Origin of the sequence: Thalassotalea castellviae (genome assembly GCF_031846185.1) — a bacterium.
Taxonomy (GTDB): Bacteria; Pseudomonadota; Gammaproteobacteria; order Enterobacterales; family Alteromonadaceae; genus Thalassotalea_H; species Thalassotalea_H castellviae.
Map to the genome: position 1 here is coordinate 1 of NZ_JAVRIF010000005.1, position 230686 is coordinate 230686.

At 38.3% G+C, this 230686-nt stretch carries 216 protein-coding genes, 5 tRNA genes and 1 riboswitch (1 of these 222 cut by a window edge); of the genes, 57 read left to right on the forward strand and 164 right to left on the reverse strand.

All coding sequences use genetic code 11. The features are described from left to right. Together RM573_RS10080 and RM573_RS10085 are read left to right on the forward strand one after the other, a co-directional pair. Positions 1 to 206: hypothetical protein (locus RM573_RS10080; RefSeq protein WP_311581203.1), on the forward strand; the 206-nt coding region annotated here is incomplete at its 5' end. A gap of 142 nt (positions 207 to 348) precedes the next feature. Beyond that, positions 349 to 1089 carry a hypothetical protein gene (locus tag RM573_RS10085; RefSeq protein ID WP_311581206.1) on the forward strand — a complete coding sequence of 247 codons (741 nt, stop codon included), beginning with the start codon at positions 349 to 351 and terminating at the stop codon, positions 1087 to 1089. A 66-nt stretch (positions 1090 to 1155) separates the two neighbouring features. Here the strand turns inward: RM573_RS10085 and RM573_RS10090 are convergent, their stop codons facing one another. The 3 genes from RM573_RS10090 to RM573_RS10100 are packed head-to-tail and all read right to left on the reverse strand — an operon-like array spanning position 1156 to position 5454. Beyond that, entirely contained in the window at positions 1156 to 1932 is a 777-nt protein-coding gene (locus RM573_RS10090) for a phosphoadenylyl-sulfate reductase (RefSeq protein WP_311581210.1), read from the reverse strand. After that, positions 1925 to 3658: an assimilatory sulfite reductase (NADPH) hemoprotein subunit gene (gene cysI, locus RM573_RS10095; protein ID WP_311581213.1), complete on the reverse strand. Its 1734-nt coding sequence runs from the start codon at positions 3656 to 3658 to the stop codon at positions 1925 to 1927. Before cysI ends, RM573_RS10090 begins: the two co-directional genes overlap by 8 nt. Then, positions 3658 to 5454 carry an assimilatory sulfite reductase (NADPH) flavoprotein subunit gene (locus RM573_RS10100; RefSeq protein ID WP_311581216.1) on the reverse strand — a complete coding sequence of 599 codons (1797 nt, stop codon included), beginning with the start codon at positions 5452 to 5454 and terminating at the stop codon, positions 3658 to 3660. The genes cysI and RM573_RS10100 overlap by 1 nt, the downstream gene beginning before the upstream one ends. A 604-nt stretch (positions 5455 to 6058) precedes the next feature. On the opposite strand from RM573_RS10100, the gene RM573_RS10105 reads away from it, so the two are divergent. Further along, entirely contained in the window at positions 6059 to 8491 is a 2433-nt protein-coding gene (locus RM573_RS10105) for a CHASE domain-containing protein (protein WP_311581219.1), read from the forward strand. Between the two features lie 149 nt (positions 8492 to 8640). Here the strand turns inward: RM573_RS10105 and RM573_RS10110 are convergent, their stop codons facing one another. Then, positions 8641 to 9054, reverse strand: coding sequence for a rhodanese-like domain-containing protein (locus RM573_RS10110; protein WP_311581222.1), 414 nt, complete (start codon positions 9052 to 9054; stop codon positions 8641 to 8643). Between the two features lie 239 nt (positions 9055 to 9293). On the opposite strand from RM573_RS10110, the gene RM573_RS10115 reads away from it, so the two are divergent. Beyond that, positions 9294 to 10163: a LysR family transcriptional regulator gene (locus tag RM573_RS10115; RefSeq protein ID WP_311581224.1), complete on the forward strand. Its 870-nt coding sequence runs from the start codon at positions 9294 to 9296 to the stop codon at positions 10161 to 10163. Positions 10164 to 10193: 30 nt separating this feature from the next. Here the strand turns inward: RM573_RS10115 and RM573_RS10120 are convergent, their stop codons facing one another. Together RM573_RS10120 and RM573_RS10125 are read right to left on the reverse strand one after the other, a co-directional pair. After that, the gene (locus tag RM573_RS10120) at positions 10194 to 11630 is read right to left on the reverse strand and encodes an ATP-binding protein (RefSeq protein WP_311581227.1); all 1437 of its coding nucleotides are present in this window, start codon (positions 11628 to 11630) and stop codon (positions 10194 to 10196) included. Between the two features lie 17 nt (positions 11631 to 11647). Further along, positions 11648 to 12208, reverse strand: a complete 561-nt coding sequence (locus RM573_RS10125) for a hypothetical protein (RefSeq protein ID WP_311581230.1) — start codon at positions 12206 to 12208, stop codon at positions 11648 to 11650. A gap of 765 nt (positions 12209 to 12973) precedes the next feature. Here RM573_RS10125 and RM573_RS10130 point away from each other — a divergent pair. After that, positions 12974 to 13885: a S1/P1 nuclease gene (locus RM573_RS10130; RefSeq protein ID WP_311581233.1), complete on the forward strand. Its 912-nt coding sequence runs from the start codon at positions 12974 to 12976 to the stop codon at positions 13883 to 13885. Positions 13886 to 13959: 74 nt separating this feature from the next. On the opposite strand, the gene bamJ (RM573_RS10135) is transcribed toward RM573_RS10130, so the two are convergent. After that, positions 13960 to 14715 carry a BamJ family beta-barrel-assembly machinery protein gene (bamJ, locus tag RM573_RS10135; RefSeq protein WP_311581236.1) on the reverse strand — a complete coding sequence of 252 codons (756 nt, stop codon included), beginning with the start codon at positions 14713 to 14715 and terminating at the stop codon, positions 13960 to 13962. 127 nt (positions 14716 to 14842) lie between these two features. Here bamJ (RM573_RS10135) and RM573_RS10140 point away from each other — a divergent pair, with 127 nt between their 5' ends. Together RM573_RS10140 and RM573_RS10145 are read left to right on the forward strand one after the other, a co-directional pair. After that, positions 14843 to 15838 carry a WD40 repeat domain-containing protein gene (locus RM573_RS10140; RefSeq protein WP_311581238.1) on the forward strand — a complete coding sequence of 332 codons (996 nt, stop codon included), beginning with the start codon at positions 14843 to 14845 and terminating at the stop codon, positions 15836 to 15838. Next, complete coding sequence (locus RM573_RS10145; protein WP_311581241.1) at positions 15820 to 16059, forward strand: SlyX family protein; 240 nt, start codon at positions 15820 to 15822, stop codon at positions 16057 to 16059. Before RM573_RS10140 ends, RM573_RS10145 begins: the two co-directional genes overlap by 19 nt. A 61-nt stretch (positions 16060 to 16120) precedes the next feature. On the opposite strand, the gene RM573_RS10150 is transcribed toward RM573_RS10145, so the two are convergent. Further along, complete coding sequence (locus RM573_RS10150) at positions 16121 to 16312, reverse strand: YheV family putative zinc ribbon protein (protein WP_303455202.1); 192 nt, start codon at positions 16310 to 16312, stop codon at positions 16121 to 16123. A gap of 108 nt (positions 16313 to 16420) precedes the next feature. Between RM573_RS10150 and RM573_RS10155 the strand changes: the two genes are divergently transcribed. The 5 genes from RM573_RS10155 to RM573_RS10175 all read left to right on the forward strand — a co-directional run bounded on the left by RM573_RS10155 (position 16421) and on the right by RM573_RS10175 (position 20654). Beyond that, on the forward strand, positions 16421 to 18337 hold the full coding sequence (locus RM573_RS10155; protein ID WP_311581246.1) for an ATP-binding cassette domain-containing protein: 1917 nt from the start codon (positions 16421 to 16423) through the stop codon (positions 18335 to 18337). Positions 18338 to 18409: 72 nt separating this feature from the next. Beyond that, complete coding sequence (locus RM573_RS10160; protein ID WP_311581249.1) at positions 18410 to 19150, forward strand: tetratricopeptide repeat protein; 741 nt, start codon at positions 18410 to 18412, stop codon at positions 19148 to 19150. A 167-nt stretch (positions 19151 to 19317) separates the two neighbouring features. After that, a complete protein-coding gene (locus tag RM573_RS10165) occupies positions 19318 to 19446 on the forward strand; it encodes a DUF3149 domain-containing protein (RefSeq protein WP_311581252.1) in 129 nt (42 codons plus the stop codon). A 158-nt stretch (positions 19447 to 19604) separates the two neighbouring features. Beyond that, positions 19605 to 20294: a flagellin gene (locus RM573_RS10170; RefSeq protein WP_311581255.1), complete on the forward strand. Its 690-nt coding sequence runs from the start codon at positions 19605 to 19607 to the stop codon at positions 20292 to 20294. Between the two features lie 123 nt (positions 20295 to 20417). Then, positions 20418 to 20654, forward strand: a complete 237-nt coding sequence (locus RM573_RS10175) for a YheU family protein (protein WP_311581258.1) — start codon at positions 20418 to 20420, stop codon at positions 20652 to 20654. Here the strand turns inward: RM573_RS10175 and RM573_RS10180 are convergent. Genes RM573_RS10180 through nudE form a run of 3 tightly spaced genes read right to left on the reverse strand, consistent with a single transcriptional unit; the run spans position 20641 to position 22642 of the window. Then, positions 20641 to 21228, reverse strand: a complete 588-nt coding sequence (locus RM573_RS10180) for a YceI family protein (RefSeq protein WP_311581261.1) — start codon at positions 21226 to 21228, stop codon at positions 20641 to 20643. The two genes, RM573_RS10175 and RM573_RS10180, sit on opposite strands and share 14 nt — an antisense overlap. Positions 21229 to 21269: 41 nt before the next feature. Continuing rightward, positions 21270 to 22088 (reverse strand): 3'(2'),5'-bisphosphate nucleotidase CysQ, encoded by an 819-nt coding sequence (gene cysQ / locus RM573_RS10185; protein WP_311581264.1) that lies wholly within the window; start codon positions 22086 to 22088, stop codon positions 21270 to 21272. Continuing rightward, positions 22085 to 22642 (reverse strand): ADP compounds hydrolase NudE, encoded by a 558-nt coding sequence (gene nudE / locus RM573_RS10190; RefSeq protein WP_311581266.1) that lies wholly within the window; start codon positions 22640 to 22642, stop codon positions 22085 to 22087. The genes cysQ and nudE overlap by 4 nt, the downstream gene beginning before the upstream one ends. Before the next feature lie 89 nt (positions 22643 to 22731). Between nudE and yrfG the strand changes: the two genes are divergently transcribed. Continuing rightward, positions 22732 to 23418, forward strand: coding sequence for a GMP/IMP nucleotidase (yrfG, locus tag RM573_RS10195; RefSeq protein ID WP_311581269.1), 687 nt, complete (start codon positions 22732 to 22734; stop codon positions 23416 to 23418). 9 nt (positions 23419 to 23427) lie between these two features. On the opposite strand, the gene RM573_RS10200 is transcribed toward yrfG, so the two are convergent. From RM573_RS10200 to gspC, 16 genes are all read right to left on the reverse strand, one after another. Beyond that, the gene (locus tag RM573_RS10200; RefSeq protein WP_432280240.1) at positions 23428 to 23880 is read right to left on the reverse strand and encodes a group I truncated hemoglobin; all 453 of its coding nucleotides are present in this window, start codon (positions 23878 to 23880) and stop codon (positions 23428 to 23430) included. 4 nt (positions 23881 to 23884) lie between these two features. Then, a complete protein-coding gene (locus RM573_RS10205) occupies positions 23885 to 24706 on the reverse strand; it encodes a DUF3034 family protein (protein ID WP_311581852.1) in 822 nt (273 codons plus the stop codon). After that, positions 24690 to 27014, reverse strand: a complete 2325-nt coding sequence (locus RM573_RS10210; protein ID WP_311581274.1) for a bifunctional diguanylate cyclase/phosphodiesterase — start codon at positions 27012 to 27014, stop codon at positions 24690 to 24692. Before RM573_RS10210 ends, RM573_RS10205 begins: the two co-directional genes overlap by 17 nt. Further along, positions 27004 to 27654: a methylamine utilization protein gene (locus tag RM573_RS10215; RefSeq protein ID WP_311581277.1), complete on the reverse strand. Its 651-nt coding sequence runs from the start codon at positions 27652 to 27654 to the stop codon at positions 27004 to 27006. Before RM573_RS10215 ends, RM573_RS10210 begins: the two co-directional genes overlap by 11 nt. 238 nt (positions 27655 to 27892) lie before the next feature. Beyond that, positions 27893 to 28636 (reverse strand): type II secretion system protein N, encoded by a 744-nt coding sequence (locus tag RM573_RS10220; protein ID WP_311581281.1) that lies wholly within the window; start codon positions 28634 to 28636, stop codon positions 27893 to 27895. After that, on the reverse strand, positions 28636 to 29106 hold the full coding sequence (locus RM573_RS10225; RefSeq protein WP_311581283.1) for a type II secretion system protein M: 471 nt from the start codon (positions 29104 to 29106) through the stop codon (positions 28636 to 28638). Before RM573_RS10225 ends, RM573_RS10220 begins: the two co-directional genes overlap by 1 nt. Beyond that, positions 29103 to 30329: a type II secretion system protein GspL gene (gspL, locus tag RM573_RS10230; protein ID WP_311581286.1), complete on the reverse strand. Its 1227-nt coding sequence runs from the start codon at positions 30327 to 30329 to the stop codon at positions 29103 to 29105. Before gspL ends, RM573_RS10225 begins: the two co-directional genes overlap by 4 nt. Next, complete coding sequence (gene gspK, locus RM573_RS10235; RefSeq protein WP_311581289.1) at positions 30329 to 31315, reverse strand: type II secretion system minor pseudopilin GspK; 987 nt, start codon at positions 31313 to 31315, stop codon at positions 30329 to 30331. Before gspK ends, gspL begins: the two co-directional genes overlap by 1 nt. Then, a complete protein-coding gene (gene gspJ, locus RM573_RS10240; protein ID WP_311581292.1) occupies positions 31312 to 32043 on the reverse strand; it encodes a type II secretion system minor pseudopilin GspJ in 732 nt (243 codons plus the stop codon). The genes gspK and gspJ overlap by 4 nt, the downstream gene beginning before the upstream one ends. A gap of 2 nt (positions 32044 to 32045) precedes the next feature. Continuing rightward, positions 32046 to 32423, reverse strand: coding sequence for a type II secretion system minor pseudopilin GspI (gene gspI / locus RM573_RS10245; protein ID WP_311581295.1), 378 nt, complete (start codon positions 32421 to 32423; stop codon positions 32046 to 32048). Further along, entirely contained in the window at positions 32423 to 33073 is a 651-nt protein-coding gene (gspH, locus tag RM573_RS10250) for a type II secretion system minor pseudopilin GspH (RefSeq protein ID WP_311581298.1), read from the reverse strand. Before gspH ends, gspI begins: the two co-directional genes overlap by 1 nt. Positions 33074 to 33114: 41 nt before the next feature. Then, a complete protein-coding gene (gene gspG / locus RM573_RS10255) occupies positions 33115 to 33555 on the reverse strand; it encodes a type II secretion system major pseudopilin GspG (RefSeq protein WP_311581301.1) in 441 nt (146 codons plus the stop codon). A 1-nt stretch (position 33556) separates the two neighbouring features. Beyond that, positions 33557 to 34780 carry a type II secretion system inner membrane protein GspF gene (gene gspF / locus RM573_RS10260; protein WP_311581304.1) on the reverse strand — a complete coding sequence of 408 codons (1224 nt, stop codon included), beginning with the start codon at positions 34778 to 34780 and terminating at the stop codon, positions 33557 to 33559. Positions 34781 to 34787: 7 nt separating this feature from the next. Continuing rightward, entirely contained in the window at positions 34788 to 36320 is a 1533-nt protein-coding gene (gspE, locus tag RM573_RS10265) for a type II secretion system ATPase GspE (protein ID WP_311581307.1), read from the reverse strand. Between the two features lie 5 nt (positions 36321 to 36325). Next, positions 36326 to 38428 carry a type II secretion system secretin GspD gene (gspD, locus tag RM573_RS10270; RefSeq protein ID WP_311581310.1) on the reverse strand — a complete coding sequence of 701 codons (2103 nt, stop codon included), beginning with the start codon at positions 38426 to 38428 and terminating at the stop codon, positions 36326 to 36328. A gap of 29 nt (positions 38429 to 38457) precedes the next feature. Continuing rightward, the gene (gspC, locus tag RM573_RS10275) at positions 38458 to 39384 is read right to left on the reverse strand and encodes a type II secretion system protein GspC (RefSeq protein ID WP_311581312.1); all 927 of its coding nucleotides are present in this window, start codon (positions 39382 to 39384) and stop codon (positions 38458 to 38460) included. 199 nt (positions 39385 to 39583) lie between these two features. On the opposite strand from gspC, the gene RM573_RS10280 reads away from it, so the two are divergent. From RM573_RS10280 to RM573_RS10290, 3 genes are all read left to right on the forward strand, one after another. Then, positions 39584 to 39991: an RNA-binding S4 domain-containing protein gene (locus RM573_RS10280; protein WP_311581315.1), complete on the forward strand. Its 408-nt coding sequence runs from the start codon at positions 39584 to 39586 to the stop codon at positions 39989 to 39991. Positions 39992 to 39994: 3 nt separating this feature from the next. After that, positions 39995 to 40858 carry an Hsp33 family molecular chaperone HslO gene (gene hslO, locus RM573_RS10285; protein ID WP_311581318.1) on the forward strand — a complete coding sequence of 288 codons (864 nt, stop codon included), beginning with the start codon at positions 39995 to 39997 and terminating at the stop codon, positions 40856 to 40858. Positions 40859 to 41025: 167 nt separating this feature from the next. Beyond that, positions 41026 to 42453 carry a tetratricopeptide repeat-containing sulfotransferase family protein gene (locus RM573_RS10290; protein ID WP_311581321.1) on the forward strand — a complete coding sequence of 476 codons (1428 nt, stop codon included), beginning with the start codon at positions 41026 to 41028 and terminating at the stop codon, positions 42451 to 42453. A gap of 70 nt (positions 42454 to 42523) precedes the next feature. On the opposite strand, the gene RM573_RS10295 is transcribed toward RM573_RS10290, so the two are convergent. Then, on the reverse strand, positions 42524 to 43015 hold the full coding sequence (locus tag RM573_RS10295) for a DUF3016 domain-containing protein (RefSeq protein WP_311581325.1): 492 nt from the start codon (positions 43013 to 43015) through the stop codon (positions 42524 to 42526). A gap of 201 nt (positions 43016 to 43216) precedes the next feature. Further along, on the reverse strand, positions 43217 to 46168 hold the full coding sequence (locus tag RM573_RS10300) for a TonB-dependent receptor (protein ID WP_311581328.1): 2952 nt from the start codon (positions 46166 to 46168) through the stop codon (positions 43217 to 43219). Between the two features lie 446 nt (positions 46169 to 46614). Between RM573_RS10300 and RM573_RS10305 the strand changes: the two genes are divergently transcribed. Both RM573_RS10305 and RM573_RS10310 read left to right on the forward strand, forming a co-directional pair. Beyond that, on the forward strand, positions 46615 to 46968 hold the full coding sequence (locus RM573_RS10305) for a DUF3802 family protein (protein ID WP_311581331.1): 354 nt from the start codon (positions 46615 to 46617) through the stop codon (positions 46966 to 46968). A gap of 67 nt (positions 46969 to 47035) precedes the next feature. Then, positions 47036 to 47440 (forward strand): OsmC family protein, encoded by a 405-nt coding sequence (locus RM573_RS10310; RefSeq protein WP_311581335.1) that lies wholly within the window; start codon positions 47036 to 47038, stop codon positions 47438 to 47440. Positions 47441 to 47472: 32 nt separating this feature from the next. Here RM573_RS10310 and RM573_RS10315 read toward each other — a convergent pair whose 3' ends face one another. The 33 genes from RM573_RS10315 to RM573_RS10475 all read right to left on the reverse strand — a co-directional run bounded on the left by RM573_RS10315 (position 47473) and on the right by RM573_RS10475 (position 65148). After that, complete coding sequence (locus RM573_RS10315; protein WP_311581338.1) at positions 47473 to 48372, reverse strand: phosphoribulokinase; 900 nt, start codon at positions 48370 to 48372, stop codon at positions 47473 to 47475. 171 nt (positions 48373 to 48543) lie between these two features. Beyond that, positions 48544 to 48951, reverse strand: a complete 408-nt coding sequence (gene rplQ, locus RM573_RS10320; protein WP_303455115.1) for a 50S ribosomal protein L17 — start codon at positions 48949 to 48951, stop codon at positions 48544 to 48546. Positions 48952 to 48992: 41 nt separating this feature from the next. Then, positions 48993 to 49982, reverse strand: coding sequence for a DNA-directed RNA polymerase subunit alpha (locus RM573_RS10325; protein ID WP_303455114.1), 990 nt, complete (start codon positions 49980 to 49982; stop codon positions 48993 to 48995). Positions 49983 to 50007: 25 nt separating this feature from the next. Next, positions 50008 to 50628, reverse strand: coding sequence for a 30S ribosomal protein S4 (gene rpsD, locus RM573_RS10330; protein ID WP_303455111.1), 621 nt, complete (start codon positions 50626 to 50628; stop codon positions 50008 to 50010). A gap of 33 nt (positions 50629 to 50661) precedes the next feature. Then, positions 50662 to 51051 carry a 30S ribosomal protein S11 gene (rpsK, locus tag RM573_RS10335; RefSeq protein WP_076420861.1) on the reverse strand — a complete coding sequence of 130 codons (390 nt, stop codon included), beginning with the start codon at positions 51049 to 51051 and terminating at the stop codon, positions 50662 to 50664. 13 nt (positions 51052 to 51064) lie between these two features. After that, positions 51065 to 51421: a 30S ribosomal protein S13 gene (gene rpsM / locus RM573_RS10340; RefSeq protein ID WP_303455101.1), complete on the reverse strand. Its 357-nt coding sequence runs from the start codon at positions 51419 to 51421 to the stop codon at positions 51065 to 51067. A gap of 130 nt (positions 51422 to 51551) precedes the next feature. After that, positions 51552 to 51665: a 50S ribosomal protein L36 gene (gene rpmJ / locus RM573_RS10345; RefSeq protein ID WP_068545060.1), complete on the reverse strand. Its 114-nt coding sequence runs from the start codon at positions 51663 to 51665 to the stop codon at positions 51552 to 51554. A gap of 17 nt (positions 51666 to 51682) precedes the next feature. Then, the gene (secY, locus tag RM573_RS10350) at positions 51683 to 53008 is read right to left on the reverse strand and encodes a preprotein translocase subunit SecY (protein WP_303455091.1); all 1326 of its coding nucleotides are present in this window, start codon (positions 53006 to 53008) and stop codon (positions 51683 to 51685) included. Positions 53009 to 53016: 8 nt separating this feature from the next. Then, positions 53017 to 53451: a 50S ribosomal protein L15 gene (gene rplO / locus RM573_RS10355; protein ID WP_303455090.1), complete on the reverse strand. Its 435-nt coding sequence runs from the start codon at positions 53449 to 53451 to the stop codon at positions 53017 to 53019. Positions 53452 to 53453: 2 nt separating this feature from the next. Further along, complete coding sequence (rpmD, locus tag RM573_RS10360) at positions 53454 to 53633, reverse strand: 50S ribosomal protein L30 (RefSeq protein WP_074496183.1); 180 nt, start codon at positions 53631 to 53633, stop codon at positions 53454 to 53456. A gap of 6 nt (positions 53634 to 53639) precedes the next feature. Then, entirely contained in the window at positions 53640 to 54149 is a 510-nt protein-coding gene (rpsE, locus tag RM573_RS10365) for a 30S ribosomal protein S5 (RefSeq protein WP_303455086.1), read from the reverse strand. A 9-nt stretch (positions 54150 to 54158) separates the two neighbouring features. Next, entirely contained in the window at positions 54159 to 54512 is a 354-nt protein-coding gene (gene rplR, locus RM573_RS10370) for a 50S ribosomal protein L18 (protein ID WP_303455085.1), read from the reverse strand. A 9-nt stretch (positions 54513 to 54521) separates the two neighbouring features. Next, positions 54522 to 55055: a 50S ribosomal protein L6 gene (rplF, locus tag RM573_RS10375; protein WP_311581358.1), complete on the reverse strand. Its 534-nt coding sequence runs from the start codon at positions 55053 to 55055 to the stop codon at positions 54522 to 54524. A gap of 11 nt (positions 55056 to 55066) precedes the next feature. Next, positions 55067 to 55456 carry a 30S ribosomal protein S8 gene (gene rpsH / locus RM573_RS10380; RefSeq protein WP_432280234.1) on the reverse strand — a complete coding sequence of 130 codons (390 nt, stop codon included), beginning with the start codon at positions 55454 to 55456 and terminating at the stop codon, positions 55067 to 55069. Between the two features lie 19 nt (positions 55457 to 55475). After that, positions 55476 to 55781: a 30S ribosomal protein S14 gene (gene rpsN / locus RM573_RS10385; protein WP_303455078.1), complete on the reverse strand. Its 306-nt coding sequence runs from the start codon at positions 55779 to 55781 to the stop codon at positions 55476 to 55478. A gap of 11 nt (positions 55782 to 55792) precedes the next feature. Continuing rightward, complete coding sequence (rplE, locus tag RM573_RS10390; protein ID WP_303455076.1) at positions 55793 to 56332, reverse strand: 50S ribosomal protein L5; 540 nt, start codon at positions 56330 to 56332, stop codon at positions 55793 to 55795. A 15-nt stretch (positions 56333 to 56347) separates the two neighbouring features. After that, positions 56348 to 56662 (reverse strand): 50S ribosomal protein L24, encoded by a 315-nt coding sequence (rplX, locus tag RM573_RS10395; RefSeq protein ID WP_303455075.1) that lies wholly within the window; start codon positions 56660 to 56662, stop codon positions 56348 to 56350. 12 nt (positions 56663 to 56674) lie between these two features. Beyond that, positions 56675 to 57043 (reverse strand): 50S ribosomal protein L14, encoded by a 369-nt coding sequence (rplN, locus tag RM573_RS10400; protein WP_303455072.1) that lies wholly within the window; start codon positions 57041 to 57043, stop codon positions 56675 to 56677. A 283-nt stretch (positions 57044 to 57326) separates the two neighbouring features. Continuing rightward, entirely contained in the window at positions 57327 to 57575 is a 249-nt protein-coding gene (gene rpsQ, locus RM573_RS10405) for a 30S ribosomal protein S17 (RefSeq protein ID WP_303455070.1), read from the reverse strand. Continuing rightward, positions 57575 to 57766: a 50S ribosomal protein L29 gene (rpmC, locus tag RM573_RS10410; protein WP_303455069.1), complete on the reverse strand. Its 192-nt coding sequence runs from the start codon at positions 57764 to 57766 to the stop codon at positions 57575 to 57577. The genes rpsQ and rpmC overlap by 1 nt, the downstream gene beginning before the upstream one ends. After that, positions 57766 to 58179: a 50S ribosomal protein L16 gene (rplP, locus tag RM573_RS10415; RefSeq protein WP_242283930.1), complete on the reverse strand. Its 414-nt coding sequence runs from the start codon at positions 58177 to 58179 to the stop codon at positions 57766 to 57768. The genes rpmC and rplP overlap by 1 nt, the downstream gene beginning before the upstream one ends. Positions 58180 to 58189: 10 nt before the next feature. After that, entirely contained in the window at positions 58190 to 58882 is a 693-nt protein-coding gene (gene rpsC / locus RM573_RS10420) for a 30S ribosomal protein S3 (protein WP_303455063.1), read from the reverse strand. An 11-nt stretch (positions 58883 to 58893) separates the two neighbouring features. Beyond that, positions 58894 to 59226: a 50S ribosomal protein L22 gene (gene rplV / locus RM573_RS10425; protein WP_303455060.1), complete on the reverse strand. Its 333-nt coding sequence runs from the start codon at positions 59224 to 59226 to the stop codon at positions 58894 to 58896. Positions 59227 to 59237: 11 nt separating this feature from the next. Continuing rightward, entirely contained in the window at positions 59238 to 59513 is a 276-nt protein-coding gene (gene rpsS, locus RM573_RS10430) for a 30S ribosomal protein S19 (RefSeq protein ID WP_284244759.1), read from the reverse strand. A gap of 25 nt (positions 59514 to 59538) precedes the next feature. Beyond that, on the reverse strand, positions 59539 to 60363 hold the full coding sequence (rplB, locus tag RM573_RS10435) for a 50S ribosomal protein L2 (protein WP_311581379.1): 825 nt from the start codon (positions 60361 to 60363) through the stop codon (positions 59539 to 59541). A gap of 12 nt (positions 60364 to 60375) precedes the next feature. Continuing rightward, positions 60376 to 60678, reverse strand: coding sequence for a 50S ribosomal protein L23 (gene rplW, locus RM573_RS10440; RefSeq protein ID WP_303455051.1), 303 nt, complete (start codon positions 60676 to 60678; stop codon positions 60376 to 60378). After that, positions 60675 to 61280, reverse strand: coding sequence for a 50S ribosomal protein L4 (gene rplD / locus RM573_RS10445; RefSeq protein WP_303455048.1), 606 nt, complete (start codon positions 61278 to 61280; stop codon positions 60675 to 60677). The genes rplW and rplD overlap by 4 nt, the downstream gene beginning before the upstream one ends. Positions 61281 to 61295: 15 nt before the next feature. After that, positions 61296 to 61934, reverse strand: a complete 639-nt coding sequence (gene rplC, locus RM573_RS10450; protein WP_303455045.1) for a 50S ribosomal protein L3 — start codon at positions 61932 to 61934, stop codon at positions 61296 to 61298. A gap of 15 nt (positions 61935 to 61949) precedes the next feature. Continuing rightward, positions 61950 to 62261 (reverse strand): 30S ribosomal protein S10, encoded by a 312-nt coding sequence (gene rpsJ, locus RM573_RS10455; RefSeq protein WP_019026497.1) that lies wholly within the window; start codon positions 62259 to 62261, stop codon positions 61950 to 61952. 251 nt (positions 62262 to 62512) lie between these two features. Then, positions 62513 to 64111, reverse strand: coding sequence for a PDZ domain-containing protein (locus tag RM573_RS10460; RefSeq protein WP_311581389.1), 1599 nt, complete (start codon positions 64109 to 64111; stop codon positions 62513 to 62515). A 37-nt stretch (positions 64112 to 64148) separates the two neighbouring features. After that, positions 64149 to 64619, reverse strand: coding sequence for a hypothetical protein (locus tag RM573_RS10465; RefSeq protein ID WP_311581393.1), 471 nt, complete (start codon positions 64617 to 64619; stop codon positions 64149 to 64151). Beyond that, a complete protein-coding gene (locus tag RM573_RS10470; protein WP_311581396.1) occupies positions 64612 to 64845 on the reverse strand; it encodes an RNA polymerase sigma factor in 234 nt (77 codons plus the stop codon). The genes RM573_RS10465 and RM573_RS10470 overlap by 8 nt, the downstream gene beginning before the upstream one ends. A gap of 6 nt (positions 64846 to 64851) precedes the next feature. Further along, on the reverse strand, positions 64852 to 65148 hold the full coding sequence (locus tag RM573_RS10475; RefSeq protein WP_311581399.1) for an RNA polymerase sigma factor: 297 nt from the start codon (positions 65146 to 65148) through the stop codon (positions 64852 to 64854). A 573-nt stretch (positions 65149 to 65721) separates the two neighbouring features. Between RM573_RS10475 and fusA (RM573_RS10480) the strand changes: the two genes are divergently transcribed. Further along, complete coding sequence (fusA, locus tag RM573_RS10480) at positions 65722 to 67809, forward strand: elongation factor G (protein WP_311581402.1); 2088 nt, start codon at positions 65722 to 65724, stop codon at positions 67807 to 67809. Positions 67810 to 68178: 369 nt separating this feature from the next. On the opposite strand, the gene tuf (RM573_RS10485) is transcribed toward fusA (RM573_RS10480), so the two are convergent. The 13 genes from tuf (RM573_RS10485) to RM573_RS10545 all read right to left on the reverse strand — a co-directional run bounded on the left by tuf (RM573_RS10485) (position 68179) and on the right by RM573_RS10545 (position 85537). Then, positions 68179 to 69363: an elongation factor Tu gene (gene tuf / locus RM573_RS10485; RefSeq protein WP_311581407.1), complete on the reverse strand. Its 1185-nt coding sequence runs from the start codon at positions 69361 to 69363 to the stop codon at positions 68179 to 68181. A 230-nt stretch (positions 69364 to 69593) separates the two neighbouring features. Next, positions 69594 to 71708 carry an elongation factor G gene (fusA, locus tag RM573_RS10490; protein WP_311581410.1) on the reverse strand — a complete coding sequence of 705 codons (2115 nt, stop codon included), beginning with the start codon at positions 71706 to 71708 and terminating at the stop codon, positions 69594 to 69596. A 158-nt stretch (positions 71709 to 71866) separates the two neighbouring features. Then, entirely contained in the window at positions 71867 to 72340 is a 474-nt protein-coding gene (gene rpsG, locus RM573_RS10495) for a 30S ribosomal protein S7 (protein ID WP_303455514.1), read from the reverse strand. 107 nt (positions 72341 to 72447) lie between these two features. Further along, the gene (gene rpsL / locus RM573_RS10500) at positions 72448 to 72822 is read right to left on the reverse strand and encodes a 30S ribosomal protein S12 (protein WP_074499547.1); all 375 of its coding nucleotides are present in this window, start codon (positions 72820 to 72822) and stop codon (positions 72448 to 72450) included. Positions 72823 to 73033: 211 nt separating this feature from the next. Then, positions 73034 to 77251 carry a DNA-directed RNA polymerase subunit beta' gene (rpoC, locus tag RM573_RS10505; protein ID WP_311581418.1) on the reverse strand — a complete coding sequence of 1406 codons (4218 nt, stop codon included), beginning with the start codon at positions 77249 to 77251 and terminating at the stop codon, positions 73034 to 73036. Positions 77252 to 77354: 103 nt separating this feature from the next. After that, positions 77355 to 81383 carry a DNA-directed RNA polymerase subunit beta gene (gene rpoB / locus RM573_RS10510; protein WP_311581423.1) on the reverse strand — a complete coding sequence of 1343 codons (4029 nt, stop codon included), beginning with the start codon at positions 81381 to 81383 and terminating at the stop codon, positions 77355 to 77357. A 268-nt stretch (positions 81384 to 81651) separates the two neighbouring features. Then, the gene (gene rplL / locus RM573_RS10515; RefSeq protein WP_311581426.1) at positions 81652 to 82020 is read right to left on the reverse strand and encodes a 50S ribosomal protein L7/L12; all 369 of its coding nucleotides are present in this window, start codon (positions 82018 to 82020) and stop codon (positions 81652 to 81654) included. 124 nt (positions 82021 to 82144) lie between these two features. Further along, on the reverse strand, positions 82145 to 82639 hold the full coding sequence (rplJ, locus tag RM573_RS10520; protein ID WP_303455501.1) for a 50S ribosomal protein L10: 495 nt from the start codon (positions 82637 to 82639) through the stop codon (positions 82145 to 82147). Positions 82640 to 82949: 310 nt separating this feature from the next. Then, complete coding sequence (gene rplA / locus RM573_RS10525; RefSeq protein WP_311581429.1) at positions 82950 to 83645, reverse strand: 50S ribosomal protein L1; 696 nt, start codon at positions 83643 to 83645, stop codon at positions 82950 to 82952. 3 nt (positions 83646 to 83648) lie between these two features. Then, entirely contained in the window at positions 83649 to 84077 is a 429-nt protein-coding gene (rplK, locus tag RM573_RS10530; protein WP_311581432.1) for a 50S ribosomal protein L11, read from the reverse strand. Between the two features lie 302 nt (positions 84078 to 84379). Beyond that, a complete protein-coding gene (nusG, locus tag RM573_RS10535; protein ID WP_311581434.1) occupies positions 84380 to 84979 on the reverse strand; it encodes a transcription termination/antitermination protein NusG in 600 nt (199 codons plus the stop codon). A gap of 2 nt (positions 84980 to 84981) precedes the next feature. Then, the gene (secE, locus tag RM573_RS10540; RefSeq protein ID WP_311581437.1) at positions 84982 to 85362 is read right to left on the reverse strand and encodes a preprotein translocase subunit SecE; all 381 of its coding nucleotides are present in this window, start codon (positions 85360 to 85362) and stop codon (positions 84982 to 84984) included. Positions 85363 to 85460: 98 nt separating this feature from the next. Next, positions 85461 to 85537 (reverse strand) — tRNA-Trp (locus tag RM573_RS10545). 193 nt (positions 85538 to 85730) lie between these two features. Here RM573_RS10545 and RM573_RS10550 point away from each other — a divergent pair. Together RM573_RS10550 and RM573_RS10555 are read left to right on the forward strand one after the other, a co-directional pair. Further along, positions 85731 to 86363 (forward strand): YiaD family glycine zipper/OmpA-like lipoprotein, encoded by a 633-nt coding sequence (locus RM573_RS10550; RefSeq protein WP_311581438.1) that lies wholly within the window; start codon positions 85731 to 85733, stop codon positions 86361 to 86363. Positions 86364 to 86667: 304 nt separating this feature from the next. Beyond that, entirely contained in the window at positions 86668 to 87012 is a 345-nt protein-coding gene (locus tag RM573_RS10555; protein ID WP_311581440.1) for a YajD family HNH nuclease, read from the forward strand. A 1701-nt stretch (positions 87013 to 88713) separates the two neighbouring features. On the opposite strand, the gene tuf (RM573_RS10560) is transcribed toward RM573_RS10555, so the two are convergent. From tuf (RM573_RS10560) to ompR, 13 genes are all read right to left on the reverse strand, one after another. Beyond that, positions 88714 to 89898, reverse strand: coding sequence for an elongation factor Tu (gene tuf, locus RM573_RS10560; RefSeq protein ID WP_311581407.1), 1185 nt, complete (start codon positions 89896 to 89898; stop codon positions 88714 to 88716). A 77-nt stretch (positions 89899 to 89975) separates the two neighbouring features. Next, a tRNA-Thr gene (locus RM573_RS10565) sits at positions 89976 to 90051 on the reverse strand. A gap of 14 nt (positions 90052 to 90065) precedes the next feature. Further along, positions 90066 to 90139, reverse strand: a tRNA-Gly gene (locus RM573_RS10570). Between the two features lie 25 nt (positions 90140 to 90164). Then, positions 90165 to 90249, reverse strand: a tRNA-Tyr gene (locus RM573_RS10575). Between the two features lie 47 nt (positions 90250 to 90296). Next, positions 90297 to 90372: transfer RNA gene (locus RM573_RS10580), tRNA-Thr, on the reverse strand. Between the two features lie 120 nt (positions 90373 to 90492). After that, on the reverse strand, positions 90493 to 91242 hold the full coding sequence (locus RM573_RS10585) for a type III pantothenate kinase (protein WP_311581442.1): 750 nt from the start codon (positions 91240 to 91242) through the stop codon (positions 90493 to 90495). Beyond that, positions 91239 to 92216, reverse strand: a complete 978-nt coding sequence (gene birA, locus RM573_RS10590) for a bifunctional biotin--[acetyl-CoA-carboxylase] ligase/biotin operon repressor BirA (RefSeq protein WP_311581444.1) — start codon at positions 92214 to 92216, stop codon at positions 91239 to 91241. Before birA ends, RM573_RS10585 begins: the two co-directional genes overlap by 4 nt. Positions 92217 to 92226: 10 nt before the next feature. Continuing rightward, positions 92227 to 93252: a UDP-N-acetylmuramate dehydrogenase gene (gene murB / locus RM573_RS10595; protein ID WP_311581446.1), complete on the reverse strand. Its 1026-nt coding sequence runs from the start codon at positions 93250 to 93252 to the stop codon at positions 92227 to 92229. A gap of 78 nt (positions 93253 to 93330) precedes the next feature. Further along, entirely contained in the window at positions 93331 to 95481 is a 2151-nt protein-coding gene (locus RM573_RS10600; protein ID WP_311581448.1) for a GumC family protein, read from the reverse strand. Continuing rightward, the gene (locus RM573_RS10605) at positions 95481 to 95999 is read right to left on the reverse strand and encodes a polysaccharide biosynthesis/export family protein (protein ID WP_311581450.1); all 519 of its coding nucleotides are present in this window, start codon (positions 95997 to 95999) and stop codon (positions 95481 to 95483) included. The genes RM573_RS10600 and RM573_RS10605 overlap by 1 nt, the downstream gene beginning before the upstream one ends. Before the next feature lie 19 nt (positions 96000 to 96018). Further along, positions 96019 to 97215, reverse strand: coding sequence for an outer membrane beta-barrel protein (locus RM573_RS10610; RefSeq protein WP_311581452.1), 1197 nt, complete (start codon positions 97213 to 97215; stop codon positions 96019 to 96021). A gap of 152 nt (positions 97216 to 97367) precedes the next feature. Then, the gene (envZ, locus tag RM573_RS10615) at positions 97368 to 98663 is read right to left on the reverse strand and encodes a two-component system sensor histidine kinase EnvZ (RefSeq protein ID WP_311581454.1); all 1296 of its coding nucleotides are present in this window, start codon (positions 98661 to 98663) and stop codon (positions 97368 to 97370) included. Positions 98664 to 98680: 17 nt separating this feature from the next. Next, positions 98681 to 99406, reverse strand: coding sequence for an osmolarity response regulator transcription factor OmpR (gene ompR / locus RM573_RS10620; protein WP_311581457.1), 726 nt, complete (start codon positions 99404 to 99406; stop codon positions 98681 to 98683). Between the two features lie 342 nt (positions 99407 to 99748). On the opposite strand from ompR, the gene RM573_RS10625 reads away from it, so the two are divergent. Further along, positions 99749 to 100144 (forward strand): hypothetical protein, encoded by a 396-nt coding sequence (locus RM573_RS10625; RefSeq protein WP_311581459.1) that lies wholly within the window; start codon positions 99749 to 99751, stop codon positions 100142 to 100144. Here RM573_RS10625 and RM573_RS10630 read toward each other — a convergent pair. The 3 genes from RM573_RS10630 to RM573_RS10640 form a co-directional block, all read right to left on the reverse strand. Beyond that, complete coding sequence (locus tag RM573_RS10630) at positions 100113 to 100583, reverse strand: hypothetical protein (RefSeq protein ID WP_311581462.1); 471 nt, start codon at positions 100581 to 100583, stop codon at positions 100113 to 100115. The genes RM573_RS10625 and RM573_RS10630 overlap by 32 nt on opposite strands. A 168-nt stretch (positions 100584 to 100751) precedes the next feature. Further along, entirely contained in the window at positions 100752 to 102971 is a 2220-nt protein-coding gene (locus RM573_RS10635; RefSeq protein ID WP_311581464.1) for a xanthine dehydrogenase family protein molybdopterin-binding subunit, read from the reverse strand. Further along, complete coding sequence (locus tag RM573_RS10640) at positions 102971 to 103441, reverse strand: (2Fe-2S)-binding protein (RefSeq protein WP_311581467.1); 471 nt, start codon at positions 103439 to 103441, stop codon at positions 102971 to 102973. Before RM573_RS10640 ends, RM573_RS10635 begins: the two co-directional genes overlap by 1 nt. A 306-nt stretch (positions 103442 to 103747) precedes the next feature. Between RM573_RS10640 and RM573_RS10645 the strand changes: the two genes are divergently transcribed. Further along, positions 103748 to 104206 (forward strand): TlpA disulfide reductase family protein, encoded by a 459-nt coding sequence (locus RM573_RS10645; protein WP_311581469.1) that lies wholly within the window; start codon positions 103748 to 103750, stop codon positions 104204 to 104206. 54 nt (positions 104207 to 104260) lie between these two features. On the opposite strand, the gene bamJ (RM573_RS10650) is transcribed toward RM573_RS10645, so the two are convergent. Together bamJ (RM573_RS10650) and pepN are read right to left on the reverse strand one after the other, a co-directional pair. After that, complete coding sequence (bamJ, locus tag RM573_RS10650; RefSeq protein WP_311581471.1) at positions 104261 to 104728, reverse strand: BamJ family beta-barrel-assembly machinery protein; 468 nt, start codon at positions 104726 to 104728, stop codon at positions 104261 to 104263. A 163-nt stretch (positions 104729 to 104891) separates the two neighbouring features. Then, a complete protein-coding gene (pepN, locus tag RM573_RS10655; RefSeq protein ID WP_311581474.1) occupies positions 104892 to 107591 on the reverse strand; it encodes an aminopeptidase N in 2700 nt (899 codons plus the stop codon). 255 nt (positions 107592 to 107846) lie between these two features. On the opposite strand from pepN, the gene RM573_RS10660 reads away from it, so the two are divergent. Then, complete coding sequence (locus RM573_RS10660) at positions 107847 to 108791, forward strand: alpha/beta hydrolase (RefSeq protein ID WP_311581476.1); 945 nt, start codon at positions 107847 to 107849, stop codon at positions 108789 to 108791. A gap of 4 nt (positions 108792 to 108795) precedes the next feature. On the opposite strand, the gene RM573_RS10665 is transcribed toward RM573_RS10660, so the two are convergent. The 18 genes from RM573_RS10665 to RM573_RS10750 form a co-directional block, all read right to left on the reverse strand. Beyond that, positions 108796 to 109773, reverse strand: a complete 978-nt coding sequence (locus RM573_RS10665) for a tetratricopeptide repeat protein (protein WP_311581478.1) — start codon at positions 109771 to 109773, stop codon at positions 108796 to 108798. A gap of 3 nt (positions 109774 to 109776) precedes the next feature. Next, positions 109777 to 110478: a phage tail protein gene (locus RM573_RS10670; protein ID WP_311581480.1), complete on the reverse strand. Its 702-nt coding sequence runs from the start codon at positions 110476 to 110478 to the stop codon at positions 109777 to 109779. A gap of 2 nt (positions 110479 to 110480) precedes the next feature. Continuing rightward, entirely contained in the window at positions 110481 to 111326 is an 846-nt protein-coding gene (locus RM573_RS10675) for a PEP-CTERM sorting domain-containing protein (protein ID WP_311581483.1), read from the reverse strand. Positions 111327 to 111527: 201 nt separating this feature from the next. Beyond that, positions 111528 to 113978 carry a beta-N-acetylhexosaminidase gene (locus tag RM573_RS10680; RefSeq protein ID WP_311581486.1) on the reverse strand — a complete coding sequence of 817 codons (2451 nt, stop codon included), beginning with the start codon at positions 113976 to 113978 and terminating at the stop codon, positions 111528 to 111530. 42 nt (positions 113979 to 114020) lie between these two features. After that, complete coding sequence (locus RM573_RS10685; protein WP_311581489.1) at positions 114021 to 114152, reverse strand: hypothetical protein; 132 nt, start codon at positions 114150 to 114152, stop codon at positions 114021 to 114023. 228 nt (positions 114153 to 114380) lie between these two features. After that, positions 114381 to 115292 carry a LysR family transcriptional regulator gene (locus RM573_RS10690; RefSeq protein WP_311581492.1) on the reverse strand — a complete coding sequence of 304 codons (912 nt, stop codon included), beginning with the start codon at positions 115290 to 115292 and terminating at the stop codon, positions 114381 to 114383. A gap of 131 nt (positions 115293 to 115423) precedes the next feature. Continuing rightward, positions 115424 to 117004, reverse strand: coding sequence for a S41 family peptidase (locus tag RM573_RS10695; RefSeq protein ID WP_311581495.1), 1581 nt, complete (start codon positions 117002 to 117004; stop codon positions 115424 to 115426). 130 nt (positions 117005 to 117134) lie between these two features. Next, complete coding sequence (locus tag RM573_RS10700; protein ID WP_311581497.1) at positions 117135 to 117992, reverse strand: tryptophan 2,3-dioxygenase; 858 nt, start codon at positions 117990 to 117992, stop codon at positions 117135 to 117137. Next, positions 117989 to 119410, reverse strand: coding sequence for an FAD-dependent oxidoreductase (locus tag RM573_RS10705; RefSeq protein ID WP_311581499.1), 1422 nt, complete (start codon positions 119408 to 119410; stop codon positions 117989 to 117991). The genes RM573_RS10700 and RM573_RS10705 overlap by 4 nt, the downstream gene beginning before the upstream one ends. After that, positions 119403 to 120692, reverse strand: coding sequence for a kynureninase (gene kynU, locus RM573_RS10710; RefSeq protein WP_311581502.1), 1290 nt, complete (start codon positions 120690 to 120692; stop codon positions 119403 to 119405). The genes RM573_RS10705 and kynU overlap by 8 nt, the downstream gene beginning before the upstream one ends. Positions 120693 to 120737: 45 nt before the next feature. After that, the gene (locus tag RM573_RS10715) at positions 120738 to 121757 is read right to left on the reverse strand and encodes an amidohydrolase family protein (protein ID WP_311581504.1); all 1020 of its coding nucleotides are present in this window, start codon (positions 121755 to 121757) and stop codon (positions 120738 to 120740) included. A gap of 94 nt (positions 121758 to 121851) precedes the next feature. Continuing rightward, positions 121852 to 122406 carry a 3-hydroxyanthranilate 3,4-dioxygenase gene (locus RM573_RS10720; protein WP_311581506.1) on the reverse strand — a complete coding sequence of 185 codons (555 nt, stop codon included), beginning with the start codon at positions 122404 to 122406 and terminating at the stop codon, positions 121852 to 121854. A gap of 13 nt (positions 122407 to 122419) precedes the next feature. Next, positions 122420 to 122851 (reverse strand): RidA family protein, encoded by a 432-nt coding sequence (locus tag RM573_RS10725; protein WP_311581508.1) that lies wholly within the window; start codon positions 122849 to 122851, stop codon positions 122420 to 122422. Between the two features lie 35 nt (positions 122852 to 122886). Then, on the reverse strand, positions 122887 to 124359 hold the full coding sequence (locus RM573_RS10730; protein ID WP_311581510.1) for a 2-hydroxymuconic semialdehyde dehydrogenase: 1473 nt from the start codon (positions 124357 to 124359) through the stop codon (positions 122887 to 122889). Positions 124360 to 124554: 195 nt separating this feature from the next. Beyond that, the gene (locus RM573_RS10735; RefSeq protein WP_311581513.1) at positions 124555 to 125406 is read right to left on the reverse strand and encodes an ROK family protein; all 852 of its coding nucleotides are present in this window, start codon (positions 125404 to 125406) and stop codon (positions 124555 to 124557) included. A gap of 101 nt (positions 125407 to 125507) precedes the next feature. Further along, on the reverse strand, positions 125508 to 128183 hold the full coding sequence (locus tag RM573_RS10740; RefSeq protein ID WP_311581515.1) for a beta-N-acetylhexosaminidase: 2676 nt from the start codon (positions 128181 to 128183) through the stop codon (positions 125508 to 125510). Positions 128184 to 128216: 33 nt separating this feature from the next. Then, positions 128217 to 129473 carry an MFS transporter gene (locus RM573_RS10745; RefSeq protein WP_311581517.1) on the reverse strand — a complete coding sequence of 419 codons (1257 nt, stop codon included), beginning with the start codon at positions 129471 to 129473 and terminating at the stop codon, positions 128217 to 128219. 199 nt (positions 129474 to 129672) lie between these two features. Beyond that, complete coding sequence (locus tag RM573_RS10750) at positions 129673 to 130749, reverse strand: acyltransferase family protein (RefSeq protein WP_311581519.1); 1077 nt, start codon at positions 130747 to 130749, stop codon at positions 129673 to 129675. A gap of 165 nt (positions 130750 to 130914) precedes the next feature. On the opposite strand from RM573_RS10750, the gene RM573_RS10755 reads away from it, so the two are divergent. Next, entirely contained in the window at positions 130915 to 131781 is an 867-nt protein-coding gene (locus RM573_RS10755) for an AraC family transcriptional regulator (RefSeq protein ID WP_311581521.1), read from the forward strand. Positions 131782 to 131835: 54 nt separating this feature from the next. On the opposite strand, the gene RM573_RS10760 is transcribed toward RM573_RS10755, so the two are convergent. Further along, positions 131836 to 132669, reverse strand: a complete 834-nt coding sequence (locus tag RM573_RS10760; protein ID WP_311581523.1) for a mechanosensitive ion channel family protein — start codon at positions 132667 to 132669, stop codon at positions 131836 to 131838. A gap of 117 nt (positions 132670 to 132786) precedes the next feature. Further along, a complete protein-coding gene (locus RM573_RS10765; protein WP_311581525.1) occupies positions 132787 to 134964 on the reverse strand; it encodes a TonB-dependent receptor family protein in 2178 nt (725 codons plus the stop codon). Positions 134965 to 135250: 286 nt separating this feature from the next. On the opposite strand from RM573_RS10765, the gene RM573_RS10770 reads away from it, so the two are divergent. From RM573_RS10770 to RM573_RS10810, 9 genes are all read left to right on the forward strand, one after another. Next, the gene (locus tag RM573_RS10770) at positions 135251 to 136369 is read left to right on the forward strand and encodes a glycosyltransferase family 4 protein (RefSeq protein ID WP_311581527.1); all 1119 of its coding nucleotides are present in this window, start codon (positions 135251 to 135253) and stop codon (positions 136367 to 136369) included. 57 nt (positions 136370 to 136426) lie between these two features. Beyond that, positions 136427 to 137701, forward strand: a complete 1275-nt coding sequence (locus RM573_RS10775; RefSeq protein WP_311581529.1) for a lipopolysaccharide biosynthesis protein — start codon at positions 136427 to 136429, stop codon at positions 137699 to 137701. After that, on the forward strand, positions 137698 to 138798 hold the full coding sequence (locus RM573_RS10780) for a glycosyltransferase (RefSeq protein WP_311581532.1): 1101 nt from the start codon (positions 137698 to 137700) through the stop codon (positions 138796 to 138798). The genes RM573_RS10775 and RM573_RS10780 overlap by 4 nt, the downstream gene beginning before the upstream one ends. Then, entirely contained in the window at positions 138782 to 140134 is a 1353-nt protein-coding gene (gene wzy, locus RM573_RS10785; protein WP_311581535.1) for an O-antigen polysaccharide polymerase Wzy, read from the forward strand. Before RM573_RS10780 ends, wzy begins: the two co-directional genes overlap by 17 nt. Before the next feature lie 4 nt (positions 140135 to 140138). After that, on the forward strand, positions 140139 to 141332 hold the full coding sequence (locus RM573_RS10790; protein WP_311581537.1) for a glycosyltransferase: 1194 nt from the start codon (positions 140139 to 140141) through the stop codon (positions 141330 to 141332). Position 141333: 1 nt separating this feature from the next. Further along, positions 141334 to 141930: a sugar transferase gene (locus RM573_RS10795; RefSeq protein WP_311581540.1), complete on the forward strand. Its 597-nt coding sequence runs from the start codon at positions 141334 to 141336 to the stop codon at positions 141928 to 141930. 24 nt (positions 141931 to 141954) lie between these two features. After that, complete coding sequence (locus tag RM573_RS10800; protein ID WP_311581542.1) at positions 141955 to 142578, forward strand: acetyltransferase; 624 nt, start codon at positions 141955 to 141957, stop codon at positions 142576 to 142578. Between the two features lie 8 nt (positions 142579 to 142586). Continuing rightward, a complete protein-coding gene (locus RM573_RS10805) occupies positions 142587 to 143771 on the forward strand; it encodes a DegT/DnrJ/EryC1/StrS family aminotransferase (protein ID WP_311581544.1) in 1185 nt (394 codons plus the stop codon). 76 nt (positions 143772 to 143847) lie between these two features. Next, complete coding sequence (locus RM573_RS10810; RefSeq protein WP_311581546.1) at positions 143848 to 145812, forward strand: polysaccharide biosynthesis protein; 1965 nt, start codon at positions 143848 to 143850, stop codon at positions 145810 to 145812. 80 nt (positions 145813 to 145892) lie between these two features. Here RM573_RS10810 and RM573_RS10815 read toward each other — a convergent pair whose 3' ends face one another. Together RM573_RS10815 and RM573_RS10820 are read right to left on the reverse strand one after the other, a co-directional pair. Next, entirely contained in the window at positions 145893 to 146984 is a 1092-nt protein-coding gene (locus RM573_RS10815) for an MltA domain-containing protein (RefSeq protein WP_311581548.1), read from the reverse strand. After that, positions 146981 to 147547: a glutathione peroxidase gene (locus RM573_RS10820; RefSeq protein ID WP_432280235.1), complete on the reverse strand. Its 567-nt coding sequence runs from the start codon at positions 147545 to 147547 to the stop codon at positions 146981 to 146983. Before RM573_RS10820 ends, RM573_RS10815 begins: the two co-directional genes overlap by 4 nt. A 346-nt stretch (positions 147548 to 147893) precedes the next feature. Here RM573_RS10820 and RM573_RS10825 point away from each other — a divergent pair, with 346 nt between their 5' ends. Further along, the gene (locus RM573_RS10825; RefSeq protein ID WP_311581550.1) at positions 147894 to 148988 is read left to right on the forward strand and encodes an efflux RND transporter periplasmic adaptor subunit; all 1095 of its coding nucleotides are present in this window, start codon (positions 147894 to 147896) and stop codon (positions 148986 to 148988) included. After that, entirely contained in the window at positions 148988 to 152062 is a 3075-nt protein-coding gene (locus RM573_RS10830; protein WP_311581552.1) for an efflux RND transporter permease subunit, read from the forward strand. Before RM573_RS10825 ends, RM573_RS10830 begins: the two co-directional genes overlap by 1 nt. Positions 152063 to 152159: 97 nt before the next feature. Here RM573_RS10830 and RM573_RS10835 read toward each other — a convergent pair whose 3' ends face one another. From RM573_RS10835 to RM573_RS10860, 6 genes are all read right to left on the reverse strand, one after another. Further along, positions 152160 to 152975 carry a phosphotransferase gene (locus tag RM573_RS10835; RefSeq protein WP_311581554.1) on the reverse strand — a complete coding sequence of 272 codons (816 nt, stop codon included), beginning with the start codon at positions 152973 to 152975 and terminating at the stop codon, positions 152160 to 152162. 85 nt (positions 152976 to 153060) lie between these two features. Beyond that, positions 153061 to 153696, reverse strand: a complete 636-nt coding sequence (gene pnuC / locus RM573_RS10840; protein ID WP_311581556.1) for a nicotinamide riboside transporter PnuC — start codon at positions 153694 to 153696, stop codon at positions 153061 to 153063. Between the two features lie 10 nt (positions 153697 to 153706). Further along, on the reverse strand, positions 153707 to 153973 hold the full coding sequence (locus tag RM573_RS10845) for a hypothetical protein (RefSeq protein ID WP_311581558.1): 267 nt from the start codon (positions 153971 to 153973) through the stop codon (positions 153707 to 153709). Positions 153974 to 154030: 57 nt separating this feature from the next. Next, positions 154031 to 156190 (reverse strand): TonB-dependent receptor, encoded by a 2160-nt coding sequence (locus tag RM573_RS10850; RefSeq protein ID WP_311581560.1) that lies wholly within the window; start codon positions 156188 to 156190, stop codon positions 154031 to 154033. A 62-nt stretch (positions 156191 to 156252) separates the two neighbouring features. Next, positions 156253 to 156359, reverse strand: a riboswitch (TPP riboswitch). A gap of 55 nt (positions 156360 to 156414) precedes the next feature. Next, entirely contained in the window at positions 156415 to 156969 is a 555-nt protein-coding gene (locus tag RM573_RS10855; RefSeq protein WP_311581562.1) for a hypothetical protein, read from the reverse strand. Positions 156970 to 157209: 240 nt separating this feature from the next. Continuing rightward, positions 157210 to 157812 carry a hypothetical protein gene (locus RM573_RS10860; protein WP_311581564.1) on the reverse strand — a complete coding sequence of 201 codons (603 nt, stop codon included), beginning with the start codon at positions 157810 to 157812 and terminating at the stop codon, positions 157210 to 157212. Between the two features lie 422 nt (positions 157813 to 158234). Between RM573_RS10860 and RM573_RS10865 the strand changes: the two genes are divergently transcribed. Beyond that, on the forward strand, positions 158235 to 158528 hold the full coding sequence (locus RM573_RS10865) for a hypothetical protein (protein ID WP_311581566.1): 294 nt from the start codon (positions 158235 to 158237) through the stop codon (positions 158526 to 158528). A 214-nt stretch (positions 158529 to 158742) separates the two neighbouring features. Here the strand turns inward: RM573_RS10865 and RM573_RS10870 are convergent, their stop codons facing one another. The 10 genes from RM573_RS10870 to RM573_RS10915 all read right to left on the reverse strand — a co-directional run bounded on the left by RM573_RS10870 (position 158743) and on the right by RM573_RS10915 (position 172502). Beyond that, a complete protein-coding gene (locus tag RM573_RS10870) occupies positions 158743 to 160911 on the reverse strand; it encodes a WD40 repeat domain-containing protein (protein ID WP_311581568.1) in 2169 nt (722 codons plus the stop codon). Between the two features lie 462 nt (positions 160912 to 161373). After that, on the reverse strand, positions 161374 to 162567 hold the full coding sequence (locus RM573_RS10875) for a type II toxin-antitoxin system HipA family toxin (protein WP_311581570.1): 1194 nt from the start codon (positions 162565 to 162567) through the stop codon (positions 161374 to 161376). Beyond that, positions 162557 to 162781 (reverse strand): helix-turn-helix domain-containing protein, encoded by a 225-nt coding sequence (locus RM573_RS10880; RefSeq protein ID WP_311581572.1) that lies wholly within the window; start codon positions 162779 to 162781, stop codon positions 162557 to 162559. The genes RM573_RS10875 and RM573_RS10880 overlap by 11 nt, the downstream gene beginning before the upstream one ends. Before the next feature lie 565 nt (positions 162782 to 163346). Then, positions 163347 to 166547 carry a DUF3427 domain-containing protein gene (locus RM573_RS10885; RefSeq protein WP_311581574.1) on the reverse strand — a complete coding sequence of 1067 codons (3201 nt, stop codon included), beginning with the start codon at positions 166545 to 166547 and terminating at the stop codon, positions 163347 to 163349. A gap of 453 nt (positions 166548 to 167000) precedes the next feature. Further along, complete coding sequence (locus RM573_RS10890) at positions 167001 to 167864, reverse strand: YicC/YloC family endoribonuclease (RefSeq protein WP_311581576.1); 864 nt, start codon at positions 167862 to 167864, stop codon at positions 167001 to 167003. A gap of 108 nt (positions 167865 to 167972) precedes the next feature. Then, positions 167973 to 169076 (reverse strand): permease, encoded by a 1104-nt coding sequence (locus RM573_RS10895; RefSeq protein ID WP_311581578.1) that lies wholly within the window; start codon positions 169074 to 169076, stop codon positions 167973 to 167975. Continuing rightward, positions 169069 to 169503 (reverse strand): MerR family DNA-binding protein, encoded by a 435-nt coding sequence (locus tag RM573_RS10900; protein WP_311581580.1) that lies wholly within the window; start codon positions 169501 to 169503, stop codon positions 169069 to 169071. The genes RM573_RS10895 and RM573_RS10900 overlap by 8 nt, the downstream gene beginning before the upstream one ends. A 76-nt stretch (positions 169504 to 169579) precedes the next feature. Further along, the gene (locus tag RM573_RS10905; RefSeq protein ID WP_311581582.1) at positions 169580 to 171286 is read right to left on the reverse strand and encodes a GMC family oxidoreductase; all 1707 of its coding nucleotides are present in this window, start codon (positions 171284 to 171286) and stop codon (positions 169580 to 169582) included. Then, positions 171283 to 171978 (reverse strand): gluconate 2-dehydrogenase subunit 3 family protein, encoded by a 696-nt coding sequence (locus tag RM573_RS10910; protein ID WP_311581584.1) that lies wholly within the window; start codon positions 171976 to 171978, stop codon positions 171283 to 171285. Before RM573_RS10910 ends, RM573_RS10905 begins: the two co-directional genes overlap by 4 nt. Next, positions 171978 to 172502, reverse strand: a complete 525-nt coding sequence (locus RM573_RS10915) for a thioredoxin family protein (RefSeq protein ID WP_311581586.1) — start codon at positions 172500 to 172502, stop codon at positions 171978 to 171980. Before RM573_RS10915 ends, RM573_RS10910 begins: the two co-directional genes overlap by 1 nt. Positions 172503 to 172642: 140 nt before the next feature. On the opposite strand from RM573_RS10915, the gene rph reads away from it, so the two are divergent. Together rph and pyrE are read left to right on the forward strand one after the other, a co-directional pair. After that, positions 172643 to 173356 carry a ribonuclease PH gene (gene rph / locus RM573_RS10920; protein WP_311581588.1) on the forward strand — a complete coding sequence of 238 codons (714 nt, stop codon included), beginning with the start codon at positions 172643 to 172645 and terminating at the stop codon, positions 173354 to 173356. Between the two features lie 11 nt (positions 173357 to 173367). After that, positions 173368 to 174009, forward strand: coding sequence for an orotate phosphoribosyltransferase (pyrE, locus tag RM573_RS10925; RefSeq protein ID WP_311581590.1), 642 nt, complete (start codon positions 173368 to 173370; stop codon positions 174007 to 174009). A gap of 107 nt (positions 174010 to 174116) precedes the next feature. On the opposite strand, the gene RM573_RS10930 is transcribed toward pyrE, so the two are convergent. The 3 genes from RM573_RS10930 to bioH form a co-directional block, all read right to left on the reverse strand. Beyond that, on the reverse strand, positions 174117 to 175094 hold the full coding sequence (locus RM573_RS10930; RefSeq protein ID WP_311581592.1) for a putative metalloprotease CJM1_0395 family protein: 978 nt from the start codon (positions 175092 to 175094) through the stop codon (positions 174117 to 174119). Positions 175095 to 175097: 3 nt separating this feature from the next. Then, positions 175098 to 175385 carry a hypothetical protein gene (locus RM573_RS10935; RefSeq protein ID WP_311581594.1) on the reverse strand — a complete coding sequence of 96 codons (288 nt, stop codon included), beginning with the start codon at positions 175383 to 175385 and terminating at the stop codon, positions 175098 to 175100. A gap of 137 nt (positions 175386 to 175522) precedes the next feature. After that, the gene (bioH, locus tag RM573_RS10940; protein WP_311581596.1) at positions 175523 to 176302 is read right to left on the reverse strand and encodes a pimeloyl-ACP methyl ester esterase BioH; all 780 of its coding nucleotides are present in this window, start codon (positions 176300 to 176302) and stop codon (positions 175523 to 175525) included. A gap of 59 nt (positions 176303 to 176361) precedes the next feature. Between bioH and RM573_RS10945 the strand changes: the two genes are divergently transcribed. Continuing rightward, positions 176362 to 177108, forward strand: coding sequence for a ComF family protein (locus RM573_RS10945; RefSeq protein WP_311581598.1), 747 nt, complete (start codon positions 176362 to 176364; stop codon positions 177106 to 177108). A gap of 35 nt (positions 177109 to 177143) precedes the next feature. Here the strand turns inward: RM573_RS10945 and RM573_RS10950 are convergent, their stop codons facing one another. Beyond that, positions 177144 to 179687, reverse strand: a complete 2544-nt coding sequence (locus RM573_RS10950; protein ID WP_311581600.1) for a M14 family zinc carboxypeptidase — start codon at positions 179685 to 179687, stop codon at positions 177144 to 177146. A 291-nt stretch (positions 179688 to 179978) separates the two neighbouring features. Between RM573_RS10950 and nfuA the strand changes: the two genes are divergently transcribed. Further along, the gene (gene nfuA, locus RM573_RS10955; protein WP_311581602.1) at positions 179979 to 180557 is read left to right on the forward strand and encodes a Fe-S biogenesis protein NfuA; all 579 of its coding nucleotides are present in this window, start codon (positions 179979 to 179981) and stop codon (positions 180555 to 180557) included. An 88-nt stretch (positions 180558 to 180645) separates the two neighbouring features. Here the strand turns inward: nfuA and RM573_RS10960 are convergent, their stop codons facing one another. After that, positions 180646 to 181983, reverse strand: coding sequence for an MATE family efflux transporter (locus tag RM573_RS10960; RefSeq protein WP_311581604.1), 1338 nt, complete (start codon positions 181981 to 181983; stop codon positions 180646 to 180648). 109 nt (positions 181984 to 182092) lie between these two features. Here RM573_RS10960 and RM573_RS10965 point away from each other — a divergent pair, with 109 nt between their 5' ends. Then, a complete protein-coding gene (locus RM573_RS10965) occupies positions 182093 to 183148 on the forward strand; it encodes a polysaccharide deacetylase family protein (RefSeq protein ID WP_311581606.1) in 1056 nt (351 codons plus the stop codon). A gap of 84 nt (positions 183149 to 183232) precedes the next feature. Here RM573_RS10965 and RM573_RS10970 read toward each other — a convergent pair whose 3' ends face one another. The 5 genes from RM573_RS10970 to RM573_RS10990 are packed head-to-tail and all read right to left on the reverse strand — an operon-like array spanning position 183233 to position 187152. After that, positions 183233 to 183862: an SCO family protein gene (locus tag RM573_RS10970; protein WP_311581608.1), complete on the reverse strand. Its 630-nt coding sequence runs from the start codon at positions 183860 to 183862 to the stop codon at positions 183233 to 183235. A 16-nt stretch (positions 183863 to 183878) separates the two neighbouring features. Further along, positions 183879 to 184796, reverse strand: coding sequence for a heme o synthase (gene cyoE, locus RM573_RS10975; protein WP_311581610.1), 918 nt, complete (start codon positions 184794 to 184796; stop codon positions 183879 to 183881). Positions 184797 to 184804: 8 nt separating this feature from the next. Beyond that, a complete protein-coding gene (locus RM573_RS10980; protein WP_311581858.1) occupies positions 184805 to 185788 on the reverse strand; it encodes a COX15/CtaA family protein in 984 nt (327 codons plus the stop codon). 25 nt (positions 185789 to 185813) lie between these two features. Then, positions 185814 to 186374, reverse strand: a complete 561-nt coding sequence (locus RM573_RS10985; protein ID WP_311581611.1) for a hypothetical protein — start codon at positions 186372 to 186374, stop codon at positions 185814 to 185816. A 19-nt stretch (positions 186375 to 186393) separates the two neighbouring features. Then, on the reverse strand, positions 186394 to 187152 hold the full coding sequence (locus RM573_RS10990) for an SURF1 family protein (RefSeq protein WP_311581613.1): 759 nt from the start codon (positions 187150 to 187152) through the stop codon (positions 186394 to 186396). Between the two features lie 61 nt (positions 187153 to 187213). On the opposite strand from RM573_RS10990, the gene RM573_RS10995 reads away from it, so the two are divergent. After that, positions 187214 to 187423, forward strand: a complete 210-nt coding sequence (locus RM573_RS10995; RefSeq protein ID WP_311581615.1) for a DUF2909 domain-containing protein — start codon at positions 187214 to 187216, stop codon at positions 187421 to 187423. Positions 187424 to 187610: 187 nt separating this feature from the next. On the opposite strand, the gene RM573_RS11000 is transcribed toward RM573_RS10995, so the two are convergent. The 5 genes from RM573_RS11000 to lexA form a co-directional block, all read right to left on the reverse strand. After that, positions 187611 to 188495, reverse strand: coding sequence for a cytochrome c oxidase subunit 3 (locus RM573_RS11000; protein WP_311581617.1), 885 nt, complete (start codon positions 188493 to 188495; stop codon positions 187611 to 187613). Between the two features lie 29 nt (positions 188496 to 188524). Beyond that, the gene (locus RM573_RS11005) at positions 188525 to 189079 is read right to left on the reverse strand and encodes a cytochrome c oxidase assembly protein (protein WP_311581619.1); all 555 of its coding nucleotides are present in this window, start codon (positions 189077 to 189079) and stop codon (positions 188525 to 188527) included. A 9-nt stretch (positions 189080 to 189088) separates the two neighbouring features. Then, positions 189089 to 190696, reverse strand: coding sequence for a cytochrome c oxidase subunit I (gene ctaD, locus RM573_RS11010; RefSeq protein ID WP_311581621.1), 1608 nt, complete (start codon positions 190694 to 190696; stop codon positions 189089 to 189091). A 12-nt stretch (positions 190697 to 190708) separates the two neighbouring features. Next, positions 190709 to 192205 carry a cytochrome c oxidase subunit II gene (gene coxB, locus RM573_RS11015; RefSeq protein ID WP_311581860.1) on the reverse strand — a complete coding sequence of 499 codons (1497 nt, stop codon included), beginning with the start codon at positions 192203 to 192205 and terminating at the stop codon, positions 190709 to 190711. Positions 192206 to 192762: 557 nt separating this feature from the next. Then, complete coding sequence (gene lexA / locus RM573_RS11020) at positions 192763 to 193386, reverse strand: transcriptional repressor LexA (protein ID WP_311581623.1); 624 nt, start codon at positions 193384 to 193386, stop codon at positions 192763 to 192765. 220 nt (positions 193387 to 193606) lie between these two features. Between lexA and RM573_RS11025 the strand changes: the two genes are divergently transcribed. Both RM573_RS11025 and RM573_RS11030 read left to right on the forward strand, forming a co-directional pair. Then, positions 193607 to 194731, forward strand: coding sequence for a GNAT family N-acetyltransferase (locus RM573_RS11025; protein ID WP_311581625.1), 1125 nt, complete (start codon positions 193607 to 193609; stop codon positions 194729 to 194731). A gap of 23 nt (positions 194732 to 194754) precedes the next feature. After that, the gene (locus RM573_RS11030) at positions 194755 to 195366 is read left to right on the forward strand and encodes a DUF938 domain-containing protein (protein ID WP_311581627.1); all 612 of its coding nucleotides are present in this window, start codon (positions 194755 to 194757) and stop codon (positions 195364 to 195366) included. 60 nt (positions 195367 to 195426) lie between these two features. Here the strand turns inward: RM573_RS11030 and RM573_RS11035 are convergent, their stop codons facing one another. The 5 genes from RM573_RS11035 to RM573_RS11055 all read right to left on the reverse strand — a co-directional run bounded on the left by RM573_RS11035 (position 195427) and on the right by RM573_RS11055 (position 200127). Further along, positions 195427 to 196083, reverse strand: coding sequence for a CoA transferase subunit B (locus RM573_RS11035; RefSeq protein WP_311581629.1), 657 nt, complete (start codon positions 196081 to 196083; stop codon positions 195427 to 195429). A 2-nt stretch (positions 196084 to 196085) separates the two neighbouring features. Continuing rightward, on the reverse strand, positions 196086 to 196805 hold the full coding sequence (locus RM573_RS11040) for a CoA transferase subunit A (RefSeq protein ID WP_311581631.1): 720 nt from the start codon (positions 196803 to 196805) through the stop codon (positions 196086 to 196088). A gap of 62 nt (positions 196806 to 196867) precedes the next feature. Continuing rightward, entirely contained in the window at positions 196868 to 197635 is a 768-nt protein-coding gene (locus RM573_RS11045; RefSeq protein WP_311581633.1) for a 3-hydroxybutyrate dehydrogenase, read from the reverse strand. Continuing rightward, positions 197635 to 198813 carry an E22 family MetX-like putative esterase gene (locus RM573_RS11050; RefSeq protein WP_311581635.1) on the reverse strand — a complete coding sequence of 393 codons (1179 nt, stop codon included), beginning with the start codon at positions 198811 to 198813 and terminating at the stop codon, positions 197635 to 197637. The genes RM573_RS11045 and RM573_RS11050 overlap by 1 nt, the downstream gene beginning before the upstream one ends. Before the next feature lie 18 nt (positions 198814 to 198831). Continuing rightward, entirely contained in the window at positions 198832 to 200127 is a 1296-nt protein-coding gene (locus RM573_RS11055) for a GntP family permease (RefSeq protein ID WP_311581637.1), read from the reverse strand. Between the two features lie 279 nt (positions 200128 to 200406). Here RM573_RS11055 and RM573_RS11060 point away from each other — a divergent pair, with 279 nt between their 5' ends. The 4 genes from RM573_RS11060 (at position 200407) to RM573_RS11075 (ending at position 204263) form a co-directional block, all read left to right on the forward strand. Continuing rightward, complete coding sequence (locus RM573_RS11060; protein ID WP_311581863.1) at positions 200407 to 202737, forward strand: TonB-dependent receptor; 2331 nt, start codon at positions 200407 to 200409, stop codon at positions 202735 to 202737. Positions 202738 to 202812: 75 nt separating this feature from the next. Then, entirely contained in the window at positions 202813 to 203481 is a 669-nt protein-coding gene (locus tag RM573_RS11065; RefSeq protein ID WP_311581639.1) for a response regulator transcription factor, read from the forward strand. Positions 203482 to 203577: 96 nt separating this feature from the next. Continuing rightward, the gene (locus RM573_RS11070) at positions 203578 to 203736 is read left to right on the forward strand and encodes a hypothetical protein (RefSeq protein WP_311581641.1); all 159 of its coding nucleotides are present in this window, start codon (positions 203578 to 203580) and stop codon (positions 203734 to 203736) included. A 62-nt stretch (positions 203737 to 203798) separates the two neighbouring features. After that, positions 203799 to 204263: a type 2 periplasmic-binding domain-containing protein gene (locus RM573_RS11075; protein WP_311581643.1), complete on the forward strand. Its 465-nt coding sequence runs from the start codon at positions 203799 to 203801 to the stop codon at positions 204261 to 204263. A gap of 69 nt (positions 204264 to 204332) precedes the next feature. On the opposite strand, the gene RM573_RS11080 is transcribed toward RM573_RS11075, so the two are convergent. From RM573_RS11080 to RM573_RS11090, 3 genes are all read right to left on the reverse strand, one after another. Beyond that, positions 204333 to 207830 carry a hybrid sensor histidine kinase/response regulator gene (locus tag RM573_RS11080; RefSeq protein WP_311581645.1) on the reverse strand — a complete coding sequence of 1166 codons (3498 nt, stop codon included), beginning with the start codon at positions 207828 to 207830 and terminating at the stop codon, positions 204333 to 204335. A 102-nt stretch (positions 207831 to 207932) separates the two neighbouring features. After that, positions 207933 to 208712, reverse strand: coding sequence for a hypothetical protein (locus RM573_RS11085; protein ID WP_311581647.1), 780 nt, complete (start codon positions 208710 to 208712; stop codon positions 207933 to 207935). A 77-nt stretch (positions 208713 to 208789) separates the two neighbouring features. Further along, a complete protein-coding gene (locus tag RM573_RS11090; RefSeq protein ID WP_311581649.1) occupies positions 208790 to 209263 on the reverse strand; it encodes a LabA-like NYN domain-containing protein in 474 nt (157 codons plus the stop codon). A 157-nt stretch (positions 209264 to 209420) separates the two neighbouring features. Between RM573_RS11090 and plsB the strand changes: the two genes are divergently transcribed. Continuing rightward, positions 209421 to 211862, forward strand: a complete 2442-nt coding sequence (gene plsB, locus RM573_RS11095; RefSeq protein ID WP_311581651.1) for a glycerol-3-phosphate 1-O-acyltransferase PlsB — start codon at positions 209421 to 209423, stop codon at positions 211860 to 211862. Between the two features lie 105 nt (positions 211863 to 211967). Here the strand turns inward: plsB and ubiA are convergent, their stop codons facing one another. Both ubiA and RM573_RS11105 read right to left on the reverse strand, forming a co-directional pair. Beyond that, positions 211968 to 212843, reverse strand: a complete 876-nt coding sequence (gene ubiA / locus RM573_RS11100; RefSeq protein WP_311581653.1) for a 4-hydroxybenzoate octaprenyltransferase — start codon at positions 212841 to 212843, stop codon at positions 211968 to 211970. Further along, positions 212840 to 213424 (reverse strand): chorismate--pyruvate lyase family protein, encoded by a 585-nt coding sequence (locus RM573_RS11105; RefSeq protein WP_311581655.1) that lies wholly within the window; start codon positions 213422 to 213424, stop codon positions 212840 to 212842. Before RM573_RS11105 ends, ubiA begins: the two co-directional genes overlap by 4 nt. Positions 213425 to 213628: 204 nt before the next feature. Here RM573_RS11105 and RM573_RS11110 point away from each other — a divergent pair, with 204 nt between their 5' ends. Continuing rightward, the gene (locus RM573_RS11110; protein WP_311581657.1) at positions 213629 to 214012 is read left to right on the forward strand and encodes a flagellar basal body-associated protein FliL; all 384 of its coding nucleotides are present in this window, start codon (positions 213629 to 213631) and stop codon (positions 214010 to 214012) included. Between the two features lie 32 nt (positions 214013 to 214044). On the opposite strand, the gene glpG is transcribed toward RM573_RS11110, so the two are convergent. The 4 genes from glpG to RM573_RS11130 form a co-directional block, all read right to left on the reverse strand. Further along, positions 214045 to 214920, reverse strand: coding sequence for a rhomboid family intramembrane serine protease GlpG (glpG, locus tag RM573_RS11115; protein ID WP_311581659.1), 876 nt, complete (start codon positions 214918 to 214920; stop codon positions 214045 to 214047). After that, positions 214917 to 215261, reverse strand: a complete 345-nt coding sequence (glpE, locus tag RM573_RS11120) for a thiosulfate sulfurtransferase GlpE (RefSeq protein WP_432280236.1) — start codon at positions 215259 to 215261, stop codon at positions 214917 to 214919. The genes glpG and glpE overlap by 4 nt, the downstream gene beginning before the upstream one ends. 90 nt (positions 215262 to 215351) lie before the next feature. Then, positions 215352 to 216380 carry an L-threonine 3-dehydrogenase gene (tdh, locus tag RM573_RS11125; RefSeq protein ID WP_311581661.1) on the reverse strand — a complete coding sequence of 343 codons (1029 nt, stop codon included), beginning with the start codon at positions 216378 to 216380 and terminating at the stop codon, positions 215352 to 215354. Between the two features lie 10 nt (positions 216381 to 216390). Further along, on the reverse strand, positions 216391 to 217599 hold the full coding sequence (locus RM573_RS11130) for a glycine C-acetyltransferase (protein WP_311581663.1): 1209 nt from the start codon (positions 217597 to 217599) through the stop codon (positions 216391 to 216393). A 176-nt stretch (positions 217600 to 217775) separates the two neighbouring features. Between RM573_RS11130 and RM573_RS11135 the strand changes: the two genes are divergently transcribed. Continuing rightward, complete coding sequence (locus RM573_RS11135) at positions 217776 to 218204, forward strand: Lrp/AsnC family transcriptional regulator (protein WP_311581665.1); 429 nt, start codon at positions 217776 to 217778, stop codon at positions 218202 to 218204. A gap of 5 nt (positions 218205 to 218209) precedes the next feature. Here the strand turns inward: RM573_RS11135 and RM573_RS11140 are convergent, their stop codons facing one another. Beyond that, positions 218210 to 218992, reverse strand: a complete 783-nt coding sequence (locus tag RM573_RS11140; RefSeq protein WP_311581667.1) for an alpha/beta hydrolase — start codon at positions 218990 to 218992, stop codon at positions 218210 to 218212. 265 nt (positions 218993 to 219257) lie between these two features. Between RM573_RS11140 and waaA the strand changes: the two genes are divergently transcribed. Together waaA and RM573_RS11150 are read left to right on the forward strand one after the other, a co-directional pair. Continuing rightward, positions 219258 to 220568 (forward strand): lipid IV(A) 3-deoxy-D-manno-octulosonic acid transferase, encoded by a 1311-nt coding sequence (waaA, locus tag RM573_RS11145; RefSeq protein ID WP_311581669.1) that lies wholly within the window; start codon positions 219258 to 219260, stop codon positions 220566 to 220568. Positions 220569 to 220572: 4 nt separating this feature from the next. Beyond that, entirely contained in the window at positions 220573 to 221085 is a 513-nt protein-coding gene (locus RM573_RS11150; RefSeq protein WP_311581671.1) for a GrpB family protein, read from the forward strand. A 34-nt stretch (positions 221086 to 221119) separates the two neighbouring features. On the opposite strand, the gene RM573_RS11155 is transcribed toward RM573_RS11150, so the two are convergent. After that, entirely contained in the window at positions 221120 to 222742 is a 1623-nt protein-coding gene (locus tag RM573_RS11155) for an alpha-glucosidase (protein ID WP_311581673.1), read from the reverse strand. A gap of 255 nt (positions 222743 to 222997) precedes the next feature. On the opposite strand from RM573_RS11155, the gene RM573_RS11160 reads away from it, so the two are divergent. Next, positions 222998 to 224776: an alpha-amylase family glycosyl hydrolase gene (locus RM573_RS11160; RefSeq protein WP_311581675.1), complete on the forward strand. Its 1779-nt coding sequence runs from the start codon at positions 222998 to 223000 to the stop codon at positions 224774 to 224776. A gap of 107 nt (positions 224777 to 224883) precedes the next feature. Further along, complete coding sequence (locus RM573_RS11165) at positions 224884 to 225354, forward strand: GNAT family N-acetyltransferase (protein WP_311581677.1); 471 nt, start codon at positions 224884 to 224886, stop codon at positions 225352 to 225354. Positions 225355 to 225426: 72 nt separating this feature from the next. Here the strand turns inward: RM573_RS11165 and RM573_RS11170 are convergent, their stop codons facing one another. Beyond that, positions 225427 to 226917 (reverse strand): tryptophan halogenase family protein, encoded by a 1491-nt coding sequence (locus RM573_RS11170; RefSeq protein WP_311581679.1) that lies wholly within the window; start codon positions 226915 to 226917, stop codon positions 225427 to 225429. A gap of 81 nt (positions 226918 to 226998) precedes the next feature. After that, on the reverse strand, positions 226999 to 229812 hold the full coding sequence (locus tag RM573_RS11175; RefSeq protein ID WP_311581681.1) for a TonB-dependent receptor: 2814 nt from the start codon (positions 229810 to 229812) through the stop codon (positions 226999 to 227001). 545 nt (positions 229813 to 230357) lie between these two features. On the opposite strand from RM573_RS11175, the gene pulA reads away from it, so the two are divergent. Continuing rightward, positions 230358 to 230686, forward strand: partial view of a pullulanase-type alpha-1,6-glucosidase gene (gene pulA / locus RM573_RS11180; RefSeq protein ID WP_311581683.1) — the 5' end (the start) only. It continues 2494 nt past the right edge of the window; 329 of the gene's 2823 nt are visible here — the first part of the coding sequence; its start codon is at positions 230358 to 230360; the stop codon falls past the right edge of the window.

A 230686-nucleotide genomic window follows, 5' to 3' on the forward strand; every position in this document is an offset into this window, starting at 1 on the left:
TTTCTAAAAATCAAAGAAAGTTTTTAAACGTTATGTTCAAGGTTTTGCTATCAAACGTGACAACCAAACCACTTAAAACTCGCTTCTCAGGTCTCCCTGAAGAAGTGGAGCGCATTTTAGGGAATTATCTCAAACCTGCAAGTCTTTTTTTCGATCTTTTGTTTGTTCGATTAAAAATTGAACTTTATGCTAGGTATTTGTACTAATAGTTAACTAGCGTTGCTATTTTCTGTACAAATGAACAGGAGATATACAATGCTTTTTCAACTATATTGATTTTCCAAAAATAAAAATGTCTGTTTGAATTAGGCAATATTTGCTTATTTAGAAAGATGTAGAGAAGTAACAATGAACAAATTAATTGCTTTATGGTTAATTTGTAGTTTTAGTGCTGGTGTTTTTGCAAAGGATTTTGCTGAAGATAAACAAGAACGTTTAATCGCTAATTTATTAAATCAACAAGTTAAGCAACAAATATCATTAAAAAATAGTATTAGCTCTATTTTAACTAATTATCCTGAACAAGTAGATATTGTTTTACAAGTAGCACTTGATGAATATCCATCACAATATAAAGCTATTATGTTAGGTGCTATGGAAGCTGAGCCTGTGCTAGCCTGTGAAGTTATCGAAATTGTGCTAAATGCCCAAGTTGCTAACGCCAGTGAAATTGTATCTATCGCTGTAGAAGCTGAGCCAGCTTACGCCCAAGAAATAGTCAGCGCTGCCGCTTTAAATAGTCCTGCTGATCTTGAGGATTTTGTTCGAATTGCTATTTTAACTGAGCCAGTAGTTTCACAAGCGGTTGTTACTAATGCTGCAACCAGTTTTCCTGATCAAATTTTGTCAGTTTTACTCGGTGCAATTAAAGCTGTGCCGGAAAAAGTCAGTATGTTCGTAAAAGATACTATCGCTCTTTTTCCAACTAACAGCGAAGCTATTGTGACTCATGCCGTCAACTCAAGCGATGAAAAACATACTAGTACAATCGTTAATACTGCGATACAAGCGGGGTTGGATGAGCAAGCTGCGATTAACGCCGCGATTGCTGGTGGTGCAAAAGCTGAAGAATTAGCACAGAATCAATAGTATCCAGATCTGTATCAATAAAAAACCAGCAAATTTGCTGGTTTTTTTAGTTTATCGTGACTGAAATTAAATACCATCGCCATCGGTGTGCAAACCACACTCTCTAGACATTCCAGAAAAACGAGTTTCGCTTTCTTCCATACCTAATGTCAAAGGTCGAGTACTATGAGTATCACCAACAGAAACATAACCTTGATCCCAAAGCGGGTGATAAGGTAAACCGTGTTTAGTCAAATATTGATGCACATCACGATTATCCCAGTCAATAATGGGGTGTACTTTAAATCGCCCTCTTAGAATACTTACGACCGGCAATCCTTCTCGGTGATCTGACTGCTGACGACGCACACCTGAAAACCAAGAGCCCGCTTGTAATTCATTCAAACCGCGTTCTAATGGTTCAACTTTATTACGACGATTGTATGACTTTAAAGACGCTTCGTCTTTTGCCCATTCCTCACCATACTTCGCCATTTGCCATGCCGCACTTTCTTTTGCACTATAAACATGAAGGTTTAACTTTAAACGATCCGTAAGCTGCTCAATAAATTGATACGTTTCAGGAAACAAATGACCAGTATCTGTAAGCAATACCGGAATATTACTATCAACCTGCGTTAACATATGTAGCATGACCGCCGATTGAATACCAAAACTTGAAGATAGAACGAACTTAGAAGGTAAGTTTTCCATCGCCCATTCAACTCGTTGCGTTGCATTCTGTTTTTCTAATAGCTCGTTCCACTGATTCAACCAAGGCTCAGGTAAAGAAGCAGGAAAACGGCTGTTAATCGGTGACTTAAGCGAAGTAATTTTCGCATTTGTCTCAATATGCTTAGTCATGGAAATCCCGTTTACTGACTTTAACTTCAGCGATAATGCCTACACGAATCACAAAATCACCAAATGCTTCGTTTGCTTCTCGTTCATTTACCCAACGAGCAACAAGGCTATCAATCTCATTCAAAATATCTTGTTCGCCAAGGTTTTCTTTGTACATTTTAGGCACACGGGTACCGATTAGGTTACCCCCTAAATGCATATTATATTTACCTGGCCCTTTTCCTACGAGCCCAATTTCAGCCAACATTGCACGTCCACAACCATTAGGGCAGCCGGTAACACGCAAAATGATACTTTCATCAGCCACATTATGCTTTGCTAAAATACTTTCTACATCTGTTACTAAACCCGGTAAGTATCGTTCGGCTTCCGCCATTGCTAACGGACATGTTGGAAAAGCAACACAGGCCATTGAATCTTTACGTTGTTTCGAAACGTCTTGGTCCATTAAACCATGAGCACGAGCAATTTGTTCAATTTGCGCTTTGTCTTCTTCAGCAACACCAGCAACAATTAGGTTTTGATTAGCTGTCATACGAAAGTCGCCTTTATGCACTTTCGCTAATTCAGCAACACCGGTTTTAAGTGGTTTACCTGGATAATCAAGTAAACGACCATTTTCGATAAATAAGGCTAAGTGATGTTTACCTTCAAAACCTTCTACCCAACCAATGTTATCGCCACGACTAGTAAACTTGTAAGGACGGCTTTCTTCAAAGATAATCCCAGCACGTTTTTCAACTTCCGCTTTAAAGACATCAGAGCCTACACGATCTAGCGTATATTTAGTTTTCGCATTTTTACGATTAACACGATTACCCCAATCACGTTGCGTGGTAACAACGGCTGCCGCAACATCTAAAGTATTGGCTAATGGTACAAAACCAAAATCATCAGCACGACGTGGATAAGTCGACTTATCGCCATGTGTCATCGCTAAACCACCACCGACTAACACGTTAAAACCTACAAGCTTGCCGTCTTGTGCGATCGCAACAAAATTTAAATCATTTGCATGCACATCCACATCGTTATTAGGCGGAATAACAACCGTCGTTTTAAATTTACGAGGAAGATAATTACTGCCTAAAATTGGCTCTTGTGTTTGTTCGCCTAATGGACCTTCAAGTTTTTCACCATCTAACCAAATTTCAGCATAAGCACGAGTTTTTGGTAATAAATGTTCACTAATTTTAGTTGCCCATTCATAAGCTTCTTGATGTAATTCTGACTCTACTGGGTTAGTCGTACAAAGCACGTTACGGTTCACATCACCAGCTGTGGCAATTGAATCAATACCGATACTGTTTAATGTTTGATGCATTAATTTAATATTCGGCTTTAATACCCCATGAAACTGAAATGTTTGACGTGTCGTTAAACGAATACTGCCGTAAGTCGTGTTTTCCTGCGCAAATTTATCAATCGCTAACCATTGCTCAGGTTTAATAATACCGCCGGGCATACGAGCACGTAGCATTACATTATGTAATGGCTCTAACTTTTGTTTGTTACGTTCTGCGCGAATATCACGGTCATCTTGTTGATACATGCCATGGAAACGAATTAACTGAAAATTATCGCCGTTAAAACCACCGGTTAGATGATCTGATAAATCTTGCTCAATTCCGCCACGTAAAAAGTTACTTTCACTTTTCAAACGCTCATTATCGGCAAGTTTACCTTCAACAACTAATGGGCCATGTTCTTTCGTTACATCAGTCATTAATATACATCCTTCTGAAAACGCTTCGCGTTTCGTAAATCTTTTAAGTATTGTTGAGCTTGCTCTGCTGTTAATTGGCCTTGCTCAGAAATAATATCGGTTAGGGCGATTTCAACATCTTTTGCCATCCGATTCATATCACCGCAAATATATAAATGTGCGCCACGCTCTAACCAAGCGAAAACTTCCGAGGCGTTTTCTCGAAGTCGGTCTTGCACATATATTTTATTTGCTTGATCACGAGAGAAAGCTAAATCTATTTTGGTTAATAACCCCGATTTAACATAACCTTGCCATTCAACTTGGTATAAAAAATCTTGTGTAAAAGTTTGATCGCCAAAAAACAACCAGTTATCACCTTCAGCATCGTTAGCTTCTCTTTCTTGCAAAAAAGCTCTAAAAGGAGCGATACCTGTTCCCGGACCAATCATGATCACCGGTGTGTTACCGTCACTTGGTAATCTAAAATTATCATTATGCTCAACAAACACTTTAACGGTGCCACCTTCTTCAAGGCGCTTGCCTAAAAAGCTTGATGCACCACCCGCTCGAATTTGACCATCTTTGTCATATTCCACTAGGCCAACCGTTAAATGTACTTCTTCTTCCATTTCAGCTTGGCTTGAAGCGATCGAATATAAACGCGGCGTGATTTTACGTAATGCATCAACAAATATTTGTACATCAACTTTTGCGGGAGCCGCTTTAATAACATCGACCACTTGATGATTAGCAGCATATTCACGCACAGTATTTTTGTCTTGAACAAGCGTAAGTAACGTTTGGCTCTGCGATTGTTCTGCCCAGAAATTTACGAAGTTTACAGAAGTTTGTGTTATTTCAAGTTTTGATGTTAACGCATCTAATAAAGAATATTTTTCATCACCAACTGTCACTTCATCGTTTGCAGAAAAGTCCAGTGCCGAAATTAATTCATTTACTAATTCAACATCATTTTCAAACCATACCCCTAATGCATCACCAGCTTGATAGGTAATACCTGACTCGCCAAGATCAATTTCGATATGTCGAACATCTTTAGCAGAGTCACGACCAGTAATTTTTTGACTTACGCTTAATTCTGCTTCGTAAGGATTTTGTTTTGTATATTGGCTGGTAGAGCCAGATGTTGGCATAACCACCACATTTGACGTCACATCAGCTTCACCTAATAATTCTTTCGTTTTAGAAATAATTTCTTGAGACCAAGCTGCAGCGGCATCTTCATAATCCACATCACAATCAACACGCGGAGCAATCTGTTTGGCGCCAAGCTTAGCTAAGTATTCATCAAAATCTTTACCTGTTTGACAGAAAAACTCATAGCTAGTATCACCTAATGCAAGCACACTATATTGTAAGCTTTCTAATTTAGGAGCTTTTTTAGACGATAAAAATTCATGAAAAGCTATCGCATCATCAGGCGCTTCACCTTCACCATTAGTACTAGCAACAATTAATAAGTGGGTAACATTTTTAATGCTTTTCGGTTTAAACTCACCCATGCTTTTCAGATCAACAGTCAAACCTTGAGCCGTTGCTTGATCCGCTAATGACTTAGCAACACCTTTAGCATTACCCGTTTGAGAACCGTATAAAATAGTTAATGTTGAAGATGCTTTAGTTCCAATAGCACTAGGCAAAGTTGCCACTGAAGATCCTTCACTTTTAGCCGCTAAATAGCCACTCGCCCAAGCAAGTTGAAGTGGTGAATATGTTCCAATCACTTCTTTTAGAGAACTTAATTGTTCTTCGTTTAACATGGTTTGATTTAAATTTTGCTGTTCTGACAACATTTCGTCAACTCGCCCATTTCAATATATGCGGTAATGATAGACGTAGTTAATGAAAAGCAAAAAGAATAAAAGAGGCTTTTTTATTCCAAAAATGAATATTGATTTTAAGGATGATTGACTGCCAGTCAAAGAATATCTAACAGAAAAATGAGAGAACCTTGTTGGTAAACCTCTTGTTGATTCATTCAACCTTACGATGTTACCCGTATTAATTACAAGTTAACCTTCACTTTAACTTACTGTTTACTATATAGATATTCTTTTAATATTAGCGATTTAAATACCTTTGATATAATCATAGATGTGTACTAGTATAGGCATTAATTATCTTATTAGCTGTTATTCGCTTCATGGATCGAATGCTTATCTATAGCAAGGTGTTATTCTGAAAGATTTTAAATCTAGTCTGCGCGGCCAACATTACTTTATTTCCTTACTTATTATAGTAATAGGAACCTTTATAGCTTTTAAACAACAGCAATCACACACTAACAGTATTCAAAAGCAAATAGATCAAGCATTAAACATACGAGTAAACTTTATTGCGAATGGCATTGTTGAGCGACTTAATCATTATGCATTAGGCATAGCAAGTTTAAATTCAGTGATTGCTTCATCTAACCTTGATCATGTAAATCACCAAGCTATTGGGTCATTTAGTCAGGCTCAACAATATTCTGTCCGATACAAAGGTGCGAGAGGCTTTGGACTTATCAAACCGGTTGCCGCTCAAAATGAAGCAACATTTATCCACCATGCTGCGCAAGATCGTCCCGATAAAGACTTCGCAATAAGGTCACTGTCTCAACATGTTAGAACCCGTTTTGTCATTCAATATATTTTTCCAGAAAATATTAATGAACAGGCAATCGGTCTTGATATAGGTTCAGAGTATAACCGAAGAACAACTGCTGAAAATGCCGCATTACTTGATAAAACTATGTTAACAGCACCGATTACTTTAGTTCAGGAATCGGGGAAAACTGAACATGGCTTTTTATTATTACAGCCATTGTACTTTAGTGAAAAACGACCGACGAGTGTAAATGAAATAGTTGACACTGTGTATGGTTGGACGTATGCCCCATTATTGATAGGCGAAATTCTTGAGACGGTTTCCCAACTTGGACAAGATAAACTTTCGATCACCGATGGCCAATTCGACATAGCATTTTTTGAAAATCATAAAGTAGAAAAGATCAGCAAATATTTCACTTACCAATCAGTCAATGTTTATGGCCGAACATGGCGAATAACACTGTTTGCTACTGACAAATTTTTACAATCTTTAAATCTACCTAATCAATATTTAGGAATGATGAACGGTTTACTTTTTACGTTTGTTGTACTGCTTTTATACTTTTTGTTGCATTTAACGCTATTGAGAAAAGCACAACAAGCTCAATATCAGATTGATCTTGCAAAAGCCCAAGAAGAAAAACTTAGTAAAACTAACACTGAACTGTCTTCTGAAGTCATAAAAAAGAGCCATGAACTTGAACATGCAAGAATACTCAATGATAGTATACTTGCTAGCGCTCCCTACTCGGTCATTGCTACTGATGCTGAAGGAATAATCCAAGTATTCAATCCAGCGGCAGAAAAACTTTTAGATTACCGTGCAGAAGAACTTATTCATAAACAAACGCCAGCACTTTTTCATTTAGAGTCAGAAGTGGTGGCAAAAGCTCAGCAACTTTCTAAAGAATTAGGAGAGAATATCTCGCCTGGCTTCCAAGTATTTGTTATTAAAGCCGAACGAGAAGGTTTAGATATCAATCAATGGACTTATATTAATAAATTTGGCAAACACATACAGGTACAATTATCCGTTACAGCATTAATAGGGTTAAAAGGAGAAACGTTAGGTTATTTAGGTATTGCTTACGATCTTACTGATACGTTAAAACATGAGCACGCGTTAGAAAATGCAATTACCAGCGCCGAGCAAGCATCACAGGCAAAATCTGAATTTCTTGCCAATATGAGCCATGAATTAAGAACCCCTTTAAATGGTGTATATGGAACAATACAACTGCTAAAAGAAAAAGAGTTAGATATTAGTGCCCGTGAATTAATCAACACAGCATATAACTCGACAAAATCATTGATTACCATTATTAATGACATTTTGGATTTCTCTAAAATTGAAGCAGGTAAACTTTCATTGGAATATGAAACGTTCAGTTTGCCTATTTTAGTTGAGCAATTAAACTCAGAATTATCTCTACTAGTTGAAAGCAAAAACGTAGCATTTACATGTCACAATCAAACCAAGCAAAATAATTGGCGTGGAGATGTAGTACGCATTCGCCAGATTCTCATCAACCTTATTTCAAATAGCATCAAATTTACCGAGCAAGGCAGTATTGAGCTGGTCGTAAAACATGTCCCAGACAAAGGTATTGTTTTTACAGTCAAAGATACGGGAATTGGTATTGAAAAAGATCATATAAAACGTTTATTTTCACGTTTCGAGCAAGCAGATTCCTCAACTACCCGAAAATTCGGTGGAACAGGTTTAGGCCTTGCGATAACACAAAGCTTAGTACAGTTAATGAAAGGAACCATAAGCGTAACGAGTGAAATAAACCAAGGAACCACCATTGACGTTTCGTTACCTTTAGAGGTTGCAACGGAAACTGAAATAAAAGGCCTTGCTCCCGTTGCAGAATTTCCTGATTTAACGGGGAAAACAATTCTCATTGTTGAAGATAATAAAATTAATCAACTGGTTATCTCAACCATGATGAAAGCTACCAAAGCTAACATTATCATTGCGAATAATGGTGTAGAAGGAATAGAAGCGTGCAGACAGCATGCGCCCGCACTTATTTTTATGGATATTCAGATGCCTGTTATGGATGGTTTAACCGCTTGTAGAAAAATAAAGTCTGAATTACCGAATCAGGTAATTATTGCCTTAACAGCCAATGCGATTAAAAGTGAACGGGATTTATATAGTGATTACTTTGACGGTTATTTATCTAAACCGTTAGAAAAAGAAGAGCTTATTAATGAGCTTAATAAGCACTAATTAGCATTATTTGACTTTCTAACCTAAATGAATTGGTACTACGATTGTCACCAAAGAATACGACTCACACTTAAAGACGTTACTTCTCTGCTTAATCATTTGGTAAAAATTAGTATTAATTAACCATTCAAGCCTATTTCATTGTTAGCTTAAGTTTGGGCTGATATTTGATGCCTAACAACCGGATAGCGTTCAAAATCTTCCCAATAATGAATACCGCCGATCATTTCTTTTACTGCAAAGCCTAGTGCTGCTAGCTTCATTGCTGCTTTCGTTGCGCCATTACAACCTGGCCCCCAGCAATAAACCACAAATTGAGTATCTTTGGGATAATTCGCCAAAGACTCAGCATTAAGTTCATTATGGGGAAAATTAACCGCTTTTATCGCATGACTTTTGTCATACGCTTCTTTGGAGCGCACATCCAATAAGACAAAAGGATGATTCCCTGTTTTTATATCGGCATAAACATCTGAGCAGTCAGTTTCACACCCTAACTTGGTCGTAAAATATTGAAATGCTTGCTCTGCATGTGCCGATGGATATAGCAGTACGTTTGACATTTTTCATCTCCTATAAAGAAATATACCGTTATTATGTTTGAGTTATACAATTAAGTGTTGTCGTTAAGTGTTGTGGTTAAGTGTTGTGGTTAAGTGAGTATCACTATAAAAGTACTTTGTTGATAATGTAATTCATCATTGCTGAACATCTCCTTCATAAAATATGAATTCAAGTTAGTCATCGAATGGCTTATATTTCATTCATCACGATTTATATCTTCGATAATTAAAGGATACCTGTGGAGTTTTATCATTTACGATCGTTTGTTGTGGTTGCCGAAACAAAAAATTTAACCCAAGCCGCGAAAAGATTATGTAGTACTCCGCCAGCAATTAGTGCTCATATCAAAACGTTAGAACAAGAGCTCGATACCACGTTATTTATACGAACGCCAAAAGGAATGACCTTGACTGAAAAAGGTCAGCTATTATTGGTTAAAGCACAAAAAACCTTAGATTCTGCAGTTGATATGGTCAATTTAGCGGCGGATAATCAGGATGAACTTATTGGCCATTTTCAATTAGGACTCAATCAAAATATTCAAGCGCTACGATGCACAACATTAGTGAATAACCTGATAGAGAATTGCCCAGGAATAACCGTACAACTGAATCAAAGCTCAACCGGAAAAATAATTAAAGATATTAAATCAGCACAGCTAGATGGCGGCTATATATATGGCGAAGTTCCTGAAGATTTCACCGCAATAGCGATAAAGAAAGTGGAGATCACCACTATCGCGCCGATAAATTTTGATCAAAAGCAATTAAATGATACCAATAACCTGGCAAGTTCACCTTGGATTACTATGGCGCAATATTGTCCGTTCGATAAAGAGCTAAAGCGCAAGCTAGGTACTAATATTCATGCGCAAGTTAACAGTGATCATGATCAATCGCGCCTAGAATTGGTCAAAAGTGGTTTAGGGTTAAGTTTTCTAGAGTTATCACTCGCTCAACCAGAGCAGTCAGCAGGTAATATTCAAATCATTCCTCAATTGAATTTTCAAATACCTTTATCCTTTGTGGTTTTAACGACTCGATTAAATAATCCGATCGTTAAAGCGATCAGACAAGAAATGAATATTTTGTGGGGGATATCTATATAAACAACATAATATTCCAAACACGGCCATTCATTAAAAGACGTATTGATTAATCACACGAAAAAGCTCATTTAAATTAATTGGTTTACCAATATGTCCTTCAAAACCATCGATAGCATATTGTTTGACATCATCAACGGTTACATTGGCAGTTAACGCGATAATAGGGATAGCCGGATATTTTTTCTTAATAAGATTACACGCTTCTCTACCATCCATTTCCGGCATCTGAATATCCATAAAAATAAGTTCAAACGTTTGCTCTGAGACTTTAGCTACCGCTTCAATACCATTTGATACTATGTGAATGTTAGCATTAGTATCTACCATTATTTTCTCAAATATTTTTTGATTGATTCGGTTATCTTCAGCTAACAAAATATTCATACCCGATAAATCTGGGGTAACCACTTCTTCAACATTTGAACCCATATTATTTAGGTGACTTGGCTTTAAAGGCAAAGTCACGGTAATCGATGTCCCTTTATTTAATTCACTTTCAACCTCAATGCTTCCATGCATTAGTTTTATTAACGATTGAGTAATCGAAATTCCTAATCCTGTGCCACCATACTTTCTTGTTGTTGAATTATCTGCCTGTTGAAAACGAGTAAAAATATTTTCAAGGGTTTCAGGTGACATACCAATACCGGTATCTTTTACCTTGATCATTACATCACCTTGCTCAGAGGTTGATAAAAAGATAGTTATCTTGCCATGCTCAGTAAATTTAAGACTGTTCGATAACAAATTAAGAATAATTTGTTTAATACGAATAGGATCACCTTGCCAACCTTCTTGGTAATGCTCAGCAGTGGTAAAAGTAATAATGTTTCCTCTATTTTGCGCAAGCTCCTTCGTTTCATTCAGTAAAAACTTAATAATTTGAGTTAAGTTAAAAGGAATAATTTCTATTGCAAGCTTGTCAGCTTCGATTTTAGAAAAGTCTAAAATATCATTGATAATAGTAATTAATGATGAAGAAGATTGTCGTGCTGTATTAATAAGATCTTTTGCATTCTCTGATACATTTTCATTTGCGAGTAATTGTAGAGCTCCCATCACGCCATTCATCGGTGTTCTGATTTCATGGCTCATATTCGCCAAAAAATTACTCTTTGCTTGGTTTGCTTTATCAGCAGCTTCTTTCGCTAAAGTTAATTCATGTTGAAAAAGTAAACTTTCAGAGAGATCACTGACTAAAGCAATGTAAGTAATATCGTTTTCAATTTCTGTTTTTGTTAACACCAGTTGAATGTCGATTTGACTACCATCAGCTGTATTCGCTTTAAATTGTTGGTGTTTCGCATCTTGATCATTATCATTGCTTAGGCTTTGATAGGCGAAATTGACTTGCGGAATCAAACTATTAATATTTTTGCCGACTAACTTTCCTTCTTCAACACCAAATAAAGCATGACTATTTAATGAAACTTGTAATATCTTTCCGGTGACATCAGTTATCAGCAACGCATCACCCAAATTGTTTAAAATAGCTGATTGGGTATGCAGTGCATGTTTAATTTTTTATGAGCCCCCAATAAATATGTAAATAGCATCCAATAAATAAATAGGCTAAAAAACATTAAAATTAAAATTAACAAAGACGATTGTAAGCTATTTGAAGAGATTGTTTGATTACGAAAACCTAGATCAGTTAAGTAACCTAAGGCGAGTATACTGGTACTCAAAGAGAATACTAAGAATAAGGTTACTTTTAGAGAACCCGCCATTAATGAAAAAGCTATTATAGAGGGAATAACAAAGACTACTTCGTCTCTCGCTCCTTCAAAAGCCCACATAAAACCAATAGCGACACAAAATAATAATAAGCAAAATAAGTTTTCCGCTAATTCTAATTTATCTTGTTTGAGTAAAATAGTTAACAGCTGTAGAAATGCAATGAAAGAAACTAAAATAGATGCGGTGGTAAAATCGGCGAAGTAAATTCGAGTAATTGAAAGAAGAAAAAGCGTGAACTGGGCAGCCCAAATGACATGCTTCATCTGCAATATCAAGTTTCTGTTTTGCTGTTGCTGTAAATCCATTTATCGCAATTTAATTATACAAATGTAATATTATAGTAGCAGAGTTTATATACGATGCCATTTTAGAAATACTATGCATTCAAAAGCTTTCATTATTTTTGCATAAAAAAAGGGGTAGCCATTGCTACCCCTAAAAACCGCTAACATAGTAATTCAGATTGACAGATCATTTCACTAGAAAGCTACCTTATATGTTATGTACTAGCTCACCAGAGAGAGTAAAACTTGCCCATAACCGTCGGATTATAATCAATTAAACTTTACTTACTTTCGAGAGATGTAAAAAACGTTCAATCAATACTAAAGACTTAACGCTATACTGACAAAAAATTCACATTTTATGAATAGTTATTTAAGAATAAGATATAACGATTGTGCAATTAATCATCAACTATTGCTTATGCAACATAATTAACTACGACAAATACCTTGAAAAATAAATAAATCATCACAAGCTGAAAGGGCTAAATTTAAATAAATACCTAAACCAAAAAAACTGCATGACTACCCAAAAAATCATGCTAAAGAATATAGTTAGTCACAATGTTCAGTGGCGTTAAATTGTGTTTAGGTAGACCTTCTTACATTTAAATTATTCATCATAAAGACAACTCTATTACGCTCAACCCCATGTTGGCGACGTCACAATTTTATCATGTAGCTATTAAATCCATTTTACATAGGCTTATGAAGGCGAATAGAATACCCATATCACCAAGGTGTATTGACATAAACACCGTTTGCTATTTAACAGAAGTAGATACCATGACATTTCGACTGCCAATTATTGCGAGTATTATTTTACTTATTCTATTTTCAACTCCCGTTTTTGCCTTAGGCAAACTCAGTCACCAACTCGTTTGTCAATTATCTTATGATTTATTGCCTAGTAATAAACAACAAAAAATAGATAAGCTGCTTGCGCAATTAACAGACAAAGACAAATCACGTATCAATAGCTATAACCGAAATAAAAAAGCTCACAAAGTAACCTTTGCTGACAGTTGCACTTGGGCAGATGCCATTAAAAAAAATAAAGCTTATGATAGTTTTAAATCTTGGCATTATTTAAATATTGAAAGAACTAGTACTTTAGTGACTGAGAAAACTTGTACAAAAAACTGTATTACAGCAGCTATTCCATTTCATCGTCAGCAACTTATACAAGCTGAAAACGCCCAAGAAATACTTGAAGCATTAATGTTTTTAGGTCATTGGCTCGGCGATATACACCAGCCTTTACATATCAGTTTTGCAAGTGACTACGGAGGAAACCGCAATAAAATAACACCACTAGTTGGACGATGTGAGAACTTACATTGGTATTGGGATGAATGCTTAATGTATCCGATTGCCAAGAGTAAAGAATCATCAGATAACTTTGATTATCTCGCGTTTAAAACTGAAATATATAATCTACTGAGTGAACAGTTAACTTCTGCTCCAAAGCAGCGCTGGGAAAAAAGTAACACGCTTGATTGGGCGAATGAATCTTTAACCATTATTCGAGCAAAAGCCTTTAATTATTGCCAAATTGATGGCGAAAATTGTCTAGCAAAAGATCATGAGAAAATAACCATCACAACAGCATATCACCAACATTACCAAGCAATATTGCACGAAAGAATATTACAAGCGGCCGTTAGGCTTTCAGCAATATTAAATAAGACATTGTAAACTCAACTAGAATTATTGGACATAAAAAAACCAGTGTCTAGCACTGGTTTTTTCTTTTAAATAACAAGTTATTGTTACTTATCACCAACTTTTGGTGCTTCTGCTGGTTTCATAATTTCTAATAATTCAATTTCAAACTGCAACACTGAATTACCTGGAATACGTGGTGGGTTACCTTTTGGGCCATAGGCAAGATCAGAAGGAATAACGAACGTGTATTTTGAACCAACGCTCATTAACTGAACCCCTTCAGTCCAACCTTTAATGACTTGATTTAAACCAAACACAGCTGGTTGATTACGACTATAAGAGCTATCAAACTCTTCACCATTTAAGAACATGCCTTTGTAATGAACTTTAACGCGGTCAGTCGCAACAGGTTTTTCACCTTCACCTTCAGTAATGACTGAATATTGAATACCTGATTCAGTAACTTGAACACCTTCTTTTTTAGCGTTTTCTTCAAGGAATTTTTTTCCTTCGGCAATATTCGCTTCAGCAGCTATAGCGGCAACTTCTTGTTGTTTCGCTTTCATTGTTTGTTCAAGATTCATCATCAAAGCTTGAATTTCTTCTTTCTCAATCGCTGAATTGCCAGCTAGGCTATCTTTAAAGCCACGGAGCAATAATTCATGATCAAGTGACAAACCTAACTTTTCTTGTTCAACTAAGTTACGCTGAGTAAACATACCAATTGAAGCACCTAACCCATAAGCTTGCTTTTGCACTTCAGTGTCTAATACCGGCGCTTTTTCTTCTTGTTTTGTTTCTTGACAACCAATTACAGATACAAGGGCCAAGGCCACTAAAGTGGGTTTAAACAATTTCATTCATTTCTCCATCAAAATGCCCTGTTAAATAATTTTTATCATCAGAGCTAAATAGTCTGTGTATTACACATGTGCTAAAAAAGAACTTATACTAACGATAAACACCGAAAGAGAAAAGTAGAATATTTTGACGAATTGTAAACGAAGTAGTCTTTTCCTCTATGGCATCTTGATTAGTCTACTCATTTCTGCCTGTCAGCCAAGTGGGAAAAAACCATTAGAGCGATGGCAACATGCGGTAGAAGGGGCTTATGCAGCCAATATTTCCAATGATGGCAAACTCAGTGTCGTTTCTTCAATTCATCATGGCATCAGTTTATGGGATCTAGAGAAGAATGCTTTAAAGTTTAATTGGTCGCAACAGCAAAACACCGCAGACAACCTCGTACTTGCCACAGACATCTCAGATAATAACAGTCATGTCTTAACCGCCAGCCGAAGCAATTTTTCTTTATGGAATGCAACAACTGGCAGCTCTGAAGGTTATTGGCAAATTCAAGAGTCAAATATTAGAGATATCGCATTAGCGAATAATGGAAAATACATTTTATTAGGGTTGAGCGATGGCAAAGTCCTTCATGTAACCCCAACTACCGGCAGACGTATTGAATTTCTTGGGCATGATGAAAAAATAAATTCAGTGGATATGTTACCAAATGGTCGCATTGCGATTTCAGGCTCGAACGATTTTGTCGCGTATGTCTGGGACACACAAACAGGCCAAGTGATATATAGGTTTAATCACCCAAGCCGAGTCACTAAGGTCGCATTTGATGCGAAAGGACGCTATGCCTTTACCGCCGACAGTAAAAAGTCGGCAAACATTTGGGATTTAAAAGACGGCAAACTCATCAGTCAGTTAAAATATGCCAATAGACAAGAAGTATTCAGCTCCGTTCGTTTTTCACCTGACGGTCAATACTTAGTGACAGGCGCACCGTCGCGTAAAGTCAGTATTTGGCAGATAGCAACAGGTAAACGCCTTACTAGTTGGCGTGTTACCCCACGAAAAGATATTCGTCCGGCTGGGGCGGTTGTGTATAGCGTTGCTTTTAGCGATAATAATTTCATCTTAACCGAATCATCTTCAGGATTTGCAGAATTATGGCAAACGAACCTTTAGCTTCATCCATTGAAACCTTACAATCAAGCATTGAAGCGTTAGAGTCTAGAAACGCATTTCAAGACGACATTATCGAACAACTAAATCATGAGCTAGCGATTCATCAAGACGAGATCAGTAACTTAAAATCTCAACTAAAATTAATTGCCAACCGCATTAAAGACAATACGCCAAATCAATCAACAACAGAAGAAATAGAACCACCGCCTCCACATTATTAATATCTTTGCGCGTTATAGGATTTACATAATAGTCAAAATGCTTCTTTAAAGATGTTTCCCGTTAAGGCTTAAAAACGCCGATAACTTGTTCTAACGGTCGAACATCTTTAACGATATGTTCTTCAGGTTGACTCATTTGATCACCACAATTAACGCACGTGACTTTCTCAACATCATTTTCTTTTGTCAAAGCCATAGTATCAACGGCTTGACATTTAGGGCATGTAGCACCTGCAATGAATCTTTTTTTCATAGTTAACTTTTTGTTTTTTAATAAAGCGTGAATTATCGACATTTTACCTTGAATAACCCTATAAGGAAAAGCGACAATAGCGTCGAAAACGTTTCAAAAGGAAAATACATGATCACCGCAGTAGACTTAAGTTTAGATCGAGGCATCAAAAACTTAATAAAATCATCAAGCTTTACTATTCATCCTAATCATAAAGTAGGTTTAGTTGGCGCCAACGGCTGTGGAAAATCATCGTTATTTGCGGCATTACTCGGTCAACTTCAACCCGATAGTGGCGAAATCTCAATGCCAGCCACTTGGAAGATAGCAACCGTAAAACAAGAAACACCCGCACTTGATAAGTCAGCCCTAGATTATGTGATAGATGGCGATCAAGAATTTCGCGAGTTGGAAAAAAAACTAGCTCAAGCCCGAATTGATGATAATGGTAATTTAGAAGCAACCATTATTAATCAAATAGACACCATTCATGGTTATTCGTTACCTGCACGGGCTGGAGAATTACTGCATGGTTTAGGCTTTTTACAAGCGCAATTATCTCAACCTGTTAAAGATTTTTCAGGTGGTTGGCGCATGCGATTAAACTTAGCACAAGCGCTCATCAGCCGCGCTGATTTAATGTTGCTGGATGAGCCAACCAACCATTTAGATTTAGATGCGGTCATTTGGTTACAACGTTGGTTAAAGCGTTATACCGGAACTTTAGTACTCATTTCGCACGATAGGGATTTTCTCGACGATGTTATCGGTCAAATCTTACATATCGAGCAACAAACCGCCAAACTCTACTCAGGTAATTACACCGCTTTTGAACGTCAACGAGCAGAGCAACTTGCTCAGCAAGATGCTCAATTTCAAAAACAACAGAAAGAGGTCGCACACCTCACTGCTTTTGTCGACCGTTTTAGAGCCAAAGCCAGCAAAGCAAAGCAAGCTCAAAGCCGTTTAAAACGTTTACAAAAACTACCAGACTTAGCGCCAGCGCATGTAGATAGTCAATTTACCTTTAGTTTCGAAAAACCCGACTACATGCCTTATCCTTTATTATCTCTAGACGACAGTGTTTGTGGCTACAATGACGATGCCATCATATTAAAACATGCCAATATTTCTTTAGTACCGGGCAGTCGCATCGGCTTACTTGGCCGAAATGGTGCCGGTAAGTCTACCTTGATTAAATCATTAGCGGGTGACATCAAAATTTTGCAAGGAACACGCTATTGCGCCCAAGAGCTGAGAATTGGTTATTTTTCTCAACATCAACTTGAACAATTACACATGCCTTCCAGTGCGATTGATCATATTATTCGCGCAAAACCTGACTTTAAAGAGTTACAAGCACGTACTTTTTTAGGGCGTTTTGGTTTTAGTGGCGATCAAGCATTATCGCCAGTAAAAACTATGTCAGGTGGTGAAAAAGCACGTCTTGTGTTGGCACTTATTGTACTAGATAAGCCGCAATTATTACTGTTAGATGAGCCGACTAACCATCTCGATTTAGAAATGCGCCAAGCATTGGTGCTGGCCTTACAAGACTTTAATGGTGCTATTATCCTTATTGCCCATGACAGGTATTTGCTTGAATCTTGTGTTGATGAGTTTTATCTAGTGGCAAATGGCCAAGTAAGTGAGTTTTCGGGTGATATCGATGATTATCAACAATGGCTAAATGACGACAAAAAACTAACTCGCGAAACAACAAAAAATTCAGAAAAACTACCAACAGGAAATACAAGTTCGGTAGATAAAAAACAACAACGACAACAGCAGGCTGAATTAAGAAAAATCGCAGCGCCGCTAAAAAAACAAGCTCAGCAATACGAGAAAAAAGTCCAACAATGGCAAGCGAAATTAACAGAGGTGGAAAGCATTCTAGCCGAGAGTGAAATCTATCAAGCAGAGCATAAAACCCGATTAGCAAAATTAATGAAAGAACAAGGAAAATTAAAACAAGATATTGAAGAAAACGAGATGCTTTGGCTTGAACTTGAAGAAAAAATTGAAGAAATAATGTCACAACAATAGCGAACTTTTTTGATCAATTGCTACACTTAAGAAGAAACAAATGAACATTAAAAAAATACACAAAGGTGCTTTATGAAAACATTTCAATTAATAGCATTACTCATATCTTTTTCTCCTAGTTTTTTAGCTTTTAGTTTTGATGGCGATTTAGAACTAGGAATTTTTCAACTCAATAGAGGAGAATTTAAAGCTGCTATTGCTGAATTTGAACCTTTAGTAGAGGAAGAATATTCTCCTGCCCAATATCAAATGGCCTTGATTTATGAGAATGGCTGGGGCGTTAAAAAAGATCCACAAAAAGCCTTCGAGTTAATGAGTTTAGCTGCCGCACAAAACTACCCTGATGCGCTATTTAATTTATCGGTTATGTACAGTGAAGGTGAAATAGTTAAAAAAGATTTAAAAACCGCCTTTGTCTTAATGCAAAAAGCCGCCGATAAAGAATTAGCTAGTGCGCAATTTAATTTAGGTGTGATGTACGCCAATGGAATTGGTGTCGATAGAAATTTAGCCAAAGCTGCACGATGGTACGAAATGGCTGCTAGACAAAATTATACCTTAGCGCAATTTAATTTAGCGTTAATGTATTTTGAAGGCAAAGGTGTTAAGAAAAGCACGGAAATGTCATATGTTTGGAATTATATTGCAGCAAGAAGTGGCTATACCCCTGCCATTAAAAGCCGTGATATGGATGAACACAAACTCAGTGTTGAAGATATTCAAAAAGGCCGTGATCATGCGAATTCCCTGTATGCACAAATTATTGAACAAATTGATCTAAAAAATAAAAAGCGCTCTCTGCAACGTTATTAAGCCCAATTTATGTAAAAGAGTTAATACCGAACTACAGTCCGAAATCCCTTTTCGGACTGTAATACTTTCCATTCATCTCTTGATCTACATCACATTCTTTCTCCAGTTAATACGATAAAATACCCACATAACTTAAAAGGTTTTATTAAACATACTTGGAGTATCTTATGAATTTTTTTAATATGTTAATCAATGACCCCATCGTACTAATTTCTTTTATCGGCTTAGCAACCGTCATTGGCATTTGTAGTTTTTATGTGTATTACTTCATAAAAAACATTGAAGAAAATAATTAAATTTTAACGGTAGCTTGATGATTTATTGGCGATTTAACACAGTATTAACCAGCAGGGCGGTATAATTCTGTTTATTATATGAGCGATTCAGCGCGATATTTGCTATAGTTACTTAGATTATTTCGAACTACTTGTTGTAAATTTCAAAGGCGGTGACTATGAGTCTTTCTATTAACCAAAGCTCTTCAACATTAAGCTTCATTGAGCGCATAACAAAAGAGCGTGAAGAAAAAGATGAGCAACTTGCCTCTGGGAAACGTATTAATAGTGCTGCAGACGATGCTGCTGGCTTGCAAATAGCGAATAGATTAACCTCTCAAATAAATGGTTATCAACAATTAAGCATTAACTCACAAGATCAAATAAACATTAATAATGTACAATCTGGTCAACTAGCCTCTATTTCAGAAGGATTACAGCGAGCAAAAGAACTTTCCATTCAATCGGGTAACCCCTTAAGTAGCAGTGGTGCAATACAAGGTGAACTCGATCAAGTCACTGAACAAATTAATACTATTGCTGCAGAAGTACTTGATGACCCAAATTTTTTAGCCGGACTTGACGCAAGCGATCCAACGGCAACACAAGGGGCAATTGATACTGCTTTTGAAACCCTCAATAATACGGCGGCTACACTTGGAGCAGAGTCAAACGCTTTAGCAAGCCAAGTTTCTACCTATGAAACTAGCCGAGTCAATGTCAGTGAATCACGTTCACGTATTGAAGATACCGATTTTGCAAAAACCACCGCTGAAAAAGAAAAATTAGACACCTTATTACAAGCCACTATCATAGCGAAAAAAGATAGCGAAGCGCGAAAAGGTTTATTAATTAATCAATTAATTTAACTCGTCAAATCCCACTGATTCAATAAATACGGTGTATTTAAGTCTACTGAACAGTAGGCTTTTTTAATGCGAAACGTTAAACTTAGTATCGACACTAGCGACTGAAAAGAAACCGATATATTTATGATAATTCCATTCCAATCATTACCCTCTGAAACACTTAACGCCGTCATAGAAGCTTTTGTTTTAACGGAAGGTACTGAGTATGGACTACAGGAAGCAAGTTTAAGTGAAAAAATTGCACAAGTTAAAGAACAACTTGTGCAAAAAAAAGCGGTATTAGTTTATTCTGAACTACATCAAACGGTTAATATTTTACCGGCAGCGCAATTTGCAGAAAATCAGTTTATTGATGAGTAAACGTTAAAATAAAATTTACCGGAACACGGTGGGTGATACTAGGTAAGTTTGCCAACGATTGCAGTTTATTAATGCCTGCGATCAAATCAAAATCTTCAGCACTGATAATCAGAGGTGCTTGATTCACCACTAATAATTTGTCTGTGGTTAATTTTGTAATTAACACCTTTAAAGTAACGGTTTGTTTTTGACCATGTAAGTTAATCTCACCGGTAACATCGATATTTTCACTAGTACCGCTTGGTAAATTTGTTAACATTTTGGTATTCAATTGAGCAGAAAAAGTCGCTTTTGGAAATAGGCTTGTATTAAAGAGATGATCTTTCATACGTTGATCACGAATAGCAATATTTGTTGCAACGCTAGTTAAATCAATCGATAAATTAACTTGCCCTTGCTCAGTAATTGATGCTGAAAAGTTTTTAAACGTATGCGTCTCAACGAGATGTTCTTTTTTTACCGAAATAAAATTTATCGATGAATCTGCAGGTGTTAAGTGCCAATCAGCAAGGCTATAACAACTAAATAATCCAGCAATTAAAGCTCCAGTGATTGTTTTAAAGTGTGTGTTCATTTTTATCTAAACCTTTGTTGATAATAATAAAAAAATATAAGTTAGCGTACCGCTCGATGAGGTTTAATGATGTCCTGCCAAGGAATATTTTGATTCCCTAATGAGATAAAATCGGGGTTTAGTAAACTTTCACGTAAATTATACGATAACGCATTAAACTCACTGTCTAATATCGTTCCCCCGGCTTCTTCTAAAATACATTGGCTAGCGCCTGTATCCCATTCTCCGGTAGGTCCAATCCGTAAATAACAGTCAGCCTCCCCTTCGGCAATTAAGCAATTTTTTAACGAACAACTGCCTAAGGAGATATAGTTAAATTCAAAATCATCATTTAAATATTGACCCATTAAACTGAGCTTTTGCCGACGACTTACCGCGACATTTATTTTACGCTGTCCATCATAGGGCTTAACAGACATGCGCTGACAACCTTCCTCGCTTTCTTTAAAAGCGCCAGCACCTTTTTGTGCATAGTAAGTAAGTTGATGATCAGGGGCGTGGATCACGCCAATAACCGGCCAGCCATTTTCAACCAGAGCCACATTAACTGCAAAATCGCCACTGCCAATGATAAATTCACCAGTACCATCAATAGGATCTAATAACCAATATCTAGACCAGTCTTTTCGATCTTTTAACGGTAGCGCGCCGACCTCTTCTGAAATAATAGGAATATTTGGTGTTAAACGAGAAAGCTCCGCCATTAATATGTCGTTCGCGGCTATATCAGCACTAGTGACAGGGCTGTTATCTTCTTTAATTTCAGCCGTATAATCACCACGTTTATAATGCTTGGTAACTTGGACGCCTGCTTTTTTGCTACTTTCAAGAGCAATGGTTAATAGTTGATCTAGTTTCATTGCTCATCCTTTATTTTATCTCTTATTAACATTAACGCGGCAATACTACGTGCTTCATTAAAATCTGGTCGTGCTAGTAACGCTGCATAATCGGCTAATTTCCACTGAATCACTTCTAATGGCTCAGGTTCATCCCCTTCTAATCTTTCACAATACAGCTGTTTGGCGAAGAAAATTTCCATCGTGCCTGAGAAAAAAGCCGGAGCCATTGCCACGGTATGCAGCGATTCAAGCTGCTCTGCTCCATAACCTATTTCTTCTTTTAATTCTCTATTTGCAGCTTCCGCCGCTTGTTCACCAGGGTCTATCAACCCTTTAGGGAAGCCTAACTCATAACTATGAGTGCCGGCACAATATTCTTTCACTAATAAGATAGTTTCATCATCAATAAGTGGCACTATCATTACAGAGCCGCGCCCTGACCCTTCCATACGCTCATACACCCGCTCAACACCATTGCTAAACGTAAGATCAATTTGTTCGATGGCAAATAAATTACTTTTCGCAATTCGTCTGCGATCTCGGATCAAAGGTAAGTTGTTTTTTTCTGTCATAATTTTTGGTAAATCATCAAATAACTTCAGAACGCATTTTTATTATTAGATATAATACCTTAGATAACTTGTAATACTAGGAAAAATCTATGCTTGATTGGTCAAAAATTTCGACGGTTTTATTAGATATGGACGGCACAATTCTCGATTTACATTTTGACAATCACTTTTGGCTGCATCATTTACCTAAACGCTATAGTCAAGAGGCTAAATTATCTCTTGCACAAGCAAAAAAAAACTTGGTCAATCACTATGAAAAAGTCTCAGGCACTATTGATTGGTACTGCCTTGATTATTGGGCAGAGCAAACGCAACTACCTATCACAACGTTAAAACGAGAAGTTCAACATTTAATTCAATTACGTACTGATGCTCATGACTTCTTAGTCGCTTTAAAACAATCAGGACGTGAAATTATTTTAGTAACTAATGCACACCCTGAAAGCTTATCGCTAAAAATAGAAAGAACTCAATTAGATCGATACTTTGATGTTTTATATTCCACTCATGAGTTTGGTGTTACCAAAGAGTCACAAAAGCTGTGGCAACGCTTGCAAGCAAAACAACCATTTGAGCTATCCAGTACACTCTTTGTTGATGATAGTCTTGAAATTTTAGACTCAGCAAAGAAATTTGGTATTAAACATTTATTAGCAGTCGCCAACCCTGATAGCCAAAAACCGTCACGAATTATCAATAATTACCCTTCAATAACAGATTTTCGTGCGCTAGTTGGGGATATTATCAAGAATCCAATAAATTCAAGGCTTAAGTAAAGATCTAGGTTATATTTTTATTATGTCTGTACGTAAAGGTGCAAGTTTTTTAAGTATTCGGTTTTGTAATGGGTAACTTACTTGTGCTTGTTCTAACGACTGAACTAACAACTCTACTACTCGATTAAAATCCCCTTCCGTGATATTCATTCCAGTATGAATATCATGCATGCTGTCCCCTTCAAAAGTACAAGGTCCATCGGTAGCTTCACAAAAATGCTGAATAAAACCTTGTCTGAAATGATCAACATTAGCATCATAGAAATAGCCAATAATTTGAGCGTCTTTGGCAATGTTTTTAATAAAAGCATCTACAATTTGTTCCACTTTAGGGGCACCACCAAGTGCTTGATAAAGTGTTTCTTGATCGCTTGATAACGGTTGGTTGGCAGCAATGGGTTTATGATTACTGCATGCCGCTAATAAAGCACTGAGAAAAAGCGAGATAACAATTGGTTTAATCATTTTAATAAGTGCCCGTCATTGATAGGTACCAGCCTTGTTGTTTTTCAATCGTAGCAATAGCGCCTAAGTTCAAATAAGCTATGGTGATATTAACGTGTTTATTTGGAAACCAAGCAATAAAAACATCTTGCCAATCATCTTCTTTAAGACCTAAATTATCCGGCTTTTGCCGATATTCGACCCCAACGGCCAGATGTTTATTCAATAATACTGCCGCAGATAGTTCAGCATTAATAGAACCATTACCTTCTTTGCCACCAAAACCTAATAGACCCAATTCATTAGCCTCGGTGTTGCGCAATGTCGCATTCCATAATAGGTTATAACCAGCAACCGCTCCGAGGTGTAATTTACTGGCTGCAAGGTAAACATCGACACCTTTATCATGTCTTGCGCCTAATGCGGTCGGAACATCAAAAGTATTAACTGTCTTAGCTTGAAGCCCAATAGAAACTTGTGGCCAACGGCTATAAACAATATCGCCATAAAGCCTGAATTTTGCGCCGAATATTTGCTGTTTTAAGGTCAGAGAAAGTGGATTAACCTCGAAATTTTGTTCCGCATAAGAAAATTCGACACGATCATATAAATTCAACTGTGCACCACAAACGTCTAGACGAAAGTCATCAACAGTGGCTAATGAGCAAAACCCTGAAAGGGCGATTTCATCTTCTGTTGCATATCCAGCTAACTGAGCCCACGGCACTAGTCCACCGCCAGCAGCACCTTCTACTTGAGAAACTCCTGGCGTTGCGAGTATTTTTCCATTAGCAAAAAGGTGTAAAGGTAATATTAGTAAAACTAGACTAATAATTCGGTACATAGTTTTTATACCACTCCACAAAGGTGTCGGCATCTATCGGTCTTGAAATATAATAGCCTTGGGCATACTCACAGCCATAAGACGCTAACAATGCGAGACTTTCTTTATTCTCAACCCCTTCAGCAACTACTTGCATGTTTAACTTATGGCCTAAAGAAATCGTCGAGCTGACAATATCTTGATCTTTCGGACAAGCTTCCAATGACAGAATAAAGCATTTATCTATTTTTAACTCATCAACCGGTAACGTTTTTAATTTAGATAATGATGATTGACCTATACCATAATCATCCACTGATATTTGAAAACCTAACGTTTGAAGATGAGAAAGCCGTTCAATGACAATTTCTTCATTCTCGGCCAAGTCACGTTCTGTTAACTCTAACGTTAGTTGGTTAGGCGAAACATTATATTTTTCAATAGTCGACAACAAGTAATCGACAAACTCTGGATGTTGAATATCTTGTGCTGACAAATTAACGGAAACGCGAATACTTAAACCAATTTCATTCCATTTCTCCATTTGCATCGCAACATTTTTAATCACCCAATGAGTTAAGCTAACAATGAGCCCTGACTTTTCAGCTAAACTGACAAAATGCTCTGGATTAACAAAGTTACCTGCTTTATTGATCCAACGTATTAACGCTTCCGCTTTCTCAATTTTATTATTTGATAAATTTAACTTAGGTTGATAGTTAAGAAATAACGGACTATTTTCCGAATGAATCGCCATTCTTAACTCTTCAATCATTTGAATTTTCTCTAGATAAGCTTCATCTTCTCCGTCTTCATATTGACGGATAGCTTTTTGCTCTTTTGTGGCTGAGCGCATTGCCATAATCACTCGGCGCATCAGTAATTCAGGTGTTTTGCCATGCATAATCGAGTTAACTGAACCAATATGTAATTCAAGGTTCATTTTAATATCATCAACCCAATAAGCTTGTGTTAATCGGTCGTGTAAGCTTAATAATTCAGGCTCAATTTCTTTTAAATCGGCAATGGCTAACACTAAAATAAATTCGTCTGAATCTATTCTTCCCGCAGCACCAAGATTAATATTTTCATGATGTGCGTTTATAGAGTCTTGCAGTCGTTTTGCTAACTCTTTCAATATAACATCACCATTTTCAGGACCTATGGTGTCATTAATTTGGTTAAAGCCTTTTATATTGATACTGGCTAATAACAAATTTGCGTTTGCACTAATACACTTATCAATAATATTAAGTAACATTTGACGATTATATAAACCGGTCAGATGATCATGTTCCGCTTGAAATTTAATCTCTTTTTCTCGATGACTTATCGCTTCACCCATTGTAGAAAAGGCATAGTAAAGTTCATTAAACTCCGTCGGTAAACGGTGTTCATTTTTTTCAATTTTCAACTCTCCACGACTTATTCTGGCGGTAAGTTTCATTAAGTAATTAAGCGGCGTTGAGATGCCTTTAGAAAGCAGTCGGGATAAAAACATTGAAATTAATATGATCAACAAGGCAATAAACAAGATAGATGAAATAAGTTGATTAAATTCTTCGTGGACCTCTTTCAGTGATGTTGATAACAAGGCAGAAATCCCTGCATTTTCATCAAAAGGCACTTTTTTGTTAAAGTAATTTGTTTTACTAATCAATAAATCTAAGGTGGTAATAGGAGCAATTGAAAGATCATTATTGTCATTCTCAAGATCGCTAATACTGGAAACAATATTTTGTTCCCTCACTACTAAGGTAATATCTAACGACGTTAAGTTTTTCAAATTAACTAATGAGGCTTTACTCAATTGAAAACCAACAATAGCGTACCCTATTTCTCTTGGCGCTTTCACGGGTAGAATAATGAGCTGATAAATACGATTATTGAGGACTAAAAACTGAGTCAGGTTTGAACTCGAAATGAGTTTTTTCACTTTTTCCGTGACTTGTGCATTAGTAACCTTTTGCTTGGCGCTGATTGAAATTAGCTCACCTTGCAAATCAACCATCACCATCAAGTCAGCATTTATTCTTTCACCATGATTGAGTAAAACACTTTCAATGGTATTTTTATCTCGTGTAGCAATCGCTTGCTTAAAGCCAAAGTCCGCCGTTAAAACACGCGTAGCGGTTACCAAAAGCTGTTCTTGTGAAGATAAATATTCAGTTAATACATTTTGAGCATATCGCATTTGACGCTCAATTTGTTTTTCCGTTAATTGCGCGGTTCTAAATGCGTAACTTGTCGTCAGCGTAATTGCGGTAATAACAATTAGTAATGCTGATAACCAGGCAACCTGTGATCGAATACTTAACCTAGTGAGCATGTTTACCTAACTCTCCAAAAGTGTTGCGTGGAACTGGAGTTTTTGTATTTAAAGTAAGGGTGATTTCTTTGTTATTAGCCTTAAGCAATGCAATGGGTAGCATTTCTCTATGTTCAACACCTTTCATTGCATTTGGATGCCATAAATAAAATGATTTCGCCAAAGCAGGTATCTCATCAATTTCAATTTTTCCTGTCACATTAGACTTAACCGTATAGGTATTGTCATGAACATAAATATAGCCAACCATAGAGTCGTGAATATTACACCCCAAAACGACAATACCCTCTTGTTCAAATTCAACTGGATTTTTTGGGCGAGCAGCATACAACTTTAATTCGAAGGTTTTAGCCGCTGAAAATGAATACACATGGTGACGAATATCATCACTATTAGGAAAAGAGACTAAGCTGTTTTTTGGCGCTATTAAAACGTTAGGAGCAAACGATTTATCGATTTGGTCCATAATCAACGGTGTAGTGAAATCATTTTCTTCTGAGTGATGAAGAGGAATTTCGAGCACAACATCCGCTAATGGCTGACCATCTTGATTAATAACATTTATGGTTGTAGCGTGCGCCACATTACCAAGAGAAATGAGGAGAATGAAACCAACCAATATTGTTTTTTTATCAAGCATATTATTCTTAAATTAAACTTAGACGTTAAACAATGATGACTTGATTATGACAAGCTAACTCCAAATACGCAAAAATACTTAACCATCAGATCCTTAAGTAATTTTATCTTCCATTCAATCAATTATTCATTGAAAACGAACAGAGTCAAATCAACTACTTAAGTTTTTTTTATATTCTACACTTTGTAAGCAGTTCTGAATCTTTAAAACGCAGGCTTTTCTCGCTAGCTTACAAAGCTTAAAAACGTAACAAATAACGTCCTTGCCGATCAGGTTTTCCTAAAAAAGGTAATACTTGTTCAAGTGCTTTTGGCATAGTATTGTTCGGCGTCAAAAAGCCATTGCCAGAAACAGCAAACCCTTGACTGACAGAAGCGGTAAAACTTAACCCTAACTCATTTTGTTCATCTAAAGTGAGCACTACATCACCTTGCTCACAACTAAGTGATGTTGATAATTTTCCTAAGGCGACTTTCTGATCTAACACAGTTACGGCCGCTTTATTCCAGGCAATGTCTCCTGTTAAAGACTGACAAATCGCATTACCGGCAACAAATTCAGACACGTTAATATCAACAAAGTCATGCGCTTTAACCGGCAGTGGTAACTTTAAATGAGAGGAAATATTATCAGCGCTTAGGGTTATTTTCGCATCTGTTATCCGTAATGCTGAAAATAATCCATGAATATTAGCAACACCTTCTGGACCTGACACCAAAGCACCGCCGAAGGTAAGGTCAATGTTAGGATCAAGCGTTAATAATGACAGCGGGCTTACATCTATTTTAATATCATTGACAATAAATCCATTATAATTAGCTGTTTTTATTTTACTCTGCCAAATAGTGCCATTAACAGTACTTAGCTGTAATTGACTAGGCAAAGTTACCCACTGTAAAACAAAGCTCGCTGGCATTAACGCCAATAAAAATATTACATAAGCGCCAATAACACCGACGCTGATCTTAAACCACTTAGCCATTAAATCTTTCCTAACTGCAAGCGTTTCACTCGCACTTGTCCAGGTTGCTCACCTTTTGTTAAATCAATTGTTTCTACTTGAATACCTTCATCGTTCGCGAGTTTTTCTAACCAGGATAATAATTGTGTAAAGGCAATATTATCTATCCATACTTGCACACTATCACTTTGCGGTTGAATACGCGTAATAGTTATCGCATGTTGTCTAGCACTACGATTGACTATTGACGACAGACTGCCTGAGCTTGCCTGAGTGTTACCCGCCTTTTTTGCCGCTTTATAACGTTGTGTTTCACTGGCGACAAAGGTTAATAACGTTTGTTGTCGCGTTAATTTACTCTGCCCTTTGTCAATATTTTCATGTAAAGGCTGCCAAACGAAGCTATAGAAAATAAACACGAATAAAACGCCAGCTAAAGAACCAACTAAACGTTGCTCGCGCGAATTAAGGCCTAACCACCAAGTTTTCATGAACGACCTCCTTTCGGGGCAGTAATACTAAATGATCCAGTAATTTGATCGCCTTGATTATTTTGAGCACCTTGCGAAACAGAAAAGCCTTGTCGTTCTAATAAGGTTTTAAATTGTTCAAACTGTTGATAACTCGTTGCCGTGGCCTGCATACGTAACTCATTTCGCTTACCATCAAACTTAATTGACTCGGGTTTTAACTGTGGAACTTGTGAAAAAGCGGGTTGTATAGTTGTTAACATCATCAAAAAACTTCCCTCATTACTGGTGGTTCCGATCTCAGCCATTTTTCTTTTCAATTGTGAACGAATCGTTGAAATGCGCACTCGTTTAGTTTCAGGGAAAGCTAATTTATATTGCGCTATAATTTGTTGCTCAAGTGCGTGATTTTGATTATTTATCTGCCATAAAGTTGCAGATTTCAAAAGCAAATTAACCAACAAAGCTAGCCCAGCAAAACCTGCTGCCCAAACCCACGTTTTTAGCAAAGGGGAGCGTGTTGATTTAACTTGAAACTCACCCTGTAATAGGTTGAAATTTGAATGAGAAAGTTGCTGAGCAAATAATGCCAGTGGTAATTCTTCGGGTTGAGGATGAACTAAGATATTTTCTTCACAATCGGGTAACGTTGAAAACGCATCGATATTGATAGTTTCACCGTTTTTCCAAAGCATATTTGCTTGTTGCCAAAGGTTTTCATCAAATAAGCCACCTTGCCAATTGTGTTGTTTTAATAACACTTGATTGTCAATCATAATTGCTTGCCAATTCTCTTGTGCATCAGGTAAAGCTAAAACATCAGGTAGCATTCTTTTTGTTGAAATACCCGCTTCATTTAACCAACTGAGCCAATAATTCATCTGTTGCTGTTCAACAACCGCAACAAAACAATTTTCATCCGATTGAGGGGCTTTATTGTCTCCGTAAGCAAAAAACAATTGCTCTACGTCTTGGGCTAATTCGTCTTCAAGCATGTAAGGTGCCGCTAAGCGAATGGCTTTCTGTGATTTTGCCGGCACATGTAAGCTTTTCAACGTAACATCGCAGCTAGGAACCAACACAACGACTTCTCTTGATTGTGCTTTTTCGGTTAATTGTGAGAGTTGATCAACGCCTGATAACTCGCCACTGGCAATGATGTCTTGCCCATGGGTGTTCCACACCATCCAATGAATAGTGTTGTGATGATTACTGCCTAAACGAATGATTAGATTTTCTGCCATTAGTCACGTCCTATAGTGCGGCTAATTACGCTAATTTTATTATTATCAGCTACATAAAAAGTAGAATTTAATTGAAAGTAGCTATTATTAAAGTTTGCTGTTGCCTTTAGTTTAAAGTATTCACTATCAACAACAAACCGCTGTTTTTGTTCTTCGGTCAATTTTAACGTTTTAATTTCAGGTAATTCAAAAAACGCATTTACATCTTTAAAACCATTTTCTTCTCTTGCAGAAAGCGCTTGTTCCGCATCTTCTCGAGACATAGACAACATTGCTTGCAATATCTCGGGCGATTCCTGTGATAGCGTATTGATATTCACTTGATACAAGTTATTGTTGGGTATTACACATACATAGTCTTTCAATGCTTGGATCACCGGAAGTGTAAAATGCTCGATAACTCGTAATTCATTCACACTCGCCAAGAAGTTATTCGCTGGAAAATATGGAAATTCTTTTGCCGCATAATCATTATCCTCCGCACCGCCTGCACTGACGATAGCAGAATCACCATCAAGCCAATCTGTCAGGGCATCCGCCATATATTCGGCCGAAAATTCATCGACCTCGTCAATATTTAACGCGATTAATAATTCTTCAAAGGCAAGTCTCGCCGGTGCTTTTTTATTACTTCCCCTTTCGACAGGTTGTGATCGTAGAGCATTTAAATTAAAACACGCTTGTAAATCGGTTATTTCACCCGATATTTCACCGTAATCAACAGGATAAGTGGTTTTTCCTTGTGCCCACATTTGCCCTAAATGTGTGCTGTCTTTTTCTTCATTAAAGGTAGTTAATAGTACACGTTTAGCAAAAGCTTCGGCCCCCATCGCATACCAATAAGCCTGTTGATTAAAGTTTATATTAGTGGTGCGTTGCACTTGTAATTGTAAACGGGCTAACATTTGAGTAGCAATAATGGCAGCTAATGCCACCACTAACATCACGGTAATTAATGCAACACCTTGGCATTTTATCGATTTCATCGTCGCTCACCTTGTGAAGAAGCAGGCGTATTACCACGTTGTGCATTTTTTGAATTGTTTAGACTCTCATCATTTGAGTTAGGTCTTCGAGGATCAATTGAACGAACTTCGTTTAATCCATCAGCCACTAAAAATTTTCGCTCGATAATGCCAATATCTTCTGTTTCTACAATCAATTTTATTGCTTGTGGAAATTGCGCTTTAATTAAAGTGTTCTGCCATTTATTTTTATAATAATATTCAATTTCAATCCCCGTTACTTGTTCAATTAATTTTCGAACTCTAGGCTCTTCTCCGGTTACTGCATCAACAAAATTAAAATGTAATCGCTCTAAAACATTTTCATTTATACGATAAGCGACTGATTGTAAGTCACTACGCGGGATCAATAACCCTGGGTTGGTCCAGCCATGTCTTACGAAGGCAATACTTTCATCACTAGTAGAAAAACTTCCTTGCTCAGTATGGATAAAATTTTCGAGTGGCGCTTCGCCCTCTATCCGCATTGAACGGGCCGCAATTTGTAGAAAATCCCGTTCGATAACCAACCATGCTCGCTGAATATCATTCAACCTTTGCATTTTTTCATAAGAAAATCGTTCACTTTGAATCACGCCATCAAAAACACTAAAGCTTGCTAAACTGATCATTGCAAAAATAGCAATCGCTAATAAAACTTCTATTAAAGTAAAGCCTCGACTCTTTTGACGTTTTTCAAGAAAACTCATCACTAAGTGCCTTTTGAAACATAAGTCATCAAGCTAGTAAGTGCCAACTCTGAGTTTTCGCTTTGTCTTACTTCTATGACAATTGACCGCATGTCATTGTCTTGAGTTTTAATCACTTTTTGTGTCCAAAACCATTCGCGCCCTGCCATGGTTACTTTACCCGTTTTATTATTTTTAGGTGGCCAAGATTCATCAAGGCTAGCTTCAACAAGTTGATTAGACGCTACCCAATCGGCAATCATTTTATTTTCTAAATTATTTAAGCTATTAAAGTGTGTGTCAGCAGTATCAAGTAATGCTAATCCCGCAAGTGAAAATACCGATAAAGCCAATAACACTTCAATTAACGTAAAACCTTGCCAAACTCGCTTTAAAACCATTACTCGTTTTTCCCATAATGATCTTCAGCAGAAAATGTCTCACCATTAACGAACGGACCAACAATATCAACTGGTGTACTATATAATCCAATTACCGAGAAGGAAGTATCAGGTGCGTCAAACCATTGTGGATGAAAAGAAAAATCAACACGAAACGGTGTGATATCTCCGCCAGATAATATATACACTTGTGGAATGATTGGTTTTTGATCTTCACTTAACCCTTCTTGCATCTCTTCTAAATGTTCATCGTCCGGCGTAAACAATTCCGCAGACACTAAAGGAGGTTGTTCTAAGGGGAGATCATCAAACATTAAAGAGATGATGATATTTTCTGGTAAATCATGAGGAGTTAATATTTCGTTATCAGGTAGCGCAGTCCATCGCAATCCATCATAACCGACAAATTGATATGTGTTTTCGTCAATAAATAAGCCTAATTCAAGATTATTCAATAAACCATATTCTGCCGCTAAATTAAAAACACCGGCAAAACGATGTGCTTCCTGTTCTAGTTGTGACTCAGGTTTATTGGAGGAAAAATTAATTTGAATGGCAGCCACCATCAAACCGATCACCACGATCACCAACAAGACTTCAATTAACGTAAAGCCTTGTGGTTGTCTTCTTCTACTACCTTTTTTTAACATTGCTTAAATAGGTGTGGGTAGTTTTATTAAGTGGCAATAATTTATTGATAATCAGCTAAATTCCAATTTCCAATATCATCGTCTGTATCGGCTTCGCCATCAGGGCCCATAGAAAAAATATCCATTTTCCCATGTTCACCAGGGTTTAAAAGCTGATAGTCATTGCCCCATGGGTCTTGAGGTAAACGTTTAATATAACCACCTTCAGGAAAACGACGAGGGATCGGCTCTATTTCTGTTTGCTCAACTAAGGCTTCAAGCCCTTGTTCAGTCGTTGGGTAATTATAATTTTGTGAGCGATACATGCCTAACGCGGTTTCCAATGAACCTATATCAATCACAGCTTTTTGTTCTCGAGCGGTGTCTTGACTGCCCATTAAATTTGGTACGATCATACTGGCAATGATGCCGATGATAACCAGCACCACCATGACTTCTAATAAAGAAAAACCTGATTGTTTAGACTGCATTTTCTTTTTCATGTTAACTTCCTATCAATGTATTTAATTGAAGAATCGGTTGTAAAATCGCCATTACGATAAACAACACGATACCTGCCATAGTCACCATAATTGCTGGCTCTAATGCCTTTAATGAAATATTCATTAAGGCTTCAAACTCTCTATCTTGGTTATCCGCCGCTCGACCAAGCATATGTTCTAGTTGACCACTTTTTTCACCACTTGCGATCATATGAAGCATCATAGGTGGAAATAATTTGGTTTGTTCAAGCGATAATCGCAAACTTGACCCTTCTCGTACTTTATCAGCCGACTGTTTAACTTTATCTTTAATGTACAAGTTTTCTAATACTTCACCGGCAATACTCATGCTTTCTAATAGCGGTACTGCACTTGCAGTTAAAATACTAAGCGTTCTGGCAAATCGAGCAGTATTCACTCCACGAATAACTTTACCAAGTCCTGGTAAAACCAACAGCCTCTCATGCACTTGATATCGAAAGTGTGGGCGCTTCATTAATTGTAAGAACACCATAAAAACGATAACCAGCAACAAAAATATTGCCAAGCCATAATTCTGTAAAAATTCACTACTGGCAATTAAAAACTGAGTCGTTCCTGGTAAGCTCGCACCTAAATGTTCAAACTGGCCAATTATTTGTGGTACGACTGAAGTCAATAAAACGACAATAACGCCAATAGCAACCACGGTCATGATCGCAGGGTAAACCATCGCTTGGATCATTTGTGAGCGAAGCTTTTGACGCTGTTCAGTGTAATCAGCTAATCGGTCTAATACTTTATCTAAATGACCTGACTTTTCACCAGCCGCTACCATAGCGCGAAACAAATGACTAAAAACATGTGGAAACTCAGCCATGCTTTCAGCTAAACCGTATCCTTCAGTAACTTTTGTTCGAACCGCCATTACCATACTTTTCATGGTGTTTTTATCACATTGCTCAGCAACCGCTAACAGTGATTCTTCAAGAGGTAAACCTGATTCGACTAAAGTGGCTAATTGACGAGTAAATAATGCCAATTCCGTGGCTGATATTTTTTGACGATTGCCAAACCCAGAGGATTGCTGCTTTTGTTTACTTTTTACTAAACTCGCCGTAACTTCTGTTGGCATTAAGCCTTGGTCACGTAGCAGTGCTCGAACATGTCTGGGCGTATCGCCTTCAATCACGCCTTTTTTTATTTTTCCACGGTTATCAACCGCTTGGTAATCAAAAGCTGCCATTTATTTATTAATCTTCTCGGGTGACGCGAAGCACTTCTTCAAGTGTGGTATTGCCGGCAAGTACTTCATCAAAACCATCTCGACGAATACTTGGTGTAGATTTTCGTATAAGTTTTTCGATTTCTTGTTCGCCTTTGCCGTTATGAATTAATTCGCGCACTTTATCATCTACTAGCAATAATTCATGAATACCGGTACGACCTTTATATCCTTTATGATTACACTCAACACAGCCGACAGCTCGGTAAATATGTGTTTGATTATCGCTAGGTAAACCTAGTAAGTGTAATTCTTCTTCATCAGGTAAGTGGCTTTCTTTACAATGTGGGCACAAAGTTCTTACCAAACGCTGCGCTAAAACCCCTAATAAACTTGACGATAATAAAAAGGGCTCTACCCCCATATCTTCCATCCGAGTAATGGCACCGGCAGCCGTATTGGTATGTAATGTTGATAACACTAGATGCCCTGTTAAACTTGCTTGTACAGCAATTTGCGCCGTTTCTAAATCTCGAATTTCCCCCACCATCACCACATCAGGATCTTGACGTAAAATAGCGCGCAATCCTCTGGCAAAGGTCATATCAACTTTGGTATTGACTTGAGTTTGACCGATTCCTTCGATGGCGTATTCAATCGGGTCTTCAACCGTTAAAACATTGCGCTGTTTATGATCAATTTGGCTTAATCCCGCGTATAAAGTCGTTGATTTACCTGAGCCAGTAGGCCCAGTGACTAAAATGATGCCATGAGGTTTATCGATCAATTGTGAAAATTTGACACGGTTGGCATCTGTCATGCCTAAATCTTGTAGGTCTAAGCGCGCAGAATTTTTATCTAATAAACGTAAAACAACGCGTTCACCATGACCAGTTGGCATTGTTGATACACGCACATCCACTGCTCGACCGGCAATACGTAATGAAATACGGCCGTCTTGTGGAATACGTTTTTCGGCAATGTCTAATTTAGCCATAACTTTGATACGAGAAACTAACAATGAAGCGAGTTTACGATTTGGCTTTAAGACTTCTCGTAAAACACCGTCAACACGAAAACGTATTTGCAAAGACTCTTCAAAGGTTTCAATATGAATATCTGAGGCATTTTCTTTGATCGCCTCGCTAAGCATGGCATTGATCATTTTGATGATCGGGGCATCATCTTCATTTTCAAGTAAGTCTTCTGTTTCAACCATTTCATCAGCTAAGGAATATAAATCGACTTCATTGCCAATGTCTTCCATCATTTGCTTAGCTTCAGAAGAATCACGCTGATAAGCATTAGCTAATAATAACTCAAATTTGTCAGCGGTTTCGGTGACTAAAGTAAAAGGTTGTTTCACCACACGCCTAGCTTCAATCAACACATTAACATCAACATTTTCTAAACAATGTAATCTTAATTCATCGTCGACTTTTTGAAACAGCACACTATGCCGTTTGGCAAATCCAAACGGTAAGCGTATCGACTGTGGTACAACTTCATCCGGTGCATCTAGGATCGATTCTACAGTAGAGTTCAATATTTCTTCACTCATCCGCTTTACTTCTCTACACCATTATCTGATTTTTTATCTTGTTGTTTATTATCAAGATATTCATCAAACGATGGCGGTAATGATAGTTCATCATTCCAAGCCGGTAACAAAGGTAATTTTTCATCCGATAATAACTCTAAACCGTCTTCTTGTTTACGAATTTGATCGGCACGAATGAAATTATATTTATCTTGACTGATTTGGTTCATCAACTTGCCGTCACGAATAATCGTAGGACGAAGAAAAACCATTAAGTTACGTTTTCGTTTCGTATTACTGGTTGATTTAAATAAATGACCGAGAATTGGAATATCGCCTAACAGAGGAACTTTTTGCACACTTTCTTGCACATCTTCATCAATTAAACCACCTAAAATTACCGTCGCGCCATTATCTGCCATAACAGTTGTTTTGATTTCACGCTTATTAATAGAAATATCAACACCTGTGGCACCACTGACCGACGAAACTTCTTGTTCAATGGTTAACTGTACGCCAGTGCCTTCATTCACTTGTGGAGTTACTTTTAATTTAATCCCAACTTCTTGACGATCGACCGTTTGGAATGGGTTGTTGTTATTACTGCCTGTTGTTGAACCAGTAATAATAGGTACTTCTTGACCCACTAAGAAATGGGCTTCTTCGTTATCTAACGTGGTGATACTTGGTGTTGCTAAAATATTGGAATTAGTATCCGCACTTACCGCTTGAATTACTGCCCCCCAATCATTTTTTAAGATGCCGAACATCATACCATTCACTGAGCCAAGCACTTGTGCGAGTAAGTTATAATCACCTTTAGTATCGTTTAAGCGATATTCATCACTTATTTTTTCACCAGTTTCAGAAGAGTAAACCGCTGGAACAATATCCCCTTCAATACTTTTAGCCGCTTCAGCAGCACCAGCAACTGCACTGATTGAAGCCGGTCCATTATTAAATTGAGTAAAGCCACCTTGTTCATGAAACCATTGAACGCCAAGATTTACGCCATCACTTTCGAACACTTCAACAATGATTGCTTCAATAAGTACTTGTGCACGACGTACATCAAGTTGACGGATAACCGCCTCTAATGAACGTAGCATGTCTGGCTGTGCAGTGATCACTAAAGTATTAGTATCTTTATGCGCTTCAATACTGATATTACGTTTTTGGCTATTACGTTTATTTGTACTGCTTGTATTGGCTTCAGCTTCTATTGATTCACTCACCCCTTTTAACACATCCACTAATTCTTCAGCTTTTGAGTACTTCAGGTAATAGACGCGCGTGTTACCGTTATTTTCCAGTTCACTGTCTAAACGTTGAATTAATTTTGCAATACGTTCGCGAGCCTGTTTTTCGCCACTGACGATAACACTGTTGGTTCTTTCATCTGCCACTATTTTTGGAATTAGAAAACTTGGTGTACTGCCTGCTTTACCTTGGCTTGATTTATTTAACGCTTCAACGATACGCACCATTTCGCCAGCCGATGCAAACTGTAGTTTAATGATTTGCTCAAATTGATCACCTGCTCGGTCAACACGTTTAATGATATTTGCTAAACGATTAACCACAGACGCTGTACCAGTCATAATAAAAACATTGGCGGGATCGTAATTTACTACTGTACCACCGCCCGCTTGGTCTGACATTTGACGTAATAATGGTGATAACTCGCGCACGGTGACATTTTTTACTTCAACCACTCGGGTAACCATTTCGTCACCAACCCCAGGGTTGTCATCATCTACTAAAGGCGTTGCGGCAGATTTTGCTTTTTTATTACGAACAACTTTGATGATGTTATTGCCGGTTTCTATTGCGGCAAAACCATAAACTTCTAAGACGTTTAGGAAAAATTGATAATACTGCTCTTCGGTTAACAAGTCGTAACTTCTGACATTTACTTTGCCACGAACATTAGGGTCAACAATCATGGTTTTTTTAAGGTTTTTACCAACAATATTGATAAACTCGTTAAGATCTGTACCCTTAAAATTTGGTGAATATTGAGCAGCACTGGCTGAACTTGCCGTTAGCAATAAGCCATTAAAAACACATACGGTAGATAAAATTACTACTGCTCGTTTTAACCAAGACGCATATACAGTCTTGCGCATGAAAAATTCCTTATATATTAAATTTATGACTATTGAATACTAAACAGTATTTCGGTCATTTCACCACTACGATCAACCAGTAATGATATTTCTTGTTCTTCTTTCAAAGCCTGTAAAGCCTGAGCGGCTTCACTCGGTATTGTCAGATCTAAACCGTTCATTTGAACCGCAACATCACCTGATTTCAACCCTGAAGATTGAAAAAACTCAGGGGCTTTACCCGGCATTAATTGATAACCAATAATATCGCCATTTTCCCTTTTCGGGATAATTTTTAAATAATCCGTTATCTTACCTGGGTCATTATTAATGTCACTTTTAAGCTGCATTGCTGTGCGACTAAGTATTTTATTATCGCGTTGATCAAGTACTTGTGGGCCGTTCGAAGGGGATGGTTTAACAATTCCTCTACTGGGTTTTCTCTCACTTGTCCTATTCACTGAATGTGTTTGTCGTTTATTATAATCAAAACCATCAAGCATTAAGGTTTCAAGGCGACCTGATTGCTTAATTAACACTCTATCTGTTGCCACACTATCAAGTACCGCTCGCGTACCAGTAATTTTATCTCCAATACCATAAGTTTCTTGTTTGCCATTATTTTCGATAATGGCAGCGGCAATTGTAACATCATCACTGGCAACTGTGCCTGTTAAGGTTAATCTCAATTTTGTTTCAGGTGCATCTTGAACTTTGACTTCTTCAATAGTTTTTTGTTCAGAGTATTTGCCAAATAAATTGAGCTGACTAATTACACTCACGTTCACATCATGGCTATTATCATTTGCCGATGTATTGTATTTGGCGATAATAGGTGATGCTATTTTATTGTCTGCTGCGACTAACCAAGTAAATTGCGCTAATAAATAAGCAATATAACAAAGTAACAAAGCAGAAATTACTTTGGCAATATTCTGTTGAGGCAATTTTTGTAGTTGCTCGGAAAGCTCTGTCATACTCGATGGAAACTGCATTTTGATGATAATGAATTCATTTTAACTGTTATTATTCTCCCGATGATACTTGAGCTAAGCTTAAGCAACAAGAAATCTACCAAAAATTTAACTAATATTTACAAAGTAGTCTTTTTCATGGTGTAAAATACCAAGCTATGGTAACTTTCGCGATATTATGCACACGGTATATAACAAGACGATGACACAAGGTAAAGAATTAACAAAAAATACCTCAACACGACTTGATAAATGGCTTTGGGCGGCGCGTTTTTATAAAACTCGCGCCATAGCTAAGCAAATGATCGACGGTGGTAAAGTTTTCTATAATGGTCAACGGAGCAAATCAGGTAAATCTGTTGCGATTGGCGATGTAATAAAAGTTCGCCAAGGCTTTGAAGAAAAAGAAGTAACAATCATTGCCCTTGCCGATAAAAGAAAAGATGCGACATTTGCCCAAACACTCTATTTAGAAACACCAAGAAGCAAAGAAACTCGCGAGAAAAATGCCTTAGCTCGCAAACAAGGTATTTTGCTCAGTCCAGCTTCGGACACTAAACCCGATAAAAAACAACGTCGGAAAATTAGACAATTTAAAGAAAGGATTTAAGGTTTGAACTCACAACCTGATATTTTACATCGTTATTTATTTGATGACCTTCACGTACGAGGCGAACTCGTTCAACTTTCAGATACCTATCAGCAAATCATTGCTAACCATGATTACCCTTTAGGGGTACGCCAATTATTAGGTGAGTTAGTTGCCGCCACGTGTTTATTGACTGCAACCTTAAAATTAGAAGGTGAAATTTCCGTTCAATTACAAGGAGATGGACCAATAGGGTATCTAGCTGTTAATGGCGGACATAATCAAAAAATGCGTGGCATTGCCAAGTTAAAAGAAGATACAACTGCCGAAGGTTTACAAAACTTAATTGGTAAAGGCACTATGGTCATTACCATTCACCCTGAAAAAGGCGAAGCTTATCAAGGCGTTGTTGCGCTTGAGCAGTCAACTATCGCAGATTGTTTATCGCATTACTTTAAGGTATCTGAACAAATACCTACCATGATTTGGCTTTTTCATAATGATGAGACACAGCAAGTGGCAGGCAGTTTAGTGCAATTACTTCCTGATGGTGATGATAAAGAAAAACAACAAAATGATTTTGAGCACTTGTGTCAACTTACGCATACGCTAAAAGCGGAAGAAATCTTTACACTTGATGCAGAAACACTGTTATTTCGCTTATATAACCAAGAGAAAGTTAGGTTATTTGATCCGCAAGTTGTTGAGTATCAATGTAGTTGTTCAGAAGAAAAATGTATGAATGCTATATCGCAAATCCAAGCAACTGAAATAAAAAGCATATTAGAAGAGCAAGGCTGCATAAGCATGACATGCGATTATTGTTTAACAACCTATGCTTTTTATGAAAAACAATTAACGCATTTAATCAATGATGTGAAACATTAAATTTACCATTGATAGGATTTAATATTAAGGCGCAAGATTGCGCCTTTTTTTATGACTTTCATAACAATTTTCTCGTTATTTCAGGCACGAATTTTCCAAATAATTCCTCTACATATTTGACCTTTTATAATACTCTATAGCCATCATATTTTATTGAGTAATTCCCTTTGGATCATAAAGCTTTAGCTAACCAAGTGTTAGCAGATATTAAAAACAATAACAAAAAAACAGCCATGAGCAAGTTAGCTGATCTTATTGAACAACAAGCACCGCTAGAAAATTTATGGGGAGGATTAACACGCATTGCACTTTCGGTTGGCGAAGTTGATTTAGCGATAACATGTGCTGATAATTATCTAAAAATTTCACCCAAAGACGAAAATAGATTATTACAAGTAGCCAGTATTTACGCGGAAGCGGGAAAAATTCAACAAGCTATCGCGTTAATATCACCAATCAAAGATTCAACTCAGTCAATCGCTATTCATCATTTTCTCGGCACTGTATTTAGCCAAGTGGGAGAAATGGAAAACGCCATTAAACATTTACATATCACGTTAAAGAAAAATCCTTTATTAGGTATTTCATGGTTAACATTATCGGCGCTAATATCCTTCACTAAAAACAGTCCTGAATTTGAAACTTTAATCGCCATCGAAAGTAAGATGCGACAAGGTAATGATCAACAAAATCAAATACCTTATTGGTTTGCCTATGGTAAAGCATTACTTGATATTGGCGATGAAGAACAAGCATTAAGCAAATTCAACATTGGTTGTCAGCTTATGCAGGCTAAATTTAATTTTAACGATATTGCTTATCGACAAAATGTTAATGCTATTATCAACCATCAAAATGAAGATTATTTCAATAGTTTACCTACCCCTAAACATAGCTCTGAACGCAAATACATTTTTATTGTTGGATTACCTCGAAGCGGTACCACGTTATTACAACAAATATTAACGTCACATAGTCAAATTCAATCAGGCGGAGAATCAAACAACTTAGCTTTAGCAATGGCTCCTTTTGGCGCAAATGCGCTTAATCGTCTCAATAAGCTAGATAATAATGAAAAAATATTAGCAGATATCGAACTTGAATATGACAACCTCTCTCGACAAAGGTACGGAGATGAAAATTTCATCATTGATAAATCCATGAACATTAACCATCATGTCGGTTTATTACAACATATCTATCCAAAGGCTACATTTATTCAAATCACACGCGATGAAACAGCCAATGCTTGGTCATGCTTTAGAACATTTTTCAGCCAAGGTCTTGCTTGGAGTTTTAACCTCGAACATATCAAAACGTTTTTCTCTTCAGAAAAAGCGTTAACAAGACATTGGCAGTCGCTGTTTAATGATAAGCTTTGTCAAATAAGCTACGAAGCATTGATAGAAAACCCAGAGGACGTTATCAGTAAATGTTGCCAACATATTGGTATTGACTATCAAGATGAAATGTTAAGTTTTTATAAGAATAATCATCCAGTTCAAACAGCAAGTGTTGGACAAGTAAGAAATAAACTAAACAAAAGCTCAATTAAAGCTTCTGATTTTATTAAAGAAAAGTTTCAATTATTGTGAAATGGTCAGTAATAATGATCAAAAAAACGCAGCCTGTGCTGCGTTTTTTATCGTCTATTTTTAACACGGATTAATTTTTCGCTAGTACGGGTGCAAAAGTATTGTCAAACCACCCTTTGATCAAATTTAACTCATGATAATAAAGTTTGTTTGCATGTAATGAGCGTTGAAATTTAAAGTGTTTAGGCCATAAATACACGCCTCGAGAAATTAATATTTTATTACTGTTATCCATCACTTGAAAATCAAACTCGATACGAGGTGGCGTTGAATCATCAACGACTCTTATTTTTTGACTATTAGCAAATGAAACCGCACCTGCTAAATCTAAATTTTTGACCTTAATATAAAGACTATATCCATCGGGTAATTGTGCCGCTAAATCTTCAAAATGATTCTCGAAAACGGCAAACAAATCACTTTGGAAAGTCTTTTTATTTTCAAAAGATGCATATATATCTGCGTATTTTTCTGGCGATTGCCAAGTAACCTGACTTGTCCCTGCATGGGCTGTTAATACCATTAAGCAACTTAACGTTAAAATAATTTTGCTAAACATCATCTGAAATCCTTATTCATTTTCAATTAATATAGCTTGGTAAGATCCGAGAAGCAAACCACACCTATTTATTGTTTTATAACTAATTAAGCGAAAAAAATTCGTGACAACGAATCATTTTAGCGGGTTCATGTAAAATTTTGTCAAAAAAAAAACCCTAGATTACTCTAGGGTTTTATCAACAATCTTACTTTTTACACGATATTAGAATTCAGCATTAACACTGAAACGGAAATAACGTGGTGTTTGGAAGTCAGTTGGTAAACCGTAAGTTGGATTAGGTCCACCATCATAGCCGCCTAATTCAGCATCCCAACCAGCGTAACGCTCGTTAACTTCATTCATCTGTGTAGCTTTATCATTATTAGTGACGTTAAATACATCTGCACGGAAAGTAATTTTACTGTCATCCCAGTAATAATCATAAGATGCAGATAAATCTAATTGCCATGTATTGGCTGTGCGCCCTTCAGAACCACGTTGAACTAATTGGCCATCTTTAACAAATGATGCTGCTTGATATAGCGAAGCAAATGCATCTGTTGGATGGAAGCCAAATGAGTTCAGTGGACGACCTTCAGTCCAGTTAAAGTTAGCCCCTACTGTTAAGTTTTCAATAACTTGGTAAGCACCGTTAATTTTGAATGAATGACGACGATCATTTGGTAAGTTACCACTTGCACCATCGGTTAAGCCCGGTTGGTCAAAGTTTGTTGTTAAACCAGAATCGTTTTGGTCATTATCTGAACGCACGAAACCTTCATTGTTGCCCCAGCTATGTGCCCACGTATAAGTAAAGCCAAACATCCAATCGTCTTCCCAAGCACGATCAAAGGTAACATCTACAGAGCCATAAGAACGTTCTGCTGCAGGGTATCCTAATTGATCAGCGGTAATAGTATAGGCTTGATTTGCTAAAGGACCATCACCATCAGGGTCAGTAGTAATTGTTACATCTTCACCTGGATTGGTTAATACATAATAATGGAAACCACTACATAATGTACAACCACCATCTAGCATGGCATCAAAACCGGCATCAATCGCGATATCTTCTAAAGAACTACCTAAGTCGCGGTAAGTTGCCTTGATACCAAAGCTCCAAGAATCACCTAATAAGCGTTGGTAGCCTAAAATAAATTCATCTTGATACATAGGGTCAAGATCAGCGTTTACTGTCTCTGCCGTATTCTTAAGAGTACCGTCACCATAAGTTGTAACACCAGTAAGTGCTTCGCCTAGTTGTGGAATAAAGTTAGCGTCAATGCTTTCAACAGCAAAAAACTGACGTGTATATAATTCATCACCCGCTAAACGTACGTTTGTATTAGTTGCTACTGGTAAGAAATAACGACCGTAGTTAGCAAATACCTTACTTTCACCATCACCGTTAATATCCCAGCTTAAACCAACGCGTGGTGCCCATTGATCTTGAACATCAACAAACTTATCACCAGCTTTGTTGTAGTTTTCAAAAGACTCATTACGTAAACCAATACGCGCAACGATATCTTCTGTTACTTGCCAAGTATCTTCAATGTAGAAAGCAGCTGACTTAGTTTCAAAGTCACCTTGGTTGATATAAAACTCTTGACGTACTGTTGAACAATCAAGTTGTCCCATATCCAACAAATCAGTATCACAACCTTCATAACGATAAGCTACACCACCAGCACGTTGTGTATCTTCGGTCGCTTCCATTTCTTCATAATCGATACCAAAACGTAAGGTATGATCATCATGTACATACCAATCAACATCGAAACGGTAAGCAGTACGTTTATCATTTTGAACAGACGGAGTGAATAAACCAAATGCACCAAATTCACGACCTGAAAAACGCTCATAAATTGCAGGTTTATCACCTAATGGGTTACTACCCATGTTCAAATTACTGTAACTGGCTTCGTTAATTGAATATTGCGCACTTACCGTTAAATCATCCGTTAAAATACCGGTATATTTTAAGCCCCATGTTTTACCACCACGCTCTAAAATATAATCACCGTACCACTCACCGGTAGTGTCTGTATCTGGGTTGTATAAATTTTTCGTGCTTTCTAGCTCAGAAGTATTATCCCAACCAGTAAATTCTAAAATATGATCATCAGTAATGTACCAATCAAGTTTTAAAGCATATAACGTATCATTTGCTTCACGATCATAAATAGCACTACTGTTTGCATAGTCACTATCACGATTTTCTTGATTTACTAAACCGAAAAAGAATAATTTATCTTCAATTAACGCGCCACTTGCCCAGACGTTAATATTAGTTTTTCCTCTATTATCTTTGTTATTAACTTGATAATACTCAGTTCCAGACGCATCTATATCGGCTTGATCTGTTCTGAAAACATCTGGCGACTCTTCACGCATTGAACCTGGTTCAAAATACGCACTTACACCAAATTTAAATTCATTGGTACCACTTTTAGTTACAGCATTAACAACACCACCCGTAGAGCGACCAAATTCAGCCGAATAACCACCGGTTTTAACTTCAAAAGATTTGTACATTTCAAATGGTAATTCAGACCCACCTAAACCATTACGGAAGTTGGTTGTATTGATGCCATTGACATAATAAGTATTTTCACCAACTGATGAACCACCGAAAGAAGCAAAGTTACCGAAATCACTATCACCTTTGATAGTTCCCGGCGCTAACATTGCTACTGAAGTTACGTCACGAGAAATTGGTACCTTGTTTAAATACTCAACATCAACAATTAATTGAGACTCACTTGAAGAGACATCAATCGCAGAAACTGCAGCACCAGTAACAGTGATACGCTCAATATCACCAGCTTCTAGTGTTAAATCTACCGTTGTAGAACCTGCTGGCCCAACTCTTAATGATTTTTCCTGTAAAACAGTAAAACCATCTTTTTTCGCTTCTAAAGAATAGTTACCTGAAGGTAAAAGTGGAAAACGATAATTACCTTGCGAATCAGATTGAACAGTACGCGTTAAACCTGTGGTTAAATTTTTAATAGTTACAGTAACATTAGCTAAAACATTGCCGGCTTGGTTTACAGAAGTACCTGTAATCGCGCCGTCATTTGCCATAGCAGGCATTGCAACGCCTAATGACATGGCAACAGCAGCAGCTGTGACAGATCGTTTAAACGATTTAGAAATATTTTTATTCATTTTATGTTTCTCTCTGGAGTGAAATTTTTATTTTTTATTATTATTATTATTATTTATATGACTACATGTTACAAAACGTAACATGACCTCTTAATAATGCCTTATGTGAAAATATATTCAAGTCGTTTTATTTACAAACTATTAATATTTCCTGAAAACACAAAATAAAGTAATAGATTGAATTTAAAGATAAAATTATATTGCTTTCCAAATGATTAAAATCTTTTGTATAAAAAACCGTACACTTGCCAACGTTTTATTGTTATTTCGTTTAAATTCATACCGTCAAAATGTTTCATCGTGAAACATTATATTGCGGTTGTTTTTTATCACCAACTTAGTTAAGTGATAGCCTGATGAAACTTCTACACTTAATACGCAATACTTGATTGTTTTTGTCTAGACAGAGTAATATTAACTTACTGCTAAATTTTGAAGAGTAAACTATGGTCATCGACACTGATGGATATGTACATGTTATTGAATATCTCACTGAACATTTGAGTTTATTTGAAAATAGTAGTGTCACTAATTCATCAAATGACTCAGTGATGGCTGTTATTGAACAGGAGCTTAGTGAACAAATCATCATGGTTTGTAATCAAAATGAGCAATTATCATTTAATCAACGTAATATTATTATCCGCGAAGTAGACGCCATCGTTTATGATTTAGAGGAAATCCTCTCTGGCGTTATTAATAACCCAGTCACTGAACAACAAAAAACCTTTTTAAAAGAATTTGCCCTATTAATAAAAAACCTGTTTGACACCGAAGTCCACGCTGGCACTACTGAGTAATTTCCCTTTACCTCTAGTTTATCTCTATTTGTTCCGTTATCATCCTGATTTTTTTAGGGGGAAAGTTATGAAAGCTCAAGTAAAATGGATTGGCGATGAAATGTTCGCAGGTATTTCAGAAAGTGGCCACACTATCGTTTTAGATGCTAATGCAGGTAGTTTAGCGCCTAGTCCATTAGAAAATGTCTTAATTTCATTGGGTGGCTGCTCATCTGTGGATGTGATCAGTATTTTAAAGAAAACACGTCAAAACGTAAGCGATTGTAAAGTCGAGATCAGCGGAACAAGAGTAGATTCTGTGCCCAAGTTATTTTCTGATATTCATTTACATTTCGTTATTTCAGGAACAAACGTGGAAGAAAAACATGTTAAGAAAGCAATTAGTCTTTCTGCCGATAAGTATTGCTCCGTTGCCTTGATGCTTAACAAATCCGTTAATATTACTCACGACTTTTCGATTATTGAATGTTAATGCTTTAAACAACTAGCTGGAGTAAGTGATACTTAGAGATCACTCATCCAGTCAAGTTGTTTATTGGCTTCATGCTTTTTTTGCATAATTTCTCGGATCAATGGTGTTAGGATTAACTCCATCGCCAAACCCATTTTGCCGCCTGGCACCACTAACGTATTCATTCTTGACATAAAAGCACCATCGATCATGCTGAGAAAGTACGGAAAATCAATGTGATTGCCATCGCGGCAGCGGATCACAACAAAGCTTTCATCAAGTGTCGGAATTGCTTTAGCACTAAAAGGGTTCGAAGTATCTACCGTTGGAACACGTTGAAAATTTATATGTGTACGTGAAAACTGTGGGGTAATAAAAGAAATATAATCTTCCATACTTCTGACAATACTTGCTGTTACCGCTTCACGACTATGCCCACGTTGGTTTGTGTCTCGAATTATTTTTTGGATCCATTCAAGGTTTACAATAGGCACCATACCAATGAGTAAATCTACATGCTGAGAGACATCATTTTTCTCAGTGACAACTCCGCCATGCAGGCCTTCATAAAATAATAGGTCTGTACCTTCGCCTAAGCTCTCCCAAGGAGTAAAGGTACCTGGCATCTGATTATAGGGTACTGCTTCATCAAAGGTATGCAGATAACGGCGCATTTTACCTTTACCGGTTTCTGAGTAATCTCTAAATAACCTTTCTAGTGCATCAAAGTCATTGGCTTCGTCACCAAAATAACTAATGTTTCGTTTATCTTCTCTAGCCTTTCTTTTTTCAAGATCCATTTCTTGGCGAGAATAACGATGAAAACTGTCTCCTTCGACTTTTGCAGACACAATCCCCAAAGAACGAAATATATGTTCAAAAGACTCAGTTGTTGTTGACGTACCTGCACCAGATGAACCTGTGACAGCTATTATAGGATTTCGAGACGACATAAAAAATCAAGCCTATGATTATCGGGGTTAATGTTATACGAATAATATCAAGGTAGGTCAAGAAAGTTTGTCTTCATCATGATTTGAAAAATAGGTTAGCGATTAAATTTAGGCAATAAAAAACGGAGCAAAAGCTCCGTTTTAAATAATTCACTTAACTACATTGAGTAATTAAGCTTCTTCGCTAACTTCTTCAACTTCTTCAGCAACTTCTTCAACTGCTGGACGGTCTACAAGTTCAACGTAAGCCATAGGCGCTTTATCACCAGTACGGTAACCGCATTTTAAAATGCGAGTGTAACCACCTGGGCGTTCTTGGTAACGTTCACCAAGTTCGTTAAATAAAATACCTACTACTTCTTGATCACGTGTGCGGGCAAATGCCAAACGGCGGTTTGCTACACTGTCGGTCTTAGCCATAGTAATTAATGGCTCTACAACGCGACGTAATTCTTTAGCTTTAGCAACAGTCGTTTTGATAACGCCGTGTTTAACTAAAGAACTTGCCATATTGCGGAACATCGCCTGGCGATGACTGCTATTACGGTTTAACTGGCGACCGCTTTTACGATGGCGCATAAGTTAATCCTTCTCTCAACTATTAAAAAACGATGATCGACTTAGTCGTTATCAGCTATGCTTTCAGGTGGCCAATTTTCAAGGCGCATACCTAAAGATAAACCACGAGACGCTAACACGTCTTTGATTTCCGTTAGAGACTTCTTACCTAAATTAGGTGTTTTAAGAAGCTCTACTTCAGCACGTTGTACTAAATCACCAATATATTGTATTGCTTCTGCTTTTAAACAGTTAGCAGATCGAACAGTAAGTTCAAGATCATCAACTGGGCGTAACAATATCGGATCAAACAGAGGTTTTTCCTCTTTAGGTTCTTCTTGAGTAATATCACGTAACTCAACAAACGCATCTAGCTGTTCAGCTAAAATAGTTGAAGCGCGACGGATAGCTTCCTCAGGATCTAACGTACCGTTAGTTTCCATATCAAGAACCAATTTATCCAAATCTGTACGTTGTTCAACACGTGCAGAATCAACATCATAAGCAATTCTAACTACAGGACTGAAAGATGCATCAACTAACAAACGTCCAATTGCACGATCTTCTTCCTCGGCATCACGACGAGTTGAAGCAGGAACGTAACCACGCCCCATTTCAACTTTAATGCGCATACTGATAGAGCCATCACCGGTAAGGTGACAAATCACATGTTCTGGATTTGCAATTTCTACATCTCCATCATGCTGAATATCAGCTGCCGTTACAGGGCCTTCACCTGACTTAGTTAAGGTAAGAACTGCTTCATTTTTGCCTTCTAAACCAATTGCTAATCCTTTAAGGTTTAACAGTATTTCGATGATGTCTTCTTGAACACCTTCTTTACTACTGTACTCATGTAATACACCATCAATTTCTACTTCAGTTACAGCACAACCTGGCATTGAAGATAAAAGTATACGACGTAAGGCATTACCTAAAGTGTGACCAAAACCACGTTCCAATGGCTCTAAAGTTACTTTAGCGCGTGTAGTGCTAACAGTTTCAATATCAACCAAGCGTGGTCTAAGAAATTCGGTTACAGAACCCTGCATATATGTCCTCTCTTAAAGTGCGACTTTACTTAGAGTAAAGTTCAACTATCAACTGTTCATTAATTTCGGCAGATAAGTCTGAACGATCTGGAACGCGTTTAAAAACACCTTCTAGCTTCTTGTTATCTACTTCAACCCAGACAGGCTTCTCACGTTGTTCAGCCAATTCTAAAGCAGCAATAATACGCGCTTGAGTTTTAGACTTTTCACGAACAGAAACTACATCTTCAGCTTTAACAGTGAAAGATGGAATATTAACAACACTTCCATTCACTACGATAGCTTTGTGACTTACAAGTTGACGTGCTTCAGCGCGAGTACTTGCAAAGCCCATGCGGTATACAACGTTATCTAAACGTTTTTCTAAAAGTTGTAACAAGTTTTCACCTGTATTACCTTTTAGACGCGCAGCTTCTTTATAGTAGTTACGGAATTGCTTCTCTAGTACGCCATAAATACGACGAACTTTTTGTTTTTCACGAAGTTGAACACCATAATCAGATAAACGACCGCGACGTGCGCCGTGCTGACCTGGGATCATTTCGAATTTACATTTAGTGTCAATAGCTCTAACACCACTTTTAAGGAACAAATCAGTTCCTTCGCGGCGGCTAAGCTTTAACTTTGGACCTAAATATCTAGCCATTTTCTTTCTCCAACTATCCTAAAAAATGAGCGATTAAACGCGACGTTTCTTAGGAGGACGACAACCATTATGAGGAATCGGTGTAACGTCAGTAATGTTGGTGATTTTAAAACCAGCAGCATTTAAAGCACGGATAGCAGATTCACGACCTGGACCCGGACCTTTAACGAACACTTCAATATTCTTCAAGCCAAACTCTTGTGCAGCTTTACCAGCACGATCTGCAGCTACTTGCGCAGCAAATGGAGTTGATTTACGTGAACCACGGAAACCAGAACCACCAGCAGTCGCCCAAGATAATGCATTACCTTGACGGTCTGTAAGAGTTACGATTGTGTTGTTGAAAGAAGCATGGATATGAGCCATGCCATCAGCAACTTGTTTTTTTACGCGTTTACGCGTACGTACAGGTGTTTTAGCCATTGTCTAGTTCCTCTTACTTCTTAATTGGCTTACGAGGACCTTTACGGGTACGCGCATTTGTTTTAGTGCGTTGACCACGTAGAGGAAGACTGCGACGGTGGCGAATACCACGGAAACAACCTAAATCCATAAGACGTTTAATGTTCATTGAAACTTCACGGCGTAAATCACCTTCTACGGTGTATTTATCCACTTCTGCGCGAAGCAAATCAATTTTTGCTTCGTCTAATTCACTGATCTTCGTAGATTCATCGATACCAGCCGCCGCACAAATAGCTTTTGCACGAGTTTGACCAATACCGTAAATCGCAGTAATGGCGATTACTGCATGTTTACGATCAGGGATGTTAATGCCAGCGATACGGGCCACTAACACATCTCCTATTTAAAGATTAAAATTAACCGGTTGAAAAGCCCGTTAGGATACTCAACCAGCGACTTATTTTGTAAATCGAAGCGGCATTATACAGAGTTATCTGCATAATGCTACTGCTAAAGATTTAGCCTTGACGTTGCTTATGCTTTGGTTCAACGCAAATTACGCGAACAACACCAGCACGTTTAACAACTTTACAGTTACGGCAAATCTTTTTTACGGATGCACGAACTTTCATTTTATACTCCGTTAAACCTAGCGGCCATAGCCTTTCAGGTTTGCTTTCTTAAGTACGTTATCATATTGATGAGACATCAAATGTGTTTGTACTTGAGCCATAAAATCCATAATAACTACAACAATGATCAGTAACGATGTTCCACCGAAGTAAAACTGTACATCCCATGCAATCATCATAAATTCAGGAACCAAACAGACAAAGGTAATATACAACGCACCCGTTAAGGTTAAGCGTGTCATTACTTTATCTATATATTTAGACGTTTGTTCACCAGGACGTATCCCAGGAATAAACGCACCAGATTTTTTCAGGTTATCTGCTGTTTCACGCGGATTAAAAACTAATGCCGTGTAAAAGAAACAGAAAAATATTATCGCTGCTGCTAGTAACATAACGTATAGCGGCTGACCTGGAGAAATTGCAATAGACAATTCCTGCAAAACGTCGGCTACCATGCCGTCACCCTGTCCGAACCAACTGGCAATAGAGCCAGGGAACAACAAGATACTTGAAGCAAAAATAGGTGGTATTACACCAGCCATATTTACTTTTAGCGGTAGATGCGTACTTTGAGCGGCAAACACTTTACGTCCTTGCTGTCTCTTTGCGTAGTTAACAACGATACGTCGTTGACCACGTTCAACAAATACCACAAAAAAAGTTACTGCAAATACAATTACTGCAATTAGCAATAATACTAATAGGTGTATTTCCCCTTGACGCGCCATTTCTGCAGTTTGACCCACAGCTGATGGCATACCAGCAACAATACCCGCAAATATTAAGATAGAAATACCATTACCTATACCACGTTCGGTAATTTGTTCACCTAACCACATTAAAAACATGGTACCAGTAACCAAACTAACTACAGCGGCAAAGTAGAAACCGAAACCAGCGTCCATCACTAGACCAGGCATCATTCCAGGTAAACTTCTTGCTATCGCGACAGATTGTACCGTTGCTAATATTAAAGTACCGTAGCGGGTGTATTGGCTGATTTTACGTCTTCCAGCTTCACCTTCTTTTTTCAATTCTTGCAAACTTGGGATCATATGAGAACCGAGTTGCATGATAATAGAAGCTGAAATGTAAGGCATAATACCAAGTGCCAATACAGAGGCTCGCTCAAGTGCACCACCAGAGAACATGTTAAACATTTCTACAATGGTGCCCTTTTGTTGTTCAAACAACTGAGCTAATACAGCGGCGTCAATACCAGGGATTGGCACGAATGATCCCAAACGGGCAACAATTAATGCGCCGAATACAAACCATAATCTTTGTTTCAGCTCAGACAGTCCGCCTGCGCCTTTATTATCCATTCCTGGTGTAGCCATAACCTGTATTATTCCTCGATTTTTCCACCGGCAGCTTCAATAGCCGCACGAGCACCTTTAGTAACACTTAAGCCACGAACAGTGATTGGACGAGTAATTTCGCCAGACAACATAATTTTAGCTGTCACAATGTTACGTGTGATTAAGTTAGCGTCTTTAAGCGCATGAATATCGACAACATCACCTGTGATGTTATTTAGTTCATGTAAACGTACTTCAGCGCGAACTAAAGATTTACGTGACGTGAAACCAAATTTAGGTAAACGTTGTTTCAATGGCATTTGACCGCCTTCAAAACCTGGACGAACACTACCGCCAGAACGAGACTTCTGACCTTTGTGACCACGACCACCAGTTTTACCTATGCCTGAACCAATACCACGACCACAGCGTTTCTTGGCTTTCTTAGCACCTGGTGCAGGAGATAAAGTATTTAAATGCATTATTAATCCTCCACCTTAATCATATAATGTACTTGATTGATCATACCACGTACAGATGGAGTATCTTCTAACTCAACTGTATGATTGATACGACGTAAACCAAGACCTTTTAATGTAGCTCTATGTTTCGGTAAACGACCAATAGAACTTTTTACTTGAGTTACTTTTACTGTTTTAGCCATGTTCAATTACCCCAAGATATCTGAAACGCTTTTGCCACGTTTAGCTGCAACAGCTTCTGGCGATTTCATGTTCGCAAGGGCTGAAACAGTAGCGCGTACTACGTTAATTGGGTTAGTAGAACCGTATGCTTTTGACAATACGTTCTGTACGCCTGCAACTTCAAGTACTGCACGCATCGCGCCACCGGCGATGATACCTGTACCTTCAGAAGCTGGTTGCATGTAAACTTTAGAACCTGAGTGACGTCCTTTAATAGGATGTTGAAGCGTTGTACCCTTCAAATCAACGGTTACTAAGTTACGACGTGCTTTTTCCATTGCTTTTTGGATTGCAGCAGGCACTTCACGTGCTTTACCGTAACCAAAACCAACGCGACCAGCACCATCACCAACAACAGTTAATGCTGTGAAACTGAATATGCGACCACCTTTAACCACTTTAGAAACACGGTTAACGGCAATTAGCTTTTCAGCCATATCACTTTGTTGTGAGTTTTCTTGATTATGATTAGCCATCATCAACCCCTAAAACTGAAGACCAGCTTCACGAGCTGCATCTGCTAACGCTTTTACACGACCATGATAACGGAAACCTGAGCGATCAAATGCTACAGACTCAATGCCTTTAGCTTTTGCACGTTCAGCGATTGCTTTACCTACAGCTTGCGCTGCAGCTACGTTACCTGTTTTTTCTAACTGAGCACTAACTTCTTTATCTAAAGTAGACGCTGTTGCGATTACTTCAGAACCTGTTGGTGCAATCAATTGCGCGTAAATATGGCGAGGAGTACGGTGAACGACTAAACGATTCGCACCCAGCTCGCTAATTTTTGCACGAGCGCGTTTAGCGCGGCGCAAACGAGATGTTTTCTTATCCATCGTATTACCCTACTTTTTCTTAGCTTCTTTACGGCGTACATATTCATCACTATAACGGATCCCTTTACCTTTATAAGGCTCAGGTTTACGGTATGCGCGAATGTTTGCAGCAGTTTGACCGACCAACTGTTTGTCAGCGCCTTTTAGCACGACTTCAGTTTGACTAGGAGTTTCAACAGTAATCCCTTCAGGGATAGCGTGATCAACCGGATGTGAAAAGCCTAAAGATAAGTTTAAGTTCTTACCTGCAGCTTTTGCACGGTAACCAACACCGTTTAAAACTAATTTCTTTTCAAAACCTTTACTAACACCTTCAACCATATTATTGATTAAAGCACGTGCAGTACCGGCTTGAGCCCAAGCGCCTTTAACATCAGCAACGATATTCGTGATGATGTTATTTTCTTCTTGAGAAATAACAACGTCACTGTGGATCGTGCGAGATAATTCGCCCACTGGACCTTTAACTTTTATGTCTTGACCTGATAACGTTACGGTAACGCCAGCAGGTACTTCGACAGGTGCTTTTGCAACACGAGACATAGTTCTGCTCCTTACGCTACGAAACCAAGAACTTCACCACCAAGACCCGCAGAGCGAGCGGCACGATCAGTCATTAGACCTTTAGAAGTAGAAACAATCGCAATACCCATGCCCGCTAATACTTTAGGTAACTCATTTGCACCTTTGTATACGCGAAGACCTGGACGTGAAACACGTTTAATTGTTTCGATTACTTCTTTACCTTCAAAATATTTTAAAGTAACAGCTAATTCTGGTTTTGCATCACCAGACACTGAATACTCTGTAATGTAACCTTCTTCTTTAAGTAAGTTAGCAATTGCAACTTTTACTTTAGAAGATGGCATTGTTACTGCAGTTTTTGCTGCAGATTGACCGTTGCGGATGCGTGTAAACATGTCCGCGATAGGATCAGTCATCATAACCATTTACTCCCGTGAATTACCAACTAGCTTTCTTAAGACCTGGAACTTCACCACGCATAGTTGCTTCACGCAACTTGATTCGGCTTAAACCGAATTTACGTAAGTAACCATGTGGACGACCTGTAACATTACAACGATTACGTTGACGGCTACTAGATGAATCACGAGGTAAACTTTGAAGTTTCAATACTGCATCCCAACGTTCTTCTTCCGAAGAATCAACACCTGAGATGATTGCTTTTAACGCTGCACGCTTTTCAGCATATTGTGCAACTAATTTGGTTCTTTTAGCTTCACGAGCTTTCATTGACGATTTAGCCATAACTCTACACCTTATTTCTTAAACGGGAAATTAAAGGCAGTCAGCAATGCATGACCTTCTTCATTAGATTTCGCAGTAGTAGTGATAGTAATATCCATACCACGAATCTTATCGATTTTATCATACTCGATTTCTGGGAAGATGATTTGCTCACGAACACCCATGCTGTAATTACCACGGCCATCGAACGATTTCGGGTTCAAGCCACGGAAGTCACGAATACGAGGAACAGAAATAGAGATTAAACGCTCTAAAAATTCCCACATTCTTTCACCGCGTAGAGTTACTTTTGCGCCAATAGGATAACCTTCACGAATCTTAAAGCCCGCAACAGATTTGCGTGCTACAGTCGTAATAGGCTTTTGACCTGAGATTGCAGTAAGATCATTTGTGGCATGTTCTAATACTTTTTTATCAGCAATAGCTTCACCAACACCCATGTTAAGGGTGATCTTTTCAATCCGAGGGACTTGCATGACACTTTTATAGTCAAACTTCTTTTGAAGTTCAGCTACAACTGTATCTTTATATAAATCATGCAGTTTCGCCATCGTTTACTCCAATTATTAAACTAATTCGTTATTAGATTTGAAAAAACGTACTTTTTTGCCGTCTTCAATTCTAAAACCTACACGATCTGCTTTACCCGTTGCTGGGTTAAGGATCGCTACGTTTGAAACGTTTAAAGGTGCTTCTTTCTCAACAATGCCACCAGGCTGCTGTAACTGAGGTACAGGCTTAGTGTGCTTTTTGATTAAGTTTACGCCTTCAACAAATACTTTACCGTCTTCAACAAGCACTTTAGTGACTTTACCAGTCTTGCCCTTGTCTTTTCCGGCTAGTATAACTACTTCATCATCACGACGAATTTTAGATGCCATTATCGTGACTCCTTATAGTACTTCTGGAGCAAGTGAAACGATTTTCATGAACTTTTCATTACGAAGTTCACGCGTCACAGGTCCGAAAATACGAGTACCAATTGGTTGTAAGTTAGCATTTAACATTACAGCCGCGTTTTCATCAAAACGGATGGCAGAACCATCTGTACGACGAACACCTTTCTTTGTGCGCACCACTACTGCAGTAAGAACATCACCTTTTTTAACCTTACCGCGAGGATTTGCTTCCTTCACTGCAATTTTAATGATATCACCAATGCGTGCGTAGCGACGGTGCGAACCACCAAGAACCTTTATACATTGTACACGTCGAGCGCCGCTGTTATCAGCTACGTTCAATTGTGATTGCATTTGGATCATTTAATATGTCTCCGCTATTTATCTTTCGTCTATAAAAAAGATAGAAATTTAAGGCCAGAAATTTGACCCGTCACTGCCTTTTAAATCCCACTCATATTAAGAGGGCGCGAGATTATAACACCAGTTAATAAAAAGTGGTACTTTATTTATACAATTATTTCTAATTATCCGAGATTATTTTTATCGATGAGGGCTAGCGTGAGCTATAGATGAGGAATTGAATATTTTATAATAAAAAACGGCTCCTTTAGGAGCCGTTTTAATAGTGACTATAAACTTAAAATTAAGCTTTTGTTACTACGTCAACCAATGTCCAGTTTTTAGACTTAGAAATTGGAGCGCATTCACGAATAGTTACTACGTCACCTGCATTACACTGGTTAGTTTCATCGTGCGCTTTCAACTTAGTTGAACGCGTCATGAACTTACCGTAAATTGGGTGTTTAACACGTCGTTCAATTAAAACAGTGATAGACTTATCCATTTTATCACTGATTACACGACCTTGTAGTGTACGAATTTTCTCGCTCATTACTTATCTGCCTTTTCAGTTATGATAGTCTTAACACGTGCAATATTGCGACGTACCGTTCTTAGCAAGTGAGTTTGTGCTAACTGACCTGTGCTTGCTTGCATGCGATAGTTAAACTGTTCGCGCAATAGCTCAAGTAATTCAGCATTTAACTCTTCAATGCTTTTTTCTCTTAAATCGCTAGCTTTCATTACATCACCGTTCTAGTTACGAAGGTTGTTTTAAACGGAAGTTTAGCTGCCGCTAAAGCAAATGCTTCGCGTGCTAATTCTTCAGATACACCTTCCATTTCATAAAGAACACGACCTGGTAGAATTTGACATACCCAATATTCTACAGAACCTTTACCTTTACCCATACGAACCTCAAGAGGCTTTTTAGTAATTGGTTTGTCTGGAAATACTCGGATCCAAATTTTACCTTGACGCTTAACGTGACGAGTCATTGCACGACGAGCCGCTTCAATTTGACGAGCAGTCATACGACCACGCTCAACTGATTTCAACCCGAAAGTACCGAAGCTTACTGAGCTACCGACTTGTGCAAGACCGCGGTTACGCAATTTAAATTGCTTACGGAATTTAGTACGTTTTGGTTGTAACATTACTTATCCCCTACTTGCTCTTGCGATTGTTTCTTTTTTTCGGTTTAGCTGGTGCTTCTACCTGAGTAGGCATGCCACCAATTACTTCACCTTTAAAGATCCAAACTTTAATACCGATAACACCATAAGTTGTGTCACCACGCGCGATTGCGTAGTCAATATCAGCACGTAATGTATGCAAAGGTACACGACCTTCACGATACCATTCAGAACGAGCGATATCAGCGCCGCCTAAACGACCGCTAACTTCAACTTTGATACCTTTAGCACCTAAACGCATTGCGTTTTGTACAGCACGCTTCATAGCGCGACGGAACATAACACGACGTTCTAATTGACTAGCAATGCTGTCTGCAACAAGCTGCGCATCCATTTCTGGCTTACGTACTTCAGCGATGTTAATTTGAGCAGGAACACCAGCAATTTTCGATACTTGTAAACGTAATTTTTCTACGTCTTCGCCTTTCTTACCGATAACAACACCTGGACGAGCCGTGTGAATTGTTACGCGGATTGATTTAGCTGGACGCTCAATTACGATTTTTGATAATGATGCACGCTTAAGCTTTTCAGTTAAATATTCACGAACCAAGTGGTCACCGTGTAAATTCGCTGAAAAATCTTTGCTACTTGCAAACCAAGTAGACGCGAAAGGTTTAGTGATACCTAAGCGAATACCATTTGGATGGACTTTTTGACCCATTCTAATATCTCCTAGCTATCAGCTACAATCACAGTAATGTGACTTGTACGCTTAAGGATACGATCCGCGCGACCTTTCGCACGAGGCTTGATACGTTTCATTGTAGGACCATCGTCAACCATAATAGTTTTAACGAATAATTCATCAATGTCTGCACCTTCGTTATGTTCTGCATTAGCAATCGCTGAGTTCAAAACTTTTTTCACTAAGTCTGCAGCACCTTTGTTGCTGTAGTCTAAGATTTCTAAAGCTTTTTCAACACCCAAGCCGCGGATTTGATCCACAACTAAACGAGCTTTTTGTGCTGAACCACGGGCAAATTTATGTTTAGCAATAGCTTCCATTTAACTTCCCCTTATCTTTTCGCTTTCTTATCAACGACATGGCCGCGATAAGTACGAGTTGGTGCAAATTCACCCAATTTGTGACCGATCATTTCTTCGGTTACAAATACAGGAACGTGTTGACGGCCATTATGGACAGCTATGGTCAATCCGATCATATTTGGTATGATCATTGAACGACGGGACCAAGTTTTAATTGGCTTTTTATTCCCGCTTTCCAGAGCTTTCTCTACCTTCGTCAACAAGTGTAGGTCTATAAATGGACCTTTCTTGAGAGAACGTGGCATGGTGATTCCTCTTTAATTAGATGTACTATTTAGTACGACGACGTACGATAAACTTATCAGTACGCTTGTTTTTACGAGTCTTGTAACCCTTAGTTGGTACACCCCAAGGAGATACCGGATGACGACCGCCTGAAGTTTTACCTTCACCACCACCGTGCGGGTGATCAACTGGGTTCATGGCAACACCACGAACAGTTGGGCGAACACCACGCCAACGAGTAGCACCTGCTTTACCCAAAGAGCGAAGCATGTGTTCTGCGTTACCGATTTCACCTAAAGTAGCACGACAGTCTGCTTCGATTTTACGCATTTCGCCTGAACGAAGACGTAAAGTTACGTAAGCACCATCTTTAGCAACTAATTGAGCATAAGTACCCGCCGCACGAGCGATTTGAGCACCTTTACCAGGTTTAAGTTCGATTGCATGAATAACACTACCTAATGGTGTGTTACGCAATGGTAATGTGTTACCTGCTTTGATTGGAGCGTCAACACCAGACTGGATAGTATCACCAGCTTTTAAGCCTTTAGGGGCTAAGATGTAACGACGTTCACCATCTGCATATAATACTAACGCAATGTTAGCACTACGGTTTGGATCATATTCCAAACGCTCTACTTTTGCAGGAATGCCATCTTTAGTACGTTTAAAGTCGATCATACGATAATGATGCTTGTGACCACCACCTACGTGACGAACTGTAATACGACCAGTATTGTTACGACCACCAGACTTAGACTTAGTGTCTAATAATGGTGCGTAAGGCTTACCTTTATGCAACTCCGCGTTTACCACTTTAACAACGTGGCGACGACCCGGAGAAGTAGGTTTACATTTAACTATAGCCATTTTTGTAAACTCCTATGATTCCGCGCCGACGAAGTCGATGTCGCTGCCTTCAGCAAGAGTAACGTATGCTTTTTTCCAGTCGCTTCTACGACCAAAACGAGCACCAGTACGTTTTGTCTTACCTTTAACATTTAATGTGCGAACACCTTCAACTGAAACTTCGAAAAGTTTCTCAACAGCAGCTTTGATTTCAGCTTTAGTAGCAGTAGTTGCAACTTTGAAAACAACTGTGTTGTTTGCTTCAGCAGCCATTGTGCTTTTCTCAGAAATGTTCGGTGCCAAAAGCACTTTTAACAAACGTTCTTCGCTTATCATGCTAACATCTCCTCAATTTGCTTAACTGCAGAAGCAGTCATCAATACTTTTTCGAATCCAACTAAAGATACTGGGTCAATACCCGCAACATCGCGAACGTCAACTTTGTATAAGTTACGAGCTGATAAGAACAAGTTTTCTGTTACTTCTGGAGTAACAATTAACACGTCTTTTAACTCTAAACCTTGTAGCTTAGCTACTAATTCTTTAGTTTTTGGCGTTTCAACTGCAAAATCATTTACCACAACTAAGCGTTCTTGACGAACTAACTCAGATAAGATGCTAGCAATAGCACCACGGTACATTTTACGGTTTACTTTTTGGCTGTGATCTTGTGGCTTAGCAGCGAATGTTACGCCACCTGTACGCCAGATTGGACCACGAGTTGTACCAGCACGAGCACGGCCAGTACCTTTTTGACGCCATGGTTTTGCGCCACCGCCGCTAACTTCTGAGCGAGTTTTCTGAGCACGAGTACCAGCACGAGCACCAGCTGCGTATGCAACTACTACTTGGTGTACTAAAGCTTCATTGAACTCACGTCCAAAAGTTGCTTCGGAAACTTCAAGAGCGCCTTTAGCGTCTTTTAATGATAATTCCATCACAAATCTCCTGGACTAGGCTTTAACAGCTGGTTTAATGATTACGTTACCGTTAATTGCACCCGGAACTGACCCTTTAATAAGGAGTAAGTTACGTTCTGCATCAACGCGAACCAATTCTAGGTTTTGTGTAGTAGTCTTCACAGCACCCATATGACCAGACATTTTTTTGCCTTTGAAAACTCGACCTGGTGTTTGACACTGGCCGATTGAACCGTTTGAACGGTGAGAGATAGAGTTACCGTGAGTAGCATCTTGCATGCTAAAGTTCCAACGCTTAATACCACCTTGGAAACCTTTACCTTTAGAAGTACCGGTTACATCTACTAATTTAGTGTCATTGAATAATTCAACAGTGATTTCACTGCCAGCTTCAAGACCTTCACCTTCAGTTTCATTTAAACGGAATTCCCACAAGCCGCGGCCTGCTTCGATACCTGCTTTCGCGAAATGTCCAGCAGTTGGTTTGTTAACACGATTAGCTTTTTTGCTACCCGTAGTAACTTGCAACGCTGAATAACCATCGTTGTCTACAGTTTTAACCTGAGCAACGCGGTTAGCTTCAACTTCTAGGACTGTAACAGGAGTAGATGCGCCATCTTCAGTGAAGATACGAGTCATACCAACTTTACGTCCAACTAGACCTATAGTCATGTTAAAAACCCCTTATTAACCCAAGCTAATTTGAACGTCAACACCAGCTGCTAAGTCTAAACGCATTAATGCGTCAACAGTCTTTTCAGTAGGTTCAACGATATCAATTAAACGCTTGTGAGTACGAATTTCGTACTGATCACGTGCATCTTTGTTAACGTGTGGAGAAGTCAAGATAGTGAAACGTTCCTTGCGCGTAGGAAGTGGGATTGGACCACGAACCTGTGCACCAGTACGTTTTGCAGTATCAACGATTTCTGCTGTAGATTGATCAATCAAACGATGATCGAACGCTTTCAAACGAATGCGAATTCTTTGATTTGACATGAAGACAAATCCCCAATTATAAAGAACGAACAAAATACTGCCCATCGCCTTCCTGTTAGTAGAAGGGGGGAGTATCGCTAATAACATTCAACCTCCTATCGAGGTTGCTGTATGAACTAAATTCTTCCGAAGCAATTTAGTTAATTCACGAAGACCTAGGTCGAACGTGGACGCGTATTATACATAAGCATAAAAAAAGAGCAACTGCTATTTTCAGTTGCTCTTTTAAAATGTTACTTTTAATTTAAATTTTATTTGGTTCCATTATTTGAAGAGCTAGGGTTCCGTGGCGCAGGTGATACTCTTGGTCTATCTGGCGCATTTCGATTTGGGTTAGTCCATCGATATTTCCTAGGTGTATTTCTAATTTTCTCATTAAACTCATGCCATTTATTATTGTTGCCAATTAACTCTAAGTTTTCTTTCACCACTGAAATTGACTTTAAATTGACCAAAAAATTAAAACCTACAAACACTTGGGGTAAATACTCATTTGTAAGAGTAATCAGTTTCTCATTTCTAAAAATTGAAATAGAAATTTCTTCTCCAAGCTTTAATGATGATAATGAGTTTAATGTCTGCTCAATATTATCTGTTGTGATCTCTTCACCATTAATACTCATAACTACATCATTCACTTTCAGCCCCAAATACTCAGCGAAGCTGTTTTCTTCAATTTCATAAACTTTAAGACCTACATTGTCTGGAAATACAATTTTATTTCCAGAAAAACCAATTCTTTTATCTAGCGCTTTATTACGTGCGATGTTTACATATTCTAGGTTATGGTTTTTACTTCGATAATAATTGCTCAGTTCGATGGTTAATTGGTCAAGCTCAAATTGTAATTCTATAGGTAATCTCTTTAATTGTTTCACTATTGATTGTGAATGTTTTGAACTAGATAAATCTAATTGGTAACTCAACTCAGGAACAACATTAGGCTTATAAGTGCCTACTAACTGTTTACTTATATTGTTTCTAAGTAAACCTATCTCAATTTCCTCCCCTAATTGCAATTCGTTAAAGTAATCATTTAACTGTTGGTTTGGATGTCTTTTATCTGCTTCAATAACTTTTCCACCAAGGTGAGTGATTTTATCACCACTCATAAGTTGTAGTTTATGTGCAAGAGAATAAGGTAGCACTGATAACACTTTTAATGCTTTGCCATTATCTTTATACTCATTGTCAATTGAAGTGCCAATATAAGCATTAACGCGCGCATGAATGAAGTTGCTTTGAGTCTCAATTTTTTCAAAATTATGAAACTTCGCTATTCTATTCATTAATTTACGTAGCCTATATTCTAATGAGCTTGGCAAATTGATATCTTCTAACTTATCAGTAAAATTATGATCGGCTTTCGCTGCTAGAACTTCATTTTTATCAATAGAGCATAGTTGTGCACTATCATTTTTGATTCTTATTGATGGTTCTTGTTTATCCTTAAAAAACTCTAGTTGGTAATGTCGCCCTGCGGTTACATTTAAACTAAGGATTTGCGTTGATTTATCGACAGGTAAATATTTCTTACTAATGCGATTGTTCTTTCTAAGTCGACGAAATTTTTTGGCCGGCCATTGTTCTACAATTAAGGTATGCATTCCTTCTTCTAGATAATAAGAATGTTCTCCATCCAGAATATCGTATTTATTATCCGTTTTTTCAATCGCCTGATCATTGTGAGCGCTAATCATTGCTACATATACTTCATTATTTTTCTTAGTAGAAACAAATTCTAGCGTTGAACATTGAGTAGCCTTCGCTATTGTAGAGAACATAATTAAAGACATAAAAATTAAAGTGACATTGCAGCATTTTTTCATTCGCTTAAATACTGTATTCATAATCTTTTCCTTGTGAGTTCTTCACCATTTCAGTGATTCAATTTTGACGTTGTTTTAACAAGCTTAATTTCTCTTTTGAAGACGTGGCTGACATTAATGCTAATTCAACGATTCGCACTTTTGACAATAATTGCGCTTGATAAAACGTAGGGGTTGCATCTTGTACTAATTGTGATTCTAACGTTTGATTGATCAATATAACTTCAACGAGTTGCTGCTGAAGAGAATAATTGCTCCACATTAGCCAACCAAACGAAGCCATAAATAACGACGCCGCTGTAGCCATCGCCCAAATGCCTTTTTTAACGTTCTTTTTTTGCAAGAAAGGGATTATTTGAGCATCATTAATTGAAATCTCTTTTGCTAGCTCATGCCAAATATCTTCAGGCGGAGTCAGTTGATTAACTTCCTCTAGCTCTACTTTTGCAGCTTCAAATAAACTACTTTCTGCCAATGCATTTTCATCAAGAGAAACAGCTTTATTGGGGAATTGGTTATCGTTATGCATTTATCACCTCGACTAACGCTGGAGACTTTTTTAATGTTGAAATGGTTCTTGAAACCACGAGCTTTGAATAACTTAAAGATTTACCCATCAACTCAGCAATTTCATGATGTTTGTATTGCTCAACAAAATATAACCACAGGATTATTCGTTCACTTAACGAGACTTTCGAAAGAATAAATAAAAATAGCCGTTCATTTTCTACCGAGGCTTCAATGGAATCGCTCACATCCACTTAATTTTGGGCATCATTATCACCATCAAATTTATTGCTTCGCTTTAAGGTGTTAATCACCTTGTTAAACGCTACTCGTTTTAGCCAAGCCAACATATTAGTGTCATGATTGAGCTCATGTGCTTGTTGAAAAGCCGTTAAAAACGTCTCTTGTACAATATCTTTTGATAATTCTTTGTCTTGGCAAGTTTTATATATGGCGCTATACACAAATGGAGATAATTGCCGGTAACATAGTTCAAACACGGCTCTATCGCCGGCGATTATCTTACTTGTTAGTGTGTCATCCCAGATCATTCAATCGTCCATTGCTTCTTTTAATAACTAAAACAATCTAACCCGATAAAAAGTTACAACTCATTTTTAGTTATTGGATTATTTAATCATCAACGTCGCGTGATATGTCGTTGATGAATTCATTTAAAAGTGAATCAGAAGAGTTTAAGAATGAATTATAGTAAATGATTAGATGAACAATAGACTATAAATATTATCGATGTTTGTCAGCATAATGTCAGGGTAATAACATCGCAATAATGTTTATTATTTTATAATCTAAGTTTTTTGTGCTCTTGATAAGGTTAAAAGTACTATCCGCTTGTTCTTTTAACCATCATAGTTTTTTTAACGGATCATACCTCTCTTTATAAAAGATCTTTAATAAAAACCGATATTTCAAAAGGATATATTCACGGATAGTATTATTTTTTGCCCAATTAGAAAAATAAACAACAGAAAAAAATGCTAAAAGTAATTCGATCGAATAATTAATAATATTTTCTTTTGTTGATCGCTAGTAAGAATGGTATACTCCCGCGCAAATTTTCATCAATTCCACTTATTTTAGTAGAAATTAAATAGAGTAAAGTAATGGCAGATTTATCCAAATATAGAAATATTGGTATCTTCGCTCACGTAGATGCTGGTAAAACCACGACAACAGAACGAATTTTGAAACTTACAGGTATGATCCACAAAATCGGTGAAGTTCACGATGGTGAATCAACAACTGATTTCATGGAACAAGAAGCTGAGCGCGGTATTACTATCCAATCTGCTGCTGTTACTTGTGAATGGAAAAAACATCGTTTCAACGTAATTGACACTCCGGGTCACGTTGATTTTACAGTAGAAGTTTACCGTTCATTAAAAGTACTTGATGGTGGTATTGGTGTATTCTGTGGTTCTGGTGGTGTTGAGCCGCAATCAGAAACTAACTGGCGTTATGCGAACGAGTCAAAAGTTGCTCGTTTGATTTTCGTTAACAAATTAGACCGTTTAGGTGCAGATTTCTACCGTGTTAAAGCACAAGTAGAAAACGTACTTGGAGCTCGCCCACTTGTAATGACATTACCAATTGGTACTGAAGACGAGTTTGTTGGTGTTGTTGACGTATTAACACAAAAAGCATACATCTGGGATGATTCAGGTCAACCAGAAAACTACGTAGTTGAAGACATTCCAGCTGATATGGTTGACGATGCTGCCGCTTACCGTGAAGAAATGATCGAAACAGCATTAGAAGCTGACGAAGACATGTTGATGGAATATTTAGAAGGTGAAATGACACCGACTGAAGAACAAATCAAAGCGTGTATCCGTAAAGGTACTAACGAATTAATGTTCTTCCCTACATACTGTGGTTCTGCTTTCAAGAACAAAGGTATGCAACTTCTTCTTGATGCTGTTGTTGATTACTTACCATCACCAACTGAAGTTCCACCTCAGCCGTTAACTGACGAAGAAGGTGAACCAACAGGCGAATTCGCACTTGTTGATGCAGATGAACCTTTCCGTGCTCTAGCATTTAAGATTATGGATGACCGTTTTGGCGCCTTAACTTTCGTACGTGTATATTCAGGTACATTAAATAAAGGTGATACAGTTCTTAACTCATTCACGGGTAAAACAGAACGTATCGGCCGTATGGTTGAAATGCAAGCGGAAGATCGTACTGAGCTTACTTCAGCACAAGCAGGTGACATTCTTGCTATCGTTGGTATGAAGAACGTTCAAACGGGTCATACTTTATGTTCAACGAAAGAACCATGTACTTTAGAAGCGATGGTTTTCCCAGAACCAGTTATCTCTATTGCTGTTGCACCTAAAGATAAAGGTGGTTCAGAGAAAATGGGTATCGCTATCGGTAAAATGGTTGCAGAAGATCCAACGTTTAAAGTTGAAACTGATGAAGATTCAGGTGAAACCATCCTTAAAGGTATGGGTGAACTTCACTTAGATATCAAAGTAGATATCCTTAAGCGTACTTACGGTGTTGATTTAGTTGTTGGTAAGCCACAAGTTGCTTACCGTGAAACAATTACTCAAGAAATAGAAGATTCTTACACGCATAAGAAACAATCTGGTGGTTCTGGTCAATTCGGTAAAATTGATTACCGTATCCGTCCTGGTGAGCCAAACTCAGGTTTCACATTTAAATCAACTGTTGTTGGTGGTAACGTTCCTAAAGAATTCTTCCCAGCTGTTGAGAAAGGTTTCAAAGGCATGATGGAAACTGGTGTTTTAGCTGGCTTCCCTGTGTTAGACGTTGAAGTTGAATTATTCGATGGTGGTTTCCACGCGGTTGATTCATCTGCTGTTGCTTTCGAAATTGCTGCTAAAGGCGCTTTCCGTCAGTCAATTCCAAAAGCGGGTGCTCAGTTAATTGAACCTATCATGAAGGTTGATGTATTCACGCCTGAAGATCACGTTGGTGATGTTATTGGTGACCTTAACCGTCGTCGTGGCATGATCAAAGATCAAGAAGCTGGTACTACTGGCGTTCGTATTAAAGCTGACGTTCCTCTTTCAGAAATGTTTGGTTACATCGGAACATTACGTACAATGACATCTGGCCGTGGTCAATTCTCTATGGAATTCTCACACTACATGCCTTGTCCAAACAATGTTGCTGAAGAAGTTATTGCTGAAGTTAAAGAGCGTAACGCTAAGAAATAATTAGCTATTTGCTGATATATAAAGGATGCTTCGGCATCCTTTTTTATTACCCGTAATTTAAAGTACAGTTAGCGTTAAGTAATAGGTTTACTGTTTGGTCTACCAAAATACATTCAATACTTTAACTTTTGCTTACAGACCTGCATGATATTAACGCGGACAACAACTTGTCTGCACGATGAGGGGAACCTAGAATGCTATCACTGAGACTATCAGAGTTCAGGTTCTTAAATTAAAATGCTTTAATTCAAACGCTCTGACACTATTGATTTTGACCCTATCGATTTATTTCATCTCTAAACTCCAGACAACAAAAAAGGCGCCGAAGCGCCTTTTATATTCAGTTCTAGCATTAGCTAAAATCAGGAATTAATCCATGATTTTAGATACAACACCAGCACCAACTGTACGACCACCTTCACGGATAGCGAAGCGTAAACCTTCGTCCATCGCTACTGGGTTGATTAGCTCAACAACAAACTTTAAGTTGTCGCCAGGCATTACCATTTCAACACCTTCAGGAAGCTCTACTGCACCTGTGATATCTGTTGTACGGAAGTAAAACTGTGGACGGTATCCTTTGAAAAATGGTGTATGACGACCACCTTCATCTTTACTTAATACATAAACTTCTGACTCAAACTTAGTGTGAGGAGAAATTGAACCAGGTTGACATAATACTTGACCACGCTCTACGTCTTCACGTTTAAGACCACGTAATAAAATACCACAGTTCTCACCAGCACGACCTTCGTCAAGAAGCTTACGGAACATTTCTACACCAGTACAAGTTGACTTTTGAGTCTCACGAATACCAACGACTTCAACTTCATCACCTACTGTGATGATACCGCGCTCAACACGACCTGTTACTACTGTACCACGACCTGAAATTGAGAATACATCTTCGATTGGCATAATGAATGCACCGTCGATTGCACGCTCTGGCTCTGGAATGTATGTATCTAAGTGGTTAGCAAGTTCTAATACTTTCTCTTCCCACTGTGCTTCGCCGTTCAATGCACCTAATGCTGAACCTTGAATTACTGGTAAGTCATCACCTGGGAATTCGTATTCGTTAAGTAACTCACGAACTTCCATTTCTACTAATTCTAATAACTCTTCGTCATCAACCATGTCACATTTGTTCATGAATACGATGATGTAAGGTACACCAACTTGACGAGATAATAAGATGTGCTCACGTGTTTGTGGCATTGGACCATCTGTTGCCGCAACTACTAAGATTGCGCCGTCCATTTGTGCTGCACCGGTGATCATGTTTTTGATGTAATCGGCGTGACCTGGACAATCTACGTGTGCGTAGTGACGTGTTTCTGTATCGTACTCAATGTGAGAAGTATTGATTGTAATACCACGCTCACGCTCTTCTGGAGCATTATCGATTTGTGCGAAATCTTTTACATCACCACCGAAAGCTTTTGTTAATACCGCAGAGATAGCAGCTGTTAACGTTGTTTTACCGTGATCTACGTGTCCGATTGTACCAACGTTTACATGTGGTTTCGAACGTTCAAATTTTTCTTTAGCCATTTTTCAATTACCTTAAAAAGATATACGTTAAATTAAATGTTTTTCTCTCAGCGAGAGTTAAAAAGATAAGGAGATAACCGTCTATTCTAGATAAGGGAAGTACCCTTGTCAAAATCACTGTTAAATCTTTATCCTCAAACAAACTCACTGGGAGTTTGTCTTATATTGAATAGCTAAATACTCTCGATTCAACTACTCAAAATTCTTAGTAATATTCCTCTATAAAAGAGTTATATTACGCCACCACGACCTTCTACAATTGCAGTTGCCACAGCCCTAGGGGTTTCACTATATTGCTTAAATTCCATTGAGTATGATGCTCGCCCTTGCGTTGCACTTCGAAGTGCAGTGGCATAGCCAAACATTTCTGATAATGGCACTGTAGCATTAACAATTTTGCTATTACTTGGCCCTTCATCCATACCATCAATTAAGCCGCGACGTCGATTTAAATCACCCACGACATCACCCATATTTTCTTCTGGTGTTGTTACTTCTACTTTCATGACAGGCTCTAATAACGCTGGAGATGCTGCCATTACGCCATTTTTGAAACCCATAGATGCCGCAACTTTAAAAGCGATTTCATTTGAATCAGTTTCATGAAATGAACCGCCAGTTAAAGTTACTTTAATATCTAACATTGGGTAAGACGCTAAGACGCCTGAATCCATTTGTTCTTGGAAACCTTTTTCAATGGCTGGGAAGAATTCTTTCGGGATATCTGTACCATCGATTATCGCGTTTTCATACACAAAACCTTCGCCTTCACCGGCAGGTTCGATCGTTAAACAAACATGACCATACTGACCTTTGGTGCCCATTTGACGTTCAAACTTACCTTCAACTTGTGCAGATTTAGTAATAGTTTCACGATATGAAACTTGTGGATTACCTATATTACAATCCACTTTAAATTCTCGCATCATACGATCAGTAATAATGTCTAGATGCAATTCACCCATACCAGAAATAATCGTTTGACCTGTTTCTTCGTCAATCACTACATGGAAAGATGGATCTTCAGCAGCCAATTTTGTTAATGCATTGGCTAACTTTTCTTGGTCAACTTGAGTCTTAGGCTCAACTGCCACAGAAATAACTGGTTCTGGGAATTCCATTTTGTCTAAAGTGATAACATTACTTGGGTCGCACAGAGTTTCACCTGTAGTAACATCTTTAAGGCCGATAGCTGCTGCAATATCTCCAGCACGGACTTCTTTAATTTCTTGACGGTCATTGGCGTGCATTTGAACAATTCGTCCTAAACGCTCTTTCTTACCTTTAAGCGGGTTAAACACCATATCACCGGTTTTTACTACACCCGAATACACTCGAAAGAAAGTTAATGTACCAACAAATGGGTCAGTTGCAATTTTAAAAGCAAGCGCTGCAAAAGGGGCATTATCGTCAGCTTCTCTTACAGCTTCTGTTTCAGACTTATCATTAAGTACCCCATGAATAGCTTGCACTTCAGTCGGTGAAGGTAAATATTCAATCACTGAATCAAGAACGGCTTGCACGCCTTTATTTTTAAAGGCTGAACCACATGAGCAAAGGATAATTTCATTGTTGATAGTACGTTGACGTAAACCTGATTTAATTTCTGCTTCGGATAACTCACCTTCTTCAAGGTATTTATCCATTAATTCGTCATTCGCTTCAGCAGCTTCTGATATCAAATTTTCGCGCCATTCTTCGGCTTCGTCTTGCATATCAGCAGGAATCTCTTCATAACTAAATGTCATTCCTTGATCCGCTTCATTCCAATTGATCGCTTTCATTTTAATTAAATCAACGATACCTGAAAATTCTTCTTCTGAGCCAATGGCTAGATGAATTGGAACGGCATTCGCGCCAAGACGATCTTTTAATTGAGTGACAACATTCAGGAAATTTGCGCCCGTTCTGTCCATTTTATTGACGAAGACAATACGTGGTACTGAATATTTTTCCATTTGTCGCCAAACAGTTTCAGTTTGAGGTTGTACGCCTGATGATGCACATAATACTAATACCGCACCATCTAAAACACGTAAAGAACGTTCCACTTCAATAGTAAAATCTACATGGCCAGGAGTATCAATAATATTTATTCGATGATCTTCAAATTGGCCTGTCATCCCTTTCCAGAAACAAGTGGTTGCCGCAGACGTAATGGTAATACCACGTTCTTGCTCTTGTTCCATCCAATCCATAGTCGCAGCACCGTCATGCACTTCACCGATCTTATGAGAAAGACCTGTATAGAAAAGAACACGTTCTGTCGTTGTTGTTTTACCAGCATCAACATGAGCACAAATACCAATATTTCGATAACGCTCAATCGGAGTAGTACGAGCCACTAATTTTTCCTTTGATTGTAAGAGATATAATTAAATAATTTCATCGATTTCATAAGAACCATTTAACTATATTCTCATTTTAAATATATCTAGAGTAGAAAAGCGCAGTTGCTGTTCTAAAACAATCAACTGCGCTGTTCAATTTTTTACTATCGTGCTTACCAGCGATAGTGAGCGAACGCTTTGTTCGCTTCGGCCATACGGTGAACGTCTTCACGTTTCTTAACCGCGCTACCTTTGCTATCTGATGCATCAAGCATTTCGTTAGCTAGGCGCTGAGCCATTGATTTTTCACCACGTTTACGAGCTGCTTCAACTAACCAACGCATGGCTAGAGCATTACGACGTACTGGACGAACTTCAACTGGCACTTGGTAAGTAGAACCACCAACACGACGAGATTTAACTTCGACTTGTGGACGGATGTTTTCAAGGGCAATTTCGAAAAGCTCTAAATGAGTTTTTTCGGTATTTTTTTCAGTTAAAATGTCTAATGCACCGTATACAATTTTTTCTGCAGTAGATTTTTTACCATCAACCATAAGGATGTTGATGAATTTTGCTAAAAGTTCATTATGGAACTTAGGATCTGGCAATATTTTACGTTGCCCAACGACGCGTCTTCTTGGCATCTTAATTCTCCGTTGTATTCAGGATTAACCCAAAATGTAATATCTTATTTGGCCTTACTTAACGTTTCTAATCTCTTCCTCATTTTCTAAGAAAGGAAATGGGAAACTTAAGATTTAGGTCGTTTAGCACCGTACTTAGAACGGCCTTGTCTTCTGTCGTTAACACCTGAACAATCAAGTGCGCCACGAACGGTGTGATAACGCACACCTGGTAAATCTTTAACACGACCACCACGAATCAAGATAACACTATGCTCTTGTAAGTTGTGACCTTCACCACCGATGTATGAAGTTACTTCGTAGCCGTTAGTTAAACGAACACGAGCAACTTTACGTAGTGCTGAGTTTGGTTTCTTTGGTGTAGTAGTATACACACGAGTACATACGCCACGACGTTGTGGACAAGCTTGTAACGCTGGAACGTTACTTTTTTGTACCTGTCTGACACGTGGTTTACGTACCAATTGGTTAATAGTTGCCATTATAGCTCCTGATTAATTAAAACTAAGGGTAATTTTTATTGACTAAGTTTGCCAAAATCACCCGCTTATAAACGTGAAAAACCGCGACCATTTATTTCAAGTACTCAAAGTACAGAATAAAAGGTCGCGGAATTCTAATGGTCAAGCTTTAACCTGTCAAGCTTTACTAGCAGAAGACAGGTTAAAATCGACATTTTTTCTACTTTAGTGGTTATTCATCCACGCCAGAAGTTAAATCAGCATTTAAAGCATCGGTTAATGCTTGTGCAGCTTCGTCAGCTGATACTGTGATTTCTTCTTCCACTTCAGCAACACGCTGACGCGCGCGCTCTTGGTGGTAAGCGTAACCAGTACCTGCTGGGATCAAGCGACCAACAATAACGTTTTCTTTCAAGCCACGTAACTTATCTTTCTTACCTGCAACAGCTGCTTCAGTAAGAACGCGTGTTGTTTCTTGGAACGAAGCCGCTGAAATAAATGATTCCGTTGAAAGTGATGCTTTTGTGATACCCATCATCTGCATTTCATATACAGCAGGACGTTTACCTTCAGCTTCTAGTTCACGGTTAGCAATGTTTACATGTGCAACTTCTAACTGTTCACCTTTCAAGAATTCACTATCACCAGCATCAAGAATTTCACACTTACGGATCATTTGACGCACGATAACTTCGATGTGCTTATCGTTAATTTTAACACCTTGTAAACGATAAACTTCTTGTACTTCGTTCACAATGTAGTTTGCCACTGGAGCAACACCACGTAAGCGTAAAATATCATGAGGAGACTCAGGACCATCGGCAATAACTTCACCTTTAATCACTTGCTCACCTTCAAACACGTTTAATTGTCGTGTTTTAGGGATCATCTCTTCGTATACTTCACCACTTTGTTGTGTGATTAATAAACGTACTTTACCTTTCGTTTCTTTACCGAAACCGATAACACCAGTTTTCTCAGCAAGAATTGCAGGTAATTTAGGCTTACGTGCTTCAAATAAGTCAGCAACACGTGGTAAACCACCGGTAATATCTCGGGTTTTAGAAGACTCTTGAGGAATACGTGCTAACGCATCACCAATATTAACTTCTACGCCATCTTCTAAGTTGACAATCGCGTTACCTGGCAAGTAGTACAATGCAGGGATATCAGTTCCCGCAATGTTCACATCGTTACCTTTAGCATCAATCAATTTAACTGCTGGGCGCATTTCTTTACCAGCAGCGTTACGTTGACCAGCATCTGTTACGATGATACTAGATAAACCAGTTAGTTCATCTGTTTGACGAACCATAGTTACACCATCTACAAGGTCAACAAACTGAACTTTACCCGCAACTTCCGTAATAATTGGATGTGTATGTGGGTCCCAGTTAGCAATCGTTTCACCAGCAGTAATTTCACCACCGTCTTTCTTAGAAATTATTGAACCGTAAGGTACTTTATAACGTTCTTTCTCACGACCTAGTTCATCAATTACTGTAAGTTCTGATGAACGAGAAGTAATCACTAAGTGATCTTCAGAATTCGTTACAAACTTAGCGTTTTGTAATTTCAAGTGACCTGTATTTTTAACTTGTACGCTGTTCTCTGCTGATGCACGAGATGCTGCACCACCGATATGGAACGTACGCATGGTTAACTGTGTACCAGGTTCACCGATTGACTGTGCTGCCACAACACCAATCGCTTCACCTTGGTTGATCATATGACCACGAGCCAAATCACGACCGTAACAATGAGCACAAATACCAAAGTCAGTTTGACAAGTAATAATTGAACGAACTTTCATTTGATCGATTGAATTTTCTTCAATGAAATCACATAAAGCTTCATCAATTAACGTATTACGCGCTAATAGCACTTCATCGGTGCCTGCTTTTAATACATCTTCTGCAACCACACGACCTAGCACACGTTCACGTAATGGTTCAACAACATCACCACCTTCAATCAATGGTGTCATTAATAGACCATCGTGAGTACCACAATCATGTTCAGTTACCACTAAATCTTGTGCAACATCTACTAAACGACGAGTTAAGTAACCCGAGTTAGCTGTTTTAAGTGCCGTATCGGCCAAACCTTTACGCGCACCGTGAGTTGAGATGAAGTATTGTAAAACGTTCAAACCTTCACGGAAGTTAGCGGTGATTGGTGTTTCGATGATTGAACCATCTGGTTTAGCCATCAAACCACGCATACCAGCTAACTGACGGATCTGAGCGGCACTACCACGAGCACCCGAGTCAGCCATCATGTAGATTGAGTTGAATGAGTCTTGCTCTTCCATCTCACCGTCACGGTTTAAAATTGATTCTTTTGATAAGTTGTCCATCATCGCTTTCGAGATTTTCTCGTTGGCAGATGACCAAATATCAATAACTTTGTTGTATTTTTCGCCTTGAGTAACTAAACCTTGCTCAAATTGAGACTGAATTTCAGAAACTTCTTCTTCAGACTCATCAATGATAGTGTATTTAGCATCAGGAATTACCATATCATCAATACCAACTGACGCACCCGCGATCATCGCGTAGTGGAAACCGGTATACATAATGTGATCGGCAAAAATTACTGTGTCTTTTAAACCAAGGTTACGATAAGCATGGTTAATCAGTTTTGAAATAGGCTTTTTACCTAAAGGCTGATCAATCAACTCGTAAGGCATACCTTTTGGACATACTTGCCACAAGATTGCACGACCAACAGTAGTATCACGTAAATTAGTATGTGCAACTAATTCACCTTCAGCATTACGAATATGTTCAGTAATACGAATTTTTACACGAGCATGTAACTCAGCAGCACCAGTGCGGTAAGCTTTTTCAGCTTCTTTCGTGTCGGCAAATACCATGCCTTCACCTAAACCATTTACACGATCACGTGTTAGGTAATATAAACCTAATACAACATCTTGTGATGGTACGATGATTGGGTCACCGTTCGCTGGAGAAAGTACGTTGTTCGTTGACATCATCAACGTACGTGCTTCCATTTGTGCTTCGATTGTCAACGGTACGTGTACCGCCATTTGGTCACCATCGAAATCGGCGTTATAGGCCGCACAAACTAATGGATGTAAATGAATCGCTTTACCTTCAATAAGAACAGGTTCAAATGCTTGGATACCTAATCTATGAAGTGTTGGTGCACGGTTAAGCATAACTGGATGTTCACGGATAACTTCATCAAGTACATCCCAAACTTCAGCGCCTTCACGTTCAACTAATTTTTTAGCCGCTTTAATCGTAGTCGCTAAACCACGCGCTTCTAATTTGCCGTAGATAAATGGTTTGAATAATTCAAGTGCCATTTTTTTCGGTAAACCACATTGATGTAAACGTAGAGTTGGACCAACGGTAATTACAGAACGACCAGAATAATCAACACGCTTACCAAGTAAGTTTTGACGGAAACGACCTTGCTTACCTTTAATCATGTCAGCTAAAGATTTAAGAGGACGTTTGTTTGAACCAGTGATAGCGCGACCACGACGACCGTTATCTAAAAGTGCATCAACAGACTCTTGTAACATACGCTTTTCGTTACGTACGATAATGTCTGGAGCAACTAAATCTAGAAGACGTTTAAGACGGTTGTTACGGTTGATAACACGACGGTATAAATCGTTCAAATCTGATGTAGCAAAACGGCCACCATCCAATGGTACTAACGGACGTAAATCCGGTGGTAAAATTGGTAGTACGTTCATGATCATCCACTCAGGCTTGTTACCTGAAGCGGCGAATGCTTCCATTAATTTTAAACGCTTCGTAATTTTCTTGCGCTTAGTTTCACTACCGATTTCAGGAAGCTCTTCACGCATTTGCGCTACTTCGCCATCTAAATCAATTTGTTGTAGTAATGCTAATACCGCTTCTGCACCCATAAGTGCATCAAATTCATCACCATGTTCTTCTAACGCATCAAGATATTCTTCTTCGGTTAGAATTTGGCTTTTCTCTAATGTTGTCATACCAGGTTCAGTAACAACATAAGATTCAAAATAGAGTACGCGTTCAATATCACGTAACGTCATATCAAGTAATAAACCAATACGAGATGGTAATGATTTTAAGAACCAAATATGCGCAACTGGGCTTGCTAATTCGATATGACCCATACGGTCACGACGAACTTTAGTTAATGTAACTTCAACGCCACATTTTTCACAAATAACACCACGATGCTTTAAACGTTTGTATTTACCACAAAGACATTCGTAATCTTTTACTGGACCGAAAATACGCGCACAAAATAAACCATCACGTTCTGGTTTGAACGTACGATAGTTAATCGTTTCAGGTTTTTTAACTTCACCAAACGACCAAGAACGGATCTGATCTGGTGATGCTAGTCCGATACGTATACCATCGAACTCTTCTGTTTGATTTTGTTGCTTAAGAAACTTAAGTAAATCTTTCACACTCTTCTCCTGTCGGAGTTAAACTTTGAAGAGAAAGTCAGTTAACTGACTTTCTCCGCGTACTGAGCTTTAAAAGTAAAGCTCAGCAATACCGTTTTATCAGCTAGTCCTGATCTAATTCGATGTTAATACCTAACGAACGAATTTCTTTCAACAATACATTGAAAGACTCAGGAATGCCTGGTTCCATTCTGTGATCACCGTCAACTAAGTTTTTATACATCTTAGTACGACCGTTAACATCATCAGACTTAACCGTTAACATTTCTTGTAGCGTATAAGCAGCACCGTATGCTTCTAATGCCCATACTTCCATCTCACCGAAACGTTGACCACCAAATTGCGCTTTACCGCCAAGAGGTTGTTGTGTAACAAGTGAGTAAGAACCCGTAGAACGTGCATGCATTTTGTCATCAACTAAATGGTTTAGTTTCAACATATACATGTAACCTACAGTAACAGGACGCTCAAATTCACGACCAGTACGGCCATCAGTTAACGTAAACTGACCGCTTTCTGGCATATCCGCTAATTTGAATAAGTCTTTAATTTCACGCTCACTTGCACCATCAAATACTGGTGTAGCGATTGGAAGACCTGCACGTAAGTTATTCGCTAGACGCATGATTTCATCATCAGTAAAGCTTTCAATATCTACTTCTTGACGAGACTCACCTAGTTCATACACTTCTTTTAAGAAGCCACGAAGCTTAGCAATTTCACGTTGCTCTTGTAGCATACGGTTAATTTTTTCACCGATACCACGAGCAGCCATACCTAAATGCGTTTCTAGGATCTGACCAATGTTCATACGTGATGGAACACCTAATGGGTTCAATACGATATCAACCGGTACACCGTGTTCGTCATATGGCATATCTTCAACAGGTACAACATTTGAAATAACACCTTTGTTACCATGACGACCAGCCATTTTATCACCAGGCTGAATACGACGTTTAACAGCAAGATATACTTTGATAATTTTTAACACGCCTGGTGCTAAATCGGCACCTTGTGTGATTTTACGACGCTTAACTTCGTATTTCTTATCAAAATCTGCTTTGATGTTGTCGTATTGCTCAGCGATTTGTTCAAGTTCTGATTGTTGTGCTTCATCAGCTAAGTTTTGAACTAACCACTTATCGCGTGACATACCGTTAAGGTCTGCATCGTTTAAGCCAGCTGTTAATAGAAGTTTCTTAGCACGAGCATAAATACCATCTTCTAAAATGCTAAATTCATCGCCTAAATCTTTCTTAACTTCTTTTAATTGTAATTCTTCAATTTCTTCTGCACGTTTATCTTTTTCAACACCATCACGAGTGAAGATTTGAACATCGATAATCGTACCTGATACTGAATTTGGTACACGTAAAGAACTATCTTTAACGTCAGCAGCTTTCTCACCGAAAATCGCACGTAATAGTTTTTCTTCAGGAGTTAACTGCGTTTCACCTTTAGGAGTAACTTTACCCACTAAGATATCACCACCGTTAACTTCAGCACCAATATAAACAACACCTGATTCATCTAGTTTGCTTAATGCTGATTCACCAACGTTAGGAATATCTGAAGTAATTTCTTCAGAGCCTAATTTAGTATCACGAGCAATACAGCTTAATTCTTGAATATGAATCGTTGTGAAACGGTCTTCTTGAGCAACACGCTCAGATAACAACATTGAATCCTCAAAGTTGTAACCGTTCCAAGGCATAAATGCGATACGCATGTTTTGCCCTAATGCTAATTCACCCATGTCCGTTGAAGGACCATCAGCTAATACATCACCACGAACAACAGGTTCACCCATACGACACTGTGGACGTTGGTTAATACAAGTGTTTTGGTTTGAACGTGTGTATTTTGTTAAGTTGTAGATATCAATACCCGCTTCACCAGCGTGCATTTCATTTTCATTGACTTTAACAACAATACGCGAAGCATCTACATAAGAAACAACACCACCACGTTTAGCTACGGCTGTTACACCAGAGTCAACGGCTACAATTTTCTCCATACCTGTACCAACAAGCGGCTTGTCCACTTTAAGTGTTGGCACTGCTTGACGTTGCATGTTCGAGCCCATCAAGGCACGGTTAGCATCATCGTGCTCTAGGAATGGGATTAATGACGCTGCAACAGAAACGATTTGTTGTGGAGATACATCCATGTACTGCACTTGTTCAGCAGACATCAAGGTAAATTCATTTCTGTGACGACAAGGTACTAAGCCTTCAACAAGTTTGCCAGCTTCATCAACTTTTGCCGTAGTTTGAGCGATAACAAAGTTACCCTCTTCAATTGCTGATAGGTAGTCAACTTCATCAGTGACTTTTCCATCTACAATTTTACGATATGGCGTTTCCAAGAAACCGTAATCGTTAGTTCGTGCGTAACAAGAAAGCGAGTTGATCAAACCAATGTTTGGACCTTCCGGCGTTTCGATTGGACAAACACGACCATAATGCGTTGGATGTACATCACGTACTTCAAAACCAGCACGTTCACGCGTTAAACCACCTGGGCCTAATGCAGAGATACGACGTTTATGCGTCACCTCAGATAACGGGTTGTTTTGATCCATAAACTGTGACAATTGCGAAGAACCGAAAAATTCTTTCACTGCCGCAGAGATTGGCTTAGCGTTGATTAGATCTTGCGGCATGATTGCATCTAAGTCACCAAGACTTAAACGTTCACGTACTGCACGCTCAACACGAACAAGACCAACACGGAATTGGTTTTCTGCCATTTCACCTACAGAGCGAATACGACGGTTACCTAAGTGATCAATATCATCAACATCACCTTTACCGTCACGAATGCCGATAAGCGTTCTCATGACTGCGATGATGTCTTCTTTAGATAAAGTTCCTTCACCTACTTCAACATCACGACCAACACGACGGTTGAACTTCATACGACCTACCGTTGATAAGTCATAACGCTCTAAAGAGAAGAATAAGTTATTAAATAACGTTTCTGCCGCATCTTTTGTTGGTGGCTCGCCTGGGCGCATCATGCGATAAATTTCAACTAACGCTTCTAAACGGTTAGTTGAACTATCAACACGTACTGTGTCAGACATATATGAACCAACATCAAATTCGTTCATATATAAAGTAGAAAGAACTTTATGACCCGCTTGACTTAATTCAGCAAGTAATTCTAAGGTTAATTCAGCGTTCGCTTCGGCAATGACTTCACCGGTTGATTCATCAACATAAGCTTTCGATAATACTTTACCGATAATATATTCTGCTGGTACTTCTAACTTATCCACTTTTTCTTTTTCAAGTGTGCGGATATGACGAGCAGTAATACGTCGACCTTGTTCTACTAATACATCACCATTGGCTAATTTAATATCAAAGGTTGCTGTTTCACCACGTAAGCGTTCAGGAATCAAATCCATCACTAGCTTATCGCCTTTAATAGTGAAATCAGTCGTATCGTAGAAAATATCTAGAATTTCTTCTGTAGAATATTCTAATGCACGTAAAATAATAGACGCCGGTAATTTACGACGACGGTCAATACGAACAAATAAGTTATCTTTAGGATCAAATTCGAAATCTAACCATGAACCACGGTAAGGAATAACGCGTGCGTTATATAACACTTTACCTGAAGAATGTGTTTTGCCTTTATCATGATCGAAAAACACACCTGGGGAACGGTGTAATTGTGAAACAATAACACGCTCTGTACCATTAATAACAAACGTACCGTTGTCTGTCATCAATGGGATTTCACCCATATATACTTCTTGTTCTTTGATATCTTTTACTGTACCTGCAGCAGCTTCTTTATCATAAACTACTAAACGTAATTTAACGCGAAGCGGCGCAGAATAGGTAACACCACGAATTTGACATTCTTTCACGTCAAATAATGGTTCACCTAAGCGATAGCTTACAAATTGTAATTCTGAACTACCAGAATAGGCTTTAATTGGAAAAATAGAACGAAACGCGGCTTCTAAGCCTGTTTCACCTGTCGGATCAATATCAATAAACTTACGGAAAGATTCGAGTTGGATAGATAACAAGAACGGATAGTCCATTACTTGCACACTTTTACCAAAGTCCTTTCGAATACGTTTCTTTTCAGAGTAAGAGTAAACCATGGGGTTCCTCAGCTTGCTGGTTATGGCCGAATCTGCCTAAAAATACCAATTGGACTAAGTAATTGATCAGAATATATGATTATTTTGACCACTTATCTAATCCAATTGGTATCAGACAGGGTATTGCTGTGATGCTTTTTTTCTTTAAGCATCAAATAATGCACTGTTTTGGTTTAAAAAAAAACCACTTTCTTTAGCGCAAAAAGGCCGGTGACGTTTAAATCACCAGCCATTGCCTTTTCAGGCAAATAATCTGTTTAAAAACAGATTATTTGATCTCAACAGAAGCACCTGCTTCTTCAAGAGCTTTCTTAAGTTCTTCAGCTTCAGCTTTTTCAACACCTTCTTTAAGTGCTTTAGGAGCTGATTCAACTAAGTCTTTAGCTTCTTTTAAGCCAAGACCTGTAGCGCCACGAACTGCTTTGATTACTGCAACTTTCTTCTCACCGAAACCAGTTAAGATTACGTCGAATTCAGTTTGCTCTTCAGCAGAAGCACCAGCGTCACCACCAGCAACAGCAACAGCTGCAGCAGCAGATACGCCGAATTTTTCTTCCATTGCTTCTACTAATTCTACAACGTCCATTACTGACATTTCAGCAATTGCGTTTAGGATATCGTCTTTAGAAATAGACATTTTTAATTTCCTGTTTTAATTAACAGCCTTTTCAAATAAAAGGGTCTGTTATAAATAACTATAAATACAAAAAGTGCGAATTGTGCTCTGCGTTTCATTAAGTAAGTGCAGAGGTAAACAATTATTAAGCAGCTTCTTGCTCTTTCTGATCGCGTACTGCAGCAAGTGTGCGGGCAAGTTTGCCTGCAGATGCTTCTTTCATAGCGCTCATTAAACGTGCAATTGCTTCGTCGTATGTAGGTAGTTTTGCAAGTACCTGAACATCAACTAAGTCACCTTCAAATGCGGCTGCTTTTAATTCAAAGTTTTCGTTAGTTTTAGCGAAATCTGTGAATAAACGCGCTGCTGCACCCGGATGCTCGTTTGAAAATGCAATTAATGAAGGACCTTTTAAAGTGTCAGTAACACATTCAAAAGCTGAACCTTCTAATGCGCGACGTGCTAATGTGTTACGGATAACTTTCATCCATACACCATTTTCACGTGCTTGTTTACGCAAAGTAGTAATTGCTTCAACTGTAACACCGCGTGAATCCGCGATTACAGCTGACTGAGCGCCAGTGGCAGCTTCTTGAACTTCAGCAACAATTGCTTTTTTGTCATCAAGATTGATAGCCATTGGCTTTAACTCCTGGTTCACCGGTAAAAAACCGGTATTTACTATCCCTAATTTTTTACTAAAATTTTGTAAAAAATTAGGCCGTTACGGCGAGGACCAGAATTGGAAATACTGGGTAATCACCATCTACGTAGGAAATATTAAGCAAACATTCCAGAAGAAATGCTTGCTCCTACGGTCTTTGACGGGGTTGTTGATACTTTTATTAAAAATAAGAGAATAAACAACACCTACCAAAATTTAAGGGGCGAAATTATATGCTACAACTTCACCCGTGTAAAGAAACTAATTTAGCTCCTTTACTAGAAAATTAATCTGCTAAGCTAGATGAGTTAACCGTTACACCGGCACCCATAGTAGTTGAAACAGAAATTTTCTTAATGTACTGACCTTTAGCGTTAGCTGGTTTAGCTTTTTTCAAAGCTTCCAATAATGCTTCAAGGTTTTGTTGCAACTTAGCATCGTCAAAATCAGCTTTACCAATAGTAGTATGGATAATACCGTTTTTGTCGTTGCGGTAGCGAATTTGACCCGCTTTAGCATTGTTAACCGCTGTAGTAACGTCAGGAGTAACTGTACCAACTTTAGGGTTAGGCATTAAACCACGAGGGCCTAAGATTTGACCTAGTTGACCAACTACACGCATTGCGTCTGGCGTAGCAATTACAACGTCAAAGTCCATATTACCGGCTTTAACTTGCTCTGCTAAATCGTCCATACCTACAACGTCAGCACCTGCTGCAGTTGCTTTCTCAGCATTAGCACCTTGTGTAAATACTGCAACACGAACATCACGACCTGTACCGTTAGGTAATACAGTCGCGCCACGTACGTTTTGGTCAGATTTACGAGCGTCAATGCCAAGGTTGATAGCAACATCAACACTTTCACGGAATTTTGCTGTTGCAAATTCTTTTAATAAAGCAAGCGCTTCATTAATGTCATATTCTTTTAATACGTCTACTTTTTCACGGATAAGACGAGCGCGTTTTGATAATTTAGCCATTGATTAGTCCTCTACCACTAAACCCATTGAACGAGCAGAACCCGCAATGGTACGCACTGCAGCTTCCATAGAACCAGCAGTTAAATCAGGTTCTTTTGTCTTAACGATTTCTTCAAGTTGAGCTGTAGTAACAGTACCCACTTTTTCAGTGTTAGGACGACCAGAGCCGCTTTTAATACCAGCCGCTTTCTTTAATAAGTAAGAAGCAGGTGGCGTTTTTGTTTCGAACGTGAAAGAACGATCCGCGTATACAGTAATAACTACTGGTACTGGAGCGCCTTTTTCAATTGAATCTGTTTTTGCGTTGAACGCTTTACAGAATTCCATGATGTTCACACCGTGTTGACCTAAAGCAGGACCAACTGGCGGTGACGGGTTTGCTGCACCAGCAGCAACTTGTAGCTTGATTAAAGCTGTGACTTTTTTAGCCATCTTTAATATTCCTATGTTTGGGTACGAACGCCCTGCTTTACCTTACAAAAGGAAAAAGCAACGAACCTTAATGGTTGAGCTCCCCGTGGATTAAAAATCGTTCAAATTTACTGACTTTTCAGCCATGCAAATAAAAACGGCAGCGGATTATAAATTAATCAACGCCACCGTTTCAAGTTATATTTTAGTTTTAGCGGTATTTTTATTAAATGATGGCAATCTTGCCATGAAAGATTAGTTTGAGTGTCGTAGAAACAAAAAACGCCTGCCAATGGCAAGCGTTTTTTATCAGCGGAAAAAGGTTACCCTTTTTCTACTTGACCAAACTCTAAATCAACTGGTGTTGAACGACCAAAGATAAGAACCGAAACTTTAATGCGGTTTTTCTCATAATCAAGTTCTTCAACAACACCGTTAAAGTCAGCGAAAGGTCCATCAATAACACGTACCACTTCACCTGGTTCAAATAACGTTTTAGGTTTAGGTTTATCACCGTCTTCTAAACGCTGTAAAATACGATCAGCTTCTTTTTGCGTAATTGGTGCTGGACGATCACTCGTACCACCAATAAAACCAAGAACACGTGGTACACTTTTCACTAAATGCCAAGCTTCTTCATCCATTGCCATTTGTACTAATACATAGCCAGGGAAAAATTTACGAGCACTCTTACGCTTTTGGCCTGCGCGCATCTCAACTACTTCTTCAGTTGGCACTAAGATTTGTCCAAACTTGTCTTGTAAACCATGTATTTCAATATGTTCAACTAAGGTTTTTTGAACACGGCCTTCATAGCCTGAAAATGCTTGGACAACATACCAGCGTAATTTAACACCCGTTGATGGTGTCACACTGTCATCTTGTGGTGCATTTTCTTCTGGGATTGCGTTTTCTTCAGACATAATTAAACCTTTAATCCAGTAACGAAACCAACAAGTTCAAATAAAATTGAATCTAAGCCCCACATTACTAATGACATGATTAATGTCGCAACAAGAACAATACCAGTAGTTTGTACTGCTTCTTGACGCGTAGGCCAGACAACTTTACGTGTTTCAGTACGAGCTTCTTTAGCAAAATTAATAGCATTGCGACCTTTTTCTGTTTGACCGGCAACAATACCTGCAATAATTACCGCAGCAACAACAGAAACGGCTCGGATCAACACTGATTGATCACCATACACATAATTTCCTACTACAGCACCTGCTAATAGTAATATTGCGACGCCCCATTTTAAGGTGTCTAGAGAACTGCTAGGTTGCTCTTCTGTACTTGCATTCATATTAATAACCTGTAATTACCTGTCAAAACTAATAATTAACTTCTCTTTAACACGAGAAGCTTACAAATAAGTATATCCATGATACCTATTTAAAAATATGGCAGGGGTAGAGAGATTCGAACTCCCAACCGTCGGTTTTGGAGACCGCTGTTCTACCAATTGGAACTATACCCCTTCAAAATCTAGTTACACTTGTCGGGTGAATCTTAGTTTGTTTGGGAAAATTAAGAGTAACACGAGAAGTGAGGGGCTATTATACTGATGAAAACAGATTACTCAAGGGATATTTACAGGATATTATTAAGATATTCGTTCCATTAATGTATACTAAATTTTTCGATTTTCCTTAGCATTCTTGGAGTATATTTATGCGATTTAACAAGTCTTTAGTTGGTATCATTTCTTTTTCATTAATCATCACAGGCTGTGCAACTACCAATGCACAAAAAGGTGCCACTATCGGTGCTGTAGCAGGAGCAATTCTCGGAAAATCAACCAGTAATCATAAAGATAAACGTTTAGTATGGGGGGCAGCTATTGGGGCACTTGCTGGCGCTGCTATTGGTGATTATATGGATAAGCAAGAACAAGCATTTCGAGAAGAATTATCAGGCTCTGGAATCGATGTTATTCGTGAAGGCGATAATATTCGTTTAGTCATGCCTGCCAATATCACCTTCGCGACGGATCAGTCTTATATCACCGCAGGTTTTCATCAAACACTCAATGATATCGCCAAAGTGCTCATCAAATTCGATAAAACCTTATTAAGCATTGAGGGTCATACTGACAGCACAGGCAGTGAACAGCATAACCAGTTATTATCAACCCAACGAGCGAAGAGCGTTCAGCAATACCTTATTACAAAATCTGTAGAAGAAAGCCGTTTAAAAGTGACAGGTTATGGAGAGAATATGCCTATCGCCGATAACAATACCGCAAGTAACCGTGCATTAAATCGTCGCGTTGAAGTACAAATTATTCCCAACAAAGCCAGTTAATCGTTTAAGGACTGATCTTGATCAACACTTATATTTTCATCAGTAATATGATCACCCAGTGATTAATTACGGAGAGTGAGAAATGAGTTGTTGTGGTCAATGTGGTGGTGAAAACCACGAAGCAAAAAAAGAAGTTGAGCAAGAACCCGTAGAGCCAACAGAATCTACAGAAGAAGAGTAAAATAGTGTGTATCAGCACTGACTTGATTAAAAGACGTTACGGCGTCTTTTTTATTGCCTAGGATTTAGTTTGTTGTATTTTGGTGTATATTAAACGGCACAATATTTTTATAAGTAAACAATTATGACCTCAGATAAATTTGGCACCAGTGCTAATTATAAGCGCCAAGAAAAAGGTTATAGAGATAAAGCATTAAAACTTTACCCATGGGTATGTGGACGTTGTGCACGAGCCTTTGAATACTCAAACATAAAAGAACTAACGGTTCATCATATAGATCACGACCATACTAATAACCCAAACGATGGATCAAATTGGGAATTACTGTGTATATATTGCCATGATAATGAGCATGCTAAATATACTGACCATGCCTCATACAGCACCGAGGTAAAGCCAGGCGATACCAATCAAGACCAAGCGACATATAATCCCTTTGCTGATTTGAAATCAATGCTAAAGAAGTAGTTTAGGTTTTAATAGGTTAAACCAATACTCACAATCATAAGACAATCTTAGTAATGGTGTTTATAAATGGAAAAATACTTTCTCGTGTAGATTTAATATCATCATTATATTGTCGCGGTGGCGACGACACCCAAAGGGGCGCTAGCGCCACTGTCCCCTTAGAACCCCATGGCGCTGCTAAAAAATGACTTCTTCATTAAATAATCATGCTTCAACCTAACGCTAAGAGAGCACATGGATGTTTTTATTCAGCATTTTTTAAAGCAGAATTTATGCTCCGTTAAGTTTTAGTATTAATCCTAAGCATATTAGCTTGTCATTTATCTTAGCTAGCTATAGAAGCGAGCTTTGCAGGCTTAACCATTTCCCATCTCAGTGATTTTCTTATCAACTAGCATAGGTAGACCTCGACCCGAGACAAGGATGCCGAGGGCTGCCGCTGCTCATGGACGATAAATCGGCAGGTATCGGGGGCTACCGCTAGTTGAAAAGTAAAATGTTTCGCTGAGTTGGGCACCGAGAGGGATGCAAGGGGGAAACTGGTGTTATTTCCCCCTTGTGTGCTGTCGGCACACCGACAATATAACCAGAATGATTGGATAAACTAGCAAGTATTTTACTAAAACCAAACGCTCTGAACCTATTAATTTCTAAAGAAGTAGGTTGATTTTTAGTTATATTTAAGCAAGTTACATCAATATATTCGACATACAGTTTGAACCTTAAGAGATGATACCTACTTCAAAATCAAAAATACTTTCTAGTGTAGATTTTATATCATCATTATATTGTCGCGGTGGCGACGACACCCAAAGGGGCGCTAGCGCCACTACCCCCTTGGAACCCCATGGCGCTGCTGCATTAAACGTGAACTTACATTAAATTCAATATTTTCGACCTAACGACAAAGATCGCACATCCATGTGCGGCTTTGCCTTTGTCATCATCCATGATGACAATACATGAATATTGATTTTAACTTCAGCGTTTAAAGAAGCAGGGTTTATGCTCCGTTAAGTTTTAGTATTAATCCCAAGCAAATTAGTTTGTCATTTATCTTAGCTAGCTATAGAAACGAGTCTATCAACCGTAACCATTCCCCATCTCAGCGATTTACTTATCAACTAGCATAGGTAGACCTCGACCCGAGACAGGGATGCCGAGGGCTGCCGCTGCTCATGGACGATAAATCGGCAGGTATCGGGGACTAATGCTAGTTGAAAAGTAAAATGTTTCGCTGAGTTGGGCACCGAGGGGGATGCAAGGGGGAAACTGGTGTTATTTCCCCCTTGTGTGCTGTCGGCACACCGACAATATGATAAGAAAAGTTAATTAAACTAGAAAGAATTTAACTTGTAATATTATTCACTAGCTAATTATAAATAAGTCTTCAAAGTGCACTTAGTTGACGTTAGCTATCGTCTCATCACCGAAAAGATTATGAAAAAATATCTAGAGGTTTCTAATGACTTTGATGGGCTAATTAAAATCAATCAGAGGTTAGATGAACTATGTCTAAACGAAGGGGAAATTTGTTGATCACTACAATTCGACATAAAAACTAATCGAAATCCAATTCTAGCGCATTAGAGCTAATGTCCGCTATGTGGCATCTCCAGTCCATACCGCCAACCCCTAGACAACAAAAAAGGCGCCGAAGCGCCTTTTTCAATCAGATTAGATGTTAATCTAAATCAGGAATTAATCCATGATTTTAGATACAACACCAGCACCAACTGTACGACCACCTTCACGGATAGCGAAGCGTAAACCTTCGTCCATCGCTACTGGGTTGATTAGCTCTACAACAAACTTTAAGTTGTCGCCAGGCATTACCATTTCAACACCTTCAGGAAGCTCTACTGCACCTGTGATATCTGTTGTACGGAAGTAAAACTGTGGACGGTATCCTTTGAAGAATGGTGTATGACGACCACCTTCATCTTTACTTAATACGTAAACTTCTGACTCAAACTTAGTGTGAGGAGAAATTGAACCAGGTTGACATAATACTTGACCACGCTCTACGTCTTCACGTTTAAGACCACGTAATAAAATACCACAGTTCTCACCAGCACGACCTTCGTCAAGAAGCTTACGGAACATTTCTACACCAGTACAAGTTGACTTTTGAGTCTCACGAATACCAACGACTTCAACTTCATCACCTACTGTGATGATACCGCGCTCAACACGACCTGTTACTACTGTACCACGACCTGAAATTGAGAATACATCTTCGATAGGCATAATGAATGCGCCGTCAATTGCACGCTCTGGCTCTGGAATGTATGTATCTAAGTGGTTAGCAAGTTCTAATACTTTCTCTTCCCACTGTGCTTCGCCGTTCAATGCACCTAATGCTGAACCTTGAATTACTGGTAAGTCATCACCTGGGAATTCGTATTCGTTAAGTAACTCACGAACTTCCATTTCTACTAATTCTAATAACTCTTCGTCATCAACCATGTCACATTTGTTCATGAATACGATGATGTAAGGTACACCAACTTGACGAGATAATAAGATGTGCTCACGTGTTTGTGGCATTGGACCATCTGTAGCAGCAACTACTAAGATAGCACCATCCATTTGTGCAGCACCGGTGATCATGTTTTTGATGTAATCGGCGTGACCTGGACAATCTACGTGTGCGTAGTGACGTGTTTCTGTATCGTACTCAATGTGAGAAGTATTGATTGTAATACCACGCTCACGCTCTTCTGGAGCATTATCGATTTGTGCGAAATCTTTTACATCACCACCGAAAGCTTTTGTTAATACCGCAGAGATAGCAGCTGTTAACGTAGTCTTACCGTGATCAACGTGTCCGATTGTACCAACGTTTACATGTGGTTTCGAACGTTCAAATTTTTCTTTAGCCATTATAAAATACCTCAAGGGTGTTAACAAAATTAATAAATTATTTATTAGAGATAAAGAATAGACCAAGAATTAAGGAATGGTGCTGATAGGCAGATTCGAACTGCCGACCTCACCCTTACCAAGGGTGCGCTCTACCAACTGAGCCATATCAGCATTCAACTTAAAAATGGAGCGGGCGGCGAGAATCGAACTCGCAGCTTTAGCTTGGAAGGCTAAGGTATTACCACTATACGACGCCCGCTAATCTTTTAGTTATCTCTGCAAAATGGTGGAGGGAGGTGGATTCGAACCACCGAAGGCGGAGCCGTCAGATTTACAGTCTGATCCCTTTGGCCACTCGGGAACCCCTCCAATATTTTGGACTTAATGACTATTTCATCATAGAAATTAAGTATTAATGGTGCCGACTGCCGGAGTCGAACTGGCGACCTACTGATTACAAGTCAGTTGCTCTACCAACTGAGCTAAGTCGGCACTACATTAAGTGGTGCGAATTCTAGAGTAATGTTTTGCCCCTTGCAATAAAAAAGCGTAAAAAAATAAAGTTTTTTACGCTTTTTTATTGTAAGTGATGTTTTTTTACTCAAAGTCGATTTATTTAAGCCCTTTATTAGCATTATAACGGTTCATTCCAACAAAAATTAATTTTTCAATGAATTCACATTCTACTGTCATTAATTGCTTAAGCTTTGCCGCATTGCCACCAGTTAACACAATAAGTAACGTATCATCTTCAGGTAAGTATTGTTCATGTGCAGTTTTAATTGCTGTATTAATACAACCTATTGTTGCCGCCCAGTTCGCTTGATTAACCGCATCAGTAGTATTATTTGCAAATGCTATTTGATTTATGTTTTTAGGTGTAGCGAAAACTTTTTTGGTATTTTGCACTAAACTTGAAAACATTAAATTAATGCCGGGTAATATCCAGCCCCCTTGATGAATACCTGAAGATGTTAATAAATCAATCGTAGTTGCTGTGCCCGCATCAATTATCAGTGTAGCTTGATTAGGGAATAACGTTGACGCTCCAATTAGCCCTAACCAACGATCGACGCCAAAAGTGCTCGGGTCATCATAAGCACATCTGATATTAAATTTTTCCGCTTCACTTTCGACAAAACAATAATCTATTCGCTCAGATTCACACCACGATGTAATGATTTGATTTAAGTTACTATCATTAACATTACTTACTATGCATTGCTCTACTATAGGAAAATTTTCCGCTAACCATTGCTGATTAATAAGGTGTGTTTCAATCGACTTGATAACCGAAAGTTCACCCTGTTGAAACGTCACGTATTTACATAATGTATTGCCGACATCTATCAATAATTTCACAGTAAACCTCTCAAGCTCACTTCACCACCATAAATAGGTTTGATTTGCCCATCGACTTCAAGCAATAAAGCCCCTTGATTATTAATGCCTCGGCATATTCCTAAGGTTTCTTTGGCACCTGTGATTAATCTTACTGGTTTATTGACGTATAAATCTTGCTTGTGCCAATCTTCAAGCATAGTGACAATTCCGCTTTCTTTATGTTGATTTAATCGGACGATAAGACAATTAATTAGCGTTGACACTAACTGGTTACGGTCAATTTCCACTGAAACAATTGATTGGAGATCAGTCCAAGGTTGATCGATATCTTCTGCCGCTTTCATTGGCATATTAATATTTAAACCTATCCCTATAACACAATGACTTGATTCTAGTGCTTGCCCTTCTAATTCTATTAAAATACCCGCTAATTTTTTGCCATTGGCATAAATATCATTCGGCCATTTTAATTCTACTTCAACATTATATAACTGCTTTATTGCATCACTAACAGCAATGGCCGCAACAACACTTAAGCCCATGGCGGCGGAAATCCCTTGTGTTAAACACCAATACATTGACATATAAACATGGGAGCCAAACGGCGAAATCCATTGTCTGCCTCTGCGGCCTCGACCAGAATTTTGATACTCAGCCACACAGACTTGACCTTGCTTAACTTGATGTGGGATCCGGCGTATTAAATAACTATTTGTCGAATCAATAACACTATGTACCTCCAGAGATATGGCACAATCATCAGGGTTTAAGTGTTGACCGATCAGCGATTTATCTAACAATTGAAGCGGCTGGGCAAAACGATAGCCTTTACCTGTAACACAAAACACATCTAAGCCCATTTTTTGTAACCCAGAGATATGTTTAGAGACCGCCGCCCTGCTAATACCTAATTCATCGCCTATCGCTTGTCCTGAAATAAATTGTCCAGTCGCAAGTCGTTTAATTAATTGTTCTTTTACAGATTTTGCCATATCTAAATAATCACGCTTGTCTTGGTTGAGTTAATTCAATTAAACCTTTGCTCGATAACAACCTGACTTCCGCTTGAAGAAAAATTTCGAATTTTGCCAAGACTTGCTTTTGAACATACTGGGCTAAGTGAATAATATCTTGACCATGTTTGCTGGCATAATTTACCAAGACCAATGCCTGAGTTTCAGCCACCCCAACCTCACCATATCTAAATCCTTTCAAGCCTGATTGCTCAATTAACCAACCTGCGGCTAATTTTACTTTGTTATTTTCTTGTGGGTAAGCGGGAATATTTGGATATCTTTTCTTTAATGCTTCAAAGGTATGCTTTTCAACCACAGGGTTTTTAAAAAAACTCCCTGCGTTAGGTAAGATTTCTGGATCAGGTAATTTAGCTCGGCGAATTGCAATCACTTTATCAAAGACATCTTTAGCGGTGACATCACCTGGCAATTCATCTAAACCACGATAAGTTAAATTCGCCTGCCACTGTTTAGCTAAACGAATAGTGACTTCAACGATAAGCCCCTTACCTGCAAGCTGATTTTTAAAAATACTATCACGATAAGCGAATTGACAGGCCGAGCGGTTTAATTTTTTAATCGATTTACTTTCAAATTCATACCATAAGACATATTCAATAACATCAGCCAACTCAGTGCCATATGCACCAATGTTCTGCACAGGAGCAGCGCCAACACTACCAGGAATTAACGCTAAATTTTCAATACCATAATACTGATTATCCACACAAAAACTAACCAATGCGTGCCAATTTTCACCACATTGTGCAGACACGAGCACTGAATCACCATCTTCGTTAACCGAGATACCTTTAAAGGCTGGTTGTAAAATAGTGGTGGTTTTGGCTTCGGTAAATAAGGTATTGCTTCCGGCTCCTAAAATATAAAAAGGAGAGGTTAACTCCTCAAGAATAGCATCCAATTCTGATAACGAGTGCGGTTGATAAAATGCAGGACAAATGGCTGGAAAAGCAAAACTATTATGCCGACTTAAATCGTATTGATGCTGCATTGTGTTCATTTTTAGAGAAGAATTTCGCTTATTGTAATGGAAATCAATCAGCTTAGGTATGGAAAATTTTGCGAGTCATTATCCTTGCTTGCGCATCGGGAGTTTAATGATATTAGCTTTATTAGTGTAATATTTATTTTGATATTTATCGGTATCGATATTTTCACTGTGGTTAATGACCACGCCGTCAACAGGCGCATTGACCTGTCTAAGCAAGCGTAAACCGGTTGTAATTTGTTCTCGTTTAGTTTTACCACCATGAACAATGTATAAAACACTATCGACTAAACGTGAAATAATAACCGCATCACTAACCGCATTAACTGGCGGTGTTTCAATAATAATGCGGTCATAAAAATTGCCAAATACTTTAATGAGCATGTTAAAGCGTTTCATCGATAAAAATGCAAGGGGATTTGCGGGTGTGATCCCTGAAGTTAAAATATCTAACTTGACATTTTTATCTCGGACAATACATTCGTTAATTTGGTGAGTTTTGGCTAATAAATTTGATAATCCTGGGCGGTGGGCAGGTAAATCCATATTTTTATATATAGTGGGATGACGCATATCCGCTTCAATTAATAGTACTTTTTCCATTTCACTAAATGAACGCGCTAACTCTAAGGCAACGGTAGATTTTCCTTCATTAGGTACAGATGAAGTAACCGCTATGACTTTAGGCGGTTTTTTCTCATGATTAAATAACAATGACGTTCGTAACGTACGAATTGCCTCAACAAAACGATTATCAGTATAATATTTTTTATCACCATCGTGAGTTTTAGGTCGAAATTTCGGCAATACCGCTAATATTGGCGCTTCATTAAAGCTTTCTAATTTTCGGCGTGAATTAAGTGTGTCCATTAATAATTCCCGCAAAATGACCACCATTGAAATAAAACCAAGCGATAAGATAAACGCTAAAATCACCGCCATTGTTTTATTAGGAGCTATCGGCCCTTTAGGAATAATCGCTTTATCGATAAAACGAACATAGAAGTTCGATTTATAATTACCCATCGCATCTGTCTCTTTCAGACGAATCAAATAATTACTATAAAGCTCTTTGTTTGTCTCAACTTCACGCTGTAACTGTGAAAATTTATTTTTAAGCCGACTCATTTTTAAATAATTTTGTTTCGTTATGTTGAGTCGTTCTGTATCTGCTTTTACTTTTTCTGCCGAAGAAAAGTATTCTTTTTCGATCGCGATAACCAGATCATTAACTTGTTCTTTTAAATTACGACGTAGAGACGCTAACTCTGCTTCAACAGACATTCTTTTCGGATGTTTAGGGCCATATCGTTGGGAAAGTTCAGTGAGTTTTCGTTCAATTTCTTCTTCTGATCGGCGAAGTTGAATATAACTTGGTTTGCTATTTATTTCTTGAAGATCCGTTAACTGTGTGTAATTACCTTTATGCTTTTGGATATATTGATACGTAACTTTTAAGTCACCTTCTTTTTTCGAGGCTTTTAATAATGATGAGGTTAATTCAGTTAATTCTGACTCAATCAAACCATCTAACCCTTTTACATCAACGATGCCTTCGCTTTCACGATAAGCTTGTAAGGCTTGTTCTGAGGATTCAAGTTTTTTCCCTAATTCTTCGAGCTGATCAACTAACCATTGCGAAGTCGATTCTTTTGATGCGCTATGAATTTCATCTTGATATTGCAGATAAGTTTGCCCCACTTGATTCGCGACTTTTTGAGCTAATCGTGGATCATAAGCGGTAAACGTTATCTTCACTAACTCAGTTTCAACAATGGGTGATATTTTCAATCGGTCTTGAAAATCTTCCACCACTTGACCAATAGTCGGCGGTGAAGAAGGCTTACCTCTGTCGGCGAGAAACTGAAGTTTATCATTATACTTACCGCTGTTAAATTCTTCATGCTCAGTAAGGTTTAATTTTGACACTACACGTTCGGCAAACTTTCTCGATCGCAGTAATTCGTATTGAGTTTGAATTTGTTCGTAACTTGCCGAACTTTCATTAAAGGCATCGTTAATAGATAAGGTATTTTTAGGTTTATTGCTACCGATTTGTAAGATGGCGGTTGCTTTATAAGAGTGCTTTAAAAGCGACACATAAAAAGCCACCACTAAACTCATTAGTAGTGTGAAAATAATAATTTTCCATCGTCTTGTCCAAAGCGGGCTTAAAACTTCTTTTAGATTTATCTCGTCTTGAACTATTTTAGGATGCTCGTGTTCGTTCATCAAAAAAAGCTTTGCTCTATCTCAATTATGTCGTCTGGGTACACCAATGTCATAACATTACCAGTGATTATGACGCTTTTACCATCAACAGTCCTTGTGATTTTCCATTCAGTTTTCGATGCTCTGTTCCCTAAACCACCGGCAAGTGCAATCGCTTTATCAAGTGTTAAGTCGTCTTGATACGGATAACCCCCTGGGCGTTTGACTTGTCCATGAATAAAAAAAGGTCGGTATTGTACAATTGACACCGTCACTTGCGGGTCAATTAAATAATCACCAAGTAACCCCTGTTTAATGACATTTTCTAGTTTTTTAGGTGTTAAACCAATCACTTTAATATCATCGAGAAAAGGAAAGGAAATAAAACCTGTTTTATTAATTTTTACATTGGTCGATAAATCGGGCTCATTGTATACAACAATTGATATTTGATCCCCCGGCCCTAAAACATAATCAGAAGCCAAAGCATTAGTACTAAAAATACTTATCAACCAAAATAAAATGACTAAAAATCGCATATTTTTTATCCACTCAATCCTAAAGGGTAACATCAAACCCTATTGAAATGCTATTTCTCTGATAATCGAGCATAATTTCAGACGCGTCTAAATCCTGATATTGATATTTCAGGTAAAAAGATAACCACTCATTTCTTTGATACTGCACGGTAAATTGGCTATACAAAAAATGCTCTTTTTCTTTGCCTTGCTGATAAATAATTTTTTCACGCTTTGTACCAACAATCGCAGTGGCATTAAATAAATCACTTAACCGAGAGGTTAGCTTGATATCAAAATTATCGACAATGCGATAGCTATTTGATAACCGATTCGCTTCTTGGAAATCTCGTTCGGTACTTATCACTACTTTAGTAGAATAAATAGGATGCCATTGCCAGTCAAAACGCCATTTAAAGCCGTCATCATCATGAAAGGCAGTTTGAGCAAATTTTATTTGCTGATAACCTAACAATAAAGCCAATTGGCTAATTTCAGTCGTTTGCCATTTCATCCCTGCTAACGCGGTATATTTCTTCTTATTGAGCACATTATTATGCTCAAAAGTGATGTTTTCAAAGGCGATATTGGTTGCTAAATAAGACTGACCTGAAAGCAAGTAATCAAATGAAATATTGGCATAACGCTTTTGTTGATCTAATAAATATGTCTGATCTCTACGTGTGTTGTATTGATGTGTATATTGGCCTAGCTCAGCCGTTAATTTTGCCACTGAAGTTTGAGAGCCATACATATAACCTACTGAAAAATCTGAAGACTCGCGTTTATCTCCTTTCGTAAGTAAGTTAGCTTTGCCTAATGTCAGACCGGTACCTCGGTTTTCATAAATATTAGCTATGGTTGTTTTAATGAAAAACGCTTTATTGGCAGCTATCTTGAATTGATAACGGGGAGCTAAAGTATAATTTGTATGATCATCCTTAGAAAAATCTTGAAATTTGATGTGCTCGCTTTCAAATTCAAGATTGAATAACTGATTGTCAAATTGTGTCTGCAGAGCGAGTGAAGGCGATAAGGTAATAAAAGAGGTTTGTTGTTCATGTTGATTAGTAAATAAAAAATTATCAGTTTGGCCAACTTCTGAATGTAACGAAAGGTTAAAAAAATTGCCTGATTCAGTATTAAAATCATCCTTGGCAAAACCACTTACACTGAAAAATACCCAGGAAAAAAGGTAAACATAAATGAATTTTAATCGTACTTTTTTATTATTCATGACAACAACGGCGTTATTTTAATAACAGACATTCCACAGGATTTTAACAAAGAACACAAGCAGGTGGGCAAAAATATTTACATTTTGTTAACGACAGGTGAAATTTTCACGATTAACCTTGATTTGTTTCAAAGATATAGACATAAATAGCATTAATGAGAGGTTGGCAGTAACACTTTTGCTGAAAGTCCTCCTTCTATCCGATTGGTCAGTAGGATTCTTCCGCCATGCGTATCAACTATACGCTTTATAATTGCTAATCCTAAGCCGCTACCTTCAGTACCGCGCGCTTTGTCACCCTGTGTAAATGGTTGAAACAATCGCTCAATATCCGCTTCAGGTATCCCTGGACCAGAGTCACACACATCAAAATATGCAAAGCGTCCCGTCTCACTCATGCCAGAGTGAATAGTAATATCACCATCACTATAACGAACGGCATTTTGGATTAAGTTTGCAACAACTCGCTTTATCGCGACATAACGTAAGGGTATCTTTACTACTGGTTGGGCATTCAGGGTAATATTTCTATCTAAAATGGATTCAGATTGCACCACTTCACTTAATAAGACATTGAGATCATCAAGTTCAGCTTTATCTTTACTATCATGGCGAATGTAATCAATAAATTGATCGATAATGGTATTCATATCGTCGATATCTGCATCAATACCTTCTTTAAGAAATTCATCTTGTTTAGACATCATCTCTGTCGCCAACCTGATACGAGTTAATGGCGTTCTTAGATCATGAGATATGCCCGCCATCAATAAATTTCGGTCATCTTCTAATTGCTTAATGCCCTTTGACATATGATTAAATGCTTGAGTTACCGCAACTATCTCTGTGGTACCCCGCTCGGCTAACGGCTCAGGAAAATCACCACGACCCACTTCGTGGGCCGCAGATTGTAATGATTTAAGAGGTCGGTTTAATTGGCGAACAAATAACCATCCACCAATAACACTTAACGCGCCAAGAATCATCAATACAATAATCAACGGACTATAATTTGCTTCTTCTAAACCCGTTAGTGGTATTTTCACCCAATAATTAGGTGCTTGAGGCGGACGTATCCAAAAGAGAAATTCGTCCCCTTGTGAAATACGGACTTCTGCTGGACCACCTAGCAACTCAGTCATAATAGATGAACGAAATTCAAAATAAGTTGCATCCGCTAGGCCTAACGGTAAAGCATCTTGTTCGGTGTAAATACCGATGCCCGTTTCTAAGTGAAAAGCTTTGGCCATGGCAGGCGTTAAAATTGGATCTTTTACATCTAAAAAAACCACGCGCACTTGTTTAGCTAACAATTGGTCTACTTGATCTGATTGTGGTTGCACTATGTACACCATAATTGAAACCAGTGAGACGACTTGATTGATTAATAACAAGACACCAATCAATAAAATTGTTTGCCCAAAAGCACTACGTGGCAATATTTTCATAAATGTTTATTTGTCAGTTATGCGACTGCTTTTCCTTCCGGAACAAACACATAACCTAGTCCCCATACGGTTTGAATATAGCGTGGCTTTGCTGGATCTTCTTCAAGCATTCTACGTAAACGAGAAACTTGCACATCAATACTACGCTCTAACGCTGAGTAATCTCGTCCGCGCGCTAAATTCATTAATTTATCCCGAGAAAGTGGCTCTCGAGGATGTGTGATCAACGCTTTTAAAACCGCAAATTCGCCACTGGTTAAAGGCATATTGATATCACCTTTAAGCATTTCACGTGTCGCAAGGTTTAATTGATAATCACCAAATTCAATAATATTTTCTTCTTGTGATGGTGCACCTGGGGCTTCTTGAACACGTCTTCTTAACACGGCCTTAATACGTGCTAACAACTCTCGTGGATTAAAAGGTTTTGGCATATAGTCATCTGCACCTAATTCTAATCCAATGATGCGATCCACCTCGTCACCTTTAGCCGTTAACATGACAATAGGTATATCATTTGACCCTTGACGCAATCGACGACAAATGGATAAACCATCTTCTCCAGGCAACATCAAGTCTAACACTAATAAATGAAAGTTTTCACGCTCGAGTAAACGATCCATTTGTTCAGAATTTGCCGCACTTCTAACAACAAAACCCTGTTCAACAAGATAACGCTCTAATAATGCTCGCAAACGCATATCATCATCTACAACCAATACTTTAGGTGTTTCGTGGCTCATATCTCACCTTTATTTTTTCCATATGTTATTTTTTGACTTGTCGCTACTATATGCTATTGCTAGCAATTTTAACAAAGTTACTATGTGTCAAAGCGACGGTATTTGTTACAAATTATTAACAGTATAGATTATCTAAGACAAAGTATTATAAGAAAAATTTGTATGTACTCCAGGGACAAATTTATCATGAGTCGACACATAAACTAAATCTTTACAGAACATTTTACCAATTAGATAAAAATGCTCCCTTTAACACCTATAACTTAAGCTGTTAATTTAAAAGAAAGCACTGATCAAGTTTTTTATATGCGTTAATTACGAAAAGTAAGGTAGAATGCAAGCATGAAAACTTGGATTTATTTCTTTAAAGCACCTAGACGTGTACTAATTATCAATCGAAAACGGCAATTAACGAAGTTAAAGCGTCAACTTATTCGTATAAAAATAGCACTCGCCCAAGAAAAAGCTGAAACCAAAGAAATGCTAGTGATCTATCGCCGTTACACTATTAAGCAAGCAACACCTGAAGAAATGAAACAAGCAAACAAACAATTTCTGGATGTGTTAAAAGGTCTGGGAATTGGTGTGTTTGCTGTCTTACCATTTGCTCCTATTACTATTCCTATAGTGATAAAAATAGGTAAATGGGTGGGGGTAGATATTTTACCTAGTTCTTTTAATGAAGAGTCGGTTAAAAAAACTATTGTTATTTCAAATAACCAATCGCCTGATCCGTAACACATTGTGTGAAACTGGTTTGTCTTTCTGGCTTCGACAACCTCGCAATTGCTTGTTTCACTAATTTTGTTTTTACTTTTCTATCGGCTTCAGGTAAATCTTTTAATTGCTCATGAAAACAGCCAACAAGTCCGAAATTTAACGCCGTTTCTGAGTTTGGTAATTCTCCGTTTAAACACGTACTTAGCTTTTCCGCTAATTCATTTCTACTAACTTTCGTTACTAAATCAGTTATTTGATAATTGACTTTATCTGTTTTCCGCGCTTGATTACAAGCAAAGAATATATCAGCAACCGCGACAATTGGGATCAGTTTTTCATGTTGCATACTAAATTTATCTTTTAACCACTTTTTATGCTCAGCCGACATTTCATCCGCATAGCCACCGCTCAGTACCAATGAAAATGAAAGCAATATCATCATATTTTTAGTTAACATATACACCATCCAATGAGGAAAAATTAGAGCAAAGCATAGTCGTCTCTACGAAAGCCATCATAGTAAAGTTTAACTCAAAGATGAAGTAGTTTTATCTTTCAATAATTTAACCAAAAAAAACGCCACCTCAACGTTGATGTGGCGTTTTATCGTGTGAAAAATTACGTTTTAAACCATCATAGGTTTAAAAGGTATGTCGCGATATCGTTTGCCAGAAGCAGCAAAAACAGCATTGCTTAATGCCGGTGCAAATGGCGCAACCCCCGGCTCACCAAGCCCGGTAGGTTTATGATCAGATTCAACAATATGAACATTTACTTTAGGCATATCATTGATGCGCATTACCGGGTAGTTATGGAAATTAGAATTAACCACCGCCCCTTCTCTGAACGTAATTTCTGTACTTAACGCAAGTGACATTCCCATCACAACAGCCCCTTCCATTTGAGCGGTTGCGCCATCAAGGTTTAATACTTGACCACAGTCAATTACACAATCAACTTCTAACACTTTAATATTTTCGCCATCCGATTCAACACGAACAGCCATAGCCACATAGCTTTGAAAGCTATAATGTACCGCTAAACCAATACCTTGCCCTTTAGGTAGGTTTTCACGCTCATACCAGCCAGATTGTTTCGCGGCTATTTCTAATACATTTTTAGAACGTTCAACCTGCTCTTTTTGCTCTGCAATATCGTTTGCATCATACAATTGATTCAAAAATGTTAAAGGATCTTTACCCGCTTTATACGCCAATTCATCCGCGAAAGTACTAAACGAAAAACCATAAAAAATAGCATATACCGCTCGATACCAACCAATGCGGGTATGTGCTTTCGCATCACCTATTTCGCTTCTAAAGTTTGGCAAACCAAAAGGATAATTATCAACTGCTGCAACATCATCTTTGCCTGGTTTTACTGCTGCAGGGTTAAATAATGAGGCAATAGGTGGAAAAGCAGTGCGGTGTAGCCAGCCGGTCACTGCGCCGTTTTCATCCAGTGACGCTTCAATGTGTTGCGCATTAATTGAGTGATAATAGCCTGTGCGCATATCTTCTTCACGCGACCAAGTTAACTGAATAGGAAAGCCAGTTTTTTCAGAAAGTACCGCTGCTTCATGAACATAGTCACATTTAAATTTACGGCCAAATGCCCCTCCCGCCATAGTAACGTGAACAATAATATCTTTAGGATCACGCTTTAAGTAACCTGCCAAAACTTTTTGAATATCAGCAGGAGATTGAGTAGCGGCCCACACTTCACACTTATCTTTTTCAACGAAGACCACACTAGCATTAGGTTCCATAGGTGAGTGCGATAAATGCCCCCCCGTATAAGTAGCTTTAAGGGTTTTTGCAGCGGTTGCAAAAGCAGAGTTTACATCACCACGTTCAGTCGCTAATTCAGCAGGGGATTCAACATTTTTGACTAATTGTTTTTTATACTCGACGGTGTCGTAGCTGGCATTTTCACCTAAATCCCAGGCAATTTTTAATTTCGCTAAAGCTTGCTGTGCAGTCCACGTATTATCCGCCACTACGGCAACACCACCAATAGAACCATAAGGCACCGCTAAACGATCAACCACGATAACGTCTAACACACCTTTCATGGCTAGCGCCTCATCTTTTTCAAGTGACTTCAAGGTGCCACCTAAAACCGGACAATGAGTAATCGCCGCATATTTAAGGCCCGGCATTTTTGTATCAACGCCGTAAATTCTTTCCCCAATAACGACTTTTCCTTGGTCATGTCTCGGCAGCGCTTTACCAATATAGTTATAAGCAGCTTTTGTTTTCAATGTCGGTTTTTCGGGGACCGGTTGAGTTGCGGCTAAACTCGCTAATTGACCAAAAGAGAGTTTTTTTCCGGATGATTTGTTATAAACAAAATGATTTTTTGCTTCACAGTCATCTACTGTTGTTTGCCACACTTTTGCCGCAGCAGCAACTAACATAAGTTTAGCCGCAGCACCTGCTTCACGCATAGGTTCATACATGACCCGAATACTGGCAGAGCCACCGGTACCTTGTGGGCCGTATTTTTCATCGCCATCTGCTTGTTGCACAGTCACCCGAGACCAATCCGCTTCCATTTCATCGGCAACTGCTGCTGGTAAAGCCGTACTAATGCCTTGTCCCATTTCACAACGACCACAATATAACAGTAAGTCGCCATTTTCTTGTAAATGAATAAAAGCATTTGGATTAAAGGCAGACTCGTGTTCAGAATGATCGAATGCTATCGCTTGTGAAGGGATCGCAACACCTAACACTAAGCCTGTGGTAGCAACACCTGAAGCTTTGATAAAATTACGTCGGCTGACATTTTCAATCTGATTTGTTGCCTTTGCCCGATTAGTTAATTTTTCAAGAATACTCATTACGAAACCTCCTTGGCTAATTCAAATGCTGCTTCACCAATGGCTTTTTTGATCCGTTGATAAGTACCACAACGACAAATATTTCCTTGCATCGCGGAATCTATTTCTTCAGCAGTAGGTGTTGGGTTAGTCGCTAAGAATCCCGCTGCATTCATAATTTGTCCTGCCTGACAATAACCACACTGAGGAACATTATTATTCAACCATGCTTTTTGTAAGGGGTGATCACCGTTTTCAGATAAACCTTCTATGGTGGTAATTGATTTTCCTGCCAACATGCCAACAGGAGTGATACAAGCTCGGGTTGCAACACCGTCAACATGCACAGTACAAGCGCCACATAAACCTGCGCCACAACCAAACTTGGTGCCTGTTTTTTCTAAACGGTCACGTAAAAACCACAATAGCGGCATTTCATTATCAACATCGATAGGGTGTTGTTCACCATTAATAATTATAGATTTATCCATATTAGTCACTTATTTGTTCGGTTAAGTAATCAGCACTTTATACAGTAACACTTGCTGATGATCTGAGTACAGTAAAACGATTTAACCCCTTTTTTATCAGATAAACAACGGGTAATTAATACTTTGTTACAAGTGATAAAAATAAGATAATCGGGTAATTTTGTTTAAACAATCTTGACTAAAGGTAGTAGTAATCAAGGATAATTTCTATATAACTTGGTATTTAATTCACTTCAAAAAACAGTGTTTAAATGCTTATATCTGTGTAAACATAACCTTAAAACCTAATGAGTTTGTAGAGAATAAATGAATAAATACAAAATTTTGTTTATCGCGGCAATAGCTTTGTTTCTCAATAAAAATAGCTGCGCCGATACCTTAAGTAACTTTGAACGCCAAGTAGCAAGTCACAAAGGTAAAGTAATTTATGTCGATTTTTGGGCGTCTTGGTGTGTCCCTTGCCGAAAATCATTTCCTTGGATGAATGACATGCAAGCAAAATATGCGGATAAGAATTTTACTATCTTAAGTGTTAATTTGGATGCTCAGCCAAACTTAGCTGAAGAGTTTTTAAAGGAGACTCCGGCAAAATTTCCTATTTTTTATGATCCGAAAGGAAAAGTTGCCCGAGCATTTAAGTTAAAAGGCATGCCCAGCAGCTTTATCATAAATAAAAAGGGAGAAATTGTCAGTTCTCATGTCGGCTTTACCGAAGAGAAGAAACAAATGTATCAACAAGAAATATTGAGCCTTTTGAAAGACTAAAAACTTGAAAAGCCTCAACTATCGATGATTATAGTTAAGGCTTTTTTGCTTAGTTTATTCAACCGCTAATAATTCTACTTCAAAAATCAGCAATGAACCTGGCGTTATTTTTCCTGCGGCATTGTTACCATAGCCAAGACTTGCAGGAATAAAAAATTTAAACTTATCACCAACTGTCATTAATTGTACGCCTTCGGTCCAACCTTTTATCACTTGGTTTAACGCAAAACTAATCGGTTTTCCTCGTACCAGAGAACTATCAAAAACAGTGCCGTCTAAGAGTGTACCATGGTAGTGAACAGTCACGGTAGATTTAGCACTAGGTTGCTCTGTACCCTCTCCTTGATGCAAAATTTGATATTGCAGCCCCGAGTCAGTTTCTTGCACGCCCTCAGCGACTTTATTTTTTGCTAGAAATTGTTCTCCTAGTTGGATATTTTCTTGTGCGAGAACTTTATTTTGATGGTTTCTAAATAATATAAAAACGACCAAAATTATAACGACCACTATAAAAAATTTCATCTTTTACCTATTGAGTTTAAATCTGTGAAATGAGTGTACATTCCAAATCGTACAAATAAAAGCAACCTCAAACAATTGAGGAGATACCGTGTTTTGTTATTCTCTTAGACAAAATAAAAAGCACTTCGAATGAAGTGCTTTGGTAATTAACGTGCAAAAATGATTATTTCAGTAATTTTAATGCTTTCACACATCGACTGACATTTTGATGTTGTGCTTTAACTGATTTTAACGCTTGAGCTTTCATGTCTTTATATTCAACAACAAGTTTTGCCAATTCAGCTTCACTTTCTACGGTACATTCTGTTGGTAACATAGCACCGGTGAAAGCACTTAATAAGCCTAAATCACTACCCGCATTCAGCTGAGGAATATGTGCAAGAATTCGAGCTTTATACGGCGCTTCTAATTGGCTTTGTTCGGCAGGGAATAAGCCCCACATAATGTAGCGTAATGTTGATAGTTTTAACTTATCGGGGTTATTTACCACCACATCAAACCATTTTGCTTTTACATCAGCTTCAGGGCGAAGCACTTCTGCATAAATCGCACTTTTCACACCGCTATCAGAGTTATCTTTAGTTTTTTCAGTCTCAAGTAACGCTTGATAATTTCCGTGTTGATAACGGTTTAATTGAGCAAGAATATTCCAACGTTTATCTTGATCTATCGTTAAGCCCGCATAAGATTTCTCGCCTTGTAAAATATCTAAAAGATTCTTTAAATGTTTATCTGACTTAGACATAGACACATAACGGCTATACCACAACTTTTGGAAATCAGATTTTGCTTCAGCTTTTTCTAATAAACGTAAGTATAAATCTTCAACCTCACGATAAAGATCAGCATAGTCATTTTGCCCTAATCGCGTCGCTGTTGTTAAGTAACGCAGCGCTGTTGTTAAGCTTCCAGCAATTTTACTAACAACATTATAATCGGTTTCGCCTTCAATATTGGCGATAGCAAAATGAACAAATTTATCAGCAGCTAAGTTTGCATCACGCACACTGTCTGACAAACTTTGCCATAACATTAAACGCATCGTAGTACTTTCAACGGCATTAATATGCTTTTCTACTGCAGCCAATGATTTGTCATCTAGATCAACTTTCACAAATCCCCAGTCAGCTTCATTTGGGTAAACCATATCAGGACACGATTGACCAATGGCGTCTTTAACTTCTGTATTCGCACCTTTATAAGTTACCGGAATTGCCTTCGTTAAACTCATGCTATTGTCTGCAAAGTTATAAAGTCCTACTTGTACTCGTTGCTCACGTAACGTTGGATAATCTTCGGTCGCCGTTTGTTCTATAGAAAATTGGCTAATTTTATTATCACTACATTGATAATTAACTTTGATCGTATTCAACCCAGCATTATAAAGCCAGTCTTGTGTCCACTGGGTCATATCTTTACCGGCCGCTTTGCCTAATTCACCGATAAAATCGTCAAGCTCAGTATTTTTATAAGAGAATTTTTTCAGGTAATTACTCACCCCCACACGAAAGTTTTCTTCACCTAAGTAATAAGGTAATTGCTTGAGTACCGATGCACCTTTACCGTAAGTGATACCATCAAAGTTAGTTAATGCTGTGCCGGTAGACTCTACAGGTAATTCTATCGCATGAGTATTTACTGAATCATCGCTGCGATACGCCCACTGTTTTGTCCCTGAATAGAAAACATCCCAGGCATTATCAAAATCGCTAGCTTCGTTCACCTCAAGGTTTGCCATATAAGTGGCAAAACTTTCATTTAACCATAAGCCATTCCACCAACGCATCGTGACTAAATTACCAAACCACATATGCGCCATTTCATGAGCAATAACATTGGCTAAGCGCATTTTCGCGCGGGTAGATTTTTCACCACGCGCAATATACCCTTCATTAAACGTTACCGCGGCAACATTTTCCATGGCACCGGCATTAAAGTCTGGCGCAACAATTTGGTCATATTTACCAAAAGGGTAAGGTACTTCAAAGTATTCATTAAAAAACTTAAAGCTTTGTTTCGTCGGTTTAAACCATTCTTCGGTTTTGACATATTCCGCTAAACTTTGACGAGCAAATAAACGCAATTTCATGCCTTCATAGTCGTCTTCCCAAACCGCATAATTACCCGCATGTAACGAGAAAATATACGAAGAAAATTTAGCCGTTTCTGGAAAATGCCAAAGGTTGTTTTCACCTTGCGCTTCAATGTTATTTTCACGTGCTGCAGAAATCACTTGCCAAGACTTAGGCGCCGTAACTTGCATGGTATAAGTCGCTTTTAAATCTGGTTGATCAAAATGTGGAAATAAACGATTAGCGTCATAAGGTTCAAAATCTGTGTATAAATACACTTCGCCGTTTTCTGGGTCAACAAAACGGTGTAAACCAGAGCCATCCGTCGAATAAGGACGTTGATAATCCACTGAAACAACATTTTTACCTGGTGCTAGCTCTGCGGCAGGAATCGTAATAAACCACTTTTCATAGGTAAAAGAAACGGCTTTGCCATTCACTTTCACTGAATTTACCGTGCCCATTTCAAAATCAATGGTTAAGTCGTTTTGATTATTGTCGACCAAATCAAAACTTATATCCGTAACACCTGAAAAATGTTCGGTTTTATTATCTAAACGTACTTGCAGATTATAACTGACATCACTGACTTGTTGAGCACGCATTTTGGCATAGTCTTCATACAGTGATTCGCTCTGTTGACGGGTAACTTTGGCAACAGGTGTTTGTTTAGCAACAGATTGAGATTCAGGTGCTTGGACGTTATTTTTTTCACAAGCGGTTAAACTTATTGCCGAAGCAGCAATAGCTAAAGCTAGCGCTTTATTAAGGCGAGATTTTACTGTTTTCATTACGTGTGAACCTTGTTAATGATTATTTGTAGTGGGTATTTTTATTGTTGTTTTTCATGTAAAAAATTTGTTAATAGGGGCTTTATAACATATGTTTGGTTATTCGTCAGGTGGAATATATTGTATATCTGGCTTTTTGAGATTAATGAGCAGATTTATCAGATAAATGAATGGTTAACTAAAGCAAATATCATTATTTAACCTGTAAAAACTTATCTATAGTTAAACAACTACAGAGAATTTTTTGAGGTTTATTTGTCTAACATAAAACACAATCGCCTGAGGTATCAGGAACTTGATTTAAACACCCTTGAAAAAGCTTATTCGCCCAGTAGTTGTATTGATGATATTGGTGTTTATATCAAGCAATATATTGATTTAAGCGATAAAGCAAAAAAGAGTGCGATAGAGCAAGGTAAGTTAATTTCAAATATTCAATACGGCAGTAATCCCGATGAGGTTTTAGATTTATTTATGCCTTTTAAAGCTGCTCCCCAAAAACGAAAATTACAGGTGTATATTCATGGCGGCTATTGGCAAGAACTATCAAAAGATGAATCATGCTTTGCTGCAACCAATTTTCAAAATTCCGGTTATCACTTCGCGGTAATAAACTATTCACTTGCTCCAAAAGCGTCACTAACAGAAATTGTTGAACAAAATCGTCAAGCGCTCATTTTTCTTTATCAACATGCGGATGAATACGGTTACGATAAAAATGAAATCTATCTTTCTGGCAGCTCTGCCGGTGGTCATTTAGCCATGATGATGGCGTTAACGGATTGGTCGAAATATATCGAAACAGAACAAAATATTGTTAAGGGAATTTGTGCGGTGAGCGGCATTTATGATCTTACCCCTATCGCGCAAACTTACATTAATGAGCCTTTACAGCTGACTGAAAAAGAAATAGCGAACTATAGTCCGCTTTTATTTGATACAGAAAAATTAAGTGTACCCTTACGAGAAAAAGAAATAATCAAACATTGCGCTTTTATTATGGCATATGGGGATACTGAAACCAGCGAATTTAAATGCCAAACTAGCGCAATGATTCATCATCTAACTGGACAAAAAATAAAGGTTACGCAGGCTGAAATAGCACAGCGTAACCACTTTAATGTAATTTTAGATTTAGCCGATGCTGAATCATGGCTAAGCCAGCAAATATTCCAACAAATGAAGCGCTACCTTAATTAAGCAATTAATTTAAGAAAACCTTCACTTGTTCATCTAGTTTCTCTTGCCATGTTTCAGGCATTTCTTTTGTTACGATGCTTAAAAAGTCCAAATTTTGTTTACTAGGGTTTACCTGATAAGCCGTTTTAGCCCACAAATAGCATTTTGCTAAAACTGAGGATGCCATATCCTTCTCAACTACCGCTAATTTTGTCCAATAAATTGAAGCTGTTTTCTCATAAGAAGGTGCATATTTCAGTGAAGAAGACGTTTCCATCATCAATAAAGCTCTATCCATTAAATCAGCATTATTTTGTTGATTTATCGCCATAGAGTAATAAAGGTTTGCTAACTTAAATGCTGCTTGTCCTGAATTACGCTGAACAGCCTGTTGATACCAGTATTCAGCGGTAGCGACATTTTGTTCGGGCGAAACTATAGCATAAGCATCACCTAAGGTGATCTGTGCAGCAACGGCACTAAGCTCCGCTGCAGGAGTGCACCATTCAATTACTTTTTTAATATCTTGTCTATGCCATTTCGAAGCTAAATATAATCTGCCAATGTCACAACCAGCGTCATGTAATCCATTTTTAAAAGCTTTGTTATACCAAAAACTTGGTACCGATTCTAATTCTGTTAGTTGCGATTCAAGGGTAGGGGCAACATAGTTGAAATTGATACAGTCAGCAAACTCTTTTTGCGCTTGAGGGATCTCTGCTAACGCAGCTTGGTAAAACCAGTTGCACGCTTGAGAGCTGTCTTGATTTACTTTACCCCAGCCTAATTTATAAAATAAGCCAAGTGTCATTTTTGCTAACGAATTATTATATTTGGCATGTTTTTCAAAAAGTATAAACGCTTGTTCAAACTTTTCTTCTGCAAGTAATTGCTGCGCAACTTGTAAAGGCTCATTTAATTCTTGTTCATTAGCCAATATTATTTGGCTAATGACAATAAAAAACAGCCCGAAACCGAGCTGTTTGTATCCATTAAATCTCATCAATTATGACCTTGAGGGAAACGTTCCTTGTAGTGCAATAATCCAATTAATAGCGATATAAGGCGCTCTAATACTAAAGGGTAGATTACCACCATTATTATTCACTGTAGTCGTAGCAGTAGAGTTCACTGTCCCTGTTAAATTTAAAGCAATGGAATCAGCATGCATAGGTACACTTGGTGCTGTTGAACTATAAATGTTTTGACGATTTGGGCTTTGGCCTAATGCTGCTCCACTTGGTACATTACTAGAAGAACGGCCATTAACTGCATTTAAATCAGCAACCCCTCCAACCGTAACATCATTCTCTATAGTAGTCGTAGCAGAATGATTGTGAGATGGCATTTGTATTAAATGCAATGTATGAGTTTCCGCTCCGCCTCTTTGACCAAGTGCGTAGTTTTGCAAACCGGGTCCATTTCCTGCTCCAATAACCGAACGACCTCGCGTATCAGGCAAACCAAACGTTGTTCTGCCATCTCCACCATAAGTTGTACCTAAAATTGAAAATAGTGCACTGTTTTGACTGATAGCAAGTAACTGGCCTTGAGCCAATGCATATCCTCGGGGAGCAAAATTACCGGCAAATACGCACATTGTTCCGAGCATAGGATCAAAGCTACTACAAGCTAAGGCACTTTTCCCAAAAAAGAGACTTGGTAACAAAATTAACGGTAACGCGATTTTTTTATATAGCTTTTTCATAGTTAAATCCTTTTTATTTTTGTACGTGTAGTTAATAATAATATTGATAAAAATAAGAGTAGAGAAGATGGTTCTGGTACAGTTACTGGTGGTTGGCCAACTTGAATTTGACGAACGTCATTAAGCCCTAACATTCCTGTTGAATCTTGTTTAGCAGGGGGGACGCTATCAGTAATAAAACCAAATGATGCCTGTAAAACACCAACAATGTTTATACTTTCACCCGCTAATAAGGTACGTGAGAAATTGAAAAGCCCTGAATCTTGAACGACACCACCATATGGAGTAGGTAGAAGAAATCCATTGCGTTCATTACCATAATCAACATCTGACATAATATCTGAAAAAAAGAACTCCCCAGAGTCATCATAAAGACTGATCAAAGAGCTAGAAAAACCACCAAGACCAGGAATAGCCCAAGTATCGACTTTGTTAAAAAAATCAAAGCCAAAATCAAGCTCAAAAGTATCTGTTGCATGATTATTTTCTATATACAAACTAAAATCTAAAGCAGCAACTTCATATCCTGCAGCATTCGATAACAAAGTAGTGTCAAAACTTAACTTCTGATCTGTATCTGTGATTGCGACATTGCTGGTATTGTCACCTGATACATCTAGTCCTCCAAGAATTCCCCCTGGATTAACTTGGCCAGAATTAGAACCAACAGACATGTTAGCAGTAAATATTGTTTCTGGTGTAACCCACACCCCCGAAATTGGATCAATCCAACCGAGGGCAATACTACCCTCAACGGTTAGGTCTGATGTAATGATGGTGGCAGAAGTGGAAAAGTGAGTAAAAATTGAAAAAATAACGATTAGTATTTTTTTATTGAATTTTATCATTTGTAATTCCTTTTTTATTTTTGTATGTAAAGCAATTTTTACACCAGAACACTATATCCTCTTAAAAACAATAACTTAAAAACAAGCCAATCATTTCACTTCTTCAGAGTGTAAATTTTATGGACACATATTGTTAAAAAATCGTTGCGACAAATCACTGATATGTAAATTATTTATATGGTTGTTAAAAGCGTTTAAAACTTAATGAGTACGGCAAGCCTCAAGTAACTTTTCAACAAACAAGCCAGAAGCCAAGGAAATTTCTCTTACATTGCGATGCAAATTCAATAAATGTTTTTTAATCCGCTTTACTTCTGGGGTTCTAATTTTCACGCCTGCCAAGCAACTATGTGCGACCGTTAAACCTAACGTATTTATTGTTCTTGCATCATAAATAATATCGGTAATTGTGGATAATTTTGGGTTTTTCTTCGTGATTTTTAACACCTCTTCATAACCAGAATGCCATCGTCGCATAGTATTCACTATCGCTTGTAATCCAGCTTTATCGCCTCCTTTATAGGCATTCAGTTGTTGTTGCATATTGACTAAAGTTAAACTTTCCGCAGGCAAATAATCTACAAAGCTATTTAAGCCGGCTCTTTGGTGATATTGATCTTTTTTAAATTTTAAATGATGACGAGTGTAATAATGAGCCGGCTCTAATTGCTCGGCTAACATCACCAAAGAGGTAATCTTTGTTTCTGGAAATACAAGCCCACGAATACCATTCATGTGTTGTTGTAAATGATGCAACCCCAACTTAGCCGCACTGATATTAATTTGAAATAAGCGTTGATACATCTGATTGATATTTCGCATTGATTTAGCCGACCAGAGCCTTTCGGCGATGGCAAATGTGCGTGGCCAAATCCGTAAATCAATATTTTTTTCGCTAACAAGCTCCGTCCATAGCGTTGCTTCACCGCCAAGTATATTTTTTTCATGTGCTGGCAAAAGATTGGCGAGTAATTTAACGTTAGCATAGTCAAAGTCACTTAATTGTTGACCTTCTACATTATAATGACTATTCCCGATTAACATACGGCCAGTAAGTTGAGCAGGATCAGATAGGTCAAACTCACCACGTGTCGGTCCCATCCAAGAGTCTATGGTAAAATTGATTTGTCTTGGGTGTAAGGCTAACTGACGATCAAGTTGCACTTTTTGATAGTGATTATTGTTTAATTTTACATAAGCATGGATCAGGTAATTATTACGACTAACCATAGCTAGTGTGCCTTTTACTGCACTACCTTTTAAACGAGGCATGGTAAATTGCCACGCCGAAACAGTATCTTCATTGCTAGGAATGACGGCTGAATTTTCCCGTTTCGATAACAATTCATTTCGATAATGGTATGCGCTACTTTGTGGTTGATCGATATAAAAGCCGGTCGATAATAATCCCTGATATTGATTGGCAGCTATTTGACTTAAAGATTCCATTCCTCGCCACGACTGTACCATAATATCTTTTGGCAATTTTGGCTGGTAAATTTCATCCCACCCCATCATTTTCCGCTGATGTTTTGCCAGTATTGTTTGCACTTTTTCATTAAAGTGTCCTTGTAATTCATGGCTATCTTGTAACTTGTTATCAGCCATGTACTGTTGCACCGCCTCACTTTCTTGCCACTGCACTGGATCTACTTCATCCCCCCCAATATGTATATATTCATCTGGGAAAAGCGAAGTAATTTCCGCCACTATTTTATCAATAAAGACGTACACATCAGGATTACTCGGATCAAGTAAGGGTTCAAACACCCCCCAAGCATCTTCCATTGAATAACGCTTTTTTTCAGTCATTAATTCTGGGTACGCTACGGCAATTGCTGATGCATGACCTGGCACATCAAACTCAGGTACTACTCGAATGCCTAACTGACTCGCATAATGAACTACGTCTTTGATCTCTTGTTGTGTGTAATACTGTCTATCAGAGGCTAATTTGTGTAACTTAGGATAGGATTTTGATTCAAAACGCCAACCTTGATCATCCGTTAAATGCCAATGAAAAACATTTAATTTTGCTGCTGCCATCCCATCAAGTTGACGTTTAATCGCCTTAACTGAAATGAAATGACGAACACTATCAATCATCAACCCCCGCCAAGGAAAACGTGGAAAATCATTGATCACAACTTGTGGCAATGTCGTAATATTTAAGGAACGGTTCGCTGCAATTAATTGGCTAAGTGTGGCGAGGCCATGCAAAGCCCCAAAATCATTATTGGCCAAAATATCAATACCTTGTGAAGTTATTTTCAACTGATAACTTTCATCACTGTTCAGTTTTGCAAGATAGTTTTCATGTGTTTTGCCTTGATTGATGATCAGATTAATTTTACTCATCATTTCACTATCATCAGGCGGTAGTTTAGTCACTTGATGACCAAGCTTTGCTAGTTGGCTAGTGATGCGTTGCTGAATAAACAGCTGGCGTTTTTCATGAATGCCTTGCACATTAAAATACACACTTTCTGTTAATTGATATGTTTCAGGTAATAATTTTACCGACTGCGGATATGGCATCAAAGCTAACGACTTTTCTTGTGCGAACGCTTGTTGCGCGCAGAACATAAAAGACAAGCCAACGCTGATAACGATGATTTTTATTATTGATAACTGGTGACTGAATAAGGTCATGATGTAAAACCCATAAAATATGTTTCCATTGAAGATAATTAACTAAAACGATTCCATTGCTGCACGCTCGGCATTTAATTTGGCTAAAGCCTGTTGTGTATTCAACTTAGATTTTGGCGTGAATATTGTCACAACCACGCCGGCAATAATACCTCTTATTAAGACAGTAATCACAGGGTTACCCGAAAATTATTAGAAAACTAATATTGGGTAAGATTACCTATATTCCCGCCGACAATATTAAAAACGCCTAACTCTAACGACATTATATTTACAGTCATAGGGAGGAACACAATCGCTGGGAGAATAGAAAAGCTCAAGTACAACAAGCCTGAATAGATACTTTGATTACGGCTAACGAATAAGACTGCGAAATAGCTTAGTGGCAAGAAGCAATATCGGTTATTTTTGCAATATGGCAATCACGCTTTCAGCAGGTTCAGCGATTAATTGCTGATTCGCGTAAACTAAGTGCCAGTATAAGGTTAAGCCATGTTCTCCTAGGGGGATCAGCTTAATATCTGAGTCATACGATAAACGCTTTAATTGATTTCTCGAAAATATTGAGACACCTAAATTAGCTTTAACTAACTCGACAATGGCATCGTTAAACCCCACCTGTAAGACTTTTTTGGGGATCACACTTTCGGGTTTAAAAAATAATTCATATTCACGATCTTTTTCAGGCACCGTTGAATTCGTTACATAGGTTTCATCGATAAAATCGTGTGCGGTTAAATAGGTTTTATTGGCATATTTATGTTGAGTTGAAAGGCAAGCCACCAACTCATCCTGATTCAAACAATGCGTTTTGAAGTTTTTCTCATCTATTTCAAGATCCGCGCTGGCTGTTGAGATCATGGCAATATCCACATCATGATTAAATAATGCATGTAAGGGTTGGTTAGCGGCTTCTGAAGAAATTTCTAATTCAATAGTAGGATGCTGATGGTTAAAGCCTTCGATTAATTTTGGCAACCATTGAAACGAAGCATAATGTGGCAAACCAATACGTAATACTTGTTCAATTCCATCGGTTAATCGTGAGATATCATGTTCTGCCCGTGCTAATTCTTCCAGTATTTTTTTTGCCGATTGTAATAAACGTTTACCAGCATTCGACATGATAATTTTACGACCGCGGCGATAAAACAGCGAAGTATTTAAACGTCTTTCTGCTTCACGAATACGGTTAGTCAATGCCGGCTGTGTAATAAATAACGCTTGTGCGGCTTCTTTTACTGTTTCGCAACGTTCTAGCTGACAAATCATTTTTAAATGACTAATTGATAACTGACTTTTTGTGATATCCATTGTTTTTATCTCAGATCTGAATCTCAGGTTCATTTATCGATGCGCGACAGGTGATCATTTATTCACGGGCATACACAAGAAAACCCATTCAAAAACTGAATGAGTTTTCTAAATCATATCAAATAAAGTGATTACTTGTTGAGTAAAATTCGATTACGAGAAAACTGACTACGAACGCGTTTGTCTTCGATTGAAAATTGATAATCGATCACTTGTTTCACTGCAGTTTTACTGGTGACTTCGGTATCAACAAGTTCAGGACATTGACCATTTTCAAGATAATACATAGCGGTAGATAACATGCCTTCTTGTTGATCGCCCAATGGTTTAGTTAAATCATCTGCAACATCACAACCTTGAATATCGGTATCATATATCGGCGCATCACTCGGTGAAAAACCATCGGCATAATCACCAAAACCTTGATCATTTACCCCTTTAAATTGCACCGTAAAGTACGTGGTATCACAATTATCTGTTGGATAAAAACCATAAGGTTTACCACAGGTAGTCGTACCAATTTGAATCACTTCGACACCAATGCCACGCACACCATTAATAAAAGCTTCACTTGCGGAACAAGTACCTGCAGATGTCAGCACAAATACGCGAGATAAATTTAACGTTGGCAACTCAATCCCTTCACGAATATAGTCAGCATTAAAACCTATGGTTTCTTGGTAAAATGGTGTTGGCGATAAACTATTACCGGTAACCGGATTGGTATTAGGGTATTTATCGTTAAAAATCGTTTGCTCAAAAGTACGGTTTACCGTTTGATTTCCCGCGACCATATAACCTAACTGACTCGCTAAGGCTAAATAGCCGCCGCCGTTATAACGAAAATCTATCACTAACTCATCAACATTAGCTGCTTTTAATGTTGAAATAGCGTCATATAACCCTTTTTCAGCGGTCGCGATATGATCATTAAATACCATGTAGCCAACGGTATTAATATCCGTTTCTATCACCTTAGTCATAGGCACTGGATCAGAAATAATAGTTTGCGCGGTTAACATCACTTCTCGAGGCTCTTCGCTCTCTAAATCATGAATAAGAAATACGCTTTCTTGGCCATCTTCACTTGGAAATAAACCATGATTTAACGTATCAATACTGGCCGAATCATTTGCTGAGGCGACATTCACCCCGTCTACTTCCACGATAATTGCACCACGTTCTACATTGGCATTTGCCGCTGGCGTATTAGGATCTGAATAGGTAATGGTAATTTTTCTTTCAATATCAACGCCCTGCTCGATACTAATATTAAAACCAAAACCGACGGATGAACCTGACGTGGACAGGTTTTCCCATTCTTCTGAGCTCATTGAAAAATGAAATTGATCTTTTAACTTTCCTGAAGGCGTAACGGCTGTGGTGACAAGTTCATCAAAGTATTCTAATACCGTAAACGGCGCGGGGTCTTGATCTAAAATTTCATCGTACCAAAGATATGTATCATTGCTGTAAGAACGTAACCACAGCTTCTCAGTCATTGCTGAGCCAGAGCCCGCAGCACATTGGTTAGCAAGTTGCGCATGAGCAGTAAATTCACCTGCTACCCACGTTGGCGTACTCGTAGAATTGCCACTACCATTGCCACCAAAAGCACTCGAACCGTTTGAAGAGCCAGAACCACCACATGCGGTTAAAACTAAAACACTGCTCGCCAACAAACTTCGTAAAATAAAATCGTTTAAAAACACTTATTACTCCTACTTAAATCCATTTAATGTATTACTCAAGCAAAATTATCATGAGTTAGATAAAAAAAGCCACTGCTATGTGACTTTTCAAAGAGGAATTTTAATACACCACAATTTGCCTTGCTTAACTTTAAAGGTGAGTGCGCAATTCAAATAACTCAGGAAAGAAACTTATATCTAACGCTTTTTTCAAAAAGCCCACGCCTGATGAACCTCCGGTTCCCATTTTATTACCAATAATGCGCTGTACGGTATACATATGTTTAAATCGCCATTGCTGAAAAGCATCTTCTATATCAATTAATTTTTCCGCAAGTTCATATAATTCAAAATGCTCATCAGCATTTTTATATACCGCTAGCCATGCGTTTAACACCGCTTCATTTTGTTGATACGGCAAAGAAAAATCTGTTCTTAACTGCGTAGGATCCTCGATTAACTTTTTATCCGCTAATACCTTAATTACTTCATCATACAAACTTGGCGCCTCAAGCGTTGCTGTTAACTCTCGATAAACCACAGGATTTGATTTGTGTACCTCCAGTAATTTTGCATTTTTATTACCCAATAAAAATTCCAACTTCCGATAACCGAACGACTGAAAGCCAGAAGAGTGACCTAAAGTATCTCTAAATTTTAAATAATCTACCGGCGTTAATGTCGAAAGAATATTCCAAGATTGGGTTAGTTGATTAAAAATGTGTTTAACGCGAGAGATCACTTTAAATGCATGACCAAAATCGGCTTCTTGGATATTGTTAATCGCTTCACTAAGTTCATGACCAGCCAGTTTTAACCATAATTCACTGCTTTGATGAATGGTAATAAATAACATCTCATCATGTTGGTCTGATAAAGGGTTTTGCGCAGACAATATTTGCTCTAAACCTAAATAATCGCCGTAAGACATATCATCTTTAAAGTCGGTATGAATAGACGATTCGACTTCTCGATAATTTTTATTTTTCGGTTGATGTGGGCAGCTCATCGTTGCACCTCTGAGAGTTGATGAACCAACATTTCCTTCGCTAAATGATACAGTTTTTCATAGACATGGTCTTGCTGCCAATGATCTTCAATATTTGGCATCAGCATAATTTCATCCATAATTTTTTGTTGTATATCACCTACGCGTAATGCGGTTTTATAAGGAATATTCGGCGAAAATGTCACCATAGCGTACAAAGGGATCCATAAATCAGGATGCATTTTATGAAATTTAGCCTCAATTTTTTTACGCAGTAAAAAGCGCTCATCGCCAGCTAAATCACTCATTTCAACAAAATTTCGTTTTGCTAATTCAATAATGGCGTCGCCATTTTCTTTGCGCTCATCTTGATAGGCGGCAAGAATATCAGCCCATTGATGTTCATGCTTTTCGACTAATTCAGATAAAATTCGGCAGTCTTCAAAACCACAGTTCATTCCTTGCCCATAAAAAGGCACCATCGCATGTGCGGCATCGCCGATCAACGCAATACTGTCATTCACTAACCAAGGATAAATATGCACTAAACATAAAGGGGAAGGGGTTTTGCTTAAAAAATCTTCAACCGGGTCAGCTAAATATTGCATTGCTTCAGCAAAATATTGATGAAAAAACGCCGTCACTTTTGCTTTAGTATTTAATGAAGCAAATGAAAGCTCACCTTCATGATTTAAAAATAAGGTACAAGTAAACGAGCCATCAATATTTGGTAAGGCAATCAACATAAAGTCTTTTCTCGGCCAAATATGTAAGGCATTTTTTTCGAGTTTATGACTGCCATCTTCATTGGCAGCAATCGAAAGTTCCATATAGCTTTGTTGCATATAGTCGAGACTGTAACTAATTCGCTCTTTCGGCAACTCTTGCATTAATCGCCTAACTTTTGAAAACGCGCCATCAGCGCCAAACACTAAATCACTTTCATGAATTTTTTGATGATGATTTTCATTAAGATAAACCGCAGTATTATCAGCAAAATTAAGCTGTACCAATCGATGATCAAAATGCACATTAACCTGTGGTTCTTGTTCTGCTAAATCAATTAATTGTTCATTAATGCCTGAACGGGAAACCGACCATATCGCTTGTTCTTCAGTACCATATGGCTGCTTAGTAATATTCCCCTCGATATCGTGCATAACCCGACAATACATAGGAATAGCTTGTTGTCGGATTTCATCATCCAAACCAACAGCATTTAACGCTTTCCAGCCGCGATCCGATAAAGCTAAATTAATCGATTTACCTTGATATATATTCGTTTTTCGAGAGTCAGGGCGAGATTCAAACAAGTCTACTTGATAGCCCTTTTTCGCTAACATAACGGCTAATAAAGCACCAACCGGACCTGCACCATTGATCGCAATTTTTTCACGCCTACTGTTATCTGATGGCGATTTTTTCGAGAAATCATTCATCTTGCCACCCTGCTAATAATGATTTTAACGTTTGGCCAAACAAGTAAACGTCTTCAAAACTATTGTATAAGGGCGTTGGCGCTAATCGAACTACATCAGGCTCTCGAAAGTCAGCTATAACCCCTGCTTCGGTTAGTGCTTTAAAAAATGATTTATCGGTGCCCACTAATTTTACCGACAGCTGACACCCTCTTTTCTCTGGCTCAGTTGGTGTAATGATCTCCAGTTCAATATTAGAAAATTGACTGACAATATCATTGAAAACAAATTCTAAATAAGCCGTTAATTGCAAACTTTTCGCCCGTAAGTTTTCAATACCTGCCGCTTGAAAAATATCTAAAGACGATTTCAATACTGCCATGCCCATAATCGGGACATTGCTTAATTGCCACCCTTCCGCTCCTGACATAGGTTCAAAGGTATTTTCCATTAAAAAACGGCGCTCTTTGTTATGTCCCCACCAGCCGCCAAAGCGAGGTAATTCAGTGTTATTGCCATGTTTGTCATGCACAAAAATGCCGCCAACGTTGCCCGCACTCCCATTTAAATATTTATAAGTGCACCAAGCAGCGAAATCGACATGCCAATCATGTAACTGTAACGGCACATTCCCCACCGCATGAGCAAGATCAAACCCCGCTAAAGCTCCAACATCATGAGCCGCTTGTGTGAGTTTTTCCATATCAAATAATTGACCAGTAAAATAATTCACGCCACCTAAAAAGACTAATGCAAGCTCGTCTTTGTGGTTATCAATAGCGGCAAGAATATCCTCTTCGCGGATCAGATGTTCACCTTCTCTGGGAGCAACTTCGATAATGGCATCATCAGGAGAAAAGCCATGATGTTTAACTTGTGTTTCCAGTAAGTAACGATCAGAAGGAAACATTTTCGCTTCACTGATAATTTTATAGCGATGCTGACTTGGCTGATAAAAAGACACAAACAGTAAATGTAAATTTGTGGTGAGTGAATTCATACACACCACTTCCGACTCATTCGCACCGACAAGCTCAGCACTGGCGGGCGTTAAAATTTCGTGGTAACTCACCCATGGGTTTTTCGCTTCAAAGTGACCTTCAACGCCCCATTTTGCCCATTCATCCATTTCTGCATTAACATACTCTTTCGCGGATTTTGGCGCGAGACCAAGCGAGTTGCCAGTAAAATATAATACCCGCTGGTCGTTGATAATCGGAAAGTGAAATTTATCACGAAAAACCGACAATTCATCTTGCCTGTCTTGCTGTTGTGCGAAGCTTAAGCTGTTTTCAAAAATCATAAAATTCTCATTCTTTATTGGCTGTTTCTTTTGTTAACAACAGCACTACACTGAAATCGGTAAATTAAAAAATTGTTCGGCATTCGTTGCCAATAATTGTTGTTGTTCAGGTGGCGAAAGTGTTGCTGAGGTTTTAATTAATTGCCCCATTTTTTGCTCCCCTAACGGGAATGGATAATCGGTACCAAACATGAGTTTATTCGTGGTCATTTTTTTGACCAATAAATCTAAGGCGTCATGATCAAACACTGCCGTATCAAGATAAAATCGATCAAGGTAATGACTCGGTGGAAATTGTGATTTACCTCGAGCGATATCTCTAAAATGCCAAGCGTTTTCTAATCGCCCTAATAAAAAAGCAAATGCGCCGCCGCCATGGGCAAAACATATTTTTAATGTCTCGCTGACCTGATCAAAACCACCGCCTAAAATCATTGAAACGATTGATAGTTGTGTTTCTGCAGGCATACCAACTGTCCAGCCCATCATATAGTTTTTCGTGCGCTCACTTGCCATCATGTCCCACGGATGGACAAACACTGGAATACCTTCACCTGCACAATGCTGGAGAAAGGTCAGCACACCTTCATCGTCCATATTTTTTTCACCAACATGATTGCCAATTTGAATCCCGACATGACCGGTATTCATTGCACGACTTGCTTCTTTACAGGCGACGTCAATATCTTGTAACGGCACTTGTGCCATCGCGAACAAACGTCCTTTACCTTGCTGACAAATTTCTAACGCGGCGTCATTAAAAAACTGTGCGCAATATAAAGCTTGTTCAATCGGTTTTTCGTAGGCAAATAAAATTGGCGTAGCAGATATAATTTGCTGCTCAAGGCCGTGTTCATTCATTTGTTGTAAACGAACATCAGCATCCCAACAGGCAGAATAAATAGGACGAAACTCTTTGTTGCCTTTCATCAACATTGCTTTATCAAAACCCTCCCCTTTGCTGGGTAAGTGTTTTAACCACGGCCAATCATCGCCACCAAACTTCTCTTGTAAATTAGGCCATGTTTTAGGAAAAAAATGTGAATGTATATCAATCACTTTCATTGTTAATTCTCTATTTATTCGTTTGTTATTGGCGTTATTGAAATGTCTAATTAAAGTAAACGGCAAACTTTTGGGTTTATTACTCGCTTAAATATTAACTGTCATCGAGGGTTACCCAACCTTCTGGTGGTTGTTTACCTGGATGAAGCGCACCACATTCTGGGCATGTTCGGGCTTTTTCATCTTGATAAAAGGCTTGATAAACCGGAGGTAAGTCATCAACGATAGAGTGCAATATCACTTCGCTTCTGTGTACTAAGGCCTGACAGTCAAAACAATACCATTCAAAGGCGTCTTTTTCGCCAGCAGGACGCTTAGGTTCAATCACTAAACCAATGCTGCCAGCCATTGGTCGTTGAGGCGAGTGTCTGACATGTGCAGGTAAAAAGAAAACATCGCCTTCGCGAATAAAGACATTTTTACAGTCGCCGTCTTCAATCACTTTCAACACCATGTCACCCTTTAGTTGATAAAAAAACTCTTCAACAGGATCATCATGAAAGTCTGTCCGTTGATTCGGCCCCCCCACCACAGTCACCATCATGTCGGTGTTTTGCCATACTTGAACATTTCCCACTGGAGGTTTGAGCAGATGTTGATGCTCTTCAATCCATCGCTGAAAATTAAAGGCTGTTAGCTTAGCTTTCATAACTTGTCCTCAGTTAATTCATCTGCTTGGTTAATGGTTTATAAGCCACGGCTTTGCACTCAATTAATAAGTGAGGGTGAGGCAATTGATGTACTGCAACGGTAGTGCGTGTTGGGCCATCAAAATCAAAGTATTGGCTATACACTTCGTTATAGCCTTTAAAGTCATTCATGTTGACCAGAAAAGTACTGAACTCGACAAGATCAGTAAGCTCTGCACCAACTGAATGGAGAATATCGCGAATATTTTCAATCACGGCTTTGGTTTGCACAGCAATGTCTAAGCTTGTCGCGCCGAATTCATCCACTTCAACGCCAGCAAAACTATTGTCTGGTAAACGGGAACTGGTGCCAGAAATAAAAATAAAATCACCTGCGCGCTTCACATGAGGGAACTTACCTCGCGGCACCGCTTTTTCTGTTAAGACTTTTGCGTTTGTTGCCATTTCCAATCCTTTTTAGCTTTTGAACCCTGCTAGGTTTAATCGATTTTAATACAAATATTGACCGGCTCTGCGTAAAAATTAAGTGAGTGCTTACCACCTTCTCGACCTATACCAGATAGTTTTACACCGCCAAATGGTGCTCGCAAATCGCGTAAAAACCAAGTATTGACCCATACAAGACCAACATCTATTTGTGGGGAAACACGATGAGCTCGAGAAACATTTTCGGTCCATAACGCGCAAGCTAAACCATATGGCGTATTATTCACTCGTTCGATAACTTCGTCTTCATCATCGAAAATTGAAACATGACAAATAGGGCCAAAAATTTCTTCTTGATTCACTCTATTGTTGTCCTCTAACCCGCTAATTATTGTTGGTTCGATATAACAACCTTGATCGCGTTCATCATGAAATTTCGGCACACCTCCACCAATAATAAAGTTTGCACCTTCATCTTTTGCTAACTGATAATAAGCAAGCACTTTTTCTTGATGCTGTTTTGACACCAACGGTCCTAACAAAACACCTTCTTCTTTCGGGTAACCAATTTTTATCGCTGCCGCTTGTTGTTTTAGTTTTTCAATAAAATCATCGGCAATTTCGCGGTGCACGAATACTTTTTCTGTGCACAAACACACTTGACCACAATTAGTAAATGTTGAACGTGCCACGCCCGCAACGGCTTTATCAAGGTCAGCATCGGCAAAAACAATCGCTGAATTTTTCCCCCCTAATTCAAACGAGATTGGTTTCACTCCTTGAGAAACAGCGCGCATAATATGTTGCCCCGTTGCGCTTGCACCAGTAAAAGTAACGGCATCAACACTTGCATGTGAAGTTAAGTAGTCGCCAATATGCTTACCCCGTCCAAGTATTAAATTAAACACACCTTTAGGAACGCCAACTTCATCCATCACTTGTGCTAATAACACGGCGGTTGAAGAGGTTTCTTCTGAAGGTTTAAGTATCACACAATTACCACAAGCTAATGCAGGAGCTACTTTCCATGTTGCTAACAACAAAGGTAAATTCCATGGCGAGATCACAGCGACAACACCCAGTGGTTTATTAACAGAATAGTTCAGCGCTTTTTCACCCGAAGGGGTTTCAGTGATAAAAGTTTCGCCGGAATGAGTGCGTGCCATATCTGCAAACGCGCGAAAATTTGCCGCTCCTCGAGGGATATCAATGGTTTGCACTTGATGGAGTGATTTACCTGTATCGGCAATTTCCGCATCAATAAATTCTTGTTGACGTTCAACCATGCGATCCGCAATTTTATGCAGTAAATCGCAGCGTTGATTAACCGTCAATTTACCCCAAGGCCCTTTTAATGCTTGCCGCGCACTCTGAACAGCCATATCTATTTGTCGATTGTTTGCTTCGGCAATTTCAGAAATTTTCTGACCATTAACTGGATTAATATTGTCGAAATAACAATCGCTTGCAACAAACTGTCCGTCGATATAACAGTGTAATAAGGGATGAGGCAATGACGCAGACATTCAATTTCCTATCAATTTTGTTTTACACGTTATTAGTGTAGTAGGAATTTAACTGTAGCTTTTTAATATTGATAACAAAAATTATTAAATATAAGAATAATGATTCATTTTATGAATATGTCATAAATAAAAATAATGCGAGGATATTTACGTAACAATGATGTAAAACCGATAAACCTTGTACTAAGATTTGACTCAGCTTTTACTGGTCAGATACAACTGCGCTGCCCCAAGTAAAGCCGCATTTTCCAAGTCACTTTTTATTATTGTTAGGTTATTCGTGACCCTTTTATAAGGAAAGTTTGCTAGTGAACGCCATAACGCTTCAATAAATAAATGATAAGACTGCGCAACTGAACCGCCTATCACGATCACCTGCGGATTTAACACAAATAGAATGGTTGAGATCGCCTGTGCTAAATGCGCGCCAAATTGTTCAAAGGCCTCGAGTGCTTTAGACTCATTTTGCGCCGCTAATTTTGCTAACTCAGCCCCCGTCATTTGATAATGCTCAGTAAAAAATTTTCCCGAGCAATAATCATCTATAGTGCCATTTAAATAACGGATCCCACCTACTTCGCCAGCACTACAATTTTGCCCAGCATATAATTGCTGATTGAGAATATACCCTGAACCAAATCCGGTTCCTAAACAAATACCGACAACGTCTTGGTAGGGTTGTGCTCCACCAAAAGCATGTTCGCCGGCAACAAAACAATTAACATCGTTATTGATATAAATATCACATTGATAATGTGATGAAAGTGCCGCTTTTAAATGATATTGCTGCCACGCTGGAATATTAATCGCATCAAAAACGACACCTTGCTCAATATCCAAAATACAAGGCACACCAATAGCAATAGCATTGGTTGAGTCATTTTTCACACTGTCGATACAAAAAATAATAAACGCTAATATTGACGCTTCATTTTTATGTGCAGCAAAACTTCGCACGTTAGATTCTGCAATAACACCGTTTTGAAAACGGCCTGCGTTTATCGTTGTGCCACCAATATCTAAAGTGACAATAGAAGTAGAATTCATAAATACGCCAATTTTTTACATCATATCATTTCAAGTCAGTTCAGAGATTAAGCCTACAGGGAAATAATGTAGGCTCAATCCAAAGCAACAAGTTACTGAGATTAGTTCACAGTAAAGCTTCTACCAGCTCTTTGACCATCTGCAGATCTTGCTCTGACTTTGACAGGCAAACTGACGGCAACCGGCTTAGCATAACTTTGCCAATCACCGTTGGCTTGTTGGTATTCCAGTGGTAAACCCACTAAAGAGCTATTGATATGTAATTGGTTGTCGATTATTTTCGCACCAACCGTTGGAATACGATAAAACACGCCAAGCTTATCTAATTTAATCAGCTCTTTTTGCCCGATGGTATTACTAAACAACTGCCATTTTTCATCCCGTAACGCTTTTAATTCATCCGAGAAAACGTGACTATTTTGGTGATATTTTGCCCCTTGGTAATTATATGGAACTGACCAATCGGCATGATGCCAAGCACGCTCTGCCATAGCAATCATACGAGGGTAAAGCATATATTCCGCTTGATTTTCACTGCGAATGGTTTCACTCCACACTTGCCCTTGAACACCGATAACCTTGAATTGCTCTGGCAACGGTCGATGGATAATATTGCCAGCGTCATCTTTTTGTATGCTGTCATCAATTTCGAAAGGTTGACCAGAAGTATCGACGCGAAATTCCGCATGAATGGGTAAATTATCAGGCATAAAATTAAACACGTTTTGGCTATCAATACGACGTGAAGCCCAATTATAACCACGCTCTTTTGGGTCGACTTCATAGGGAAAATCAAAATAGAAAACATCAGGAATTGATAACACAACATTCCAACCGCGATGTGCCTGCTCGCTCACCATTTTGTGCGCGCCACCCGGTAAAGAACCCCAAATATAAGAATAAATGTCTTTAGGCATGTTCTCTACATGCGTTTCACCTAAACCATCATTCCAACCCCCCACCGAAATACCTTTACTGGCGATCATATTAGCAACACGTTCAATAAAATGTGCTCCTAAATGTTTAATATCATTAACCTCATTCGTTGTATCAGCTACCAATGCTTGACATGCCGGTGATTCTACCCAAGCTCCAGCCGTTTCATCGGCGCCAATATGATACATTTGCAGTGGATGTTCAGCCTGATTATGTAAAGCAATTAAATCTTCCAATACTCGATCAACAAAGGCATAAGAGGACTCCAAACAAACGTTGATCGTATTGTCGTTGTAATTTTGAATCGACATATATTCGGTTTTATCATCAAAATCACTTAATAAATATTTCGTGGCTGCTACTTCATTTTCTTGCTCGATAAATCTGCGGTAACGCGCTTCCATTGCTTTGATCGCTGCACGCGAATGTCCAGGCATATCAAGCGAAGGGATCACTTGAATATGATGTTCCTTGGCATAATGTAAAATATCGAGATAATCTTGGACGCTATAAAAACCATCTCTGTCCGCTGCGTCTGCGCCACCAAGTTGTGGCTGCATGCACGCTGTATCTGATAAGTCCATACAACGCATTCCACCAATTTCAGTTAACTCAGGAAAGCTCGGTAATTCAATACGCCAACCTTCATCTTCTGCCAAATGCATGTGTAGTTTATTTAACTTATAAGCCGCCATTTGCTCAATCAAACGAAACACCATGGCTTTATCATGAAAATTACGCGCAACATCTAAATGTTGACCACGATAGCTATATTTCGGTGCATCGTTTATCTCAACATAAGGAACCGTAAGCGTGTCTACCGTTAATAAACTTGCTAACGTTTGAACCCCATAAAATGCCCCCGCTTTATCGGCGGCATTAATGATAACGCCTGCATCAGAAACCGTTAAATGATAACTTTCTTTTGCCCCCGCCGTAGTATTCAGATCAGTAGCAATATTAACCTGAACTGGCACTCCTGAAGGTGATTGTGGCACACCGAGTTTGGTTAATCGAGTTAGCGCAGCACTGATATCTCTTTCATCAAGTCCTTGATATCTCAAAGTTAATCCTTTGGATAAATTTAACGACTGATTCTCTGTCAGGGTTATAGATTTTGGCGTTGGAATAACGCTCGCCGCTAGTGAAACGTTATCCACTTCACCAGCTTTATTATGCTCAAACAACCAGCCTGCATCAGCGTATTCGTTAATATCATTTGGATTCGCTTTAATTTGTTTAGCAATATTGTCATACGGGACTATCCAAGGGGTGAGTTCAAGTTGAGTCTCTGGATCAATTTTCGTGCGGGTACTATCAATCACCGCAGGCGTTAATTGTGGAGCCGACAGCCAATAATTCGGCATTAATTGTGAATGAGTTAAAACGGTTGCTGCCATCCAAATTTTTAAACTTTGTTTTTCGCCCGCCTTAAAACCAGTGAAAGCTGGTGTTGGTTTTATTTGATGAATATCACCGTTATGTAAGGCAATAGTAAAGGCGTCTGATTGACTGGCATAAATAGGATACACCTGTGAATATTGAATCGTCCATTGATTAACAGGTAAATCAACTGGCGAAGTAAAGTGTATATAAGCACTAAAACAATACTTGATCGCTTTACCATCTTTATCGGGACAATCAGTTTCTATATTACTCAATACTTGATATTTCACCTCAAGTGAAGCGGCCATTTGATCAAGCTGATTTTGATTTATTGCCGTTACTTCATTGAGTTGTTTATTACTTTCATCCACACTTTTTTTTGCCTGACCACAAGCAATCAAGGTGATTAAAGCAACACTTAACCCGCACTTTGCTACTATCGAACGTTTTATCATGTAATAACCTTTATCCATTTAAAATTTAGTAACTTAACAATTCTCTTTGCGATTAAATATCGGTAATGTTTTATTGGCGATCAAAGGTTTGGCCCAAAAACCTATAGAAAAAATATAGCCTAAAGTAAGATACACAACGATCATACCAATACGTAAATCGCCTGACAGATCCGCAATAAAACCTATCAATGGCGAAGCTAAACCTCCACCAACGATGCCTGTACATAAGATGCCAGCAAATGAGCCATGATGTACTCGTACAGAATTTAACGCGAGAGAGAAAATCACCGACCACATCACTGATAAGAAAAAGCCAACCAATGGAAAAGCCAATACCGCCACATCGCTTGTGCCAAATAATGCCGCGGTTAAAGCAAGCATAGCTCCCATAGAAAATAATTTAAGTACTAGCCGACTATCGAGTATTTTCACTAACGCTAACCCCAAAAAACAGCCTAAAGTTAACATCAACCAAAAATTACTAACGGTATTCGCGCCTACCGTCACCGGGTCTAAACCATGGTATTGTGATAAAAATAGAGAGATTACATTAGCAACACCTTGCTCAGTTCCTACGTAGGCGGCAATGCCAATAAAAAATAATATCAGGGTTTTATTTTTAAATAAGCCTTGATAGATTTGCCATGCACCAACTTGTTCATCGGCTTGTAATGTTACCTTCGGCAATTTTATGAGATATATAAACACTAACATCATCAATGAAATAATCGCGAATATCCAATACATCGACAGCCACGTCATCTTGGCGGGAACATTTGCCTGAAAAAACGCAAATATTCCAGAAACGTCTTCACTAGCCATTCCTTGTACAACAACGCTGTACACCATAGGACTTAAGGCCGCAGCACCACCAAATAATAATTGCGCCATCACCGAGTAAAAAGCAAAGTGCTCTTTGCCACCAGCAACTCTTAATAACGGATTAATAGCCACTTGTAACATTGCCATGCCAGTACCAATAAAAAACAAAGAGGCCATTGCCATGAAAAAGCTTGGAGTTAAGGCGAATAAAAAGGAGCCGAATGCAGACATAATAAAGGCAGATAACATTACAGGTTTTTCGCCATATTTATCAACGAGCATACCGGAAGGAATAGACATGACACCATACGCGGCAAAAAACGAAAAAGGTAGAAAGCCTGCCACGGCTAAACTGAGATCAAAATCATTCACCAACGAAGGAAATAAAGGTCCTAAAATATTGGTGATAAAAGAAATGGCAAAAAAAATGACTAAAACCAAAATCAGCGCGGAAACATTCTTTGTCATACTGTTTATTATTCCTATAAATTTTTTATCAAGCCGATAAAAGACTGTTGTGATCTCATGTTATTTTGCAAACTATGTATTGGCATTTAGCAATTAATTTACTCAGCTTCAATGCTATTAAGACTTCTACTGTCTTTCGCACTTCGACAGCTTTATTGGTTAAACACAATAAAGCTAAAGATTGATTGCGCAGCAACGCTTAAATTTTGATAAATATTTTTCGCTCATATAGCCACTTTGACATCCAACCAAAGAGCACGACATGACTCAAGGCAAAAACAAACGACGCTAGCTTTTCAGGTAAAAACGTGGCTAAACCAGCGAACATATATTGATGCAAACCTTGCTCACCTACGTGAAATAAACCGTAGCTTGCAACCCAAACCCAAGATAATACATAGATAAATAAAGGGTTTGTGCCGTAAATAAATAATGGTGTCATTGGTTTTTCAATGCGTTTCAAATCAATTAAGTAAACAAACAGTGCTAAAACTAAACAGGCAAAGCCTGTGGTGTAAATAACATAAGCACTGGTCCACAACGCTTTATTAATTGGTATGAAAACATCAAGCATCAAGCCTAGACCAATAGCAATAACACCTAATTGCAATAACTTAACTAACGACTGCTGTTTATTTTCACATTGGCTAATGAGCCGTGTAACCTCGAAGCCAAACAACACACTCACAATAGAAGGTAAAGTACTTAATAGCCCTTCGGGATCAAAAGCGACGCCAAAACCGCTATACATATGCTCTGCACCAAGAATGAAAAGATCAAATTCTCGCACTATATTCATTTCAAGACGATAAGCCCCGTCTCCTGCCAGCGTTAAAATAAAATGATATGCCACTAAAATAAGGCAAGAAAGCACTAACATTTGTTGTCGTTTAAGCGTCAAAACAATAAAAGCAGCAAAGATGTAGGCAATACCAATGCGTTGTAACACCCCCATAATGCGCAACGATTCAATCGAACTGGTAAATGGGTAAGCATTTAACGCTAAACCAATTAAGAACATGATAATGCCACGTTTGATAATTTTAATTCCGGCGTCAATATCAAGGATATAATCTTGCTTTTTAAACGCGAAATACATGGCTGAGCCAACAATAAAGAGAAAGAAAGGAAACACTAAGTCCGTTGGGGTAATACCATGCCAGCTCGCATGCAATAAAGGAGCATAAACAAATTCCCATGAACCTGGGGTATTCACTAATATCATTAAAGCAATGGTTAAACCGCGTAAGGCATCTAACGCTAAATAACGTTGCATAGTAATTTCCTATTGATAATTATCACCTTACTCACCTGTGAGCGAAGTTAATGCCATGAGATTAAGGGAATGAATAGGTTATTCTGCTATAGGCCTGTTATTAACAGATAAACTTTTCTCTCACTTTATGATACTTTTCTATCAACAATAATAAGAGTGCTTGCTATGAAGTTAATGTTTGAAAAAATCTTACCCTCAGAAAATTCATCATGGCGGTATTGGTTATACAAACTCGATAACATTGAGTTTAATTGGCATTATCATCCTGAATATGAAATTGCTTTAACCCTAAATAGTCAGGGACAGCGATATGTCGGTGATAATATCGAAAATTATCACGAGTTAGATATGGCGTTTTTAGGCCCCCACTTACCGCATACATGGTCTTCATCGCCAGCGGTAATCGGTAAGCCTCAAAAAGTATTTGTTGCGCAAATCCCCGTTCGTTGGCTTGAAAACTTAATGCTAAGTATGCCTGATTTAGCAGACTTTAAATCATTACTTGAACTCTCTCGAAGAGGGATAAAATTTAGTGAAGATACCGTCAAAAAATCAGCAAAGATATTCGCAAAAATGCAACAGGCCAATGCTTCGCAACGCTTTATCGGTTTACTGGAAATTTTTCAGTTAATGCTGGATGATAAAGACAAACAAGTGTTATCGAGTAATGGTTACAATGTTTCCGTCACCTCAGATGCTTCTACCGATAAACTCGATAAAGTGATCCGTTATATTCATGAAAATTACACAGGTAAATTACCAGCAGCTAAAGTTGCCAGCTTAATACATATGAGTACCAATCATTTTCATCGGTTTTTTAAACAAAGAACTGAGCAAACCTTCACTGAAGTGGTTAATCAATTACGCATTAGTAAAGCCTGTTCATTATTAATTAACTCACAACGCCCTATTGCCACAATCAGTGACACTTGTGGCTTTAATAATATTGCGAACTTTAATCGACGATTTTTACAATTTAAAGGGATGAGACCTAAGGAATTTCGACAAATTTATGCGGGAAAACCTGTCTAAAACGGTATGTGATAAAGCGATAAAGAGACCCCTTTATCGCTTTATTTCGAGGTATTACCCTTTGGCTTGGATAAGATGCACATCTCTTTGTGGAAATGGAATAGTAATGTTTTCACGATCAAAGGCAAGTTTCACCTCTTCCATCATACCGAAATAAACAGGCCAATAATTATCAGATTTCACCCAAGGACGAACTAAAAAATTAATTGAACTATCGGCATGCGCTGAGACAAATATATCAGCACCCGGCTCTTTTAAAATCATGTCGTTGTCATCCACTATTTTCGCTAAAATACCTTTAACTTTAGCAATATCATCTTGATAACTAATGCCAAACGTTAAATCAACGCGTCGCGTTTCTTCAGCAAAAATATTTTTCACACATCCATTAGACAATAATGCGTTAGGGATGATTACTCGTTGATTATCAAGTGTGCGTAAAATGGTATTAAAGATCTGAATTTCAACTACTTTACCGACAAAGCCTTGCGCTTCAATCACATCGCCCGCTTTAAATGGCTTGAAAAGTAGGATAAGAATACCACCAGCAAAATTCGCTAAGCTTCCTTGTAATGCTAAACCGATAGCTAGACCTGCAGCACCTAATACCGCAATCAATGAGGCCGTTTCAACCCCCACCATAGAAGCAAATACAATAACGAGAATCACTTTGGCAATAATACTGACAATACTTAATAAGAATTTATGAAGGGTGACTTCAACTTTCTTTTTCTTCATGCCTTTTTCAAACACCTTGAGGACCTTTTTAATAAGCCAAAGGCCAATAAAAAAGACCACTAACGCCATCAATAATTTCCCTCCCCATTGCACTGCCATTTCGCTAACAATGTTAAGGTAATGCTCAATTTTTTCTGTCGATTGTTCCATAATTTAGTAATTCCTATGCAGTGAAGTTAAAAATAGTGTAGTGGTTACTTACTGATTAATAAACTAAAAAAGCGAACATAATGTTCGCTTTTTGAATTCTTAATCGCTTAAAGTTGTTTAGAAGCTATACTGGTAGCCTAAAGTTAAACTTCTTGGCTTACCCACCATAATAGAGCCATGGGTTTTCGTTGATACGTATTCTTCATCCAATAAATTATCGATATTTAAAGTGATTTTTTGATTGTCAGCTAACGTGTATTGTGTTGAAAAATCAACCACAGTACGACTGTCGATACGGTCAGTTAATAAAGCATTCCCTTGACCTGCCACGGTACGAACTTCATCCGTATAACGAACTAAAACATGACTGCGCCAATGATCACCGACAACACCAACCGTTAATTGCAATTGATTTTCAGGCACATAGGGTAATTCATCACCAGCGATAACATCGCCCCATGTTTCTAACTGTGATGAGAAGTCATTTTTAAATTCAGTTTGTGTAAAGGTATAGGTTAAATCCACCGGAATAGTGACATTATTCGAGGCAAATTCGTATCCAGCTTTAACTTCTAAACCTGAAACTTCTACTTCACCGGCATTGTATTGATTACCAATATTATCATCATCACAACCTTGGCTCGCCGTACAATTACCGTGCATGTTGTCATAATCAGAGACAAACCATAACGCCTCACCATTAAATCCAGCTTGGTTATAACGCAGGCCTAACTCGTAGTTAATACTTTCTTCATTGTCTGTGTCTTCATTGCCTGGCGCAGGTGGCGCAAAACCTTTTTGCACACCACCTAAGATAATTAATTCATCGTTAACGCGATATGAAACCGCCACAGAAGGTAATAACACATCAACATTATTTTCCTTATGGCTTGGTGTTAAAGTACGGCCACTGTCTGATTTACCCCAATCATGACGTTCAATGGTCATATCTTCATAACGTAAACCCGCATTTATGATGAAATCACCTAACGTCACTTCGTCATGAACAAATAATGCTAAGGCTTGAGCACTATCGACACGGTTAGAATCTGTACCCGGTGCGCCAGCGCTAGTTTGTGACATGGTGAAGGTAGCATCGATCAAATACTTATCTACCCATTGAAAACGGTCCATTTCATCTTCGTGATATCGTGCACCAAACTTCACCTGATGATCACCAAAGTCGGCATCAAGCGTTGTTTGAATTCCTTTCGATAAATAAGCACGACTATTTGCTTTTATATCTACTGTCATCGCACTTTCTTCAAATGTTCCGGCATCAAATGCCGCCGCCGCTTCAATACCACCACTACCTAAACTGTCACCGTTTACTTTACTGGTTTTATACCAGTTTCGGCTGAAGTCATTGTAGTAGGCTGAACTTCCTAAGGTAAAACGGTCAGATAATTTAATATGATGATTAATCTGCAATTGTTTATGCTCTGTGCTCATATTATCTAATTGCGATGCCGAATAACGAGTATATGGATTTGCTTCAAAATCACCTTGCGTTAATCCCATATAAGTTTCATCTGAATCTTCATCAGAATATTTCACTTTAAACTCTAGCTCTTGATAATATTTAGCATCATTATCACTGTGAACAAGTACTTTCGCTAACAGGTCATTTTTAATAAATCCAGTTGCTGCATCGCTATGATTAATATCTTTAAATCCGTCAGCTTGATAACGAAACACCTCAAAAACTGTCGCGACATTTTTTCCTGAGCCACCAACAACACCATGTACTTTACCGTAACCATCTTCACCAGCACTTAAAGATAATTTGCCAGCTAATGCTTCTTCAGGAATTTGACGCGATAGCATATTAACAACGCCACCGGTAGTACGAGGGCCATACATAGCACTTGATGTCCCTTTAAGAATTTCTAATTGCTCCATACGACCAACTGTCGGAAAATAATACGCTGATGGGGCTGCGTATGGTGCTGGCGCCGCTAAAACACCGTCTTCCATAATCGTGACTTTTTCACTTCTATTTTGTCCTGTACCACGCATACCAATATTTGGACGAAGACCATAACCATCTTCTTCGAGAACGTAAACACCCGGTACAGCGGTAAGCGTGCGCATAATGTCAGTAAAATCAAACTTTTCTAGTTCATCGGTAGAAATAACGTGTGCACTACCTGGAATATCATTAATGGCAGTATCAGAACCAAAAATAGTCAAATGTTCCATGTCATCATTATCACCAGCAAAAGCAACCGAGGAGAATGCGGAAACAACCGCTAAAGACAACATAGCGGGTTTAAAGTTTTTTGAAAAGCGCATGAAGTAAACCTTGATAAAAAGTCAGTAAAGATTAATTGCGCGCATTTAAACACAATAACAAATGAGAATCAATATCATTACCATTAGTTTTACTTATACAATCCTTATTCTTTGATCTCGCGCATAATTAAAGAAGATAAGCAAAATTGATAAAGTCGAGTAAAAGCAATTAATTATCATATATACCGAGATGCTTGTTTATTTAAAGACAATTGCTTGATAGATTATCTAAAAAAAGAATAAGTGGAACGCCCTTGTCCACAATTAAATTGATTACGAGCCTTCCATGAGCAAAATAGCTTTTATTACTGCAGCACCTGAAACTATCAGTGCGTTTTTACTGGCTTATATTAAAGCGTTATCGATTCATCATGACATACACATCATTACTTCATTACAGGATGACCAATCAATTAGAGGGCTTGATAGTAAAATCACTGTTCACAAGGTTAATATTCAACGTGATCCTAAAATCTTTGCTGATTTAAAATCGTTGGCTGTACTTTACCGTTTGTTCAAAAAAGAGCGCTATGAATTAGTTCATTCGTTTACGCCAAAAGCAGGGCTACTCACGCAACTCAGTGCCTTTATGGCACGTGTTCCTATACGGCTTCATACCTTCACAGGCCAAGTGTGGGCGACCAAACAAGGCGTTGCTCGCGCAGTACTGAAAACTTTAGATCGTATTACGGCAAGGTTAGCCACATATTGTTTAATTGATAGCCCTTCGCAAAAAGCCTTTTTACTGAAAGAAAAACTGTTAACCGACAAACAATGTAGCGTATTAGCTTCGGGTTCAATTTCTGGGGTAAATATTGAAAAATATCGCTTCTCACAAGAAAATAGAACGCAGTTAAGGATTAAGCACCATATTGCTGATGATGACTTTGTCTTTATGTTTGTCGGCAGGTTAAAAAAAGACAAAGGCGTACCTGAACTATTAGCTGCATTTCAGCAGATCAATCATGATGACAAAGTGAAACTATTCATTTTAGGATCAGACGAAGAAAATTTAAGCGAACAATTTAACCAAATCGCCAATCTTCATTATTTAGGCTTTACCCCAAATGCCGAAGATTACTATGCTTTTGCTGATGTTTTATGTTTACCAAGCCATAGAGAAGGTTTTGGCAATGTTATTATTGAAGCAGCTTCCTGCCAACTTCCTGCACTAGCTTCAAATATATATGGGTTATCCGATGCGGTAGAACATAATGGCACGGGAATTTTGCACCCAGTCAAAGATCAACAAGCCATTGCAACGGCAATGCAGTCATTCATTGACAATCCAGACAAGTTAAACGAAATGAGAAAAAGGTGTCGAGCGAGAATTGAAGAATCTTTCGACGAAAAAATACTCGTCCACGAATTTATGCATTTTTATCAAACATTAGGATTGAAGTGATCACATTAATGTTATTTAAACGTGAATGGCGTACAAACCAGTGAGTAATGCCGAACTATGATCAGTAAAGTAAACACCCTCAAAGATGCCAGCTTAACTACCATGGCTAATGTTGCTCAGGCGTCAGCACAGTGGCTTTTGTTGATCATAGTCGTCAAGCAATTTAATGATTTAATTTTAGGTCAGTTAGTACTTACGCTATCAATTGTTACCCCAATATTCTTATTGTTTAGCTTTAAATTGAGAACATTAGTCGTTACCGACTATCACAATGAACGTTATTTTGAGCAATACTTACATGCGCGATTTTTTGCTCAAACGATTGCCGTTATTCTCTTAGTGTTGCTTTCGCCTTGGCTGCTTTCAAATGTTTACGCCAGCATTATTTCGTCGGTGATTATTTTTAAAATAGGCGATGGCACGTCTGAACTTTGTTATAGCTATTTACATAAACAACAACAATATAAACAAGCCGCACTTTCACAAACCACCCGCAGTATTTTTACCATTACCTTGTTGCTAGCCGCTTCGCTGATATCTAATGACATTCACTTTACATTCTTTACATGGGCGATTACCACTGTTGTTTTCTCCATTATTGATGTGTACACAGTGAAAAAAACGATTGCCGACAAAGAACACCGTGCCTTTATTTTATGGTCAACCTGTCAACATAAAGAAGCTATCTTTGCCTCTCTCGTGATCTACAAAAAATATTGGCCCATTAGTGTGTCAATTTTATTTAGCGCGATGTTTGTTTATATTCCCAATTATACTTTAGAGTATTTTCATGGCACACAAAGCGTTGGGCATTTCGCCGCTATTAGTTATTTTCTCGTTGCCGGTGGTATTTTAATTCATAGCCTTTCACAAGCAGTCACGCCGAAATTGTCTCATTTATTTCACCAAAGAAAATTTCAAGCTTTTATGAAAACCACGCAATTACTGATGTTAACTGGTGCAGGTATCGGGTTAATCGGTTTAGTCTTTGCGCATTTTATTGGCGAATGGCTACTCACCATCATTTATAATCAAACCATCGCTTTACTGACTGACGAATTAAAACTCATCATTATTGCCAGTATGATCCGGTATAGTTACACCTTTTTAGGCTCAGCGTTAAACGCATTAAAGTGCTTTAATCGACAAGCCTTTGTTTATGGTTCAGGCAGTTTAGCCTTGTTGATTTCATGTTTATTTTTAGTACCAACCATGGGCACTATCGGAGCCGCTATTGCGATGATCATTGCTTGTGGCGTAGAAATGCTCATTATGTGTGTCACATTTTTTGTTCAGTGGAAAAAAATCAACCAACCCAAGGCGCATTCATGAATAAAAAAGTTCTGCATATTTTCGGAAAAATGGACAGAGGGGGCGCTGAGCTTAGAACCCTTGCTACCTTACAGCCATTATCTGATAAAGGCATAGATATAGAGTTTTGTTCATTATCAGGCGAACAAGGATTACTCGACAATGAGATCAAAGCTGCTGGCAGTGAAGTGCATTTATGCCGATTGGGGTTACTTTTTCCGATAAAGTTTGTTCGATTATTACGCCAGCATCAATTTGAAGTTGTGCATTCTCACGTAGCAATGGTGTCAGGGTTTATCTTATTTTTGGCTTGGCTTGGAGGGGTTCCGCAGCGTATTGCTCATTTTAGAAATACCCATGATGCAGCAAACACTTCATTTATTCGCAAATGGCGAAACCGTTTGTTACATGGTTTGATTGATCGATTTGCCACCAATATTTTAGGTGTTTGTAATGCTGCTCTGTCTATTTTTTGGCGACCAGACTGGCAGCTAGACCCTCGTTGTCAAACCATCTATAACGGATTAAGTCATCAGGCATTACTAGAAACAAAAGCTACTTTTTGGCAAGAAAATAACATAACCAATCATGAGCCTGTCATGCTCAATGTCGCCCGTATGGTTGAGCAAAAAAATCACCTGTTTATGATCCGTGTTCTGGCGGCATATATCGAACAATACGGACCTATTAATTTAGCGTTACTCGGTAAAAAAGACGACAAAATCGAGCAAGAGATCATCGCGCTCGCTCAAGAGCATCATTGTTTAGATTACGTGGTATTTCTCGATGTCCAACCTAACGTGTACGACTTTCTAACCCATGCTGATGTTATGCTTTTTCCTTCATTGTGGGAAGGCTTACCCGGTGCAGTAATTGAAGCCGCTTCAGTAGGTTTGCCGGTAGTGGCAAATGACTTACCTGGCGTGATTGAAATTGCCCAACAACTCCCGTGCGTACATTATTTGTCAGTTGAGCAGCCAATAACACTGTGGTGTGAAGCATTACACAGTGCAGTTACAAGTCACAAAAATGAGCGAGAAAAGCACCATAACACCTTTAAAGATAGTTCGTTTAACTTAAATCAATGTGTTGAAGCGCTTTATGCCATATACCAGTGAACGGCAGTCTTTATTAAAAGTATGCTCCATCATTATTATCGTAATGATGACCATTATTCTGTTAACGTCGTTCTGGCAGGCCATTATTTTTACCCGAGAAGAACTTGAATTATTCTCGCTATTTAACTGGCTGATATTAAGTGCACTGCTTGCCTATGCTTTACCTAAAGGAATTTGGTCAATTTGTTTTATCTTTTTCTCGGCATTTAGTATTTTTCATGGCGGCTTAGTTTTTGTTTCTGCTATTGGCTTGATCACCGATAAAGATATTCTCTATTCCATTAGTTTTTGGTTTCATCGTAATGAAACGGTGTACGCCATCTACCTAATGAACTTTACTATGCTGATATATGCGCTAACGGCGATTTCTTTCTCAAAAAAGGCGACTGCCACACATGACACCTTAGATCTGCGCTTAATCAAACGCTTTCATCATATTGGCGGCGCTTTGTTATTATTTATGATCACTACTTTCTTATTAGTGGGCTTTGCTACGGGCGCATTACAATCTTATACCGCTTATTTAACCGTAATTAATCAATCGCCTTTCGTGACATTATTGTTTGTATATATCTATTTATTTATGGGGATGGCGGTAGTATTCGTGGCGGTGTCTTATCGCCCAGGCTTTGGCTATTTTTACTTTCTCGCGTTTGCAATATGGGCAGTGATCGCGTTTAAAGTTGGTTTACGAGGTGAAGTAATGTTCCCAACCTGCGTTGCAGCAGCCATTTTAGGTCGACGAAAAATCCCCATAGGCACTTTCAAATTATCGATCATGATTTTTATCATGTTAATCGCCATTGTTATTGTCAAAAATGCCCGTTTATCAGGTGATTATTCAAAAATTGATAATATGAATCCGCTAAACGCGCTAGCAGAAATGGGCAGTAGTTTAAGAACTGTACAAGAAGTGGTGAAATGGCGAAATGAAGGGTTTAAATTATTATACGGTGCAAGTTATTGGGCCCCCTTTGAACGCCAATTAGCATTATTTTTACCGATTGAACGACCGCCAGCGAAAAAAGACAAACGCTTGCTCAATGTAGTCGTTCAAGAAAAAGCAGGACCTATTGGTTTTTCCCCCGTCGCAGAAGCATATTTAAATTTTGGTGAAAAAGGCATTATATTCATCGCCTTTATTTTAGGGATCAGTTTAGCGAAATTTGACAGCCTAGCTTCAACGGTCCGCGCCGATACGCTAATTGGTGTTGCTTTGATCCCTTTATTCATTATGATAAGGAATAGTTTTACCTTTATTCCCGTACAAACCATCATGGGCATTATTATCGCTTTGATTATCCTTCAATTAGCTAAAATAAGAGTAGTGAATTAGCCCAATGAATGTCATCGTAAATTGTGAATTCCGATTCTATCAAACCCCTGACGGTAAAGTTTGGACGCCTTCTTCTTTTGAATATGACTTTTGGATGCGGTATGCGGCTGTATTTGAACAAGTAACGGTTGTCGCAAGAATAAAACCAGTATCAACAGTCTCCCCCGACTGGCTACAAGCCAATGGCAAACAAGTCAATTTTCATGCACTCCCTCATTATATTGGTTTAAAAGCACTGATTATTGCGCTACCACGTTTAATTAAGTCTTTGTTAGCGGTGATCAAATTAGACGGGTTATTGTTATTTCGGGTACCTTCTCAAACCGCCACGATTGCTACTTACTTGCTGAAAAAAAATCAGCCGTATGCTGTCGAAGTCATTGGTGATCCCTATGATGTTTTTTCTACAGGTGTTGGTGGAAAACTAGCAGCGCCATGGTTAAAAATGTTCAGCAAACGCACATTACAAAAGCAATGTCAGCATGCTTTAGGGGCAAGTTACGTTACAGAATGTTATTTACAACAACGTTATCCTCCGGGTATTAATACCATTACCAGCTTTTATTCGTCGATTATGTTAGATGAAAGTCAGATAGTCGACACGCCCCGTAAGTATCAGCAAGTAGCCAGAAAACTTGTTTTTGTCGGTTCATTAGAGCAAATGTATAAAGCGCTAGATATATTATTACAGGCTTTTTCTTTGTTAGTAAAAGCGGATGATACTTATCGGTTAACCATAATTGGCGCCGGCCAACACTTAGCCGAATTAAAAGCACTCGCGCAACACTTAACTATTAACGCCAATGTCGATTTTGTTGGCGAAATAAAAAGTAACGAAGTCATCAACCATTTACGCCAAGCTGATTTATTTGTGCTTCCTTCTCGAACAGAAGGTTTACCCAGAGCCATTATTGAAGCAATGGCTCAAGGCTTACCTTGCGTTGGCACTTCTGTTGGAGGCATACCTGAATTAATACCTGATGAATTATGCGTTCCAGCCGATGATGCTACTGCACTTTTTTCAGTGTTAAACAAACTCTGTAATAACCTTGACGAACTGACTAAACAATCCATGATAAATTTAGAAAAAAGTAAACAATATGGTAATCAATTTTTATCAGCAAAACGTCAGCAGTTTTATCAAGATTTAAAAATTCAGTACCATGCAAATCTCAACAAAGCACGAGGAAGTAATTAACATGCTAAAACGCTTAATGGACGTCCTCATAGCCTTGGTCGCGTTACTCTTTTTGTCGCCGGTTTTATTAGTGTGCGCCCTTATTTTATACAGTTTAAATTGCCGCCCCATCCTTTTTAAACAAACTCGCCCAGGCTTACATGGTAAGACGTTTAATATGCTAAAGTTCCGTTCAATGACTGACAATAAAGATGCGCAAGGGCAATTATTGCCCGACGAAGAGCGGTTAACGCCTTTCGGGCAGTTTATCAGAAAAACCAGTCTTGATGAACTTCCAGGGTTGTGGTGTGTGTTAAAAGGTGACATGAGTTTAGTTGGGCCAAGACCATTGCTTGTCGAATACCTACCATTATATTCAACTCAACAAGCACGCCGCCATGAAGTTAAACCGGGCATTACTGGTTGGGCACAAGTCAACGGCCGAAACGCCATTAGTTGGGAAGAAAAGTTCGAGTTAGACGTGTGGTATGTTGATAATCAATCGCTTTGGTTAGACATTAAAATTTTATTGCTAACCGTCAAAAAAGTCGTTTCCCAAGCAGATATTAGTGCCGAAGGGGAAGCTACAATGAGTAAATTCACCGGCACAGATAGTTAAATAAAAATATAAGGGCAGTAATTAATGAAAAATTTAGCCATTTTAGGCGCTGGCGGTCATGGTAAGGTCGCTGCAGATATTGCAGAACAACTAGGCTGGAATATTCATTTTTTTGATGCTGCATTCCCAAGCATAAATAAATGTGGCTTATGGGATATCGTCGGCGATGAAGCAAGTTTAATTAAACATGCTGCAAATTATAATGCTGTGTTTGTTGCCATTGGCAACAACGATATCAGATCAAAAAAACAAAAAGAATTTAAAGCATTAGGCTTTGCTATCACATCACTTATTTCGCCTGCAGCAACACTGAGTGCACATGTTGAAATAGGTGAAGGAGTATTAATTGTTGCCAACGCTTGTATCAACATCGGCACAAAAATCGCGGATGGTGTCATCATCAATACCGGTGCCAATATCGACCATGACAACCACATCGGTGAGTTTAGTCATATTTCACCGGGAGTAAATTTAGCAGGTGATGTTAATATTGGCGAACAATGCTGGGTTGGCATAGGCTCAAGCATTATTCATCAAATCTCAATTGGCGATAATGTTATCGTTGGCGCTGGTACTGTCATTATCAATGATGTGCCTGAGAATGTTACTGTAGTAGGTTGTCCTGCTCGAATTGCCCACAAGCGTTAAGGTTTTTTATGTTAAATACCCCCTTTTCACCTTGGCCAAGTTTTTCTGAAGAAGAAATATCGGCAGTCAGTAAAGTACTTCGCTCTAACAAAGTGAATTATTGGACCGGCGACGAAGGACGAAACTTTGAAAAAGAGTTTGCTGATTTTGCTGATTGCCAATACGCCGTTGCCGTCGCCAATGGCACTTTGGCTTTAGATTTAGCTTTACAAAGCTTAAATATCGGCCAAGGGGATGAGGTTATTGTCACCTCTCGCACTTTTATTGCTTCAATCAGCTGTATCGTCAATGCAGGGGCAACACCCGTTTTTGCGGATGTCGATCTCGATTCACAAAATATAACCGCTCAATCAATTGCACAGGTATTAACCGATCAGACGAAAGCCATTATTTGTGTTCATTTAGCAGGTTGGCCCTGTGAAATGGACGAGATAATGGCATTAGCCAAAGCACGCAACATTTACGTAATTGAAGATTGTGCACAAGCTCATGGTGCCAAATACAAAGGCCGTTCCGTGGGAAGCATTGGTGATATTGGTGCATGGTCATTTTGCCAAGACAAAATCATGACTACCGGCGGTGAAGGCGGCATGCTAACCACCAATAATGAACAGATATGGCGACAAGCGTGGGCATTTAAAGATCATGGCAAATCTTATGCGGCGGTTTATGAAAAAGACCATCCCCCCGGTTACCGCTGGCTACATGAGTCTTTTGGTACTAATTGGCGCTTAACTGAAATGCAATCGGCAATTGGTCGAATACAAACCGCACGAATGCCACAATGGCATCAAACACGAGTAAAATATGCAGAAAACGTGCTCAATGCATGTAAAGCGTTTGATTTTATTCATGTTCCAGAAGTTCCACACGATATCGAACATGCTTTTTACAAATGTTATGTTTTTATCAAACCTGAAAAATTACCCTCTGCTTGGTCAAGAGATAGCATTATCGAAGCGTTCAATGAAATAAATATCCCTTGTTATTCAGGTAGTTGTTCTGAAGTATATTTAGAAAAAGCTTTTGAAAATACAAACTTTACACCTAAAAAGCCATTAGAAAATGCCAAGCAATTAGGTGAAACCAGCTTGATGTTTTTAGTGCATCCAACATTAACCGAACAAGAAGTAGCATCAAGCTGTCAGGCAATTAACGAAATTTTTACAAAAGTAGCAGACACGTCAAAATAAACTGTTATGATATTAAAATAATAATAATTCATTTAAAAATGAATACATGTAAGCGTAGATCTGAAGGCGATTGCAGATGATCAGAAAAATAGACTTAATTCCTAGCTCAGCAAAATTACTAATCGCATTAACTTATGACGCTTTTGCCGTAGGGTTTGCGTTTTTTCTAGCGTATTTTTTACGTTTAGGCGTTTCAAATTTTGATGTCTCACAAGCAGAAGTATCGGTATTTATTACCGTTACGCTCAGCACAATGGTATTACTTTACTTCTCAGGAACATACCGCTCGGTAATTCGCTATTTTAATGCCAAATCAACCATGAAAGTCATAGCCTTGGTTGCTATTGCCAGTATCATCTTCGTCTTAGCTGGTTATGTATTTGATGCGTTTGTTCCTCGTTCTGTTCCTATCGTATTTTTTGCGGTCGCCAGTTTTTTAATTGCTGGCGCCAGAGCATCGTTTGGCATTATCACAGGTGAAAAGTGGTTTGATGAAAAAGAAGGCGTAGTGATTTATGGTGCCGGCAGCACCGGTAGGCAACTCGCAAATACACTTGCATTAGGCAATCAATACCAACCGCTGGCCTTTATCGACCAAAAAAGCCGATATCATGGCCGTGAATTAGCCGGCATCAATATTCATCCGGTAAAAGATATCGGTAAGCTCGTCAAGCGTTTTGGCCAATACAAAGTGCTGATCGCGATTGATAAAGTGACCCAAACGCGGATGAAAGAAATCGTTGCTTCCATTGAGCCTTACGCCCTTGAACTGTTAACCATCCCCAATATGGCCGATATAGTATCGGGCAAACGAAAAATTGATCAACTTCGGGAAGTCTCGGTGGATGAGCTGTTAGGCAGAGAGCCTGTTGCACCTATTCCAGAGCTATTATCTGAAAATATTTTCGGCAAAGTTGTGATGGTATCAGGAGCTGGTGGCTCTATTGGTAAAGAATTATGCCGTCAAATTATTCACCAAAAGCCTGCAAAACTAGTTTTATTAGACGTTAGCGAAGCCTTTTTATATGAAATCAACCAAGAGCTAACGGTTTATCTGCGTGAAATTGACAGTGATATTCCATTAATACCACTGATCGGTAATGTGCAAAACGGCATGTTGATGACCACCATTTTTCATACCCAAAAAGTACAAACTATCTATCATGCTGCCGCATATAAACATGTACCTTTGGTGGAATGTAATGTCATCGCCGGCATTTCTAACAATGTGTTAGGCACATATGAAATAGCCCAAGCAGCTATTTTTTGTGAAGTAGAAACATTCGTCCTTATTTCAACCGACAAAGCGGTGAGACCTACTAATGTCATGGGCGCCACAAAACGTTTAGCTGAATTAGTATTACAGTCTTTAGCCCCACGTGATCATGATACGCGTTTTGTGATGGTACGTTTTGGTAATGTCTTAGGCTCATCTGGCTCGGTTGTGCCTTTATTTAAACGTCAAATCAAAGCCGGTGGCCCAATAACGATTACTCATCCAGATATTATTCGCTATTTTATGACCATTCCTGAAGCAGCCCAGCTAGTTATTCAAGCTGGCGCTATGGGTAAAGGTGGTGATGTTTTTGTTTTAGATATGGGTGATCCGGTTAAAATTGTTGATCTTGCGGTGAATATGACTCACTTAATGGGATTAACCATTAAAAATGAAGCCAATCCTGATGGAGATATTGAATTAAAATACAGTGGCTTACGCCCTGGCGAAAAGCTATATGAAGAATTACTGATTGATGATCATGCCCAACCAACCCGTCATGAGCGCATTTTAACCGCCAATGAACGCTTTCTTTGTTGGCCTGACGTGAAAGTGATCCTCAATAATATTAACGATGCTATGCGTGCAGAAGATACTGACAAGTTAAGACAAATTCTATTAGATGCGCCGTTAGCTTATAATCCAGAGCCCAACGTGGAGCCAAGCACTAAAGCAACGGATAACTCACCCATTACCGCTCCCGAAGCAGTCGATGATCAAACAGATAAAGCTCCTGAGCTAAAAACGGTTAACGTTAACGTATAACTCAAACGAGCTTTTCTTTTATCACATTGTTTCCGTTTGAATTAGCAAGATGATCCCTCAACAAACACCTGACAATATAACTATTGTTTAATCAACATGAGCCAAGTATTTGCATAATCAGGTAAGTGTTTATTGGCTTGATAATAGTCTTTCCAACCGTAATAACTGCCTTTAAGAAAATCTAACTGAAATAAATTATTATCAAATGCGCCACCTTGATCAGCTAACACCCCCATATTGTTGACGGGCTTACCATCAACGAGGTAATTTATTAAAAATAATTTTCCAAGACCTAACTGCTTAACATTACCGGCAAAAGTTACATCAGGTTTGATCGCTATTTTCTCTGCGAGGGTTTTACCGTATCCTAAGATACTTGGCACCTCAGCAAAATACCAATAACGCGACTGCTCTCGTTTTCCGAGCGTATAATCATAAGCAATGCCATTATTGCGATGAACATTAAAATATCGTTTCTTACCATTAATGTCGACAACACCAGTACCTTGTAACAAGACATCGTGCAAAGCTTCTTCGGTTAACCAAATAAGAGGTTGTGCAAGCTTATTATTTAACAAGGCTCCGTTAATGATTTGCTGACGAGTCAATTGATAACGCGTTAAATGTTGTTTGTTTTTTTCAGCTTCAGCTAAGGTCATTCCTTGTTCATCGGCCGGTAAAGCATATAAAGCTTGGTTAAATTTAGCCGTTGGTTTATCGCTAGCCTTTAACAATTTTGTGTAATATTTAGTAATAAATATTTGCTTCTCAGGAATATTATTTAATAAGCGTTTCTTTACCGCATTATTACTCTGCTCGGCTAACTGATGAGCTTGTTGTTTGTCTGGTAACCAACGATAAAAGTCAAAATGTTGTAATAAATAATCGCGAGAGTAAGAGCTGCTCTTTGGCGATTGGCATAAAAAGTCTAACGTTTTTACAACCCGAGATACGTTTATTCCTTCAATCACTTCACCTGCATGTACAGCAAATTTATCTTGAGGGAATGACTCGATATAGTGTTTTGTATTATTAGCAACATCACATAAATCTGCAGTATTCACAGAGATTTCGCCAATAATTTCAGGCGTTTCTTGTAAAACAAACTCTGCCTGACTAGCAAAACTAAACGAAATACATACCCAGCCAATCAATCGATAAATATTCATCATGACTTCACAAGTAGGCTTTCAATTGCTTGTATAAACTCAGCATCATCTGGCGCTGTTCTTGGGCTGAAAGACTGTACTTTTTGGCCTTTACCATCCACTAAATATTTATAGAAATTCCATTTTGGTGACGTTGATTTCTCGGCTAAAAATTCAAAGACACTATTTACATCGCTGCCTCTTACGGCACTAGTCGACAGCATAGTAAAAGTAACACCATAATTTACATAACAAATTTTGGCAGTATCTTTTTCATTATCTTCTTCTTGAAAAAAATCATCTGAAGGAAAACCTATCACCACCAATCCTTGTGACTGATATTTTTTATGTATTGCTTCTAATTGCTTAAAGTGAGGCGTAAAACCACAATTACTTGCTGTATTTACAATCAACACAGGTTTCCCTTGCGTTAATTCGCATAAATTGACTGTCTTACTTGAATGTAATTTTTGCTTCGTCACGTTAAGATAATCAGGACAGCTATTATTCAGCTCGCTGGCCTTAACTGGTGTGATCACTGAAAAGCCTAATCCAATCATTATAAGTAACAGTAGATATTTCATCATATTCCTAATCTTGCTATTTAAGCCATGATACATGGCGAATGTAGCTATACATTATCACAAAAACACCTATGTGAGCATTCATAAACAATGGAGAGTTTCTTGAGCATAATCCACCTGTTATAATCACTGCCAAAGGTAAATATCTGGAGCTCATCGGATATATCCCCCTTAATATCGATTAACACTTGAATTATCATGTCAAGTGTATAACTTTATTGAATTAATCAAAGTTAATTGAAATAAAATCTGACAAATTATTGTCTGATTTTCTTTGAGTTATACAGGAATTTCCACAAAGTTAGCATACACTTAGCTATGTTAAATTTTAAAAGGTATTTTGGATAATATGAAACCACTTCATTTCAGCGCACTCATTAGAACCCTTTCTCTAATTAGTTTCATCGCTTTTTCTTCTCATGCGCAGCAAGGGCCACCGGCCAATGTTAATGTAACCAAGATACAAAGTACGACTTTGTCTCCCGTTGCTTGGGTGTCAGGCAGTGTTGTGAGTCGCAATAACTCACAAATTGCCGCCGATGTATCTGGTCGATTAATTAGCTTGGCAAACCTAGGTAGCAAGGTAAAAAAAGATCAAATCATTGCCGAACTTGATGACCGAGCGCTGACATTAAAATACCATGAAGCGGATGCACTGGTCGCCAATGCCCAAGCAAAACTAACGTTTGAAAGTGCTGAGGTAAAAAGAAAGAAAACCTTAGTTGAAAAAAAACTGATCTCTGAAAAAGAGCTAGAAGAAACCATCGCAAATCTTAATATGGCAAAAGCCAATGCAGCAGCAGCTAAAGCTAAACTTGAACAAATCGCGCAAGATATTACCTACACGAAACTCAAAGCACCATTTGATGGCATTGTTGCTGAACGTTTAAGTAACCAAGGCGAATATGTCAATAACGGCAATGCAATTATTCGCCTAGTAGAAACCGCCAATGTTGAAGCTTCAGTATTTGCGCCATTAACGGCTTATCGCTATTTAAAAGAGAGTAAACAGCTTGCAATTAAATCTCCGTTAGGCGAAGGAAGTGCCGATATAAAAGCCATTATTCCGGTTGCTGACTCACGTTCACATTTAATGGAAGTACGCCTAGATATGTCATCTTTTGACTGGCCAATTGGCTTAGACATAAAAGCTGCAGTGGCAACAGGAGATAGCAAACAAGTACTCGCAACACATCGAGACGCCTTAGTATTAAGACGCGATGCGATGAGCATTTTTATCATAGATGCTGAAAACAAAGCCAAACAAGTCAATGTTACCGTTGGTATTAGTGAAGGTGAGCTCGTTGAAGTTATTGGTGATATTCAAGCTGGTGATAATGTTGTGATTCGTGGTGCAGAACGGTTAAGAGCAGGACAAACAGTCAATATAAAAACCAATAATGATAAGCTGATTTCCGGAAATTCGGCTATGGGAACTAAATAATGACCCTCACCTCAGCCTCACTTAAAAATCCTACCGCGGTAATCGTCGCGGTATTATTGATCATGCTATTTGGCGGTATTAGTCTTTATAAATTGCCTATCCAATTAACGCCGGATATCAGTAAACCACAAATAGTGATCTCTACCAGCTGGCGCGCTGCGGCACCTGAAGAAATCGAAGCCGAAATCATTGAACGCCAAGAAGATGTTTTAAAGGGCTTACAAAGTCTTGAATTACTTGAGTCAAATTCAAGTCAAGGCAGTGGTAGTATTACCTTAAGGTACAAAACCGGTGTGAACTTACAACGGGCATTAATTGATGTAATGAATGCATTAAATCAAGTCCCTAACTATCCAGCGGATGCTACCGAGCCAGTGATTGCTGTTGGTGGTGCTAGTAATTTTGACGCTATTGCTTGGTTAGCATTAAAACCAACCGAAGGTAATACCAATGATATTGCCAGTTATCAAGATTTCACCGAAGAAGTGGTGCAAACACGCATCGAGCGTGTTGAAGGTGTTTCTCAATCCAATGCTTTTGGCGGTTTAGCAACAGAATTACGTATTACCTTTGATCCTTATAAAGCCGCAACACTTGGGCTTAATATTCCGGCAATTGCGAGTACATTAACAAATAATACTGACGCTTCTGGTGGTTTTAACGAAATTGGCCGTCGCAAATATACCTTACGCTTTTCAGGTAAATATGGTGTTGAACAGCTTCAAAATATGGTGCTTGATTGGCGAAATGGCCAGCCGATTTTATTAAAAGATGTCGCAAAGGTCGAACTGGCATTATCAGACCGAACTGGAGTACTGACACTTGATGGCTCACCAGCCATCGCAATGAACGTACAAGCAGAACAAGGCGTGAATGTTATTCAAGTCATGGACGGTCTAAAATCGGCTATTAAAGAACTCAACGAAGGTCCGCTGAAACGCTCCAAATTAGAACTCATCCAAATGTATGATGAAACGATTTACATTGGTCGTTCAATGAGCCTAGTTAAAAATAATTTAATTCTCGGCATCGTATTAGCCATTATTGTACTGTGGTGGTTCTTACGTAAGTTTAAAGCAACCTTAATTGTTGCTTTATCCATTCCAATCTCACTAGTTGTCACCTTAGTGATCATGCACAGCACAGGGAGAACATTGAATATTATTTCAATGGCCGGATTAGCTTTTGCCGTTGGCATGGTGCTCGATGCTGCTATTGTTGTCTTAGAAAATATCGTCCGGTTGCGTGAAAACGGAGCGAAACCCAATGAAGCATCATTAAAAGGCACAACCCAAGTTTGGGGAGCTTTGTTATCCTCTACAGCCACAACGGTTGCCATTTTCTTACCCATTGCCTTTTTAGAAGAAGTATCAGGGCAGCTTTTTGCTGATTTAGCCATTACCATTGCTGTTGCTATTGTCGCTTCATTATTAATTGCGGTAACTGTGTTACCTACTGCGGCTCGCCGATTATTAAAAGAAGTGTCATCAGAAGACCCTCATAATCATTGGTGGACGAATATCACCAGCGGCATTATGCATATTACGTCAACCCCTAAAAAACGTGTTGCTTGGGTATTTGGCTTGATGCTCTTTTCGTTTATCGGCAGCTATTTAATGTTTCCGAAAATCGATTATCTTCCTAAAGGTAATCAAAATTCATTTAACGCATTTTTATTACCGCCTCCGGGACAAAGTTATTTGGCAGCTAGAGTGGAAATGAGCGATGAAATTAATCAACGTTTAATGCCTTATTTAACCGGCGAAAAATCACCGAAAATTGAACATTCATGGTTAGGTTTTTTCGGTAATTTTGGTTTTATGGGAGGACGAGCCGAAAACTCAGATCACATCAAAGACATTGTCAATATTATTAATGGTGAAGTATTAGCAGGCTTCCCTGATACTATCGCCTTTGCTTCTCAAGAAGAGTTATTTGGTAACTTAGGTGGTGGTCGCCGTATCGATATTGATATTCAAGGCAATGAAGTTGACCAATTACTTTCTGCTGCACAAGTTGGTTTTGGCGCAGTCAGTCAAGCATTACCTGGGGCACAAATTCAACCGACACCTGGCCTTTCTCTTGCGGAGCCTGAATTACGCATGATCCCAGATGAGCGCAGTATTGCTGAATCAGGTTGGACAAGACAACAAGTGTCTTCAATATCAAGAGCCTTAGGTACTGGGCTTTATGTGGGTGATTTTTTCAATGGTCAAAAACGTTTGAATGTAATTTTACGCTCAACCGATTGGGAGTCGCCTGAAGAATTAGCCGCAATTCCATTAGCAACACCTGAAGCTGGCGTACAACCCGTTGGTGAGTTAGTTGATGTTGTTAGAACGGCAGGACCGAGCTCTATCAGACGTGTTGATAGAAAAAGAACCATTACTTTACAAGTAACGCCTCCAGAAAATATTAGTTTAGAAGATGCCATTAACGCCATCAAAGAAAAAGCAGAACCTGCGATTTTAGAGCAATTACCTGAAACTGGTGCGATAAATTATCGCGGCTCAGCAGAAGCTTTAACCGAAGCATTACAAAATATGAGCCAAAGCTTCTTGCTTGCTTTAGCTATTTTATATTTATTAATGTCAGCGTTATTCCGTTCCTTCAAGGACAGTTTGTTGGTGGTATTAACCATACCGTTAGCAACCGTAGGTGGTATTGCGATGCTACAAATAACTAACCAGATTATTTTCCAACCGCTCGACTTACTCACCATGATAGGTTTTATTATCTTACTCGGGCTTGTGGTCAACAATGCTATTTTACTTGTTTATCAAACGCGTTTGGGGGAAAACGATGGTTTATCTAGGCATGATGCAGTAGAGCAAGCGGTACGCTTACGACTAAGGCCAATACTCATGAGCACATTAACCAGTATTTGTGGCATGCTCCCGTTATTATTGATCCCGGGCGCCGGCGCTGAACTATACCGAGGAATTGCCGCTGTTATTGTTGGGGGAATGAGCGTAAGTACGATATTTACATTAATTTTCTTACCTAGTTTATTACAAATGGGTAAAGCAACAGCACATCAATTTGATGCTGAACTTTCCGCAGAAACGGCTTAGTTTCAGCCTTTAATCAATTTTTAGATAAGTGAAATAAATACGCCCACAGCAAAGTGGGCGTTTTTTTACGTTTTTATGCAAACTTATTTATACGAGCTTACAGTAATTGTTCAACGAGTTTTTTGTCGGTTATATTCAGCTGATCAAATTGGCTATATTGTTGATGAGCAAGGTCGATATACTGGTCATTTTCTTTCGTATGATAAGAGCGCTCTTGGTACCATAAGCCATTAATTAAATAACAACATGCTAAATAAGCGTGTACCAAATCAGCCTTTAATGACTTTTTGCTCTTGCCTTGATAACAATCAAAAATATAAGCAAAGTCACAGTTAGATAAATTATTAATCGCGATAAACATCGCAACATCATATTCTGCACAGCAAATTGATGTACACTCATAATCAACTAACCAAGCATTGGCTCGCTTATCGATCAGTATATTCGTGAAGTTTAAATCGCCATGGCAAACCACTGGCTCAGACACTTGAGCAAAAGTATTAATTTTTTGATTCAACGTCATTAAAAATGATTGCTGTGCTTGAGTAAACGCATTCATTTTTATTTGCGCTTCAATTAATGACTTTATCGACAGGGACGAAATTTTATCAATTGGCGTTACTTGATGAAAATTTTGCAATAACCTCATCGCAACCGCGATTTTCTCTGAGATCGTATATTGATTTTCAAAGAGTGAATAGCCTTCAATATATTGCGTGACTAACCAATCTTTCGATTGATAAATAACAGAAGGCGAGAGATTTAGAGCGGCAGAAGACTGAGCAACTAATCGTTCGTTTTGTTCAGTAGACGGATGTGAAGATAAAGACTTAACAAAATACTTAGCTGATTTTTGACTTTCAAGATTAACGGCAGTAACGATATAACAATGATGACTGAGGCCTAATAACACCCTTTCAATAGCACAAATATAACCATCAAAACAAGTAAGTGCTTTAATACGTTGAATATCACTTTCTATAGAACCGAACTTATCCTTATGGTTGTGCCGTTGATGTTTCAGTTAAAACCTCATTTTGTTTTCGTTGTTTAAATTTAGTTGACCATTGAAAGTAACCATATAAAGCCATAAAAAAATATAACACTAAAAGTGCTGCGGTTGGCTCTAAATCTTTTGCAAGGTAAAGGTAAACAGAAACTGCATTAATTACAATCCAATACAGCCAATTTTCTAATACTTTTTGCGCCACTAAGTAAGTGGTAAAAACAGAAAACACGGTTGTTGCTGAGTCAAGATATGGATAGTGGGTAGGTGTATTGGTTGCCATTAACAAGCCCACAACCATAGAAATAATACTTAACAGTAAAATAGCTTTGACATGAAAGCTCAAAGACCAAGATTGAATATATAAAGTTTTCTGCGGACGTTTATTAATATAATACCAACAATACCAACCATAAATTGCCATTGCAAAATAATATACTTGTAGCAGGCTTTCCATCCATAAATACACGTCATAAAAAATAACGGTATAGATAACCGTACTGATTAAAGCCGCCGGCCAACACCAAATATTTTCTTTGGCAGCAAGCACAACATAAATCAATGCTGAAGCAACGGCAATTAATTCCCAAAAAGGCAATTGAGTAAAATAGGCAATTGTTTCAGTCATATTATTCAACTTAGCTTTCAGCTTCTACAACACTGCGGTTGCCACCAATAAACTTACAAATAAAAACTGCGGCATTTAATGTTTGATGCACATGTTTAATTTCTGACATCACTTTTTCAACAGCAAGATCATAGTCACCAAAGACTTGAGTACTCATGCCATTGGTGACCACTTCTAAGCCGTCAACATTTCTTAATCGCTTGATGAACGCCCAAATCTCCGTTTTAAACTTTTCTTCTGCTAATGGGTATAAACTGATCTCAATCGATATTTCCATTTCTTCACCTTTAATAAACTAATTCATTATTGCGATTATCTACGCATATTATTGAAACTAAAATTGATAGTCTAATGTAACACCAACTTGTCTAGGTGCCGCATAACGCTCAAATTTTTTCGCAGCCCAGTCAATATCGGGTTCATTGCCGAAGTAAAACCCTCGGGTCGCCACTTTTTCATCCGTTAGGTTACGTGCCCATAAATACACTGACCACGATTGAGTTTCATAACCAATACGAGCATTAATCAATTGATTACTTGACGATTTTTCAGAATGACTATCTGAGAAGTAAAAGCTGCTTTTGCCCGAAGTTGAAACGTTAACAAACACACCAGAATCACTTATATAACTTCCACCTAAGCTATACGTGTTTTTAGGAGCATGAGCTAAAGTTCTATCAGAAATATCAATAGTTGACCCGTATTTATCAAAATACGCATAGTTATCATAACGAGCATCTAAATACCCCAATGTAGCATATACATTCAAATTAGCGGTCACTTGCCAAGTTAAATCAAGCTCTGCTCCGTAACTAGTTGAACTCGTTGCGTTAGCAGTATAAATAGTAAAACGTTGCGGGTTATTTGGATCTTGTTGCGATGCGTTGACTTGCTGGTCTTTTCTGTCCATGTAGAAAAAAGCGACGCGAGAATGAATCTTATTATTCAAATACGACGAATCTAGACCAAATTCGTAGTTGAGCAAGGTTTCAGTATCAAACTCTTTAAATTGGCTTAACTCAGCCGGTAAACCCATATTAAAACCACCCGCTTTATAACCCTTAGCAATGCGAACATAGGCGTTATGGTCGTTATTTAGTGCTTTACTTAGAGCAATATGACCACCCCACATGGTTTCACTTGGAGAAAAACTGTCTTGTTCGCTATCAATATAATCGCTGTCTCTATTTTCAACCCGTAAACCTACCGATAACTGATAGTCTTCTGACAAAGTGCTGTCTAGCTGAGCAAATATTGCCATATTTTTAGCTTGATATTGAGACACTAATATTTCATCTTCCCAACCATTGTAATAAGACTCAAGATCATTCTCTTCGTCTAACTTGCTCACATAAATTCCTGCTAACCAATCCGTTGTCTGGTTAAATATTTTATGGCTTGATTTATTATTCAAACGAATTTCTTGTGACCAAACGTCTCTATCTGCCTCTTTATCCCATAAATATTCATACACACACGGGATTTGATCGCTGTCATCACCATTGCCATTTTCATCATAATAATCTGTACAGCTTTTCTCTGCCCAATAGTTAGCATTCGCCCAATCACCATCAAAGGCATTATGATGATCTGTGCTAGTAAAGCTTGAAATTGCCGTTAATTCAGCCGAAGTAAAGCCCGAATAATTAAATTTTAACGAGCTACCAGACGATTTTTGTTTATCGATACCAGGATGGTCAGTGAGAGTATCAAAACCATTATTGTCTAATGTCCAAACATCGTACCCATTGTCCATATCAGCAAATAACAAGGTAAAATCAACCGTTAATTCGTCACTTGCTTGGTAAGCAAGTTTCAACTTACCGCTTAGCTCATCAATACCATTGGTGTCGTCTTTAGCTAAAAATAAGTTGTCTCTAAAACCATTTTGTTGGTGTTGCTCTATGCTCACGCGATAATTTAAACGCTCACTTAATGCGCCTGTGCTAAAACCAGCGACGTTTATTAAATCATCGTTACCAAACGAAGTTTTAATACCATGTTCTGACACATCTGAAGGAGCATTAGACTGAATATACACCATGCCCGCCAATGCATTCGCACCAAAACGAGTACCTTGTGGGCCGCGCAACACTTCTACTTGGTTAACATCATACATACTCGCTGCCATGCCTAAGCCAGATAAGTCGATATCATCAACAATAAAACCTACCGAAGAATTAGGCGCCCCACTGTATTGAGAACGTTCGCCTACGCCACGTATTTGCAAAAATTTAGGACGAGAAGATTCGCCCGAAAAATTAACATTAGCCACACTTGCTAATACATTTTCAAAATGCTGGTCGCCTTGTGCCAATATTTGTTCGGAGGTAACAACAGCAATACTGGTAGGTGCTTGGGCAAGGGATTGTTGTTTAAAGTTTGAAGTAACCGTAATGCTTTCAATGGCTTCCTCTTGCTCAGAAGCATACGCATTTGCAGATAAAAAACTAAAAGATGTAAGAATAGCGAGTGAAGATTTAACTAGATTCATGTGGCTCTCATATTATTAATCGAATAATACAATAGAGAGCAAATTATCAAAGATCGATCGATCAATAATAAGTTAACCATCCCTACGTCGGCATTATCCGTATCAGGTAGTAAGGGTCAATCATCTCAGCATAAAAACACTAATGTTTTATGCACCCCTTGGTTTGAGCAGGATAATAACAACTAATAATGTAATGTACATCTATTTTTAGGAATAAATTATACTTACATTTTCTGAGTGTTCGTGTTTTTTATAGGCAGAAAACGTTTATTAATATAAAAATACTTCGCTGAATAGGCGCCAGCTCGATAACAACCATAACAAATAAGGATCCAGAGTATAAAATGAGAAGCCGGTAATTTATTTGGCCAGTAAGTAAACCATATAGCCGCCGTGATCATATTTTTTAAAGAATCAACGAACATAGCGATCAGCGCACCTATGCTGAATAAATCAGTCACGTCTTTCCAGCGTGAAACCCCTAACCAAAAGTTAACAATTTGCAGAATCTCGATAATTAAAAAAGTCAGCATGGCAATTAAGCCATAAAATCCGCCGCCAAAGGTAACCCACTTTGAATGAAAAAACGGCAGGTTTTTCTTATTTTTTTTCGACAGTTGAGAAGGGTTCTCATCGTTTTTATCAAAGGCATTTTTAAAGGCAACGTTTGTCGACAAATAACCTTTTTGATACGAAAAAAATACCATCAAAAAGCTAAAAGCATAAACAGGTAAGCCAGTGAAAATTACAGCGAAAATAGCATCTTGAATTAATTCCATTTCTATTTGTCTCTTAATATGAAGAGTGTTCTTCTATAGCTAGTATTAAGTTACCACTTAGTGATTTCACTGTAAAACATTGGTTTAAGAGCGCTAATATTCACGGAAATACAGCTTGGTAAGTTTTGAACAACGCTCGAAATAAAATATTAGGTATCGAGCAAAATTACTTAAACGATAATTTAAAAATCCCATAATTGTTATTATCTCTAGAAGTAAAAAGGCTCAAAAACGCGTTGTCTATTGCTCTAATTTTTTGTTCAAATAACTTGAATACTCTCCATAGGATGAATCAGAGTCAAACTTAGCCAATTCAGGTAGCAAATATTGATCTCTAAACTCTTCTGCAGACATAACGGCTCGTTGTTTATGGTTAATTTCAAATAAAATAATCTCCTTTTTAGCCCCTAATACCGAGACTTCTATATCGTAAATTCCATCTTCAATAAATTCAGCTTTGCCATCCCATTTGTTCAATAAATATTGATGTAATTCATCAGTGTCATCAACAAAAAGAAAGTCAGCTTCGCCAGTCAAAAATATATCTAATGAAGAAGTAGTATGACTTCCTCTAGATTCTTCCGATACAGTGCTATCGATTTCGCTTTCGATATCGATATTTCTTGAAATATCCCTGTCAGTGATTTCACCATCTGACGATTTTATTGTTATTCGATAATCGGGTTGCTTTGAGAATTGATTAACGTCAATCTCTTGCTCTTCAGACTCAATTTCAAGTGACGAACGATCGGTGATTAACGAGGTATTTTCCTCATCAGTAAGTGAAAGGTACCCCGCCACTAGCAAGACAAAGAGTGTGACCAAAACGATAATTTTTTTCATGAAATGTTTTATCCGAATGTTGCTCAATCAGCAAAGCTGAGAATTTAGCAGTGTATACGGGTTTACCGTAATAATGAACTTGGCTATATTAGCTTGGCTACATTCTATACAATATATAGCGACTAAATGTTTTTGAGCTTTTAATTTAAATATACGAAAAAGCAAAAACTTTACTTATACCTTCAATTCCTACAGGAGTAAAACGGCTTGGTAAGTTTATTGTTAGTGTGTGCTATTTAAATGTACTTTTATTTGCTGCCAGTTTTACTTATGCAAATGCCACGCTTTCACTCGATTAAGTATCGAAACACGAATGCAATGAAGTCAACGCTCTCATTTAAAAAGATCCAAGAGATATGGCCATATTACCTATCAACCAGTATCATCCAGCAAATTAAGCACTATATTTAAGGAGCAAGTTAATGCAAAAAATGGCTAACTTATTTTTATGTTCAGCATTGTTTGTGTGCTTACAAGTTTTTAAACCAACAGTCTTTATGGAAGTGTATCGCTTTGCTTTTGACTTTAATCCTACCCTGTATAGTAATTGGGTGCTTTACAAAATGGTGTGGTCAAATATTCAAACAGGCAGTATGGCAGCAAAAGTAATGGTTCCATTATTACTCGCTGAAGTGGCGTGGTTTTTAATGCCTGTGGCACTACATAGGTTATTAACACATAAAAGCGGCACCAAAAGAGACAAATGTAGAACATAAACACACCCATTTTGATTAATCAGCGATACTTGACCAGAACAAATGATTGTTATCAAGTAGCTTCAAAATATATAACTTGTTATCAAATAGCTATGTTATAAAATTCCACCCAAAATTAAGGCAGAGGCTCTCTATTTTTTTGCCATTGAGCGCCTCTTCGAGTGTAAATGAAATCCTTTTATTGATTATGTTTCAAAAAATCAATTGACCTAAACTATGTATTCCCCTGCAGATAACGCTCCCACATACGGTGTTGTCGAGTTAACTCATCAGCAGTTTCTCGGTCTTGGGCTGCCTTTTCAAAATGTTGTTCGATCATGTCTGATTGTTTAGCCACATGTCGTTTTAAGTCTTTAACGTTATCGTTGATATTATCTAACTTAGTCGATAATGAGCGCATTGCTCGACTAAAATCTCGATGAAAATCTTTAAATTCTTCAGACTCTAAATGACGTAACGTTGCATCTTGGCCTGGGTACATGTCTTGCAACAGAGTATTCATCCGATCAATGACTAATAAATACCCCGTATTGTCATAACGATATTGATTAGCAATACGCGATATTTGTTTTGAACGTACTAACAAACGACGCGAAAGTTCTTCGTCGCTACTAAAGTAACTTGAGTATTCATCTTCTTCTAATTCTCTTGCATTATCAGTTGCTTGATTCACTTGTGGGGCAAATGGATAAGCAATGATAAAGTCGTTATAACTGGCGATAGTGCCTCTGTCGTCTGCGAGCTCAAATGCGCGCTTATATAAGGTAAGTAACGCCTCTTGGGTGTGTTCACTTTGCGGGACATGCTTAATATACCACTGATACGACGCGATGTTATCAGCCTCTTTTACGCGTTGATAAACTTTGTTAAATACCGCGTTTGTCACACTTGCATCGTCATTAAATTTATCAGCCAAGGCCAAATAGTCAGTTAGCTTTGTTGTATCTGGGTAACGTGCTATGGCATCAAGTAAGCTGTCTCTTTTTATTTGAGCAGGAATATAGTCAGATTCGGCAAGTGCAATTAATCTTTTATAATCATCGTTATTTTTTAAAACGCTATGCAACGATTGATAGGCGAGTACTCGATTTTCTTTGTTACCAAGCAAATCACTGTTAATAAGTGTTTGCAATAGTTTTACATCTCCATTGTTTTTAGCTTGGTTAATGTGCTGCTTGGCAAGTGTGTACCAGTCTGTTTTTAATTGCTCAATCCATTGCCTTCTCTCTGGAAAATAGCGACTTAGCGGTACATCATTTTGCTGATATAACGCCGCTAGTTTGGTTAATTGCACCATTCCTGATAATTGCTTCGCTTTTTCAGTTTCTTCAAGCAATTGCTCTGTATAAGCGCTAGAGGTGAGCTCGAGGGCATGTTTACGTAATTGATGATAATTATCGCCTGTTTCTCCTATCTTCATTAATATTTTTTCTTGTTGCCAATCGGCGATAAATATTTCGTACTTATCTTTTTTGAGAAACTCTGTCGGGGCAAATACGGTAACTAAGGGTAAGTTACCTTGGTCAATAAAATCTACTTTTGCATAATGCGTATCATTTGGTGATAGTTTTTTTGTTTCAAGCTCTTTAATTAAACGGCCGGTATTAACATCAAGTATATAAATGCTTCCACCTACCGATAATGCCGTATTGTTATCTTTTGAAAAGCGCAATTGCCCTCTACCAAATTCAGTGCCGGAAACCACGAAACCAGATCGCTTACGAGTATTATGATTATAAAGTTGCTTACCGGTTGCTAAATCCCAAGTGACAATACCGTATTCAACAATCGAAATTAATTTAGTATCATCTGGCGTAATAGCGATTGATTTCACTTCCCGACTATTGTCGAATTTAGCATTTTCTAACGGTAGACGTTTGCCTGAATCAACGTCAAATACGGCTAAACGATCGTGTTTTTCAAACACCAATCGTTTACCTGAAGCGGAAAACTCTGCTCTGCCATCCCAGTCACCACCTTTTATTTTTTGAATGAGTTTTACCGGGTTGGTCTGATAGATATAAAAATAGTCTTCGCTACTGTTCCAGCGTTCAAACCAAAAACCGAAGCGTTCACCATTTGGTGCCATGGTAAAGTTATAATACCGACCTCCAATAGGACTGTAAGGATTTTGATTATAATCAAGCTTATAAGACACCTTATTTTCTTGGAAAATAATATCACCCGTTTCAAGGTTTTTAACCGTTACGCCATTACAAGATGAAGCATGACTTTTACAACTCTTACCTGTTATGGCAAGTTTTCCTGATTCGTCGGTTTGATTTAACACATCCTGATTGCTAGGTCTTGTAGATGCATCAACAAGCGTAGACATACATGCAAATACTAAAGAACATACAATGACGATATTATATTTTTTCATTAAAATTCCTTCTAAAAATACGGGCTATTATTAAATTAATGTTAGATTAATGCATTTATATTCCAGATTCTATGTAAGCGCATAGAATTCTATAAAATATCTAACTAAAATAATTAATTAGATCTAATGAAAACCATTTTTCACTAATTGGTAACCAATTTAGTGACCGCTGACTTTGATAGCTTGTTAAGCTTTCTTCCGTTCAATAAATAATACATGTATAAAGTTCTGATTGATTTATTCATATATTGATTATGTGGTTAGGACGTATAATAAAAACATAATTAAAATACAAAAAGCCCCGAAAAACGAGGCTTTAAAATGAAATTTACAGAATTACTGAAAGGTGAAAACTATTCGATGTTCAGGAACTATCAAAACACCTTAATAGATAACACTATATTTTACAGGTAGTTACCAATAAAAATGATTATGTAAAATACTTTTTAGAAAGGCCTCTTACTACGAGGGAATTACCCCTTTTAATCTTTCAAGATCAGTATCAGATACTCCTAATTTTCTAAAATAAGTTGCCCATTCATAAGTCAATTCTTGTACTGTTGATATAATCGTTTTGGCTTTTGCCTGAGTAAGACCAAACCTTTTCGATTGCGATAACGCATTATCAATTGTTCCCACTCTACCTTGTGCGCCTATACCAATACCATGTTGGCGAGAATTGTTTATAGGTAATACGTCATAGGCTGGCGACAGACGCCAAGCTTTATCCGAAAATGAATATAAGAAAGCGTGGTTTCTTGAGTGATCGTCGGTGTTACCCATCATTATATTAAACACCATGCGTGTATAAAGTTCATGAGAGTCTTTTGGCTCTGCGCCATATTTCATTATAAACTCGGCCAAAGATCCATAGCTATATGTTTCAGCAAGCGCCTGATTAGTAATTTTCTCTTGGTTAATTAACGAATTGGCACTTAAAAAGTGGTGTGACGGTTGGTAATTAGCACAGTCAAATCGTTCCACTAATAATATATCTTCTTGTTGACTATGTAGTATCGACGTATTCGCTACTCTAACGTTTAGTTCTTTCAGCATAGTCATTGTCGCGTGCTCTACAAGACACACATTAAATATGTCATCTTGACGATTGAACTTGGCCAAATAACTGTTGCCATTATCCTCAATTATAGTTTTAGGTCTTGCTCCTCCCATACTTGAACCATACTCAAAAGCTTTTTTAGCTTCTTTTGAGATCTCTTCATTATTAAGAATGGCCGTTTTGCCTTTTAAGAGCATAGGAATATCCTCAAGCTTATTTTTACTTACCTTCGGCTTACATGCTGTCCTAGATAAGCTAAATGTTAATGCTCCGACTCCCATGCTATCACCAGCCAAAACTAACTCTAAAGCATTTCTAGGCTTAGTAGAGTGAAGTGATAGAATAAGTTTTTTCCCCCAACTGTCAGCTCCAGCATCTAAAATAACACCGAACATCCCCTTATTTACTCTTGTGATAAATTGGTCACTAAGTAGTGGTAAGTGCACAGGATCTAAAGGGAATGCATCTGATCTTTGCAGATAACTTTGACCATATCGAAATTTGCCAATATTGCCCTTTGCATCAAGCTCAACAATTCCGCAGATTATTGGGGAAGACTCTAGCCCATCGATAAAAACATATGCTCTAGAAATCATTTGGTAATTCCTTCTCTACTCGTGAGCGTTTTCTAACGGGATTTCTATTTACTAACTCATATTCTTTTTCAATAGTTTCAATAAATGGGTCGAGGATTTCCAATTGATTCAATATCATAAGTAAGGTATCAGAATTGATGCCTTTCCCACGTTCCAGTCTGCTAATGGTATTCTTACTTGTACCAGCTCTTAAAGCTAATTCTTCTTGATCCATAGAAGAAGCCCTCGATTGCTTTATCAAGTTACCAAGAAGTTCTTTGGTATAATCAATTTTCCTCATAAAACACCATATTTGAACAATAAAAGCTTAATTACCCAATTATGGCACATCCAATAGAAACATCAATTAACTAATCATAAATGAGACTTTACGGCCTTACTGACCATTTTTGATGATTAAATACATGAGAGGACACTAGATTATAATATTTTACTTATTTGTTGAGCGATTGGTTTGTTCGAAAGAATAAGTATAGATACAACAATTTAAACGAGAATCTGAAAACTGTGCACTGGAAAATGAAAACTTCATAAGAAATGTAGACGTTTATTTTTACGATTATTTATCTCTACATACTAATTTTTGCGACTATTTGAACGCTCATATTAGCAGTATCCTTCTTACCTGATAGTTTTGGCTAGATACGCTGCTTTGATCTCAAAAAAATCCTTATATAACCAAAAAATCGTTTGATTTCTTGAGATTTGGACTTAAAGCTGATCCAGAGTGTAAGCCACTGGATAGAATAAGAGAACTTAACGATAAATAGAACCTGTTACTATCCAACCGCCAATTTAGCAGTCTCATGCCACATATATGCTGGCATAGGATATTTAAGCTTCCATGTAATATTCATCGGTTGTGAACCTTCATACTTTACAAAATCAACAGGTCCAAAATTAACAAATCCCATTGTTTTTCCGTACTCGTCTTTTGCTTGTTCTCTAACAAACAAAATAAACGTTTTTTCATTCTGCTGTTGTTGAATATAACTTAGGCCTTTACCTGATGTAGGCTTTGAGCTGTTTTGTGTTTGCCAGTGAAATAATGTTGGGCTGATAGCATAGTCATGATACATAGTGGTAGCAGAAAACTGTTTTTCACATTTATCAAGAGTCACAAATAGCAGCTCTGTATTTGCGTCTGCAATGTTTAAAATTCCCTCACGACTTGAAGACTTTCTATCAATGGTAGTGTCCCCAAATGCAACCAAAATGTGCTCTTTAGGATATCTAACGTGCATTTTAAGAGGGGAGCTATCAACTATTTCATTTTCCACTGTTGGCATTGAAAACTCTTGTGTTTCAAGACGTTCTATTAACAATGTGATGACTTCATGTAATTCATTTTTAAGAAGTGTGCTGTTTAACGCCTCGATACTAGACGAAATCGAATTAAACCCAGCTTGTTTAGCTGTTTTATCCCAAAAATCATAATGACACATAACAGCAAATAGTTCTTTGTGTCTTGCAGGCACTGCTTTGATATTCACTAGGTCCATTAGGGAAAAGTTAGACTCGCATAGGGCTATAACAAACCTTAAATATGAAATAGATGTATTACCTAGAAAGCGATTATTGATTGCACGGTAATAAGCCGCGTATACGGGAGATTCAGCTTCATCTTTATCATTCTGATTGCTTTCAGCAATTAAAGCGTTCCATCCTCCAAACTTACCAACTTTTATTTTATAAATATCTTCTAAAGTAATATCCGGATAGATATTTAAGAAGTTTGTCAGAGTAAGCGGTAAATCTGTAACGTGAGGATAGTTAGAGATAAGGTTAAGCAATTTGTTTTTGTTTAGCGTTGCTTGAGAGATGTTTCTCAAGATCATTTGCTGAGTTTTCTCTTGTAACTCAATACGACAGCCAAGAGGAAGGTGAGGAAAACCTTGTTTCACCTCTTTTGAAATAGCTTGGTTAGTTTTACCAACTAGCGCCCGAAACTTATGAGAAAAATCATATTCAGGTCTTGAGTTACCAACAAAATCTAAAATGGTGCAGCATTCTTTGTTTTCGATTAAGCGGAGTCCTCGACCTAATTGCTGTAAGAAAATAGTTAAACTTTCTGTTGGTCTTAAAAATAGTAAGGTATCGAGTTCTGGAATATCGACACCTTCATTAAAGATATCGACTACAAATAGGACATTAATTTCTCTAGATTTTAAGCGCTGCTGCTGAATATCACGGTCCTTAGAATTATCACTGGTAAGCACACCACAAGGAATGCCACTCAAAGTAAATTTCTTAGCCATATAATTCGCATGCTCTTTACTAACGCAGAACGCTAGCGCTCGCATTTGAGAAATGTCAGTAACAATTTCATTGAGGCTTTGAATAATTCTAACTACCCGTTGATCATTCAATGTATACAAGTTGGTAAGCTCAGCAACATCATATCGGCCTTTTGACCATGAAATTTTCGTAAGATCTGTTTCATCATCAATTGCAAAGTACTGAAATGGCGATAAATGGCGTTGATTTATTGCTTCTGGCAACCGAATTTCCGCGGCAATAACGTTGCTGAAATCTTTGAGGATATCAGCACCGTCATGGCGTTCCGGTGTTGCAGTTAAGCCAATGAGTATTGTTGGCTGAAAGTGATCTAGAATTGGGCGATAGCTATTTGCTGTAACATGGTGAACCTCGTCAATGACAATATAGTCAAAGTAATCTTTAGTTAAGCTCAAGCTAGAAAGTTGATTATTGAAACTTTGGATAGAAGCAAATAGATGATTAAACTTTTCAGGCTTGTATTGACCTACCAATAGCTCCCCAAATTGACTGCTCTTAAGAACTCCGCGATATGCGCTTCTTGCTTGCTTAAGTATTTCCTCTCTATGGGCTAAAAATAGAAATTTAGCTTCGGGGTTTTCATTGTAGAATCTTGCAAAGTCGAAGGCAGAAATGATTGTTTTCCCCGTTCCCGTTGCGGCGACGACAAGGTTTCTATATCTTCCATGCAGCTCTCGCTCGACCTTTAATTTCTCTAGTATATTTTTTTGATGAGAGTGCGGTTTAATATCGAAATAAAAGCTAGGCACATTACCATCAAACGAACCTTTAGCTGTTTTTAAGGCAATGCTAAGCCTTTCCTTGCTTTGTGCATTGCCATCAAAGTTTTCAAAATCTGGAGACTCCCAGTAAGTTTCAAAGGTGCTAAGAGACTTCTCGATAATATGAGGAATTTCTTGAGAGGTAATTTTTAAATTCCACTCTAAGCCGCTGGTTAAGGCTGAGTGAGATAAATTCGATGAGCCAATGTAACCAGTGTGAAAGCTAGTATCACGCATAAACAGGTATGACTTAGCATGAAGTCGTTCCCTGTTCGTATTGTAACTGAGTTTTACTTGTGTATTAGGTAGAGATGCCAAAAACTCTACGGCTTTAGCATCAGTGGCCCCCATATAGGATGTGGTGATTACTTTTAGTTGCTTACCACTGCGAGTAAACTCCTCAAGCTCCTTCTTAAAAATCCTAATTCCAGCCCACTTTATAAATGAAACTAACCAGTAAATTTTGTCTGATGATTGAATTTCTCTTTTAATCTCAGTTTCGAGCGAAATGCCCACGTTACTGCCACAAAATAATTCGCTTTGAGTTAGCCCTGTCAGCGGCATAATTGATTCAATATATTTAGGAAGATCAGAAGCAACAGGATTTTGCTTGTCTAGGAGTGCGGTCAGTATCTTGCCTTGCGTATCAATCAAGTTTTCGGAGACAATTTCTTTATCGCCAATATTATCGCTTAACCAACCGATGACCTTATTGGCTAAGTTTATTTGCTCAAAAACTCTATTCTCACCATTTGGCACTGAATCCATAGCTATTTCTATAATTCGAGTTAGAAATCGAGACAACCAAGATGCAGCTTCTCCATTTTCTAATGAACGCTCACCAACAAAAAAAGTTTCACGGTCTAACTTTTGCTCAACTAATTGGGTGATTAGTTGCTCATAAATTCCAGCTTGATTCATAAAGTTCCTTTTTGTCTTTGATTTGTTTAGCATAACTGAAAATTGAATTTGGGTAAAAGCTTAATGGTAGGGGTATAATTTTTAAATAACTCAGGCGAATTAGTGTTTTTAATTATTAGATCCATGCTTTTATAAAAATATAAATTTCTACCAACGTTTTTACTGGTCTGACTGGTAAATTTCAGCCATGTTTTTAACAAATCATGGAGGTAATATCGATTTTCGAGGATTAGAAAATCAATTCTAAACTTTTTGAATAAAGCTACTAGAATATGGATTAGCAAAGTGAAAAATGGCTGACTCGCCTCATGACTTGTATTTCGATTTTAAAATTGAAGGGAACTGACTTTTAATAAAGGTTCTTAAAGGTTTAGAGTTACCGTCATGACCCTATTTGATAGTTATATGACGGTAAATGAATATTTTTAATCCTATGTAAAGGTTGATAAGTTTCTACTCGATATTCTGGATCTGCTCTCTCATTTGTTCAATAAGCACTTTCAATTCAACTGCCGCATTGGTGATGTCTGCATTGATTGATTTTGAGCCTAAGGTATTCGCTTCACGGTTAAATTCTTGCATCATAAAGTCTAAACGACGGCCTTGAGCACCACCTTTTTTCAAGATACTTTTGGTTTCTTTAACATGGCTAAAGAGGCGATCTATTTCTTCATCTACATCCATTTTTTGCGCGAGCATTACAAGTTCTTGTTCAACTCTGGTTGATTCCAGTTCAATTTTAGCGTCTGTAAATTTATCAATAATACGTGTGCGTTGCCATTGGATCACTTCAGGCATATGACCTTTTACTTTTTCAGCTTCCGCAACAATGCCATCAAGGCGTTGTTCAATAAGCGCTTTCATGTTTTCGCCTTCACTTGCTCGAGCAGCAATAAAGTCTGTTAGTGCTTGGTCAAATCCTTTTAAAATATCTGCTTGAATGCTGTCCATGTCAGCTTCTTCAGTTTCCATTACGCCAGGCCAGCGCATTATTTCGATAGGGTTCACTTGGCTATTGAGTGTTTGTTCGTTAACCCAACTTGCATGCTCTAATAATTGCGAGGCTAAGTCTTTGTTTATTGAGAGTTTACCTTTAGTTGCAGGGTTTGCATTAAAACGTAAGCCACATTCCACTTTGCCGCGATTTAATGCTTTACGAAAACGCTCTCTTAATACGGGTTCAACACTACGAAATTGCTCAGGTAATCTGAAATAGGTTTCTAAAAAGCGTTGATTAACACTTCTAATTTCCCAAATGGCATTACCCCAATCACCTTTCACTTCAACTCGTGAAAAAGCTGTCATACTATGGATCATAATCTTTCCTATTTTTACTCTATAAAGTTTGTTTTATAAGAATGAACGAAAGGATTATGCCTGAGCGTACCAAAATTTGCTAACTTACCCACAACAAGTACTATATTTTTATGCAAACCCCGTATTCATAATCCAACCAATAAATAACACTTGCGGGACAGTAATTAGCGGTAAAAACAGTGCTGTTTTCCAGCTTTTTGTGGTGTCTTTTAATACCATAATTTCGGTATAGTCGGTTGATGCACCTGCCATGAGAAAGGTAAAAGAATTACCCGGTGCGCTGGCGCGAGTAATTAAGTCTGCCGCTATTGGTGTTGAGCCTTCAGAGCAAACTTCAATAATAGTAGCGGCAATCAGGGTTAAAAATAAGCCACTTGCGGTTGCACCAAACCATAGGTTAAAACTTTCTGGTGGTACAAAGGCTCTGACCAGTGCCACTAATACAATGCCGACAAATACCCAACGAAACACCATACGTGAATCTTTAAAACCATTTATAAACATGTTTATTAAGGCATTAGGAGTGTAATCGGCTTCTTTAATCAGCTTAGTTAGCGTTTCTTTAAAACTAAAGTCTGAAGTTAGTTCATGTAGATTTTCATTTTGAGGTAACACACCCGACATTGCGAGGCGGTCAAATATAATGCCACTTGTCCAGGCAATGACTAACGAAAAGGCGATAAAGCACAAGGTCCATTGCCATCCAATTAAACCAATTAAAATAAAGGTTAATGTAAAAGAGTTCCACGGACTGGCGATGATAAACGCCATGACTTGGCCAATACTTGCGCCACGTTCATAGAGCTTCATACCAACCATTAAAATACCGTGATTACATAAATCAAATAACAAACCTGCCATAGTTGCTCTAAAAATGCCGCTTGTGGTTTGGCCTTTGCCAATAGTGGCTATAATAAGATCGCGCGGTAAGCGACTTAACCAACCAACAATGACCACCCCAAGTAGCATGCCTATCCACATAGCATCAAGCATTTCAACGGTAGTCGCACTAATAATGTACCACCAAGATTCTGACGGCGATTGAAACCAATAGCTAATAAACGCTAAAACTACAAAACTGCTCCCTCCCCATAACAACCAGTCAATACTACCTTTAACGGGTTCACAACAGTCAGATGATTGTGGTTGCGTACTGTTGTCTTTGGCTGAATTAGTCTCTTGTTGTTTGTCTGTGCTGCAACAATTACTCATTTAACAACTCCTCATTGGTTGTTTCGTCAATTAACCCTTCGATTAAATGGCAAACATGATCCCCCGTAGGTGTGCAATCAGGAAGTGATTGCCAAGTTGCCAAGGCTGCTTTCATTTGTTGACACGTTGCCTGCATTGCGGCAATTTTTTCTTCGGTTTCGATAATTCTATCTTTGATGATTTCTCTTACGGTTGGACAAGGAGAACTACCTGAGTTTGACTGGTCAATCACAGTTTCAATATCGTGTAGTGAAAAACCTAACGATTTAGCCTGAATAATAAACTCAAGCCGTCGCTGATCAGCGGGTAGATATTCTTTATAACCGTTAATGGGGTTTGTTTGTGGCTTTAACAATCCAATACGAGTGTAGTAACGTACCGTATCTAGGCTAAGCGAATACCGCTGTGCAAGTTGTTTTACTCTCATAACATTAACCTATAGCAAATCATAGCCATACTATAAAGCTATGAGTTACTCACAGGTCAACTATATTTTTAAAAGTCTAGCTTGCTAACCACCGCGTCTTAATATGATCTGCCACACGAAACGCATTGGCATAAATAGTGAAGGTATAAGGAACACTACCGCCTGTAGGCATAAATGAGCCGTCGGTGACATAAAGATTTTTCACTTCGTGCGCCTGACAATATTTATTGAGCACAGACGTTTTAGGGTCATTGCCAAAGCGACAGCCACCCGCCATTAAATTAGTGGGTGGCGAACTACTGACCGAAGTAGCAATGTTTTTAGCGCCTAATTTTTTCAGTAAAGCCGCGCCTTTTTCTGCTAAATACTCACCTACTTCAAGATCATGGTTATGACTACCAATTCTAACTTTGGCCACAGGATCGCCCCATTTATCTGTCACTTCTTCATCTAATGCAACAAAACAATTATCGGTAGGTAACCAATCATTAAACACTTCAAATCTAAGCGTTTTATAATTCGTAAATTCGTTAAAAATATTTTGCTTGAGTGCTTCCCCCCAAACCAATTCGTTATGCTCATTCCACTGGCTGCCACCTACTCGAGCAATAGGATTTTGATGAAACAAAAAGTCGATTGTGCCACCTTTAGCTTTGCCATTTTTATTTGCGCCTTGAAACTTTTTATCGTCTATTTGATACCAATCTTGTAACGCTCGATTAATAAATGGGCCTACTTGTTTTAATTCAGCCTGTTGTTGTTTATCAATCTCGTCAAAGAAAAAGTCGCCAGAGCCAGTGCCACCGGCACTAAATATAAGGTTTTTTCCCACTTGACCACTGCTATTCGCTAGCCCTTGCGGAAAATAATCACTTGTTGAAGACAATAATAAACGAGAAGTTTCAATAGCTTGGCAAGCAACTACATATATTTTAGCGGTTACTTGCTGATCACGCCCTTGGCGATCATAATATTGCACACCAGTAACTTCACCTTGGTCATTACTGTTAATATGGTGAACTTTAGCGTTGGGGATAATGGTTAAATTGCCAGTGGCAACAGCATGATTTAATAACGCCGCTCGACCGCTCCCTTTTGCACCGGTTGAACAACCATAACTACTACAATATCCTGAATATTCACAACTATTCCTTCCCATAGCAGGTTGAGAAAGTACCGCACGTGGAACAGGAATCGCATGAAAACCTAACGCTTGAGCACCTTTGTCTATCCATGATGAAACGGCGTGTTCAGCCAATGGCGGATAGGGAAAATCTTCGGTTGAACGAGGTTCTTGATGGGGATGTTTAACGACTTTGCCTGATACACCAACCTCTCTTTCAACTTGAGCATAATAGGGTTCCAGTTCATCATAGCTGATCGGCCAATCGACAATATTGGCTCCTTCAATCGCACCGAATTCAGAACGAAGTCGAAAGTCTACGGGTTTTAAACGGTGAAAATAACCGCTCATAAAATTGGAAGAGCCACCAACAACTGTGCCATTCCAGAAGCTCCAACCTGACTCGCTCGTAGGTTCACCATCCCAATAGGTTGAACCGTTTTCACGCACATATTCTTCTTCAATCACGTGTTGCTCATCCGCTAAATTGGGGTTGTAGGAATCACGTAAACTGATCGCTAATTCATCTTTATAGAATTCTTTTTCTGTTAACCATGGGCCCTTCTCTAACACCAACACTTTTGCGCCGGCTTTTGCTAAGGTATACGCAACCGGCGAGGCACCGGCACCACTGCCAACAATACAAATATCATAACTCATGCTTTGTTATTTCCTTTGTTTGACTGGGTGGTAAATTTAGCGATTAATGACTTACTTTCCATGCGTTGCGCTTGTTTATTTACCGCTAAATTACCTGTGGGTAATTCATAATATCGCTTTCCTGCTGGCGGCAAAGGAAAGCCAGCTTGATGATTGAGCCATTTCCAGCCATTTCCATCAGGATTACCGCCATATGCCGGCGGCGACAACATCGCTTCATATAAATTAAGAATCATCATGTTAAGCCAATTTTGGCCTGCTTCAGACTGGCTAATCGCTCGAAAAGTTTGCTCTTTTTCATCGGTATTTAATGCTATAAAATTGTTGCTGAATTTATTTTGGGTGAAGCCATTTAACCAACCAACACCGCGATAAATAAAGTCTATTTCATCTTGAGAGGTGGGCTGTTCATGCACAAGTTGATAGAGATAAAAAGTGGCCTGAATATCTTGAGCACTAGGTCCCGTTTTAGACGCTGGAAAAAGGTGTTCAAATACTGCATCTAGGGTTTGCCAAACGGTATCTTTTAACGCTAATTGGTAAGCGTTATTCTCAGAAGTAGCGTTGAACGCAATAGCCGGTAATGCTGCGATAGCTGATGCTCCAGCGGCAGACTTTAATAAATGACGACGAGATAGTTTTTTCTTTAACCACAAAGGTGTTCGGTAATTTTCATTAAAAAATGAAGGCATTAATCTGTCTCACTTTGGTTAACATTTCTATGATTGTTGCCAACGTTCCATTTCTCAAGAAAACTTAACCACGCTTCTCTAGAATAGTTACCCTGCGTTAATAGCTCTGCGGTATCTTTAGATAACATCATTTTACCTGTAGCAGTAGAGACATACATATGAGGGTATCCTAAGGTTGGCGGTAGTGATTTCATAAATGCTTCGTTTTCATTTGAATCGCTAACATTAATTTTTAATAACACATATTCACTATGAAGCTTTTGATAAATATCAGGATTTTTTTCTAAAAAGGCATCCATTTTATGACACCAAGTGCACCAATTTCCGCCAATTTCAATTAAGACATTTCGATTGGTTTTCTTCGCTAACTCAATAGCAGCTTTCGCATCCGAAAACGGGTCGCGTTGATCGTCATATATACGACTATATGCCGGTAAGCTATCACTTGTTTCAAACGATTCTCCAGCAATTGCAAACGCATGAATAAGAAAGGCTGTCAAAAGAATAGCGAAAGAATGCTTCATAATTTATTCCAAATATTGAGACTATCAAACATGACCTTGTTTTAAACAACTATATTTCAAAATTCTTTGTCCGTCATTATGTCAATATGAAACTTAAGCGATTATAATGCGACCATTATTTTACTCACAGAGAATTTATCATGCGTCCAAGCGGCAGAACATTAGGACAAATTCGTCCGGTTACCATCACTCGTCAATTTACTGCACATGCAGAAGGCTCCGTTTTAATAGAATTTGGTGATACCAAAGTGATTTGTACTGCCTCAGTTGAAGAAGGCGTTCCTCGTTTTCTAAAAGGCCAAGGTAAAGGATGGGTTACCGCTGAATATGGCATGTTACCTCGTTCTACGCATACTCGCATGAGACGTGAAGCAGCTAGCGGCAAACAAAGTGGTCGTACATTAGAAATTTCTCGTTTAATTGCACGTGCGTTAAGAGCCGCTGTTGATTTAAAAGCATTAGGTGAAAATACTATCAGTGTTGATTGTGATGTTATTCAAGCCGACGGTGGTACCAGAACCGCTTCTATTACCGGTGCCTGTGTGGCATTAGTTGATGCACTCAATTACATGCGTGCTAAAGACATTATCAAAACAAACCCGTTAAAGCATATGATTGCTGCTATTTCAGTAGGCATATATAAAGGTGAACCGGTGGCTGATTTAGATTACCCAGAAGATTCGGCAGCAGACACCGACATGAATGTGGTAATGACTGACACAGGTAAATTAATTGAAATTCAAGGTACAGCGGAAGAAGAGCCGTTCAGCTTTGATGAAATGCAAGAAATGCTAACTTTGGCTAAGAATGCCATTAACGAATTATTCGATCTGCAAAAAACAGCGTTAAATTAATAGGACCAAACATGAAAGCTTATCAACGTGAATTTATTGAATTCGCCTTAAATAAACAGGTATTACGTTTTGGTGAATTCACTTTAAAATCAGGGCGTACCAGTCCTTACTTTTTTAATGCTGGTTTATTTAATACCGGCGGTGATTTAGCTCGTTTAGGCCGTTTTTATGCTTCGGCTTTAATGGATGCAGATATTGATTTTGATTTGTTATTTGGCCCTGCATATAAAGGGATCCCTATTGCAACTACTACGGCTGTTGCCTTAGCAGATCACCATAATAAAGATTTACCTTACTGCTTTAACCGTAAAGAAGCGAAAACTCATGGTGAAGGGGGCAGTTTAGTTGGCTCACCTCTTGAGGGTAAAATCATGCTAGTGGATGACGTGATCACCGCTGGTACGGCAATTCGTGAATCAATGGAAATAATTAAAGCACACGGAGCTGAGCTTTCAGGCGTATTAATTGCACTAGACCGTCAAGAAAAAGGAAAAGGCGAACTTTCGGCGATCCAAGAAGTAGAGCGTGATTTTGGCACGAAAGTCATCTCAATTGTCACGTTAACCGACTTAATTACCTATTTAGAAGAGCAACCTGATATGGCAGATAGCTTAGCAACTATCAAACAATATCAAGAAGACTATGGTATTTAAGCGACCGTTTATCGTCAGTGATAAGAGCAAAAAACCTAAATTCCTTTAAGAATTTAGGTTTTTTTGTTTTTACCGTCAACCATTTAAAATATTGGCTTGAGAAACGCTTAAGCCGTTAATTCAAATTGATAGCTAGGTTGTTTTTCATATGCGCGATTAATATTGGCGTAAAAGCTTTCAATCCGTAAAGCTCGTTGGTCAATATCAACAGAACGTGTTGGGGCAACGGCTTCTTGTTCCTTCAAGGTTCTTTCCATCGCGCGATCAAAATCAGTTGTTTCAAGATTATTTAACGCGTTTTCTTGTTCACTGTCATCACTCGAAAGCTTAGTAAGATTTTCGGTATCTGACTTACCAGTAGTCGAATTTAAACCCGCCAGTTCAGATTGAGCTTGCAGAATTTTTTTAGTGGCTGAATTAGCAACTCGTAAATCTTGGGCTGAGGGTTGAACAGGCGCTAGCGCTGCAGCATACACCTTCTGCATTTTACTGATAGTGGCTTGTGGGTCACCTTCTACAGCGGATAAATCAACAGAAACTTCGCCATCAACGGCATACTTTTTACCATCGGGGCCGGTTTCAAATGAATAAGACGGAGAACCTGTCGTTGAACCGCCAACAGCAGCGTGGGCTGATTCATGAGCACGCACCTCTTGATCACGATCGGCTAACTCATTAATCACTTTTTGTTCAGCAACTTCTTGTTTTTCTACTTGTTGCTTTTCATAGTTCTCTTGTTCAGCGTCTTCGATATTCTCCGCAGATGAAGCTTCTTTGGCTTTTTTAGAAAATGGTTGTTGACTTTGCTCTTCATCCTTCGACGAACCATGTTCTTCATCAGAGATCGTCGTATTGGCTATTTCGGCCTGTTTACGTATGTTTTCAAAATCAATATGTTCATTATTTTGTGCCGGTGTACGTGCTCGCTCACGTTCAGAGGCGACACCTTTTTCTCCGGCAGATTGCTGGGCAGCAGCGGGTTTTGTGATGATTTCTCTTTGATTATTTTCACGGCGCAACGCATCCGTTGGTGGGTTGACCACCGTCGGGATTGGCGTAGTAGTTGTGTGCGGCGTGATATTCATGATTTAAATACTTACATCCAGTAACGTGCCTAATGCTTCATCGGCAGTTTTAATAACATTTGCCGATGCTTTCGCTTGATGTTCTGCAACTTTCAAATCGACGATAGATTGATTTAAATTTGGCGTATCTACTGATGAAGTTTTAACTTCAGTTTCAGCGCTATCTTCAACATTAAATTGTGCCGCATGCTCATGGCTAATATGGGCAATATCACTTGCCGCTTGAGTCGCTGATTCAGTCGCTTTTTGAAATCCTTCAACACCTGAATTAAATGCAGATTGAACGTTCATAGTATTTCCCCTTAATATCTTTAATAAGTGATAAAAAATATATTCTGAACACTTATTTTTACAACGGATATTTAGTGCAAACCAATGTGTTTAATTATTAACCAAATCAGCTCGAATGTAAAGTTTTTGGCGAGTGACTAATGCGATACAAACCGTTGATTAAGCCACGAAGAAAGCTTTTCAACAAAGTTTTCGAGCTCACTAATAAAAGGGGCATGCGAGGCTTTTTCAAAAATAACAACATCACTTTCATGCGCTAACAAAGAGACTTGTTCAATGACTGCTTTTGGTACTAAACCATCAAGTTTGCCATAAATACGTAAAAACGGTTGACTGACAAGCTTAAGTTGTTGACGTTGATCTTCCTGTTCTAAAAACCTTAAAGATAAATCTAAAGTCGATTTACTAGGCATAGGGTATTGCATGATCAATTCACGTAACTGCTTTATATCGTTACGTAAATGCGGGCTACCCATGGCTTGTATTTTCAAAAAATTATTAATAGTTTTTTGGGTATCTTCTTCAAGTTGACGATGAAATAAGCTTAATACCTCCGGCTTAATACCCGGCCAATTTTCTTGTTCAACAAAGCATGGCGTACTCGCAACCGTAATAAGTCCAAGTACTTTATCAGGGTGGCTACATGCCAACTCTGTCGCAATTATACCGCCTAAAGACCAACCAATAATAACAGCGGGTTCATCAATAATGTCTGCAATATGTTGAGCAATATTTTTTATAGTGTAAGGCGATACTTGATAATCAAGGTTATTACCAAAGCCGGGTAAATCAACGGTAATTATTCGAAAAGACTGTTCAAGCTGTTTAACACTTGGTTGCCAAACCCCCGAGTTGAGCCCCCAACCATGTATAAACACTAAAGGTAATCCAGCACCACTACTCGTAAATTTCAACATTGTTGCCATACTTATACTAGAGATTTAAAAAGCGTCAGTGTATAGAAAGTGATAAACAAATGGAATTGGATAACAAAATTGTTGGGCAATTATTCACGCATCTACATCGTTATTTTGCTGAATGTTTAACATTAACTCGACAGACCATGAGCGAGTGTGAGTTATGTAAAAGTGCTCACGTAATACATCCATTGTTATGTCAATATTGTTACGATGATTTACCCTTATTTTCTTACCAACATTTTGGTTTTAATTTACTGAATTGGCCGGCCATTGATAAGCTTTTTCCACAAAGATCATTTGAGCAATTGCTTTGCCTTGCGCCTTATATCGCGCCATTTGATCAGTGGCTAATAGATTTTAAATATCAAAAGCGTTTTGAACTAGCGGATCTTTTGGGTTATTTGTTGGCAGAATTATGGCAAAAACAAGTAAACAAGCAACAGGATGTCGCAATACTTTCAGTGCCCATTCATCTAAAAAAATGGCAGCAGCGAGGTTTTAATCAAGCGCATTTAATTGCACGAGCCTTCAATCGTCGAACAAAAATTCCTTATTTAAGACAAGCTTTGCGTAGAACAACTTATAGTAAGAGCCAAGTAGGACAAAGTGGCAAGTTACGACGCAAGCTTTTAAAAAATGCCTTTGCGTTATCTGAAGAAGTTGATACGTTACCAAGTCATATCATCTTATTGGATGATGTGATCACCACAGGAAGTACAGTGAACACCTTATGTAAATTATTAAAATTAAAGGGAGTAAAACACATTACCGTATTAACGGTTGCGCTTACACTCCCTAAATAATCTCAGGCTAAGTGGTATTAAGCTAATGCAGGCAATTAATTGGCTGAAGCGCTAAACGCTTTGGCAAAAAATAAACTGTTGGCTAAAACTTTCGCACTACCAAACCAATAACCTCGAAATGCAAATACATCTGACGTAGCAATAACACGACCGCGACCTTGGTTATGAGCAACAATTGCCGGACTATTCGCTATTTTATTAATTAAATTTTGATCAGTATAACCACTCATTAACGGCGTTGATGTATATTCAGCAACGGTAATAAAAGGCGATTCAACCGATTCCATAATCAAGGTACTGTTTCTAAATACCGGTAACTGTGAATCAGTATAGCCATAAGCTAATGGGTGGCTAGTATCGAGTTTAGTGTCAAAAATAGCGCCGGCAATACGTTTTCTTGCTGACAATTTTTCTTTGTCTTGATAAGTCAGTGATTCGCTATCGAATAGGCCATTAATGTGTTCTTTTTCAACAAAATCAGCCTTTAATAATTCAACTTTTGCTAGCCATTGTGCCGCACGCTTTTGCCCAAAAATAACGCCGCCTTTTTTAACCCAAGACTGAATTTTGCTAGTGACATTTTTATTGATATCGGCGTAATTACCATCCACCATAATGATATGGCTGTATGACGCTAAATCAACACGAGATAAACGGTTTCTTTCAACAATAGTCACAGGAATATTTAACGTATCATCTAGGTAATAAAGGATCTCAGCCGCTTCATATTGCGAGCTTCCTTTGCCGCCAATTAGTAATACCTTAATAGGGTTAACGGGCTTTATTGAACCAGAGCCAACATCAACGCCATTAATAGTTAATCCCGTGTCGATATTAAAGATCGGTAATGAATTTTCATTCGCGGAAAGCGCTAACAAATCGCGCCATTGTTGATTTGTTTGAATACCAGCAGGAACCACAATCGTTCCTGTGGCAAAGTTTTTTGTTTTTCCAGCAATAACCGATGAAAATGTTTTTGTGGCCACTTTTGCTTTAACGCCGTTTGCTAATAATTGATTGAGCAATTTTGGCGCTAAAAAATGATGCCATTCAAAAGCGTAAGCATAAGCATTTTTGTCTATTGAAATGTCATTTTTTTCTGCTGGTTGCCATGAATTTTTTGCAAGGCGTAATCCCCAAGTACGTCCAACTTGTATGAAATTTATATCCATCGCTAAAGGCATTGTCCAACCGGAAACATCATAAAAAGTATTATCTGGGAAATCGGTTCCTTGGTTAAATAACGCTTGGATCACTCGATATTGTTTTTGCGCCAGTGGCACATAAAAACTCTGACCTTTTTTATAAAGTGTGCCGTCATAACGAAAATCTTCAGTTAAGGGCAAGACATTGATTTGATGAGCTGTCAGTTTTTCTAAAAAGATATTCAAACGATGGGAATCTTTCGCTTCTGTAATTAAATAGCCATTAAACTTTTCTTTTTTGATCAAATCCTCTGACTCTTCATGAAAATTTTTACGATACTTTTTAAATTTATCGCTATTTTCCCATGCCCCTTGAATCGTGGAAAGCGAAGTTAATACATGGTTTTTAATGCCATATTCAAAAGTTAACAAGCCATTAATACTGTCTTGTTGAAAGCCTCGGCTACTCGCTTGCTCGAATAATATACCGATACCACCATTAATGTCTGGATAGGTTGAACCTTTGCCATAATAAAAATCGTCAAAGCTTTCTTGGCTGTAATATAAACGATCTTCTTTATCTAACGCTTTAGCATGAAAAGTAGCTAGAAGTTGCGTCAACTCGGTGGTTTTCTTCGGTGTTAACGGATGTGTTCTGCTTGGTATGCCTGGTTGGAAAAAATAACTGCTATTGGCACCCATCTCGTGAAAATCACCTAGAACATGTGGTTGATATTGATGAAAATATGCCAATCTATTACGACTCTCTTTTTGAGAAAGTAATAACCAATCACGATTTAGGTCAAAACCAAAGTGATTAGTACGACCTGTTCGCCATTGTTGATGATGTTCAATATGATTCGGATCAGGATTAGCCGTTGTACCACGATATGTATTTACCCAATTGACAAAACGGTCCATACCATCAGGATTGATGCTTGGCTCTAAAACAATAACCGTGTTTTTAAGAATATCAGCTACCGACTTCTCTTGGCTGGCCGCTAAATGATAAGCAATCACGAGCGCGGCATTACTGCCAGTAATTTCATCACCATGCACTGAGTACCCTAACCAAACCACTAACGGATCTTCTGGTTTTTTTCCCATATCTTGACGGGCTAATAATTCAGGCAATTTTGCAATATTATCAGGATGAGAAAGTGTTAATAACACTTGTTTACGCATTTCAGTTGTACGGCCAATGTCGGTTAGCACGGCTTTATTTGAAGCATTAGCCAATGCTTCCATGTATTGCACAAGTTGATCATGACGAATATGTCGCTCACCTAAACCAAAACCTAAAACCGCTTCAGGTTTGATAACTGATTGATCATATGTATGATTTTCTGGTAAATATTTTTCAACCGCCGCGGCGAATAAAGGTTGGCTAAACAGACTTAATAGTAGAGTTATTATCAGTAAACGAAAATGCATTTTTGAAATTCCTAGCTAATTGCTTGAGTTTAATCAAACGAATTTGATTAGAACAAAATAACAAACTCTTAGGAGTGCAGCTAGTATTTCCCCCTTAAATTCTCGTGGTTTTATCTCTTTTTTATCTCGATTTTTAACAAAAAGGCACTTTTTAATAAAAAATAAACCGCAGAATAAATGATCACTAGCGAAACTTAACGTAGCAGAGTAAAATAAACATACCTGACTAATTTACTCAGGTATCACATAAATCTTATCCTTATTTTTGAAAAGTTTAGAGCGAAACGCATTATGATCACAATTTCAGAAACAGCCCAAGAACATTTTCAAAAGCTGTTATCCCAACAAGCCGAAGGCACAAGTATTCGCGTATTTGTTGTCAATCCAGGAACAGCAAGTGCCGAATGTGGTGTGTCATATTGCCCAGCAGATGCTGTTGAACCTGAAGATATCGAAATTCCTTTTGAGCATTTCTCTGCTTATGTCGATGCAGACAGCAAAGCATTTTTAGAAGATGCAGAAATCGACTTTACGACTGACCAAATGGGCTCTCAGTTAACCTTAAAAGCACCCAATGCGAAATTGCGTAAAGTCGCTGACGATGCACCTTTATTTGAACGCGTTGATTACTTTTTAAAAGCGGAAGTAAATCCTCAATTAGCTGGCCATGGCGGCGAATGTACTTTGATGGAGATCACAGATGATGGTTACGCCGTTTTACAATTTGGTGGTGGCTGTAATGGCTGTAGTCAAATTGACGTTACCGTAAAAGACGGCATTGAAAAACAGCTGATTGAAATGATGGGTGATGAAATTAAAGGTGTTAAAGATATGACAGAACACGAACGTGGTGAACATTCATATTATTAAATAACATCCTTACACATATTGATTAATCGAAAAGCCAACTGAATTTATTTCATTTGGCTTTTTTTAACTGTTTAAAATCTAAAAAGTACTAACTTTCAAGGGCTTTGGCATGCCAGATATGCCGAGTAAAATGCCACGCTAGTGTTAAACCTCTAGCAATCATAAAAACGATAAACGCAAACCATAAGCCATTGTTTTCATAACTTTGCAATAACCACCACAACGGAAAAAAGCAACCAAAAGTAGATAGAATCATGCTATTTCGCATTGCTTTGGCTTGCGTTAATCCAATATAAATACCATCAAACAAATAACTCCAACATGCAGCAAGTGGTAAGAGCATAATCCAAAATAAATATTGGTCGGCATAAAGAACAACCGCTTCAATATCTGAAATTAAACGTACAATAGATGGCCCCCAGAAAATGAAAAACAGGCTATATACCAAGGCAAAAATCAGTGTCCAGAATAAACTAACTTTAAAAACAACCTGTAATTTTTTCAGGTTATTTTCGCCTTTTGCCTTGCCGACCATGACTTCTGCGGCGTTGGCAATACCGTCTAAACCAAAGGATATAAAGAGTAAAAAATTCATTAATATTGCATTTGCCGCTACAACATTATCACCTAATCTGGCCCCTTGAAACGTGATAAACACAAAGCAAGACTGCAGACAAAGTGTTCGTATTAAAATATCTCGATTTAGCTTGAAGTAACTAACCAGCGCTAACTTATCCAACAACTTACTTTTAATATCGTTAACAGAAGCTTTAATGATTGGCTTAAAATGATGAAATATTAACGTTAAAGATAACAAGATACTGGCATATTCAGCAATTAAGGTGGCATAAGCGACGCCTTGTACTTGCCAATCAAGCCATAGGACAAAAACAACATCTAAAACAAGGTTAACAAGGTTGGTAAATATTAAGATCCACATGACCATTTTAGCTTTGTGATTGCCCAATAACCAACCTAATAACACTAAGTTCGCTAATGCGGCGGGTAATCCCCAGATCCTAATTTCGCTATATTGTTGAGCATAAAACTGAACCTGATCTGAGCCTCCTGATAAATAAATAGCCCCAGAAATATATGGCGTTTGCAGTAATATAAAGCTCCCACCAATGATTAAAGCGACCAGTAAACCGCGTAATAATACTAATAAATTTTGTGAGGCATTTTGTTGACCAAATGCTTGAGCAGCTAACCCCGTGGTGGTCATGCGTAAAAAACCGCATAACCATGTAATACAAGTGATGACCATTGCACCTACGGTACTTCCACCTAAATAGTAGGCATGATCTAAATGACCAATCACCGCAGTATCTACTAATCCTAATAATGGTACCGTGATATTTGACAGTATCATTGGGATAGCTAATACAAATAATTGTTTATGATCCGCTTTATTTGCAAAGAACAATAATCACCTTCTTGTTGACATTAATGACGGCAAAGACACTATATATTTTGCCTAATAAACGCTATGGTTGGCGGCATAAACATTTTACTATGAAATACAGAGTGATCCCGTGAAAATCATCCAATTTAGTTTACTAATAACACTATTCAGTTTTACGATGAATGGTGTTGCCGCTGTAATTTTACAATATCATCACGTCAGTGACGACAGCCCCGCCAGTACGAGTATTTCGCCAGCGCAATTTGAAGCACATATGCAGTATTTAGCCGATAATAGCTTTCGTGTTGTTCCTTTATCAGAATTAATGAATTCCATTAAAAAACAGCAAGCTATTCCTGATAAAACCGTGGCGATTACTTTTGATGATGCGTATTTAGATATTTTGACACAAGGTAAACCGATTCTCGATAAGTTTAATTACCCTTTCACCATTTTCATCAACCCCGGCATAATCAACCAAAACTCATCACAATATCTTTCATGGCTGCAACTAAAAAAAATGGCCGATGATGGCGTTATTATTGCCAACCATGGTTTTAACCACGATTCATTCGCGCGCATTCCTAAAAACTTAACCGAAGCAGAATGGCTTGATCATCTTAAAACCTTGCTCAACCAAGCAGAAAAAATAATTGAAGAAAATACCGGACAAAGTTGGCGTTATTTTGCCTATCCTTATGGTGAATATACACCAGCGATTCAACGCATGCTCAAAGAGCATGATTTTATCGCCTTTTCACAACAAAGCGGCGCTGTTGGTTTCGGCACTGATCTTACAGCAGTACCCCGTTTTCCTGCATCAAAGCCTTATGACAACCTCACCACCTTACGTGATAAATTGCATGCGTTACCTTTTTCGATGACTTTAACAGACGAAAGTACTGAAACCATTTATCCGATAAATAGCCTAGAATCCGCCACATTTAATGTCATTGTTGATGATTTTAATAAAAGTCAGTTAAATTGTTATGTTACTGGTATTGGTCGTCAGAACATTGATTGGCAAACAGAAAATAGTTTTATGATTACTTTTAACGCACCATTGCCGAGTGGACGAGTAAGAGCCAATTGTACTGCTCCGAGTAAAAGTAAGCCCGGTCGATATTATTGGTATTCAAAACCTTGGTTCATATTAGAAGCAGGGGATCAGTGGTACCCACTTTAACCCTGTAGTTTCAAGCTAAATTTTCTCCAGAAATATGAAAAAAGGAGCCACAAGCTCCTTTTTCAATAATCAAACATGTTCATGTTATTCCGATAATTTAACAATTTTTGCAAAATCGCTGACTAGGTTTTCTCCGGAAATAATCGGTAATTGCCCTAATTCATGCTCAGGTTTGAAAATAGCCGATATTTTGCCTTCTGGGTTGATTAATACGATAGAAGCGCTGTGATCAACTAAATAGTTATCATCTCGCTTTTCATCACTTATTGCATACATTAAGCCTAAATTTCTCGAGAAAGGAAATAATACTGAATGATCAGCCGTTAAAGCTTTAAATTCTGGGTTGAAATAAGCGATATATTGAGAAAGCTTATCTACCGTATCACGCTGAGGATCAACAGAAACTAATAAGACTTGTGCATTGTTATTAATCGCTTTGAGCTCATCATAAACAAAATTGAGTTCTTGTAAGGTCGTCGGGCACACATCAGGACAAGAGGTATAACCAAAAAATACCCATGACCATTTACCGATGAATTGTTCGTTGGCAAATTTCGCCCCTTGATGATCAACCATAGCAAAAGGTTTTATTGTGCGCGGTGTTTGGTAAAACAAAGAATGTTCAGGTTGTGCCAAGTTATACGATTTTTGATACAGCAAAAAACCTGTCGCTATTGAAATAACCGCAACAATAGCGATAAGTAATTTATTCACAAGATATCCTTAAAAATTAATTCAGTGGTAAAGCGTAATGGTCAACTAATAAAATAATAAAGAGTAACATTAAATGGATAATCGAGAACTTAAACGTATCCATGGCGGTACTCTCATCGGCATTAAATTTAAGTTTCCAGGCATAAACAAAAAATATGATGTTCAGCACAACCGCACCAATTAAATACAACCAATTACTCATGCCAACAAGATAAGGCAGTAAACCAACAACAAACAATAAAACCGTATACAAAAGAATTTGGGTTTTAGTGAAATTCACGCCATGCGTTACTGGCAGCATTGGAATGTTGACCTTGGCATATTCATCTTTTCGATGAATGGCTAACGCCCAAAAATGAGGAGGTGTCCATGTAAAAATTAACAAGACCAACAGCAAAGCATTCGGATGAATTTCATTGGTCATTGCCGTCCAGCCCAATAACGGCGGTATTGCGCCAGCTAAGCCACCAATAGTAATGTTCTGTGGCGTAGCACGCTTTAAATACATAGTATAAATAAAACTGTAACCAACTAAACCCGAGAAAGTTAACCAAGCCGTTAAAGGGTTTACAAAACTATATAAAATAGCAAAACCAGATACGGCTAATAGCATGGCAAACAACGCGGCATTCTTAGGATCTAATCGGCCGGTTGCAACAGGTCTGTTGTAGGTTCTGCCCATCACACTATCAATACGTTCATCAACGATGTGATTAATCGCTGCTGCGGCCGATGAAAGAAAGCCAATGCCTGTCATTGAAGGAATTAAAACCTGCCAAGGAATAGCACCAGGTACCGATAAACACATACCGACTAATGCCGTTAACACTAATAACGCAACGACACGTGGTTTGGTGATTTCATAATAATCACGCCAACTTGCCGTCATTGGTTTACTCACATCAGCCTCTACTGAAGAAATATCACTACTCATTCTTACTCCTAGGCTTTTCGCTTTAAACTATAGGTTAATAAAATTAGCATTAACATTAGGCATGCCGCAACAATGTTATGACTAACTGCCACCGAAAGCGGTAATGAAAACCAGACATTACTGATCCCTAATGCGATTTGTGCCGTTAATATCATCACTAAACCGACTGCGGTATTTTTAAAGAATCGGGTATTAGCTTTCATAAATATCGTACCAGCCAGCCACAGTAAGTAAACCGCAGTAATGATGGCACCAAAACGATGCATTACATGAATGGTCACGCGTTCATAATGCCCTAAATGGCCATGTTCATAGGTGTCACGCTCTGGTGGTATCAAATCAAACGCCACTTCAATGGTGAATTCTTCTGCCCAACCGGCCTGACAAATAGGTAATTCTGTACAAACGAGCGCGGCATAATTGGCAGAGGTCCAACCGCCTAGCGCGATTTGCCCCGTTAATATGACTACCCCTAATAGTCCATAAGGTGCATAGCGTCGCACTGAAGCATCACCACCAGGCACGCGATAAGGATTGAGTCTTAAATACAGTAAAAACAGCAGGCATAAAGTAGTAAAACCACCGAGTAAATGTCCCATGACCACCACGGGCATTAACATCAAAGTAACTGTCCACATACCTAACGCGGCTTGGAAAATCACCACACATAAAATTAATAAGGGAAGAAATAACGGTGTTCCTTGCTCTCTATTTCGGAACGATAATATCGCTATCGCTAAAATAAATAAGCCTAAAACTCCGGCAAAATAACGATGGATCATTTCATTCCACGCTTTTTCGGGTTCAACAGGTCTATCTGGAAATGCTAGTTCAGCTTTTGATATCTGCTCTGATGATTCTGGTACGTCTAATAATCCGTAACAACCGGGCCAATCGGGACAACCTAGCCCAGCATGAGTTAAACGAGTATAGGCGCCTAAGCTGACCACAATAATCGCAAGTAAGATACTGACAAGGACAAGTCGTCTAATGTTTTGGGTACTTTTCTGTTGCATATTAGCCAATCCTTGAATATTTCAATAATTTTTTCATATCGGCAAGAATAGCTTTATCAAAAGAGACTAAACCTGCTTTTTCTTTTGGACCTTGATAAGACATAACAACGTTGCCTAACGGGTCAACTATCACAACTTGATTGCTTTCAATATGTTCGTTTGCTTGTTCAGGCAACGAAAGTTGTTGCCACTTAGCATGACGTAAATGACTTAATTGACGCTCCGCTAAGCTTTTCTCGTATAAGACAATGGGAGTGACGCGAGGCAGTTCTTTACCTAATAACGTATATGTATTATTAAGCGATAGCAGGGTTTTTTCACATAATTGTTGACAGTTTGCAGGCAAGCGATAAAGGATTAACCATTGTTCTTTTAACGCCGTAGGATCAACACCTAGGTCGGTTAAGGTCAGTTCTTGTTCGGCCAATTGACCATGGTTAGTGACCCCGTAATTAAACCAATGTTGTTCTAGCGCTAATTTAGCTAAAACGACAGGTAATATGAATACGGCCAAGGTGATGAGTAACGTTCGACGTGATTTATTTACTTGAGGCGAAGACATAGATAACCTTTTTCTTATTTTAATTTTTATTATTATTTTTCGGTTTATTTTTAATAAACCATACACTAGCACTGATCATTAACAGCATCCAAGCTGTGGCTAATGAAAACCATTGAAATGCATAAGCTCGATGCTTTTCTGGTGGCATCACAATAGGACGCCAATTTTTTTCAAAACCTAGACTTTCTTTTGTATCTAAGTAAATGACAAAGGGCAATAACTTTTGTGCAAAAAACCTTGAAAATTTATCAATTTCTATCCGTTGAATTCTCAGCGGCCACGAAGGATTTTTGTAATTCTCTTCGCTTAACACTATGCCATGTTCAATTAACCTTACATGACCTGTAATTTTTTGAGCGCCAGATACTGGGGTAATTTCAGGTAATTTACTGCGATCGATAAAGCCTTCAATCCAACCTAAATTCACTAACACTGCCCTATCGTTGTCGGTAATCACTTGTAACACTCGATAACCTAGTCGACCGTTATGCGTTTGATTATCTAATAGGAAAACTTTCTCATCATTGAAAGCCCCCTGAATTTTAACCGGAAGATCGTTGATATTTTCATTTGATGATTGTAACGATAATACCTCATCAAGAGATAAAGCATCTTGAGATTTATAATCGCTAATACGCGATAAACGTTGTTCTTTTTCGATGGCTCTGGCGGTTTGCCAAAATCCAAGCTTGATTAATCCACTAAAGACAAGCAAAGTGATAATGACAACAAACCAGTTTAATTGATTGAAATATTCTCTAAAATCAGCAAACTTCATATATTACCGTAAAAATTAATAGCAACCTGTATAACCTAACATAATAAAAAGAGAGGGTTTTGTGATTATAAAAATTATCATTGTTGGCTTATTAGCCTTTATGATTTATAACCTGTTTCGTGCTTTAATAATCATGAATAAAAACGATCCAAACCAGCCAAGTATGTCAAAGTTTATCGGCCGTCGAGTCATGACTTCTGTTGTAATTGTTCTCTTATTGCTTGTGGGTATTCTGACTGGCGTAATTACACCAAACCCAAGACCTTTCTAAACAAAGCGATTAAGGAAAAGAAGGCGCTTTAATGGCGCCTTATTTATTTTCATTTTTTGTATATTCTCTGTAAAAACTTAAGGCTAAATTGACTAGCTCAAAAACAACAAGATGGCACGGAAGGTAACATTTTACTTAAGTGTACCTTCGATGCAGTTATTGAGTTAATCTACGACCCATTCAGTTTTTAAATAATGTAAACAAAAACAAAGAGTAATACCCATACCACGTCGACAAAGTGCCAGTACCAACTTGCCGCTTGAAACGCAAAATGATTCTTAGGAGTAAAGTGACCTTTAAACACTCGGATCAACATGACAATTAACATGATGGTACCTAAAGTAACATGCATCCCATGAAATCCTGTCAGCATATAAAAGGTATTACCATAGATTCCACTGGTTAAATACAGCTTCATTTCATCCGCATAACCGTGTGCATATTCTAAGCCTTGGCAATACAAGAACACTAGACCCAAGACACAGGTAATGCTTAACCAGAATTTTAATTGCGGGCGCTTATCTTGCTCTAATGCCACATGAGCTAAATGAGCCGTCACTGAAGATGTTAATAACAAAATAGTATTGATAAGGGGTAAACCATACCAACCCATACCGGTTGTTTCTGTTCCGTCAGGTGTTTTAATCAATGGCCATTGCGCCGTGAATTCCGGCCATAATACCGCGCCGGTCATTGCATTATTATCAGCGCCGCCTAACCATGGAACAGAAAGTGTTCTGGCGTAAAGTAAAGCACCAAAAAATGCCGCAAAGAACATCACTTCAGAAAAGATAAACCAGCTCATCCCTTGTTTAAATGAATTATCCATTTGATGGCTATATTTGCCCGCCATTGATTCATTAATCACATTATTGAACCAACCAAACATCATGTAGATCACCATCGCGATACCGGCGATTAATACATAACCACCGAAACCTGAGGTTGAATTTTTTATATCTGTTACATAATTCGCTGCGCCAACGGCGATTAAAAACAATGCAACGGCACCCACAATTGGCCAATGGCTTTGTGCGGGTACATAATATGTTTCATATTTTTTTGTAGTCATCACTATTCCCCTGTGTTTCGCGTAATCGCCTAAGATTCAACTGAGCCGGTGATATCGTATAAAGTGTAAGACAAAGTAATAGTCTTCACTTCTTCTGGTAGCTCTGCATCAACATAAAATTGCAGGGCCATTTCGACATCTTCTTGTGCTTTAAGCGGCTGTGAGTTGAAACAAAAACACTCTATTTTTTGAAAATAAATCGCGGCTTTACCAGGCGAAACTGATGGTACAGCTTGCCCAATAATGTCATTGACCGATTCATTTTTCGCATAAAATTTCACTAATTTCATTTCACCAGGATGTACTGTAATTTCGTTTATCATAGGCTCAAACTGCCAAGGTATCCCTTTAGCTGTTCGGCTAATAAATTGCACAGTTATGGTACGGCTTTCATCGATGCCATCTTCATTGACACTAGCAGCGGTAGTCGCCGTTTTACCATTTAACCCGGTGATATCACAAAATACGTCATATAAAGGCACTAAAGCAAAACCAAAACCAAACATTGCAAAAACCACCAACACCAGTTTCTTTACTGTTTTAGTCTTATTATTCGATAATTTTTGGTCTTGCTCTGTACTCATTATATTTTCCTATTGCCCTTTAATATCTTCAGCGTTAGGTGGCGTTTCAAAGGTATGATATGGAGCTGGACTTGCGACCGTCCATTCCAAACCTTCAGCACCGTCCCAAGGTTTCGCGTCAGCTTTTTTACCGCCCTTAATACACTTAATAACAACCACTAAGAATATTATTTGTGATAAACCAAAGGCAAACCCGCCAATACTTACCCACTTATTAAAGTCAGCAAATTGCAACGCATAATCAGGTATACGACGAGGCATACCCGCTAAGCCTAAGAAATGCATTGGGAAGAACAGAATGTTCACTGAAATTAACGAACACCAAAAATGTGCCTTACTCAATCCGTCGTGATACATATGTCCAGTCCATTTAGGTAACCAGTAATAAGCCCCGGCATAGATGGAGAATAATGAACCTGTCACTAATACATAGTGAAAATGAGCTACAACAAAATAGGTATCATGATATTGGAAATCAACCGGTGTTAACGCCAACATCAATCCTGAGAAACCACCAATGGTAAATAAAATAACGAAGGCAATCGAAAATAGCATTGGCACTTCAAACGTCATAGCACCGCGCCACATAGTCGCAACCCAGTTAAAGACTTTCACACCCGTTGGCACCGCAATCAACATAGTACAATACATGAAGAATAGTTCACCGAATAACGGCATGCCGGTGGTGAACATATGGTGAGCCCACACAATAAACGATAAGAAAGCAATTGAAGCTGTGGCATAAACCATTGAGCTATAGCCGAATAAACGTTTACGAGCAAATGTAGGTATGATGGTTGATACAATACCAAATGCCGGCAAGATCATGATGTAAACTTCAGGATGACCAAAGAACCAAAAAATATGCTGGAACATTACTGGATCACCACCACCAGCGGCGTCGAAGAAACTCGTACCAAAATAGGTGTCAGTTAATAGCATAGTTACAACACCAGCTAACACCGGCATTACCGCAATTAATAAATAGGCCGTAATGAAAAATGTCCAAACAAATAATGGCATTTTCATGTAAGTCATACCTGGGGCACGCATATTCATGATGGTTACAATGACGTTAATTGCCCCCATAATCGATGAAACACCCATAATATGTACAGCAAAAACAAAGAATGCGGTACTTCCGTTAGAGTATGTTGTCGAAAGTGGTGCGTAGAACGTCCAACCAAAGTTAGGTGCTCCTGATTCCATAAAGAACGAAGCAATAAGAATGGAAAATGCAAAAGGCAAAATCCAAAAACTCCAGTTGTTCATACGTGGTAAAGCCATATCTGGCGCACCAATCATCATAGGTATCATCCAGTTAGCAAAACCGGTGAAAGCCGGCATAATCGCGCCGAATACCATGATCAAACCGTGAACAGTAGTTAATTGGTTAAAAAAGTCGGGTTCAACAAATTGAAGTCCTGGTTGAAATAACTCAACACGGATCATCATTGCTAATGCACCACCAAATAATAACATGATGAATGCGAACCATAGGTACAAAGTACCAATATCTTTGTGGTTAGTCGTATACAACCAACGTTTTATACCCGTCATTTTGTGATCATGGTGATCATCGTGCTCATGCGAGTCGTGAATAGCTTCTGTAGTCATTATTCTGCCTCCTTACTTAGCACTTGCAGCAATATCTGCGGGTTGAACAACATCACCGGTATTATTACCCCAAGCATTTCGCTCAAAAGTAATGACGGCAGCAATGTCGGTTTTAGACAATTGAGCACCAAAAGCGGCCATACTTGGATTTTTCTTACTGCCATTTACCACCATATCAATGTGTGCATTAACATCACCTGTAGTAATTGGGCTACCGATTAATGATGGAAATGCTGGTGGTAAACCTGCACCAGTAGACTGATGACAAGCTACACAAGCCGTGTTGTAAACTTTCTCGCCTTTAGCCATTAATTCATCAAGTGTATATTCTTTAGATAAGTCTTCTGCGGGTGCAGCAGAAACAGCTTTACTCACTTTCTCAACGACTTTTTCAACAGTAGTCGCAGCTGAAGAAGCAGAACCGCTAGTCGCTGATTTAACATCAGCCGCTTGTACAGTATCACCTGTGTCATTGCCCCAAGCGTTTCGCTCGTAAGTAACAACCGCAGCAATTTCTTTCATGCTAAGTTGTTTGCCATAACCTTGCATACCGGTTCCGGCTTTACCATTGAAAACGATATCTATATGGTCAGCAACACTGCCCGTTGTCGCAACAGGACTGCCTTTAAGCGCTGGAAACGCAGGAGGTAAACCTAAGCCTGTAGGTTGATGACAAGCAGCACAATAAGCCGTGTAAGTAGTTTCACCTAATTGCATTAATTCTTCTTTAGAGAGTGAAGCATTTAAAGAAGCAGCCTCTGCAGCAGCGGCATTAGCGATTAATTCATTTTGTTCATCAATCCAACGGGCGTAGTCTTCTTCCGATTTAACTTCAACGACAATCGGCATAAAACCATGATCTTTACCGCAAAGCTCAGCACATTGGCCTCTATATATTCCTGGCTCAGGTACTATCGCCCATGCTTCGTTGATAAAACCAGGGTTAGCATCTTGTTTAACGGCAAAATCTGGCACCCACCATGAATGAATCACATCATCAGAAGTGATCAAAAAGCGAATTTTTTTATTAACCGGTATCACCAAATGTCTATCAACCTCTAAAAGATAATTTTCACCTTTTGTTTCGCCAACACCATTTTGGTTTTCATATTGTCCACGAGGAGTCGATAAAACAGAGTAAAACTCAATGTCTTGGTCAAAATATTTATAGTGCCATTTCCACTGAGAGCCAGTGACTTGAATAGTGATATCAGAATTATCGTTATTTTCCATGCTAACGAGTGTTTTCGTTGCGGGTACCGCCATGCCGATTAAGATGACAATAGGGATAACTGTCCACAGAATTTCCACCTTGGTACTTTCATGAAAAGTTGCTGGCTTTACCCCCTTTGATTTGCGATGGAACATGATTGACCAAAACATCGCCCCAAAAACCACAACACCAATTGCAGTACAAATATAAAGCGCAAACATATGAAGACCATATACTTCCTGACTTATATCAGTAACACCTTTGGTAAGATTTAACTGTTTATCTGCCCAAGCCATACTAGGAACTAATAGCCCTAGGAATAGCCAACTTAGGTTACGTCTCTTCACTCGACATCTCCTCCACCCTTTCTAAGTTTTAAAATCTTTAATATCATTAAAAAACGAATATCTTGATTTCTTTTAGTTGTTTTTGTTGTTATTTTTTCTGGCTATTTTTTAACCACTTAAAGTGCGCCTTATTATTATTTTTGTTCAATTTCTGTCCTAGAATTACTTAAATCTTGATCTAGGTCAATTCTTAATTTTCTTTAATAAAAGTAAAAACACTAACAATTACAATAGAGTATCAACTCTAAAACGTTAAAAAGTCCATTTTATATAGCCTGACGCCATAGGCTAAAAATCAAGCAATTGCTCTAATAAAATAATATCAGGTAGAAATGAGGGTGAATATTTTTTAATCAAAAAACAATCTAGTTTGAGAATACTAAGATTAAATAAGAATTATTCTTTATAAAAGTTCGGCTAAAGCATGAAAAGTGACAAAAAGTAAAAAATTGCTGACTTTTATTAAAAAGAGGAGAACAAAAGTCAGCAATATGGAAAAGTTAAATTTACATCCAGTCGGCAGAACGAATAACTCCTACAGCTATGCCTTCAACATTAAAATGTTGCGAAGTTAAATCAACTTTTATCGGTGAGAAATCTTCATTTTCAGCGTGAAGATAAACAACATTTCCTTCACGTTTAAATCGTTTTACCGTTACATCTTCATCAATTCGCGCAACAATCACTTGGCCATTTTGCACGTCAGTCGTTTGATGTACCGCTAATAAATCACCATCGAGAATGCCTATATCTTTCATACTTTCGCCATTTACTCGCAATAAATAATCCGCTGCAGGGTGAAATAAATTACCGTCAATTTTATAGTTATCTTCAACATGTTCTTGCGCCAGAATAGGTTCTCCTGCCGCAACACGACCAATTAACGGTAAGCCTTCTTCTTCAGTAAACTGTTCCGCTAAACGAATACCGCGCGACGTGCCAGGTAGCATTTCGATGTAACCTTTTTTAGCGAGTGCTTTTAAATGCTCTTCGGCGGCATTGGCAGATTTAAAACCGAAAAAATCGGCAATTTCAGCGCGCGTGGGTGGCATACCCGTTTGAGAAATATTTTCTTTAATAAGATCAAAAATTTGTTCTTGGCGTGGTGTAAGTGGTCGTAGGTTAGTCATTCGACAATTTCCTGTATATACTGACAGTTATAACTGTTAGTATATACAGGCTGTAAATAAACGCAACCCTGACTAGTCAAGTAAAAAACTTAATCGAGATATCAGACATAATGCTATATAAATGAATGAGATAAAAACCTCTCTATTCGCCATTGGTTATTATATCTGAAAGCAAAATCAGCTATGCTTAGCCAACGTTTCACTTAAAAATACGAGCCACGTGAAAGCAGAATTTCATCATAGTATTAATGATATTGCCAAAAACCAATGGCAAGCCGTAGAAAACTCTTTATGCCCACTGATGCATTATGAATTTTTCAAAGCGCTTGAAGATAGTACGTCTATTTGTATTAAGACTGGTTGGCAGCCTCATCATTTAACCTTATCTACTGATAAAACAATTCAAGCAATTATCCCGTTATATATTAAACAACACTCATGGGGCGAGTATGTGTTTGACTGGGACTGGGCACAAGCTTATCAGCACAATGGTTTAGATTATTATCCCAAGTTAGTCAGCACTATTCCTGTTACCCCCATTCCAAATGACAAGCTCCTAAGCGAAACGGTTGATTATCTGCAAATCATAAAAGTACTGATTGAGTATTGCCAGCAAAATGATATCAATAGCTGGCACTTGTTGTTTATTCCTGAAATTTCTCAAGCTGCTCAAGAAAAGTTACCTGATGACGTATATCTTCGCCATACGGTTCAGTTTCATTGGTTTAATCGTCAATATCAAAGTTTTGACCATTTCCTTTCAACATTTACCGCCAGAAAACGTAAAAACACCTTAAAAGAACGCCGTTCAATTGCTCAACAAGATGTTCAGGTTAAGCGGTTTGTCGGTAAAGACATTACCAAGAAACATTTAGATTACTTCTATTTAACTTACCAATTAACTTATTTAAAAAAAGGTCATCAGCCGCACTTAAGCTATGCTTTTTTTCAACAAATTTTTCAAACGTTACCGGATAATATTTTACTGGTAATCGCGAGTCGAGATGATCAATATATTGCTTGTTCATTGTTCTTTTATGATCATCAGCATTTATATGGTCGTTATTGGGGCTGTAGTGAATCAGTGAAAAATCTTCATTTTGAGCTTTGTTATTATCAAGGCATCGAATTTTGCATTGCTAATAAATTAGCGATGTTTAATCCAGGCACACAAGGTGAGCATAAAATACAACGAGGTTTTGAAGCCGTATTGACCTATTCTTATCATTGGATCAAACATGAACACTTCAAAACGCCGATAAAAAATTACTGCCAACAAGAACGAGTACAACTAAAGCGTTATCAAAAGCAATGTTTAGCGGCATTACCGTTTAAACAAAGCTAACGCGTCAACAAAAGGAAATTAGGATGGAATTAGCATTTTCTCAGGCCTGTGAAAACAACAAGTCTGCCATTTTATCAGTATTAAATCAGGCGTTTAGTACCACAAACAAGGTGCTTGAAATAGGCTCTGGCACGGGTCAACATGCCGTACATTTTGCTGAACATTTACCACAACTAGTTTGGCAAACCAGTGATCTTGCCACCAATCATTTTTCTATCCAGCAAAGAGTCATTAACAGCGGTTTAAACAATATTCGCGCGCCTATTACCCTTGATCTTACTGAAGACTGGTCTTTTACTAACGACAACAGTACCCCTTATTTTGATGGTATTTTTACTGCCAATACCCTGCATATTGTGAGCTGGCCGCTAGTACAACGCTTTTTCACTGGCGTTGGCAATAATTTAGTCAAAGACGGAACCTTATGTATTTACGGACCATTTAACTACCAAGGTAAATTTACTAGCGCAAGTAATCAACAATTTGATACGTGGTTAAAAGAACGTGATCAACTCAGTGGTATTCGTGACTTTGAAGCCATAATTACCTTGGCAAATGCTGCCGGTTTTTCTTTAATCACCGACCACACTATGCCGGCAAATAACCGTTTATTAGTATTTAGAAAATGCGAATAAATAATTAGCAACAAATTAAAAAAAAACGGCACTTTCAACGAACCAAAGTGCCGAACTAGGTTAAACAAGCATTTCTTTTACGTTTTCACTAACAATTAATTCACCTTCCGTCAGCGCTTGAATTTCTTCAATAGAAACCCCTGGCGCATATTCTAATAAATGAAATTTACCTTGATGAATTTCTAAGTAAGCTAAGTCGGTAAGCACCTTTTTAATACAATTTTTACCTGTGAGCGGCAAAGTACAATTGGCGAGTAATTTAGAATCTCCATGCTTTGAAGCATGTGTCATGGTAACAATAATATTATCAGCGCCGGCCACTAAATCCATTGCGCCCCCCATGCCTTTGATTAACTTTCCAGGGATCATATATGAAGCAATGTTGCCATTCACATCCACTTCAAAGGCACCGAGTACCGTTAAATCAACATGGCCACCGCGGATCATGGCAAATGACTCAGCACTTGAAAATACAGACGCTCCGGTTGCCATAGTGACCGTTTGCTTACCGGCATTAATTAAATCCGCATCAATTTCATCTTCCGTAGGAAATTGTCCCATGCCCAGAAGGCCGTTTTCTGATTGCAGCATAACTTCCATATTTTCAGGAATATAATTCGCCACTAAAGTAGGAATACCAATCCCTAAATTAACGTAATAACCGTCTTGTAATTCTTGAGCAACGCGCTTTGCCATTTGTTCTCGAGTTAACGCCATTTTTATTCTCCTGACTCTTGCTGCGAAGGACGAATCGTTCGCTGTTCAATGCGTTTTTCAAAGGTGCCGACAATCAGACGGTCGACATAAATACCTGAGGTATGAATTTGGTCTGGATCAAGTTCACCTGGTTCAACGATTTCTTCAACTTCAACGACCGTGATTTTTCCTGCGGTTGCCGCCATTGGATTAAAATTACGCGCTGTTTTGCGATAAACTAAGTTGCCGTATTTGTCCGCTTTCCACGCTTTGATAATCGCGAAATCACCTTTTATGCCCTCTTCCAGCAAGTATTCTCTGCCATTAAAAGTACGTACTTCCTTACCTTCTCCCACTGGTGTACCAACACCTGTAGCAGTGAAAAAAGCAGGAATGCCCGCTCCGCCAGCCCGCATTTTTTCAGCAAGAGTTCCTTGCGGTGTTAATTCAACGGCTAATTCGCCACTCATCATTTGTCGTTCAAACTCAGCATTTTCACCGACATATGACGCCACTATTTTGCTAATTTGACGATCGGCAAGTAACACCCCTAAACCAAAATCATCAACACCACAATTATTTGAAACCACCGTAAGATCTTTAGTGCCTTTACGCTTAATTTCATTGATTAAGTTTTCAGGAATGCCGCATAAACCGAAGCCGCCAGCAATGACTGTCATTCCGTTTTCTAAGCCTGCCATCGCTTCTTGATAGTTAGCGACAACTTTATTAAAACCTGCCATTTTTTTGTTCCTATATTTGATAAATTAAATAGCTTAATGCTTTCAAAAGCGATTTAATGGAATTATTTCACTGTCCAACCGCCATCAAGCACAAGGGCTTGGCCGGTCATATTTCTTGCTTCTTTACTCGCCAAAAAACACACCGTGGCACAGATTTCGTCAATATCGATAAACGACTTTTTCGGCATAGGCTCTAGCATTATTTTATTGATGACGTCTTCTTCGCTAATGCCATGTTGTTGCGCTTGGTCTTTGATCTGTTTTTCAACTAATGGCGTTTTAACGTAGGCAGGACAAATTGTATTGATGGTAATGTCAGTATCAGATGTTTCTAAAGCGATCACTTTCGAAAAACCAATTAAGCCATGTTTAGCTGCCACATATGCAGACTTATAAGGCGAAGCAACTAAGCCATGTATTGAGCCAATATTGATAATTCTGCCAAAGCCGTTTTCCCGCATTTTGGGCATAAAAGCTTTACAGGTTCGCGCCGGCCCTGTCAGTAATACATCAACAATTTTTTGCCAAACATTCATGGGAAAATCTTCTAAACGTGAAACATGCTGTATACCGGCATTGTTGACTAAAATGTCCACGGTTGTATCAGCTAATGCTGCGAGTAAATTTTCGATATCTTGTTCATTGGTAACGTCTAGTTTAATGCCTCTTGCAGTTAAGCCTTTTTCAGCCAATTTTTGCTGGGCAGATAAAACCGCTTCATCATTCATATCAGTGATAATGATATTCGCACCTTTTTCAGCCAACGACTGAGCAACACCGAAACCAATACCACTACCTGCTCCGGTTATTAAGGCGGTCATGTTTTTCATTATTTACTCTCCAAAAATGTTGTAATGGTTTTTGCTTTACTGCTGATTGAAAAGAGACCATCTAAATGCCCCCACATGCCTTGAATTTCTTCATACTGACTATTTTCACCAATAAGTTCATGCGCTTTTTTAGCCATAGAAGGAAATAACACTAAATCATTGGCAGCTGGCAAAAATAAGGTTATAGCGGTAATTTTTTTCAAACTTCCGGCAAGGTCATTATTATGACCGGCAATAAACAATTGATTGGCTCTGACAAGATATAAAACATGATTGGCATCAATAATATCGAGCTTTGCCCCCGCGGCGCCATAAAGCCAATCAACCACCGGAAAATTAGCGTTAATATCATTTAATGCCGCTTGATTAATGGCTTGATGTGTAGGGTTTGAAGCATTGAAAATAGCTGGGTGCATTGCATCTTGGGTGATACTTGCTAAAGATAATTGCAATCCTCTTTTTGGTGCTTCACTTTGATAGTAATCACCACCATTCCAGTTAGGATCGGCTTTTATCGGTGCAGCCCAAGACTCTAACCCCGCGACTAACCACGCATCCATTTCTGCCGCGCCAATAACAGAAATCATTCGTTCAACCATGTCTGGATAGGCAACAGACCATTCAATAGCTTGCAACGAGCCCATAGAGGCACCCACAACGGCGTGTAATTTTTTAATACCTAAGCTATCGATGAGCGCTTTTTGTACATTGACAAAATCGCGAATAGTGACCACAGGAAAGGTTAATCCGTAAGGTTTTCCTGTTTTAGGATCAATCGTTGCAGGCCCTGTTGTTATAACGTTTTTATCGAACGCACTGGCATTCACCAAAGTGTCAGAACTAATGACATAATATTTATCGGTATCAATGGCTTTACCTGGGCCAATAATGCTATCCCAATAGCCTGGCAAGGCATCACTTTCATTGTATTTACCAGCAGCATGTGAATTTCCTGAAAAGAAATGAGTAATCAAAATAGCATTACTTTTATCTTGGTTTAACGTGCCATAGGCTTCCCACCCTACGTTTACTTGCGCAATATTTTTACCACCAAAGGTTTGAAAATTATCCAGTGTAAATTTTTGCTTAGTAACCAATAATGGTTTACTAGCTTCGTCTGCAAAGCAAAATCCTGATAACAGCAAAGTCGCAGCTAAAAGAAGAAGTCTTATATTCATAGTATTTCCTATCAAAAACTAAATAAAAATAAACAAGCCAATGGCAAGTATTAAGCCTAACAATGGAACTGCGCCGGTCATGGCAAACATAGACCAATACGCGCTGGCATGGGTTTCCTTACAAATAGCACGAATGGTAGTAACAACATAACCATTATGTGGCAAGGTATCTAAAGCGCCAGAACTTATGGCAACTACCCGATGTAACTCTTCAGGATTCACCCCTTGATCAATATAATGAGGTGCAAGTAATGGTAAGGCAATCACTTGGCCTCCTGAGGCCGAACCTGTTAACCCTGCTATAACACTTACGGCAACAGCGGCACCGATTAATTCATTGCCAGGCATTTGCGTCATAATGTTTACTGCCACTTGAAATGCTTCTGTTGATTTTGCTACAGCGCCAAAACCAACGACGGCAGCGGTATTACCAATAGCAATCAATGCCCCGTTTGTACCTTCAGAAATAGCATTATTTAGATTGTGAAAATATTTGTTATTGATCAACCAAATACTGATCACTCCACCGGCTAATGCAACAATCAAAGCATTATGGCCAAAATAACTGTGTAGGCTAAATGATAATATTAAGACCACCAACAACGGGATAACACCAGTAATGGGGTGAGGGTAATCTCGTTGAGGAATTTCTGGATCATCTTCACGGTGTTCAAAAACTTCCCCGTTGGCTATCGCTTTGGAAATCAGTTTTTTTAACCACCAATAACCAAATAGCGCCATAAATATTGCGACCACTAAACTCACTTCCCAGCCAGCATAAGGCGTAGTGCCTAGATATTTTATCGGGATCCAGTTTTGAATTTCTGGCGAACCGGCAGAAGTCATCGTGAACGTGACCGAGCCAAAAGCTAACGTGGCGGGAATGAAACGGCGCGGTAAATTAGCATCTTTAAATAAACTTAGTGCCATTGGGTAAACCGAAAATGCAACAACAAATAAGTTTACGCCACCGTAAGTTAAAATGGCACACGCGGCGACAACCGCAAAAACCGCTTTTTTCATGCCGAGTTTATCAACAATATAGCGAGCAACACTGTCTGCAGCACCGGTATCTTCCATAAATTTACCGAATAAAGAACCCAGTAAAAACATAAAAAACCACGCGGCAATAAAACTTGTAAAGCCAGACATATAAGTGCTAACAAAATAAGTATCGCCAGTAAGTAACGCCATATTATTGCTAAGGGCTACTAGTAACGCACATAAAGGAGCGCTAATGAATAAATTCATGCCCCTCATCGTGAGAACCACTAATAAAATGAGTCCTCCGACTAAGCCAAACATACTTAACATAAGTAATTCCTGAGTATTGTTTTAATTAAATCAATTTGACTGAAGAGATCTCTCACTAACAAAACTCATGAGTAATATAAGATGATAGCTTATGGAAAATAATCACCTTAAATGCTCAATTTCATTGTGCTTTACAGGGTGATAAAAAGGTATAGTACTTAAGTACCACATACAGATGGATGTGCTTAAGCTAGATTAACTAATGACTGAAAAACAATCACTGCAATAAATAAAACTATAAAGAAAGAATATCCATCGGGGAGAAACATGAATACATCAATGTTTACATCAAAAACGGCTCAAAGTAAGTCGTCTCAAAACACTTTTAGCAAATCGCTGTGTGCAATAGCTATTAGTTCAACACTTATGAGTTCTGCAGTTTATGCGGCAGAAGAATCTCAAGAAAAGAAAGTGGCTGGTTTAGAAATAATCGAAGTAACCGCCCGTAAAACGACTGAAAACTTACAAGAAACACCGGTTGCTATGACATCAGTTGGCGCAGCCGAGTTAGCTGAAAATGGTATTTCTGTGATGACAGAAGTACAACGTTTTTCGCCAAACACCACACTGCAAACCAGCCGTGGTACTAACTCGACACTAACAGCCTTTATACGTGGTGTTGGTCAACAAGATCCACTTTGGGGTTATGAACCTGGTGTTGGTATTTATGTTGATGACGTCTACTTAGCTAGACCACAAGGTGCGGTATTAGATCTTTTAGATATTGAACGTATCGAAGTATTACGTGGTCCACAAGGAACTTTATACGGTAAAAACACGATTGGTGGTGCGGTTAAGTATGTCACTAAAGAAATGTCTGGTGATGCTGAATTTGACATTCAAGGGACACTTGGCAGCTATAATCAAAAAGATTTAAAAATGACTGGGCAAATGCCTTTAGTTGAAAATACCCTTTACTTAGGTTTTGGTTATGCGAATTTAAATCGAGATGGGTTTGGCGAGTTTTTAATTTCTGATTTACCGAATCAAGATAAAGAAAACTACAACAAGGACTTAACAGCTGCACGTTTAACCTTAGAATATCATGCTACTGATGATATATTTATGCGCTTAGCATGGGATAAAACCCAAGACGACTCAAACGCTAAGGGCGGTTACCGTTTATTACCAAGCTTATTAACCAATGCTCCTGTGCCTAATAATGTTTTTGATTCTTATACCAGTATGCCAACTGAAAATAGTGTTGAATTATCTGGATTAAGTTTTATGGTCAATTGGCAAGCGTCTGACAATTTAGCCTTGAAATATGTCGCGACTTCTCGTGACGGGTATTCAGATACCAACATTGATTTTGACAATACCCCGTTAGATATTTTTGACGTACCAGCTTTCTATGATGATGAAAATAACAGCCATGAATTACAAGCATCGTACAATGGTGAAGGATATAGCATTGTTGGTGGCTTATATTTATATGATGGTGAATCTTGTGGCCATTTCGATGCCATTTTAGGTTTCTTAGGTCGCGCAGCTTATGGCGCTTCATTAGGTGCCACAGGTTTAACGCGTGAAGTAACGGGTTGTAACAACAGTGAGAGTAGCGCGATATACCTACAAAGTAGTATCGATTTATCAGAAAAGCTTTCATTAACATTGGGTGCACGATATACCAAAGAAGATAAAGAAGCTTACGTAAACAACGGTATCGCTTTTTCAAACGTTTACCCAAGTTCTGGTTGGATTGACGGCTACACCAGAGACCCGAGTATCACTTTCCCACAAGTACTAGGTGAAGATACCAATGGCGATGGCACATTAGATGCGCCTAAAAAAGCAGATTGGTCTCAGTTTTCACCGCGTGTAGGTCTTGAATATCAAATGGATAAAGACACCATGATATTTGCCAGTTATTCACAAGGCTTTAAATCAGGTACATTTAACCCACGTGCAACGTTAAACGAAATGGCAGCAAATCCAGAAATTGTTGATACTATCGAATTTGGTATCAAGAAAGATTGGAACGATGAGTTACGTACCAACGTGACATTATTCTCTATTGACCACAAAGATCGTCAATATATTACCATCACACCTGATGCCAATGATCTAACGGTATTGAATCAAAACTTAGGTAACATCAAAGGTTCGACTGGTGACGGGGTTGAAGCTGAAGTTACTTGGGCTGCAACCGATGATTTAAGAATCGACTTTTCTTTCGGTTATATTGATTCAGAAATAGAAGATGATCCTACGGTAGCCGTGCCATTAGTTGGCATATCTAACACACCTAAGTACACAATGAACCTTGCAGCAAATTATACCTTAGATACTGACATAGGTTATTTTGTCTTTAGTGGCGGATATTACTACCGTGACGAATATCTTTTATTTGAAGATAGCGACATGTTAACCCAAGACGGCTATGGCAATGTAAATGCAAGCATAACTTGGGAAAGTACCGAAGGTAATTGGTACGGTGGTTTACATGGTAAAAACTTAACCGATGAAGAAGTGATGGTTGGTGGTTATAACTTTGCCGTAGACAATGGTGATGGTACTTATGGTGCTGGTTTAGGTGGTGATACGACCTTAATTGGTTACTTTGCCGACCCACGTACTATTCACTTAACTCTAGGGTATAGATTCTAAAATCGCCTATATAGGGGGCGTTATACTAGCGCCCCTCTATTCTTTCGTGTTTAAATAAATGTATTAAGGTCAAACATGAGTATAGAATTTGTGAAATTAGCCATTGCAGATGACCACCCATTATTTCGTGCAGCACTGACTCAAGCGGCAAAAAAATCATTACCTTTCAGTGAAATTATTGAAGCAGAATCTTTCAACAGTATTATTGATGTGATCCAAGAAAATCCAGATATAGAATTAATTTTTCTTGATTTAAATATGCCTGGCAATGATGGTTTTACCGGCTTAGCGACTATCCGAAACGCTTATCCAGATATACAAGTTGTCATGGTATCGGCGACAGAAGAAGCCAATATTATTAATCGTGCCATTGATTTAGGGGCAAGTGGTTATATACCAAAATCAGCTTCCCTCGATGAAATTTCTGACGCGATAGATTTTGTCTTAGATGGTGAAACTTGGTTACCGCCTGGGATTAATTTGTCAACCGAGGCACCTTCCGAAGAAAAAGAAATTGCCGAGAAACTCAGTAAATTAACCCCAGCTCAATATCGAGTTTTGCAAATGATTGCCGATGGTTTATTGAATAAACAAATTGCTTATGAAATGAATATACAAGAGCCGACCGTTAAAAATCATGTTTCAGCCATTCTGCAAAAATTTGAAGTTAATAACCGTACTCAAGCAAGCACTCTCTTCCAAAAACTTAAACAAACATCACTTCAACCATCAAACTTAAACTAAAACTAAAATTAAAACTAAAAAGTGTAGAGCAATTTCTTAATTAAAATATATAGTTAGATACATGTTCGTTATGTATGGATACTTACTTGCGCTAATATGAAATATTTATTGTTAATGTTGTCATTACTTTATTGCACTTTTCTCAATGCTGAAGAAAAGACCTTAGTGACCATTTATACCTACCATGTCAAACCACCTTTAGTGATAGATCCCGAAAAAAAGAAGGTTTATATTACGACTTTACCCAATGCTTAAATGCTTACAGTGCTAAATACCATTTTGAAATGGTCTCTGTCCCCCGCAAACGCATCGAACGGATGATAGCTAACGAGACACTAAATGGCATATTATTGGGAGTAAACCCTGTATGGTTTTCTGATAAAGATGAAAAAGAGTACCTGTGGACACCTCGTGTTTTTACTGATCGAGATGAAATAGTCTCGCTAATTTCACAATCTATTGAATTTATCAAACCACAATCATTGAAAGGTAAAGTATTTGGGGGCGTGAGAGGATTCTATTACTTTGGCATTAATGAGCTCATAGAGGAAGAAATTATCACAAGGGTTGATACTGCTAATGAAGTCGACTTGTTCTCAATGTTATTAAATCAACGGGTTGATGCAGCAATAATAAGCCGTTCAACCTTTGATCACACCATCAAAAAAAATAACTGGCAAAATAAATTTCATTTATCGAAAAAACCCACGATATATACGATCGTAGAATTCTTATTCCGCATAAATATACTGAAATTTACCAACATATTGTGCCAATTATAGAAGATTTAGAATTCAATCAAATTTGGCAACATCACATTAAGAGCTATCAGTAGTGTGATTAAAATGAAGTTAATTCGCCACAAGTTTTTTAATTGTTCTTTTTAATGCGGCAGGCTTTACGGGTTTATGAATAAACATAAAACCATTAGCAACCACTTGTTCATGAATATCTTCAGAATGATCTGCTGAATTAACAATCACAGGAATATTCGTTTGAAGCTTGTCGTTGATAAAGACAACGGCATCAACGCCTGTTTTGCCAAAATCTAAATGGTAATCGGCAACAATGATATCAGGCTGTGCTTTCTCGCACTTCTGCAAAGCTTCCTGTTGATCTTTCGCTGTTGAAACCACACAGCCCCACTCGGTGAGGCGTTTTTGCATCGCCAGCAATACTGGCGCGTCATTATCAATCACTAAAACCCGTAAACCGACTAAATCTTTTCTCACGATAGTAGTGGTTTGTTTCGGTGCTATCGAATGACTTTTAATATTGATCACCGGTAAATATAATGAAAAATGACTGCCTTTCCCTATTTCAGAGGATAATTCGAACTCAATACCTAAAATTTTACAAATACGCGACGTGATCGCTAATCCTAGTCCCAGTCCAACTTCTTGATGATTTTTTTCTACAAGTCGTTTTTCTACTTGTTCAAAGTCGTTAAATATCCTTACCTTATCTTTTTCTGCAATGCCAATACCTGTGTCTGAAATAGTGAGTTTAAGTGAACCTTTAATCTCTTTTATCGATAAAGTAATTTTACCGTTATCGGTATACCTTACGGCATTAGACAATAAGTTTTGTAAGACTCTACGAAGCAAAGTTTTATCTGAACGCGTGCCGACAGCACATAACTTTTCTTCAAATATTAATCCTTTGTTCTCAGCTATAAGCTTAAATTCATCACAAATAGGGCGAATAAATTCGTCGAAATGAAAATCTTCAACAACCGGCTGAGTGGCACCGGCATCTAATTTAGTTAACTCTAAAATCGAACTTAATAATTGTTCAGCATTACTTAACGAATTATGAATATTTTGACTGAGTTCACGTAGCTCTTTTTTGTCGATGTGATCAGCTAAAGTACTATCTTCGGTTTTCTCTGCCAGAATAGACGAAAATAAACTTGCCGCATTAAACGGTTGCAACAAGTCATGACTTAGCGCCGCAAAATATTTAGTTTTATTAATATTTGCCTGCTCAGCGTCTAGCTTTGCTTCTTGTAAATGTTGATTAGCTTGTTGTAAATCTAAGGTACGTTTTTCAACGCGTGACTCGAGATGGGCATTAATTTCTTCCAGTGCCTTTTGCGTTTTCACAAATTCAGTAATATCAGCGTAGGTAGTGACAAATCCCCCTCCGGGTAATGGATTACCAGACATTTCATAGACCTTGCCATTTTTTTGCACTCGTTGAAACCGGTATGATTTGCCTTCTTCTAAGTAAGCAATACGCTTAGCAATTTCAAGCTCACCGTACAAATTAGGAAAATAGCCACGTTTAGCATTAAATTTCAGTACTTCTTCGACTGGTCGACCGACAAAGATTTCCGCTTCAGGGTAATCAAACATTTCAATATATCGCCGATTCCAAGCAACGACTTTCAAGTCTTTATCCACCACAGAAATACCTTGTTCTACATTTTGAATTGTGGCTTGCAATAATGATCGATTAAATCGTAAAAGCTCGCTGGCCTCATCGACAATATCAACGACATCATTTAATAACGCATGGCGTCGTCGTTTCGCTGAATCTAATAGTAATTTAGCGGATGCCCCACCAATAACACCGGCTAGTTCTTGCTCTACCGCTAACTCAAAAGTCACAGGAGCAATATGTTCCCAATTCATGCTATTTGATTGAAAATATTTTGCTAACAACTTATCGGCGAATCGTTGTCCAAAAAAGCGCACCACTAAATTGTATAAATCACGCACGGTCAATGGCGAAGTTCTTTGCTGATTATTTTTTTGTTGATTATCAGAATCAATAAAATGAATAGCCTGCATTTGCTCATTGATATCAGGAGCACTCACTAATGAATAATAAACAAAAACCGCCAAACTTGATGCTAAACTCACCACAACACCATGAGAAATAAAGTCGAGCTCTAAGCCAAACATCATCGTGGGTCTTAACCAAGTAATACCTAAAAAGCCTTGCTCGATTAAACCGTCAATGTTGATAAAAGTTTTATTTAATGAAGGTAATAATAAGGTATATGCCCATAATGACGTACCAACAACAATACTCCGGTAGGCTGCTTTCATATTGGCTTTGCGCCATACTAATCCCAATAATAATGCCGGAGAAAATTGTGCAACCAAAGACATTGCCATTAAACCTGTCACGGCTAATAATTGCGTGTTCGACGTTACTCGATAATAGGCATATGCCGCCAGTAATATCACCACAATAGTAATGCGGCGTATAATTAATAGCTTATTAGGACTTAATCGCTCTTGTTGATGTAAGCCACTTTCATTGGCTAATAATTTTGGCGTTATTAAATCATTTGACACCATTATGCTCAGTACAATCGTTGCCACAATCACCATACTTGTGGCGGCAGAAAATCCGCCGAGATAAGAAACAATGGTCATAAAATCATTTTCTACCAACATAGGCAGCTGCAACATAAAACTGTCTGAACCAACCGTTGAACCATCAAATAATATTAATCCGGCATAGGCAATGGGTAATGCAAAAATGTTTAAGGCAATCATATACAAAGGGAATAGCCAACGAGCAGTATTAAGCTCTTTTTCATTGTCTTGCTCGATAAAGGCCATATGAAATTGTCGAGGCAGACAGAACATCATTAAAATGCCTAAGATGGTTTGAGTGATATAAACATAACTCGGCGGTGAACTTATTCTTTGTACTGCTTGATTATTAGCCGCTTGAGTAAATAAATCATTCATCCCATCAAACATCACATAACAAACAAAAAAGCCAATCGCTAAAAAAGTAAAAAGCTTAATGATCGATTCAAAGGCAATCGCCAACAATAAGCCGGGATTATGCTCAGAAGGGCGAATTCGTCGGGTACCAAATAAAATCGCAAACACCGCTAATGTCACCGTAAACAGTAACGTCACATCAATATTATCTAGTGCGGGTGAGTTTAGTGTTACAACATTAAAACTATTGGTTATCGCTCGAAGTTGTAGTGCAATATAGGGAATAATGGCAAAAAAAGCCGTGATGGTAATGAGACCGGCTAAGCTTGAAGATTTTCCGTAGCGTGAAGAGATAAAGTCAGCCAATGAGGTCAGCGATTGCTCCCGACAAATTCGTGCAACTTTTAGCACTAATGGCCACGCTAAAATGAACACGATAATGGCGCCAGTGTAGGTAGGTGTTAGCCACCAACCTGTTTTAGCGGTTTGTCCTGTCACACCATAAAATGCCCAAGAAGTACAATAAACACCTAAACCTAAACTATAAACTACGGGCTTAGCTTTCGACGATATAGTGTATTTATCGCCGAGATAAGCAATCGCAAAAAGCAGAATTAAGTAGAAAAATGTCAGTAAGACTAATATTGAAATTGGCAGCATATCAGCGAATTATTTTTATTATTTAACGACTATCATAAGTGATTCATAAATTATTGCGAATAGTTCGAAAGTAACAGATGCTTGATCACTTAACAGGTACCGTTATTCTTTAATAAAACCTAAACGTTTTAGATGTTTATCGTAAACCTGTTGGTATTCACCACTGGCTTTAAATTTAACTAAAGCTTGATCAAATTCATCACAATGCTGTTGTTGATTAAATCCCATTGAACTAACCACAGGCGGAAAGATAGGATGGATCTGATAATCGGCGGCATCATTAGTACCATGAGTCCAATGTTTTAAACTATGTAGAAATATATACTTATCGCCAATACTCACATCGACAAGATCATTGGCAAGTAATTTTGCTTGATCCATCGGATTCGAAACTTCTTTATAAAATGAAGCCTGTGAAATTGCCTTGTTATAAGCCACACCTAATAGCTTTGTCGCTCCTTGATATGACACCACAGAATATTTTGATAGGACTGAAATATCCTCTATTTGATATGCATTCACTTTTTTACTAATCGCAACATCTGAAAAGCCAAACAGTGGCTGGGTAATGCAACCGGTAATATATTGATTTGATACGATATTAGCCGCACCGTCTAATGCGTTGATATTTAACCCCATTTCTAAACGTGCATTAGAAAGCATATATTGGTAGGTTATTGTTTTGTTTGGAATATATCGATAAACACCATCGATTAAATCTTTAAATAAAGCAGGAGAACCAGGCGTTGAAAATAATGGAGGAAAATTGCCTAGGCCAATCACTAACTCTTCCCCATGAGAGATTGACGACTTAAATATGATGAAAATAATCGCAAAGCAATTCAAATAATAAGCAATTAGCTTTGTTATTCTTGTCTTCAAAATGATTATCCCTAGTCAATCACGCCTTTCTTATCATGCCTGATTCTTATAGATTTGTGTATTAAAAAGACAATGATTTACTGAAGCAAATCATTATTAATAGGGAAAAAGTCTGTCGCGACATTGATAAGTGAATTAGCCGTTAACGCCGTGACCCCATAAACTTGCGTGGTCACTTGATAGTTTTCAGCTACTTTTTTTAACAACAAATCAAAATCGCCATCGCCTGATAATAACACGACAGTATCAACTTCAGGGGCCAATTCCATAACATCAATTGTGATCCCTACATCCCAATCACCTTTGGCAGAGCCGTCAGCACGTTGAATAAAGGGTTTGAGTTTTACATGAAAACCAATATGTTTTAATGCTTTTTGAAATTTATGCTGAGCATCATCACTCCGTTGGATCGCATAGGCGTTAGCATGAACAATCTTACCTTGCTCACTTAATTGTTGCCAAAACTTACGATAATTAAACTGACGCCCAAAAGTATCTCGCGTGGTGTAGTAGATATTTTGTACGTCAACAAAAACGGCAATTTTATTCACTTGGATCCTTTAAAGGCCTAACCTTGTTAATCAATGACACTCGCTTTATTAGGCTAAATTGAAAAAGTAAAACACTTGGTGCAATCCTAGTTCGAAATAAGACAAGTCTTTTGATTAATGCTACACTATTTATTCTGATAAGTCTGAGAAAAACAAGATGTTAGCACTACGTTCATTTTTTTATATGCTATTAAAATTTCCCGTTCAATTATGGGTAAAATGTCGGATAGTTGCCGATAAAGTCCTTGAAACTCAACAAGGTAATCGCAATAAACCCATTTTTTATATTGTAAGACATCAATCGGCGAGCGATTTATTAACGCTACAAAAAGCCTGTAAAAAATTAAATTTTCCTGATCCTTTAGAGACCATCACCATTGATGGTAAAACTTTCCAGCGCACGCTTTGCTTAGAAAAACCAAGCCAAGTACTCTTTTCAAAAGGCGCCATTAAAGGAAAAGCGAAAGAGCAAGGCCTAGCACTATTAGCATTACATAAAAACAACCCACAGCTTGACGTACAACTGATCCCCGCTAATTTAGTGTGGGGCAGAAAACCTACCATTGAAAAAAATAACGCCAATGTAGGTACCATACTCGCCGACCAAGAATCGCCAAGCTGGTTACGTAAATTTTTTATTGTGTTATTTCTAGGCAGAAATACCCTAGTACGTTTTAGCCAGTCATTGTCATTGCGCTATATGGCAGATAAACATGGAACTGACGATGCAATCGCACGAAAATTATTACGGGTTGCTCGCTTTCATTTTCATCGTCAAAAAATTGCGGCAACAGGACCAAGATTAATGCACCGACAACAAATGTTTAAAGCATTAATGAAAAATCCTTCGATTAAAAAATTAATACAAGACGAAGTGGAAAGCAAAGGACAAAGCGAAGCCGTTGCCAAAAAACACGCCTTAAAAATCATGGATGAAATAGCCGGTGATTATCGCGAATCCATGGTTCGAGTAGGTGAACGCGTGTTGCACTGGCTATGGAATCGTCTTTATCAAGGTATTGAGGTCAACAATGCGAATACCTTACGAGAACTTGCCGATGATGGTCATGAAATCATTTATGTACCTTGTCATCGCAGCCATATGGATTATTTATTACTCACTTATATTATTTATCAACAAGGCCTAGTCACACCAAGGATTGCCGCCGGTATCAATTTAAACTTTTGGCCTGCTGGCCCTATTTTCAGAAAAGCTGGTGCTTTTTTTATTCGTCGTAGTTTTCGCGGTAACCGCATGTATTCCACAATTTTTCGTGAATATTTAGGCTTATTATTTGAACGTGGATATTCAGTGAAATACTATTCAGAAGGTGGCAGAAGTCGGACGGGCAGGTTATTAGATCCTAAAACGGGTATGTTAGCAATGACCATTCAGAGCCTTTTACGAGGAATTAATCGCCCACTCACCTTAGTGCCTGTCTATTTAGGCTATGAACATGTCATGGAAGTGGGTACTTACCATAAAGAATTAAGCGGTAGTAAAAAGAAAAATGAATCAGTATTTGGCGTGTTTAAAGCCATAAAAAACCTGCGCAATTATGGTAAAGGATTCGTCAACTTTGGCACCCCAATTAACATCAATCAGTTTTTGACCGAGCAAGTGCCAAACTGGAAAGATGATATAGATGCCATCGATCCACAAAAACCAAGCTGGTTAACCCCTAGCGTTAACGTGTTAGCTGATCAAGTGATGGTTGCCATCAACAAGTGTGCGGCGTTAAATGGCGTATCACTAATTGCCTTAATTTTACTGGCAACTAAAAACAAAGCTTTGTCTCGTCAAGAGCTTATTATTCAATTGGATTTCTTTTTAGCGATTCAAAAACAAGCCCCCTATAGTGATGAACTAACTTTACCAGAGCAAAATGGTGAACAACTACTCAATGATGCAATTACCTTAAATAAAGTCACGGTCGATCAAGATAGTTTTGGCGACATTATTTCACTGAGCGAGTCGGCAGCATTGGAAATGCGCTATTACCGCAATAATATTTTGCACGCTTTTATGCTGCCAGCTTTAGTTTGTCGAATTTTAGAAAAAAATGCCAAAATAGCGCAACAAGAATTAGAAAAACAGGTACAGCATATTCTGGTGTTGCTTAAACGAGATTTATTTTTATGGCAAAGTTGTGATGAAATATCTCGACAAGTTTCTCAAGTGCTTGCAACACTCGCTTCGCTTAACACGGCAAAACAAAGTAAAGCAGGCTTTTGGTCATTGATTAATGAGAATAAGACTCTCAGTAGTATTAATTTACTCGGTGAGTGCGCTGACGAAACATTACAAAGACTTACGATCATTTCAATCCTCATCAATCGTTTATCGCCCATCAATAAAAACGATTTTGTCGAAAAAGTGGTCGCTATTGCCAAACGTTTAACGGTGTTAAATAGTATCAATGCCGCAGAATTTATTGATAAGAAAACACAAATGACGTTAATTGATGCAATGCGTGATGAAGGGCTTATACAGACGGATGAAGATGGTTTGTTAATGGCCAACAGTACCTTAGATATTACCCGCTCATATGTGACTAATTTAGTGGATATTTCCGTGTTACAAAGTATTTTACGGTAACGAGGCAACGACGCTTTTTAATCACGTTAGTGCTTTTAGCATAACAGCATTAATCAGCGTCACTTTTATATAAATCATGGCTAAGCTTGTCGATTGGTTGCTTCGTTATAAGTATTCAATGTAAACACCGACAAATATAATCAACCCAACCCAGTGGTTATTTAAAAACGCTTTAAAGCAATTGTCTCTATCCCGATTTACAATCAGCATTTGTTGATAACAAAATAACCCTGCACTTAAAACTAACGTTAATTGAAAAGGCCAACCAAACGCTAAAATATCACCGACGGTAAATAACAGCGCTAAGGTCATTAATTGCAAAAAGCCAACAATGCGTTTGTCATGTTTGCCAAACAAAATAGCCGTGGATTTCACCCCTATTTTCAAGTCATCGTCACGATCAACCATGGCATACATAGTATCGTAGGCGACTGTCCATAATACATTGGCAAAAAATAATAACCAAGCCACAACAGGGATCTCGCCTTGCAGTTCGGCAAATGCCATGATCATTCCCCAACTAAAAGCAGCCCCTAAAACCACTTGGGGTAATTGGGTATAACGTTTCATAAAGGGATAACTTGCCGCTAACAACAGCGCAATCATCGATAAATAAATAGTATAAAGGGAGAGTGTTAACACTAGCGCAATCGCGCCACCAATGAGAAAAGCAAATAAGCTTAATGCTTGTTCACTGGTCATAGCTCCTGAAACTAAAGGTCTGTGGGCTGTTCTTTTTACCTTGCCATCCACTTTTCTATCGGCAAAGTCATTGATTACACAGCCTGCACTTCGCATAATAAAAACGCCGAGTGAAAAAACCAAAATAAGATGCAAATTAGGAAAGCCATCTGCGGCAATCCACAATGCCCAAAAGGTTGGCCACAATAATAAATAAGTGCCGATAGGCTTATCCATACGGGTAATTTGTTTAATTGCCAGCCACTTATTTGACCAAGCTTGTTTTTGATTGATACTCATTGGTTAACTTTATCTTGATAGGCAAAAGAGTTAGGTAAAAAGACTTCCGCCACCATTAATGGTTTGTCATTGACCACAAAGACAGAACGTCTACCCCATAAAGGATCAACGACACTTAGTTGATAATAACTCGCTAGTTCAGCTACCCTAGATTGCTGATCAAAACTTGCCACTTCTATACCTTTACGTTTGAGTTCTGGGTGATTAAATATTACTTGCCCTAACGATTGCTCACCTAATTTAGCTAAATGCGCTTCCTTGCCTGTTAATGATCGTAAAGGTAATAAACTTCGGGCAAAAACTTGTGGCTTATTATCACAAAAAAGCAGTACTTCTCGCACCAACACTTCTTCACCAGCGAGGATATCTTCGTTACTCTCATCTACAGAACAAGTTTCAATACATTGCCCTAACACTTGCACTCGAAAATCTTGACAGTGTTGCTTTAATCTTGCCGTTAACGAACTCGGATCTAATAACCAGTCTTGAAGATAAAGATTTAATTGGGAGGTTTTTTCTCGACACCATTTTGTATGCAACTGCACAGGAAATAAATGATGAGGTTGAGTTTGTTGTACCATGAAATATTTAAACCATTTACGACGAAAGCGCGCGTATGATATCAGGTTTTTATTTCTAGCCAAACCACTGACGGTATGCGACTTTCAATATAATTCTGATTATTAAAATAAATAAAATGAAAAATTTCACTAAAATCGCTACAATTAATGCCGATAACTTAGCATTACTTATCGTAACTTTTATTTTTCTAGGACGTAGTCTATATGCTTAAAAGCTTTCTTATACTTTTCATCACACTAATCACCGTTAATCAAACAAAAGCGGCCGACTATGCTTACTTTGGTTTCGAACCTGAGATTATTACCAATTATGTCGCGGTAAAAAAGAAGATGGGTTATGTCAGACTCACCGTTGAATTGATGATTGAAGATTCGTCCAATTTCGAAGCAGTAGAACACCATTCTCCGTTATTACGTGATGCCATTATTAATATTATTGGTCAACAACCAGAAGCAAAGATTAAATCCATTAATGGTCGCCATGAAATACAAAAGCTTTGTGAAGAGCAAGTAAAAAGCTTATTAACCAAAGAAACCGGACAACCATTAATCAAAAAATTACTGTTTACGCAATGGCTAGATAACTAAGCAATGTCAATAAAAAGTAGCTGAAAAATCGGCTACTTTTCAATATGTTTAGCTGGGTTGGCAAACCTTAACCAAGCTAAAAAACATCCTGATATTAACCCTAATAAATGCGCTGTATTGGCCATTTTCACCGGCAACACATCAACAAAGCCGAGTAACAACCAAAATAATAATAAACCAATAATGGCTTTAGATAACACTAAACCTTTTTCCGGTGCTAACCAACCAGCCCACCAAACGTAACCCACCACAGCATAAACAACACCTGACAAGCCCCCAAAATTTGGACCTGAAACTATAAATTGACCGAGGTTTGATACAATAGCCGACAACAAAAATAACTGGATCAACTCGGCTTTGCCCATCACTTTTTCGATACTGCCACCTAATTGCCACCACCACATGGTGTTAAAGGCAATATGTAATAATGAAAAATGAAAGAAAACCGGCCCGATTAAACGAAAAGGATTTTCAAAAAAATGGGCTACGCTCAGTTTATTAAAGAAATGAATTTCGTTAAATATGGTCATTTGCCAACCTAAAATACTGCCCAGATAAATCAACCAGCACAAAGCGAAAATGCTTAACGTCACAACACCAGCATGCGCTAAAAACTGCTGTTTGATGGTCGAAAAGAATGAAGGACCATTCTGCACAATATTTGTGGTTTCACTGCTTTGCCAAGCCGCTTGTTGATATTTCACATCATGAGGATTTTCAATAAATTCATTGAAAATCTCGCGCGCTTGTTCGTATCGTTCAGGTGAACATAAAATCACAAACTGCTCATCTTCAATCTGCACGGCACTTTCAATATTTTGGCTGATTAAATAGTTTGAGAATAGCAGGGCAATATTATGTTGATGAACACTAACCAGCGGTTGTAAAGAATGTGATGAACCCGTCATGAATCTGCATTACTTCCTGAAGCGACCAAATCAGGATAATGTAATTGCCAATCAACAAAGCCACCATCAAGTGAGTAAACTTCCGTAAAATCTTGACTAAGCAGGAACTGAGCGGCTTGTTGACTAGAATTACCATGATAGCAGCAAACGACCACAGGCGCGTCAATGTCTGCTTCACGAATAAAAGTTGATAAATTATCGTTCGTTAAATGAATTGAATCAGGAATATGACCAGCCTGAAATGAATTAGGATCTCGAATATCAACCACCACATGACTCTTATCATTAATCACCGCATGTAATTCGCTGATATGCATATGTTTAAAACCTGCTTCACTCACTTTTCATACTCCTATTATTCTCACTAGTACTTATGGATAAATCCCGCAATTTATTTAGTCTACGATATGACTGTAGAGGTGACTGCTTAATTAATCTTCCCAGTTAAGAATTACTTTACCTGATAAACCTGAACGCATGATATCAAAACCTTGTTGAAAATCATCGATATTAAAATGATGAGTAATGATAGGCGACAGATCTAATCCCGATTGAATTAAGCTTGCCATTTTATACCAAGTTTCAAACATTTCGCGACCATAAATACCTTTTATTGTTAATCCTTTGAAAATAACTTGGCTCCAATCGATTGCCATGTCGTTTCCTGGTATGCCTAACATGGCAATTTTGCCGCCGTTATTCATATTGGCAAGCATATCGGTAAAGGCCATAGGTACACCAGACATTTCCATACCCACATCAAACCCTTCTGTCATGCCTAGATCATTCATGACATCTTTTAAGTTTTCTTGGCTAACATTCACTGCACGAGTTGCGCCCATTTTTTTTGCTAAATCAAGACGGTATTCATTTACATCGGTGATCACAACATGCCTTGCGCCAACATGTTTCGCCACGGCTGCTGCCATAATACCGATAGGACCGGCACCAGTAATTAACACATCTTCTCCGACTAAATCAAAAGATAATGCGGTATGCACTGCATTACCGAAAGGGTCGAAAATCGCAGCTAAATCATCTGTAATTTCATCAGGAAGTTTAAAGGCGTTATAGGCGGGAATAACCAAGTATTCAGCAAAACTGCCTTCACGATCTACCCCAACCCCCACGGTATTTCGACACAAATGGGTACGACCACCTCGACAATTTCGGCAATGGCCACAGGTAATATGCCCTTCGCCAGAGACGCGATCGCCGATAGAAAATCCTTTTACTTCTTGGCCAATACCAACAACTTCACCGGCATATTCATGACCGACAACCATAGGAACAGGAATCGTTTTTTGCGCCCAATCATCCCAGTTATAAATATGAATATCGGTACCGCAGATTGCTGTTTTTTTAATTTTGATCAATAAATCGTTATGGCCTACTTGAGGTTTCTCCGATTTAGTCATCCAAATACCTTCTTTGGCATGTAACTTAGCTAATGACTTCATCCTGATCCCCTTAAATTATGCCCATTTCTTTACCAATAGTGGTAAAAGCCGCAATCGCTTTATCAAGCTGCTCTTTGCTATGTGCGGCGGAAATTTGTGTTCGAATGCGTGCTTGACCTTTGGGCACCACAGGGAATGAAAAACCAATCACGTAGATACCTTGGCTTAATAAACGGTCTGCCATATCACTGGCCACTTGCGCATCACCTAACATCACAGGAATAATAGCATGATCGGCACCGCCACAAGTAAAGCCAGCCGCTTCCATATTAGTTCTGAAATAGCTCGCGTTATCCTTTAAGGTTTTACGTAGCTCATCACCTTCTGCAAGTAAGTCAATCACTTGAATCGATGCATTAACAATCGCTGGCGCTAATGAATTAGAAAATAAATATGGGCGTGAGCGTTGACGCAACCATTCAACCACTTCTTTTTTTGCAGACGTATAACCGCCTGAAGCGCCGCCCATTGCTTTACCTAATGTACCTGTGATGATATCAACACGTCCCATGACGTCACAGTATTCATGACTACCTCGTCCTTGTTCACCGACAAAACCAACCGCATGTGAATCATCAACCATGACCATAGCGTTATATTTATCGGCTAAATCACAAACCGCTTTTAAATTTGCAATCACGCCATCCATCGAGAAAACACCATCGGTTGCAATTAACTTAAAACGTGCCCCAGCTTCATCAGCAGCAATTAATTGTTTTTCTAACTCAACCGCATCGTTATTGGCATATCGATAACGTTTTGCTTTACATAAACGCACACCATCAATAATAGAAGCATGGTTTAAGGCATCAGAAATAATCGCATCTTCAGGGCCTAATAAAGTTTCAAATAAACCGGCATTAGCGTCAAAGCACGACGAATATAAAATGGTATCTTCCATGCCTAAAAAGGCTGATAGTTTTTGTTCTAACGTTTTATGAATGTCTTGCGTACCACAGATAAAACGTACAGATGCCATACCGAAGCCATGCTCATCTAATCCTGCTTTGGCTGCAGCAATTAACGAAGGATGATTAGCTAGCCCTAAATAATTATTGGCACAAAAGTTCACAACTTCTTCACCAGTATTAACGGCAATTTTTGCTTGTTGAGCGGTCGTGATCACTCGCTCAGCTTTATATAAACCATCAGATTTTACTTGCGCGATTTCACTTGATAAATGTTGATAAAAGTCATTTTTTGCTGAAGAATTTTTCACTTTCAGTCCTTAATAATTGAGCTAACTTGTTGAAGGTCATTATCAGCCTAGTCGAGATCACAAAAAAAGTGACATAATTTATAAATTTGACAATTTTTAGTGTTAAATTGATATATTTGTCTGTCATTATGTAAATTACGAGTGACTTTATGTGCATAACAAAGATGAGGACGACTGTGTTAACGGAAAAAGATGAAGAGTTATTATCAATTTTACGCTGTAATGCTAGAGCAAGTATTTCGGATATAGCAAGAGCAACGGGAGTTTCTCGTACCGCAATACAAAATAGATTAACTAAGTTAGAAAATAATGGAGTGATCAAAGCATACAGCGTGGTTCTCGGTCATGAATACATCAACAAGTTGATCACCGCTAATGTTTCTTTAAAAGTAAATCCAAACTTAAGACAAACGATTTGTATAGCGATGCGAAAAACCCATCAAATAAGTCACATTTATTCGATCAGTGGTGAATATGATTTACAAGTGACTATTCAAGCGCAAACCCTTGAAAAATTAAACGAAGTGCTGAATATAGTTTGTTCACTTGAAGGAGTGGAAAGAACCAATTCTTCTATAATTCTCGATACTATTTTTGAACGATAAACGATTTACTTGGCAAGTGTGTCGTTTAGCCAAAGTGCAATATCTTGAGCCAAATAACGTTTACCATTGAGTAACGAGTGACTTTGGCGAATACCTTTAAATATTTTAAAGGTTGAACGTGGATCACCATTCCATTCAAACAATTCTTTTGTGGTTTGATAGGTATTGGTGTGGTGCATTGAACCAAGAAAATAAACAGGAATATCAATTAAGTTTTTAAAATGCTCTTTTTCCATGTAATTTAAAACAGGGGTGATCATCACAAAGCTATTAATACGCATTTTTGCGGCTAAAAAAATAGCTTGTGCAGAAGAACACCCCGCAGAAACTACCGCGACATCTCGATTATTCGCTACTCTTGCTCGTAAATATTGATAAGCCGCCAAGACATCATTTGGCCAATAAGATGAAAGCCTAATAAACTCCGATTGATAAGTTAAAATATCTTTTGAATTTCGTTTGATATCCGTATGCGAAAACTTCTCAGAAACACTGCCACCATAGCCTCTTAAATCTAGAGAAAGTGCATGAATACCATAATTTGATAACTGTTTAGTAAGCTTGTCATAACTGCTACTGTCGTGATCACAATCATGAAGCAACAACACGCCTGATTTATCTGGATTACCGGCAAAGTAATGGCCCGATAGCATAAATTTATCTTCGGTAATAAATTTAACTTGATTAATGGTTTCAGGTACTTCCTTAGGAATACTTGCCGCTTCTTCTTGGGCAAACCCTTGTATACTGGCACTGCAAATCAATAAGCATGTTATTTGCCTAAACACTCTCTTCAGTTTTTTGCTCAAGTTTGCGGTCAAAGTCATTCCCTATTGATTTTATACATTGCCATATCAGAATACCGCAATTTTTAAAGCTCGGCTAGCATGGCAAAATAGTCAGTTCATTACGGTTTTATCGGCAATTCTTCTCAAAATTTTAACTTTTTTTAGCAAAAGTCTAAGCGAAAAACTTAAATAGCCATAGGTAGTATTTAGTGGTCATTGTAGAATCGAGTATACTATCGGTAATTTCATTAAAAGAATGTCTGTTGTGCGTTATTCATTATCCTTATTTATCTATCGAATTACCTTGATCTTACTATTTCCTTTAATCCTCTTGGTATTCATTATTCGTTCACATAACCATACGGCTTATCGACAACGAGTGTCTGAACGCTTAGGTTTTGTCAGTAAGCTGTTTAAACAAAATGGCGTCATTGTTCACGCCGCTAGTGTTGGTGAAGTCATCGCGATAACGCCTTTTATCAAACAGTTACTTCGCGATCACCCTAACATCCCCTTGACCATCACAACGTTTACCCCAACGGGCTCCGCACAAGTAATAAAAACATTTAATGATCAGGTACAGCACTGTTATTTACCCTTAGATATTTGGCCTTGTACTTGGTTATTTTTAAAGGCGCTAAAACCAAAAGCCTTGGTATTGATGGAAACCGAATTGTGGCCAAATTTAATCGCGCATTGCCAACAAAAACACATCAAACTCCAATTAATTAACGGCCGATTATCTGATAAATCAATGGCAAGTTATCAAAAACTTAGCTGGTTAATTAAGCCTTGTTTACAACGCTTTGATGCTATTTTGACGCAAAGTGAAGAGAATTATCAAAACTTTATCGCCTTAGGCGCTGATCCGCAAAACTGTCAGATCTCAGGGAATTTAAAGTTCGATTTACAGATCAATCCAGACGTAGCATCAAAACAACAAGTGCTTGAACAGTGTATTACCGAACAACGCCAGATATGGCTGGTCGCCAGCACCCACCCGGGGGACGAGCAACTCACCTTAGATTGTTTTACCACCTTAAGAAAAGAGCATCCAACACTGTTATTAATTTTAGTGCCAAGGCATCCGGAACGTTTCGAAAGCATTTTTCAATTATGCCAACAACATCAGTTTCACACAGTAAAACGAAGCGAACACAACTCGGTAACGATACAAGATGACATTTGGTTAATTGACACTTTAGGTGAACTGCTTCCTGCCTGTGCCTTAGCTGATATTGTTACGATGGGCGGTAGTTTTTCCACTATAGGTGGTCATAACCCATTAGAGCCAGCATTATTTAAAAAAGCCGTTATCGTTGGACACGATATGGCAAATTTCAAAGAAGTACTCAACCAACTACAACAACAACATGGCATTGTACAACTCAACACAAGGCCCTCAAATTCTGCTGATGAAATCACCTCAGCATTATCAAACAAAGTAAATCAATTATTAGTTGACCGTTCAGCGCGCAATAAACTGGGTGAAAATGCTTATAAAGTAGTAAAAGCGAATCAAGGCGCGAGTGAAAAGTCTGTTATCGCCTTAGTTCAGTTAATTGATAACCAATAACACAATGCTTGAAAATCAGATAATTATTGAGCGCTATAATAAAAATTGGCCTGATAAATTTGCTGAAGAAGAAGCTAAGCTCAGCATTGTATTAAGTCAATATATTCAAGGCTCCATAGAACATGTTGGGAGTACTGCGGTACCTGGTCTTTCTGCAAAGCCAATTATTGATATTATGGTTGGTATTCAATCACTTGAACATGCTAAACCTACGATAGAGATGCTTAAACAATATGGCTATTGTTACTATCCATATAAACCTGAGGTTATGCATTGGTTTTGCAAGCCAACTCCAGAAATAAGAACACATCATTTACATTTAATTCCTCACCTAAGTCCTTTATGGCAAGAAAGAATACGGTTTAGGGAGGCACTAAAAGCTGACTCTGAGCTTGCCAACGATTATCAAAACCTTAAATATCAGTTAGCAACACAATTTGCTAAAGATAGAGAAACGTATACGGCAAGAAAATGGCCATTCATTAAAAAAGCGATAAAAAAAAGCCTTATAAAATAAGGCTTAATAGTCAATATAAAAACTAAAAGGGAAACTATATTGTTAAAAAGGCCATTTGAAATGGCGCTAAACTCACTTGGCTTTGCTCATTAACGGTAATCTCTTCAAAGCCATGACCAGTCAATGGCTTAATGTCCGCTATTGGTGACTGATACAAGGTTTCATCGGCAGTAAAGTTTGCAATAACCATGATTTTACTTTGTTGATAACTGCGGGTAAAAACCAATCTGTCATCATTACTTTCAATAAACTCAATATCACCATACTGTAAGCAAGGCTGTGTTTTACGCCAATGTAAAAACGTTCGGTATGCCTGCAAAACAGAATCTTTTGATGCTTCTTGCACATCTACGGCATTTTCAATATGGGCTTGGCTAACCGGCAACCATGGCGAATTACTGTCTGAAAAACCTGCGTTTACTTGTTTTTCATACCAAGGCATAGGGGTACGACAACCGTCACGGCCTTTAAATGTTGGCCAAAAAGTTACGCCGTAAGGATCTTGTAAATCGTCGAAAGCAATATCGGCTTCCGTTAAACCAAGTTCTTCACCTTGATAACTACAAACACTACCTCGTAGTGAGGCAAGTAACGCATTAAACATTTTACTCTGTATAGCTGAATGCGCTTTATCGGCCCAACGACTCGCAACACGACTCACGTCATGATTACCTATCGCCCAACAAGGCCAACCATCAGTTAATTTATCTTCAAGAGCTTCTACAGTTGAGCGAATATATTGTGGATTGCCATCAGGTGTCAGCAATTCAAAGCTATACGCCATGTGCAAGCGTTTATCACCTTGTGTATATTCCGCCATGGTTTGTAAAGAATCTTCCGACGATATTTCACCTAAAGTCACCACATTAGGGTATGCATTCATTAAGGTGCGGATCTCTTCCATAAAGGCAATGTTTTCAGGTTGAGTATTATTGTAGTAATGATATTGGAACGCATAAGGGTTATCTTCACTGAACCCTCTTCCTTGACGATCTTCAACGGCTTTCGCCGGATTATCACGCAATAATTTATCATGGAAACAAAAGTTAATAGCGTCTAAACGGAAGCCATCAACACCGTGATCTAACCAAAATTTAACGTTGTCTAAGACTGCTTTTCTCACCTCTTCATTATGAAAGTTTAGATCCGGTTGCGAGGTTAAAAAGTTATGTAAATAATATTGCTGGCGACGAGGTTCCCATTGCCATGCACAGCCGCCAAAAATCGACAACCAATTGTTTGGTGGTGTGCCATCTTCATTGGCATCAGCCCAAACATACCAGTCGGCTTTATCATTGTGTTTGTCTTCACGGCTTTCAATAAACCAAGCATGTTGGTCTGAAGTATGGCTTAGTACTTGATCAATAATAACTTTAAGGTCAAGTTCTTTCGCTTTAGCCATTAATGTATCAAAGTCTTCCATGGTACCGAACATAGGATCGATTTCACGATAATCACTGATATCATAGCCAAAATCTTTCATTGGTGATTTAAAAAAAGGTGAAATCCAAATAGCATCAACCCCTAAGTTTTTTACATAAGGTAGCTTTTGTACGATACCCGCTAAATCACCGATACCATCATGGTTTGCATCCATAAAGCTTCGAGGATAAATTTGATAGATAACGGCGCCACGCCACCAAGGTTGATTTTCCATAACAGTCCACTTTACGTTTACAAAACAAAAAACAGAGTAATCACTTTACTTTGTTGTTCATTCTTCACTTCTTTTTATTGATGCCATAAGCATAAGTAGCCACTAATTATTGTGCAATAACACTGCATACGTATGCATGACTATTTAGGCTTATTTTTGTTATGCATACGTATGTAATTTTTATACATAACCAATTGATGTTTGTAGTATGAATGTCATATCTTACTTTTAACTGTTGTTGACGATTGAATTGCTATGAAAAAAACCATAAAAAATAACCTAGCTTTACCGCTGCTTAGTTTTATTATCAGTATATTCCCTTCTTACTTTGCACTTGCCTTTGCAGCAGTAATGGTTCCTGCAGAAACAGTTACCGCCCCCAAAAAAATATTGGCTAAAGACTTAGTGCATTATTCAACACGAGATATTAAAGACGATGTCTTTTATTTTGTTTTGCCTGATAGGTTCAGTAATGGCGATACCTCGAATGATGAAGGTTCAAACACTAAAGTTATTTCACAAGGTGGTTTCGACCCAAGCAATAAAATGGCTTTTCACGGGGGCGATTTACCAGGGTTAACCGCCAAACTACCTTACCTTGAAAATTTAGGCGTCACCGCTATTTGGCTAACTCCGATATTACGCAATCAAGCCGTGCAAGGAGACATCACTGGTTACCATGGTTATTGGGTTTTAGATTTTACTGAAATAGATCCTCATTTAGGCAGTAATGCTGATTTGAAATCATTTATCCGTCAAGCACACCAAAAAAATATCAAAGTGTTTTTTGATATCATCACTAACCACACCGCCGATGTAGTCAAATATAAAGAATGTCACGGTGAAGACGGCTCAGGATGGTCTGAAAGTGGCGAAGCTTGCCCGTATATTTCTTTAGCCGAAATAGCAAAAGGAAAAACTTACACCACGATCGTACCGAAAAAAAATCAACAGTTAAAAACACCCGCTTGGCTCAATGACCCTAAGCATTATCACAACCAAGGCGATTCAACTTTTCAAGGGGAAAACTCACTAAACGGTGACTTTTTTGGTTTAGATGATTTAAACACTGAATCGCCTGAAGTGGTCAATGGCATGATCGATATTTATCAAAATATTATCAGTGAATTTAAACCTGATGGGTTTCGCATAGATACGGTTAAACATGTCAACATTGAATTCTGGCAACAATTTATTCCCGCACTTGAGCAGCATGCTAAACAACAAGGTATCGCTAACTTTTTCATGTTTGGTGAAGTCTATAGCGGCGATCCGAAAGAACTCAGCAGCTTTACCACCAAAGGCAAGTTACCTTCTGTGCTCGACTTTGGTTTACAGTCTGCGCTATATCAAACTTTAATTGAACAGAAAGGTACCAATAAATTAGCTGAGCTTTTTGCCCAAGACAGCTTATATAAAAATGCCAATGAATTACTGAATTTCACGGGCAATCATGACATGGGACGCTTTGCTTATTTGCTCAATGCAAAAGAAAAGCAATTTAATGAACAAGAAACGAGCGCGCGTGTAGCACTGGCAACCGCTATCACCTTTTTTGCTCGCGGTGTTCCTGTCATCTATTATGGTGATGAACAAGGTTTTGTTGGCGATGGCGGCAATCATGATTCGCGTCAAGATATGATGCCGTCGAAAGTTGCGAGTTATAATAACGACAAGCTATTGCTTAACCATAAAACTACCGCTGACGAAAACTTTGATCAACAACACCCGCTTTATCAACTTTTTGCATCATTCGCTCAAATATTTCATCAACATCCTGCACTTAGGCATGGCCAACAACAAACCATATACTCAAGTGAACAAGCGGGAATTTTTGCTCTATCGAGAAGTCTTGCCGATCAACAATACCTTGTTGTTTTTAATACTTCAGCACATGAGAAGCCGCTGTCATTGCCTCTCCATACGAATTATCACTTGCTCCATAGTAGCCATCAAGCGCCAGCATTATTAAACAGTAAAGTCACTCATCAAGCCCTTGCTGGATTGAGCTTTGCTATTTATCAACAAAGGTAGTCTAATGTGATTGTTCGAAAGCATGCGCTTTCGACAATCCATCTCAACTAACACACAGCTCATAGCTTCAGCAAACGGTTGTTATTAACACTATCGAGGAAGAAACATTGACAATTGCGATTACTTTTCGAGCATTAACCCGCGATGATTTATCTCCCGTCAAAGCGATAATTGACGATACCGAGATGTTTCCTTCTGAAATGCTTGATGAAATGACAGCGGCATTTTTTGATGATACTAAGACAGATGATTTATGGTTTGTTGCTTGTACGAATAAAGTAGTTGGTATTGCATACTGCGCACCCGAACGAATGACAGATGGTACGTGGAATTTATTGTTGATCGCCGTTGACCCTAATTGCCAAGGTCAAGGAGCTGGAAAACAGTTTATGGCGTTTATTGAACAGCACATTAAAAATAATTCTGGGCGAATATTGCTCGTTGAAACATCCGGTTTACCTGAATACGCATTAACACGAAACTTTTATCCACAATGTGGTTATGTGCAAGTTGCTTGTATTCCGGATTTTTATCAAGCGGGTGATGATAAAATTGTTTTTCTAAAAAAGCTAACGTAGCAACTAATTTGATTAGTTAATCTACCTTAGCTTAATCATTTAATCACACCATTAAACATGACCATAAAAAGACTAAAGCCGACTTAAATACTCTTCATGGCTAGTCATTTTATTGACCGAGCGTTCAAAAATCGCTTTCAAATTATCCATTAATTCTGTAATTTGCTCCGCGGATAATGAGTCCACCAACGGATGGTGATCCTCAGGAATTAAACCTTGTCCTATCATCACTTGTTGCCAAGCAATTTCGGTAAATAATTCGTCTTGCTCTCTAAAAATTTTGCCACTTTGTTCAAAAAGAGCCATTTTTTGGCTTAAGGTTTCCGGCACATCCATACGCTGACATGCTCGCCAAAACTCGGTATCGTCACGTTGATTCTGCTTATAATGCAAAATGATAAAGTCACGCATTCGCTCAGACTCTATAATTGCTTGACGGTTATATTCTTTAACCTCTTCCTCTTTAATACCGTGATGCGGGAAAAATTTTAATAACCGTGTTGCAGCAGTTTGCACCAGATGAATATTGGTTGACTCTAACGGCTCGATAAAACCACTAGACAAGCCAATCGCGACCACGTTTTTATGCCATTGCTTTCGTCGTCTTCCCGTTCTAAACGGGATCACTCTTGGCTCGGCGAGTGGCTCACCATCAATATTCGACAATAACACTTCTTTTGCTGCTTCATCGCTCATATGTTTACTTGAATAAACAATGCCATTACCCGTGCGATGTTGTAATGGGATTCGCCATTGCCAGCCGGCGTCATGGGCAATAGAACGCGTGTAAGGAACAATTGGCGAAGTCGCTTCACAAGGGACTGCCATCGCTCGATCACAAGGTAACCAGTGTGACCAATCTTCGTATCCTGTATTTAACGTTTCTTCAATCAGTAACGCTTTTAAACCGGTACAATCAATAAATAAATCACCGTTGATTTTGTTCCCATCAGTTAAGCAAACACTTTGCACATAGCCATTTTCTTTCGCAACGTCGACATGATTAATGATGCCTTCAACACGTTTCACCCCCATGGGCTCACAAAGACTACGCAAGTATTTTGCATATAATCCTGCGTCAAAATGATAGGCATATTCAATACCTGGTAAGTTCGTCCCTTCTATTTGGTTTAATTTAGCAAATTTGTTGTGCTTAGCAGCAAGGTAATTTAATGAAAAATCACCAAATTCAGACCGATAGCCTAATTGCTGACTTTTAACCCAGAAATGATAAAAATCACAAAAAGGGAAATTCTTACCTACGCCACCAAAGGCGTGCATGTATTTATCACCTTTGTGCTTCCAATTCTCAAATTCGATCCCTAATTTTAAGGTACCTTTTGTTGCTTTTAAAAAGGCTTTTTCATCAATACCTAAAGCATTATTAAAAGGAATAATAGGGGGGATAGTAGCTTCGCCGACACCAATGGTGCCAATTTGATCGGATTCAACCAGAGTAATGTTGAGCGTTTTTCCTAAGACTTTAACCATCAGGGCTGCCGTAACCCAGCCGGCAGTACCGCCGCCGACAATAACAACATCCTGAATTTTTTTGCTATTCATTTTAGATCCCACAATAGTTCGCAACAAAAAATAAAGCCCTTGGGATATTACATCACAAGGGCTTTATCAGGGCAATTTAGATTAAAGCTTGTAGCTAAAACCTAATAAGTATGTGCTACCGTAATCTTGGTAATCACGTACTTGAAGAGCATTTTCACCCTGTAACGATGTGAATGGTTCTTCGGTTAAGTTTTGTGCTTGGAAGAAAATAGATAAACCTTTTAAGCTTCCTATTCCTGCTTCACCAAAGTCATAACCAATTTGCGCATCCCAAATAGTTTCACCTAAAATATCAACTTGGGCAGTTGAGAAACCTAAGCCATATACATCACCTTTGAAGTCGCCACGCTTACGCATACTTGCACGTGCTTGGAAACCGTCTTTTTCATAGTAGAAAGTAAGGCTTTGAATTTTGTCTGATAATCCAGGTAATTCATATTCATTGTCATTTTGGTCTTTCAGATCAGATTCAACCGCCGTATGGCTGGCAATTAAACCGAAACCGTCAAGGCTTTCATCAATCATCTTGAATGGGAATGATAATGATACTTCGTAGCCCCATAAAGAACCTTCACCACCGTTAACTTTACCATTACCCGTTGCTGTAGAATTTGAAGGTACTTGGCCAGTTGATGGATCGGCAACGCCAGTCATGTCAACTTCAAATGTACCGTCAAAAATCCACTCGCTTAATTCTTTATTGAACAGGGCAAATGAGAAGTAACCTTCATCACTGAAATAATTTTCATAAGATAAATCAAGACCAATCGCTTCTTTTGGTTCTAGTGCTGGGTTACCACCACTAACGCTCCAATGGTTACCATTTTGATCTGGTTGTTGATTGTATGATGCATTCACAGAAGCATTCATTTCATCTAAACGAGCTCGAGAAATAGTTTTCGCTGCACCAAAACGTAAGGTTTGTTGATCATCAATTCTTAATGATAAGTTCAAGCTAGGTAATACATGAGAATAGTCATGACTGATATCTGTTGGAGAAGTCACAATTAAACCATCAACGGTATTAAACGCGCTACCTTGTGAAGATTGCTTCGACTTAACATAGCGCACACCAACATTACCTGTAAGTGGTAAGTCACCCACTTCCATATCAATGTTACCTTGGATAAATGCTGACGTAACTTTTTCTTGTACTGTCCAAGATTGTGTTGAATGAGATGGGTTAGTTAAGCTTTCCGCTAATAAATCATAATAACCATCTTTAATTAAACCGTTGGTATCATAAGCAATCATATCGCCCATACCAATAAAGTCTAAATTAGCTGTGCCTTCACGGTATTGTTCTGGTACTACTAACATACCTGGGTTGCTTGGGTAATCAAACGAAGAAAGTGTCATGAAGTAACCTTCAGAGTCTTTCGTTTTTTCACGCTCACGGTATGAAGCACCAAACTCAACAGAAGCAAAAACATCATTATCTAAATCATGTGTTGCCGCTAATTTAAGTGCCGTTAATTCATCATCAATACTTGGCGCATTAATAAAACCATCTTGTAATTGGTTTTCGTATTCAGTACCTACCACGCCATGTTTAGCATTTAACGCACTACTCCAACCCCAAGATAAAGGACCACCTAATTGAATCAAGTTAAAGTCGCCATAATCTAGTTCGTGTGAGAATTGTGCGCCTGTATTACCGCCATCAAAGGTGTAACCTAAGTTATCCGCAACACCACGACCGTCACCACGACCTGTACCTGAGTAACTTTCAATTGACCAAATGTCTCGGTCAACTTGTGAATAACTTGCATCAAACTCTATCTGCCAAGTATCATTTAAGTCGTATACTGAGTTAAAACCAAATGAAGTTAATTCTGCTTTTCTTTCTTCATAATCGTTACGAACAACAACGCGTTGACCTTCAGTAATGGCACTTGTTACAAAACCACTGGCTGGATCAATTGTCGCAGTTTCACCTGAGATTGAACCTTGACCCCAAGCAAATGGTATTTCGATACCACGTAAGATTTTTTCATCTGAAAAGTCTACGTACAACGCATCAAATGTCATATGTAAATTTTCAGATGGTGCGGCTTCAACCACTAACATCATTGAATCACGGTCTAATGTAGAAGAACGAACGAATGGTTTTGCACCACCTAAGATAGAACCTTGTGAACCATCTTCGTATGTAAATTCTGGGTAACCCCATGAATTCCAACGTTTCTCTTGGTTTGGAGAGCTCATTGTTGAATAAGCAAAAGCAACACCGATAGTGTCATCTGCAAATTTATCCATATAAGAGAACGTACCACGGAAACCTGCATCATTGCCGTCAGGGTTTAACTTATCAAAACTTGTTTGTTCAAGTGAACCGTTAAATTGAATCACACGTTCATCTTGACCAAGCGGCTTAACCGTTTGCATGTCAACGATACCAGCAATACCTTCAGCTTCTAAACTCGCACTTGGCGTTTTATAAACGGTAACACCGCTCATAATTTCCGAAGGGTATAAATCAAATTCAACACCACGGTTATCACTAATTGATACTTGCTCACGACCGTTAAACGTTGTACCACTTTCGTTTTCACCAAAACCACGAATACTTACTCGACTTGCACGACCGTCTAGACGTTGTGCCGTTAGACCTGGTAAACGTGCAATTGACTCAGCAATTGATGAGTCAGGTAATTTACCAATATCTTCAGCAGAAATTGATTCAACTACTTCTGATGAAAAACGTTTAGTATTAATAGACTCGATAATACTGCCACGAAATCCTCGTACTTCTATAACTTCAACTTCAGCTTCTTTTTTATTGTCATCTGTTGCTTGATTTTCTTGTGCATAGGCAAATGATGATGAGCTCACCGCCATAAGACCTGTAGAAAGTATCGCAAGGGTTAACTTGCTTGGTTTAAAATTTAACATTGGTGCTCTCCCCTTTCATCCTTGAACTAATAATTATAATTCAGCGTTCCGTACGACTGATGCAAAAACTATTTCATGTTTATTAATTTGTACCCACCTTTTGTGTGGATAACCCTAATATAGAGAGGTAACAAGTGTAAAAACATACTTTGCATACGTATTCAAAGAAGCAAAACCAATGCATACGTATTCAATACTTAAGTGTAGGTGATAAAACTTTTATTGAGACAATTTATCTCAAGACCAGATAAATCAATAGCTCAGAATCAAACCACTATGGTTAGTATTTAATCAGTTATTTACATATTCACAAAAATTGACACATTTTGAATACGTATGCAAAAAACTGTCATGGGCTTGTTTTCATGCACTTTATGGGTCGTTAGAAGAAAAATAAACGAATAAAGCTATGGGATAAAAATGGATATACAGAGTATGTCATCGTCATTGAATACGTATGCATTTCAACCAAGAGACTATTTAAGCGAATACTTCCACGGTAAATTAATAAGAGAAAATAAAAATTAAAATGATCAGGGAATAATATGCGTAGCTTACATGTAGCACTCTTAACAACCACTTTATTATTGAGCGCTTGCGATAAACCAATCACAGAGCAGCCAACGAATTCAATCTCAAAAAATCAGTTTTCATTGGTGACGCTTAATAAGATCCAAACGGACTTTTCAGCGCATTGGTTAACACCTCACGTAATATTATTACCCAAAAGCCAGCAAAACCATCACTACAGATTAGTTAGTTTGCCGATAAGTAGCTCACAAGATAATAATCTAGATAAGCCTGTCAATGATGCGCTATTGTCTGTCGATCTTACCCAAACATCGTTACCTGAACAGTTATCAGTAAAATTTCC

Coding starts and splice junctions, on each gene's coding strand:
- RM573_RS10085 (WP_311581206.1), top strand. CDS start 349: ATGAACAAATTAATTGCTTTATGGTTAATTTGTAGTTTTAGTGCTGGT.
- RM573_RS10090 (WP_311581210.1), bottom strand. CDS start 1,932: ATGACTAAGCATATTGAGACAAATGCGAAAATTACTTCGCTTAAGTCA.
- cysI (WP_311581213.1), bottom strand. CDS start 3,658: ATGACTGATGTAACGAAAGAACATGGCCCATTAGTTGTTGAAGGTAAA.
- RM573_RS10100 (WP_311581216.1), bottom strand. CDS start 5,454: ATGTTGTCAGAACAGCAAAATTTAAATCAAACCATGTTAAACGAAGAA.
- RM573_RS10110 (WP_311581222.1), bottom strand. CDS start 9,054: ATGTCAAACGTACTGCTATATCCATCGGCACATGCAGAGCAAGCATTT.
- RM573_RS10125 (WP_311581230.1), bottom strand. CDS start 12,208: ATGGATTTACAGCAACAGCAAAACAGAAACTTGATATTGCAGATGAAG.
- RM573_RS10130 (WP_311581233.1), top strand. CDS start 12,974: ATGACATTTCGACTGCCAATTATTGCGAGTATTATTTTACTTATTCTA.
- bamJ (WP_311581236.1), bottom strand. CDS start 14,715: ATGAAATTGTTTAAACCCACTTTAGTGGCCTTGGCCCTTGTATCTGTA.
- RM573_RS10145 (WP_311581241.1), top strand. CDS start 15,820: ATGGCAAACGAACCTTTAGCTTCATCCATTGAAACCTTACAATCAAGC.
- RM573_RS10150 (WP_303455202.1), bottom strand. CDS start 16,312: ATGAAAAAAAGATTCATTGCAGGTGCTACATGCCCTAAATGTCAAGCC.
- RM573_RS10155 (WP_311581246.1), top strand. CDS start 16,421: ATGATCACCGCAGTAGACTTAAGTTTAGATCGAGGCATCAAAAACTTA.
- RM573_RS10160 (WP_311581249.1), top strand. CDS start 18,410: ATGAAAACATTTCAATTAATAGCATTACTCATATCTTTTTCTCCTAGT.
- RM573_RS10165 (WP_311581252.1), top strand. CDS start 19,318: ATGAATTTTTTTAATATGTTAATCAATGACCCCATCGTACTAATTTCT.
- RM573_RS10170 (WP_311581255.1), top strand. CDS start 19,605: ATGAGTCTTTCTATTAACCAAAGCTCTTCAACATTAAGCTTCATTGAG.
- RM573_RS10175 (WP_311581258.1), top strand. CDS start 20,418: ATGATAATTCCATTCCAATCATTACCCTCTGAAACACTTAACGCCGTC.
- RM573_RS10180 (WP_311581261.1), bottom strand. CDS start 21,228: ATGAACACACACTTTAAAACAATCACTGGAGCTTTAATTGCTGGATTA.
- cysQ (WP_311581264.1), bottom strand. CDS start 22,088: ATGAAACTAGATCAACTATTAACCATTGCTCTTGAAAGTAGCAAAAAA.
- nudE (WP_311581266.1), bottom strand. CDS start 22,642: ATGACAGAAAAAAACAACTTACCTTTGATCCGAGATCGCAGACGAATT.
- yrfG (WP_311581269.1), top strand. CDS start 22,732: ATGCTTGATTGGTCAAAAATTTCGACGGTTTTATTAGATATGGACGGC.
- RM573_RS10205 (WP_311581852.1), bottom strand. CDS start 24,706: ATGTACCGAATTATTAGTCTAGTTTTACTAATATTACCTTTACACCTT.
- RM573_RS10210 (WP_311581274.1), bottom strand. CDS start 27,014: ATGCTCACTAGGTTAAGTATTCGATCACAGGTTGCCTGGTTATCAGCA.
- RM573_RS10215 (WP_311581277.1), bottom strand. CDS start 27,654: ATGCTTGATAAAAAAACAATATTGGTTGGTTTCATTCTCCTCATTTCT.
- RM573_RS10220 (WP_311581281.1), bottom strand. CDS start 28,636: ATGGCTAAGTGGTTTAAGATCAGCGTCGGTGTTATTGGCGCTTATGTA.
- RM573_RS10225 (WP_311581283.1), bottom strand. CDS start 29,106: ATGAAAACTTGGTGGTTAGGCCTTAATTCGCGCGAGCAACGTTTAGTT.
- gspL (WP_311581286.1), bottom strand. CDS start 30,329: ATGGCAGAAAATCTAATCATTCGTTTAGGCAGTAATCATCACAACACT.
- gspK (WP_311581289.1), bottom strand. CDS start 31,315: ATGAAATCGATAAAATGCCAAGGTGTTGCATTAATTACCGTGATGTTA.
- gspJ (WP_311581292.1), bottom strand. CDS start 32,043: ATGAGTTTTCTTGAAAAACGTCAAAAGAGTCGAGGCTTTACTTTAATA.
- gspI (WP_311581295.1), bottom strand. CDS start 32,423: ATGGTTTTAAAGCGAGTTTGGCAAGGTTTTACGTTAATTGAAGTGTTA.
- gspH (WP_311581298.1), bottom strand. CDS start 33,073: ATGTTAAAAAAAGGTAGTAGAAGAAGACAACCACAAGGCTTTACGTTA.
- gspG (WP_311581301.1), bottom strand. CDS start 33,555: ATGAAAAAGAAAATGCAGTCTAAACAATCAGGTTTTTCTTTATTAGAA.
- gspF (WP_311581304.1), bottom strand. CDS start 34,780: ATGGCAGCTTTTGATTACCAAGCGGTTGATAACCGTGGAAAAATAAAA.
- gspE (WP_311581307.1), bottom strand. CDS start 36,320: ATGAGTGAAGAAATATTGAACTCTACTGTAGAATCGATCCTAGATGCA.
- gspD (WP_311581310.1), bottom strand. CDS start 38,428: ATGCGCAAGACTGTATATGCGTCTTGGTTAAAACGAGCAGTAGTAATT.
- gspC (WP_311581312.1), bottom strand. CDS start 39,384: ATGACAGAGCTTTCCGAGCAACTACAAAAATTGCCTCAACAGAATATT.
- RM573_RS10280 (WP_311581315.1), top strand. CDS start 39,584: ATGACACAAGGTAAAGAATTAACAAAAAATACCTCAACACGACTTGAT.
- RM573_RS10295 (WP_311581325.1), bottom strand. CDS start 43,015: ATGATGTTTAGCAAAATTATTTTAACGTTAAGTTGCTTAATGGTATTA.
- RM573_RS10300 (WP_311581328.1), bottom strand. CDS start 46,168: ATGAATAAAAATATTTCTAAATCGTTTAAACGATCTGTCACAGCTGCT.
- RM573_RS10305 (WP_311581331.1), top strand. CDS start 46,615: ATGGTCATCGACACTGATGGATATGTACATGTTATTGAATATCTCACT.
- RM573_RS10310 (WP_311581335.1), top strand. CDS start 47,036: ATGAAAGCTCAAGTAAAATGGATTGGCGATGAAATGTTCGCAGGTATT.
- RM573_RS10315 (WP_311581338.1), bottom strand. CDS start 48,372: ATGTCGTCTCGAAATCCTATAATAGCTGTCACAGGTTCATCTGGTGCA.
- rplQ (WP_303455115.1), bottom strand. CDS start 48,951: ATGCGCCATCGTAAAAGCGGTCGCCAGTTAAACCGTAATAGCAGTCAT.
- RM573_RS10325 (WP_303455114.1), bottom strand. CDS start 49,982: ATGCAGGGTTCTGTAACCGAATTTCTTAGACCACGCTTGGTTGATATT.
- rpsD (WP_303455111.1), bottom strand. CDS start 50,628: ATGGCTAGATATTTAGGTCCAAAGTTAAAGCTTAGCCGCCGCGAAGGA.
- rpsK (WP_076420861.1), bottom strand. CDS start 51,051: ATGGCTAAAACACCTGTACGTACGCGTAAACGCGTAAAAAAACAAGTT.
- rpmJ (WP_068545060.1), bottom strand. CDS start 51,665: ATGAAAGTTCGTGCATCCGTAAAAAAGATTTGCCGTAACTGTAAAGTT.
- secY (WP_303455091.1), bottom strand. CDS start 53,008: ATGGCTACACCAGGAATGGATAATAAAGGCGCAGGCGGACTGTCTGAG.
- rplO (WP_303455090.1), bottom strand. CDS start 53,451: ATGCATTTAAATACTTTATCTCCTGCACCAGGTGCTAAGAAAGCCAAG.
- rpmD (WP_074496183.1), bottom strand. CDS start 53,633: ATGGCTAAAACAGTAAAAGTAACTCAAGTAAAAAGTTCTATTGGTCGT.
- rpsE (WP_303455086.1), bottom strand. CDS start 54,149: ATGGCTAATCATAATCAAGAAAACTCACAACAAAGTGATATGGCTGAA.
- rplR (WP_303455085.1), bottom strand. CDS start 54,512: ATGGATAAGAAAACATCTCGTTTGCGCCGCGCTAAACGCGCTCGTGCA.
- rplF (WP_311581358.1), bottom strand. CDS start 55,055: ATGTCTCGTGTTGCAAAAGCACCTGTCGAAGTACCTGCTGGCGTTACC.
- rpsH (WP_432280234.1), bottom strand. CDS start 55,456: ATGATGACTGATCCTATCGCGGACATGTTTACACGCATCCGCAACGGT.
- rpsN (WP_303455078.1), bottom strand. CDS start 55,781: ATGGCTAAATCGTCAATGAAAGCTCGTGAAGCTAAAAGAACCAAATTA.
- rplE (WP_303455076.1), bottom strand. CDS start 56,332: ATGGCGAAACTGCATGATTTATATAAAGATACAGTTGTAGCTGAACTT.
- rplX (WP_303455075.1), bottom strand. CDS start 56,662: ATGGCATCTAAAATTCGTCGTGATGATGAAGTAGTTATACTAGCCGGA.
- rplN (WP_303455072.1), bottom strand. CDS start 57,043: ATGATCCAAATGCAATCACAATTGAACGTAGCTGATAACAGCGGCGCT.
- rpsQ (WP_303455070.1), bottom strand. CDS start 57,575: ATGAGCGAGAAAATTCGTACACTACAAGGTCGTGTAATCAGTGATAAA.
- rpmC (WP_303455069.1), bottom strand. CDS start 57,766: ATGAAAGCTAGCGATTTAAGAGAAAAAAGCATTGAAGAGTTAAATGCT.
- rplP (WP_242283930.1), bottom strand. CDS start 58,179: ATGTTACAACCAAAACGTACTAAATTCCGTAAGCAATTTAAATTGCGT.
- rpsC (WP_303455063.1), bottom strand. CDS start 58,882: ATGGGTCAAAAAGTCCATCCAAATGGTATTCGCTTAGGTATCACTAAA.
- rplV (WP_303455060.1), bottom strand. CDS start 59,226: ATGGAAGCTATTGCTAAACATAAATTTGCCCGTGGTTCAGCACAAAAA.
- rpsS (WP_284244759.1), bottom strand. CDS start 59,513: ATGCCACGTTCTCTCAAGAAAGGTCCATTTATAGACCTACACTTGTTG.
- rplB (WP_311581379.1), bottom strand. CDS start 60,363: ATGGCTATAGTTAAATGTAAACCTACTTCTCCGGGTCGTCGCCACGTT.
- rplW (WP_303455051.1), bottom strand. CDS start 60,678: ATGATAAGCGAAGAACGTTTGTTAAAAGTGCTTTTGGCACCGAACATT.
- rplD (WP_303455048.1), bottom strand. CDS start 61,280: ATGGAATTATCATTAAAAGACGCTAAAGGCGCTCTTGAAGTTTCCGAA.
- rplC (WP_303455045.1), bottom strand. CDS start 61,934: ATGACTATAGGTCTAGTTGGACGTAAAGTTGGTATGACTCGTATCTTC.
- rpsJ (WP_019026497.1), bottom strand. CDS start 62,261: ATGTCAAATCAAAGAATTCGCATTCGTTTGAAAGCGTTCGATCATCGT.
- RM573_RS10460 (WP_311581389.1), bottom strand. CDS start 64,111: ATGAATACAGTATTTAAGCGAATGAAAAAATGCTGCAATGTCACTTTA.
- RM573_RS10465 (WP_311581393.1), bottom strand. CDS start 64,619: ATGCATAACGATAACCAATTCCCCAATAAAGCTGTTTCTCTTGATGAA.
- RM573_RS10475 (WP_311581399.1), bottom strand. CDS start 65,148: ATGATCTGGGATGACACACTAACAAGTAAGATAATCGCCGGCGATAGA.
- fusA (WP_311581402.1), top strand. CDS start 65,722: ATGGCAGATTTATCCAAATATAGAAATATTGGTATCTTCGCTCACGTA.
- tuf (WP_311581407.1), bottom strand. CDS start 69,363: ATGGCTAAAGAAAAATTTGAACGTTCGAAACCACATGTAAACGTTGGT.
- rpsG (WP_303455514.1), bottom strand. CDS start 72,340: ATGCCAAGAAGACGCGTCGTTGGGCAACGTAAAATATTGCCAGATCCT.
- rpsL (WP_074499547.1), bottom strand. CDS start 72,822: ATGGCAACTATTAACCAATTGGTACGTAAACCACGTGTCAGACAGGTA.
- rpoB (WP_311581423.1), bottom strand. CDS start 81,383: ATGGTTTACTCTTACTCTGAAAAGAAACGTATTCGAAAGGACTTTGGT.
- rplL (WP_311581426.1), bottom strand. CDS start 82,020: ATGTCTATTTCTAAAGACGATATCCTAAACGCAATTGCTGAAATGTCA.
- rplJ (WP_303455501.1), bottom strand. CDS start 82,639: ATGGCTATCAATCTTGATGACAAAAAAGCAATTGTTGCTGAAGTTCAA.
- rplA (WP_311581429.1), bottom strand. CDS start 83,645: ATGGCTAAATTATCAAAACGCGCTCGTCTTATCCGTGAAAAAGTAGAC.
- rplK (WP_311581432.1), bottom strand. CDS start 84,077: ATGGCTAAAAAAGTCACAGCTTTAATCAAGCTACAAGTTGCTGCTGGT.
- nusG (WP_311581434.1), bottom strand. CDS start 84,979: ATGTCTGAAGAAAACGCAATCCCAGAAGAAAATGCACCACAAGATGAC.
- secE (WP_311581437.1), bottom strand. CDS start 85,362: ATGAATGCAAGTACAGAAGAGCAACCTAGCAGTTCTCTAGACACCTTA.
- RM573_RS10550 (WP_311581438.1), top strand. CDS start 85,731: ATGCGATTTAACAAGTCTTTAGTTGGTATCATTTCTTTTTCATTAATC.
- RM573_RS10555 (WP_311581440.1), top strand. CDS start 86,668: ATGACCTCAGATAAATTTGGCACCAGTGCTAATTATAAGCGCCAAGAA.
- tuf (WP_311581407.1), bottom strand. CDS start 89,898: ATGGCTAAAGAAAAATTTGAACGTTCGAAACCACATGTAAACGTTGGT.
- birA (WP_311581444.1), bottom strand. CDS start 92,216: ATGGCAAAATCTGTAAAAGAACAATTAATTAAACGACTTGCGACTGGA.
- murB (WP_311581446.1), bottom strand. CDS start 93,252: ATGCAGCATCAATACGATTTAAGTCGGCATAATAGTTTTGCTTTTCCA.
- RM573_RS10600 (WP_311581448.1), bottom strand. CDS start 95,481: ATGAACGAACACGAGCATCCTAAAATAGTTCAAGACGAGATAAATCTA.
- RM573_RS10605 (WP_311581450.1), bottom strand. CDS start 95,999: ATGCGATTTTTAGTCATTTTATTTTGGTTGATAAGTATTTTTAGTACT.
- RM573_RS10610 (WP_311581452.1), bottom strand. CDS start 97,215: ATGAATAATAAAAAAGTACGATTAAAATTCATTTATGTTTACCTTTTT.
- envZ (WP_311581454.1), bottom strand. CDS start 98,663: ATGAAAATATTGCCACGTAGTGCTTTTGGGCAAACAATTTTATTGATT.
- ompR (WP_311581457.1), bottom strand. CDS start 99,406: ATGAGCCACGAAACACCTAAAGTATTGGTTGTAGATGATGATATGCGT.
- RM573_RS10625 (WP_311581459.1), top strand. CDS start 99,749: ATGAAAACTTGGATTTATTTCTTTAAAGCACCTAGACGTGTACTAATT.
- RM573_RS10630 (WP_311581462.1), bottom strand. CDS start 100,583: ATGTTAACTAAAAATATGATGATATTGCTTTCATTTTCATTGGTACTG.
- RM573_RS10635 (WP_311581464.1), bottom strand. CDS start 102,971: ATGAGTATTCTTGAAAAATTAACTAATCGGGCAAAGGCAACAAATCAG.
- RM573_RS10640 (WP_311581467.1), bottom strand. CDS start 103,441: ATGGATAAATCTATAATTATTAATGGTGAACAACACCCTATCGATGTT.
- RM573_RS10645 (WP_311581469.1), top strand. CDS start 103,748: ATGAATAAATACAAAATTTTGTTTATCGCGGCAATAGCTTTGTTTCTC.
- bamJ (WP_311581471.1), bottom strand. CDS start 104,728: ATGAAATTTTTTATAGTGGTCGTTATAATTTTGGTCGTTTTTATATTA.
- pepN (WP_311581474.1), bottom strand. CDS start 107,591: ATGAAAACAGTAAAATCTCGCCTTAATAAAGCGCTAGCTTTAGCTATT.
- RM573_RS10665 (WP_311581478.1), bottom strand. CDS start 109,773: ATGAGATTTAATGGATACAAACAGCTCGGTTTCGGGCTGTTTTTTATT.
- RM573_RS10670 (WP_311581480.1), bottom strand. CDS start 110,478: ATGAAAAAGCTATATAAAAAAATCGCGTTACCGTTAATTTTGTTACCA.
- RM573_RS10675 (WP_311581483.1), bottom strand. CDS start 111,326: ATGATAAAATTCAATAAAAAAATACTAATCGTTATTTTTTCAATTTTT.
- RM573_RS10680 (WP_311581486.1), bottom strand. CDS start 113,978: ATGACCTTATTCAGTCACCAGTTATCAATAATAAAAATCATCGTTATC.
- RM573_RS10690 (WP_311581492.1), bottom strand. CDS start 115,292: ATGGATATCACAAAAAGTCAGTTATCAATTAGTCATTTAAAAATGATT.
- RM573_RS10700 (WP_311581497.1), bottom strand. CDS start 117,992: ATGAGCTGCCCACATCAACCGAAAAATAAAAATTATCGAGAAGTCGAA.
- RM573_RS10705 (WP_311581499.1), bottom strand. CDS start 119,410: ATGAATGATTTCTCGAAAAAATCGCCATCAGATAACAGTAGGCGTGAA.
- kynU (WP_311581502.1), bottom strand. CDS start 120,692: ATGATTTTTGAAAACAGCTTAAGCTTCGCACAACAGCAAGACAGGCAA.
- RM573_RS10715 (WP_311581504.1), bottom strand. CDS start 121,757: ATGAAAGTGATTGATATACATTCACATTTTTTTCCTAAAACATGGCCT.
- RM573_RS10720 (WP_311581506.1), bottom strand. CDS start 122,406: ATGAAAGCTAAGCTAACAGCCTTTAATTTTCAGCGATGGATTGAAGAG.
- RM573_RS10725 (WP_311581508.1), bottom strand. CDS start 122,851: ATGGCAACAAACGCAAAAGTCTTAACAGAAAAAGCGGTGCCGCGAGGT.
- RM573_RS10730 (WP_311581510.1), bottom strand. CDS start 124,359: ATGTCTGCGTCATTGCCTCATCCCTTATTACACTGTTATATCGACGGA.
- RM573_RS10735 (WP_311581513.1), bottom strand. CDS start 125,406: ATGAATTCTACTTCTATTGTCACTTTAGATATTGGTGGCACAACGATA.
- RM573_RS10740 (WP_311581515.1), bottom strand. CDS start 128,183: ATGATAAAACGTTCGATAGTAGCAAAGTGCGGGTTAAGTGTTGCTTTA.
- RM573_RS10745 (WP_311581517.1), bottom strand. CDS start 129,473: ATGACAAAGAATGTTTCCGCGCTGATTTTGGTTTTAGTCATTTTTTTT.
- RM573_RS10750 (WP_311581519.1), bottom strand. CDS start 130,749: ATGCAACGTTATTTAGCGTTAGATGCCTTACGCGGTTTAACCATTGCT.
- RM573_RS10755 (WP_311581521.1), top strand. CDS start 130,915: ATGAAGTTAATGTTTGAAAAAATCTTACCCTCAGAAAATTCATCATGG.
- RM573_RS10760 (WP_311581523.1), bottom strand. CDS start 132,669: ATGGAACAATCGACAGAAAAAATTGAGCATTACCTTAACATTGTTAGC.
- RM573_RS10765 (WP_311581525.1), bottom strand. CDS start 134,964: ATGCGCTTTTCAAAAAACTTTAAACCCGCTATGTTGTCTTTAGCGGTT.
- RM573_RS10770 (WP_311581527.1), top strand. CDS start 135,251: ATGAGCAAAATAGCTTTTATTACTGCAGCACCTGAAACTATCAGTGCG.
- RM573_RS10775 (WP_311581529.1), top strand. CDS start 136,427: ATGATCAGTAAAGTAAACACCCTCAAAGATGCCAGCTTAACTACCATG.
- RM573_RS10780 (WP_311581532.1), top strand. CDS start 137,698: ATGAATAAAAAAGTTCTGCATATTTTCGGAAAAATGGACAGAGGGGGC.
- wzy (WP_311581535.1), top strand. CDS start 138,782: ATGCCATATACCAGTGAACGGCAGTCTTTATTAAAAGTATGCTCCATC.
- RM573_RS10790 (WP_311581537.1), top strand. CDS start 140,139: ATGAATGTCATCGTAAATTGTGAATTCCGATTCTATCAAACCCCTGAC.
- RM573_RS10795 (WP_311581540.1), top strand. CDS start 141,334: ATGCTAAAACGCTTAATGGACGTCCTCATAGCCTTGGTCGCGTTACTC.
- RM573_RS10800 (WP_311581542.1), top strand. CDS start 141,955: ATGAAAAATTTAGCCATTTTAGGCGCTGGCGGTCATGGTAAGGTCGCT.
- RM573_RS10805 (WP_311581544.1), top strand. CDS start 142,587: ATGTTAAATACCCCCTTTTCACCTTGGCCAAGTTTTTCTGAAGAAGAA.
- RM573_RS10810 (WP_311581546.1), top strand. CDS start 143,848: ATGATCAGAAAAATAGACTTAATTCCTAGCTCAGCAAAATTACTAATC.
- RM573_RS10815 (WP_311581548.1), bottom strand. CDS start 146,984: ATGATGAATATTTATCGATTGATTGGCTGGGTATGTATTTCGTTTAGT.
- RM573_RS10820 (WP_432280235.1), bottom strand. CDS start 147,547: ATGATGAAATATCTACTGTTACTTATAATGATTGGATTAGGCTTTTCA.
- RM573_RS10825 (WP_311581550.1), top strand. CDS start 147,894: ATGAAACCACTTCATTTCAGCGCACTCATTAGAACCCTTTCTCTAATT.
- RM573_RS10830 (WP_311581552.1), top strand. CDS start 148,988: ATGACCCTCACCTCAGCCTCACTTAAAAATCCTACCGCGGTAATCGTC.
- pnuC (WP_311581556.1), bottom strand. CDS start 153,696: ATGACTGAAACAATTGCCTATTTTACTCAATTGCCTTTTTGGGAATTA.
- RM573_RS10845 (WP_311581558.1), bottom strand. CDS start 153,973: ATGGAAATATCGATTGAGATCAGTTTATACCCATTAGCAGAAGAAAAG.
- RM573_RS10850 (WP_311581560.1), bottom strand. CDS start 156,190: ATGAATCTAGTTAAATCTTCACTCGCTATTCTTACATCTTTTAGTTTT.
- RM573_RS10855 (WP_311581562.1), bottom strand. CDS start 156,969: ATGGAATTAATTCAAGATGCTATTTTCGCTGTAATTTTCACTGGCTTA.
- RM573_RS10860 (WP_311581564.1), bottom strand. CDS start 157,812: ATGAAAAAAATTATCGTTTTGGTCACACTCTTTGTCTTGCTAGTGGCG.
- RM573_RS10865 (WP_311581566.1), top strand. CDS start 158,235: ATGCAAAAAATGGCTAACTTATTTTTATGTTCAGCATTGTTTGTGTGC.
- RM573_RS10870 (WP_311581568.1), bottom strand. CDS start 160,911: ATGAAAAAATATAATATCGTCATTGTATGTTCTTTAGTATTTGCATGT.
- RM573_RS10875 (WP_311581570.1), bottom strand. CDS start 162,567: ATGATTTCTAGAGCATATGTTTTTATCGATGGGCTAGAGTCTTCCCCA.
- RM573_RS10880 (WP_311581572.1), bottom strand. CDS start 162,781: ATGGATCAAGAAGAATTAGCTTTAAGAGCTGGTACAAGTAAGAATACC.
- RM573_RS10885 (WP_311581574.1), bottom strand. CDS start 166,547: ATGAATCAAGCTGGAATTTATGAGCAACTAATCACCCAATTAGTTGAG.
- RM573_RS10890 (WP_311581576.1), bottom strand. CDS start 167,864: ATGATCCATAGTATGACAGCTTTTTCACGAGTTGAAGTGAAAGGTGAT.
- RM573_RS10895 (WP_311581578.1), bottom strand. CDS start 169,076: ATGAGTAATTGTTGCAGCACAGACAAACAACAAGAGACTAATTCAGCC.
- RM573_RS10900 (WP_311581580.1), bottom strand. CDS start 169,503: ATGAGAGTAAAACAACTTGCACAGCGGTATTCGCTTAGCCTAGATACG.
- RM573_RS10905 (WP_311581582.1), bottom strand. CDS start 171,286: ATGAGTTATGATATTTGTATTGTTGGCAGTGGTGCCGGTGCCTCGCCG.
- RM573_RS10910 (WP_311581584.1), bottom strand. CDS start 171,978: ATGCCTTCATTTTTTAATGAAAATTACCGAACACCTTTGTGGTTAAAG.
- RM573_RS10915 (WP_311581586.1), bottom strand. CDS start 172,502: ATGAAGCATTCTTTCGCTATTCTTTTGACAGCCTTTCTTATTCATGCG.
- rph (WP_311581588.1), top strand. CDS start 172,643: ATGCGTCCAAGCGGCAGAACATTAGGACAAATTCGTCCGGTTACCATC.
- pyrE (WP_311581590.1), top strand. CDS start 173,368: ATGAAAGCTTATCAACGTGAATTTATTGAATTCGCCTTAAATAAACAG.
- RM573_RS10930 (WP_311581592.1), bottom strand. CDS start 175,094: ATGAATATCACGCCGCACACAACTACTACGCCAATCCCGACGGTGGTC.
- RM573_RS10935 (WP_311581594.1), bottom strand. CDS start 175,385: ATGAACGTTCAATCTGCATTTAATTCAGGTGTTGAAGGATTTCAAAAA.
- bioH (WP_311581596.1), bottom strand. CDS start 176,302: ATGTTGAAATTTACGAGTAGTGGTGCTGGATTACCTTTAGTGTTTATA.
- RM573_RS10945 (WP_311581598.1), top strand. CDS start 176,362: ATGGAATTGGATAACAAAATTGTTGGGCAATTATTCACGCATCTACAT.
- RM573_RS10950 (WP_311581600.1), bottom strand. CDS start 179,687: ATGCATTTTCGTTTACTGATAATAACTCTACTATTAAGTCTGTTTAGC.
- nfuA (WP_311581602.1), top strand. CDS start 179,979: ATGATCACAATTTCAGAAACAGCCCAAGAACATTTTCAAAAGCTGTTA.
- cyoE (WP_311581610.1), bottom strand. CDS start 184,796: ATGAGTAGTGATATTTCTTCAGTAGAGGCTGATGTGAGTAAACCAATG.
- RM573_RS10985 (WP_311581611.1), bottom strand. CDS start 186,374: ATGTCTTCGCCTCAAGTAAATAAATCACGTCGAACGTTACTCATCACC.
- RM573_RS10990 (WP_311581613.1), bottom strand. CDS start 187,152: ATGAAGTTTGCTGATTTTAGAGAATATTTCAATCAATTAAACTGGTTT.
- RM573_RS11000 (WP_311581617.1), bottom strand. CDS start 188,495: ATGACTACAAAAAAATATGAAACATATTATGTACCCGCACAAAGCCAT.
- RM573_RS11005 (WP_311581619.1), bottom strand. CDS start 189,079: ATGAGTACAGAGCAAGACCAAAAATTATCGAATAATAAGACTAAAACA.
- ctaD (WP_311581621.1), bottom strand. CDS start 190,696: ATGACTACAGAAGCTATTCACGACTCGCATGAGCACGATGATCACCAT.
- coxB (WP_311581860.1), bottom strand. CDS start 192,205: ATGGCTTGGGCAGATAAACAGTTAAATCTTACCAAAGGTGTTACTGAT.
- lexA (WP_311581623.1), bottom strand. CDS start 193,386: ATGACTAACCTACGACCACTTACACCACGCCAAGAACAAATTTTTGAT.
- RM573_RS11030 (WP_311581627.1), top strand. CDS start 194,755: ATGGAATTAGCATTTTCTCAGGCCTGTGAAAACAACAAGTCTGCCATT.
- RM573_RS11035 (WP_311581629.1), bottom strand. CDS start 196,083: ATGGCGTTAACTCGAGAACAAATGGCAAAGCGCGTTGCTCAAGAATTA.
- RM573_RS11040 (WP_311581631.1), bottom strand. CDS start 196,805: ATGGCAGGTTTTAATAAAGTTGTCGCTAACTATCAAGAAGCGATGGCA.
- RM573_RS11045 (WP_311581633.1), bottom strand. CDS start 197,635: ATGAAAAACATGACCGCCTTAATAACCGGAGCAGGTAGTGGTATTGGT.
- RM573_RS11050 (WP_311581635.1), bottom strand. CDS start 198,813: ATGAATATAAGACTTCTTCTTTTAGCTGCGACTTTGCTGTTATCAGGA.
- RM573_RS11055 (WP_311581637.1), bottom strand. CDS start 200,127: ATGTTAAGTATGTTTGGCTTAGTCGGAGGACTCATTTTATTAGTGGTT.
- RM573_RS11060 (WP_311581863.1), top strand. CDS start 200,407: ATGTTTACATCAAAAACGGCTCAAAGTAAGTCGTCTCAAAACACTTTT.
- RM573_RS11065 (WP_311581639.1), top strand. CDS start 202,813: ATGAGTATAGAATTTGTGAAATTAGCCATTGCAGATGACCACCCATTA.
- RM573_RS11070 (WP_311581641.1), top strand. CDS start 203,578: ATGAAATATTTATTGTTAATGTTGTCATTACTTTATTGCACTTTTCTC.
- RM573_RS11075 (WP_311581643.1), top strand. CDS start 203,799: ATGATAGCTAACGAGACACTAAATGGCATATTATTGGGAGTAAACCCT.
- RM573_RS11080 (WP_311581645.1), bottom strand. CDS start 207,830: ATGCTGCCAATTTCAATATTAGTCTTACTGACATTTTTCTACTTAATT.
- plsB (WP_311581651.1), top strand. CDS start 209,421: ATGTTAGCACTACGTTCATTTTTTTATATGCTATTAAAATTTCCCGTT.
- ubiA (WP_311581653.1), bottom strand. CDS start 212,843: ATGAGTATCAATCAAAAACAAGCTTGGTCAAATAAGTGGCTGGCAATT.
- RM573_RS11105 (WP_311581655.1), bottom strand. CDS start 213,424: ATGGTACAACAAACTCAACCTCATCATTTATTTCCTGTGCAGTTGCAT.
- RM573_RS11110 (WP_311581657.1), top strand. CDS start 213,629: ATGCTTAAAAGCTTTCTTATACTTTTCATCACACTAATCACCGTTAAT.
- glpG (WP_311581659.1), bottom strand. CDS start 214,920: ATGACGGGTTCATCACATTCTTTACAACCGCTGGTTAGTGTTCATCAA.
- tdh (WP_311581661.1), bottom strand. CDS start 216,380: ATGAAGTCATTAGCTAAGTTACATGCCAAAGAAGGTATTTGGATGACT.
- RM573_RS11150 (WP_311581671.1), top strand. CDS start 220,573: ATGCTTGAAAATCAGATAATTATTGAGCGCTATAATAAAAATTGGCCT.
- RM573_RS11155 (WP_311581673.1), bottom strand. CDS start 222,742: ATGGAAAATCAACCTTGGTGGCGTGGCGCCGTTATCTATCAAATTTAT.
- RM573_RS11160 (WP_311581675.1), top strand. CDS start 222,998: ATGAAAAAAACCATAAAAAATAACCTAGCTTTACCGCTGCTTAGTTTT.
- RM573_RS11170 (WP_311581679.1), bottom strand. CDS start 226,917: ATGAATAGCAAAAAAATTCAGGATGTTGTTATTGTCGGCGGCGGTACT.
- RM573_RS11175 (WP_311581681.1), bottom strand. CDS start 229,812: ATGTTAAATTTTAAACCAAGCAAGTTAACCCTTGCGATACTTTCTACA.